Here is a 171,054-nt window from a genome sequence, read left to right as displayed (position 1 = left end):
AGCAGCACAGGATGCTCGACCGGCTCCTCGAGGCCCTGCCCGACGGGGCGGCGCCGACCACTGCACTCGGACATGGGCTGGCAGTACCAGCACGAGTCCCTACGCCTCCAGGCTGGAGGGGGCGGGCATCACCCAGAGCATGTCGCGCAAGGGGAACTGCATCGACAACGCCGCCACCGAGCAGCTCTTCGGCCACGTGAAGGACGAGTTCTACCGCGGCAGGGAGTGGGGCAGCTTCGGGGACTTCAAGCGCGACCTGGAGGAGTACATAGACCATTGGAACACGCGGCGCAGGCAGGTAAGATTGAAGGGCCTGACGCCGGAGGAGTTCCGGAACCGGGCCCTTGCGGCGTAGTCGCTATTTGTTCAGTCCAAGTTTCGGGGCGCAGTTCACTGTCCCCATTGTGGTGGTTTAGGGCTCCCAGGGGCAGGGGGCTTCGATGTGGATGTGCTCGCCGGTTACGGGATGCGTGAAGGACACGCTGTGGGCGTGGAGCATCAGGCCGCAGGGGCGCGGCGTTCCGTACAGGTCGTCGCCAACCAGGGGATGATGCTCGCTTGCCAGGTGCACACGGATTTGGTGCTTGCGGCCGGTGAGCAACTCGACATCGATATACGAGCGCGCGGGCAGGCCACGACGGCTCTTAAGACGTTTGAGCACCTTCACGCGAGTTTGAGACGGCTTGCCGCTGGCGCCGACGCGCATCTTGCGGCTGTCGTGGCGGTCGCGGGCGATGGGCTTGTCGATGAGCTTTTCGTTCCAGTCGATCTTGCCCTCGGCGAGCGCCAGGTAGTGCTTTTCGAAAGCGTGGTCGATGATCATCTGGTCAAAGGCGGGCTGCGTCTGCTTGTCGAGCGAGAACAACACCACGCCGGTGGTGTCGCGGTCCAGGCGGTTGAGCGGCTGCATGTCGGTCGCGGCAAAGCCGTCGCCCATTGCCAGCAGCAGGTCGCTGGCGTAGTCGGTGAGCGTGCGCTCGCCGGTGCCGTCGCCGTGGACGATCATGCCGGCGGGCTTGTCGATGGCCATGAGCCAGGCATCGCAGTAGAGGACTTGAGGTTCTTCGTTCACGTGTAAGCCTTTCGGTTAACTGATTCCCACAAACATGCAGCCTGAGGTCGCCCCGCGTAGACGGGCGGCGGGCTTGCGGCCGGCCTGCGCTGCTTCGACGGCTCGACGGACGCGGGCGACGGCACGGCCCACCTCATCCGTCTCGAGCAGCGTTCCGTCCACCATGAGACGACGCACACCGGCATCGAGCAGCTGAGGAACCTGCGGCGTGAGGTCGATGGGGTAGGCATCGTACAGGCGAGAGCGGCCGTGGATATCGGTGCGGACGGGCATGACCTTTCCGTCGATATTCTTGAGCGAGAGCTTGCGGGCACGCAGGCGGCAGTTGGCACAATCGTGGATGCAGCCATTGGCAACCTGCAGAATGCAATGCTCGCTTGTCATGACGCGCGGACGGCCGAAAACGGTGATGCCCAGAGCCGCGGGCGCGGCGGCGCCGAGCGAGACAATCTCGTCGAGCGTGATCTCGGGCGAGAGCCAAAACGCACCGGCTCCGCGCTTGGCAAGCGCCTCCATACAGGGCGTGTTGTGCACCGGCAGGCAAGAGCGGACCTCCGCCGTGGCGCCGGCATGCACGGCTACGGCGAGCTCGGAGATATTGCCGACGGCGACGGTGGCTCCGGCATTAATCCAGGGATTGACGCGCTCGTGGTCGACGGCGCGGCAGACCTCGTCGAGTACGGGTATGATGCCCTGCTCAAATGCATCGGCAGGGGAGAGTCCGACAGCCTCGAGCGCGTCGGTGGTCATATAGATGCGCGTGGCGCCCTCGGCACGAGCCGCCTCGGCGGCTTCGAGCGTGGTGACGGCGGCGCAGATCTGCGGCTCGTCGCGGTAGTGCTCGGGCATGGGGCGCGTACATTTGTCGAGCACCGGCAACTCGAGCGTCTTCGCACGCTCCTCGTACGGCTCCAGAATGGCCTCCTCCAAGGCCTTACAGGCGGCGGCACGCACCTTGTGCACGGCAGAGAAGCCCATACCGCAGCCCTCATCGAGCGCCACATCAAAGCTCGCCGCCTCAAAGGGCGAGGAGCCCATGCGGCCCACATGCTCAACCAGGTCTGTCGCCTCAACGGCGCGGGTCTTGGCAGCCTCGACGGTAAAGCCCGTGGCCGTGGCCGCAAGCGAAGGATCATCGCAGCAGGTGAGTGTGACAGTAAACGGCTCGCCCAGGCGCGCCACGACGGACACATCAACAGCTCGGCGGCGCAGCACATCGCGCTTGAGCGCGGCGCCGGCGGCGTCGATGGCACGCTGGCTGCGAATCACGCGGACGCGGCAGCCTTCGGGCATACTGCGGGGCACGCGACATTCGATAACATCGCCCGCGGCGGCATCATCGGCGGCAATGGTGGTCAGGAACTGGTCAAACTCGTTATCGTGGCGAAGCTCCAGCAGGTCGCCCTTGCCCACGGGCTCAAACAGCTCAATGCGGGCGATGGCGGCACGGCGACGGCGGTCGTCGGGCTTGAGGTCGCGCACATCGCGGTTGGCCGGGCGGCTGCCCAGCACCGTGCCCACGATCTGGCCGCGGTTGTTGGAACGCTCATAGCTCATCATCTCGTCGCCCGAGGTGCCGTCCTGATAGGCGTGCGTAAAGTCGCGGTTGAAGCAGCGCTTGAGCTGGCGCTGGCGGGCGGCTTCCTCGTCCTTGGCAACGGTGGCTCCGGATAGCATGTCGTCAATTTCGTGACGATACACATCAACGATGGAGTACACGTAATCGGGCGCCTTCATGCGGCCCTCGAGCTTGAGAGACGCGGCGCCGGCATCATACAGACGGCGAACAAGCTGTGAGGTGTTGGTGTCACGCGGGCATAGAGCGCGCTCGCGACCGGCAGGGGAGAGCGTGCGGCCGTTCTCGTCGATCAGCTCGTAAGGCAGGCGACAGGGCTGAGCGCACATGCCGCGGTTGGCCGAGCGGCCCGCCATGGCAAAGCTCGACAGCAGGCACAGGCCCGAGTAGCAAAAGCAGATGGCGCCATGGCTGAAGACCTCAAGGTCCACATCGGGCGCGGCATCGTGAATGGCGGCAATTTCGTCGATGGAAAGCTCGCGCGAGAGGGTCACGCGGTCGGCGCCCTGCTCGCGGCACCAGATAGTCCCGCGGTCGTCATGGATGTTCGCCTGGGTCGAGATATGTGTCTCGATGCCGGGCATGGTGCGCTTGACCTCAAAGAACAGGCCCCAGTCCTGGATGATGAAGGCGTCGGCGCCCAGCGTGGAGCAGCGATGGATGAGTTGCAGCGCATCGCCCATCTCGGACTGCTTGATGACGATGTTGACCGTGACATAGACGCGCGAACCGGCTAGATGTGCGGCGCGGCAGGCTTGCTCAAAGGCCTCGTCGGTAAAGTTGGTGGCCTTGCGGCGGGCGTTGAAGCTGCCCATGCCGCAGTAGATGGCGTCTGCCCCGGCGGCGAGTGCGGCGGCAAAGGGCTCGGGCCCTCCGGCGGGCGCCAAGAGCTCGGGTCTGCGGTTGGTGGTTCGACTGGCGGTTGCGGTCATATCCTGCCTTTCAAAATGCTCAGATATTCAAAAGTATAGTGGTGCTGTTGCGGCGGACGAGCCCTGTGGCCCAAGCAGGATAAAGTCTTCAGCAGCCCTTGCAGCAAGAATGATCGGTTTCCCTTCGTCCCCATCGAATCAGGTGATCCATAGTGGACGGAGGGAAACGGATCATTTTGAGCTGCACCGTCCGGTCGTGCCGTTCAGCGACCGACAGGCGCCGTTGGGCGATAAAATATTCTCGCAACGTGATAATAATCTTGCATCGCGCGGAAACCTTGGGTACTATCCCAAATCAAGCGCGGTGTTCAGACCGAACTGTGCCTCCCGGTGTGAACACCGCGCTCACGCTCTCTCAATTGATCGTAAGGAGAAAAACATGAGCAAGACCGTCGTGTCTTCCGATAACGCACCTGCAGCCATCGGCCCGTATTCCCCCGGCATCCAGACCGGCAACATGGTGTTCCTGTCCGGCCAGCTGGGCATCGACCCCGCAACCGGCAAGATGCCCGAGGGCGTCGAGGCCCAGGCTAAGCAGTCCCTTGCTAACGTCGAGGCCCTGCTGACCGCTGCCGGCGCCACCTTTGCCGATGTCGTCAAGACCACGGTCTACCTGGCCGACATCGCAGACTTCGCTGCCGTGAACGAGATCTACGCTTCCAAGTTCGAGGCTCCGTTCCCTGCGCGCAGCGCTTTCCAGGTTGCCGCTCTTCCGGCCGGCGGTCTGGTCGAGATCGAGGTCGTCGCCGCTCTCTAAGGCGTTGGCAACAACTAAACATGACATGCAAAAAGACCCTGCAGTGCGAGCTGCAGGGTCTTTTGTCACGTGATGCGACAAAAATGATCCGTTTCCCTCCGTCCCCAAGGGTTAACGTTTAGCCTTCCTTGCGGACTTTTTGCAGGTAGCGGTAGACGCTGGGCTCCGAGATGCCCAGCGCGGTGGCGGCACAGGCCACGGCGCCCTTGAGCATGAACACCCCGTTGCCGTTGAGGTGGCGAATGACGTCCACGCGGTCGCTCTGGCCAAGTGACGCTACATCCAGCCCGCGCGCGCTCAGCAGCTCGGCAATGCTGCGGTCGATGAGCTCCTGTGTAGACTCCGAAAGGCTTTCGACCTCGATAGACGCGGGCTCTGCCTGTCTAGGCGCAGCGTCGAAGCACGCCATGAGCTGCTGCGCCATGGCGTTGATGGAACGGACCGTGGAAAGATCGGTGTTGACGCAGAGCATACCGACAATCTCGTCATTCTCGCGGATAAAGAACGTCGCCGACTCCAACGTCTTGCCACCGGCACCGCGCCCCTCGTAGCCCGTAATAAACGGCAGGTCGCGATACTTGGCGTCGTGCATGATCTTGAGTGCCAGATCGGTAGCGGGACCGCCGACCTTGCGGCCGCTCACGATACCGTTGCGGATATCGACGATGGCGTGGTCAGGATCCGAGAAATCGTGCAGGACGATCTCGCTGTTCTTACCGAGTACCTGCTCCAGGAAATCGACCATCGGCAAAAAGCGACGTACGGTCTCGTTCACGGGCAACTCCTTTGGGTTCTATCGAAGTGTTCATAACAATTTTTTATCATGGTAACACGCTGCTCATCATCTCGTATATCCGCAGGTACATTGCGTAATACAGACGAACGGTAGGAATTTGGCGGTAAACGGTCGACCAAAAGAATAGTTAGATGTTATTTTGACCAGACACTTTCCTGACCTGCGGAAATGCACTATCTCAGCTGAAGAATAGTCTGATAACAAAAAATTATTATTGAGAATGAGAATCATCTTTAATACGATATGCAACGAAGGCACAACCTCACCCCCGCACTGCGTCACAATAGAGCGTTAGATGCGAAAACAACTACTTCGAGGATTGGTGGTCAAATGACCCAGGAGACGGTTACGAACGGCACCGAAGCCCTGTTCACTCGCGAAGGCATGCCGCCCGTTAAGGAAATGATCCCGTGTGCCCTTCAGCACGTACTGGCATCGTTTGCCGGCATCATTACCCCGGCGGTCATCATGGCCGGCGTCTACGGCTTTAATAGCCAGCAGAGCACCGACATCATCCAGGTCGCGCTCATTCTTTCGGCAATCGACACGGCCCTTCAGGCCTTCGCTCCCTTCCGTCGCATCGGCGGCGGCCTGCCCATCGTCATGGGCGTTTCGTTCGCGTTCCTCCCGGCCCTCCAGGCCATGGGTGCCTCGGGCTTTAGCTTTGGCGCGCTGCTGGGCGGCGAGATTGTCGGCGGTGCCGTCGCGGTCCTCTTTGGTCTGGCCTACAGCAAGATCAAGTGGCTGTTCCCGCCCGTCGTGACCGGTACGGTCATCTTCTCCATTGGCGTCTCTCTCTATCCCACGGCCGTCAAGTACATGGCCGGTGGCATGGGCACGCCGCTGTGGGGCACCCCGCAGGCCTGGTGCGTTGCTCTTATCACCTTCGCCGTGGTCTTTGCGCTCGCCAACTTTGGCAAGGGCACGCTCAAGCTGGGATCTGTGTTCTTTGGCATGATCGTTGGCATGATCGTCTCCATCCCCTTTGGCATGATCGACTTCTCCAGCGTCGCTACCGCCCAGGTCTTCGCCCTTCCCAAGCTCATGCCCTACGCGCTCGAGTTTGATCCCGAGGTCTGCATTACCCTCGCTGTCGTGTTCCCCATGGTCGCCATCCAGGTTATCGGTGACGTTTCCGCCGCCTGCCTGGGCTCCATCGACCGTATGCCCACCGAGCGCGAGCTCTCCGGCGCTATTGTGTCCCAGGGCCTCACCTCTATGGTCGGCGGCCTGCTGGGCGGTCTTCCCACCAGCGCCCTTGGCCAGAACGTGGGCATCATCTGCTCCAACAAGGTCGTCAACAAGTGGGTCTTTGTGATCATCGCGGCCGTCTTTGCCATCGCCGGCCTGTTCCCGCAGCTCTCTGCCGTCCTTTCCGCCATCCCGCAGCCCGTCATCGGCGGCGCGACCGTCGGCGTCTTTGGCACCATCACCATGAACGGTGTGCGCATGTTCACCCGCGAGGGCCTCACGCAGCGCACCACCACCATCGTCGGCACCTCGGTCGTCTTTGGCCTGGGTATTTGGATGGCCAGCGGTTGCCTTGCCGGCGAGGGCATGCCCACCTGGGTGTCCACCGTCATCGGCTCCAACGCTGTGACCCCCACCGCCATCATGGCCATTGTCCTTAACCTGATCCTTCCGCAGACGCCGGTCGTGGCTCAGCACATCGATGCCGCCAAGGATGCCGCTGTGGATCTGGTCCTGCCCGAGAGCAAGAAGTAACCAATTCGGTGCTATTCGCCGGCGGACGCATCGCCTCGTCCGCCGGCGCCATGCGGCGCCAAGCCGTACTTCAAAGGGCTTGTCCCTTTGGTGAAGCGTTGACGGGAGAGGGCCCGTTTCCGGTGTAGGCCGGCGCTTCGCACTTCCGCCATGTCAGAGGTGTCAAACCCCGCCCCTGATGTTGAAGGGAGCATTTATGCTTCTGGTCGCTAACGGTTCCGTCTTTACCCGCAACGCTCAGACTCCGTTCATTCCCAACGGTGCGGTCGCTATTGACGGAGATACGATCGTCGAAGTGGGCCCCGAGCGCGAGCTCAAGGCCAAGTACCCGGATGCCGAGTACGTCGACGCCCAGGGCAACCTCATCATGCCCGGACTCATCAACTGCCACACCCACATCTACTCGGGTCTGGCCCGCGGCCTTGCCATTAAGGGCTGCAACCCCACCAACTTCCTGGAGAATCTCGAGCAGCAGTGGTGGAAGATCGACGACAACCTGACGCTCGACGGCACCAAGGCCAGCGCCTATGCCACGATTCTTGACTCCATCCGCGATGGCGTCACCACGATCTTCGATCACCACGCGAGTTTCTGCGAGATCCCGGGAAGCCTCTTTACCATTAAGGATGCAGCTCAGGAGCTGGGCATGCGTTCGTGCCTGTGCTACGAGGTCTCCGATCGCCGTGGTCAGGAAAAATGCGACCAGGCCATTGCCGAGAACGCCGAGTTTGCCCAGTGGGCCGCCAAGGAGCGTCGCGATAACGACAACCACATGATCGCCGCCATGTTTGGCGGGCATGCCACCTTTACGCTGTCGGACGAGACCATGGACAAGATGGCCGAGGCCAACAACGGCCTGACCGGCTTCCACATCCATGTGTGCGAGGGCATGAATGACGTGTGGGACTCCCGCCTCAACCGCGGTGGCATCAGCCCCGTCGAGCGCCTGCTGCAGCACAACCTGCTTGGTCCCGACACCATGCTGGGCCACTGCATCCACGTGACGCCTGCCGAGATGGATATCGTCAAGGAGTCCGGCACCTGGCTGGTCAACAACCCCGAATCCAATATGGGCAACGCCGTGGGCTGCGCCCCCGTGCTCGAGTTCTTCCGCCGCGGCATCCCCGTGTGCATGGGTACCGACGCCTACACCCACGATATGCTCGAGAGCCTTAAGGTCTTCCTGATCATTCAGCGCCACAACGCTGCCATGCCCAACGTGGGCTGGTGCGAGGCCATGACGATGCTGTTTGAGAACAACGCCAAGATGGCGAGCAAGTACTTCGATCGCAAGCTTGGTGTGCTCGAGGCCGGCGCTGCCGCCGACGTTATCGTTATGGACTACAAGCCCTTTACGCCGCTGAGCGAGGAGAACATCGACGGCCACATGCTCTTTGGCATGACGGGCAAAAACTGCCGCACCACCATCATCAACGGCCGCGTCCTGTACAAGGATCGCGAGTTCGTTGGGATTGATGAGGACAAGATCAACGCGTGGACCATGGCTGAGTCCAAGAAGCTCTGGAGCACGCTCAACGATCGCACCTACTAATTCACAAGTAGATTCACGCGCGTCGGGTGTTTCGCCGCATTCGACGCGCGTATAGGCGACCTCCGCGGGGTCGCCGGCGCTGTGCTAGCGCTACACCGTATTTGCGCCCGCCGCGCGGTCTCGCCGGGCGTTACAGAGAGGAGCTCACTATGAGCGACATCATGAGGCCGATCCCGTTTTCGCAGCTGATGAACTGGATCATCGAGGAGCACAAGACTCAGAGCGCCGTCTTTGGCGTGCGCAAGATGGTCACGACCAACCAGGAGGGTGCGCTTCCCATTTTTGACGAGCGCATCGAGACTCCGTTTGGCCCGGCCGCCGGTCCCAATACGCAGCTGGCCCAGAACATCGTGGCATCCTACGTGGCCGGTTCACGCTTCTTTGAGCTCAAGACCGTTCAGGTGATGGACGGCGAGGAGCTCTCCAAGTGTGTGAACAAGCCCTGCATCGTGGCGCAGGACGAGTGCTACAACTGCGAGTGGTCGACCGAGCTCGAGGTTCCGCAGGCTTTTGCCGAGTACGTGAAGGCATGGTTTGCCTGCCACCTGATCGCTCGCGAGTACGGCCTGGGCAGCCCGGACGGCTTTGTCTTTAACATGTCCGTGGGCTATGACCTGGAGGGTATTAAGAGCCCCAAGGTCGACGCCTACATCGAGGGCATGAAGGACGCCAGCGGCTCTGACGTCTGGAACGAGTGCCGCGCATGGGCGCTCGCCAACCTGGACAAGTTTGAGCATGTCGACGCCGCATTTGTCGAATCCATCCCGGCACGCGTCTCCAACTCCATCACCGAGTCTACCCTGCACGGCTGCCCGCCCGCCGAGATCGAGCGCATCGCGACCTATCTGATTACCGAGAAGGGTCTCAACACCTACATCAAGTGCAACCCCACGCTGCTGGGCTATGAGTTTGCACGTCAGCGCCTCAACGAGCTGGGCTTTGACTACATCGTCTTCGATGACACGCACTTCCGCGAGGACCTGCAGTGGGCCGATGCCGTGCCTATGTTCGAGCGCCTGATTGCCCTGTGCGCCGAGCGCGGCCTGGAGTTTGGCGTCAAGCTGACCAACACGTTCCCCGTCGACGTGACGAGAAACGAGCTGCCTTCCACCGAGATGTACATGTCCGGCCGTTCGCTGTTCTCGCTGACCATCGAGGCTGCCCGCCGCATTACCGAGCAGTTTGATGGCAAACTGCGCATCAGCTACTCCGGCGGTGCCACGGTCTACAACATCCGCGCCCTGTACGATGCCGGCATTTGGCCCGTCACCCTGGCGACCGACGTGCTCAAGCCTGGTGGCTACGAGCGCTTTAGCCAGATGGCCGGCGAGTTTACCGACCTGGACGGCAAGCCGTTCGCGGGCGTCTCTCTCGACGCCGTGACCGCGATCCAGGCCGACTCGCTCACCAACCCGCTCTACAAGAAGCCGCTGCGCCCGCTGCCCGACCGCAAGGTCGCCGGCAAGAGCCCGCTTTCCGATTGCTTTACCACGCCGTGCCGCACGAGCTGCCCCATCCAGCAGGATATTCCCGCCTACCTGGCGGCTGTTGACGAGGGTCGCTACGAGGACGCGCTCAACATCATCATCGAGCGCAACGCCCTGCCGTTCATTACCGGGACCATCTGCCCGCATCCCTGCGGCCGTGCCTGCGAGCGCGCATTTTACGAGCCCGAGGGCGCCCAGATTCGCGCCAGCAAGCTCAAGGCCGCCCGCGAGGCCATGACCGCCGTGCTGCCCAAGCTGCGCGCCCAGGCCATCGCCAACGACGGCGAGCGCAACGTTGCCGTTATCGGCGGCGGCCCGGCCGGTCTGGCGACGGCGTTCTTCCTGACGCGCGCCGGCGTGCCCGTCACCATCTTTGAGGCCCGCGATTCGCTCGGCGGCGTGGTCCGTCACGTGATCCCCGAGTTCCGTATTGCGAGCGACGATATCTCCCACGATGCCGAGCTCTGCCTGGCCTTTGGCGCCAAGGTGCAGCTTAACGCTCGCGTGGATTCCATTGAAGAGCTCAAGGCCCAGGGCTTTACCGACGTGGTCGTGGCCACCGGTGCCTGGATGCCCGGCTCTGCGGGCTTGGGCGAGGGTGCCGAGCTCGACGTGCTGGAATTCCTCGAGGCCGCCAAGAAGGGCGAGAAGCTCGAGCTGGGCGAGGACGTCGTGGTCATCGGCGCCGGCAACACCGCCATGGATGCTGCCCGCGTGGCCAAGCGCCTGGCTGGCGTGAAGAACGTGCGCCTGGTGTATCGCCGCACCAAGAAGCAGATGCCCGCCGACGAGGAAGAGCTCGATCTTGCTCTTGCCGACGGCGTTGAGTTCTGCGAGCTGCTGGCGCCTAAGGCGCTCAACGGCGCCGTGCTGACCTGCGACGTTATGGAGCTTGGCGAGCCGGATGCAAGCGGCCGTCGCAGCCCCGTCGCCACGGGCGAGACCGTCGAGCTTCCCGCCACCACGGTGATCTGTGCCGTGGGCGAGGGCATCGATGCCAGCCTGTACGACGCCGCGGGCGTCGAGCACGACCGTCGCGGCCGCCTTGCCGCCACCTCCACCGGTGTCGAGGGCGTCTGGGCTGCGGGCGACTGTCGCCGCGGTCCGGCTACCGTGGTCGAGGCTATTGCCGACGCCGCCGAAGTCGCCCGCGCCATCGCCGGCGTGGACTTTAACAAGTACGCCGATTGCAACGAGCAGGCTGGCCGCGAGGATACCTGCTACGAGCGCAAGGGGTCGCTGTGCCGCGACAAGCGCAACTGCACCAAGACCCGCTGCCTGGGCTGCGGCTCGGTGTGCGAGGTCTGCTGCGACGTGTGCCCCAACCGCGCCAACGTGGCAATTAAGGTGCCGGGCCTGGCCAAGCATCAGGTCGTCCACGTCGACGGCATGTGCAACGAGTGCGGCAACTGCGCCGTGTTCTGCCCCTACCAGGAGGGTCGTCCCTACAAGGACAAGCTCACCCTGTTCTGGAGCGAGCAGGACATGGAGAACTCCGAGAACGAGGGCTTCCTGGCCGTGGACGAGGATCACTTTAAGGTCCGCGTCGCCGGCACGGTCCGCACCGTCTCGGTCGATGCCGTCAACACCGGTCTTCCCGAGGCCGTCCGCCTGACCATCAGGGCTGTGCGCGACAACTATTCGTACCTTCTTAAGAAATAGGCGAGTCTCTTATGGCCAAATCCATTCAACATAATGTGGCCTACGTTGCCTGCGGAAGCGGTTGCGCCTCCGCAGGCGGCGACGCCCGCTGCAGCGAAGGCTGCATTGGCTGTGGCGCCTGCGTTACGGCCTGCCCCCACGGTGCCATCGCACTGGTCGACGGCGTCGCCCGCGTGGACCGCTCCAAGTGCACGGGCTGTGGCCTGTGCGGCATGGCGTGCCCGCAGCGCGTGATTGCCTTCGTTCCCGGCTACCAGAACATCCTGGTGCGCTGCAACAACACGGATAAGGGCGCCATTGCGCGCAAGATCTGCGACACCAGCTGCATCGGTTGCGGCATGTGCGCCAAAAAGTGCCCCGCCGGCGCTATCCGCATCGAGGACAACTGCGCTCATATCGACGGCGCGGACTGCCTGTCGTGTGGTATGTGCGCCGTCGTCTGCCCGCATGGCGCCATCCACGACCGAACCGGCATCGCCGCCGGCGTGTAGAAGGGAATCACCATGGCACAGGAATTCACTTTTACCGTTAACGGCGTGGAGCGCACGACGACCCAAAATAAACCGCTGCTGCGCTACCTGCGCGACGACCTGCATATCCATTCCGCCAAGGACGGCTGCTCCGAGGGCGCATGCGGTACCTGCACCATCCACGTGGAGGGTGCGGCCGTCAAGGCCTGCGTGCTGACCACCGCCCTTGCCGCCGGCCGCGACATCGTGACCGTCGAGGGTCTGCCCGAGGACGTGCGCGAGGCCTTTGTGTACGCCTTTGGCGCCGTGGGCGCCGTGCAGTGCGGTTTTTGCATCCCCGGTATGGTCATGGCGGGTGCGGCGCTCATCGCCGAGGACCCCGAACCCACCGAGGAGCAGATCAAGTACGCCATTCGCGGTAACGTCTGCCGCTGCACCGGCTACAAGAAGATTATTGAGGGCATTTCGCTGGCCGCTGCGGTGCTCCGCGGCGAAAAACAGATCGACGAGGACTTGGAGCGCGGCGACGACTACGGCGTGGGCAAGCGCGCCTTCCGTATTGACGTGCGCAAGAAGGTGCTCGGCGAGGGCAAGTACCCCGACGACATCGACGAGATCGACCAGCCGGGCCTGACCTACGCCAGCGCCGTGCGCTCCAAGTATCCGCGTGCCCGCGTGCTCTCCATCGATACCTCCAAGGCCGAGGCCCTACCCGGTGTGGTTGGCATCCTGCGCGCCGAGGACGTGCCGGTCAACCAGGTCGGCCACCTTATCCAGGACTGGGACGTCATGATCGCCCAGGGCGATATCACTCGCTGCGTGGGCGATGCCATCGTGCTGGTGGTTGCCGAGGACGAGGCGACGCTCGAGAAGGCCAAGAAGCTCGTAAAGATCGATTACGAGCCGCTGGAGCCCGTGCGTAACATTGCCGAGGCCAGGGCTGCCGACGCCCCGCGCCTGCACGACAGCTTCTTTGCCTTTGGCAATACGGTGGAGCTCAAGGACAACGTGTGCCAGAGCCGTCACGTGACGCGCGGCGACGCCGCCAAGGCGCTGGCAGAGAGCGCGTTTACCGTGACGCAGCGCTTTACCACGCCCTTTACCGAGCATGCCTTCTTGGAGCCCGAGTGCGCCGTCGCCTTCCCGTACAAGAACGGCGTCAAGGTGCAGTCGACCGACCAGGGTGCCTACGACACGCGCAAAGAGTGCGCCCACATGTTTGGCTGGGACAACGAACCCGAGCGTGTGGTCGTCGAGACCATGCTCGTGGGTGGCGGCTTTGGCGGCAAGGAGGACGTGTCCATCCAGCACCTGGCCGCGCTCGCCGCATACAAGTTCCAGCGTCCTGTGAAGTGCAAGCTCACGCGTGCCGAGTCGCTCGCGTTCCATCCCAAGCGCCATGCCATGGACGGCACCTTTACGCTGGGTTGCGACGCCGAGGGCAACTTTACCGGTCTGGACTGCGAGATCAACTTTGACACCGGCGCCTACGCGTCGCTGTGCGGTCCGGTGCTCGAGCGCGCCTGCACGCATGCCGTCGGCCCCTACAAGTACCAGAATACCGACATTCGCGGCTTTGGCTACTACACCAACAATCCGCCCGCCGGTGCGTACCGCGGCTTTGGCGTTTGCCAGTCCGAGTTTGCGCTCGAGAGCCTGATCGACCTGCTGGCCGAGAAGGTCGGCCTGGATCCGTGGGAGATTCGTTACAGAAACGCCATCGAGCCGGGCGAGGTTTTGCCCAACGGCCAGATTGCCGACTGCTCCACGGCGCTTAAGGAGACACTGCTCGAGGTCAAGGATGCCTACTATGCGCATCCCGGCCACGCCGGCATTGCCTGCGCTATGAAGAACGCTGGCGTGGGCGTTGGCCTGCCCGACGCCGGCCGCTGCAAGATTCGCGTCGAGAACGGCGTGGCCGTGGTCTATGCCGCCACGTCCGACATCGGCCAGGGCTGCAACACCGTCTTTTTGCAGGACGTTGCCGAGGCCTGCGGTCTGCCGCTTCGTTGCATCGCCAACGGCGAGTGCTCCACTGAGAACGCTCCCGACTCCGGCACCACGTCTGGCTCGCGTCAGACGGTCGTGACCGGCGAGGCCGTGCGCGGTGCCGCCTTCCTGCTGCGCGATGCCATGCTTGACATCGAGGCCGGCAAGTCTGCGCCCGCCGCTCCCGTGAATGCGCATGGCGACGGCGTCAAGATCGAGTACGACGACGGTCGCGCCTATCAGCTGCACACGCAGGAGCTCGTCGCCGGCCAGGGTATGCATCCTCAGGATCCCGCGGCCGCCATCAAGGCGCTCGAGGGATGCGAGTTTGGCTACGTGTACCTGGAGCCGACCGACAAGCTGGGCGCCGACGTTCCCAATCCCAAGAGCCACATCTGCTACGGCTTTGCCACGCACGTGGTCATTTTGGACGATGACGGCCGCGTGAGCGAGGTCTATGCCGCGCACGATTCCGGCAAGGTGGTCAACCCCATCTCCATTCAGGGCCAGATCGAAGGCGGCGTGCTTATGGGTATGGGCTATGCGCTTACCGAGGATTGGCCGCTCAAGGACTGCGTGCCCCAGGCAAGGTACGGTACGCTCGGGCTGTTCCGTGCGCCCGAGATTCCGGATATCCATGCCATCTACGTGGAGAAGGACGAGCTACTGCCTGTGGCATATGGTGGCAAGGGCATCGGCGAGATCGCAACGATCCCCACGGCGCCCGCCGTACAGAACGCCTACCGCGCGTTTGACGGCAAACTGCGTCCCGATCTGCCCATGGTGGATACGCCCTACAGCCGCGCCCGTCACCGCGGGTAGGGTAGAGCGCGTACGGCCATTGCTAACGGGCCGTTCGCGCTCAGCATCAATTACATACGCTGCGCCTTTGGCCCCAGCTCCATCGCGAGCCGGGGCCTTTTGTTTGGAGCGCCTCCGCATGCGGAAGATTCGTCCCAGATTTCGGCTCCAGAATGGGGCGTACTTTCCGGACGGGCTTCAAACGGAAACTGTATCCCGGATTCGACGCTCAGAATGGGATTCGTTTTCCGGTAGAGGCCTCAAATGGAAAGTGTGTCCCGGAATATGGCTCCAGCCTGGGATGCATTTTCCGGTTGAAGCCTCAAGCGGAAACTGCGTCCCGGAATTCGGTCTCGGAACGGGTCGTGCTTTCCGGATCGCCCCTCAACCGGAAGCTGTGTCCCGGAATCATGCCTCAGAATGGGACGCGCTTTCCGTTGGCGTGGCCGTTGGGAAAACGCGGCCCAGATAGGGGGGATGCGATCCGGCGATGCGCGGCCTAGCAGCTCCTACAGCTCCACTTCGTTGAGCCACGTCGGCAGCGCGGTCTGCCGGATGCCTGCCGTCTGAAGCTTTTTGGTGAGCATTCCTGCCGAGCGGACCTCGTTCATGGTAAAGCGCAGCAGAGGGTGACCGTAGAGCGATAGGTGCGCCTCACGCTGTCGTTCGGCAACGAGCGCCTCGGCGGTGGTGCGCCCGGCTAGCATGGCCTGGTCGGTATATTTGACGAGCCCGTCGAGTTCTCCCAACGTGAGCTCCCGCGCCTGGGTCTCCCAGGCAAAGTCCGTTCGCATGGTTTCGGTCGAATCGAAGGGGTCCGTCAGCTCGTATTGAAGCCAGTCGGGCGCAAAACCGGTCTCGATCATGACGGCTCGGGCGACCGATTCCCCACCGCTCTCGGCGCGGACGTCGGCATATCGAAGCGTTGTGAGGGCGGTGCGAATTGCGCGACCATTGCGGGCAGTCGCTCGTTGCTCAACGGCCTCCATCAGCTGTTCCCGCGTAAGGCCGAGCTTTGAGATCGCCGAATCGGCAATGGGCATGCCGTCGGCAAAACCAGTTTGCAGCAGGCAATCTGTGGCCGTTTGGATAGGCGGCGTTACCGATATGCCGACTCTGCGTATTGCTCCGGCCGGCTCAATCTGGTGCCGCTGAATATGTGCGCCCGGACGAGCCGACGGCTTTGTCGAGCTGCAGACATGCACGACATTCAGGTGTCGCCACGAGACCTCGAGCCCCAGCAGGCAGGCAGCCGAAAACGAGCAGAACGTCCAATCGGGGTGGATGATCGCAAGGGCGCGGATAATCTCGCAATGGCGTTGCGCTCGGTTTAGTTCATCCCAGCGTATTTTGCGCGCGAACAATCCCGGCATGGGGGAGACGACCATGTCGCCGATGCGCCGCAGGAGCGCTTTTCGGATCGCCGCGCTCGGGGGAATCAGACAGCGCCCCTCTTGTTCGGCTTGGGTGAGCAGTTGGTCGATGAGTTGGTCATTGCAATGGGTCATGAGCTACCGCCTCCTTTTGGGTAGCAAAAACGTATCAGCCGGAACTTGCCGCTCAGCTGACCAAAAGCTGACCAAAATCTAACCATGCAGGTAGATGGCCTGGTTTTGACGTCATTTTTTGAAGCTGAATCGGTGGGCGGTAATCGGCATCCGTGAACGGTAGCTAGATATGAAGCCTTGGTAAGTTTAGGGACGTTTACTTTTCCGAAAAAGAGCAATCTATCTGCTGTTTTGTGTTTCTTGATCGCATATTTGAAGGCATGTGATAAAGGCGGCGGATCGTCGTCTGTGCCGGCGGAGGCTGTGACCCAGATTTCGGCCCCAGGGTGGGATGCCGTTTCCGGATCGGGCCTCAAACGGAAATTGCATCCCGGAACGAGCTCTCAGAGCGGGATGAACTTTCCCAGCGGGGCCGCAGGCGGAAACTGTGTCCCGGATTCAAGCCTCAGAATGGGATGCGTTTTCCGGTAGAGGCTTCAGTGGAAAATGCATCCCAGAATTCAGGCTCAGAACGGGACGCGCTTTCCGGATGGCATGTTTGGCGGAAACTACGGCCCAGTTTTTGGCTCCAGAACGGGATACATTTTCCGGAACGGTCCACGTGCGGTGGTATACCGCCCTTTTGCGTGCGCCGCTTGTCGAATTACGTTATAGCTAGCTATATTATAGGAAGGTATAATATAGCTAGCTATAACGTAAGGGAAGGATGGCCCTATGTTTATCGGAAGAACAGCGGAAATGTCCGAGCTCAATCGACTGTATGGCACGGGCTCCTTTGAGATGCCTGTGATTTACGGCCGCCGTCGTGTGGGTAAAACGCGCCTTATCACAGAGTTCATCCAAGGCAAGAAGGCTATTTACTTTCAAGCTCGTCGTACCAATGCGGAGGCAAACCTGCACGGCTTTAGCCAGGCGATACTTGCGGGTTCGGTTGGTGCTGCAGGTGTGTCGTTTCGTAGCTTTGACGAGGCGTTTGATGCATTGGCCACCATGGCTCGCACGGAACGTTTGATTGTCGTGATTGACGAGTATCCCTATCTCGCCCAATCGAATCCCGAGATCAGCTCGTTGCTGCAAGACAAGATTGATCACCTGTACAAAGAGACCAGGCTCATGCTGATTCTATGCGGCTCGTCTCTTTCGTTTATGGAGGAACAGGTGTTGGGCTACGAGAGCCCGCTATACGGTAGGCGTACGGCCCAGTTTAAGATCATGCCGCTCGATTTTATGACGACCCTCGGCCTGTGGCAGAGCATGAGTCGCGAAGACGCTGCAGTTTGCTATGGCATGACGGGCGGCATTCCTGCATATATCGAGAAAGTCGATCCTGCTGCACCGCTCAAGGACAACATCAAACGTCTTTTTCTTACTCCTACGGGCTATCTCTTTGAGGAGCCGAGTAACCTGCTATTGCAAGAGTGCCGCAATCCCGAGCAATATGATGCGATCGTGCAAGCAATTGCTCAGGGGCGCTCGAAGATCTCGGAGATTGCGAGCTCTACGGGAATCCCTGCGAGCAACGTAAAGAGCTATGTGGATAAGCTGGCGTCGCTTGGGATTGTCGAGCGCGAGCTGCCCCTAAACGAGACGAGCAATAAGCGAGCCGTGTATCTGCTGAGCGACCAGATGTTTAGGTTCTGGTACAAGTTTGTTCCGCAGAACATCGGGCTGATTCAAAACGATATGGCCGAGATGGCGTATAAGCGCATTGAGCCGCACGTATCGGATTACATGGGCACGGTCTTTGAGCTTATATGCAGACAATACGTGTACGAACTCGCGCGAGCGGGCCAGCTCGATGTGGTTCCGGCGAGCGTCGGGCGCTGGTGGGGGACGGATAATCGCACGCATACGCAGGAAGAAATCGACTTGATTGTTGACGATGGCGAGGGCGCTGCGCTGTTTGCGGAGTGCAAATGGCGCAATGAACCGGTGGGCGAAGACGTGCTGCAAAAGCTCGTGCACCGAAGCGAGCTCTTTAGACGGCAACGAAAAAGCTATGCGCTTTTCTCAAAAAGCGGCTTTACGCAGGGATGTCGGGATGCCGCGGAGAGTAGGGGAGACGTCAAGCTGATCTCGTTTGCCGAGATGTGTGGGCGGAGATAACCAAGCGCGCTCTGATGTGATGCTCGGAATGGGACGCGCTTTCCCTTTGGCGGCCTTTGGCGGAAACTACGTCCCGGATTCCCGCTTCAGGATGGGATGCCGTTTCCGATAGAGGCATGGGGCGGAAAGTGCGTCCCAGAATCCGGCGCAACGCCGCTGGAGTAGAGGGGCGAGCTCCGGACTTCGTAACCGAAAATCCATTTGTTAAACCTGGCACCCGTGGGTAGAATAAGGTCGACGGCAGCCCAAGGGTGATAGCTGGGCAGCGCCGTTACTTCGATTAAGGGGTCAATGCCTTAGAGGCGTCGACCCCTCTTTTTCTGCTTCGTACGCTGCTTGAGTGCCTCGGTAAGTCCGATAAGCGCCGTGAGGAGCGAGACCAAAGCGGTCAGGAGCTTCACGAAATCAGTCAGATCGGTCATGGGCATCACCTCCCGTCGCATGGAGGGCGCTGCCCGGCACATGGAACTGCCGTCAACAACTGCAATTCTATCAAAGTACTGCTATAAATACGAATATATGTTCGATAATAACAGTGACGTGATTCTCTCAAAGTGTGGCTTTACGCAAGGATGCCGGAAAGCCGTGCTGTGCGATTTCATGTCCGCGCGGGCGCCTATCCTTACAGCAATGTAGCCGCCTATGTAGCAAGCGGCGGTTGACGGAGAAAGGCCCTAACCGTGTCAGCTGAAAAGACGCCGTGCATCTCGGCTATCGATACGACGAACTATGCGCGCCAGATCGTGCTGGACTTTGAGTTTGCGCCGGTGCCAAGGCAGCGCCAACGCCGCGGGTTGCGCAACGAGATTATCGAGGTCGGCGCGGTTAAGCTCGATAACCGCGGCAACGTTATGGGCGAGTTCTCGCAGTTTGTGCAGACAGAATTTACCGAAGGCGTTGCGTTTCCCGTCCGCGAGCTTACGGGGATATCGGCCGTGGACACCGCGATGGCTGATCCGCTCTATGTGGTGATCAAAAGACTCAGCGATTGGATCGGTCGCTACTCCGCCCAGATAGTTTGCTGGAGCGGGGCGGATCATCGACAGCTTATGACCGAGTGCCAGGCAAAGCACATGGACCTTTCCGCATTTCCTACGGACTGGGCCGACCTGCAGGCGTTTTACACTTCGATCATGGACGTGGGCAGCCACGGGTGCGTCTCTTTGAGTGACGCGGCAACGTGGTTTGGCATCGAGTTCGACGAGTCGACGGGTCACGCCCACAGCGCCTTAGCCGATGCGCGCGTGACCGCCAAGCTGCTCAAGCAGGTGATGGATGGGGACTACCGCGTGAGCCCGCACGTCCAGGAAGTCCGCCAGCGGTGGGGGATGGGCGAGCGAGCCCAGACGCGCCTTTCCAGCAAGTGCCCCGAGCTGGGCGACCTGCTGCTGAGGCTGAAGGCGGAGGGGAGGTAGGCCTTTTGAGAACGCCATTCGGTTTGGCATGGCAGGGCTGTAAGCGCGACTTCGCACTGCTGTTTGAATCGAAGCGTCAACCAGTATGACGAGCTGTCTGGTCTGTCTGCCTACACCATCGCAATCCCGCGGGCCGCACTCAACAGCTCATACTCCCTTTCGCTCCACTGCCGCAGCTCGGCTGTGCGTACGGCGTCGCGACACAGGTCCAGAAACACCTCAGCTCCCTCGCAGAAGCACTCGCGGGCAAAGTCGCCCGAGCCGCTTGCGACGCACGCGCCGTCGGCAAAGAGCTTCCGGCTAGACGGCTCACGCAAATCGTCTCCGAACAACTTAATCTGTAGCACATGCGGATTGCCAGCAGCGCAGAGCTCTTCCTCGAGCTTCTGTACCGTGAAGCGCATCTGGTGGGAGAGGCTGTTCTTGACCATGGCCGAGGCATAGCCGCTCGGCTCGTCCAGAAGATGCATTCGTTTTGGCTTGGCTGCCAGGTTGTGGAAGTTGCGCTCACTGCGCACGGAGAAATTGTCCATACGGACTCCTTTCATCGATGTTGGCAGGGCCACCGTGCCTCTTGGCCGGTTGGCGTCGGGATCGTGGAGCCAACTCTCTACCCCGACTCTGGATAAAACGCGCCCGCTCCTTGCGGGCAAGATGGAGTCTATCAACGTGTACGGACTCAACGTGTACGGACAGAAATCAAGCGCCATCCGCGAAATGACGCGCGGATGGCGTTGGTTTCCCAAGTGATTATTCGGCTTTCATCCGGAAAAGTGTCGAAATCAGCCGTGTAAAAGTACGGAAAAGTGTCGAAATAGGCACCTTAAAACTTCGGAAAAGTGTAGCTGGATGACAAAACAGCACTTAGAAGCTGGTGCTGGATGCGGGATCCTGCGACTGCCTTCAGCTCTCGCTACTCGTCGTCCTCGTCGTTGGGGTCGCCCTTGAGGGTGTTGATGTCCAGGTACTGGTTATCGTCCTCTTTTTGCTGGGTCTCCGACTCCGCTTGGGTGGGGCCGCGGAACAGCTGGAATCCCTCAAACGCAATGACACCGAGCAGGGCAATGATAATGGCGATAAAGGCAACCTTGACTGCCTGCGGAAATTCCGAGAAACGCAGCGCCTTTTCCTCGGCGTAATAATCGGCGAAGCGCTCTTCGCCCGTGCTTTTGGTATACGCCGGCGCGGACGCGGCCTCTGGGTCATATTCCGGTGCGGGCGTGGCAGCGTACGGATCGTTGAGATAATCGCTCGATGCGGTGCCATAATCCTCGGTCTCGATGCGACTGGTGCCAGCATAGCCATCGGAATAATCGGAATATGCCGCACCGCCCTCATAGTCCGCGGCGCTCGTGTTGGCGGCAAAAAGCGGGTTAACTGGAACATCGAGCGCCGGCATGCCGGCAGAGGTCTCATCCAGATCGGCTGCAGTCCAGGAATCGTAGGCAACTTGATGGGCAACGGGCTCATCGAGCCTTGCGACCGGAGGCTTGCGTGCCGCAGGAACAGGCAACTGCTGGGCGCTGTACATAACAGTGCTGTCGGCCGATTTGCCCTGCGTCGCTGCAGCGAGAAATGCCGCCGTCTCGGACGGGTCGCTTGCGGGGCGGGGAGCGGGCGTGGGCGCCGAAGTGGGTGCGGGCGACTGCGCAGGAGTCGGCGCAGATGCGGGCTTAGGCGCAAGTGCGGGATTGGGACTTGACGGGCGAGCCCCGCCGCCCATGAGTTCGTCGGCGGTCCACGGGCGATCATCCATCACGTCGTCAAGGCTCAGCGAAAACAGGTCGTCTTCACCCTCATCGAACATGCGGTGCACATGTCCACCAATTGCCGGAATCAATCCGCGACCGGTGCATGATGCCTTGCTCAACGCCATTCTGTTCCATCCTTTCGAAATACTAATGACATCGATTATATGGAACTTCCCAAGCTGCTCGGTCTTGGATTCGTGCTTTCCAGAACTCGCGCCCAAAAGGGGAGGGGCAATCCAGGCGAGCGCTTACTTGTCGCCGGCCGCCGCCTTGGCCTCATTGAGGTAGCTATAGAAGCTGTACTTGGAGATGCCAAAGAACTCGCAGGCGCGCTCGCTCGACTTGGAAATGAGGAAGGCGCCGCGACGGTCGAGATAGCCAATGGCACGAATGCGCTCGTCTTTGGTCATGAGTGCCGCGGGCTTGCCCACAAACTGCTCGCACTCGTGCAGCAGGTCCTCGAGCAGGTCGCCGATGTTCTTGGTAATGGGCTCGGGCTCGGTATAGCCCGTGCCGCCGGTGCCGGTGAAAGCGTCGAGCGAGCGCTCAAAAGCCTTCATAAGCGTAATGTCAAAGTTGATGCCCAAAATGCCGACGGGCTTGCCCTCGTCGTTGCGGATAAAGATGGTCGAGGACTTGAGCAGCTTGCCATCGGTGGTTTTAGTGAGGTACGGCTCGCGGTCGTGTACGTCGGTGCTGCCCTCGTGCATGGACTCAAACACAATATGGCTGGGGCCGTCACCCAGTTTGCGCCCGCTGACGTGGCCGTTTTCGATCACTACGATGGAGTGGTCCACGTCCTCGGTCTCCAGATCGTGGACGACGACTTCGCAGTTGGGGCCAAATTGGAGCGCCAGGCCGTGTGCGAGGCGCTTGTAAAACTCAATCTGTGCGGGGGTCATGGGTGCCTTCCTAAAAATTAGTTTGGGCACACTTTGCCATAAACCACACTTGACCGCAAACAAATCCATCAACAAGGCAATTCTTGACCGTTCGGCGGCGAAAAAGTACCGATTACGGCAACAAACAATTCGTTAGGTATGCCAATCAAAAAGTGTGATAGAACATTACTAACAAACTTTTTGTTTGGCATCCACATAAAAGTTCAGCCGTGTGAATGGGATCGGGCTGAAACGCGTATGCGGGGGCCGGCAAGAGAGGACTTAAGGAGTTCACCGTATGGCCGATAAGATCCAGTGGGCGAGCAACACGATGCCCAAGAGCGATGACAAGCACTTGGGAATCATGAGTCTCGACCACGTGAAGAAAGCCCGTGCCTTCCACCAGTCGTTCCCCCAGTACACCGTCACTCCGCTTGCCCGCCTGGACGGCCAGGCCGCGCGCCTGGGCCTGTCCAACCTGTGCGTTAAGGACGAAAGCTATCGCTTTGGCCTCAACGCCTTTAAGGTCCTGGGCGGCTCGTTTGCCATGGCCAACTACATTGCCGACGAGACCGGCAAGGACGTTGCCGACTGCACCTTCGATTACCTGACCTCCGATCAGCTGGCCGAGGACTTTGGCCAGGCCACCTTCTTTACCGCTACCGACGGCAACCATGGCCGCGGCGTGGCATGGGCTGCCAACAAGCTGGGCCAGAAGGCCGTCGTGCACATGCCCAAGGGTTCCACCAAGCCCCGCTTCGATAACATCGCCGCCGAGGGCGCCACGGTGACCATCGAAGAGGTCAACTACGACGAGTGCGTGCGCATGGCTGCCGCCGAGGCTGACGCCTGCGAGCGTGGCGTCATCGTTCAGGACACCGCCTGGGAGGGCTACGAGAAGATCCCGTCCTGGATCATGGAGGGTTACGGCACCATGGCTTCCGAGGCTGCCGAGCAGCTGCGCGAGATGGCCATCAACCGCCCGACCCACGTGTTTGTCCAGGCTGGCGTGGGTTCGCTCGCCGGCGCCGTGGTGGGCTACTTCACCAACCTGTATCCCGATAACCCGCCCACCTTCGTCGTGGTTGAGTGCGCGCCTGCCGCCTGCCTGTACAAGGGCGCTGCCGCCGGCGACGGTGACCCGCGCATCGTGGACGGCGACATGCCCTCCATCATGGCCGGTCTGTGCTGCGGTGAGCCCAACATCCTGGGCTGGGATATCCTGCGCAACCACGCCACCGCCTTCGTGTCCTGCCCCGACTGGGTCACCGCTCGCGGCATGCGCACCCTGGGCGCTCCCGAGAAGGGCGACCCGCGCGTCATCTCCGGCGAGTCCGGCGCTGTGACCACCGGCCTGGTCGAGACCCTCATGCTCGATCCCGAGTACGCCGAGCTCAAGGAGCTCATCGGCCTGGACAAGACGAGCTCCGTGCTCTGCTTCTCCACCGAGGGCGACACGGATCCGGATCAGTATCGTCGCATCGTCTGGGAGGGCGAGTATCCGACCTGCTAGCGGGTCTGGCCTGTCCGGGCGGCGGAGCATATGTTTGCTCCCTGCTCGAACAGTCCTGCTCGCACGGAGAGCACATTAAGTGCTCTCCGGCTCGTGCGGAACTCGCGACGGAGCAAACATATGCTCCGCCACCCTACGTTTACTTGCTTGCCGGGTACTCGACCTCACGCTGCTTGGCACAAGTGATCTATCTGAAATATCTACCTGTAGGTAAACCCTTGTAGAAAGGTTGACTGTTATGACTAAGGAACTCGATTTCGAGGCAATTAAGGCTGCTGCTGAGTCTCATCGTGCTGATATGACTCGCTTCCTGCGCGCCATGATCTCCCACCCCTCTGAGTCCTGCGAGGAGGGTGAGGTTGTTGCCTGCATCAAGGCCGAGATGGAGAGCCTTGGCTATGACGAGGTCAAGGTCGACGGCCTGGGCAATGTTATGGGCTTTATGGGCGAGGGCGACAAGATCATCGCCATCGACTCTCACATCGACACCGTCGGCATCGGCAACATCGAGAACTGGGATGCCGATCCCTATGAGGGCTATGAGACCGACGAGATCATCTACGGCCGCGGCGGCTCCGACCAGGAGGGCGGCATGGCTTCCGCTACCTACGCTGCCAAGATGATGAAGGACATGGGCCTCATCCCCGAGGGCTACAAGATCATGGTCGTCGGCACCGTCCAGGAAGAGGACTGCGACGGCATGTGCTGGCAGTACATCTACAACAAGGACGGCATTAAGCCCGAGTTCGTCATTTCCACCGAGCCCACCGACGGCGGCATCTATCGCGGTCACCGCGGCCGCATGGAGATCCGCGTCGACGTTCACGGCACCTCCTGCCACGGCTCCGCTCCCGACCGCGGCGACAACGCCATCTACAAGATGGCCGACATCATCGCCGACGTCCGCGCCCTCAACAACAACGGCTGCGACGAGTCGACCGACATCAAGGGTCTCGTTAAGATGCTCGACCCCAAGTACAACCCCGAGCACTTCGAGGACGCCCGCTTCCTGGGCCGCGGCACCTGCACCGTCAGCCAGATCTTCTACACCAGCCCCAGCCGCTGCGCCGTGGCCGATTCCTGCGCCATCTCCATCGACCGTCGCATGACCGCCGGTGAGACCTGGGAGTCCTGCCTGGACGAGATCCGCAACCTGCCGGCCGCCAAGAAGTACGGCGACGACGTGAAGGTCTCCATGTACATGTACGACCGTCCGTCCTGGACCGGCGAGGTCTACGAGACCGAGGCTTACTTCCCCACGTGGATCAACAAGGAGACTGCTCCGCACGTCAAGGCCCTCGTCGACGCCCACAAGGCCATGTTTGGTGACGAGCGCATCGGCTGCGAGCCCAGCATGGACAAGCGCACCGGTCGTCCGCTGTGCGACAAGTGGACCTTCTCCACGAACTGCGTTTCCATCCAGGGCCGCTACGGCATTCCCTGCGTGGGCTTTGGCCCGGGTGCCGAGTCTCAGGCTCACGCTCCCAACGAGGTCACCTACAAGGACGACCTGGTCACCGCTGCCGCCATGTATGTGGCTGCCCTGAACCTCTACGATCCGAGCCAGGCCGATGGCGACGCCACCGTGTTCCGCGCCGGTCTGACCAACAACAAGATCGATTAGTCCCATTCCTCGATTTTGTTGAGCCGGGGGCCACTCGTGTCCCTGGCACCCCCTGTTGACTTGGGGCCCGCGGTCGTTATCTCCCATGCTTCCTCAACGGTGGCGGGTCCTCGTCATGGTGCTCTGCATGTTCTAGCCACACGCGCATGCCGGAGCGCATCAACTCATTGCGATCGTTTCATCTTTAGAAAGGACATTTACATGGACGCTAAGTTTACCGAGCTCGTCGAGCAGCTGAACGGCCTCGATTTTAAGGGTATGTACGGCAGCGATTTCCTGCACACTTGGGACAAGACCACCGATGAGCTCAAGGCTCTCTACATCGTCGCCGACGCCCTGCGCGAGCTGCGTGAGAACAACGTCTCGTCCAAGATCTTCGACTCGGGCCTGGCCGTCTCCCTGTTCCGCGACAACTCCACCCGTACGCGCTTCTCCTTCTCTAAGGCCGCCAACCTGCTCGGCCTTGAGCTGCAGGACCTGGACGAGAAGAAGTCCCAGATCGCTCACGGCGAGACCGTCCGCGAGACCGCTACCATGATCTCCTTCATGGCCGACGTCATCGGCATCCGCGATGACATGTACATCGGCAAGGGAGACGCCTACATGGCCGAGGTCTCCGAGTCTGTCCAGCAGGCTTACGAGGACGGCGTTCTGGATCACCGTCCCACGCTCATCTCCCTGCAGTCCGACTCCGATCACCCCACGCAGTCCTCTGCCGACATGCTCTACCTCATCAACGAGTTTGGCGGTCTTGAGAACCTCAAGGGCAAGAAGGTTGCCGTTACCTGGGCCTATTCGCCCTCTTACGGCAAGCCGCTGTCCTGCCCGCAGTCACTGATCAGCCTGCTGCCCCGCTTTGGCATGGACGTCACCCTGGCCCACCCCGAGGGCTACGACCTCATGCCCGAGGTCGTCGAGCGCGCCAAGGGCTATGTCGCCGAGTCCGGCACCACCTTTAAGCAGGTCAACACCATGGCCGAGGCCTTCGAGGGCGCCGACATCGTGATCCCCAAGAGCTGGGCTCCGTTTGCCGCCATGGAGAAGCGTACCAACCTGTACGCCGAGGGCGACGACGCCGGCATCGCAGCGCTCGAGAAGGAGCTGCTCGCCCAGAACGCCACCCATCAGGACTGGTGCTCCACGACCGAGCTCATGGAGAAGACTGCCAACGGCCAGGACACCATCTTTATGCACCCGCTGCCCGCCGACATCTCCGGTGTCTCCTGCGAGCACGGCGAGGTTAACGCCGACGTCTTCGACATGCACCGCGTGGGCATGTACAAGGAGGCCAGCTACAAGCCGTATGCCATCGCAGCCATGATGTTCCTGCAGAAGGTTGCCGATCCCGCCGCTACCCTCAAGGCCCTCGACGAGCGCAACACCGCCCGTTGGCTCCAGGCCTAAAGCCGGGTTGAGGTAAGCCATGTAAAAGGGGCGCTCTGCCAACCGGCGGGGTGCCCCCTTTTTGCATCGCGGGCGTGCGGGATAAGCGCTTTCGATGTGGATGCCCGCGGCGCGAGTTATGGGTACGATGGTTTCAGGGGAGGTATCACCATGAAACTTGGATGCGTCATTATGGCCTCGGGCGAGGGCAAGCGGTTTGGCTTCAACAAGATGCTCGCCGATATCTATGGCGAGCCGCTGATTGCCCGGACTATCGATTCGGTTCCCCGGGGCTTTGACGTTGTGGTTTCGACGCGTTGGCCCGAGGTCGCTCAGATTTGCGAGGACAAGCATTGCCCGTGCGTGCTGCACGATGGCGAGCTGCGCAGCGAAAGCGTCCGTGCGGGCCTTTCGTGGGGAGTCGAACGCAACTGGAAAGGTTGCCTCTTTTTGCCGGGCGACCAGCCGCTCGTGAGTTCGGATTCTTTTGAGGCTATGGTTCGTGCATTTGACGAGCGCGGCCGCAAGCATCCGGTGCGTCTTGCGTGCAACGGTGAGCCTTCGAGCCCGGCGCTCTTTCCGGCGGAACTGTTCGATGCGCTTATGTGTCTTGAGGGCAAGGACGGCGGCGGTTCGATCCTCAAGGACCGTACCGACGTGGTGCTGGTCGAGGCGCGTGCCTACGAGCTATGGGACGTCGATACCGTCAAGGGACAGCGACGCATAACGGAGCATATTGCCGCCTGCTCGTATTTTGATCGCGTGGCCAACTGCATCAATCAATAAGGAGCAATTATGATCATCATCAAAAACGGCGCGCTCGTGACGTCCCAGGGGCTTCGCCGCGCCGATCTTGCCATGGATGGCGATAAGATCGTGCGGATCGCCGCAGCGATTGAGCCGGCCGAGGGCGATACCGTCGAGGATGCCGCGGGCTGCTGGGTGTTCCCCGGCTTTATCGACGGCCACACGCACATGCAGTGCTGGACCGGCATGGATTGGACAGCCGATAGCTTTGAAACCGGCACGCGTGCGGCTGCCTGCGGCGGTACGACGACCATCGTGGACTACGCGACGGCTGATCGCGGCGTGACCATGCCCGATGCCTTGGCCGAGTGGCATCGCCGTGCCGACGGAACCTGCACGGCCAACTACGCCTTTCATATGGCACTCGCCGAGTGGAATGAACGCAACCGCGCCGATCTTTCGGCTATGCGCGAGGCGGGCGTATCGTCGTTTAAGACCTACTTTGCCTACGATCATTTGCGCCTGGACGATGCCGAGACGCTCGAGGTGCTCGAGGAGCTCAAGCGCCTGGGCGGTATCCTGTGCGTGCATTGCGAGAACGGCACGTTGGTCAACGCGCTGCAGAAGCGCGTGTTTGAGCAGGGTATCCACGGGCCCGAGGGCCATGCGCTCAGCCGTCCGGACGTGTGTGAGGCCGAGGCCGTGAGCCGCCTGCTGTATCTGGCTCACTTGGCCGGGGACGCTCCGGTCAACGTGGTGCACCTTTCGACCAAGCTGGGGCTCGAGGCCATCCGTGCTGCCAAAGCGCGCGGGCAGAAGAACATCTATGTCGAGACCTGCCCTCAGTATCTGATGCTCGACGATACTTGCTACTTGGAGCAGGGCGAGGACGGCTTTGCGGGCGCCAAGTATGTGATGAGCCCGCCGCTGCGCCATGCGGGTGACCGTGCCGCGTTGCGCGAGGCGCTTGTGGCCGGCGAGATCGATACTATTGCAACCGATCATTGCAGCTTTAACCTGCACGGGCAAAAGGACCGCGGCCGCGACGATTTCCGCGCGATTCCCAACGGCGGGCCCGGCGTGGAGCATCGTCCCGTCGCGATCGCCACGAGCTTTGAGGGCCAGCTGGGCCCCGAGGACCTCTGCCGCTTGATGAGCGAGAACCCGGCACGCGTCTTTGGCATGTATCCGCGCAAGGGCTGTCTTGCCGAGGGCTCCGATGCCGACGTGTGCGTGTGGGATCCCAAAGCGCGCTGGACAATCAGTGCCGCGACGCAGCATCAGGCTGTGGACTACACGCCGCTCGAGGGCTTTGAGGCTCACGGCCGCGCCAAGGCTGTGTTTGTGAACGGCGTGCTGGTGGCGCGCGATGGCGAGCCCACCGGAGCCCAGCCCGGTCGCTACGTGCCCCGCTAGCAGCAAAGATGCCGTGTCCCCTCCTCAGTTGCGGTGAAATACGGACTGTTTGCGGCCGTCGGGCGGCCAAACAGTCCGTATTTCACCGCAACTGAGGAGATGGGGCCGGCTACTTGAGGCTGCTGGCGACGACGGGGTGGTCGAGAGCTGCCTCGAAGCGGTCGGCCATCGTGGGGTCGCTGAGCGTGTCGACTTGGTTGAGCATGATGCGGGCATTGTTGAGGTTCAGCATCCGCAGCTCGGCATTGAGCACCTGGGCGACGCGCTCTGGGGTGGCAGTGTCGGTGAGCTCGCAGCCGCAACGCTCGCAAAAGAGCTCGGGGCGGTGGGCAACCTCGGCGACGGGTTTGCCCAGTCCCGAGGCGCCGACGACCCAGACAACGTTTGCCGTGCCAGAGGGAATCACCGGCTCCCAGGCGGCGTGCGCCTTGAGCGGGAGCCGCTTGCTGCCGTCCGCCTCGGCCAACACGTAGTCAAAGCGCTGTGCCAGCTCGCCGAGTGGCTCGGCGGGTGCGGAGAGCTTGCCTGTTTCCGGGTCTAAGACACCCGCCTGGCAAATACTCCCGCGGGCAAGTCCCGCGCACGCCTCACAGGTGCAGCCGGGAACATGCGCGGCACCCGGCTTCCAAGGTGCGGCACCCAGGCGACGATTCGACCCGTCCCACGGGACGCCGGCGACGGGAAACATGTGCGTGGTGGTGCAGAGGAGCACCCCGCCGCCGGCGCGCATGAGCTCGAGACCCAGCGTTTTCAGCAACGTCGACTTGCCGCCGCTGCCGATAATCGCGGTAATGCCCGGCTCGATCCTGAGCGCCGAGGCAAGATTGCCGCTAACCGTTTCCATCTGTTCACCGCCGTATAATACTGTGATAATAAATAATCATCAGAGTAGCGGTCGAACCGCTTTTGCTCTGCTCAAACCGTAGCACAGGGAGGTGCCCCGGGAATGCTCGTTTATGTTCGCGGCGCCGGCGATATCGCCACGGGCGTCGCCGCTCGCTTGGTGCGCGCCGGCGTGTCAGTTGTCATGGCCGATATCGCGGTTCCCACGTGCATCCGCCGCACAATCAGTTTTTGCGAGGCTATTCGCCTGGGCGAGGTCCAGGTCGAGGGCATTCGCGCTCGCTTGGCGCAGACGCCGGCAGAGGCGCTCGAGATTACCCAAGCGGGGGATGTTGCCGTCGTGGTGGACCCTCAGGCCAAGATGCTCGATGAGCTTAAACCCGCGGCTGTGGTCGACGCGATTCTGGCCAAGCGCAACCTGGGCACCACGCGCGACATGGCGCCTACCGTCATCGCCGTGGGGCCGGGCTTTACCGCGCCGGTCGATTGCGACGCCGTGGTCGAGACCATGCGCGGGCATTTTTTGGGCCGTGTCATTACCCAGGGCTCGCCCCAGCCCAACACGGGCGTGCCGGGCGTCATCGCCGGATATGGCAAGGAGCGCGTTATCCACAGCCCCGCCGCCGGCGTGTTTCGGTCCGACCGCGCAATCGGCGACATCGTGAGCGCCGGAGACGTGATTGGCTACGCGGACGATACGCCCATGTGCACGCAGATCGATGGCTGCCTGCGCGGGCTTTTGGCGAACGGCGTGCAGGTGACTGAGGGCTTTAAATGCGCCGATGTCGATCCGCGCGGCGATGCCAGCTATATCAACTACATTTCGGACAAGGCGACGTCGGTCGGCGGCGGCGTGCTCGAGGCACTCGCTATGCTCACCGATATCTTTAGAGGATAGAAGGCGGCAATGGAAAAGCTCGATGTTGTGAATGCGGCGCTTGCCGCCCTGCGTGCTGGCGAGACGTGCGAGCTGGCGGTCGTGGCCGGCACGGCGGGGTCATCGCCGCGCGGCGTGGGCGCCTGGATGGTCGTCTTTGCCGACGGTAGCCAGGCGGGCACTATCGGCGGCGGCAAGATCGAGCTCTTTGCGCTCGATGAGGCGCGCGAGCTGCTGGCCGGGGGTAAATCGCGTCTGGTCCGCTACACCATGGGCGGCGAGAACTCCGATACCGGCATGATCTGCGGCGGAGCTATCTGCCTGTGCTATCTGCACTTGGACGCGACCAAGGCACCGTTGTTCCAGTCGGTTGCCGACGTCTTGGCGTATCGACGCATCGGCGACTTCGTCATCGACTTTGAGCCGTTTATCGCAAGCGCGCTCGAAAGCGACGCTACTGAGTACCATGGCGAGGAATCGCGCCGCACCATTGCGGGCTGCCCCGGGCTTTCGCTGGTGGAGGGGGGGAGTAAGGTCACCTACACCAACGCGGCCTCTGAGATTCCCGCGGCGCACATCGAGACGCTCTGCCCCGAGGGCCTGACCTATATCTTTGGCTGCGGCCACGTGGGCGCCGCGACGGCGCGGGTGCTTACGGCGGCGGGCTTTGCCGTCGTGGCGTGCGACGACCGCCCCGGCACGCTGACGCCCGAATGGGTACCCGGTGTCTACGACCGTCGTCTGGTCGACTACAAGAACCTGGGCGAGCAGTGCCCCATCGGTCCGCGCGACTTGGTGGTCGTCGCCACGGCGGGTCACAAGTCCGATATCGACGTGGTGATTCAGGCCATGCGCGCCAAGCCTGCCTACCTGGGCTGTCTGGGTTCGCGCCGCAAGATGGCCTTTATGCGTGCCCGCCTGGAGCAGGAAGGTTTTACGCAGGACCAGATCGACGAGCTGCACCTTCCGATCGGCGTTGCCATCGAGGCCGAGGACCCCGAGGAGATCGCCATCTCCATCGCCGCCGAGATGATCCACCTGCGCCGCACCAAACTCGTCCCCCGCAAGCGCTAATCGCATCCCCACCAATAAGTTGCGGTGAAATACGGATTGTTTAAGCCTGTTAGGCCGCCAAACAGTCCCTATTTCACCGCAACTACTTTTTGGGATCCATTTGTGCGGGGGAGTTGTGGAGTTGTGCAGGCAGACGAGGTTTTTCTGGAAATACGCTCCCGATGCGCGTATAGTACCGATTGTTTTGTCGGCTCCTGCTGCGTCGAGTCCAAACCGCAAAATGCCATGAGCGGCGCGGATGCAGCCAGGAGGCACGAGGACAACCCATCGTGGCCACGCCCCGTGCTTAAAACCCCAAGAAGGAGTGAACAATGGCAGAAGAGAAGTATGTGCCGCGTCTGAAGACCAAGTACAACAACGAGGTCAAGCAGCAGCTTCAGGACAAGTTCCAGTACGAGAATGTCATGATGATCCCCAAGTTTGAGAAGATCGTCGTGAACATGGGTGTCGGCGAGGCCGCTACCGATTCCAAGGCCATTGACGGTGCCGTGCGCGACCTGCGCGCCATCACCGGCCAGCAGCCGATGATCACCCGTGCCCGCAAGTCCATCGCTACCTTCCGCCTGCGCGCTGGTATGCCGATCGGCTGCAAGGTTACCCTGCGTGGCGACCGTATGTGGGAGTTCTTCGATCGTCTGACCTCCGTCGCGATCCCCCGTATCCGCGACTTCCGCGGCATCTCCGCCAAGAGCTTCGACGGCCGTGGTAACTTCTCCATGGGCGTCACCGAGCAGCTCATCTTCCCCGAGATCGACTTCGATTCCGTCGATCACCAGCGCGGTATGGACATCACTTTCGTGACCACCGCCAATACCGATGAGGAGGCCAAGGCCCTTCTGGACGCCTTCGGTTTCCCGTTCAAGAAATAGGTTCACCTGCCCTATAAGCGCCGTTCCCACAAGGGGGCGGCGCTTGGGGCGAACAATACTCTATGTGAGGAGGATATAAGTGGCTAAGACATCGATGATCGTCAAGTGCAATCGCAAGCAGAAGTTCTCTACTCGTGAGTACACGCGCTGCCAGCGCTGCGGCCGTCCGCACTCTGTGTACCGCAAGTTCGGCCTGTGCCGTGTCTGCTTCCGCGAGCTTGCACTCAAGGGCGAGCTTCCCGGCGTTAAGAAGGCCAGCTGGTAAGTCACTACCAGCGTTTCAAGCATCAGTTTGGAACAGGGAAAACGCGCTAAAAAGGCTTTGCCGTTAAGGGCGGCGAAGAACCAAGAGCACGTGTTCATCAAGAACGAAGGAGAATCTGTATGAACCTTACAGACCCGATCGCAGATATGCTTACGCGCATCCGTAACGCTAACTCTGTGAACAAGGCCACGGTCTCCATGCCGAGCAGCAAGAAGCTCGTCGAGATCGCTCGTGTTCTGCACGAGGAGGGCTACATCGAGGGCTACGATGTCGAGGACACCGTTCCCCAGAAGACTCTGCACATCACGCTTAAGTATGGTCCCAAGAAGGCTAAGGTCATCAACGGCATCCGCCGCATTTCCAAGCCGGGCCTGCGTAAGTACACCGGCGTTGCCGACATGCCCCGCGTCCGCGGTGGCCTTGGTACCGCCATTATTTCCACCAGCCATGGCGTCATGACCGACCGCGATGCTCGCAAGCACAACGTCGGCGGCGAGATCATCGCTTACGTCTGGTAATTCGCTCGGTAGGTAGAAGGAAAGGAGATCACCGTGTCTCGTATCGGTAATAAGCCTGTCCAGATTCCCGCCGGAGTCGAAGTGGCAGTCAACGGCAACAACGTTGTCGTCAAGGGCCCCAAGGGCCAGCTCGAGCTCGATGTCTTTGAGAAGCTCGCTATCAACGTCGAGGACAACGTCCTCACCGTTTCCCGTCCCGACGACGAGCGTGAGACCCGTGCCCGCCACGGCCTCACCCGCGCCCTCATCCACAACATGGTTGTTGGCGTTTCCGAGGGCTTCGAGAAGAAGCTTGAGCTCGCCGGCGTCGGTTACCGCGTGCAGCAGAAGGGCAAGAACCTCGAGTTCTCCCTGGGCTTCTCGCACCCCGTGATCGTCGAGGCTCCTGAGGGCATCACCTTCGAGGTTCCCGACAACACCCACGTGAACGTCAAGGGTATCAACAAGCAGCAGGTCGGTCAGATCGCCGCTGAGATCCGCGGCCATCGTCCTCCCGAGCCTTACAAGGGCAAGGGTATCCACTACGTTGGCGAGCACATCCGCCGCAAGCTGGGTAAGGCCGCCAAGTAGTCGTAACCGACTCACTCGCATAAGACCAGCACCCCGTCAGGTGCTGGCAAGATCAACCTTTTTAGGAGTTTACGTATGAACAAGCATAAGGCGAAGCTGGAAGGCCTCAAGCGTCGTCAGCGTCGTGTTCGCGGCAAGGTCTCGGGTACCTCCGAGCGTCCGCGTCTTCGCGTGACCCGTACTAACGCCAACATCTATGCCCAGATCATCGACGACAGCAAGGGCTCCAGCCTGACGCTCGTCTCTGCCTCGACCCTCGAGGCCGAGTTCAAGGGCACCCACACCTCGAACAAGGAGGCTGCGGAGAAGGTCGGTCAGCTCGTTGGCAAGCGCGCCATCGAGGCCGGCATCACCAAGGTCGCCTTCGATCGCGGTGGCCGTATCTACCATGGCCGCGTCAAGGCCCTCGCCGACGGTGCTCGTGCCGCCGGTCTCGAGTTCTAGGAGGTATGTAGCACATGGCTCGTAATCAGAAGCAGCAGCGCGAGGCCTCCGAGTTCGAGGAGCGCGTCGTTTACATCAACCGCGTGTCGAAGACCGTCAAGGGTGGTCGTCGCATGAGCCTCGTCGCTCTCGTCGTCGTTGGCGACGGCAAGGGCAACGTCGGCGTTGGCATGGGCAAGTCCGCTGAGGTGCCCATGGCCATCTCCAAGGCATCTCTCGATGCCAAGAAGAACATGTTCCACGTGCCGGTGACCGAGCAGGGCACCATCCCGCACGAGGTTCTCGGCCACTTTGGTGCCGGCCGCATCATCATCAAGCCCGCTGTCGAGGGTACCGGCGTTATCGCCGGCGGCGCTGTGCGTCCCCTCTTTGAGCTTGCTGGCATCAAGAACGTCCTGTCCAAGTCCCTCGGTACCGACAACGGCCTCAACATCATCAAGGCTGCCGTCGAGGGCCTCAAGGAGCTCTCCAGCCCTGAGGACGTCGCGGCTCGCCGTGGCCTGACGGTCTCCGAGATGTTCGTCGGTAAGGAGAACTAAGCATGGCTGACACCATCAAGATCAAGCAGGTCCGCAGCACCAACGGTTGCAAGCAGGACCAGGTCCGTACTGTCCGTGCCCTCGGTCTCCACAGGATCCGCGAGGTTCGCGAGATTGCTGACAACGAGTCCGTCCGCGGCATGATCTTCAAGGTCAAGCACCTTGTCGAGATTGTAGAGGAGTAGCAAATGCAGCTTCACGATCTTACTCCCGCGCCCGGTTCCACCAAGAACCGCAAGCGCGTCGGCCGTGGCAATTCTTCGGGTCACGGCACCACTTCTGGCCGCGGTCAGAAGGGCCAGGGTTCCCGCTCTGGCGGCACCAAGGGTGCCGGCTTCGAGGGTGGCCAGACTCCGCTGGCTATGCGCCTGCCCAAGCTTCCGGGCTTCCGTAACCCCCGTCGTATCGAGTACACCGCTGTTAACGTTGAGCGTCTCGAGCGTAAGTTCGAGGACGGCGCTGTGATCGACGGTGCCGCTCTTAAGGCCGCTCGCATCACCAAGAGCGAGTTCGAGCCCGTCAAGGTGCTCGGCAATGGTGAGCTCACCAAGAAGTTCACGGTCAAGGTCGACAAGGTCAGCGCTTCTGCGCAGGCCAAGATCGAGGCCGCCGGCGGAAAGGTCGAGCTGCCGTGCTAAATGGTCTTAAGAATGCTTTCCGCATCAAAGAATTGCGCGAAAAGATTCTTTTTACCATAGCTATGCTCGTCGTGTACCGCATTGGTGCGCACGTTCCTGTGCCCGGCATTCCCTTCCAGGGGATGCTGGGCCTTTTCTCGACCGATAACAATTCGGTCGCCGCAGGTGCTATGGCCCTCCTGAATCTTTTCTCTGGCGGCGCGTTGAGCTATGTGTCGGTGTTTTCGCTGGGCATCATGCCTTACATCACCAGCTCGATCATCCTCCAGATGCTCCAGGCCGTCGTGCCTTCCCTGCATGAGCTTGCCCGCGAGGGCGAGGTCGGTCAGACCAAGATTACGCAGTATTCGCGTTACCTCACCCTGGCTCTGGCAATCCTCAACTCCGTTGGTTACCTCTTCCTCTTTAAGAGCTTCGGCATCAGCTTCAATGGCGCCGGCGCTCCCGAGATCATCTTCGACCTCATGATCGTCGGCACGCTCACTGCGGGCGCCATGCTGATCATGTGGATTGGTGAGCTCATCACCCAGCGCGGTATCGGCAATGGCATGTCGCTGATCATCTTCGCGAACATCATGGCCGGTCTGCCGCAGGCTATCTTCTCCAGCACCGAGGGCAATGCCGGTGGCATCATCACCATGGTGATCATTTGCGCCATCATCCTGCTGGTTATCCCGCTGATTGTTTTCCTTGAGCGCGGCCAGCGCCGCATCCCGGTCTCCTACGCTAAGCGCGTCGTGGGCCGTCGCATGATGGGTGGCCAGACCACCTACCTGCCCATCAAGGTCAACACCGCGGGTGTCGTGCCGATCATCTTCGCTTCGGCGCTGCTGTACTTCCCGGCTCAGATTGCCGTGTTCTTCCCCGGCATCGGCTGGATTCAGGCAGTTGCCTCCGCGCTTTCGACCGGTTGGCTCAACTGGGTGCTTAACGTTGTCCTCATCGTGTTCTTCGCGTACTTCTACACCTCCATGGTGTTCAACCCCGATGACACGGCCGATAACCTTAAGAAGCAGGGCGGCTTTATTCCGGGCGTGCGTCCGGGTAGGGCTACCGCGGCCTACATCAAGAACGCGCTCAACAAGATCACGCTTCCCAGCGCTGTCTTTTTGGCGCTCATCGCCATCGTGCCTTCGATCATCTTCTCCTTCACGGGTAACCATCTGATCCAGGCATTTGGCGGCACGTCCATCCTCATCATGGTCGGCGTCGTGCTCGACACGGTCGATAAGCTCGAAGGCCAGATCAAGATGTATGATTACGATGGATTCTTTAAATAGGCTAGAGGAGGATTGCTCATGAACCTCGTATTGCTCGGAGCTCCGGGTGCCGGTAAGGGCACCGTCGCACAGGAGCTCGTCGCCGAGTTTGGCGTCGCCCACATTTCCACGGGCGACCTGCTGCGTGCTGCCGTCAAGGGTGGCACCGAGCTTGGTATTCAGGCTAAGAAGTACATGGACGCTGGCGAGCTCGTTCCCGACCAGCTCGTGATCGACCTTGTCAAGGAGCGCCTTGCCGCCGATGACGCCCAGCAGGGCTTCATCCTCGACGGCTTCCCGCGCAACACCGCCCAGGCTGTGACGCTCGATTCCGAGCTCTCCGCCATGGGTCGCGAGATCGACTGCGCCCTTCTGGTCGATGTGGCCCCCGAGGTCATTATCGATCGTCTGTCTTCGCGTCGCACCTGCCGCGCATGCGGTTACACCGGCACCGCTGCCGATGCTACCTGCCCCAAGTGTGGCGGCGAGATGTATCAGCGCGACGACGACAAGCCCGAGACCATCAAGAACCGTCTCGACGTCTACGAGAAGTCCACGAGCCCGCTCGTCGACTACTATCGTGGCCAGGGTCTGCTCAAGTCGGTCAACGGTGACCAGGCTCGCGAGACCGTGTACGGGGATGTCAAAGAGGCTCTCGGTCTATGATCAAGATTAAGTCTGCAACGCAAATCGAGCAGATGAAGAAGGCAGGAGCGCTATCTAAGATGGCGCTCCGCCACGTTGGAGCCATGGTGCGCCCCGGCGTTTCCACCTTTGAGCTCGATCAGCTCGCGGAGCAGATTATCCGCATGCATGGCGGCACCCCGGCCTTTAAGGGTTACGGCGGGTTCCCGGGGACCATTTGCGCATCGATCAACGATGCCGTGGTCCACGGTATTCCCAACCCCGACATGATCCTGCGCGATGGCGATATCATCTCCATCGATACGGGAGCCGTTGTCGACGGTTGGGTCGGCGATAACGCTTGGACGTTTTTCGTCGGCACCCCCACGCCCGAAGCCAAGGCTTTGTGCGAGGTCACGCGCGATTGCCTTAAGGCAGCCATCGAGCAGGCTGTTCCCGGTAACCATATCGGGGACGTCGGTTATGCCGTTCAGTCCCTCGCCGAGTCTCACGGTTACGGTGTGCTTCGTGATTATGTAGGCCATGGCATTGGCCGCGTGATGCACGAGGACCCCAACGTTCCTAACTATGGAAAGAAGGGGAGGGGCGTTCGCCTCCAGGCCGGCATGGTCATTGCCATCGAGCCGATGGTTACGATGGGTTCCAACCATGTGAGCACGGGCTCCGACGGTTGGATTGTTACGACCAACGATCACCTGCCCGCCGCGCACTACGAGAACACCGTCGCCATTACCAATGACGGTCCGGTGATTCTCACCACGGATGCCCAAGGTGCTTGGTGCTCCCTCCAAGGCGGAGAAATGTAACAAGTTCCACTTAGTTGTGGAGCCATTACGAAGTTATTACGATGCGTACATACGTGTTGTAGAATACTCAATCGCTGTCGTTTTCTAGAGAAAGATGATTGCTTGTGAAGAAGGAAGACGCAATTGAGCTCGAGGGTACGGTAAAAGAGCCGCTGCCCAACGCCATGTTTAAGGTCGAGCTCGAGAACGGTCATTCGGTTCTGTGCAACATTTCTGGCAAGATCCGAATGAATTACATCCGCATTCTCCCCGGTGACAGGGTTGTCGTGGAGCTTTCCCCGTACGACCTGACCCGCGGCCGCATCACCTATCGCTATAAATAGCGGCACGCATACACGCTCTTTTCCGACTGCAGGCTTAGCTCAACCTACGGTCGGTTTGCGTGTGAAGACCAGCCATAGTTTTAAACGCCTGCGGCTGGGCGAGTAGATAGTAGGGAAGTAGTTTGAGCGCTACCGAAAGGAAGAACGATGAAGGTACGTCCTTCGGTCAAGAAGATGTGCGATAAGTGCAAAATCATTAGGCGCCATGGCAAGGTCCTCGTCATTTGCGAGAATCCCCGTCATAAGCAGCGTCAGGGTTAAGAGAGGAGACTACGTTGGCCCGTATTAATGGTGTCGACCTCCCGCGTGAGAAGCGCGTTGAGATCGGTCTGACCTACATTTACGGCATCGGCCGCACCACTGCGACGAAGATTTGCGTCGAGTGCAACGTTAACGTGGATACGCGCGTTAAGGACCTCACCGAGGATGAGGTTAACGCCATCCGCGATTATATCGATAAGAACCAGATCATGGTTGAGGGCGACCTCCGCCGTGAGCGCAACCAGAACGTCAAGCGCCTTATGGACATCGGCTGCAACCGCGGCCTTCGTCACCGCAAGGGCCTCCCGGTCCGCGGCCAGCGCACCCACACTAACGCTCGTACCCGCAAGGGCCCGAAGCGTCAGATCGGTGCTAAGAAGAAGAAATAAGGAGCGCTAGATAGATGGCTACTGCTAAGAAGAACGTTCGCGCTGCCCGTCTGAAGCGCGCGGACCGTAAGAACATTTCCGTGGGCCAGGCTCACATTCGTTCTACGTTCAACAACACTATCGTTTCGATCACCGATCCCCAGGGCAACGTCATTTCCTGGAAGTCGGCTGGCCAGGTGGGCTTCAAGGGCTCCCGTAAGTCCACGCCGTTCGCTGCCCAGATGGCTGCCGAGGCTGCTGCCAAGCAGGCCATGGAGCACGGTATGAAGAAGGTTTCCGTCTTCGTCAAGGGCCCCGGCTCCGGTCGTGAGACCGCCATCCGCTCCCTCCAGGCTGCTGGCCTCGAGGTCTCGAGCATCCAGGACAAGACCCCCATTCCGCACAACGGCTGCCGCCCCAAGAAGCGTCGCCGCGTGTAACTGAAAGGATCGTATCAATATGGCAATCGACAGGACTCCTGTTCTTAAGCGCTGCCGTCAGCTCGGGATCGATCCCGCTGAGCTCGGTTACAGCAGCAAGAAGGAATCTATCCGTCAGCCCAAGCGCCGTCGCAAGGAATCTGAGTACGGCATGCAGCTGCGCGAGAAGCAGAAGGTCAAGTTCATCTATGGCGTTCTGGAGAAGCAGTTCCACGGCTACTTCAACAAGGCCCGCAAGATGAACGGCGTCACCGGTGAGAACCTCATGATCATCCTTGAGTCTCGCCTCGACAACGTCGTCTTCCGTCTTGGCTTCGCCCGCACCCGCAAAGAGGCTCGTCAGTCCGTCCGTCACGGTCACTTCACCGTGAACGGCAAGCGCGTGGACATCCCGTCCTACCGCGTCAAGGCCGGCGACGTCGTCGCTGTCGGCGAGAAGTTCCGTGACCTCCTCCCCATCAAGGAGGCTCTGATTTCCTCCGAGCGCTTTGAGGTCCCTGGCTGGCTCGAGGTCGATATCGAGAAGCTGTCTGGTAACGTGCTCGCTCTGCCGACGCGTGAGCAGATCAGCGGTGATATCAACGAGCAGCTCATCGTCGAGCTCTACTCTAAGTAGTCCATCCGGGCTGCTGAGGCTGGAGGTAATACATGTCAGAATTCATTAGGCCTCAGGTTCAGGTCGAAGAGATCAACGAGACGTCTGCTCGTGTCTCCGTCGAGCCGCTCGAGCGTGGCTACGGCGATACGCTGGGTAACTCCCTTCGTCGCGTTCTTCTGTCCTCGCTCGAGGGTGCCGCCGTCGAGGCTATTCAGATCGATGGCGCGCAGCACGAGTTCATGACCATCCCTAACATGGTCGAGGATGTCACCGACATCGTCCTGAATGTCAAGGGTCTTGTCTTCAGGGCTCTCGGCACGACCGACGAGGCGACCGCCACCATTTCGGTTGACGGCCCCTGCGAGGTCACCGGTGCGGACTTCTTTATTCCGTCCGAGTTTGAGCTGGTCAACCCCGAGCAGCACATCGCTACGCTCACCGAGGGTGGCCATCTCACCATGAGCATGCGCATCGGCTATGGCCGCGGCTATGTTTCTGGCGAGGCCAACAAGCGCGACAACGATCCCATCGGTGTGATCCACGTCGACTCTCTGTACTCGCCGGTTTCCCGTTGCGCCAAGCTCGTTGAGGCTTGCCGTGTCGGTCAGCACACCGACTACGACCGCCTTGTCCTCGAGATCGAGACCAACGGCTCCATCGCCCCGCGCGACGCCGTGGTCCAGGCTGCCAATATCATCAACCAGCATATGGCCGCCTTTATGAACCTTGCCGAGACCCCCGAGGTCGAGGAGGAGGCTTCGATCTTCGCTCCCGAGGTCACCAACGACAACGCCGAGCTGGACAAGCAGATCGAGGATCTGGACCTTTCCGTCCGTTCCTACAACTGCCTTAAGCGCGCCAGCATTCACTCGGTCCGTCAGCTCGTTGAGTTCTCGGAGAACGATCTGCTCAACATCCGTAACTTCGGTGTTAAGTCGATCGAGGAAGTGAAGGACAAGCTTGAGTCCATGGGCCTGAGCCTGAAGGCTTAATGCTTCGCATATTTGAGGAGAAACTAGACCATGCGTCACAACGTTAAGAAGGGCCTGAAGCTCGGCACCGATGCGAGCCACACCAAGGCCATGAAGAAGAGCCTTGCTAAGGCCCTCTTCGAGAACGACCGCATCAAGACCACCGAGACCCGCGCTAAGGCGCTGCGTTCGGTTGTCGATCCGATTATCACCTGGGCCAAGAAGGGCGACCTGCACTCTCGTCGTCTGGCTATCGCCAAGCTCGGCGATAAGCAGCTCGTTGCCGAGATCTTCGACAAGGCTGCTCAGGGCATGTGGCAGGACCGCAACGGCGGTTATACCCGCATCATGAAGCTCGGCAACCGCAAGGGCGACAACGCTCCCATCGTTATCATGGAGCTCGTCACCGAGCCTTGCACGCCTAAGGCCAAGAAGGCTGCTCCGGCCCCCAAGAAGGCCGCTGCTCCCAAGAAGGTCGAGGCTGTCGAGGAGGCTCCTGCTGAGGAGACCGCTGAGTAGACATTCCGTCTGCATAGGCTATATTCGAGGGGTACGTTCGCGTACCCCTCTTTTTTTGTCGCGATACCGTTACTTGTTTGTTGGGAGCGCCCATGACTGCGCCGTCTGATTTCAATTCGACCCCCGAGCTTGACGCCACGCTCGTATTTCGCGTGGCCTATGATGGCTCGTCGTATAGCGGATTTGCCGAGCAGCCGGGACAGACGACGGTTGCGGGTGAGCTGCGCCGCGCTATCGAGACGCTGCTTCGCCGTCCGATCGATCTGACGTGCGCGGGGCGTACCGATGCCGGCGTGCATGCCGTGGCTCAGTACATCAGCGTGCCCGTAACGGACGCTGAGCTCGCTTGTACGCGCCGTAGGTGGCTGCGGGCCATGGATGCCCTGCTGCCCAAAGATATCGCCATAAACGAGGTCTACAAGGCCCGTAAAGGCTTTTCTGCACGTTTTGACGCGCGTTCCCGTACGTATACGTACCGTATTGCCGATCGAGATGCGCGCCCCGTGCTGTCCCGCGGTGCCGTGTGGTGGCATCGCTATCCCCTCGACGTCGATGCGATGGCGGCCGCCTGCCCTGCGCTTTTGGGCGAGCAGGACTTTAAAAGCTTTTGCAAGGTTGCCTCTGCCGTGGGCAAACCTACGCACCGCTGCGTAATGCGCGCCGAGTTTGGCCATGAGGTTGCGTTTGGCGAGGACATCCTGACGTTTACCATCGAGGGCAATGCGTTTCTGCATTCGATGGTCCGTACGATCGTGGGCACGCTTGTCGAGATTGGCATGCATCGCCGTGAACCCGAGTGGATGCGCGAGGTCATCTATGCTTGCGACCGTACCGCTGCGGGCCCCACGGCTCCTGCCTGCGGCCTTACGTTTATGGGCGTGGATTACAATCCCGCCGAGCTCGTCGTGCTCGACTAGGGGAGGGCTCGACGCGTCGTGCGTCGGCACCTGTCATCTGTGGGCTGCGCGTGTGCAACATCTGTTCTTGGCGTGCAATACAACCGGTGTCTCATTGCTTTTATTGCCGGGGTGTACCATGAACCACGGTTTGATTCATTGCTGTCGAGAGGACGGATAACTTGGTTCGACGTGGCTCGCATCCGCGACTTTCGGTGATCCTTGTGGTAGAAGGTTCGCCCAGCTATGCGATGCGTGCGCTCGAGAGTATCCAGAACCAAGACCTCTACGATTTGCAGATTGTCGTTGTCTGCCGCGATGCTGCGCCCGGTGTGCGCCATTCGCTTCAAGTTGCTGCCGACAGGGACATCCATATTGATTTGATTGACGTCGAGGACGCGAAGCGCGGTGCTTGTCTTCGTGCCGGTTTTGCTGCCTCGCGTGGCTCTCAAATCATCGCTATGAACGCCGATGAGTGGTTTGCTCCGCAGTCCCTTTCCAAGATGGTCGATATCGCGTGCGATACTGCGGCAGACATAGTGTTTCCCACGGTGTCGCTCGACCGCTATGATGCACATCGAGAGCGCCATTCGCGCGTCTTGGATGCTACTCATATTTCCATTGATAGCAAATCTTCGATGGTGACCGGGCTGCCCCAGTTGATTTTAGGCGGCCTAGTCGTTCAGACCTCTGGCGTGATGTACAGCCGCTCGCTGTTTGAGGCATGCCTTTTGTGCGACAAGGTGTTTCGCACAGTTGGGTTTATGGCATGCGCGCTTTCGCAGACACGATGCGTGTCCGGCTGCGGCGATGCTTGTTTCCACACGGCGGCACCTAAGCTTACAGATGCCTTTGATCCCACCATGTATGCCAGGATATCCGATGACACCCGAGCGCTCGACGAGCTTGCGGACTCACTCTCGGAAGCAGACAGCGGTGGTCGGCTCAAGCTGGCAAGCCAAAAGTTCTACTTTGCCGGACTGGTCGCCTGCATCGAGAATTTGTGTCTGAGCCCGCATGGGGTGTCGTCAATCGAGCGTTCCGCCCGCATGCGTGATATGCTCGATGCGCCTCGAACCCGTCAGATGGTCGCCGCGCTCAAGGATAACCATCGGGGGCTCGGTTTGTTGTTTGGGCCGATCGCCAGCGCCAAGCCCGCGCGCTGCGTGATGTGTACGCATCTGGCAGCTTTTCTTAACCGGACGGGCACAAAAACCGCCTAAACGGCTCATTTCGAAACAAACTTGCATAGAATTGTTTCGAAATGCGTTCTTATACACAAAAGCCTTCAAATAGCGTTAAACTATTCAATCACTGATTGATTGTCTCCGCCATCTTTTGGAGTGAGGGTTTGTATGGCTAAAAAACGCAATGGGCGCCAGGATGCCATTAGAGATATTGTGCGCAATAAGGACGTCCGTACGCAGCGCGTGCTGGTCGATGAGCTCCGTGCTATGGGCTTTGATTGCACGCAGGCGACTGTCTCTCGCGATATTGCCGACATGGGGCTGCGCAAGCTCCCTGAGGGCATCTATGTTCTGGCAGAGGACCTGCACCTGCAGCGTATGGTTTCCGAGCTCGTAACGGGCGTTCTACGTACCGATAATCTGGTCATGATCAAGGCTCAGCCTGGCACGGCTTCCGGCATCGCCGCCGCCGTTGATGCGGCAGAGTTGCCCGATGTGCTTGGCTCGCTTGCCGGCAACGATACGATTTTGGTTATTGCCCAGACGGCCGAGGACGGCGAGCGTCTTGAGGCGCTGATCAATAAGCTGAGCAATTCTCGCAAGTAGGCGTGCGGGTCGTGCGCTCGGCACCGTGCGCGCTGACATGGTGGCTTGTAAGGGGGTATCGACGTTGGTCGGTACCCCCTATATTGTTTGCCGGTATAAAGACCGTCCACCAGGTCGCTTTAAACTAAAAGGCCCCCGAGCAGTTTAATAAGCTGCTCGGGGGCCTTGTTGCTAATGGCCGGATGAATTTCTAGCCAACAGTATCGTCAGGCGTGGGCGAGGGGTCGGGAGTGGGCGTAGGCGTGGGCGTAGGCGTGCCGCCATCGCCGCCGGTCGAACCACCAGTGGAGCCGCCCGTCGAGCCACCGGTCGTTCCGGTGCCGCCGGTGGTGTCGCCGCCCGTGGTCTCGGTGGTCGTGGTCTCGGTGGTCGTGGTCGTCGTGGTGGTCGTTGTGGTGGTTTCCTCTTCGTCCTCGTTCTCGTCCTTGTCGTCGTTCTCCGTCTTCTTGGTGTTGTTGGTGCCGTAGAACTTCCAGACGCTGTTGTTCTTGTAGGTGGGCGCCGTTCCGGTCGCAAACTCCTCGCGCTCGGTACCGGTCAGAACGGTGTTCATAAACCGCTTAAAGACAGGCAGGTTGGTGCTGTCGCCCAGCAGGTCCGTGCCGTATTTTTGGATGGGGATCTCACCTGCGGAATAGCCGGTCCACAGGGCGCACGCCAGCTGCGGGGTATAGCCGCAGAACCACAGGTTGGTGGTGTTGTCGGTGGTGCCCGTTTTGCCGGCATAGGGCTGGTTGACGCTCAGGGCGCCAGCAGCACCTGTACCGCCGCCCTGCATGACGCCGGACAGAACATCGGTGACCGCGGCGGCCTCGCCCTCGGTAAGCACCTGTGAGGGATTGTCCGTGTGCTGGTACAGCACCGAACCGGTACGAGAGTCAATCTCGGTGATGGCGATCGGCTGACGATAGTAGCCGCCGTTGGCAAACGTCGCGTAGGCGGCGGCCATCTCGAGCGGCGAGATCGAGCCAGTGCCGAGGGTCATGACGGGAACGTCCTCGATGTTGTCCTTGGCGGGATCGATGCCGAGCTTTTTGACGAGCGAGATGATCTTGCTGTTGCCGACGGCTTCCGCCACCTGGATGTAGCCGGTGTTGGAGGAGTATGCCGTCGCCTGCTTAAGCGTGATGTTGCCATAGCTATGGTTGGCGTAGTTTTGGACCTCGGTCGTGGTGCCCTTGGCCTTGAGCGGCGAGTTGCAGTTGAGGGTGACGTTGGGGTTCATGCCGTTTTGGATGGCAGTTGCCAGCGTAAAGGCCTTAAAGGTGGAGCCGACGGGGCGCTTCGCCGTAGCGTGGTTCACATGGTTCTCGTCGGCGTTGTAGTCGTAGCCGCCCACCATGCACTTGATGTAGCCAGTCTTGGGGTCGACGACGACCATGCCCATGTCCAGGCCGTCGAGCGAGAGCGTGTCGAGCTGCTCGCGGACGGCATTCTCTGCCACCTGCTGCATCGTGGGGTCGATGGTGGTCTTGACGGTCAAGCCGCCCTTAAAGAGCACGTCGGTCGAGAACTCCTGCTCCAGCAGCTGCTTAACATAGGCGACAAAGTAGGGCTGCGAGTATACGTCGACGCCGCTGCCCGAGATTTCGGTCACGTTGAGGGTGATGGGCTCGGCCTGTGCGGCATCGTGCTCCTCCTGCGTGATGTGGCCCAGGCGCAGCATGTTGTCGAGGACCTTGTTGCGACGGGACAGCGCTAGGTCGGGGTTGACCGTGGGGTCGTACTGCGAGGGCGAGTTGGGAAGGCCGATGAGCAGCGCCGCCTCGCTCAGGGTGAGGTCTGCGGCGCTCTTGGACAGGTAGGTCTCGGCGGCGGCCTCAATACCGTAGGCGCCGTGACCGTAATAGATGGTGTTGAGGTACATCATGAGGATCTCGTCTTTGGAGTACATGTCCTCCATCTTGACGGCGATGTAGGCCTCGCGCACCTTACGCTCGATGGTCGAGTCGAACTGCTCCTCCTGCAGGATGGTGTTGCGCACCAGCTGCTGGGTGATAGTCGAGGCGCCTTCGTGCCCGCCGCCGAGGGTTGCCACCGCAGCACGCGCGATACCCCACAGGTCGATACCGCCGTGCTCGTAGAAGCGCTCGTCCTCGACGTCAACGGTGCCCTGCAGCACGTAGGGGGAGACCTCGTCCTTGGTGATGGACTTGCGGTTTTGCGTGTAGAAGCTCGCGATCTTGTTGCCGTTGCAGTCGACGATCTCGGTGGGCTCGCTCACCAGATACGCGTTGGCGTCGGTGTAGTCGGGCAGATCAGACAGCCAGCGGTTGACGTTGCCGACCATGCCGATGCCAAACGCCACGCCCGCAATCAGCAGAAAGCCCAAAAACGAGAGCAGGATTATGGGCAGGGCATGCGTCTTTGAACGGCTGCGTCCCTGTCGTTGGCGAGGACCCATATATTGACCTCCAGGTATGTCGTGCCGGACGGTGGATGTGCCGTCGAGGCAGGATGGACATAAGTTATTACACGATAAACCAAACGGGGCGCGCGAGGCCTCGTGTATGCTGGAAGACGGCATTTTTCAGAGTGAATGCATACCTTGGTAAGGAGTTTGCCGATGGCGATTCGGGCGATGGGGCCGAGCGGACAATACGAGACTGGATTGGATGCTGCCGGTGCGGCGCTGCCCGAGCTGCTGGCGCCGGCGGGCGGGCTCGACCAGATGCTTGCGGCCATCGCCGCGGGCGCCGATGCCATCTACGCGGGGTTGGGCGGCTTTAACGCCCGCGTGAGCGCGCATGGCTTTACGGATGACGAGTTTGCGCGCGGCTGCGCCGTGGCGCATGCCCATGGCGTGCGCGTGTACGTGACGCTCAACGTGTTCGTGTTTGACGATGAGCTGTCCGATGCGGTGGCGCTGGGAGCTCATGCACTGGAGCTGGGCGCCGATGCTCTGATTGTGGCCGATGCCGGGTTGGCCTGCGCGCTGAGCGCGGCGATTCCCGGGGTCGAGATTCACCTGTCCACGCAGGCGGGCGTTCATAGCGAAGGCGCCGTGCGGCTTGCCGCCGATGAGCTGGGGGTCGAGCGCGTGACGACGGCGCGCGAGCTGACGGTCGACGAGATTGCGGCGCTATGTGCCACGGGCGTGCCCATCGAGGTATTCTGCCACGGTGCGATTTGCATCGGTTATTCGGGGGCGTGCGAGTTCTCGGCCCTGCGGCGTGGACGCTCGGCGATGCGCGGCGACTGCACGCAGCCGTGCCGTCTGGCGTACGACCTGGTGGACGAGGCGGGGCAGAGCGTTGTCGCCGTCGAGGGAGATCGCCTGCTGTGCCCGCGTGACTATCTGGGTATTGCGCATCTGCCCGAGCTTGTAGATGCCGGCGTGGCGTCGCTCAAGATCGAGGGGCGCATGAAGAACCCCGATTACGTATTCAACGTGGTGCGGGTGTGGCGCCGGGCACTCGATATGCTGCGCGACGGCGCGTGGGACCCCGGTGCCGTGGAAGAGCTTGAACGCGAGCTGGGAAGGTCGTTTAACCGTGGGTTTACCGATGCGTACCTGCGAGGGCGTTCGGGTGCCGAGCTGATGAGCTTTGAGCGCGCAATTAACCAGGGCGTGCGCGTGGGGCGTTTGGTCGCTGTGGGCCACGAAGAGGTGACCGTTGAGCTCGACGCCGCCGTGCCGGCGGGTGACACGCTCGAGATTCGGTTCTATCCGGGTGTCGACGCGCGTCCCGATGTGCCCAAGCGCTGGCCGCAGGTGCCCTGCCCGGTGGATGCCGCAGCGGGGAAGCGCGTCGTCGTGCATTGCAAGCGTAAGGTGGACGCGGGCTGCGAGGTGTACCTGATTCGCAGCGCCGGCGTGTTGGATCAGACGGCGGCGGTGTTGGGGCGCATGCGGGCCGAGGCGGATGCGATTGCGCCCGTTGCGCGTGCCGTTGAGGTGCTGCCCTTTGAGGGCGTTGCGGTGGATGGCGGTGCGTCGACGGAGTTGGTGGAGTGCGCGGTTCCCACTCGCATGGTTTTTGCTTGGCAGCTGATGGATGCCGACCCGCGTGGAGAACTCGATTTGTCCGACGCCGTTGTGGTGCTTGACGAGGTGTGCCGCACGGGTGACGCTGACCGGACCCGCTCACTGATGCAGCGTGCCGGGCGCGTCGTCTGCCGCAACCTGGGGCAGGTGGTGATCGCTCGCGAGCTGGGCGTGACGTTTGACGTGGCGGCGCCGGTGTTCTGCGCGAATCGGGCCACGCTTACCTGGCTACGCGGACTCGGTGCGGGGCGGGTGTACTTGCCGGCCGAGTTGCTCGGCAATGATGCGGAGCGTATTGCCGAACTGGCTGCTGAACCCGGCGTCTTGGGTCCGGTCGACGCCGACCGTCCCGAGCTTATGGTGTGCGAGCACTGCCTGCTGACCGCCGAGGGCGTCTGCGCCACCGATGCGACGGGACAGGTCCGTTGCCGCGACTGCTTGCGTCGTCGGCAAACACGATATTTGGTCGAGCGCGACGGCACGCGCCTGCCAGTTGCCATTGACGCATGCGGCAGGACGAGGATTTTCCTGTCGTAGGTGCCGCGTCTCGTCAGTTTGTTATCATAAGAGAGTTTATGGACTTCCAGCACCGCCGTTTTCGGCGAGGGTGCTATAGCAAAAGGAGGATACCCAATGCTGTCTGTTGACGAGCAAATGCGTATCATCACCTCGGGCGCCGCGCAGATCGTCCCCGAGGCCGACCTTCGCAAGAAGCTTGAGAAGGGCGAGCCCCTCAACATCAAGCTCGGCGTCGACCCCACCAGCCCCGACCTGCACCTGGGCCACGCCGTGCCCCTGCGCAAGATGCGTCAGTTCCAGGACCTGGGCCACAACGTCACCCTCATCATCGGCAACGGCACCGCGCTGATCGGCGACCCTTCGGGCAAGAATTCCACCCGTCCGCAGCTTTCGCAGGAGCAGATCGAGGCCAATGCCGAGACCTATGTGAGCCAGGCCATGAAGATCCTGGATCCCGAGAAGACCACCATCGTGCACAACGGCGACTGGATTCTTTCGATGGACCTGGCCGGCCTGCTGCAGGTATGCTCCAAGTTCACCGTCGCCCGCATCCTTGAGCGCGACGACTTTACTAAGCGCTACCAGTCTCAGACGCCGATCGCCCTGCACGAGTTCCTGTACCCCGTGATGCAGGCCTTCGACTCCGTTCAGATCAAGGCCGACGTGGAGATGGGCGGCACCGACCAGCTCTTCAACCTGCTCGCCGGCCGCGAGCTCATGGAGAAGATGGGCATGGAGCCGCAGATCGCGCTCACCATGCCGCTGCTCGAGGGCACCGATGGCGTGCGCAAGATGTCCAAGTCCTATGGCAACTACATCGGCCTGACCGACGCGCCCAAGGATATGTTCGGCAAGACTATGTCCATCCCCGATGAGATGATCGGCAAGTACTATCGTCTGGCCAGCTCGCTCACCCCGGCCGAGGTCGACAAGATCGACGCTGCTCTGGCCGACGGCTCTGCCGATCCCTACGAGCTCAAGCGCGCTCTGGGTCGCGACCTGTGCGACACCTACCACGGCGCCGGCGCCGGCGACGAGGCTCAGGCCGAGTTCGACCGCGTGTTCAAGGAGGGCCAGCTCGCCGACTTCCCCGAGAAGCACGTTGAGCTGACCGTCAACGACGAGGGCCAGATCTACCTCGCCGGCCTGCTCAAGGACTTGGGTCTTTCGGCAAGCGCCGGCCAGGCTCGTCGCGATATCGACGGCGGTGGCGTCAAGATCAACGGCAAGGCCGTGGCTCCCAAGAGCTATAACATCGATCCCAGCGCCCTCAAGCTGGGCGACACCCTCTCCGTGGGCAAGCGCAAGGGCTTCAAGTTGGTTTAGTTACGCGGTTTTACCAAACCGCGTAACGACTCGACGCTGCGCGGGCTCCAGAGCGACAACTTGTCATTCAAAGAGGACGGCATGACCAGAAGGTCTATGCCGTCCTCTTTTCATGCCAATTTGTTCGCTCTGGAGTCCGCTCGCTGTCCGTCCTCCACCTACGGCGTTGTCCTGGTTGGCGCTTAGGGACGTTTCTTTTTGGTGTAAAGCAACCTGTCCCCATTGCGCCATGCGGCGTGTGCCGTTAAGCGGAGAGGCGTATTGTTGACCCATCGTTTGGGCATACAATGGCTATTAGCTTGCTGCGGTGAAGGCCTGTCCGCTCCGCAGCTGTTTTCTACGGTTAAAGGAGTATGTATGTCCGTTGAGGTCATGAGGTCTGTGATCGAGGCCGCCGAGGGCCGCGTGCCCGTCGACACGCTGTTTGCCAATGCGCAGATTGTCGACGTGTATGGCCAGCGTGTGGCGCCCGGTAGCGTTGCCGTCAAGGACGGTGTGATCGTCGGCGTGCTCTACATCGGTCGCGACGATGCCTCCGGTACCTACGAGGCTGCCGAGGTTATCGACTGCCAGGGTCGCTATCTCGCTCCCGGTTTTATTGACGGTCATCTGCATATCGAGTCTTCGAACATCCGTCCCGCCGAGTATGCTCGCATGGCCGCGACGCGCGGTACTACCACCGCCATTGCCGACAGCCACGAGATTGCCAATGTTGCCGGTCTCGACGGCTTGCGCTTTATGATTGAGGACGGCCGCCGCGCACCCATCTCCATCAAATACATGATGCCTTCGTGCGTGCCCGCGCTGCCCGACGAGCAGGCCGGTGCCGTTATTTCGGCTGCCGATATGCAGGCGTTTTTTGCCGAGCATCCAGGCGATGTCTTTGGTCTGGGCGAAATGATGAACCTGCCGGGCGTCTTTATGGCCGACCCCGAGACCTGCGCTCGCATCGATGCTGCCAACCAGACGCCGTCCAAGCAGGTTGACGGCCACGCGCCGCTCGTTGCCGGTAAGGACCTCAACGCCTATGCCGCAGCAGGTATTATCGCCGACCACGAGTCGACGATTCCCGAGGAGGCGCTCGACAAGCTGTCTCGCGGCATGTACGTGATGCTGCGCGAAGGCACGTGCAGCCATGACCTGGCCAACCTGTCTCCGATGCTGCTGGAGAATCCTGCCCGTGCCCGCCGCTGCTGCTTTGCGACCGACGACCGCGCTCCCTCCGATGCGCTTTCGACCGGTATGATTGACAATGCCTGCCGCGTGGCTATCGAGGCCGGTATTGACCCCGTGGTTGCCATCTCTATGGCGTCCCTGTCCACGGCCGAGGCATTTGGCCTGGACCACGGCTGCCGCGACCCGCACGAGCTCCGCGGCGCAATCGCCCCGGGCAAGCGCGCCGACCTGCTGTTGCTCGATGACCTGACGTTTGTCAAGGCTCCGCATCGTGTTTATGCCGCCGGTGCCCTGGTGGCGCAGGATGGCACCTTTGTGGGCGAGATTGCACCCGAGATGGCCGAGGTTGCGGCCCTTGCCGATGAGCTGCGTGCTTCCGTTAAGCTGCCGAAGCTATCGCTCGACGTGTTCGACTATGCCTTTAAGCCGGGCGAGGCCGTGATCGACGTGGTGCCGGGTAAGGCCATCACGGGTATGGCTCGCCCCGAGAGCGCCGAGGACCTGCGCCGCATTATGCTGATCGAGCGCCACGGCCGCGGTGTGTCGCTGCAGGCCGAGGGCGCCGACGGTGATGGCCCTGCGGGCCTGGGTCTTGTCGGCAAGCACATCGGTCGCGGCTGGGTGCGCGGCTTCACCATCACCGGTGGCGCCATTGCCTCCACAATCGGACACGACTCGCACAACGTATGCGTGGTGGGCGACAATGCCGCCGATATGATGGCTGCTGTTGAGGCTGTGGGCCAGGGTGGTCACGTGCTGGTGCGCAACGGCGAGGTCGTGGCGCGCATTCCGCTGGCGCTCGGCGGTCTGATGAGCGAAGGCACGGCCGAGGATGTCGCCGCGCAGCACGACGACTTTATGGTCAAGGCGCGCGCCATGGGCATCGAGCCGCCGCTCGACCCCATCATGGGCATCATCTTCCTGCCCCTGCCGGTTATCCCGACGCTCCGCATCCGCCCCGAGGGCATGTTCGACGTCACGACCTTCACCTACGCCGACTAGTCATCGGGGACACTCTTTGGCGGGCTGCCTGACGCCGCGACCGTAGGACCTCTGGCATGTGTGAGCTATTTGCTAGGTCCTTGTAACGTTTGCGCCCGCGGAGTCTTACCTGAGCTCCCTTTGGGTACGTTGGAATTGGATACACGTTCGATTCCAACAAGCCCGAAGGGAGCTTTTCCATGTTTAAACTGATTGCATCCGATATGGACGGCACACTGCTTGACGAAAACGGCCAGGTACCTCCCGAGACCTACGAACTGATTCTGGCGCTACACGAGCATGGCGTGCATTTCGCCGCATCGTCAGGTCGCCGCTACGATCGCCTGTGCGAGTTCTTTGCGCCCGTTCGCGACAAGATGGACTTTGTCGCCGCTAACGGTGCCCAGGTCTACGCCGACGGCAAAATGGTAGACCGTGAGGTGTATTCGCACCTGGCGATTCGAAAGCTCGCCCAAGCAGTCGCGACGTTTCCCAATCTGCATCTTGCGCTTTTTGACCGAACCAAGTCCTTCCTGCTCGATGACGAGTGCAAGTTCGTGCGTGAGGTCGATAAGGACCTTCCCAATGCCGAGCGTATTTGGGAGCTGCCCGATCCCAGCGTAAATATCATCAAGGCGAGTATCTTTTGCGATGACGGTGTCGTTATGGACAGCGCCTACGTGCTACAGCGCGAACTTGGTCAGCTCTTTACTTTTGCGCCTTCGGGCAACGCGTGGATCGATGCCATGCAGCCCGGTGTGTCGAAGGCCTCGGGCATCGCGCAGCTCGCGGAACACTACGGCATTGGACGCGACGAGGTCATGGCGTTTGGCGACTCGATGAACGACTACGAGATCATTCGCTTTGTCGGCACGGGCTGCGCAATGGAAAACGCGCGCCCCGCGCTCAAAGCGGTTGCCGATCGCGTCGTAGGCTGCAACCGCGACCACGCCGTTCAGCAGGAGCTCCGTCGCGTGATGGAGAGTCTCGCTTAATCCGGCAGATGGGGACAGTCCTTGCGGCGCCCCGCGAAGAGTGTCCCCAAATTAGCTACCCTGCCGGGTTGCTGCTGCTAGGCGAGGCCGGCCATGATGGTCCGGGCGACGCCGTCGTGGTCGTTGTCGTATTCGGTGATGGCGTCGGCGGCCTCGCGGTCCTCGGGTTCGCCGTTGATCATGGCCATGCCGTGGCCCGCTGCCTGCAGCATGGGGATGTCGTTGATGTTGTCGCCGAACGCCCAAGCGTCGGCGAGACGCTCGCCCAGGTGCTCGCATAGCCACGTGAGGGCCGTTCCCTTGGTGGCGCCCTCGCCCATGACCTCGATATTCATGGCGTACGAACGCGTGACCTCAATGCCTCCGAGCGTGTCGAGCTCCAACGCGATGGCGTCGCGATCGGCCGGGTCGTGCCAGTACATGGCGATGCGTTCGAGCGTCTCGACCTCGTCGATCTTGCTGTCGATATCCATGTCGATCGGTGTTCGTGTGCGCTTGAGCGAAGCCGCGATGTGGGGGTCGCCGCCGCAGAATTCGTCCAGGCGCGTGTAGAGCGAGCGGGGGAGGAAGCACTGGCCGTCGGCGAAGATATCGAAGGTCACATCGTGGCCGGCGGCGATGCGATGGATGCGATGGGCGATGCCACGGTCGAGCGGTCGGCTCAAGATACGTGTGGCGCGTGAGGCATCGGTAGGCACATCTTCGTCGAGCTGCCAGACGCTGGCGCCATTGGCGCAGACGGCATAGTGCACGGCGGGATGGGCGAGGATGGGCTCAAAGATGCCCGACAGCGGACGTCCCGTGCAGGGCACAAATTCAATTCCGCGTCGAGCGAGCTCGTCGAGCATCGCCCAGGTGGCATCGCTCATCTGCTTATCGCTCGTCAACAGCGTTCCGTCCATATCGGAAAAAACAATCATTTGATGCAGCCCTTTCTGCTGGTATAAAAAGCGTGGCCGAGGGCGGTGATGCTCTGGCCACGCTCGAGTTCTATAACGGTCCGCGTCCTAGCGGTCGGCGAGCGGCTTGTACTCCAGCGGCTCGATCACCGGACGATAGGCCGGGCGAATAATACGGTGCGCGCAGAAGAGCTCTTCCATGCGGTGTGCCGACCAGCCGGCCATGCGGGCGACGGCGAACAACGGCGTAAAGAGCGTCTCGGGCACGCCGAGCATCTTGTAGATAAAGCCCGTGTACAGGTCGATGTTGGCGCAGATGGGCTTGGTCATGCCGTGGTCGCGCATCACCTGCGGTGCCAGGCGCTCGATGCGCTCGATCAGAGCGAATTCCTCGCCCAGATCTTTCTTGGCAGCGAGCGAACGTGCGTAGTGGCGGCAGACCTCGGCGCGCGGGTCGCTCAGGGTGTAGACGGCGTGGCCCATACCGTAGATGAGACCCGTGCCGTCGAAGGCCTGCTTGTCGAGAATCTTGCCCAGGTAGGCCGCAACCTCGTCCTCGTCCTCCCAATTGGAGACATGCGCACGGATGTCCTCGTGCATAGACACGACCTTGGCATTGGCACCGCCGTGGCGCGGGCCCTTGAGCGAGCCGATAGCCGCGGCGTAGGCGGAATACGGGTCGGTGGCCGAAGACGACAGCACGCGGCAAGCGAAGGTGGAGTTGTTGCCGCCGCCGTGCTCGGCATGCAGCATGAGCATAACGTCGAGCAGCATCGCCTCATCGCGGGTGAATGCCATGCCGCCGCGCAGGACCTGTAGGATGGTCTCGGCGGTGGAGAGACCGGGCGTAGGGTGCGGCACGTGAACCTCGGAGCCGCGAAGCTTGGCGACCGAGGCCATGTGTGCGAAGGTGGCAATGCGCGGGAGACGTGCGAGCATGGAAATGGCGACGTCGATTTCGTGCTCGGGCGTGATCACGTCTGGTTCGGCATCGAAGGCGTAGAGCAGCAGCACGGCGCGCTGGAGCACGTTCATGATGCTCGACGACACCGTGGTCATGGGGAACTCTTTGACGTACTCGTCGCTCAGATGTCTAAAGGCACCTAGGCGCTCGCAGAAGCCGTCGAGCTCTTCCTTGTTGGGCAGCGAACCCGTGATAAGCAGATAGGCGACTTCCTCGTAGCCGTAGCGATTCTCGGCCTGGGCATTGTTGACCAGATCCTCGATGCTGTAGCCGCGAAGCGTGAGCTTGCCCTGATCGGGCACGACCTTTCCGTCGACCTTGTTGTAGCCGTGCACATCCGAGATGCGAGTGAGGCCCGCGACCACGCCCGAGCCGTCGGCATTGCGCAGGCCGCGCTTGACATTGTGCTCGACAAACAGGCCCTCGTCATAAGGGTCGGTCGGCAGGCCGTGGTAGAGGCTTTCGCTCTCGGGCGAAATCTGGCGGCTTGCTTCGTAATCCAGAACCAGGCGGCTCAAGTGGTCATCGAAGCGGTAATAGATTTTCTTGGCGTCGTAGGCCATGCGCGCTCCTCTCCGGGCCGCATCGGGGTGACTTGCATGGGCATGCGCGCGTCAGGCTATCCCCAGCGGCTTGCTCGCTACAGGCGGTACATAAAGTTGAAGACGTCCTCGCGCTGGATGGACACGTTGACGCCCGAAAGCTCGCCGGCCTCGGCCAGCGCCTTCTGCAGCTCGGCGAAGTCGAGCTTGGACTCGGCGGTATCGGCCAGCATGGTCATGGTGAAGATGTCCTCGATAATGGACTGCGTGATGTCGCGGATGTCGACGTTGGCCTCGCCTAGGACACGGGTGACGCCGGCGACGATGCCGGGGCGGTTCTTGCCAAGGACGGTGATGACGATACGGGAGGACGAGATCTCGGCCATGGGAAACCCTTTCGCGTGATTGCGGCGCGCGCGGGGCGCTCCGCTACGGTACAGTGTTCATCATTGTACCTGTCTGGCGCAAAAAAGGCGCGCTCGCTGCGGCGTTACATGCCTGCAACATGAGCGTAAGGGGGAAGGCCGTACGGGGAAGAGCCATCTGGCGCGTGTCCGGCTCGTGTTGGGTTGATTTCCGATCTCAGCCGAACACATTGAGCGGACAGGCCGTTCCCGCAGTCAGCCGAACGCCTCCGACGGCTGATTCCGAACTGGAAGCGAAGGGCATCCCCGCCCTTCGGTAGGGGATACCGCTCCGCGGCGCATGCCGCGGGCGGCGCCCCTATCGGACCACCGTGACCTCAGTTGGGATGGGCCCAGCACTGCCGCGTACTCGGTGAGTTAGAGCCAACTGTTCGTCTTCACGTCGCGTATGGCGATATTTCGGTCGTCCGGCTCGGTGATGCCGTAGCCGAACGCCTGGAGCGTCTCGATGGACTCCTGGATCCTCTGTTGGAACATGGGACCCGGATCGACCCTCGGCCCGAGGTGCCCGCGCCAAAGGCACGGCGTGGCGCGCAGCATGTTATGGATTTTGGAGATGGGCTCGATGTCGGCGTAGACGTTGAGCGTCGCCATGGCGTCCTTGTGGCCGAGGATCGATTGGAGCGCCTTGATATCGCCGCCTTGGCGGATCCACTGCGTTGCGAACGTGTGGCGAAGGCCGTGGAACGTGATCAGCTCGTCGTTGGTGCCCATGAGGCCGTTGGTCTCCGAGAACGTCTTGAACGCCCTGCGGATATAGCTTGTCGTCGCGAAGGTCGCGCCCGGCTCCGACAGGATGTAGCAGTCCCCGATCTCGACCGCCCCGGTAAGGCCGCGCAAGCGCAGCTTTCCGCAGTCGATCTCGTGGGTCTCCTTCAGGAAGGGGAGTAGGCCGACCGGGTCGATGGGGATACCCCTGGCGTCATGGGTCTTGGTGTCCTTGATGAACGAACCCATTCCCTTCGCGTACGCCACCGAGTGTCTGATCGAGATCAGGCCCGTCTCGAAATCCACATCGCACCACCGAAGGCCGCAGACCTCGCCGATTCGCATCCCCGTGTGCAGGGCGAGTACGACCGCCCTCTAATCCTCGGCGGACCAATCGAGTCCGAACTCCTTTCGGGCATCCTCTTCGCTCATGACTTCGAGAAGGTCTCCGGGTTGGCAACGAAGGGCGAGGCATAGCTGCTCGAGTGTGTTGAAGCGAATGCCGCGAATATGCCCTTTTTTAATACGGGACAGGTTCACGGGCGTGGTTCCAATCCTTTCGGCAAGTTCGTTCGAGGAAATCTTTCGCTCGGCCATGATCTTGTCGAGGCGAACAATTACGGGCATGGCGTTTCCTTACGCAATCTCGTCGGAGTCGAGGTACAGCTCTCGGGCGTACAAGAAGAGCTGGGAAAGCATGAACAGGACGATGCCGAGAACCAGAGAGGTCCAATCGAATGATGAAGCGATCTCTTGGGCGCCGACGGCCCCCTCGCCGCCAAACATCGAAACGGAGGTTTTGAGTGAGCCGGCGTAGAGGCTGGTGGCAGCTTGAACAACGAAGAGAATGCCGAGCACCTTCAAGCATGTCGCAGACCCTTTCTTGAAGGGGTCTCCGCTCTTGATCGTCCACACGAGAACGGCGCTGAGGATGGTCGTAGCGATACCGATGACGGCAGGGACCAATGTCGAGATCGCAAGGGCTGGATACGCGGGGGAGTCTGCAATTACAGGGTTGTCGAGCACTTCGATTGCTGGCTTTAAGGAGAACGCCACTTGTGCGATGGCGGTGGCGCAAAGGGTCGCAGAGGCTATCGCACATGCGATGCGGAAGGAATGAAGCCGGGGAGTGCGATTGTCGGAACTCATAATAACCTCCGAAGAATTTAAAGAACTCAGGTTACTTTTTAACAGTTTATGTTAAATTGACTTTGCCGGCAAGTAATCACAGCATGCTGCAACCGAAACCCCTCTAGATTGGAGAGGATTATGTTCAGTACTGTTAAGTCGTGTAAGCTCTTGGTTTTCCTCGGCCTCGCTCTTTGTCTGTTGCTGCCGGGAGCCCCCGCTTTTGCGGATACCCCGATGCCTCCTTCCCAGGAGAGCAGCCAGTGTGCCCTCGTTGAGCCCCTCGGGTATACGGACGACGTCGTCGATACCTACTGGAGCTACAGCTGTCCTCGCGGCGTAAGCGGGCACAGCATCTCGATGTTCAACATCTCTTACAAGACGATCTCCTACCGAAATGGCTATCGCCGATCCGCGCATCATAGGGAATCCCGCCTCGCTGCAATGTGCTCCTGTGGTGTTCTTGGCACAACTGATAAATGGCAATTTGTCTATAGCACCTACTAGATGCGAGGAAGGGCCGAGCATTTTGTTCGGCCCCTCTGTTCCGACTGGATGAGGTTAAGGTTGGCGATGAATATGCTCAAAATCTCGAAGGCGATCTTTAGGTCGCTTCTCTCCTCCAGGTCGCTCTGTGTTGTCGTTGTTGCGTTGATGGTTCTTTGTGCTCTGCCCGTCTTCAGGAGCGCGGCTGGCATCGACGGACGGGTCGAATACCTCGAGTCGGGAATAACCCGTGTTGAGCAGGAATTGTCAGCATCCTATGCGGATGCGCTTGTGAATGCGGGGGAGGACGGTGTCTATACCTCTTCATCAAGCATGCCCGCGCTTCTGTACCCTCTTGTCGCGGGACGTCTTATCTTGGCACCGCTCTCTCCCCTACTTCCGTTTCTGCAGATATCGGATGGAGAGTACACCTATTATGACGGATCGAAGGAGTACTTGCTATGGGTCGCAACGGCCGTTGCCGTCTCGTTCCTTGCCGCGCGTCTTAACAAACGTGAAAAGCTCATCATCCAGGCACCGATGGGCGAGCTGGGTAGACTTGTTGCATCGAGCGTATGGGCGAGTGTTTTTGCAATGCTTGCCGTCCTCGCCATCAATCTTCCAGGGATAATCGCCGCGCTTGTGAAGAATGGCCCGGGCTCGCCGTTCTATCCGATAGGCTACATTCAATATGCGACTCCGGTTATCAAACCGGCTTGGCTGGTGTTCGCGCAGACGGCCATCTTGCAATTCTTGGTGGCAGCGTTCATCTCGCTTGTCGTTCACCTTGCCGTGAAGATTGCCAATAACCCTACGCTTGGAATCGTGTTCGTATGTGCCCTGATGGGGGTGACGATGGTTCCCGGGTATTACGGAAGATCCATCGCTTTACGTGAGTTCGCCCTGTTGAATCCCCTTACGTATGCGAACACTGAGTTGACCGTCGACGCCTATAGCCCGTACCCGACAACGCAGATAGTGAATCTGCCTGGACTTTGCTTCGAGCGTGGCGCGATTGCCCTCGTATGCGCAATCGGGATCGAGGTGCTGGCAATTAGCCTGCTTTGCGTTGCTGGAAAGAGCGGCTGCGCGTGCCCGATATCCCTGATTTGTCTTGAGAGAGGTTCCTTCACTGCATCGAGAACGGCAACTCGTTCGAGCGCTTGTGCCTCCGCCGTTGCATACGTAAGAACGATGGGGAAACTGCTCCTGCGTTCTCCTACCCTCGCCGTATGCGCGATTGCAATGTCGACGACGATGCTAGCCCCGGCTCTGGTCGAGATGTTTCCTGACGCTGATAACGTTTCCGCTGTTCGGTATAGGGATGGGGAGCTCCGTTCAATAGATCGGTATCTAGAGCAGAACGCTGCGAATATGGACGTCGAGGGCAAAGCGGCCCTGGAAGACATGCGGGATGCTCTTTCGGGTTTCGTGTACGCGCCTATGCCTGCGGAGGGGTTTCGAAGCCTTGCGACGTACGAGCGCGCTCGAGGTGAGCTGGGCGCGGCAGATGCGACTCTCCTGCAATCGATCGGAATCGAGCCGGAGACTCCTTCTCGTGCGGAGGCGCGCGCCCTTCTGCTTGAGTCGATCGCGAGCTTGCCGGACCCCAAGGTTTACGAGTTAAGTACGAAGATGCCCCCATTAATCCTCCTTTCGTATCTCCAGGCAGCGCTTCCCTCCTTATTTTTGCTGTTGCCCGTGGTTGTCACATCGCTCGCGTGCACCCACCTGCAGTGTCGTTCCCTTCTGGTTCTCCAGATCCCCGCAACAGCGCATGTGCGTTTTCTGACGGCTGTTGCGCTGGCTCTCCTGCTTGGCTTGGTGCTGCTTTTGGTGTCGATGGTTCCCGCTGTCGTTGTGTCCGTGATTAAGAACGGTGCGGGTGGATCGGAGTATCCCGTCGCTCTCATTCGGGCGGGAGCTTCGACAACGTCCATGGTGGGGGAGGCGGTGTTGTGCAGTATTCCGTTGCTGGTCATGGCATACGGCGTGATTTCCGTCGTCGCTGCGTTGACAGCAGCGATTAGCCGCAACCCCGTTGTCACCGGAATGGTTTGCGCGGTTCTCTTGGTGTTGGGTTCGTTGAGCGCTCATGTTGAAAGCGTGGGCATGGGCGTCGCGCTGCTGGCTCCATTCGCCTCGTTTGATCCCGCTTCCCAGGTGGGGACGATTGGGTTCCTTGGGCGAGGGACGAACGCGATGCCTTTTGGAGAGGTCGTCGGCGCATCGGGCGCTCTGCTGGTGGTCTTGGGCGCCGTATCTCCGTTGATGGTGCGCCTGAGTGTTCCAAAGATCGAAAGGGGATGATCTCGATGATTGACCTTCAAACGCTGACGATCTCTTATGGAAAGAAGGTGCTCGTAGATTCGGTGAACGCTGAGTTTGCCCCGGGTACGGTCTACGGTCTCGTCGCTCCGAACGGGCATGGAAAGACGACGTTGCTGCGTGCGATGGCAGGTTTGCCGGGTCCTCGCGTGGACGGGAGCATCGTTTTGGATGAGGTGCAGGGTACGGGTGCGAGAGAGGTCCGTTCTATGATCTTCTATGCACCTGGTGAGGGGACGCTGCTGTATCCCGGATTGCGTGCGGAAGATCACCTCAAGATGGTTTGCGATATGTGGCCGCATGCTCGCGATATCGAAGAGATAGTGGAACAAACGCAGATAGGCGAGTTCGCGAAGATGAGGATCCGCACTCTGAGCCAGGGCATGAAGCAGCAGCTTACCCTGGCGATTGCGTATGCGACGGGCGCGCGGTACCTTCTATTAGATGAGCCCATGAACGCGCTCGACCCCAGCAGGGTGGACTTGCATTCCGAGATTCTCAGGAAGCTGGCCGATTCTGGTACGTGCATCATCATGTCATCCCACATCTTGGATTCGGTCGATAGGCTGTGCGATGAGATTCTGTTTTTGAAGGATGGGAGGCTCATTAGAAGCATTCCGCAAGATGATGCTGCGCCGAAGTCTCCTGGATCCCATTTCGCAAAGCCTGCCGGACGCGCCGAGGGTGCGCTAAGCACGTATCGGCGACTCTACGAAAAGGGCGGGTAGAAATGCAAGTTAAAAATCTATGTGGCCAATGTGATACCGTTGAACCCGCATATCGATACCGCTCAGCCATTCGCCTCGCCCCCGTCGCACGTATCTTCATCCGGTCTGTTACTTTTAATCTAACAATTCTTTGAGGAACGTAGGTGCTTCTAAATGTACTGTCGACTTCTTCTCAAACTAATCCTAAGAGACAAGGCCGTATGGATTTGTACGCTCGTTCTCGCTGCAGCCTTTTCCGTCCCCATTGCGTTCAATTCACCCATCTACGGGCCCTTCTTTATGAAACAGGGCATGCAGAGCTTTGTCAACGCATTCAATACGCGCGCGCCCCAGGCCAGCGGCACAGACCTATCTCCAGAGCAGCAAAATGACGCGGAGCTTGCAAGATACGCGAACGCCGCCCTTGCCGCTCAAACCGACGCCGCCTTTCTCGATTCTGCCGAGAGCTACTACGCGCTCATGGGCGAAGGCTTCCAATCCGGGTCCATCGTGGGAGACCAAGAGACCAATGACGCAGCGCTCGCATATTGCCGTGCCCTGAGCAGCTCCGGCATCACGGATATCCCGGCCTCCGCAAACGACCTGCCATTCCTTTCCTTCCTGCCTTACGCCATTGCCACGGCGCCGTCTTTCCTTCCCTTCATCCCCTTCCTTCTCTCGTCGATACTCGTGCTCGGCGCCACAAGGCCCGGGACCCTGGCGGCAAAGGCGCCCGTGCCCAAATTCCGGCGCCTTATTCAGATCGTGTTTTCGATAATCGCCGCGGGGACCGCGATGCTCCTCGCCGGCCTCGCACCCGGGGGCATTTACGCCTTGGCCCTAAACGGCTCCGGGCAAATTGGGTACCCGATCGCCTTCTTCCATGACGGCGCGCTTACCACCACGACCGCGGGAAACGTCTTCACAGCCCTGCTTCTCGCGCTGCTTGCGGGCGGAACCTTGATATCCGTTTGCTCCGCCGTCCTATCGACCGCAACGAGGCGCGTCCTCGCGGGCCCCCTTGCCTCCGCGCTGCTTGTCGCGGCCCCGGCATTCCCGTTATTGTCCGATTCGGCACTAGGGCATAATGCCGTGCTCGGGCTCCTGCCACTGCCCGTATTCTCGCCTATCGAGGCAACGGGTTACGTAGGATGCTTCCCGACAGAATTCATTGGCTCCGGTTCAGGCAGCGCATCGATGCTTGCCGTGACCCTGGCATACGTCGCGGTCTTTTTTACGGTCGGCGCCGTTGCGACACGTTCCCCCAAACAGCCTGGACCCGCGAAAAAGCACCATGGGCTCGAGCTTCTAGACGCGAGCGTGGGATACGGAAGCACGACGATACTTTCAATCGGGTCGCTTTTCCTGAGCCCGGGAACGGCGGCGGGCCTCGTTGCCCCCAACGGCTCGGGGAAAACCACCCTTCTTGAAGCGCTGTCGGGCCAATTTCCCACCCGCATCCGCTCGGGAAGCCTGGCGGCAGACGGAATCAGCCAACGTCGATCAGCCGAATTTGCAGAACTCGTCTACCTGAGCTCTTCGGGCAGCGCGGATCTCTATCCCACGCTATCGGCCATCGAGCACCTTGCTTTCGTTAGGGAGGCGTGGAAATCGGCCACCGACATCGACTCGCTCTGCAGCTCCCTCGGAATCTCCCCATATCTCGACAAGCCGACCCGTAAACTCTCGACAGGAATGAAGCAGCAGGTAAAGCTTGCCATGGCGATATCGACCGATTGCCCGTACCTCATCCTCGATGAACCGCTGAACGGCCTCGATCCGGGAAAGCGGAAAACCTCCTGCGACGCGATGCGCAGCGAGGTGGCGCGGGGACGAAGCGTGCTCATTTCAAGCCATCTGCTCGACGACCTGGCAGACCTCACCAACTCGTTCTACTTCATCGAGGCCGGCACGCTCGTGGAAAAGATCAAGTCGTCCTCGCAGACGCTCAAGCAGGAATACCTCGATACATACGAGCGAGGTGAATGACATGAAACTATTTGAACAGCTGAAGTCCAATGCGTCGCGCATGGCTGTCTACGCCATCCTCGTGGCAACGGCTTTATGCGGAATCGCGGCACCCGTCTATGCGCTCAACGGGGAGAAAGGCGATGTCGAACCCGCGTACATGGCTTCGACGGTTAAGGACCGGTACAAAGCCTTCTCTGGAGACACGTTTTACGTAGCAGAGTACGACACGACCTACCGTCAGCTTCGCTACAACAAGGGCTACGACTATCTAGGCGCAGAGGCAATCAGCTATACGTCGGGTTGGTACCGCTCCAACTATGGACACATAACCCAGTTCAAGTGTAACTACCGTGTGTACAACTAAAGCAACCGGCCGGGACGAGGGGTGACGCAAAAGCGTCGCCCCTCGTTTTTAACCATGTCAACTGAACCTAGTTCAGTTTGGTTGATTTCCGATCTCAGCCGAACACATTGAGCGGAAAGGCCGTTCCCGCAGTCAGTCGAACGTCCCCGGGGCCCTTCTCAGGCCCCGGGGACGGCATTTTCCCAGTTGAAGGAACGGTGGAGATGTGTTTCGATGGGTCAGATTCGTGTCGTTCCGAAAAGACCGTGAACCTTTTGTGGGACACGCGGCGCCGTGGTACCATAGCCGAGTTTGTTGTCTTGGTCGGAAACCAAGACGCCTTATGCGCTGATCGGTAACCAGCGCCTGACCAATAAGGAGTCCTACCATGAAGCAGGGTATCCATCCCCAGTATGTCGAGTGCACGGTGACGTGCTCCTGCGGCAACACCTTCAAGACGCGCGCTACCGTGTCCGAGATGAAGGTTGAGCTTTGCAACGAGTGCCACCCGTTCTACACCGGCCAGCAGAAGTTCGTCGACACCGGTGGACGCGTCCAGCGCTTCGCCGACAAGTTCGGTGGCGCCGCTGCCGCCCAGCTCAAGAAGGCCGAGGAGGCCAAGGCTGCCAAGGCTGCCAAGGCTGCTGAGGCCGAGGCCGCTCGCAAGGCCGCCGCTGAGGCTAAGGCTGCCGAGAAGGCCAAGCGTGCTGCTAAGTTTGCCGAGGAGGCTGCCAAGCAGGCCGCCGAGGCTCCCGCAGAGGCTCCCGTCGAGGAGGCCGCTGCCGAGGCCGAGACCACCGAGGCTGCTGAGTAAATAGCTCGCCGAGGAATCGCTCGCATTCATGGCAAAAGGGCCGTGCATCCGTTTGGGTGCGCGGCCCTTTTCTTTTTATTGGTGCAGGCTAACCCGTTCCCATTGCACCAGATTGGTGCGAAGGGGACGGGGTGGTTTGCACCAAATGGCAGAGTGACGGCGTTTTCCCAGATAAAACCTGCCAAAATAAACCAGTCCCTTTTTGGCAGGTTGGTCGTAGTTATTACGTGGCGGTCGAGGTCGACCGTATAGGCCGCGCCTTGTTTGGCTAAAGTACATTTATCTGTGTTTAACTCGCCCAAGGCTGCATGGCGTGGGCGATGGCCAAAAAAGGAAAACCACATGGGATTCATGTCAAAGCTGCTGTCCTTTGGATCCGATAAGGACCTTAAGCGCTACTACAAGATCGTCGACCAGATCAACGGTCTTGAGCCCCAGTTTGAGAAGATGACCGAGGAGGAACTCCGCGCCCAGACCGATAGGTTCCGCGAGCGTTACGCCAACGGCGAGTCGCTCGACGACATGCTTCCCGAGGCCTTTGCCACCGTGCGCGAGGCTTCCAAGCGCATCACGGGCATGCGCCACTTTGACGTACAGCTCATCGGCGCCATGGCGCTTCATGAGGGTCATATTGCCGAGATGAAGACCGGCGAAGGTAAGACGCTCGTCTCCACCTTGGCCGGCTACCTCAACGCTATTGCCGGCAAAGGCGTGCACGTCGTTACTGTCAATGATTACCTTGCCAAGCGCGACTCCGAGTGGATGGGCCGCATCTATAAGTACCTGGGCATGACCGTCGGTCTGCTCCAGAACAACATGCCGCTCGAGCTCAAGCGCCCGGCCTACCAGGCCGACGTCACCTACGGTACCAACTCCGAGTTCGGCTTTGATTACCTGCGCGACAACATGGTTATCCGTCCCGAGCAGCGCGTGCAGCGCGGCCACAACTACGCCATCGTCGACGAGGTTGACTCCATCCTGATCGATGAGGCCAGGACGCCGCTCATTATCTCGGGCGCTGGCGCTAAGTCCGCCAGTACCTACAAGGACTTCGCGCGTGCCGTGCGTGGCCTTGAGCGCGGCGAGGACGTGTCGCACGACATGCTCACCGCCACCGAGGATGTTGAACCCACGGGCGACTACGTCATGGACGAGGCCAAGCACACCATTGCCGCCACCGAGCGCGGCCTTAAGAAAATCGAGCGCCGCCTGGGTATCGATGACATCTATGCCGATCTCTCCGGCCAGCTGGTCAACCACCTGCAGCAAGCGCTGAAGGCCCAGTACATGTTCCACCGCGATAAGCAGTACGTGGTCACCAACGGCGAAGTCAAGATCGTCGACGAGTTCACCGGCCGCATTATGGAAGGCCGCCGCTACTCCGAGGGTCTGCACCAGGCCATCGAGGCCAAAGAGGGCGTGCTCGTGCGCGAGGAGAACCAGACGCTGGCCACCATCACCCTGCAGAATTACTTCCGTCTCTATGACAAGCTCTCCGGCATGACCGGTACGGCGCTCACCGAGGACGCCGAGTTCCGCGAGATCTACAAGCTGCCCGTCGAGGTCATCCCCTCCAACAAGCCCGTGCAGCGTGTTGACCACGAGGACCTGGTTTACCGCACCATTCAGGCTAAATACAACGCCGTCGCCGACGATGTCGAGCGTCGTCACGCCAAGGGCCAGCCGGTCCTGGTGGGCACCGTCTCCATCGAAAGCTCCGAGAAGCTGTCCGCCGCCCTTACCAAGCGCGGCATCGCACACGAGGTCCTCAACGCCAAGCACCACGAGCGCGAGGCCCATATCGTGGCCCAGGCTGGTCGCTATGGCGCCGTGACCATCGCTACCAACATGGCCGGCCGTGGTACCGACATCTTGCTGGGCGGCAACCCCGACGAGCTGGTGCGCGAGCGCCTGGAGTACGAGGGCCTGACCATGGAGGACGTGACGCCCGAGCAGCTCGAGCAGTTTAACGCCGAGGCCAAGGAGACCTGCAAGGCCGAGCGCGAGCGCGTGCTTGCCGCCGGTGGCCTGACCGTTATCGGCACCGAGCGCCACGAGTCCCGCCGTATCGACAACCAGCTGCGCGGCCGCTCCGGACGTCAGGGCGATCCGGGCGAGACCCAGTTCTACCTGTCGCTCGAGGACGACCTCATGCGCCTGTTCGGCGGCGACAAGATGGACCGCGTCTCCAAGATGATGGTCACGGCCGACATGGGCGACGACATGCCCATTCAGCACAAGATCATCTCCAAGGCCGTCGAGAGCGCCCAGCACAAGGTCGAGAGCATCAACTTCTCCATGCGTAAGAGCGTCCTTGAGTACGACGACGTCATGAACAAGCAGCGCCAGGTCATCTACGCCGAGCGCAATAAGATTCTGGACGGCAAGGACCTGACCGATCACATCACCGAGGTCATGCACGATACCGTGTACCGCTGCGTGCAGGAGTTCTGCACCAAGGACAGTCACGATGGCGAGCGCGACCTGGAGGGTCTGCGCAAGTGGGTTGTGGAGCTCACCGGCCACATCGATACGCCGAAGTTCCCCGACGAGGATTATGAGGCCCTGGCTGCCGATGTCCTGGCTTACGTAGAGAAGTGCTACAACATGAAGGCCGAGCGCTTGGGCGAGGACCTGATGCGCGAGCTCAACACCCAGGTCATGCTGCGCGTCATCGATACCCGCTGGATGAACTACCTGCAGGAGATGGACTACCTCAAGACCGGCATCGGCCTGCGCGGCTTTGGCCAGCGCGACCCGCTGGTTGAGTACAAGACCGAGGCCTACGGCGCGTTCCAGATACTCGTCGATACCATGTATGAGGATTACCTGCGCACGGTTCTGCGCATCGAGATCAAGGCCGCCCCGCGCGCCGTGGAGCACAAGGAGGAGCCCGCGCTCGAGGGCGCGCGCTTCTCCGGCCCTGCCGAGGTCGATGGTGACAACGGCGACTCGGTGCTGCGCAAGCAGGCGCAGGTGCAGGCCCGCACGGCTGTCCAGGGTGGTCCGGCTGCCGTCAACAACGGTGGCAAGGTGACCACCTACCGCAAGTCCGAGAGCGACGATCCGTACGTCAACGTGGGCCGCAACGACCCGTGCCCCTGCGGTAGCGGCAAGAAGTTTAAGTACTGCCACGGCAGGAATCGTTAATGGCTGAGGCTTTAGAGGTAACGCCCGCCGAGCTGGACGCGTTTGCGGACCGGCTCGGTGAGGTCGAGTCGTATCTCCACCTGGACGAGAAGCGAACCCGCGTGTCCGAGCTCGAGGCCAAAAGTGTTGCCCCTGGCTTTTGGGATGACGCCGACGCCGCCCGTGCCACCATGGAGGAGATTGCGCGCACCAAGGAAGATATCGCTGCCGTGGACACCGCGCGCGGCGAGCTTTCCGATGCCCGCGCCGCGCTGGAGCTTGCCGAGGAGATGGGGGATGACCCCGACGCCGCCGCCCTTCGCGAGGAGGCTGCAGCCACGGCTGAACGCCTGGCCCGCGCTATCGACGAGCTCGAGCTTTCGAGCTGGTTTACCGGTGAGTTCGATCACGGCGATGCCATTGTGACCATCAAGCCCGGACAGGGTGGTCTGGAGGCCCAGGACTGGACCTTCATGCTCTTTAAGATGTACATGAAGTACTGCCAGCGTCGCGGCTGGAAGGTCACTATCAACGACTGTCCCGCGGCCGAGGTCATCGGCATCGACCGCGCGACCTTTACCGTCGAGGGCAAGGACGCATTTGGCATGCTGCGCGCCGAGGCCGGCGTCCACCGCTTGGTTCGCATTAGCCCCACCGACGACAAGAAGCGCCGCCAGACCACGTTTGCCGGCGTCGAGGTCATCCCCGTGCTACCCGATGATATCGACATCGAGATCAGCCCCGATGACATCCGCGTGGACGTGTACCACGCGAGCGGCCCGGGCGGTCAGGGTGTCAACACCACCGACTCCGCCGTGCGCGTGACGCATTTCCCCAGCGGCATTGTGGTTACCTGCCAAAACGAGCGCAGCCAGATCCAGAACAAGGCCGCGTGCATGCAGATCCTCAAGGCTCGCCTGTATGAGATTGAGCTCGAGAAGCGCGCCGAAGCCCTGGATGAGATTCGCGGACCCAAGACCACGATTGGTTTTGGCAACCAGATTCGCAGCTACGTGCTCTACCCGTACCAGATGGTCAAAGACCTACGCACGGGCGTGGAGACCAGCAATGTCGAGGCCGTCCTTGACGATGGCGACCTGGACCCGTTTGTTATTGGCTACCATCGCTGGGCCACCGGCAACGCCGATGCAGAAGGATCGGAGGTCTAAAACATCGGGCGGCTTCAAGCCGATGCCAAGCCCAACGGTTGGACGGGTTTGTATCCAGAATAAACCCTGCGCAGGGGTGGTTTTTGTTCGGCGAATCGTTAGAATCGAATACAAGAAGAAGTTCAAAGCGCATCCGTTTTGGTGCGCTTTTTTGAGGGAGGCAGCATGGCATATCGTCTGGACATCAAGCGCATTCTTTCGATGAACTTCTTTCACGATCTGCCCCAGATCATGTTGGGGTGCGCTCTGGCCGCTATTGCGACCGACCTGTTTTTGATTCCCAACGGCCTTGCTGCCGGTGGCGTTACGGGCCTTGCCACCATTATCCAGGCGGTCGGCGCATCGCGTGGCCTATCGCTTCCCGTTGGTATTCAGACGATCGTGATGAACGCCTTGCTGTTGCTGGTCGTTATGCGCGAGGGCGGCATGTTCTACGTGGTGCAGACCGCGACGGGCTTTGTGCTGCTGGGCTTCTTTACCGATCTGTTCGCCCCGTTTGTAGCACCTCTGGCGGATGCGGACCTGATGCTCCCTGCCATGTGGGGCGGCATTATTACGGGCATCGGTTACGGCATGGTGTTGCGCGCCGGTGCCAACACCGGCGGCTCGGACACGATTGGCCAAATCATCTCGCGTAATACCTCACTGCCCGTGGGCTCGACCGTCATGGCGATCGATGTTGCCGTATGCGCGTTGTCGGCTCCGGTCTTTTCAATCGAAAACGCACTGTATGCAGGCCTTTCGATGGTCATTAGCGGCTACGTGATCGATGCCGTGGTCGATGGTGGCAACAAACGCCGTATGGTACTCATCATCTCGGACAAGTTCCCTGATATCGCTGCCGATATCATGTATGGCCTGGGTCGTGGTTGTACCAAGTTTAAGGCGACTGGCATGTATTCGGGTGCCGAGAAGCCAGTGATTATGGTCATCGTGAGCCGTCGAGAGCTCAATACCCTCAAGACGATCGTGCGCGAGCGCGATCCTCATGCCATCGTGACGGTTGCCGACGTTACGGAAGCCTTCGGCGAGGGATTCAAGGACATTAGCGCGTAGGGTCGATCGCGTTCCATCCAAAAGACGTTCACATTGATAAACCGTTTCATCAGCGGTTCTGCCTGCTAAATTGTTCAAATAATGATAAAAACTCTGGTAAAGCCATCAGTTTCCAGCATAATGAATGACGTACGTGCATTGCGGCTGTGTTGGGATTACCTTCGGTGCCGTGCGCATTTTGTCTAATGAGGATGAAAGGAAGGCACAATGAGCGACGAAGAGCTCAAAAAGGTTGCCAACGAGGTAAGGAAGGGCATCGTCACCGGCGTGCACGCTGCCAAGTCCGGCCATCCGGGCGGTTCGCTCGGCGCTGCCGACATCATGACCTATCTGTACTTTGAGGAAATGAACGTCGACCCGGCCGATCCCCGCAAGGCCGATCGCGACCGTTTTGTGCTCTCCAAGGGCCATTGCGCTCCGGGCCTGTACGCCGTGCTCGCCGAGCGTGGGTTCTTCCCCAAGGAGGATCTCGAGACGCTGCGCCATATCGGCAGCCACCTGCAAGGTCATCCCAACATGAACGACACCCCGGGCGTCGATATGTCCACCGGCTCGCTCGGCCAGGGCATCTCCGCCGCCGTGGGCATGGCGGTTGCCGCCAAGCACTGGGGCGATACTTACCGCACGTACGCCCTGCTGGGCGATGGCGAGAGCGAGGAGGGCCAGGTCTGGGAGGCAGCCATGTTTGCCGGCAACCAGCAGCTCGACAACCTCTGCGTGATCGTCGACCACAACGGCCTTCAGATTGACGGCCCCGTCGAGGAGGTCAACGACCCCATGCCGCTCGCCGACAAGTTCCGTGCCTTTAAGTTCCACGTGGTGGAGCTTGCCGACGGCAACGATTTCGACCAGATCCGCGCCGCCTTTGCCGAGGCTCGCGCTACCAAGGGGCAGCCGACCGCCATTATCGCCGAGACCCTGAAGGGCAAGGGCGTCTCCTTTATGGAGAACCAGGTTGGTTGGCACGGCAAGGCCCCCAACGATGAACAGTTTGAGCAGGCCATGGCAGAGCTCACGGCCGCCGGAGAGGAGCTCTAGGATGGCAGACGTCAAGAAAATCGCCACGCGTGTAAGCTACGGCGAGGCCCTCGTCGAGCTCGCCAACGAGCACGATGACTTTGTGGTCCTCGACGCCGACCTGGCCGCCGCTACGCAGACCGGTAAGTTTAAGGCCGCCTGCCCCGATCGTTTCTTTGATGTGGGCATTGCCGAGAGCAACCTGATGGGCGTCGCCGCCGGTATCGCGACCACCGGCCGCGTTGCCTTCGCGAGCACCTTTGCCATGTTCGCTGCCGGTCGCGCCTTTGAGCAGGTCCGTAACTCCATCGGCTACCCGCACCTTAACGTTAAGATCGGTGCCACGCACGCCGGTATCTCGGTGGGCGAGGACGGCGCCACGCACCAGTGCTGCGAGGATATCGCCCTGATGCGCGTCATCCCTGGCATGACCGTGATCGTTCCCGCCGACGACGTCGAGGCCCGCGCCGTGACACGCGCCGCCTACGAGTGCGACGGCCCCGTGTACATGCGCTTTGCCCGTCTGGCCTCGCCGGTTATCAACGATCCCGAGACCTACAAGTTCGAGTTGGGTAAGGGTATTGTCATGCGCGAGGGCGCCGATGTGACCATCATTGCCTGCGGCCTGATGGTCGGCGAGGCTCTCGAGGCCGCCGAGCAGCTCGCTGCCGAGGGCATCGACGCCGAGGTCATCAACATGCACACCATCAAGCCCATCGATGCCGACCTGATCGTCAAGAGCGCCACCAAGACCGGCCACGTCGTGACCGTCGAGGAGCACTCCGTGATCGGTGGCTTGGGCAGCGCCGTCGCCGACGTCCTGTGCGAGCAGTGCCCGACGCCGCTCAAGAAGATTGGCGTCAACGACACCTTCGGCGAGTCCGGCCCGGGCGCCGAGCTCCTGCACAAGTACGGCCTGGACGCCGCCAACATCGTGGCGACCACCAAGGAGTTCTTGGCATAAGGCAAGGCGGATCTCAAGGACTGCTTCGCCAGAACTATAAAACTGTTTCGCCAGTACTATGGAAGCCCGGCAGGGGCGCTCTCATGGAGAGCGCCCCTGTTTCAGTTGCGGTGAAATAAGGACTGTTTGCCAGCTTAAAGGCTCAATTAATCCGTATTTCACCGCAACTCATGAAGACGCCCCTCAAGCACGGTCCCATCAGGGAAAAGGGCATATATCGACAAAGCGCAATTCAGACCCTTCCAGCGTTGTATATGCAGCACCCCAAGATAAACGCGGCGACCCCTTAGTTATCGCAGGCCGGACACAGGGTTACTCTCCAAATCTTTCCGCAGGACGGAGGAGCCCCTGCCGCGCGAAGCGCGCAGCGGGGGCTCCGACATGTCCGAGGACGATTTGGAGAGTAACCCTGTGCCTGGCCGATGGGACCCCTAAGCACGCCATGCTTCTTATGTGCAGCAAAGCTAATGCTGCTAAAATACAAAGCGCTCATGTAGTTTAAACGCACGACGATAAGGAGCACCAGTGGGTAACCACTTCCGTACCTCCGGTGCGGGCGATGATGCCCCCAAGACGCAGGCAGGCGTCCAGGGCAGTCGTTTCGCCACTCCGGATTCAGAGGGCCAGCCTGTTGCTCAGGCCCCCGCTCAGCCGGCAGATCAGGCACAGCCGGCATCCGATCCCTTTGCCTACAATCCAACCAGCGATGTCGCGCTTTCCGGCGCGGCGGGTTTTGAGCCCGTTCAGGCCGTGACCGCTCGCGTGGAGCAGCCTCAGGCTGGCGCCGCCACGTCGCAGCCTACCATGGCCGGCATTCCCGACCCCATGGCCCCTGCGACGCCGGCTCCTCAGCCTGCGCAGTCCGGTCTCTTTGCCGCTATTCCCGATCCCACGCAGCCTGCTGCCCCGGTGGTCGAGAGCGATCAGGCAGCTGAGGTCGCAAGCCTCGATAACGCGCTCAACAATCCCGATTTTACGTCGGTGTTTGCGCCCATCGATCCGCAGGCCAGCCGCAAGAAGATGGCCAAGCAGGCCGGTGTCGAGCCCGTCATCCTTATGGAGCATGTCACCAAGATCTATCCGGCACAGCCCAACAAGCCTGCACTCGACGACATCAACATCGAGATCTATCCGGGTGAGTTCGTCTTCCTGGTCGGTCACTCCGGCTCGGGTAAGACCACGCTGTTGTCGACGCTCAACCGCGACGTCAAGCCGACGAGCGGTCGCATCCTGGTTGCCGGTCAGGACCTCATGAAGATCAAGAACCGCAAGGTTCCGTTCCTGCGCCGCCAGATTGGCGCCGTGTTCCAGGACTTTAAGCTTCTGCCGCAAAAGACCGCCTACGAAAACGTGGCGTTTGCCCTGCAGTGCATCGGCAAGCCCAAGGGCGTCATTCGCAGCCAGGTGCCCGAGGTGCTGCGTCTGGTCGGTCTGGCCGATCAGATGGACTCGCTGCCCGACCAGCTTTCCGGTGGCGAGCAGCAGCGCGTTGCCGTCGCCCGTGCTATGGTCAACCGTCCGCCGCTGCTGATCTGCGACGAGCCCACGGGCAACCTCGACCCGGCGATCTCGCTGGGCATCATGAAGCTGCTTGAGCGTATTAACCGCACCGGCACCACCGTGATCGTCGCCACGCACGACCGCGAGATGGTCGATAGCATGCACCGTCGCGTGATCGCCCTCGAGGGCGGCCACGTCATCCGCGACCAGGAGAGGGGAGGTTACGGCAACTATGGCACCAACTAACGTGGGCTACTCCTTCAAAGAGGCAATCAGCCACTTCTTCCGTAACTGGACTACCTCGCTCGGCGCCGTCATCACGATCTTCCTTTCGCTGTTTATCATCGGCCTGTTCATCATGGGCTCTGCGATGCTGAACTCCGTGATCGGCACCGTCGAGGATCAGGTTGTCATCAACGCGTTCATTAGTGATGACGCCGATCAGGCCGATGTTCAGGCTTTTGAGGCCGAGCTTAAGACGTGGAATAACGTCAAGTCCGTGACCTATAAGGACAAGGACGACGCGCTGGCCGAGTATACGAGCAAGATGTCGGGTAACGCCGACGCCACCATGAGCGCGCTCGACGGCCAGAACCCGCTGCCCGCCTCGTTTGCGATTGAGATGGACGATCCGTCTCAGGTCGAGAGCACGGCCAAGAAGCTCAAGAAGAATGCCGACTTCCAAAAGATCGCGGACGACGGCGACGTCAACGCGAGCGTGCTGTACGGCCAGGAGGAAGTGAGCCGCCTGTTCCAGGTGACCAACTACATCCGCATCGCCGCCGTGGTGCTCGTTGGTCTTCTGACCTTTATCGCATTCATCTTCATCAACAACACGATTCGCCTGTCCATCACGGCGCGTCGTCGTGAGATTGCGATTATGCGTCTGGTCGGCGCCAGCAACGGCTTCATTCGTGGCCCGTTTATCACCGAGGGCGTGCTGCAGGCCATTTTGGGCTCGCTGCTTTCCATCGGCGTTCTGGAGCTGCTGCGCAATCTGATGATCCCGCGTCTGCAGGAGAGCATCGGCTGGATGTCGTTTGCCCTGCCGATGCAGTACTACCTGGTGACCTATGCTGCGCTGATTCTGGTCGGCGTGATTATCGGTCTCTTTGGTTCTGCCATCGCCATGCGCCGCTACCTGCGCGTGTAGGCATGCCTGGAATTCATCCCTTCCAACGGGTCGTCTCTTATGGGGCGGCCCGTTTTTTGTCCCCTAGGGATCATTTGGGTAGACTCTTGGGATGTAAACGGCAATCGATAGTTAGGAGGCGCCATGGGGCGCAATAACAAGCATAAGCGTGGAGCTCGCAATAAGCGCGGGCCGGTGCACAGCGAACGCCGTCCGAGCCTGACCGGGCGCGTGCAGCTCCATGAGCACAGCGCCTACGTTGTAACCGAAAACGGCGACTACAAGGTCATGGGCCGCGGTAAGCGTGAGATCATGGACGGCGATACCGTTGCCGTGAGCATTAAGAACAGCCCGCATGGCGAGCGTCGCGCCGTGATCGAAGGCGTGGTTGAGCGCGCAGCCATAAGCGTGGTGGGCACGTACCAGACCGCCGGTCCGCTCGGTGTGATCGAGCCGCTCGATTCGCGTCTGAAGGCCGACTTCTTCATTCTGCCCGAGGATACCTCGGCGGATCGTCTGGGCGTCCACCCGGGTGATGCTGTTGTCGCGCGCATTTTGACCTACCCGACGCGCCTGGAATCGGGTACCGTGACGATCGAACGCCGCATCGGCGGAGATGACGCGCCCGATTTGGGTGTTCAATATGTGATGGCGCGTTACGGCTATACCGATAGCTATTCCGAGGCCGCGCTGGACGAGGCCGAGGGGCTTTCGCTCGATGTGTCCGCGGCGCTTAAGGACCCGCTCCGCCGCGATCTGCGCGACCGCTTTGTCATCACGATCGACCCGGTCGACGCGCGTGACTTTGACGATGCCATTTCGTTGGAGCGCACGCCCGAGGGTGGCTACAAGCTGGGTGTGCATATCGCCGACGTTTCACACTATGTGGCTTGGGACGGGCATATCGATCTTGAGGCTCGCCATCGTACGACATCGGTGTATCTGGCCGATCGCGTGCTTCCCATGCTGCCCGAACGCCTGTCCAATGACCTGTGCTCGCTTCGCCCTGACGAGGACCGTCTTGCGTTTACCGTTGATATCGAGCTCAATGCGCAGGGTCGCGTGCGACATTACGATCCGTATCCCAGCGTGATTCGCTCGCGTGTGCGTATGGACTATGACGGCGCCGAGGCGCTGCTGGTGCGTGCCGGCGCGGTTGAGTATTCGGTGCTGGAAGGCGCCGCTGAGGATGTTGCGGCTGCCGAGACCTCGCGCGAGGAAGCGCTTGAGCGCGGTCTTGCGTGCGAGGAGGCCGCCCGCGGCCACAACGTCGACCTCGGCGATTTCCTTGTCGCCGCCAACGAACTCGCCGAACTCCGCCGTCGTATCCGTCGCGCCCGCGGCTCAGTCGATTTTGACACGGCCGAGATTCGTGCTCTGTTGGATGAGGACGGAGTACCCGTGCAGATTGTGGCGCGTGAGCGTTCGTGCGCCACGTCGCTTATCGAGGAAGCCATGCTGCTCGCCAACGAGTGCGTTGCAGAGTGGCTGGCAGACCGTGATATCGAGGCCTGCTATCGCGTGCATGAGGATCCGAGCCCCGATAGCCTGCACGGTGCCGCCGTTGCGCTGGCGCAGCTAGGCATCATCGACGATCGCCGTGCTGCCGGTATTGCCCTGGGGAGCCCCGATGAGCTGCAGGCTGCAGTTGATGCTGCCGCCGGTACGGCCAACGCACCGCTCGTTAACACGCTGCTTCTGCGCAGCATGCAGCGCGCGCTGTACAAGCCGCGCAACGAGGGCCACTTTGCGCTCGCCGCGCCGTGCTACTGTCACTTTACGAGTCCCATCCGTCGCTACCCCGATCTGGTGGTGCACCGCGTGCTCAAGCTGCAGTTGGCCTATGAGCAGCTCGGCGGCAAGGACGCCTTGGTCCGTACGCCGCGGCTGATCGGCAAGGGGCGCGAGTCGCTGCCACGCATTCTGCCGCAGATCTGCCGCGCATGCAGCGATGCCGAGCGCGCGGCAGATGCCGCCAGCCATGCGACGCAAAAGATCAAGATTGCCCAGTACTATGAGGACCGTCTGGGCGAGCGCTATGCCGGAACCGTCTCGTGGGTTAGCAGCATGGGCCTTTTTGTGCGCTTGGACCTAACGCAGGTCGAAGGCTTGGTTTCGATCAAGAGTCTGGGCAACGAGTGGTTCGAGTTCGACGAGGACGCGCTCACGCTCACAGGTGCCGACACGGGCACCCGTTACGAGCTGGGGCAGCGCGTGATTATCGAGGTCTCGCGCGTCAATACCACGCGTGGGCACTTGGACTTTAAGCTTATCCATTAGCCAAATCCCGACTCATGGTGGGGGAGCGGAGGGCGGCCTTTCGGGACCGCCCTTCGCATTTGAATCGTGGCTACCTTGCCGTCTGCTCGGCCGCCCGCTTACCTGCTATTTGAGAGGTAAAACCTACCAAAATAAACCTGTCCCTTTTGGCAGGTTTACAAGAAAGCGGGGATGAGATGGCGACGGTGTACGGTTATGCGCGGGTGAGTTCGCGCGATCAGAACCTTAATCGGCAGCTGGATGCGCTGGGCGCCTATGGCGTGGGCTCGGCGAATATTTATGCCGACCATGCGAGCGGCAAGGACTTCGATCGACCGCGTTATCGCGAGCTGCTGCACGTCCTGGGAGACGGGGACGTACTGGTGGTGCTTTCTATCGACCGACTTGGCCGTAATTACTCCGAGATTCTTGAGGAATGGCGACGCATTACCAAGGAGCTCGGGGTTGCCATTGTGGTGTTGGACATGCCATTGCTTGACACGCGCGTCAGGGCCAGCGGCGCGCCGGATGTGACCAACACCCTGATTGCCGATATTGTGCTGCAACTGCTGAGCTACGTGGCGCAGGTGGAGCGCGAGAATATCCATCGGCGCCAGGCGGAGGGGATTGCAGCGGCGCGAGCGCGAGGGGTCCGTTTCGGTCGACCTCGCAAGCCGTGCCCTCCTCAGTTTGAGCTGGTGCGCGATAGCTATGAGGCAGGCGATATTACCCGCAGCCAGGCAGCAAAATGCCTGGGCGTGTGCGTGGGGACGTTCGATCGCTGGATGCGCGAGGCGGGGTAGGGGTTTGCGTCGCTTTGTCGCTTCCTGTTGCGATTCAAATTTTGATACGGTGACGATGCCATTTGTGGCTACACTCGCTGATATTCAAAAAAGGAGGTTGGCCCTTGGCTCGCGTAAAACAAATAATCGGATGGACCGCGATCGTTCTGTTCGCTGCAACGCTGGCGGGCATCTGGGTGCTGACGGAGCAAAATGCGGTGGAGACGTCGTTGCTGAGCGAGTCCACCGCGCGTGTGGTGGAGGGTCAGGCTACGGGCGTTCAGGCTGCCGATGCCACGGGTGAAGTCCAGACGGAGAACGGAATGACCGGGGGCGCCGATTCGGCTGCCTCGAATGTCCGGTCTGGCCGACTTGCTTCCATTCGCATGTGGGTGGGCACAAACGTCCGTCGCGTTGCCCATACCGTAGAATTTTTCTTCGTCGGGTTGTTCGCCTCGGTGGTCGTGGTTTGCCTTTCCAGGCGTCCGTGGAGCGTATGCTCCCGTTGCGTGCCCGTATTGCTCTTTTGCGTCGCCTGCTCCGTTGGCGATCAGGTACATAAGATCTTTGTTCCCGGCAGGCATTTCGACGTTATCGATTTAGGATTCGATGCCGCGGGCTATGTCACCGCCATGCTGTCGGTATTGCTGGCAGCGGCGTTGGTGCGCCATGCGACTCGGCCGATCGGCGCCCATGCGAGGCGCTAGCCGGTAACAAACCCGTTTCTGATAATGCGACCTCGTTGAATTATTTTGTGTCGCGCGTATTTCCGAGCGGTCGGATTTGAGGGGCGAGCGGTAGAACGCTCGCCCTTTGTGCGCCACGATGCGGCACAATGTACCGCAAAAGCTGTTTGTATCCGGTACGAATCGTTCGTTGGTCTTTAATTCTTCTCAACGGAGGTGTTTGAGATGGCAAACGGATTGCTTTTGCGGCTTCGCAAGCGTGAGCTCAGCGCGAGCCCGGCGGAACGCAATGTCATCGCATATGTAAGCGCTCATCCGCACGAGGTGGTCGGGCTGTCCGTCCGCGGTCTTGCCGATGTCACGTTCTCCTCGCCCTCGAGCATTTTGCGCTTTTGCAAGCGTTTGGGTTTTGCGGGCTACAAGGAGTTCCAGCGCGAACTGATTGCCGAGCTGGCGCTCTTAGGTGACAAGAAAGACATAGCCCTCGAGGACATCTCCATGGATGACAGCGTCGAACGTATCGTGGGGAAGGTGATGAAAAGCAACGTGCGCACGATCGAGGCGACGGCGCGAACGCTCGATTACACCGTCTTGGAGCGATGCGCGGCCCGTCTTAAGCGGGCACGCGCGGTCAATCTGTTCGGTATTGGTGCCTCTCGTTTGGTCGCGCACGACCTGGCGCAAAAGCTCATGCGTGTCGACAAAGAGTGCCGTCTGTACGACGACTGGCATGATCAGCTCTTATGTGCCAAGAACGTGCATGAGGGCGATATGGCAATCGCCTTTAGCTACTCGGGCTTGACGCAAGAGGTGCTGGACTGCACCGCCGAGGCTCAACGTCACAACTGTCCCGTTGTGGCCGTTACCAAAGTAGATGGATCATCCAAGCTTGCCACCATGGCCGATGCCGTGCTCGGCGTCGCTGCGAGTGAACCCTTGGTCCGCAGCGGTGCCATGGCTTCGCGTATGGCCCAGCTTATGGTTGTCGATGCCCTGTACGCTGCTTACGTTGCCAGCGACTACGAACGGGCGACGCATGTCATAAAGCAAAACTACATCGAGAAACAGGAAAGATGAGGTGAATGAAATGCTCGATTTAACAAAATTCACGACCGAACAGCGTAATCAAAGGTCAATGGACCTCGATACGATGACATCGCTGCAAATCGTCACGACGATGAACGATGAGGATCTTCGTGCCGTCCAGTCGGTCACGAAAGTGTTGCCCCAGGTTGCCATGGCAATCGACTGGGCTGCTGAGACACTCGAGCGCGGCGGGCGCGTCTTTTACATGGGCGCAGGCACCAGCGGTCGTCTGGGCGTACTCGACGCTTCGGAGTGTCCGCCCACGTTTGGCGTGTCACCCGATCTGATTGTCGGGCTCATTGCCGGAGGCGAGACGGCGTTTATCAAGGCTGTCGAAGGTGCCGAAGACAGCGAGGAGCTTGGCGCGAGCGACCTGCGGGAGCGTGGACTCTCGGACAAGGATCTTGTCGTTGGCCTGGCGGCAAGCGGCCGTACTCCTTATGTGGTGGGCGGCCTTGCGTACGCCAAGGCAACTGGGTGCAAGACCATTGCAATTGCCTGCAACCAAGGGTCGAAGATCGGGGAGAGCGCAGATCTTGCCATTGAGCCCGTGCCCGGTCCCGAGGTGCTGACCGGCTCAACGAGGCTCAAGGCGGGAACGGTTCAAAAGCTCATTCTCAACATGATTTCGACCGGTGCCATGGTCAAGATCGGCAAGGTATACCAAAACCTGATGGTCGATGTGCAGCAGACGAACGAGAAGTTGGTGGTGCGCGGCCAGAACATCGTGATGGAGGCGACCGGCTGCACGCGCGAGCGCGCCGTTCAGGCGCTTGCAGATGCCGGCGGCCACGTAAAAACCGCTATTGTCTCGGTACTGCTGGACTGCGATGCCGAGCAGGCTGCGGTGGCTCTTGAGCGGGCGCGAGGCCATGTCCGTGCTGCGGTGAGTGGCCATGAGAAGAGCAATGCCGATGCCCAATAGGTGCGCGGCGTGAGCTGATATGACATCTAGACGAGATACCCAATACAAGGAGGAGTTATGACGAACAAAGAGCTGGCTCAAAAGCTGCTGGACCTTTTGGGCGGTAAAGACAACGTGCTCGCAAACGCGGCGTGCATGACGCGCCTGCGCGTGACCGTCAAAGACACGGGCAACGTCGACACGGAGGGTATTAAGGCGCTCGACGGCGTGATGGGCCTGGTCGAGGACGACACGATGCAGATCGTGCTGGGTCCGGGCAAGGTGAATAAGGTGCTCGAGGAGTTCTCCAAGCTCACCGGCCTTGCGAAAGGCGTTGCCGACGAGAGCGTGGTTGACGCTGCGGCCACAAACAAGGCCGCGCAGAAAGCCAAGTACGAGTCCAAGCCGGTTCAGGCCTTCCTCAAGAAGATTTCCAATGTCTTCGTCGCCCTGCTTCCCGGCATCATTGCGGCTGGCCTCATCAACGGTATCTGCAACGTCATTAACGTCTCGACGGCAGGCGCGCTTGCAGGCGAGTGGTGGTACCAGGGCATTCGTTCCATGGGCTGGGCCCTGTTTGCCTATCTGCCCATCTTGGTGGGCTATAACGCGGCACGTGAGTTTGGTGGCTCCGCTGCGCTGGGCGGCATCGCCGGCATGATGTGTATCGCCAACAGTGCCATGCCCCTGCTTGCGCCTGGCGCGGCTGATCCTGCCACTGCCATTCTGCTGCCGCTCACCAATGCACAGTACAACCCCGCAGCGGGCGGCATGATCGCGGCTCTCATCGCTGGCGCATTTTTTGCCTGGATGGAGCGTCAGATTCGCAAGGTTATGCCCAACGCACTCGACACGTTCTTGTCCCCGCTGCTGGTGCTCATCATCGGCGCCTTTGCTCTGATGCTCGTCATCCAGCCGGTAGGCGCATGGCTGACGACTGCCATCTTTAGCGTTTTGACCTTTATCTTCGAGAAGCTGGGCGTCCTGGGCGGCTATATCCTGTCGGCAGGCTTCTTGCCGCTGGTGTCCGTCGGCCTGCACCAGGCGCTCACGCCGATCCACGCTATGCTCAACGATCCCGACGGAGCTACCAAGGGCATCAATTACCTGCTTCCTATCCTTATGATGGCTGGCGGCGGCCAGGTCGGTGCCGGTTTGGCGCTGTACTTTAAGACCAAGAACGCCAAGCTCAAGAAGTACGTCGCAGAGTCCATTCCCGTTGGAATCCTGGGTGTGGGCGAGCCTCTGATGTATGCTGTTACGCTGCCGCTCGTTCGTCCGTTTGTGACGGCCTGCCTGGGTGCCGGATTTGGCGGCGCACTCGCGGCGCTGCTTCACATCGGCACGGTTTCTCAGGGCGTTTCCGGTCTGTTTGGCCTGCTGATCGTCGTTCCTGGTCAGCAGCTCGGCTATGTTGCCGCTATGCTGCTTGCCTATGCCGCCGGCTTTGTCCTGACGTGGTTCTTTGGCGTCGACGAGCAGAAGATCAACGAGTTCTTTGGCGAGTAGTTTGATATCGCGAGCCGTGTTGCTCAGGGTTCGCGGCGCGCGGCAGATTTCTTGATGATATGGTTGTGCCGGCGGGGCTAACTGCTCCGCCGGCCTTTTTTAAAGGAGCGTTGAAGCGTGAAAACGGGTATTTCGATTTATCTTTCCAGCCCTCTGCAGGATATTGAGCGGACGATTGAGCGTGGTGCCGCGGCGGGTGCGCGCTATGCGTTCACCTCGCTGCATATTCCCGAGGATGGGGGAGCGGCGTATGCCGATAAGGTCCGTCATGTGCTGTCGCTGCTTTCCGCCCGCGGCATTGCGCTCATTGCCGATGTGGGGCCTCGCACGTGCGATTTGCTCGGGCTTGAGCGCATTGAGGACCTGCGCGATCTGGGGTTGGAATACCTTCGTTTGGACTATGGCTTTAGCGCCCAGCGGGTCGCGGAGCTGTCCGGTGTATTTCGCATTGTGGTCAATGCATCGACGGTGAGTTCTGATGAAATCGCATCGTGGCGTGAGGCCGGTGCCGATGTGACTCGTTTTGCCGCCTGCCACAATTTTTACCCCAAGCCTTATACCGGTTTAGCTCTTGAAGATGTTGCTCGGACGAATCTTCGTCTTGCGGCGCTTGGATTCGAAATCATGGCTTTTGTGCCGGGTGATGCTAACGTTCGCGGGCCGGTTTTCGAGGGACTGCCGACGGTCGAGGCGCAGCGCGGTCGCGCGTCAAAGGTTGCTCTCAATATGCTTGAGCTTGCACATGGCGCCGATTGCGACATTGTGTTGGTCGGCGACCCCGATCTATCCGATGCGGGCTGGGCGCAGTTTGCTCAAGTTTCCGCCGGATACGTGGACCTGCAATGCGAGCTTGAGCCCGGTTATGCCTATGTGCGCGGGCAGATTCATCACGACCGGCCCGACTCGAGCGTCCTCATCTTTAGGTCTCAGGAGTCACGTACGAAGCTTAAGCCGGATTCCGTGCCGACGGATGCCGGAGCCGGCCTGTTTCGAAAGGCGGGGTCGATCGCTGTGAGCAATAGCGGCTATGGGCGCTACGAAGGCGAGCTTGAGATTGCGCGGGCCGATCTTCCCGGTGACGAGCGCATGAACGTTGCGGGCCATATCACGCCCGAGGCAATGGAGCTGCTGCCGTTCATCAAACGCGGATTCGGGGTACGGTTCGTTTAGCGTGTGACCCGTGGGCTACAATTGGCCCATCATACGAAGGCGCCTCGTGTGGCGTGTGCCTGCGTTGGCCGATCTATATTCGGAGGATTCCCATGACCGTACTGTTTGTTGAATATCCCAAGTGCTCGACCTGTAAGAAGGCCAAGGCATGGCTGGACGAACATGGGGTAGAGTATATCGACCGCGATATCGTTTTGGACAATCCCACGGCTGATGAGCTTGCGACCTGGATTGCTCGTTCGGGGCTGCCGGTGCGGCGCTTCTTTAATTCGTCGGGCATGAAATATCGAGAGCTGGGCCTGAAGGCGCGTCTGGATGCGGGCATGACGGATCGGGAGTGCTACGAGCTGCTGGCGACCGACGGCATGCTGGTCAAGCGTCCGCTGCTGGTGGGCGACGACTTTGCGATTCCCGGCTTTAGGGAAGCGGCTTGGGCCAAGGCGTTGCTGTAGCGGCTGCGGAAAGTGCGACCCGGAATTCGCTTCCAGAATGGGATGCACTTTCCCAAAGTGGCCGGTTGCGGAAAGCACGTCCCATTCTGAGCTTCGATTGCGGGACACGGTTTCCGGTTGAGGGCTCGACGGGAAAGTAGGGGCCAGTTTGAGCTTGAAATCTGGGACGCACTTTCCGCCGGCGGGCCTGCCCCAGTCAGCCCGCCAGCTGTGCCCATTCGTGCGGATCGTAGACCTTTACGTGTTTGTTGGGCTTGCCGCTCCAGTACTCCTCGTCCATAAAAGGCAGATATGCCTGAACGCCAGGGCAGATAAAGGGAATCCGCTGCTGTTGCAGTCGCTCACGCTGGCGCTGCTCCAGGTGTGCCTCGGATATGACGGTCGGCATACCGGACAACTCGACGAGGCTTGCCTGGATTCGCTTAAGGTCGGGGAGTCCCGCGTGCCATGACATCCGCATGATCAAAAAGGATGCACGGCGGTATTTTGCCTGCACCACAGTAATGGCGGGGCGCAGTGTGGGATGGATTTTGTCCCGTTCGGGCCAAAGGTCAGCAGTGATCTCGAGGCCCAGGGTCTCCCATAGGTAATCAAGCTCTTCGTCCATGGCGCCTCGATATCTACGCAATCATTGATACTTCGATTGTGTTGCCTGGTGCTATCGTTTTCACGGTAGAATCTGCCAACGGTTGACGGCTACCGCTCGCGGCGTTTTGCCCTTCGTGTATAGCGGTTGGCTTCACAGGTCCTTCACGGGTTGGACTAAATTAGGCCAATTTGACTGAATTTTAAAAAAGTCAAAATTGGGGCTTGCGTCACGGCGAGACTTCCCGTATATTTCTTTCTTGCGCAAAGGCACAGCCGAGCGCAGCGATGCAGTCATTGGGATGTCGTCTAATGGCAGGACAGCGGATTCTGGTTCCGTCAATGGGGGTTCGACTCCCTCCATCCCAGCCATTGCATTTGCTACATATGGCCCGTTCGTCTAGCGGTTTAGGACGCCGCCCTCTCAAGGCGGAGATCACCAGTTCGAATCTGGTACGGGCTACCAAAATTGAACGCCCGGGCCTCGTAAGAGACCCGGGTTTTGTGTGTTGACCGTATATACGGCGCCTGCCGTGTTTCGCTCAGATCGAGGAGTAGCCATGGATCTGCCCATCAGCTTGCAAGACATCACGTATGCCGAGAACTATCTGGCGCAGGGCGACCTGGCTACGGCGACGCCGCTGCTGGAGCGTCTGGTGGAGCTCGCCGAGGAGTATATTGATGCTGAGTGCAAGACGGAGGAGAAGCGCCAATACTTTAGCTTCGATAGCAAGTTTGAGCGCTTGGCCTATCGCCGCGTGGAGAAGGATCCGCGCGAGCTCGTGCAGGTCGAGGTGCCGTTTGACCGTCTGTACTCTGACATGGCGTTTGCCTACATTCGCCAGCAGGATTATGTGAGTGCTCGCAACGCCTTGATGCAGGCCGTGCGCTGGGACCCCATGAACTGCAACTACCGCCTTGATCTGGCCGAGCTGTTCCGCGCTCTCGAGGACAAGCAGGAATGGGCATCGCTCTCGTTCTCGGTGCTGGAGCGTGCAAGCGATGGCAAGTGCGCCGCCCGCGCTTACGCCAATCTAGGTCAGTACTTCTTGGAGCCCGAGACCGAGAACGTTTCGGCTGCCGTGGGCTGCGCGCGTCTGGCGCTGCGCCTGGCGCCCAACGATGCGCATACGACGCGCCTGCTCAACAAGATCCATACCACCTATCCGGATGCCGCTGATGAGAGCGACGACCACGTGATGGGTGAATTGGCCCTGCAAGGCGTGCCGACCTCGCCTTCGGCCGAGATTGCCATCTGCTTGATTATGTGCGCGACCGATGCTGCAAGCGACGGCGACAAGCAGGAGGCGACGCGCCTGACGGTACGTGCTCGCGACTTGGTGGGCGAGGAGGCCTGCGCGGCGATTATCAAACTGGTGCGCGAGAGCGATGCCGAGCTCAATGCCGAGCGCAAGGCAAAGCGCGAGACTGCGGGCTCAAACGCCGATGGAGCCAAGGAGGCCGGCGATGCCCAGTAAGCGCGAGCGCAAACTCATTTCCAAGAATCGCTCGGCACATCACGAGTACTTTATCGATGAGACGTTTGAGTGCGGTATTGAGCTGAGCGGCACCGAGGTCAAGTCGATTCGCGAGCGCGCCTGTCAGATCACTGACACTTTTGCGCTGATTCGTGGCGGCGAGTGCTGGCTCGTCGGACTGCATATCCACCCTTATAGCCATGGTGGCGTGTGGAATCGCGATCCCGACCGTCGGCGTCGTCTGCTGCTGCACCGCAAGGAGATCGACTTTCTTGACGGCAAACTTCGCAACCGTGGTTATGCGCTGGTTCCGTTGGAGCTCTACTTTAATATCGACGGCCGCGTAAAGCTGCTGCTGGGTCTGGGTCGCGGCAAGAAGCTCTACGACAAGCGCGAGGACATGGCCAAGCGTGATGTCCAACGCGAGATCGACCGCGCCCTTAAGGAACGCAACCGTTAGGCACTCTGCATAAGTTGCGGTGGAATACGGACTGTTTTGCCTGTTTGAGGGGCTATTCAGTCCCTATTTCACCGCAACTGCGGGCGTCTCATCTTTCTTACTGTTCTGACACATATGTCTCAAAGGCGGCGTCCGTTATGGGTGCCGCCTTTTTTGTGGGTACATACATTCATGAGGTTCAATCCTGGGTTAGGGGAGTGATCGTTATGGACAAAACTGCGTTCTTTACGATGCCGAGCGGCCTGTATGTGGTGAGTGCCGCGGCCGACGGGCTGCGTGCCGGCTGCGTTATCAACACAGCGGTGCAGGTGACATCCGCCCCGCCGCGCATCTCGGTTGCCGTGAACAAGGAAAATGTCACGTCCGGCGTAATCGCATCGGCTAAGGCCTTTGCGCTGACCGTGATTGACCAGACCGCCGACATGCTCTATATCGGCAATTTTGGCTTCCGCACCAGCAGCGATTACGACAAGTTTGCCAAGTACGAGACCCACGAGACCGCGCTGGGCATGCCCTATGTGCCCGAGCACGCGGCGGCCCTGTTTAGCTGCCGTTTGATCGACACTGTGGATGTGGGCACGCATCTGCTGTTTATTGGCGAGGTCGAGGATGCCGAGCGCCTGAGCGACGAGACGCCGCTGACGTACGACTACTATCACAAGGTTCTGAAGGGCAAGACGCCGCCCAAAGCCTCGTCGTATCAAGGCTAGAAATGCTCTAAAAATACTTGCATTATACTATTGAGAATATATACTAATAAGTAAGTACACCAGCAGTCACGTTCGAGAGGAGAACATCATGGCTGAGGAAAAGAAGACGTATAAGTTTGTGTGCACCGTTTGCGGTTACGAGGTTGAGGTCGACACGCCCGAGCTGCCCGAGGATTACGTGTGCCCGGTGTGCGGCGTCGGTCCCGATCAGTTTGAGCTCGTCGAGGAGTAACTCGCAGGCACACGGCGAAAGCCAAACATAGCTCTGTCCAAGGGTCCCGGTCGAATTCTCGGCCGGGACCCTTTTGATTTATCTGACGGTTTAAAACGGTCTCACGTGTTACAGATTAAGACGTTATATCTGGACAGTCACGCCATCTCAATTACATTCCCGTTAGCAGCACGATGTCGAGAATCGTCACGATGGCACCGATCCCTACGAGCAACGCGTTGAGCGGGCGCGAGTTGGCGTATTTGCCCATGACGCGGCGTGAGCTGGTGAGCCGTATGAGCACAAAGACCGTAATCGGTAGCTGAAGCGACAGCAGCGCCTGGCTCCAAATGAGACCCTCAAAAGGATTCGGGACGACCAGGCACGCCGCCACTGCGCCGACGAAACAGGTCGTCACTCCAATCGAGGAATGTCGGTCGTGGATGTCGTATTCCTCGTCGAACATGCCCGCGGTGATGGTGCCCGCCGCCATGCCCGCCGTCACGCTGCTCGATAGGCCCGCAAACAGCAGCGCCACCGCAAAGATGGTCGAGCTCGCCGGGCCCAAGATGGGGGAGAGCGTGGCCGCTGCGACGGCGAGGTCGTCTACGACAATGCCGTGCGCAAAGAAGGTCGTTGCGGCCAGGATGACCATGGCCGAGTTGATTGCCCAGCCCACGCCCATCGAAAAGAGCGTGTCGAAGAGCTCATAGCGCAGACGCTCTTCGATAACCTGCTCGCCTTGGCCTTCGAAGTGCATGGATTGGATGACCTCGGAGTGCAGGAAGAGGTTGTGTGGCATAACGACCGCACCCAGGACACTCACGATAATCGCGGCAGAGCCAGTGGGCATACTGGGCGTGATCCAGCTTGCGGCGGCTTGCGGCCAGTCGACCTTGGCCAGCGCAAGCTCGGCCAAAAACGAGAGTCCTACCACGCCGACGAAGGCGATGATCCAGCGCTCGGCACGCTTGTAGGAGTTCGTCATGAGCATCGCCATCGATACTGCCGCCACGATGACGCAGCCCGCGCGCACGGGCAGCCCAAAGAGCATTTGAAGGGCAATCGCGCCGCCCAGGACCTCGGCCATGGCGGTGGCGATGGTCGCGAGATAGGCGCTGGCGAGTACCGCGCGTCCCACGATGCGGGGGAGGTAGTGTGTCGTGGCCTCGGCAAGACAGGTGCCTGTGGCGATGCCCAGGTGCGCCGCGTTGTGCTGCAACGCGATGAGCATAATCGTGGACAGCGTGACGATCCACAGCAGCGCGTAGCCAAACTGCGAGCCCGCGGCCATATTTGAGGCCCAGTTGCCCGGGTCGATAAAGCCGACGGTCACGAGCAGCCCGGGGCCGATATTCCGCGCAATGTCTAGGCCTCCGTGACCGCCGGTGCGTCGGGAGCCAAAATGATGTTTGAGATGATTGAGCATGGTGCGCTCCTGCGTGCCGTTTGTTTGACGCCGCAAAGGATACCCGTTTTATGCTAAAAAGTTAACTAAGACTAACAAAATTGTTGTATTTGAATAGGATGGTGAAAGGGGATTACCGAAATGTCTTGATCTGTAACAACTAGGGATGGAAATAGGGCCTAGGTGTTACAGATCAAGACAGGAAGAAATGGTCCTATGGAATATCTCGATCTGTAACAGCTGGCCGCCAAAGCCGGCCCTCCGTGTTACAGATTGAGACATTCGGAACCGTCTCTCGAAAACATCTCAATCTGTAACATCTAGGCGCCAAAATTGGGTCTTACTGTTACAGATTGAGATGTTTGAAGAGGTGAGTTTGCAGGCCGAACTTGGGGCCTATGTTGTCGCTCTTGAGGTCGGCGGTGTCCACTCGTAGGGCGTGCGTTACGCGATTGTTTCGAAACGGGCGGGAAACACAACGGGCCGGCGATGCACCTAGTATGCCTAGTCAACTGACTGTCTAACACCTAGGGGAGGATCGCGATGCAGGCAGATTCCGCTCAGCAGCAGGGCCTTTATCGCCCCGAATTCGACCACGATGCATGTGGCATCGGCGCGCTTGCCGATATCAACGGCGAGCGCCATCACCAGATTCTGGACGACGCGCTGTCCATTCTGGTCAACTTGGAGCACCGCGGCGGTACGGGACTCGAGAAGAACACCGGCGACGGCGCCGGCATCCTGTTCCAGGTTCCGCATCATTTTTTCCGCAAAGAGGCTCAAAAGTGCGGCCAGATTCTGCCGGCAGAGGGCGACTATGGCGTGGCCATGCTGTTCTTCCCGCAGGACGACAAGGGCGTAGAGGATGCCCGTCGCGTGTTTGAGGAGGGCTGCGCCGAGGCCGGCGTGCCGCTGCTCTTTTGGCGCGAGGTGCCGGTCGACCCGCACGACCTGGGCGAGACAGCCCGCGCCTGCATGCCCACCATCTTGCAGGCTTTCCTGGGCCGTCCGGACGACACGCCCGCCGGCGACGCCTTCGAGCGCCGCCTGTACGTGTGCCGCCGCACCATCGAGAAGAAGGCTGACGCCGAGTTTGCCCTGCGCAACAAGATCTTCTATGTGTGCTCCATGAGCTCGCGCACCATCGTGTACAAGGGCATGCTGGTCGCCACACAGATGCGCCGCTTCTTCATCGATCTCAACGACGCCGCCGTCAAGACGGCCGTGGCGCTTGTCCACTCGCGCTACTCCACCAACACCACGCCCAGCTGGGAACGCGCGCACCCCAACCGTTTTATCATCCATAACGGCGAGATCAACACCCTCAAGGGCAACGTCAACTGGATCCGCGCCCGCGAGCCCAACCTGTACAGTCCCGTGCTGCAGCATGATCTTGAGCGCGTGATGCCCATCATCAACCGCGAGGGCTCCGATTCCGCGATTCTGGACAATGTGCTTGAGTTTTTGGTCATGAACGGTCGCCCGCTTACGCGTGCCGCGTCCATGTTGCTGCCTGAGCCGTGGGACCACAACGACAGTCTGAGTGAGGAGCGCCGCGCCTACGACGCTTACCAGTCCATGCTCATGGAGCCGTGGGACGGTCCTGCCGCTATCGCCTTTACCGACGGCCGTACCCTGGGTGCCGCCCTCGACCGTAACGGCCTGCGCCCCGCCCGCTACTACGTGACGCGCGACGGCCGCTTTATGCTGGCGAGCGAGGTGGGCACCATCGAGGTGAGCCCCGAGAACATCCTGACGAGCGGCTGTCTGGGACCGGGCCAGATGCTCGAGGTCGATTTTGCCCGCGGCCGCGTCATCTACAACGACGAGCTGCGCGCCCGTTACGCCAAGGAAAAGCCCTACCGTGATTGGATTGCCGAGGAGACGCTGACCGTTGACGCGCTCGATGAGCCCGTTGCGGCAACACCCGCCGAGGACGACGAGGTGCCCGCCGCCGTGCGCATGGCCAAGCTCGGCTACCACTGGGATGACGTCGACGAGGTCGTGCGTCCCATGGCCCAGCAGGGCAAGGCGCCGCTCGCCTCGATGGGTATCGATGCGCCGCTGGCCTGCCTGTCCAAGAAGACGCGCTCGTTCTTCGACTACTTCTATCAGCTGTTCGCTCAGGTCACGAACCCGCCGATCGACGCTCTTCGCGAGCATATGGTCACCTCGACCACGCTCTACCTGGGCAACCACGGCAACCTGCTCGAGGACTCCCGTACGGCCTGCCAGCTGGTGCGCCTGGAGCGTCCGCTGCTGAGCGAGGAGGAGTTCGACCGCATTTGCGCCATCGACCGCGTGGGCTTTAAGACCCGCCGTTTCCGTGCCGTCTACCGCCGCGATGCCGGCGAGGGTGCGCTGCAGGCTGCGCTCAAGCAGCTTGCAGAGGACGTTGAGGCCGCGGTCCGCGACGGCGTGAACATCGTGGTGTTGAGCGATCGTGCCGCTGCGGGCGAGGTGCCCGTACCGTCGCTGCTCGCCGTGGGCTGCGTGCACAACCACCTGATTCGCGCCGGCGTGCGTACCTTTGCCGACATCGTGGTGGAGTGCGGCGACGCCGTGTCCCCGCACGACTTTGCTGCACTGGTGGGCTACTCCGCGAGCGGTATCTATCCGTACAACGCGCATTCGTGCATTCGCGACTTGGCGGCGCACGGCGATCTAGACGTGACAGCCGAGCAGGGCATCGCCAACTACAACAAGGCTGCGACCGCCGGCATCGTTTCCATCATGTCCAAGATGGGCATCTCCACGGTGCAGAGCTACCATTCGGCGCAGATCTTCGAGGCCGTGGGCTTTACGCCGGAGTTCGTCAATGCGTACTTCGCCGGCACGGTGAGCCGTGTGGGCGGTATGGGTGTTGAGGACGTCGAACGCGAGCAAAATGAGCGCTATGACGCCGCGCTCGCTATCCTTAAGAGCCCGGCTCCCGATCAGCTGCCCACGTTGGGCCTGACCAAGTGGCGCCCGCTCGGCGGCGAGGATCACCTCATCGATCCGCAGACTGTCTACTTGCTGCAGGCCGCCTGCCGTGAGGACAGCTACGACACCTTTAAGGAGTACAGCGCCCGCCTGCACCGCACCGGCCGTGCCGTGCGCTTGCGCGACCTGCTCGACTTTAATGCCAGCGGCCGCACGCCGGTTTCGCTCGACGAGGTGGAACCCGCGCTCAACATCGTCCGCCGCTTTAACACCGGCGCCATGTCGTACGGTTCCATCAGCAAAGAGGCACACGAGTGCATGGCCATCGCCATGAACCGCCTGCATGGCCGTTCCAACTCGGGCGAGGGCGGCGAGGATCCGCGTCGCGAGACCCCGCTGGCCAACGGTGACTCCAAGAATTCCGCCATCAAGCAGGTGGCAAGCGCGCGCTTTGGCGTGACGAGCCGCTACCTGTGCAGCGCCTTCGAGATTCAGATCAAGATGGCCCAGGGCGCCAAGCCCGGTGAGGGCGGTCACCTGCCCGGCAAGAAGGTCTACCCCTGGATTGCCGAGGTCCGTCAGTCCACGCCCGGCATCGGCCTGATTTCGCCTCCGCCGCACCACGACATCTACTCCATCGAGGACTTGGCAGAGCTGATCTTCGATCTTAAGAACGCCAACCCCGGCGCGCGCGTGTCGGTCAAGCTGGTCAGCGAGGCCGGCGTCGGCACCATCGCCACCGGCGTGGCCAAGGGCGCCGCCGACAAGATTTTGATCAGCGGCCACAATGGCGGCTCGGGTGCCGCTGCGCGTGACTCTATCTGGCACGCGGGTCTGCCGCTGGAGCTTGGCCTTGCCGAGGCCCAGCAGACGCTGCTGCAAAACGGTTTGCGCTCACGCGTGGTGCTCGAGGCCGATGGCAAGCTCATGGACGGCACCGACGTCGCCGTCGCCTGCCTGCTGGGTGCCGAGGAGTTTGGCTTTGCGACCATGCCGCTCATCTCCATGGGCTGCCTCATGCAGCGCGACTGCCAGCAGGATACCTGCCCGGCCGGCATCGCTACGCAAAACTGTCGCTTGCGTCGCGGCTTCCGCGGCAAGCCCGAGCACGTTGAGCACTTTATGCTCTTTGTTGCCGAGCAGCTGCGTGAGGTCATGGCGAGCCTGGGCTTCCGCACCGTCGACGAGATGGTCGGCCATCCCGAGTGCTTGCGCCAGATTGAGGTCCCGGGCAACCGCAAGGCCAACCTGCTCGATCTGTCGCCCGTGCTGGCGAGCGCGACCTGCGAGTTCGGTGCCCATATCCCGGGTGCCGGCGGCCGTCACTTCCTGCCGCAGATGGCTGCCGACAGCGAGCTCGACAAGACGCTCGACTCCACGTTGTTTGTGCCCTATACGGCCGATGCCCGTGCGCACCTGCGTCCGATTCGCTTCCGCGCCGATATCGCCAACGTCAACCGCTGCGTGGGCACCATCTTGGGCAACGCGGTGACCAAGGCACATCCCGAGGGCCTGCCCGCCGGCTCCATCACCATCGATTGCGATGGTTCGGCCGGTCAGAGCTTTGGCGCTTTCCTGCCGCGCGGCATTACGCTCAACGTGTGCGGCGACGCCAACGACTACTTTGGCAAGGGCCTTTCGGGCGGCGAGGTGTCGGTGCGCCCCAACCCGCATGCGACCTACAAGTTCGACGAGAACATCATCGTGGGCAACGTGGCCTTCTTTGGCGCCACGAGCGGTCGCGGCTTTATTAACGGCCTGGCAGGCCAGCGCTTTGGCGTGCGCAACTCCGGTGCCACGGTGGTGGTCGAGGGCTGCGGCAACCATGGCTGCGAGTACATGACGGGCGGTCTGGCGCTCATCCTGGGCGAGGTCGGGCAGAACTTCGCCGCCGGCATGACGGGCGGCGTGGCTTACGTCTTTGACCAGTACGGTACGCTCGATGCCCGTGTGAACCACGAGAGCGTTGAGCTCAAGGCCCCGACGGCCGGCGAGCTGGCGCAGATTCGTGCGCTCATCCAGGAGCACGTGGACGCGACGCAGAGCCCGCGCGGTATTAAGCTGCTCTACAGCTTTGAGACGATGAGCAAGCACTTTGTGAAGGTCATTCCGACCGAGTACGAGCGCGTGCTGGCGATTGTCGCTGCGGGTGAGGCTGCCGGCAAGACGCATGCGCAGGCCGAGGAGCTGGCGTTTGACATCGTGACCGGTCGCGCGAGCGCTGCGGATGTCGCTCGCTTTGATGTCGCGGGCGGTGCTGCAGGCGTTGCGTCCGTGGCTGCCAGCTCTGTTGCTTCGACCAAGAAGGAGGCGTAAGTGCCATGGGTAAGCCCGGTGCTTTTCTTGATATCGATCGCGTGACCCACGAGCTCCGCCCCGTGGAGGAGCGCAGCCATGATTTTGATCCGCTGTACGTGGAGCTCGATGACGATGCACGTCGCGCTCAGGCGAGCCGCTGCATGATGTGCGGCGTGGCGTTTTGTCAGATGGGTGCGAGCTTTGGCAAGGCACGCCCGAGCGGCTGCCCGCTGCACAACCTGATTCCCGAGTGGAATGAGCTGGTGTACCGCGGCCGCTGGGACGAGGCTGCCGAGCGTCTGTCGCTCACCTCGCCCATGCCCGAGTTTACGAGCCGCGTGTGCCCGGCGCTGTGCGAGGCCGCGTGCAACCTGGGTTCGGTCGACGGCCAGCCCACGACGATTCATGACAACGAGCGTGCGATCAGCGACCATGAGTGGGCAAATGGCGGTCCGCGTCGCTTTGAGCCGGCGGGGGAGGACGCGCCCTCGGTCGCCGTGGTTGGTTCTGGCCCGGCTGGCCTGGTGGCTGCATGGGAACTTGCGCGTCGCGGTGCCCGCGTGACGGTGTTTGAGCGTGACGATCGCCCGGGCGGCCTGCTCATGTACGGCATTCCCAACATGAAGCTCGAGAAGTCTGTGGTCGAGCGCCGCGTGGCGCTCATGCGCGAGCTGGGTATTGTCTTTGAGCTGGGCGCTGACGTTACGAACCCTGCGGTAGCGGCCAAGCTCAATGGCTTTGACGCCGTTGTGGTGGCTGCCGGCGCTCGTGCACCCCGCGGTCTTTCGGCTACGAATGTGGATGCCCCGGGCGTGGTGTATGCCGTGGACTACCTGACGGCTTCGACCGTCTCGGTGCTCGATGGTGGTGAGCCCGCGGTGAACGCGCGTGGCCTGGACGTTGTGGTCATTGGCGGCGGCGATACCGGCAACGACTGCGTGGGCACCGCGGTGCGCCAGGGTGCGCGCAGTGTGCGCCAGTTTGAGTTCTTGCCGGCCGCGCCCGATAAGCGTGCGGCGAGCAACCCTTGGCCGCAGTGGCCCAACGTTAAGAAGACCGACTACGGTCAGCAGGAGGCTATCGCTGCCATGGGCGGCGAGATGCGTGCCTGGGGCGTGGATACGCTCGAGGTGCTGCTGGACAAGAAGGGCGCGGCAGCGGGCCTGCGCGTGGTCGATCTGGATTGGTCGGCCGGCAAGCCCGAACGCATCGCGGGCTCCGAGCACGAGGTGCCGGCCCAGCTGGTGCTCATCGCCTGTGGCTTTACGGGTCCGGAGCGCAGCGTGTTCGAAGCTGTCGGCGTACCTGTTGCCACGGCGGGCCGCCCGCTGCCTGTGATGGTCGCCGAGGGCTCGCATCTTGCGGCGCGTGTCGACGGCGTCGCCGCAGATGCCGCGCCGGTGTATGTTGCCGGTGACGCTCACAACGGCAGCTCGCTCGTGGTGAACGCTATGGCCGACGCCCTGGCCTGCGCTGCCGAAGTCGCCGAGGCGCTGGAGCTGTAAGGCGGCTGTTCACAGCTGAATCGTCAAGGGCTGTCCCCAACGGCCGGCCCAAAAGGAACGTCCCCAAGTGCCGGCAGCTGGGGACGTTCCTTATGTGCCGGCATTCGGGGACACTCCTTGCGGGTTTGCGACCGATTTGTTCGTTTGTCGACGCGCGAGTGTCCATTCGGCGTCTTCTTGAGCTGTGGTGCTCTGCTGTTTCTGTGGTGGCCGGGGGCGCTTGGCTCAAAAGGGCGGGTTGGCCGTCTATGTTTACCTGCGGCTTTGTTCCAGTGTGCATATTCGGTCAAGCATTCCGTCAAGTGTTTGGTCAGCATCTGGTTTGCAGCCGGAGGCCTATTTTGTCCGTGCTGACAGTGGCTGCCCACCCTCCTCGTAAGCTCAAATTGAGGTTCATCAGTTTGAGGAGGATGCCGTGACTGACCACGTTTTAGACCGAGCGCATCTGGCCGAAGCCGTTGGCAACGATATTGCCGACATGGCCCATTTTTGGATGCTGCGGAAGTTTCAGTTTTTGGAGCCGGCGCGCGAGCAGTTCGAGATCATTGTCGACCCGTGGCTCGGCTATTGCACCGAGCCTTCCCAAAACGAAATCATGGCCTACAACATGGCATTTACCGATTGGCTGCTCTTCGAGCGCCCCTATCGCCATGGCAAGACGCTGCTCGAGCTGTATGTTGATGAGCCGCCGGCATCGCTTTCGCCTGCCTCGCTCAAGCGGCTCGAGCAGGTATGCGACACGCAGTATTTCTCGCGCTTTGGCATTTTGGACAAGGATCCTGCGACTGGTATGGTCGCGCTGAAGGACACACGCACCGACCGTCGCTTTGACGTCTACGATCCGCATATCGTGCAAAAGGAGCATTGGAGCGACGGAGCGATTGCGGTGCGCCTCGCCTGCGTCGACGATGTCTGGCTGACGGCGGGACAACTCTATCTGTATGACATCGCACGCCTGAGTGACACAGCGGTCGATGGACCGGGTGCGGTGCATCCCGAGGATCTGCAGGACGGCTTTGACGCCTCGTGCGTCAGCTTCTTTTTGCGCCTGGTCCGCGACATCATGGGCGCCCAGGGGCGCTACGTAAAGTCCCTCAACATCTACGAACAAGAATGGGAGTAGGGGATGTGACTGGTGTCGCCCTGCTGCCCCTGACTTTGTCTCAATCTGTAACGTTTGGCGGCTGTTTGAGCCCGTAACTGTTACAGATTGAGACGGAGGGTTGGCGGCTGCCGAAAGATCTTGTTCTGTAACAACTAGAGGCTCAAAGACTGTCTTCCTGTTACAGATCAAGACATTTGTCAGCGGAGGCAACGGTGACGATGGTCCATTTGTCTGACGTGGTGGTGATGAAAGTGTCTAATACCGTTCTCAAACACAAACATGCGACTCGCAACACGTTGGCGCGGAACAGGATGCTCGCGCGGCTCACGGAGGCGACCGAGCAAGGTACGCTGCTCGCAACGCATGACAATACCGAGCTCATGTGGTTGCGACGCCATGTTGGAACCGACGATATTGCGGAGCCCGAGCCGTACCTGTTCTGTTTTCAGCATGATTGGGATGCATTGACGCTGACGGAGCGAGCACTGAGGACTATCAGAGGGCTTGCGGAATTTCATCCCGATTGGGCGTTTTGGGGATATGACGCCGCACTGATATGGGGTCTGGAGGTGCCGAATGATCTGCTCGGGCCGCGTTATCTTGTTAAGACAGGTTGCTCGGTGCCGCTGAGTGCAGGATGTCGGCTGTTGCGTCCGCAGGCGGCGGGTGCGCTTGAACAAGTCGACGGCGTGTGGGCGACGCCGTTTTGGCGCACGGTAGATGATTGCTTGCTGCGTGCGCCGTTCTCCTACGGGTTGGCGATTGCCGATTCTGCACTGCGGGCGAAAGGCGTATCGCGTGGGGATTTGTGCGAGCGCCTCCGCGTCGATTGTAAGGGCAGGCGAGGGTATCGCAGGGCACAGGTGATTGCGTCGTATGCGGACGGGCTGTCCGAAAACGGCGGCGAGTCTCGGTTCCGAGCGTTCTTTATTGCGTACGGCTTTCCGGTTCCGGAGCTGCAGGTGGAGTTTCGCGACCCGCTCGATCCGAGCCAGGTGTTTCGCGTCGACTATTTTTGGCGGCTCGAGAACGGGACGTGTGTCATCGGCGAGCTCGACGGAAAGGGGAAGTACACCTTGCAGAACGGCGAGGGTCGGGAGTCGGTCGACCCATTCGTGGCAGAACGTCAACGGGAGTCCCATCTGACAATGCTCGGGCATAAGGTGCTTCGGTTTACGTTTAACGAACTCAAAGACCCGGGGAAGCTGGTCGAGAAAATGAGGCTGGCGGGTATTCCGCGACGGGCTGATTTGGCTGAGGAATGGAGATGCCGGTGGTATGGGCGCTGAGAGGTTTTGTCTCAATCTGTAACGTTTAGAGGTTATTTGAGCTCGTAACTGTTACAGATCGAGACAAACCGGTGAAACGTCGACCGAATGTCTCGATCTGTAACATCAAGGGGCCCAATAACCCTGTACCTGTTACAGTTCGAGACATTCCCCTGATGTTGCTGGGATGGGGCTGCAACGTATTCCGTCCCCCACATCCCCTCTTCCCTCCGTTAACCGATATGTTTGACTTTAGTTCGCTGCATTAGGTGATAATGGACAAATGTTCAAGTTAATTGCGAGGGAGGAGCTCGATATGGCGTCTGCCGATCGTTCCACGTTGTTTATCAATGCGACCGTCCTGGATGGTTCGGAGCATATGGAGCCGCAACCCGATATGGCCGTGACTGTTGAGCGCGGTGTCATCACGTGGATGGGGCCGAGTGCTGTGGCGCAGGCACCTGCAGGTGCCGAGGTCATCGACCTGGCAGGTGCGTATCTCATGCCCGGTCTCATCAATATGCATGTGCATCTGTGCGGTTCGGGCAAGCCGGTTTCGGCGGGCGATGCGGGCGCGCTGATGAAGAAGCTCGATAATCCCGTGGGGCGCGCCATCGTGCGCCATATTCTTAAGGGCAGCGCCCAACAACAACTGGCAAGCGGCGTGACCACGGTGCGCGGCGCGGGCGACCCACTGTTTGTCGACATCGCCGTTCGTAATGCCATCGACGCCGGCAAGTATCAAGGTCCTCGCCTGGTGGCGCCGGGAACGGGCGTCACGGTGCCGGGCGGCCATGGTGCGGGCTTGTTCGCCCAGGTGGCAAACAGTCCCGCCGAGGCAGCCGAACAGGTGCGCGACCTGTATGCGCGCGGTGCCGACGTCATTAAGCTGTTCGTAACGGGCGGTGTGTTCGATGCGACCGAGGTGGGCGAGCCGGGCGTGCTGCGTATGCCGGTGGAGGTTGCCGCGGCGGCGTGCAAGGCGGCGCACGATATGGGCCTTCCGGTCATGGCCCATGTCGAGAGTACCGAGGGTGTGAAGGTTGCGCTTGAGGCCGGCGTTGACACGATTGAGCACGGCGCTCCGTTGACGTCCGAGATTCTGGAGCTGTACCGTGGCACCGCGGGCACGCAGCTCGAGGGGCGTGCGCCCAGCGTTACCTGCACTATCAGCCCGGCGCTGCCGTTTGTATTGCTCGACCCGGAAAAGACCCATTCGACCGATACACAAAAGAAGAACGGCGACATCGTGTGCTCGGGCATCATCGAGAGCGCCCGTGCCGCACTGGAAGCTGGCGTTAAGGTGGGCCTTGGCACGGACTCGAGCTGCCCGTTCGTGACGCAGTACGACATGTGGCGTGAGGTGGCCTATTTTGCCAAGTACGTGGGTGTGAGTAACGCCTTCGCGCTGCATACGGCCACGCAGGTCAATGCCGAGCTGCTGGGGCTGGGCGGCGAGACCGGCACAATCGAGTGCGGCAAGGCCGCCGATATCCTGGTGACGCGCAAGAATCCGCTCGATGACCTGTGCGCACTGCGTGAGCCGATGCACGTGATGTGCCGTGGTGATCTGGTGCGCAAACTCAAGGTGAAGCGTATTCCCGAGGTGGACGCCGAGCTCGACGCGATTATGGCCATGCCTGCCGAGGCGTTGGCCGAGGAGCTTGCCCGCGATGGCGTGGCGTAAGCGCGCGATATGGCGATGCGACAAAGGGACAATCCTTTTGTCATAATCAGAAAAAGCCGAGGTCCCAGTGCGAGGCCTCGGCTTTTATTTGTCCCATGGTATGGCGGCTATGAGCGCGTCTCCATCTTGGCATGGCACTTGGGGCAGGTGACGCGGATCTTGCCTTTGCCCTTGGGAACGGAGAGCATCTGGCCGCAGTTGGGGCACTTGAGATAGGCCGTGGTCTTGCGGCCCTTCCACATCTTCTTGGCTGTGCGCTTGGCACGTTCAAAGTCTTCCTTGCTAGTACCGGCTGCGCGCGAGGCGTTGGCCGCTGCAGCTCCGCCGCCCAAGCTAGCTACAAACTTGCCCAAGCCGGGTACGTTTGCAGTCGCGGCGACAAAGGCCTCGTTCTCCTTGCGACGTGCATCGATATTTTTGGACAGGCCGCGCAGCACGCCAATCACGATTACGGCGATGGCAATCCAGCTGAGCCACTGGATACGAGCCATCGAACCGATCATGGCGATGATAATGCCTGCGAAGCCCATCACGATGGTGAGTTCGTCAGCGCCATTGCGGCCCTTCATAAAGTCATTCATGCAAATTGCCTTTCATTCGATATGCCGCACGCCTTTATACCCGATTTAGAGCAAGGGGGACAGGTTAATCTGCACCAATGTGGTGCAAACGTACCTGTCCCCGGAATACCAAGACGGTGCAAAGAAGTCTGTCCCCAATGCCCCAATTACTTGGAGAGTTTGTCGACGACGCGTTCGATTTCGGCGAGCTTGGCGGCTTTGAGGTCTTCGTCGCCCGATTCGATTGCCGAAGTCACGCAGCCCTCGATATGCGCCTTGAGCACGTCGGCGTTAATGCGCGCGAGGAGCGCCTGTGTGGCCATGAGCTGCGTGGAAATATCGACGCAGTAGCGGTCCTCATCGACCATCCGCAGGATGCCGTCGATCTGACCGCGTGCCGTCTTGAGCATGCGGGTCACCGATTTATGGTCTGCCATCATAGCGGGTCCTCGTTTCTGGTCGATGGGGTCGAATGCTTCTGGTAGCTGCTACGCGGCGGCCACGGACAGGGCGTGGAACTTCTCGCCCGCGGCCTCGACAGCGGCGGCGAGCTGCTCGGCGGTCACGGTGTCGGCGCACTCCACTTGGACGGTCTGGGTCTCGTGATCGGCGTCGGCGTCGGTCACGCCGGCTACGTTGAGCAGCGCCGTCTCGACGGTGGCGTCGCAGTGGCCGCACATGAGGCCGGAAGTCTTGATTGTGAAACGCATGGGTATTCCTCTCTGTTGTGTCGGCTTTCCCAGGCACCCGACCTTGACCTTCAAGCCGTCGCTCGCGTACCAAAGTACGCGTCGCTCCTCTTTCAGGTCAATCTCGGGCACCTGGAAAACCCGTTCTAAATGGACTTAATGGTGATCCTATTTTGCCACTTTGGGCTTAAAGGATTTTAGGCGCAGAGCGTTGCTTACGACACATACGCTCGACAGGCTCATGGCCGCGGCGCCAAACATCGGCGAGAGCTGCCACCCGGTGAGCGGGAAGAACACGCCCGCCGCCAGCGGAATGCCGATGCCGTTGTAGAACAGCGCCCAGAACAGGTCCTGCTTGATGTTGCGGATCGTGGCGCGCGAAAGCTCGATGGCGCGGGCGACGTCCATGAGGTCGCTGCGCATGAGTACCACGTCGGCGCCCTCCTTGGCGATGTCGGCGCCGGTGCCGATAGCAAGGCCCACGTCGGCGCGCGCCAGGGCGGGGGAGTCGTTGATGCCGTCGCCCACCATGGCGACCTTACTGCCCGCATCCTGCAGCTCGCGCACGTGGCGCTCCTTGTCGGCGGGAAGCACGTCGGCGATGACCTGCTTGCTGGTCAGTCCCACGCGGCGGGCGATGGCCTCGGCCGTCACGTGGTTGTCGCCGGTGAGCATGCGCACGTCGACGCCAAGCGAGCGCAGTGCGGCGATGGCCCCGGCGCTCGTCTCCTTGACCTCGTCAGCCACGGCAATGGTGCCGGCAAGCTCGCCGTTCTTGGCAAAGAACAGCGGCGTCTTGCCCTCGGCGGCAAATTGTTCGGCAAGACCCGCGGGCACGGTAACGCCCAGCTCGTCCATCAGGCGTACGTTGCCGGCTGCAATGGCGTTTTGCCCCTCGCGCGCCGTAACGCCTCGCCCGGGCACGGCAGTAAAGTCCTCGACCATGCGCGCGACGATCCCGCGTGTCTCACACTCGGCCATAATCGCCTCGGCCAGCGGGTGCTCGCTCGAGCGCTCCAACGCGGCGGCCAACTTGAGCAGCGCCTTTTCGCTCATGGCGGGCGAGCCGTCAGCGCGCGTGGCTACCACGATATCGGTCACGGCAGGCTTGCCGCGGGTGACCGTGCCCGTCTTATCGAGCACCACGGTGCCCACGCTGCGCAGGTTCTCCAGCGCCTCGGCGCTCTTAAACAGAATGCCCATCTCGGCGCCCTTGCCGGTGCCGACCGTAATGGCGACGGGCGTGGCCAGGCCCAGCGCGCACGGGCAGCTGATCACCAGCACAGCGACGGCGGAGGTGAGCGCCTCATTCACGTCGCTGGTCAGTGCCATCCACACCACAAAGGTCACGGCCGAGATCACGAATACCACAGGCACGAACACGCCGGCGACCTTGTCGGCCAGTCGAGCAATGGGTGCCTTGGTGGCGTTGGCGTCCTCGACGAGCTGGATAATCTTGGCGAGCGACGTGTCAGCGCCCACACGCGTAGCGCGGAAGGTAAACGATCCGGTGCGGTTGACGGTGGCGGCGTTGACGGTGGCGCCGGCGGTCTTCTCCACGGGGATGGACTCGCCGGTCAGTGCGCTTTCGTCCACGGCCGAAGCGCCCTCGAGTACCACGCCGTCGACAGGGATGGACTCGCCGGGGCGCACACGCAGCACCTGGCCGGGCAGAATGGCATCGACATCGACGGTGGTCTCGGTACCGTCGACGGCCACGACGGTCGCGGTCTTGGGCGCCAGGTCAATGAGCGCCTCGATGGCGCCGCCAGTCTTGGATTTGCTGCGTGTCTCGAGATATTTGCCTACGGTGACGAGCGACAAGATCGTGCCGGCGCTCTCAAAATACAGGTTGTCCATGCTCGTCATCATGGCCTCGTGGACCTGACCCGCGGCTAGCTGGTCGGCCATGATGAACATGGCGTAGAGCGACCAGGCGATGGACGCGGTGGCGCCCACGGCAATAAGGGCGTCCATGGTAGGCGCGCCGTGCGTAAGCGATTTAAACCCGTTGATAAAGTATGCGTCGTTGACGTAGACGATGGGAATGAGCAGGACGAGCTCGGTGAGCGCGAGCGTCATGCTGTGGGTGTGGTCGGTGAAGACGCCGGGCAGTGGCCAACCGAGCATGTGCCCCATGCCTATGTAGAACAGTGGGATGAGGAAGATGATCGAGATGATGAGGCGGGTGCGCATGGCAGAGGCGGCGGCCTCCAACTTTTTGGTCGGCGACTCCATATGGGCGGCGCCGGACCTGGCTTGCGCGTTGCCGTTTGAGTTGGCGGCATCGGTGCCCGTGCTAACGGGCGAGGCCGAATAACCCGCGCGATCGACGGCGGTACAGATGTCGTCGGGGGAGACCTGCGCGGGGTCGTAGTCGACCAGCATGGAGCCGGCGAGCAGGTTGACCGCGACGCTTTGGACGCCGTCGAGCTTGCTCACGGCACGGTCCACGTGCGCCTGGCAGGCGGCGCACGTCATGCCGCCCACATCGAACTTATCTTGAGCCATGGCTTCTCCTTTCTGTGGCGTAGTGTCGGAAATGTTAACCATCCGATACTATACACCCATACCCCCTGGGGGTGTCCAGTGGAGATTGAAATGTATGACATTCTGGTATTGGTCGAGGTGATAGCCAGGTCGGCGGACCGTAGCCGGTCTAATGTCTCAATCTGTAACAACTAGACCCGTTTTTGTCGAGTAACTGTTACAGATCGAGACATTACATCGAGCCACAACTTAACGTCTCAACCTGTAACGCCTAAGGACCGTTTTTCCTGCTAGATGTTACAGATCGAGACAAACCGTCCGCGGTCAACTCAAATGTCTTGATTTGTAACATCTAGAGAGGTTTTTGACCCCTTACTGTTACAGATCGAGACAATTGCCGGGGAGGGGTCCCGTCACGGCAAGACGCCCGCCGCCTAGATACAGAACCCGGGGATCACACAGGTTAGCTTGCTTGGCTTTTCCGCAGGCGTTGCGTACGTAAAGACGTCGCCGTCGTGCCCCACGCGGTTCATATAGAGCGTGCCTTCGCTCTCCGATGTGTCGGGGCTCACCGTGCGCTCCCACCAACAGGTGTCCTTGCCCTTCCACTGGCGGACCATCGTCTCGTTCGTGGAATACGGGCTCACCTTGAGCTCGCGGAAGAGCTGATACTCCCTGCCCTCGCCGTTGTAGATGTCTGCCAGGTAGTGATAGCCCTCGGTAAACGAATCGGGCGGTTGCGTACCGCACAGCTCGACCATGGCGGGCAGCCAAAGGGTTGCGGGCAACTCGCTCAGGCACGATGCGCTGTTGGCGGCGCCCACATTGTTCGAGACCTTCTTGACCCCTTTAATGAGTGCGCGCAACTCGTTGGGCAGCAGCTTAAGGCCGTCGCCGTTGAGCCATTCCCGCAGCTCGCAATCTGCCCAGCCGGCGCTCGGCGGTTCAGCCGCAGCGTTGCGCTCGGCAATACCCGCGTCGAACATAAACGTTAGTCCGGCCTTGCCCGTCCCGTCCAGAAGCTCATCGTGGCGGATGCCCACAAGCTGCGCGCCAACCTGCAGCCCGTTGGTGAGCGTGACACGCTTGGTACACGGATAGGGGATATGCCCATCGGCATCGAGCAGATGATAGCGCCTGGCAATCTCGCGTGCCTCGCTACGGGTCTCGGTGGCCTTAATCTTGAGCGAAATCTCCTGCAGCTGATCCCAAGTGTAGTCGTCAAGTGAACTGCGGATGCCGTCCAGGTAGTCGGGGATGCCAAAGCCATGGGTTGCCGCCCCGATAACGCCTAGCCCCGCAACGGCTGCGACAACGCCACCGATAATAAAGCGGCGGCGGGTCATGGCATCGTGCCGGGCCTGCTCCAGGATCTCTCTCGCGCGCTCGCCGGCGACGTCGACCTTAAGGTGCGTACCGGAGTCGATGTCAATTGCGGTGTCACTGCCCGCGCCCTCGCGGCCCTCGGATTCGGCATCGGTGAGGTATGCCGAGAGCACCTCGAGCATCTGCTGTTCGGTGGGACGATCACGCTGCTCGACTGAGATGCCTTTCATGATGATTTGGACGAGCGCCTCGTCGTCACTGCATCGCGGCTCGAGCGGCGCCGGCTTGGTCTTGGTCTTTATGAGGTAGAACGAACCGGTTGCCGCGGCACCCGTCGACTCCACATCGAACGGTTTGCGACCGCTGTAGAGCTGGTACAGAATGCTCGAAAGCGCGTAGACATCGATTGCGGGCGAGCGGCGAAGGGCCGCGATGCCTTCGATATCCTGCGTGAGCATCTCGGGCGCGGCGTATGCGGGCGTGGCAAAGCGCCAGATGTCGGCGCGCCGGGTGATCGTGTCATCGCCGAGGGCCATGGTCGCGGAGCCCATGTCGATGAGGCAGGGGTCAAAGGAGCAATCGACGATCTGCTGCTCGAGCGTTCGACTGGTGGTACGGAACATGATATTGGCGGGCGACAGGTCGCGATGGACGACCGGATTTACGAGTCCCTGGGTCATCAGGAGTGCGCGAAGCACGGCGTTTCCAACGGCGGCCACCATCTGGGTGGTTAGCCCGCCCGAGGCATCGTGCGGAAGCAAGGGCAGCGCCTGCTTGAGCGAGGTGCCCTCGACCCACTCCATGAGGATGAGCGGGTCGTCCTCGCACGATCCATAGCCATAGACGCGCGGAAATCCGCGCAGGTGCGAGACAGTGCACAGATGACGGTACTCCTCGAACAGCGCGGCGGTATTGGCCAGGTGCGCAGCCGCTTGCTCGGCGGAGCGGTCGGGGGCTTGGCCGGAAAGGATGGCATTGTCCTTGAGTAGCTTGACGGCAAAGACCTCGCCGCTCGTGTTGGTCGCGCGCAGCACGTGCCCGATGTTGCCGTTGTTGCGGTGGGCCGTCTGGAGAATAAGCGTCATAAACCGACGCTTGGCGTCGTCCTCGGCGCTGGGGTCGACCGCCACGGCGGTATCGAACGTATCGAGACGGACGAGTTTGTCGCCATAGGCGCTATCGGTAGTATCCATGGCGTTCCTTTGTCTGGCATGGGTTGCCGCGCGTATACGTGAGCAGTGCGGATATCGGTAAAGCACCATGATAGCCGCACTGCCCACGTATACCGCTGAGTATTGTCGTTTACGACGCAGAAGGTAGAAGACGAAAGACGGACGGCGACCGTCTTCCGATCGCCGTCCGTGCTAGTCCACAATGACAAGGAATGTCGTGTAGAGACCCAGATGGAGCCTGTCGCTGTTGGCGATTTCCACGGGGGGATAGATCTTGCCGGGCTCGCGTTGGTCGCGCGGCGGCTCAATCACAATATCGCCGTCGCCTGCACCCGATTCGAGTACCGTGCCGTTGGTCGATCCAAGGCCCTGGGCGTACCAGTGCTCACCCTCAAGCCAAATGCGAAGATGCTCGCGCGATGCGTCGGCGCCTACATCGGTGATGCTGGGCGAGGTTTTGGGCAAAGAACCAATCACGGTGCCGCGCGGATCGCGTGTGAGGGGATGGATTTGCATGTCGGCGCAGTTGTCGGCATGGGTTCTGAGCAGACCGAGGTTGGGAGCGACGGTGTGCGGCTGCTCCAGGCTGCTCATAAAGCCGCGTCCGACGGTAGTTTCGGTGGTGCCAAAGTGCCCGCCTGTCTTGCTGTCGCAAAAGCGCTCGACGGTGGCCACGCCCTGAACGGGATCGGCGAGCGCCCCCGTTGCCACAAAGAGCATAAGGTAAAGCGTGCTTTTCTCACGCACGGCATTGCCGTCAAAGTTGTCGATGCGATTGAGGGCATTTGCATATAGGCGGCTGTCCAGCTTGTAGCTGGCGAGAGCCGACATCATTTCGTTGGCGGCCGGACCGCGATAGTGCTCGGCGATTGCCCGATAGGCGGACTCGCCGCCGCCGAGCTTGCTGCAGATTGCCGCGGAAAGGTTGAGCGTGGTGACGGTAAAGTCGCTGTAGATGGCGGGCGCGCACTGGTCAGGCTTGCGATGGACGATGTAACGGGTGAGATACGAGCGGTTGGAAGAGCATTTCTCGAGCAGGGTACTGCCGAGATAAGAGTTTCCATTGATGAGCATTCGGGCGATCTCGAGATGTTTAAGACCGCCGAACGAGCGAATATCGTTATAGAGGACCGAGCAAGGCGTCTCTGCTGCCACGGATACCTCCTTTGATTGCTTCCTAGCCAATATGGCGATAGGAATTAATGGCCCCCGGTGGGCGACGTATTAAATGGCTGCGCAATATATAGCGTAACCAAAGCAACATTATAGGCCACATGTTCGAAATTGCAGGAAGCCTGAGAGATTTGGTTTGGACTGGACGGAAATCCCCCTCTGTCTTGTTCTGTAACATTTGGACCCGGTTTTGCCCTGCATCTGTTACAGATTGAGACAATCGGCCAGGCCCACCCCGTCCGCCTCGTCATCTGTGGTTTACGTGGGGGCATGCGAAGCGCGGGTATACTAACCGGCGGCGAATCTGCTCCATCGCTTAGAGCTGCTGCGTCTGGACGGCGCGTGATAGGGCTGCCAAAGCGATCGCCAGCGTGCTGAGCAACGTCCTCTCTGTGCGCACCTGTTTTTGTATGTATTAGCGCACTACCAAGCACGCCCGCGCGGCCGCATGCCGTGCCCATTGCGCGTGCAGATAAGGAACAACAACATATGCGTAATTCTGTATCCGACGTCACGGACGCCGAGATTCTGGACGAGACCCGCGAGGCCATGACCCAGGCCGCCTTCGATGCCGCCGATGAGGCAAATGCCGCCCAGGCCGTCGAGTCCGCTACCGAGAGCCTGCCCGCCTTTAACGAGCTGGGGCTTTCGGACGAGATGCTTCGTGCCATCGAGAACCTGGGCTACACGGCGCCCACGCCCGTTCAGGCCGGCTCCATCCCCGTGGTACTCGAGGGTCGCGACCTGCTTGCCGCCGCTCAGACCGGCACCGGCAAGACGGCCGCCTTCTTGCTACCGACCATGAACAATCTGGAACACATCGCTCCGCCCAAACCCGTGCGCGAGCGCGGCGGCCGCAACCGTCGTCGCGGTGCTAAAAAGCCCGAGGGCAACGGCCGTGGCCCCGCGATGCTCGTCATCACCCCTACGCGCGAGCTTGCTCAGCAGATCGACGAGGTTGCGAGCAAGATCGCCGACGTCACCGGCCATGTCGCCGTGACCGTCGTGGGCGGCGTGAGCTACAAGCCGCAGACCGCTGCTCTCAAGTACGGCTGCGACATCCTGGTCGCCACGCCGGGCCGTCTGGTTGATCTGATCGAGCAGGGTGCCTGCCACCTGGACGAGGTTAAGGTCCTGGTGCTCGATGAGGCCGATCGCATGCTCGACATGGGCTTTTTGCCCGCCGTCCGCCGCATTGTGCGCGAGACGCCGGCTGAGCGCCAGACGCTGCTGTTCTCGGCGACCCTCGACGAGGAGGCTGTGGGCGAGATCACCGACCTGGTGAGTGACCCGGCCCGCGTGGAGATCGCACCGGCCACGTCGACCGCCGACACCGTCGACCAGTTTGTGTTCCCGGTGTCCATCGAGGCCAAGAACAACCTGCTGCCCGAGTTCCTCAAGAAGGAGGGCCCGGAGCGCACCATCGTCTTTATGCGCACCAAGCACCGCGCCGACAGCTGCTGCCGTCGTCTGGAGCGTAAGGGCATCAAGGCCGCCGCGATTCACGGCAACCGCAGCCAGGCCCAGCGCGAGCGCGCGCTTTCGGCCTTCCGCGACGGCACGGTCGACGTGTTAGTGGCAACCGATGTGCTTGCCCGCGGCATCGACATTAGCGACGTGCGCTACGTTGTGAACTTTGACGTGCCGGCCGAGCCGACCGACTACATCCACCGTATTGGCCGTACGGGCCGCGCCGGCGAGCTGGGCTGGGCTATCACGTTTGTGACTGAGCAGGACGTCGATGAGTTCTACGAGATCGAGAAGCTCATGGACAAGACCGCCGACATCTACGAGGCCGGCGACCTGCATGTGGGGCCCAATCCGCCCGCGGTCGACCCCGAGCGCGACCCTGCCGCCTTTAAGGTGAAGAAGAAGACCAAGCGCGGCAAGTCCAAGAGCAAGAAGAAGCTTGAGCGGGCACGTCGCGACGGCAAGCGCAATGGCGATGACTACGGCGATGTGGCCGGTCGTTCCAACCGCGGTCGCGACGAGCGTCGCGGCGACGGCGAGCGTCCGAGCCGTCCCAAGCGTGGCGGCAAGACCCGCGTGCGCGAGGGCGTTCAAGCTCGCGTGGACGAGGCCGTGGAGAGCGTAGCCCGCGAGGTGGCTGCCGAGGAGCGCGACGGTGCTGGTACCGTCGAGCAGGCCCCGCGCGGCAATCGTGCCGAGCGCCGTGCCAAGCAGTTCCAGGGCGAGGCGCATCGCCGTCGCCGCGAGGACGAGGATCGCGGCGGTCGTCGCCGTGTCGAGCGCGAGGACGAGGGTCGTGGCTCGCGTGGCGGCAAACGCGGCGCGGGCAACCGCCGCCGTTCCGGCCGCGATGACGAGCGCGGTGGCCGTGACGAGCGTCGCGGCGGCGAGGGTCGCGGTGAGCGAGGTGCTCGTGGCGGTGAGTCCCGTGGCGGCAAGCGCTTTGAAGAGCGCGTTAGCCGCGGCGGCGAGCGTCGCGAGGGCGCTCGCGGCAATGGCGGCCGCGGCGGCGCTGGTCGTTCGAATGAGTCGCGCGATCGTCGTGACCCGCGTGCCAGCCGCGATCGTCGCGATGACTGGCGCAACTACGACGATACCCGCGAGGAGCGTCGTGGCGGCTATCGTGGCGGGCGTGGCGGCAACCAGGCCGGCTCCCGTGGCGGCCGTGCCGGCGGTCGCGATAACCGTGGCAGCTATGGCAATAGTCGTGGTGGCAAGCGTGGCGGCAGCTCCCGTCGTCCCGGTGACGGCGGCGGCAAGCGCAAATAAGATGCGCATCGCGCGCTAGCGTGAGACAAGCTAAGGGCCCGAGCAAACAACGCTCGGGCCCTTTTGTTTGCCGTGTCCATCGCTAATTCAAACGTGATGTTCTCGGGAATGCATCTGGGGGATGCCGAGGACCTATTTTTCGCCATGCAGCAATGGGTCCTATGGGGTGCGCCGTGCATTTTTTGGAGTATTCTGCAGTTCGAGTTGTCTGCATATGATCCGACGTCGCCAACGGTGGCCTTCGGATATCCCTGGCGAGCGTTCTGAGTCAGATTTCGCCGTTTTCCGGAGCAGGGGCGCGTCATTCTCGCCATATCGGGACTTAGAATGATACGGCGCCCTACAGTTTTGCCCACCCGCGGCGGTGCTGGCGTGGTTACGTTGCAGAATACTCCGTTTTTTGCACGGGCTTGGATGGGGTACCTTAGGAGAACGCGGCGGTATCCCGTAAATATATACAATCTGTACCGTAATTTATACAAAACGAAGAAGCAGACAGCGTAGGGTGGGTGCATTGGGGTGCTTGGTGCATCAAAATGGGGACCCCACGTGCCGTATACTCTGGCTGGATGTGAAAGCGGCTTGACGCGTTGCCAGGCGTAGGGGAGGGTGCCTCGATGAGCGTATTCGAAATTGTGTTTAGTCCGACGGGTGGAACGCAGAAGGTGTCTGGCCTTGTGGCCGGGGCACTGGACAAGAATACCGTTACCGTCGATCTGACCGTTAGCGGGCTAGATTTCAGCGCTGTCTCGATGACCGAGGACGACGTGGCCGTAATCTCTGTGCCGGCGTATGCCGGTAGAATCCCGGCTGTGGTGGCTGACCGGTTGGGCATGGTGCGCGGCAACGGGGCTCGGGCTGTTTTGGTTTGCGTATACGGAAACCGCGCGTTTGAGGACACGCTCGTAGAGCTGGAGGACGTTGCGAAGCATGCGGGATTCCGGGTGATCGCGGCAGTTGCAGCCATTGCAGAACATTCCATTGCACGACAGTTTGCTGCCGGTCGTCCGGATGCGCAGGATACGGCGCAGCTCGCAGAGTTTGCGCAGCAAATTCAGCAAAAGCTGTTGGCTGAGGATACATCCGAGCCCTCTATTCCCGGCAATCGTCCTTATAAACAAGCCGGAGGTCACCGCATGGCACCCGAGGCAACAGGGGATTGTGTCTCCTGCGGTGCATGCGCCGCGGCGTGCCCCGTTTGTGCTATCGACAAGGGTGACCCCAAACGAGCAGCTGGCGAGGCGTGCATCTCCTGCATGCGCTGCATTGCCGTATGTCCGCGAGGCGCTCGTAAGCTTGATCCCAACAAGCTATCCGCTGTTTCTCAGATGCTGAGCAAGGTTTGCGTCGTGCGGAAGGAATGCGAGCTCTTTATCTAGCGCATACGAAATTGGTGCATTGGGGCCAGGTTAATCTGCACCGACCTGGTGCAAACAAACCTGTCCCCAATGCACCAGAGTGAGGAGTGTCCCTGGGTGCCGGCAGAAAAGGAACGTTCCTAAGTGCCGCCTAAATACCGTTTATCGGAGAAATAATACCGTTCACCGGTCATAATGATTGTTCCGGCTTTGGGCTTGTCTACAATACCCCCGTAAAAGAAATGCGGAAGGTTACCGAGTCCCTCGGACGTGGGCCTAACCAAAGTCTTTGATCGCGAGCGTCTCAATGGGCGCATTCGATTGATTTTGGTTGGGCTATATTTATGAAGGGACATGTCACCATGGGTTTCTTTTCTCGCCTTATGCTCGCCTTATGGGTGGCTCGGATAAAGCAGACGACTGCGGCTTCCGAGTTCGAAATCCTCGCTCCCGTTTCCGGCGAGCTTGTTCATCTAGAAAATACCAATGATCCCGCTTTTAGCAGCCGTGCAGTGGGCGACGGCGTTGCCGTGGTTCCCAATGAGGGAACGGTGTACGCTCCTGTTTCCGGCACCGTCGCCGCGCTGTTTCCGACTGAGCACGCGTTGGGCATCATGTCCGACGACAGCTCTGCTCAGGTGATGCTGCATATCGGAATCGACACTGTTAAACTTGAGGGCAAGGGCTTCCATGCGCTTGTTGCCCAGGGTGACCATGTCGACGCGGGCCAGCCCCTCGTCGAGGTCGATTTCGACGTGGTTCGCGCTGCCGGCTTTGATCCCACGGTCTTCGTTATCGTGTGCGAGCGTTCGGAGAACTCGACTCTTCGTGAGCATGCTTCCGGCCCTGTTGCTGTTAAAGAGCCTGTCGTCTGGCTTTCCGAGTAAATTCTTGTGGTGGGTACCGTGGTTATCAAGCGAGTTTTTAACAACAACGTCGCAATGGTCACTTCGGACGATGGCTCCGAGCTCATCGTCATCGGTCGAGGCCTCTGCTTTGGCCGTCATGCCGGCGATGCCATCGACGAGGCGTCGATCGAAAAGACCTACGCGTTGCAGGAGGGAACTTCTCAAGACTCGCGTACGATTGACCGCTTGGCACATCTTTTGGAGTCCATCTCCACCGTCAACCTCGTGATTTCCGAGGACATCGTTCAGATGCTCCGTCGAGAGCTCAATGTTGATATCAACGACAAGATTCTCATTGCTCTCGCAGACCATATCAGCCTTGCTTTGGAGCGCGAGCGCAAGGGCGTCTCCTGTGAGAATCCGTTGCTGCTCGAGATCCAGCAGTTCTATCGCAAGGAGTATGCACTTGCGGGCCGTGCGCTGCAGATTATCAAGGAGTATATGGGCATCCAGATGAGCGAAGAAGAGCAGGGTTTCATTACGCTGCATATCGTCAACGCCACCATGCCGCAACGCTCCGATCGTCTGATCGTTTCGGTCCAGCTTGTTCGCGACGTGCTCGCGATTGTTTCCGAGCGCTATGCTACGACCCTCGATGACACCTCGCTGCCCTATGAGCGTTTCGTTCGTCACCTGCAGTTTTTCGCACAGCGAGCGCTCGATCCTACGGCCGGGCAAATCAACGGAGATGCGCTGTTCCGAATCGATGAAACGGCGTATCCGTGTGCATTCTCGTGCGCGGACGCCATAGCCGCCCACTTGTCGTCTACCTATAACGTTGTCGTTACCGATGCCGAGAAGAGTTATCTCGCATATCACATTGTTAACCTGCTTGGAGAACCTGGTCTCTAGGCATAACGTGCCCACACATCGATTGATATAAGGCAAGGCTCACGGTCTTGTCTAGGGCACATTTGTCTTAATTTGCGGAAAAGGAAGGGGAGTACCGCTATGACCGCAAAAAAGAAGTTCAATTTCAAAGCGCCGTTGGAGGTGTTCGCGAAGTCGATCGTTCAGCCGATGATGTATCTCTCGGTTGCCGGCATTCTGCTCATCGTGGGCATCATTCTGACCAACAAGACCATCTGCGCCATGGTCCCTGTGCTGGGCTTCGGTCCGTTCCAGCTCGTGGGCGCCGTTGTCTATCAGTCGCTGATGTTTATCATCAACAACCTCTCGATTCTGTTCTGCGTGGGCATCGCCGGCGCCATGGCAAAGAAGAACAAGGGTCATGCTTCGCTGATCGCCCTGATGTCGTTCTTCCTGTTCCTGCAGGCTAACAACATCGTGCTCAACGCCACCGGCTCTCTTGCCGATGCGAGCGGCATGCTCGGCCTTACCGGAACCGGCCAGGCCACCGTTATGGGCATCCAGGTGCTCGATACCGGCGTGTTTGGCGGCATCATTCTTGGTTGCATCACCGGTGCCGTGTTCAACAAGTACTCGAACAAGCAGTTCCCCATTGCCCTTTCGATGTTCTCGGGCGTTCGCTTCCCGTTCCTGATCATGATCATCATTTCCTGGATCATGGGCGCTGGCTTCTGCATCATTTGGCCTCCGGTTCAGGGTGCCATCTCCTCCGTTGCCGGCATCATTAAGGAGTCGGGCAACATCGGTCTGTTTATCTACGGCATGCTCAACAAGCTGCTCGTTCCCACCGGTCTGCACCACCTCATTTACACCCCGTTCCAGTTCTCCGATGTGGGTGGCACCCTGACGCTGGGCGATCAGGTTATCGCCGGTGCCTACCCCATCCGTGTTGCCGAGATGGCAATGACGGGCCAGCCCTTCTCCGATAGCACCTACTTCAACAGCTATACCTTCAACAACCTGTGGCCCTACATCGGTATCGGTCTCGCCTTTATCGTCACCGCTTACAAGGGGAACAAGGATAAGACCAAGGCCGTTATCATCCCGCTGATCATCACCGCCGTGCTCTCCTGCGTGACCGAGCCCATGGACTTCCTCTTTGTCTTTGCCGCCCCCGTGCTCTTTGTCGTTCACTCGGTTCTTTCCGGCATCTTCCTGGTCCTGCTCAAGGTCCTCTCCGTGCCCGCTTCGACTGCAGGCGGCATCATCAACATCGTGGTTTCCAACCTGGTCCTCGGTGTCGATAAGACCAACTGGCCGGTTATGCTGGTGCTTGGAGTCGTCAACGCCGCTCTGTACTTCTTCCTCTTCACCTTCCTCATCAAGAAGCTCAACCTTCACACGCCTGGTCGCGAGGAGGAGTCCGAGCTCGCCGAGTCCGTTGCCGAGGGCGAGGCCGCCGCGTCTGTCGCGGTGAAGCAGGGCGCTGTTGCCGCGGCTCCCGCAGAGGGCGTCGACGCAGGTATTGCCGACCTGGTCGCAGGTCTTGGCGGCAAGGACAACATCGAGGAGCTCGAGAACTGCTTTACGCGTCTTCGCGTGAACGTTAAGAACCCGGACCTCATCGATGAGAACCTCATCAACCACGTGCCCAACAGCGGCATCAACCGCAACGGTAACAATATCCAGATCATCTTTGGCATGAAGGTCGCCGAGATGCGCGACAAAGTCGAGAACGCAATTGAGAAGGAGCAGTAAACAATGATCATTACTCTGTGTGGTGGCGGATCCACCTTTACCCCCGGCATCGTCAAGTCCATCGCCCTGCGCAAGGACGAGCTCGACGTTGACGAGATTCGTCTGTACGACATCAACGAGGAGCGCCAGCGCAAGATCGGCGTGCTCGTGGACTGGATTTTGCACGAGGACCTTGGCCTGGACATCAAGCTCACGGTGACTACCGACAAAAAGACGGCTTTCACCGACGCGAGCTTCGTGTTTGCCCAGATGCGCGTGGGCGGCTACGCCATGCGCGAACAGGACGAGAAGATTCCGCTGCGTCACGGCTGCGTGGGTCAGGAGACTTGCGGTTGCGGCGGCCTTGCCTACGGCATGCGCACCATCTTCCCCATGGTCGAGCTGATCGATGACGTTGAGAAGTACGCCAAGAAGGACTACTGGATTCTCAACTACTCCAACCCTGCCGCCATCGTCTCCGAGGGCTGCCGTGTGCTGCGTCCCAACGCTCGCATCATCAACATCTGCGACATGCCGATCGCGATCATCGACGTGGTTTGCGCCGCGCTCGATATCGACAAGAAGGATGTTGAGTACGATTACTTTGGCCTCAACCACTTTGGTTGGTTCACCTCGATCCGCCACAAGGGCGAGGAGGTGCTCCCGCAGCTGCGCGAGTACATCAAGGAGCATGAGATTCTGCTGCCCGATTCTTACCTCAAGGGCATGGGCTCGCTCATGGCAAAGAAGCCCGAGGAGGCCACCGACGAGCACCCCGAGCAGAACCGCCACACTAAGGGCAGCTGGTACTACGTCTGGAAGGGCGAGTACGAGATCCTGGAGTGCTTCCCGGAGTACCTGCCCAACACGTATCTGAACTACTACCTGCAGCAGAAGGAGTTCGTCGAGCATTCCAACCCCGAGCGCACCCGTGCTAACGAGGTTGAGGAGACGCGCGAGAAGAACCTCTTCGACGGCATCGACCACTACGAGAAGACGGGCGAGATCGACGAGAGCACGTTCTATGCGGGCAGCCACGGCGACTGGATTGCCGACCTGGCTATCGCTCTGAAGAACGACACCAAGCAGCGCTTCCTGGTCATTTGCGAGAACAAGGGCGCTATTCCCAACATGCCCTACGACGCTATGGTCGAGCTGCCTGCCTACATTGGCAAGAACGGCCCCGAGGTCATCAGCCGCGACAACATTCCGCTGTTCCAGCAGGGCCTCATGATGCAGCAGCTGAACTCCGAGAAGCTCGTGGTCGAGGCTACGATCGAGGGTTCGTACGAGAAGGCGCTCAAGGCCTTTACGCTGAACAAGACCGTGCCGTCGATGAAGGTCGCCAAGGAGGTTCTCGACGACATGATCGAGGCTAACAAGGGTTACTGGCCCGAGCTTAAGTAAAAGCAACAGGGTCGCTGACCGCATACCTAGAGCAATGCCCCGTCCACGTGATTGCGTGGGCGGGGCATTGTCGTTTGGTAACGCGTTTTACCAAATATGGCATTTATCTGCGGTAATGTTCTATTTCACCGCTGAGGGTGACATTTCATGCCGCCTGCCGAACTGCGTGGAGACCTAACAACTTTTTAGGTCAGTGTTGTGCGTGTAGCAATTTCGCCCGGCCTCGCCTCCGGGCTGCCATGTGAGAGGGGATCTTATGGCTCGACTGCACGTAATGGAACGCAGCCACGCTCAGGCCGTCATGGACGACCTGCACGATGCGCTCGGACGTCGTCTGGCGGTGAGTTCGCTCGCCCCGTGTCCCGTTGAGTTTACGGCAGCGCTCGTCAACCTGTGCTCCACCCAGAGCTGCGGCAAGTGCACGCCCTGCCGCGTGGGCCTGAGCGCGCTGAGCGATCTGCTCGCCGATGTGCTCGAGGGCCGCGCCGACGAGTCCACGCTCAATCTGATCGAGCGCACCGCCCGCACCATCTATCTTTCGAGCGATTGCGCCATCGGTTACGAGGCCGGCGCCATGGCGCTTACGGCTATCCGCGGTTTCCGTGACGATTTTGAGCACCACATCCGCGAGCACTCCTGTGGCTTTGACCGCGAGGCCCGCGTCCCGTGCGTCTCGGGCTGTCCGGCGCATGTCGACATTCCCGGTTACATTTCGCTCGTCGAGGCCGGCCGCTATGCCGATGCCGTCAAGGTCATCCGCAAGAATAACCCGCTGCCGCTCGTTTGCGGCCTGGTGTGCGAGCATCCCTGCGAGATGCATTGCCGCCGTGGCATGGTCGACGACCCCATGAACATCCTCGCCCTCAAGCGTTTTGCCGTTGAGCACAGTGACCTCAACGACCACAAGCCGCATGTAGTGGACAACACCGGTAAGCGCGTCTCCGTGATCGGCGGCGGCCCGGCTGGCCTTTCCTGTGCCTACTACCTGGCCGTGATGGGCCACAAGGTGACCATTTTTGAGCAGCGCCACCACTTGGGCGGCATGCTGCGCTACGGCATCCCCAGCTATCGTCTGCCGCGCGAGCGCCTGCAGGCCGAGATCGACTGGATCTTGAGCGCCGGCATCGACGTTGAGCTCGATCACTCCGTGAACGGCGAGGAGCTCGCTCGCCTGCGCGACGAGTTCGATGCCGTCTACCTGGCCATCGGTGCCCATAGCGACAAGAAGCTCGGCCTTCCGGGTGAAGAGGCGCCCGGCGTGGAGTCGGCCGTCAAGATGCTGCGCGCCATCGGAGACGACGAGCTGCCCGACCTGAGCGGCCAGCGCGTGTGCGTCATCGGCGGCGGCAACGTGGCCATGGACGTGGCGCGCTCTGCCGTGCGCTGCGGTGCCGAAAAGGTGAGCATCGTCTACCGCCGTCGCATCTGCGATATGACGGCCCAGGACGCCGAGATTGCCGGTGCCCAGGCCGAGGGTTGCGAGGTTCTGGAGCTCACGGCGCCGCTCGCCATCGAGACGGGCGAAGATGGTCGCGTGAGCGGCCTGCGCGTGCAACCGCAGATTATCGGCGAGCCCCGCCGCGGTCGTCCGGCTCCGCGTGCCGCCGCTACGCCCGAGCGCGTCATCCCCTGCGAGCGCGTGTTTGTCGCCATTGGCCAGGACATCGATTCCAAGCCGTTTGAGGACATGGGCATCGCCTGCAAGTGGGGTTGCGTGGTTACCGACTCGGACGGTGCCGTGCCCAACTTCGATGGCCTCTTTAGCGGCGGCGACTGCCAGACCGGCCCCGCCACCGTCATCCGTGCCATCAACGCCGGTCGCGTGGCTTCGGCAAATATCGACCGCTACCTGGGCTTCGACCACAAGATTAAGCTCGAGGTTGAGCTGCCGACCGTTCAGTTTAAGGGCAAGCACGAGTGCGGCCGCTGCGAGCTGGGCGAGCGCGAGGCCGGCGAGCGCATTCACGATTGGAATCTGGTCGAACAGGGCCTTACCGAGGAGGAGGCACGCCAAGAGGCGAGCCGCTGCCTGCGCTGCGACCACTTTGGCTTTGGTGCGTTCCGCGGAGGGAGGAACCTGGAATGGTAGAGCTCAACAAAATCACCGTCGGCGATAACAGCGAAAACGGAGCGCACAACATGGTCAGGCTCATTATCGATAACTGCGAAGTCGTGGTACCCGAGCACACCACGATCCTGGACGCGGCCAAGTCCGTCGGCATCCAGATTCCCACCCTGTGCTACCTGCGCGATCTAAACGAGATCGGCGGCTGCCGCGTGTGCGTGGTCGAGGTTGAGGGCTGCGACCAGCTGGTTGCCGCCTGCAACAACTACGTGCTCGATGGCATGGTGGTCCACACCAACAGCCCCAAGGCCCGCGAGGCGCGCCGCACCAACGTGCAGCTGCTGCTTTCGCAGCACGATTCACGCTGCACGAGCTGTGTGCGCAGCGGTAACTGCAACCTGCAGACCATTGCCAACGACCTGGGCATTTTCTATCTGCCGTTTCAAAGGCATTTGGCGGGCGAGGGCTGGGATTTCGATTTCCCCATCATCCGCGAAAACGACAAGTGCATTAAATGCATGCGCTGCATCAAGGTGTGCGAGAGCGTACAGGGCCTAGGGATTTGGGACCTGACCAACCGCGCCACGCATACCGCCGTGGGCACCCGCGGGCGCGTGCCGATCGGCAAGACCGATTGCGTCGCGTGCGGCCAGTGCATCACGCATTGCCCGACGGGCGCGCTGCGCGAGCGCGACGACACCGAGACCGTGTTTGACGCGCTCGCTAATCCCGACAAGATCGTGCTGGTGCAGATCGCGCCTGCCGTTCGCAGCGCCTGGGGCGAGGAACTCGGCATTCCGCGCGAGGAGGCAACCGTCGAGCGTCTGGCTTGCGCGCTGCGCCGCGTGGGCTTTGAGTACGTGTTCGATACCGATTTCTCGGCCGACCTCACCATTATGGAGGAGGGCTCCGAGCTGCTCGAGCGCCTGAGCGCCGCCGCTAAGGGTGAGGGCGACAGCCGCGGCTGGCCCATGTTTACGAGCTGCTGCCCGGGCTGGGTGCGCTTTGTGAAGGCACGTTACCCCGAGTTTGTCGACAGCCTGTCCACGTCCAAGTCGCCGCAGCAGATGTTCGGCGCTATTGCCAAGACCTACTACGCCAAGGCGCTGAGCGTGGAGCCAGAGCGCCTGTTCGCGGTGTCCGTGATGCCGTGCACGGCCAAGAAGGCCGAGTGCGCGCTGCCGAGCATGGTGGGCGAGGGCGGCGCGCCCGACGTAGATGTTGCGCTGACGGTGCGCGAGATGGTGCGCATGATCCGCGCGAGCCACGTGGGCGTGGACACGCTGGTCGAGGAGCCGCTCGACACGCCGCTGGGCTTTGGCACGGGCGCGGGTGTGATCTTTGGCGCCACGGGCGGTGTGATGGAGGCTGCTGTGCGCTCGGCTTACTACCTGGTGACGGGCAAGAACCCCGATGCGGATTTCTTTACCGACGTGCGTGGACTCGACGGCTGGAAGGAAGCCGTCGCCGATATCGATGGCACTAAGGTGCGTGTTGCCGTGGCGCACGGGCTGGGCAACGCTGCCCGCCTGCTCGACGCGATTCGCGACGGCCGTGTGAGCTATGACTTCGTTGAGGTTATGGCATGCCCGGGCGGCTGCGTCGGTGGCGGCGGTCAGCCCATCCACGACGGCTGCGAGCTGGCGGCCGAGCGCGGCCAGGTGCTCTGGGGCCTCGATGCGAACGCCGAGATTCGCTTCTCGCATGAGAATCCCGATGTCCAGGCGTGCTATAGCGAGTTCTTGGGTGCGCCGCTCTCGCCGCTGGCCGAGGAATTGCTGCATACCGATCATCACGCATGGACGATGCCTAACGAGGGGACGTGCTAGCGATGCGCGCGTTTGATTTTGAGATGTCGCGCCGGGGGTTTGCCTCGGCGCTCGCCATGGGCACCCTGTCGCTTGCGCTCGCGGGCTGTGGCGGCGGGGCTGCCGGTGTCGGGTCCGCCGCGGGCTCGGCTGCCACGGACGGCGCCGGTGCTGCCGCAGAGCCGGTCGAGGTACACGTCGCCTCGCTCAAGGGGCCGACGTCGATTGGCCTGGTGCAGTTTATGGACCAGGCGGCCGACGGTGCCACGGACAATGAGTTCGACTTTGCGATCAACACTGCCGCCGACGAGATTGTGCCCAAGGTCATTCAGGGCGATATCGATATCGCCCTGGTGCCCGCCAACGTGGCGAGCGTGCTCTACAACAAGACTGAGGGTGCGGTGCAGGTCATCGACATCAACACGCTGGGCGTGCTGAACGTTGTGACGGGCGACGCGAGTGTGGCCTCGTTTGGCGATCTGGCGGGCCATACTGTCTATATGACGGGCAAGGGCACCACGCCGGAGTACGTCATGAACTACCTGTTGGAGCGCGCGGGCTTGGCCGGTCAGGTGGCGCTCGAGTTTAAGAGCGAGCCTACCGAGGTGCTCTCGGCTCTGCTTGCCGACCCGACTGCCGTGGGCGTGCTACCCGAGCCGTTCAAGACGGCGGCCATCGCCAAGAGCGAGGGCAAGCTGTCGGCACCGGTGAGCCTGACTGATGTGTGGGACGAACTGGCGGGTGACACGGGCTCCCGTTTGCTGACGGGCGTGACCGTGGTGCGTCGTGCCTTTGCCGAGGAGCATCCCGAGGCCGTGACGGAATTCTTGAGCTGCCATGCGGCGAGCGTGAAGGCCGTGAACGCGGCGCCGGCGGACTGGGCGCAGGCCGTGGTCGATGCAGGCATCGTGGATAACGCCACGATTGCCGAAAAGGCGATTCCCGGGTGCATGCTCGTGCGCCAGACGGGGAAGGATATGAAGGCGGCGCTCGGTGGGTACCTGCAGGTGCTGGCCGATGCGGACGCGAGCGCCGTGGGTGGCAAGCTCCCGGCTGACGATTTCTACTACATGGAGTAGCCCGTGCGTGCGTTTGCTCGACAAATGACGGAGCGTATGAAGGCGGTGGCGGCAGCAGGTGCCGTCGCCGCCTTTTGGCTTGCCGCGTGGATGCTGGTGGCGGCGCTGGTGGCGCAGCCGTTGATCTTGCCTGGGCCGGGTGTTGTTGCCCTGGCGCTGCTGCGCCTGGTGCGCGATGGCGGTACCTGGGCGATTTTGGCGGGCTCGGGCGCGCGAATACTGGGCGGGCTGGCGCTTGCCGCGGCGTGTGGTGGCGTGCTTGCCGGGATTTCGTCACGTTCGCGGGCGTTTGCGCACCTGGTGGCTCCGGCACTGTCGTTTGTAAAGGCGACGCCGGTCGCCTGCGTGGTGGTCCTGCTGCTCATTTGGCTGGGGTCGGCGCGCGTGAGCATCGCGGCGGTCTTTTTGATGGCGCTGCCGGGCGTGTATTTTTCGCTGGCCGAGGGCTTGGCACAAGTGGATAAACCGCTGGAGCAGATGTTCCGTCTGCATGGCGTGCGCGGCTGGCGCCTGTTTTGCGTCCATACCTGGCGCGAGGTGCTGCCGTTTGTGCTTTCGTGCGCCCGCGCCGTGATCGGCATGAGCTGGAAGGCCGGCGTGGCAGCCGAGCTGATCGGCATGGCGGTGGGCACCGTGGGTGAGCGCATCTATCAGGCAAAGCTTTTGATTGAGACGGCTGATCTGCTGGCGTGGACCGTGCTAGTCGTTGCCGCCTCGTGGGCATGCGAGCGCGTGCTGGTGTGGTTGCTGCGGGCTTCGGGGCCCGTGGGATGGCGTGCTGCCGTGCGGGCGCATGGGTGTGGCGCTCGCGGGCGTTCGGGCGACTCTGCTGGCGCCGGCGCTGCGGCGGAGCTTGCGCTTGCTGTGGGCGATCGTGCGCCCTGGGCGGCGGCGCTCGACGGGCTGGTGCTTCGCGTGCCCGCCGGTGGGCGCACCTGCGTGATGGGCGCCTCGGGTGTGGGCAAGTCGACGTTGCTTGCGCTGGCGGCGGGGGAGTGCGTGCCGTGCTCCATGGTGTTTCAGGATGTGCGCCTGGTAGAGGGCGCCTCGGCTTTGGATAACGTGCTGGTGTGCGCCGACGCGCGCGTGGACGCCTCGAGCGCCGCAGCCCTGCTGCGCCTGCTGGTGCCGGGGGTCGATGTACATGCTCGTGTGGCCGAGCTCTCGGGCGGGCAGCGCCGCCGCGTCGAGATCGCCCGAGCCCTGCTGTGTCCGGGCGACGCGGTGATTCTGGACGAGCCTTTTACCGGCTTAGATACCGCTGCGCGCGACGCATGCGCCGAGGTCGTGCTCGACTTGCTCGACGGCCGCATGCTGTTGCTTGCCACACACGATGCCGCTGACGCTCGGGCCCTCAATATCTCGGACATCATTACGCTCTAAATACTTACTCAGCAACAAAATGATCCGTTTTTCTCCGTTCCCATGGGGTCGGGTATGGTATTCTATCTGCGGGGTAATACTTAGGAATACCAAGTAATACCAACGCCGTAGAAACAAACTCCAGATGCGGGCCAATCGGGTTGCCTTCACAGCCCGTCGCCCAGCCGCGTGGCCCGCATCTATCCGCACCACCGTCGTTTCAAAAAGGAAGCGCCATGGCAGAACACATGACCCCGGTTGTCGCGAAGGTCTTGCCCGAGGAAAAGGCGGCCTTCGCGGCGGCAACCCAGCTCGTAGGCACCACGCCGTCCAACGCTATCCGCATGTTTATCGCCGCGTTCAATCGCTGCGGCACCTTTCCGTTCGACATTTCGCCCAGCGGGGCCTTTGGCACTGCGCCCGATTCTCATCAATAAGTGATCCGTTTTCCTCCGTCCCCATGGGATCAGCTCTCTGCCGAGTTGTGGTAGAACTAGGGAACGGTTTTGAGGAGGTTGGCATGCTCAATGCGATGATTTGGGCGCTTGCCTGTTTTGGCGTCGTCGCTGCCGATATTGCCCTGAGCGTCGTTTTGTTCTCCGCCCTTGGCGTCGCATCGGTGTTCATGGGTTTTTCGATCGATGACCTCGATATTCAATTGCTTCAAGCCGCCGCGCAGACGGCGTCGTTTTTGATGGCACTGCTGTGGTGGCGTTATCTGTGGCCGCGTTCGTTTATGGCACGCTGGCAAAGCGAGCGTCCGCTCGGCGGGGGAGCGCGTGGGGCGTGGAAACGCATCGCCTGCGTTATCGTGATTGGCCTGGCCCTGCAGGTAGTCGTTGGCTACGTGGCCGACGCCGTGCTGTCGCTGTTGCCCGATGCCGCGGCCGATTACAGCGAACTTGTCGAGGAGACGGGCATGGGCGACACGAGCTATCTGGCCGTCCTGACCACGGTACTCGGCGCTCCGTTTTGCGAGGAACTGCTGGTGCGCGGTATCATTTTTGAGTTTTCGCTCCGAGCGTTTAATCCGCAGTGCCGCCCACTTTGGAAGCGCCGGCGTCGTGCGAGCGCGCAGGACGGCGCCATGGTGCCCTGGGCGGCCCCAAGTACGTGGGGTATCGCCGCGGCGATTGTGCTGCAGGCGGCAATCTTCGGTTTTATGCACATGAATTGGGTGCAAGGTTGCTACGCGGGCGCCGCCGGTCTGGTCTTTGGCTGGGTGCTCGTGACCACCGGAAAGCTCCGCTACACGATCCTGCTGCACTTTGCCTTTAATGCCGGGTCGTATCTCATGACGTTGCTCTGGTTTGTGAACACGCCGCTCGACGTGGTGGTCACGGTTGCCATCGCCGGCTTTGTGCTGGTAGAGGCGATGCGCTCGCTGCTCCGGTCGTGCATTCCTGCGCCACGCGAAGCTGATCGGTCTGAGTAATAACGCCTTTAATTAGACCGATGCGTCTTGAACGCACCTGGCGTTTCGCCGAATGCTTCTTTGAATTTTGAGTAAAAGAATGACATGTTGGAGATGCCGACTTTTCGGGCTACATACTGCACGCTGCGCTCGGTGTTATTGAGAAGATATGCCGCCTCTGTGAGCTGCTGGTTGAGCTTGATTTGCGAAAACGTTTTGCCGGTTTTTTGCTTGATCAAGCTGCTGAGATAGCTGGTGCTATAACCCGTATCGCTCGCAATGCTTTCGAGTGTGCAGTCGCCGTAGCTTCGCTCAATATGATTCAGAATCGACACGATGCGTTCGTCCGACATGATCGCCTGGTTATCAGTTGCGGAGCGTCGGTACAGTCCTCGAATGAGAACAAGGAATAGGCTGACGGCGAGGTGCCTCATGAGTTCATTGGAATAGGCATCTTTAAAGTGATATTCGATAAAGAGCATCTCGATGAGGCGTCGCGCATGTCGGGCGTATTCCTCTGGAAGAATGAGATATTTTCGGGCCTCGCGGTTTTTGGACACAAAATCAAATAGAAGATTCGTTAATGGTGACGCGCCGGGTAGCTGGCTCAGGAACAACGAATCGAACATTTCTTTTTTGAAGACGATCGAAATGACGATATCATGTTCGCCCTTAACGTATGGAACGCTTCTGACTACGCCGGTGTTGCAAATGAGCACGTCGCCCTTTTTAAGGGGTAGTCGCCGTCCGTTGACGATAAACGTGCAGACGCCGTCGTACACGTAGTTAAGCTCCATATCTCGATTGATATGAGGAGGAATATCGGTAAAGCGCGACTCCTTGATAAGGCCCACGGGGTTTTCGTCGAGAGTTTCTTTCCAATCAAACAGATAGACCTCTTCGCCGTTAATGGTTGTGGTTTCCACCCTGTTATATCGCGGGCTGAGCTCTCCCGGATGTGTGCGATGCCACTCTTCGGTCTCGGTATGCGTATAGAGCAGCTGTTTGAGATTCGAATCCATGGGGTGCTCCAGGGGTGAACGGTAGAATCGATGCCTTAAACGGTATTATATCTAAAAAAATGTTATAAACCCACGCTTTCTATGCGATATCTTATGCATCTTGTTCTTCCTAGTATTGGGTTATCCGCTGGAGCATCCGATCAAGGAGGGCAAATGAGTAAGTTAAAACATGGGTTTGACTCCGACTTTTTATGGGGCGGAGCCATATCGTGCTCGCAGGCCGATGGCGCCTGGAATGAGGGCGGAAAGGGAAAGTCGACGCAGGATTGTCGATGGCTGGATGGTACCTGGACTCATGACCAGATTGAGGACAAGCATCAAAACAACCCCTTCTGCCATGACGAACTAATGAACGCTCTCGCAGATGATGGTGTTGAGTTCTACCCGTTTAGGCGCGGTAACGACTTCTATCATCACTACCGTGAGGACATCGCGCTTTTTGCGGAGATGGGCCTCAAGCTGTTCCGCACTTCTATTTGCTGGAGCCGAATCTATCCTAACGGAGATGATCTTGAACCTAACCGCGAAGGCATCGAGTGGTATCGAAGCATGCTGGGTGAGTGCAAAAAGCACGGCATTAAAACCTTCGTCACCATGCTCCACTATGACATCCCGGTAAATCTTGTCACCACATATGGGGGATGGAAGAATCGCAAGACGATTGATTTCTTTGCCCGCTATGTCGAGACAATCGTTACGGAATTGGGCGATCTGGTCGATTTCTGGCTGCCTTTTAACGAGTTCAATGCAGCACGTTTTTCGCCTTGGGACGGGGTCTGTCTGGTCAAAGACGAAGAGGGGGAGAACTTCGATCGAGCCATCTTCCAGTGCCTGCACCACGAGTTCGTTGCCAATGCGCGTGCCGTCGAGATTGTCCATCGTCTTTCGCCCGATACTCCCGTTGGCGGCATGATCGCTCGATTCTGTACGTATCCCGCCACCTGCCGTCCCGAAGATAACATGCAGGCTATTCACGACGACCAGTATTCCAACTGGTTCTATACGGACGTGATGGCTCGTGGAAAATACCCCGCTTATATGAATCGCTATTTCGATGCGTGCGATATCGAGATTCAAATGGAACCGGGCGATGAAGAGCTCATCGCTCGCAACACGGTCGACTTCCTGGCCTTCTCGTACTACTTTTCCCAGGTATCCACCTGCGATCAGGGATGGGAGAAGACTGCGGGTAATCTGGTCATGGCAAACAAGAACCCTTATCTCGAGACGAGTGAGTGGGGCTGGCAGCTCGATCCCATTGGTCTGAGGGTTACCCTTAACCAGATGTATGACCGCTATGGGCTGCCCCTGTATATCGCCGAGAACGGCCTCGGTACATCTGATGTAGTCGAGGAGGATGGCAGCATCCACGACGAGTATCGAATCGATTATTTGCGCCAGCACATAAAGTGCCTTAAGGAAGCAGTGATCGATGGCGTTGACGTGCGCGGATACATGATCTGGGGATTCATTGACCTTGTTGCCTGCGGTCCTCTTACGATGGACAAGCGCTACGGGCTTATCTATGTCGATCTGGATAATTGCGGCAACGGCACTGCGGAGCGCTCGCGTAAAGACTCTTTCTATTGGTATCAGAAATGTATCGCCACTAATGGCGAGGATCTTGGGTAGGAGTGATTGTCGTGGCAGACAAGAAGGAACTGGCCGCTTGTGTCCTCGAGCTCGTGGGCGGCGCCGATAACGTTGTTATGGCAACGCACTGCATTACAAGGCTCAGATTCAACCTGAAGGACGATAGCAAGGCAGACCTGGAGGCCCTTAAGACGCTTGACGGCGCCTTGGGCGCGCAGGTTAAAGACGGACAGTGGCAAGTTATCATCGGCGCCAGCGTGGGGTCGGTATATGACGAATTGGAGCCCATGCTAGGTGACAGGATGGGTGGCGAGGTCTCCGCCGACGCCGAGCAGCCTGAGCTCCAAAAAGGTTCGGCTCGCGTATTCGATATCATCACCGGCATCTTTTCCGCTATCATTCCCGCACTGGTGGCGGGAGGCATCGTAAAGGGCATCCTGGCTGCTATCGCGGCTTTTGGAATCGACACGGGTGCCGGCGACTTTGCGATATTCAATATGATTTCGGATATCCCGTTCTACTTCTTGCCGTTTTTGCTGGCAATGTCTACAGCTGATAAGTTCCGGGTCAACCGTTCGCTTGCGCTTTGTGTTGCCGGATCGCTGATGTACCCGACCATTGTCAACGCTGTCGGTACGGGCGAGACGCCCCTTGCGCTGTTCGGTTTTGCGGTGCCGATTTTTAGCTACGCCGATTCCGTGTTCCCGGTTATCTTTGGCGTCATTGGCTTGTCTTTTGTATATCGTGCAATCGACAAAGTCGTGCCGGATCTTTTTAAGCTCGTTGTCGTTCCGGCGCTCTCCCTTGCTATCGTGATTCCCGTCAACCTGTTTGTGCTCGCTCCGATTGGTGCCTGGTGCGGTCTTGGTCTTGCCAACGGTATCGTTTGGCTATTCTCGACGTTAGGCCCCGTTGCCGGTTTTCTGCTGGGCTTCTTTATGCCGCTTATCGTGCTCTTCGGCATGCATCAGTCAACGAGCCCTATCCAGATTTCCAATATCGCAACGCTTGGGTATGACTATCTGCTCCCGATCTCTTTCTGCCATAACCTCGCCGAAAGCGGTGCGTCTTTTGGTGCAGCCCTGCGCATGACCGACGAAAAGCTCAAGTCCGCTGCAATGACGTGCGCCTTCTCAGCATTTATGGGAATTTCCGAGCCCGCCTTGTTTACCGTTCAGGTTCCTAACAGGACTCCGCTTATCGCTGCGATGATCGCGGATGGCATTGGCGGTGCGCTTACCGTTGTTCTCGGCGCAAAGTGCTTCGGCTTTGTTATGCCCGGCATTACCTCGTTGCCCGTTTATGCCGATCCAAGCGGCAATCCCATGAACCTGATCATGATTGTCGTCTGCATCGCTTTGACTTGGGTTATTTCCGCGACGCTCTCGTTTGCGCTCTATGGTCGTTTTGACAAAAAGTAACGACGTTTTGAGATAGACAATATTAATCGGCCGTTCGCCGGGGAATCGTTCTGCGACGCCCCGGCGAGCGGCATTTTATTGGTGGGGCGTGTCGTGTCGCCAACGGCGGCATGCCGCCTCGCCGCGCTAGTTGCGTCTGCCGCCTCCGTTGGCGCCCTGTCGTCCCTGGGCCGCGCGGTTGCGGCCTGCGGTGTTCTGCGCACGCGACATGCCGCCGTGGCCCTTGCTGCCCTTAGGCCCCTTGCCAGCACCGCTAGCACCGCCGTGTGCCTTGCCGCCCTTCTTGCCGGTGCCATGCCCACCGCCAGCAGACGTCTCGCCCGGGCGCGGCGGTACGGGACGGATCAGGCAATGCTTGGTGTAGCCGATCAGGTCACGACGCCCGGCCTTTTCCAATGCCTCGCGCACAAGCTTGTAGTTCTCGGGCTTGCGATACTGGATGAGCGCGCGCTGCATGGCCTTTTCGTGCGGGTCGCGCGCCACATAGATCGGCTCCATGGTGCGCGGGTCTACGCCGGTGTAGTACATGCAGGTCGACATGGTGGACGGCGTGGGGTAGAAGTCCTGCACCTGCTCGGGCATATAGCCCATGTCGCGCACGGCCTCGGCGAGGTCCACGGCCTCCTTCATCGTCGATCCGGGGTGGCTCGAGATCAGATACGGCACCACGTACTGCTTAAGGCCGTATTCACGGTTCAAGCGCTCAAATTTGCGACAGAACGCGTCGTAGACGGCGCGGCTCGGCTTGCCCATTACGGAGAGCACCGCGTCGCTTACGTGCTCGGGTGCCACGCGTAGCTGGCCCGAGACATGGTGCTCCAGCAACTCGCGCAAAAACTCGTCCGAGGCATCGGCCATGGTGTAGTCAAAGCGGATGCCGCTGCGGACAAAGACCTTTTTGACGCCCGGCAGCTGGCGCAGGTCGCGCAGCAGCTGCGTGTAGCCGCTCTCGTCGACCACCATGTTCTTGCACACGCTCGGCCACAGGCAGCGCTTGTTCTTGCACACGCCGTGCTTGAGCTGCTTGTCGCAGGCCGGGCGGCTAAAGTTGGCCGTCGGCCCGCCCACGTCGTTGATATAGCCCTTAAACTCGGGGTCGTGCGTGAGCAGCTCGGCCTCGCGCATGATCGAATCGTGGCTGCGCATCTGCAACACGCGACCCTGGTGGAAGGTGAGGGCGCAAAACGAGCACTCGCCAAAACAGCCGCGGTTGGAGCTAATCGAAAACTTGATCTCGGCAAAGGCCGGCACGCCGCCTGCCGCATCGTAGTCGGGATGCCAGTCACGTGCGTAGGGGAGTTCGGCCACCTCGTCCATCTCGTCGGTGGTGAGCGTCGCCGACGGTGGGTTCTGCACCACATAGACGCTGTTGGGATAGGGCTCTACCAGACGATGTCCGGTGATGGGGTCCATATTCTGCTGCTGCACGTTAAAGCTGCGCGCGTAGTTGAGCTTATCGGCGGCAAGGTCGTCCCAACTGGGCAGCAGGTCGTAGTCGTAGACCTCGTCGAGCGAGCCCGTGCGGTAAACGGTGCCGTTGATATAGGTGATCTGATCGATGGGCAGTCCCGCGTCGAGCGCGTCGGCGATCTCGACGATTGCGTGCTCGCCCATGCCGTAGATGAGGATGTCGGCGCCCGAGTCGAGCAGCACCGAGCGCTTGAGTTTGTCCTGCCAGTAGTCGTAGTGGGCCAGGCGGCGCAGGCTCGCCTCGATGCCGCCGATGATGATGGGAGCATCCTTGAACGTCTGGCGGATGAGATTTCCGTAGACCGTGACGGCTCGGTTGGGACGGCGCCCCTCCTCGCCACCGGGGGTATAGGCGTCGGTGTGGCGGCGGTGCTTGGTCACCGAATAGTGGTTGACCATGGAGTCCATGTTGCCAGCACTGACCAAAAAGCCCAGGCGCGGCTCGCCGAGCACGGTGATGCTGGCGGGGTCGGTCCAGTCGGGCTGGCAGATGATGCCCACTTTGTAGCCGTGCGCGTCGAGTACGCGGCTGACGATGGCCATGCCAAAGCTGGGGTGGTCCACGTAGGCGTCGCCGCAGATGTAGACAAAGTCGCACTGGTCCCAGCCGCGCGCGTCCATATCGGCGCGGCTGACGGGGAGGAACTTGTCGCGGCCCGGACGCCAGGGGCGTGTGGGCGCTGCTGGGGCATGCGTGGTGTGCCCACCCTGCGCCTTGCCGCCGCGCTTTTGCTGCTGGCCCTGTTTGCCCTGCTGGTTGCGCTGGTTGTTCTGAGCATGCTGAGGCTTTTTTGCCACGATCCCTCCCGGTGTCTGTATGCTGCACGTAATTGTAACCAGTCTTTTTGGGACGGGGCTAAAAAGACTGGGGGAGTACATGAGCTGGGGGATCGGCGCGTCGATACGGGGATCGTTTGTTTCCAGACTGTGTATCTGCGCGTTGGAGAACCCGTCTCGCGCGCACGCCATGTTGTCAATGGGTTACAGTATGAACGGCGGTTATGTTTCCGCCAACGCACGAGAGAGTCGTCAACAAGGAGGATGCACGACGATGCAGCGTGCCAAACAGATATCGGAGTCTATTGAGCTGGGCATCATCTTGGCGCTCGCCGGTGGCTTTATGGACGTGTATTCGTACATTGGGCGCGACCATGTTTTCGCCAACGCGCAGACGGGCAACATCCTGCTCGTGGGTGTAAGCATCTCGGAGGGCAACTGGCAGCTGGCGGGACGCTATTTCTTCCCCGTGGTGTCGTTTGCCGTGGGCATTATGCTTGCCGACCTGGTTCACGAGCGGTTCGGCAGCGTGATTCACTGGCGCCAGGTGACGGTGTTTTTTGAAGCCGTCATCTTGCTGGGCGTGAGCTTTATCCCCGGTGGCGGTTACAACCTGCTCGCCAACTGCCTCACTTCGTTTGCCTGCGGTATGCAGGTCGAGAGCTTCCGCAAGATTCACGGTCACGGTATCGCTACGACCATGTGCATCGGCAACTTGCGCAACGCGCTGCAAAACGTGGACGATTACATCATCACCCACAGGCGCGGCTTTTTGGAAAACGGCCTGCTGTACTTTGGCGTGATCTTTATCTTTGTGTTTGGCGCCGTGTTGGGCAACTGGTGTATTGAGCGCATGGGCCTGCATGCCATCGTCGTGGCGAGCTTGCTGCTGTTTGTCGCGTTTGCCATCATGTTCATCGACCGCGAGCGCGACTTGCGCTTACGCTGGAAGGTTGCGGCCGAGGCTTGGAAAGAGGGCTGCCGAAAGTAACCGAATGCGGCAAAGGGGCTGTCCCTTTGCCGCAATATTTTTCATCATCTGTTGAAACGCTTTAACAATTTTGACGTTCTCACGCGTTTTTCGTTTCAAAATCGTTAGGATGGGACTCATAGCGTGGGGCGTAATGGATGCCCCGCACACGATGGGAGGCTATCAATGGCTAATCGTTTCGTTCTCAATACCATCTCTTATCATGGTTCCGGCGCCATCAAGGAGATCCCCGGCGAGCTCCAGCGTCGCGGCTACAAGAAGATTTTCGTCTGCTCCGATCCCGATCTGGTCAAGTTTGGCGTTACCGCCAAGGTGACCGACGAGCTCGACGCCGCCGGCATCGCTTGGAGCCTCTACTCCGAGATCAAGCCCAACCCCACCATCCAGAACGTCAAGGACGGCGTCGAGGCCTTCAAGGCCGCCGAGGCTGACGCTATCGTGACCATCGGCGGCGGCTCCTCCATGGACACCGCTAAGGCCATCGGCATCATCATCAACAACCCCGAGTTCGCCGATGTCCGCAGCCTCGAGGGCGTTGCTCCCACTAAGAACCACGCCGTGTTCACCATCGCCGTGCCGACGACCGCCGGTACCGCCGCCGAGGTGACCATCAACTACGTCATCACCGACCCCGAGAAGGTCCGCAAGTTCGTGTGCGTCGACACCAACGACGCCCCCGAGGTCGCCGTCGTCGACCCCGACATGATGGCTTCCATGCCCGCCGGCCTGACTGCTTCCACCGGCATGGACGCTCTGACCCACGCCATCGAGGGCTACACCACCAAGGGCGCTTGGGAGCTCTCCGACATGTTCCACTTTGAGGCCATTAAGCTGATCAGCGAGAACCTGCGCGACTCCGTCGCCGAGGCCAAGTCCGGCCAGCCCGGCTCCGGCCGTGAGGGCATGGCTCTTGGTCAGTATGTCGCCGGCATGGGCTTCTCCAATGTTGGCCTGGGCATCGACCACGCCATGGCTCACACCCTGTCCGCTCACTACGATACCCCGCACGGCGTCGCTTGCGCCATGCTGCTGCCGATCGCCATGGAGTTCAACAAGCCGGTTTGCGCTGAGCGCCTGGCCAAGGTTGCCGTTGCCATGGGTGTTGACACCACGGGCATGAGCACCGCCGAGGCCGCCGATGCCGCTATCGCCGCCGTCAAGCAGCTTTCCGCCGACGTGAATATCCCGCACGTCTGCGAGGCCATGAAGGCTGACGAGATCGAGGTCCTGGCCAAGGACGCCATGGCCGACGCTTGCTTCCCGGGTAACCCGCGCGAGGCGACGCTCGACGACGTCATTGAGCTCTTCAAGAAGATCTGCCCGGCTGCCTAGCCCAGTTTGGTGGTCCTTCGCCCGTAGGTGTATGGTCTTTTGACGTGCCGCTGGCCCCGCCGTGCTACGCACGGCGGGGCTTTTTGTGCTGCGTCGATGCCCTGAGACGGACAAAACCAAGGCGTACTGCCCGCTGCGGATAGGTGGTGCACTTCCCTGCGTGCATTTTTGGGAGTATTCAACAAGCTCTTAAAAATGCATAACGTTGTGAATGGGCGGTAGTGATCCGCAGGCGCCCATCGACAGCCATTGTGGGCGGGCTATCGATGGGTGGAGGGGGTTGTTACTGAGTTTCTGCTTTGCGACGACCTGCAACACTGCTGTAACCGCGTCGTTTTGTCGTTCGTGATGGGGCCGTTGGGGCCCACGGTGCTGAATACTCCGTTTTTTGCACGGTCCAAGGTGGGGCACCCTGAGACGAAGCAAAAAGATGCCTCATTTCTATGCAAATACCAATAGGATTTATGCAAGATTGAGATTGTAAACCGTGCACGTGCACAAAACCGGTGCGGGGACGTCTGGAGGCGGCTCGGCTCCTGGGGCATTGCACGTGCAGAACGGTTAAAATCGGGACTCGGTCTTAGTTTTACTTGGAAGGATGCATATGACTTCTAATATTGATGCTTCTCTAGAGGAGACGCTCTCCTATATCGCAGGACAGCTTAAGACGCTGACTTCTATTGCTTCGCCTACCGGCTATACCCGTGCGGCGACTGATTATCTGATGGAGACCCTGCGCGATATGGGGTTTGGGCCTGAGCGTTCTAATAAGGGTAACGTGCTCGTTGAGCTTGGCGGCGAGGGCGAGCCGCTCGTACTGGCGAGCCATGTCGATACCCTAGGCGCCATGGTGCGTTCCATTAAGGACAATGGCCGCCTGCGCCCCACGACGCTCGGTGGGCATCAGTGGTCTACGGCCGATGGCGAGAACTGCACCGTCTACACGCGCGACGGCAATGTCTACACGGGCGTGGTTCTTAACACCGAGCCTTCGGCGCACGTGGCCGACGAGCCGGTCAAGACCATCGAGAAGAACATGGAGATCTTGCTCGACGAGAACGTCGACAGCAAGGACGATGTGCTCGAGCTGGGTATTCAGACCGGCGACATCATCGCTATGGATCCTCGCACGACGGTGACGGAGAGCGGCTACATTAAGAGCCGCTTCCTGGATGACAAGCTATCGGCCGCCATTTTGTTGGGCTTGGCGCGTGCCGTCGCCGCTGGCGAGGTGACGCTTTCGCGTAAGGTTTCGCTGCTCTTTACCGTGTACGAGGAGGTGGGCCACGGCGGCGCCTTCGTGCCGGCCGACACGCGCGAGATGATCAGCGTTGACATGGGCTGCGTGGGCGACGACCTAGGCTGCACCGAGCACATGGTGTCGATCTGCGCCAAGGATTCGGGCGGTCCGTACAACTACGACCTGGTGACGGCGCTGTCCAATATCGCGCGCGAGCTTGAGCTCGATTACGCTATCGACGTGTATCCGCATTACGGTTCGGACGTCGAAGCCACGCTCTCTGCCGGCTACGACATTCGCCATGGTCTGATCGGCCCCGGCGTGTATGCGAGCCACAACTACGAGCGTAGCCACATGGACGGCGTGCGCAACACCTTCGAGCTCGTCCGCGCCTACGTACAGCGCTAGCGATGCAGCGGCCTCGGCTGATACGGCAGTACCGACCGAGGCCGTCCTCTCTAAGTTGCGGTGAAATAGGGACTGTTTGGCGGTTTTAAACGCTTAAACAGTCCCTATTTCACCGCAACTTATGAAGGGGATGGGACTACTTGATAGCTGCCGTAACGGTGCCGCCGCCGAGGACGATGTCGCCGTGGTAGACTACAACGGCCTGGCCGGGGGCGATGGCTCGCTGCGGCTCGTCAAAAGTCAGCAGCATTTGCCCGTCTTCGCCGCGCGTAAGGGTCGCTGCTTGGTCTTTCTGACGGTAACGGTACTTGGCGCCCACGCGAATGCCGCCGGCATTGAGTTCTGCCTCCATGCGGTCGGCAGGGGCGCTCCAGATCCAGTCGTCGGCCGTGAGTGCTGTGGCCGTTAGGTCCTCGGCCTCGCCCAGATGCACGGTGTTGTTGGCGGCATCGACGCCCGTCACATACACGGGATGCGCCATCGCGACGCCCAAGCCCTTGCGCTGGCCGATGGTATAGCGCAACGCGCCGTTATGGCGTCCGACCACGCTGCCGTCGCGCCACACAATGTCGCCCGGTGCAGCGGGATGTCCGCAGCGGCGCTCGATATAGCCCGCGTAGTCACCGTCTGGAATAAAGCAGATATCCTCGCTCTCGGCCTTTTTGGCGTTGGCAAAGCCCTGTTCGGCGGCTATGCGGCGCACGTCGCGCTCTTTGTCTAGGCCTGCCAGCGGAAAGATCGTGTGCGCCAGGCGCTCCTGCGTAAGCGAATATAAAAAGTAGCTCTGGTCCTTTTTGGGATCTTCGCCGCGATGCAGCTGCCAGGTGCCGTCTACTGTCTGGCTTGTTTTGGCGTAATGACCCGTTGCGATGTAGTCGCAGCCCATGTCCAGCGCCGCACCGAGCAACGCGCCAAACTTTATGTGGCGGTTGCAGATGATGCACGGGTTGGGCGTCAGCCCCTCCTGGTAGGCGTTCACAAAGCGCTCGATAACGCTGTGGTCGAAGGTCTGCTGCAAGTCGAGCACATGGTGGGGTATCCCCAGACGCTCGGCGACGGCCTTCGCATCGGCGATGTCGCGGTCGACCTTACTCATGCCCGTGGCGGGATCGGGCGCGGGGCAGGTGAGGCGCATGGTGGCGCCGACGCATTCGTAGCCATGGCTTTTGAGCAGGTACGCGGTCACGCTGGAATCGACGCCGCCGCTCATGGCGACGAGCACGCGCTTGTTGTGCATGGGGAGGTTCTCCTTGGTGGCATGTGGCCAAAAAAGAAAAGCGGCGCGGGAGGCTGGTTCCGCGCCGCAGACATTGTAGCAAGTTCGGGCGTCTCGTGGGACACCCTGATTGGATGGGCTCAGACTGCCGGGAGAGAGGAGACCGGCTCGTCCGTGGGCTCAACCTATGGGCGACAGGCCCTAGTCCTGGAAGAGCGCCGTGGACAGGTAGCGCTCGCCGGTGTCGGCAAGCAGGGCCACGATGGTCTTGCCCTCGTTCTCGGGGCGCTTGGCCAGCTGCAGCGCGGCCCACACGGCGGCGCCGGACGAAATGCCCACGAGCACGCCCTCCTTGTGGCCCACGGCGCGGCCGGTCGCAAAGGCGTCGTCGTTCTCGACGGGGATGATCTCGTCATAGACCTGGGTGTCGAGGACGTCGGGCACAAAGCCGGCACCGATGCCCTGGATCTTGTGCGGACCGGCCTGGCCCTTAGAAAGCACCGGCGAGGTGGCGGGCTCGACGGCGACGACCTTGATTTCGGGGTTCTGCTCCTTAAGGAACTCACCCACGCCGGTCACGGTGCCGCCGGTTCCAACGCCGGCGACGAAGATGTCGACCTCGCCGTCGGTGTCATCCCAGATCTCGGGGCCGGTCGTGGCCTTGTGGATGGCGGGGTTGGCGGGGTTCACAAACTGGCCGGCGATGATGCTGTTTGGCGTCTCCTTCTGCAGTTCCTCGGCCTTGGCGATGGCGCCCTTCATGCCCTTGGAACCGTCGGTGAGCACGAGCTGTGCGCCATATGCCTGCATAAGCTTGCGGCGTTCGACGGACATAGTCTCGGGCATGGTGATGATCACCTTGTAGCCGCGAGCCGCCGCCACCGAGGCGATGCCGACGCCGGTGTTGCCACTCGTGGGCTCGATGATGGTGTAGTCGCCGCCGCGCACGAGCTTGCCGGCCTTCTCGGCCTCGTCGATCATGTTCTTGGCGACGCGGTCTTTGACGGAGCCGGCGGGGTTGAAGTATTCCAGCTTGACGAGCACGCGGGCCTTGAGGTCCTCATCGGCCTCAAAGTGAGTGAGCTCCAGAAGCGGAGTGTGGCCGATAAGCTGATCGATGGACGTGTAAACACTGCTCATGGTGAACCTCCAAAGTGTTCAAATGACTGGATACCGTGTGGTTTTACGGTGTGTGTAGCAGCAAAACCCACAAACCTTATGGGTTGTTCGTTTTGCTGTTGGCAAGCATAGTAGACAGTAAAGCCTAGTAACGCAATAGGAAATAGAAGATTATTACGAGTCGATTAATCATCTTGACCGGAACGGGTATTTTCAAAACCAATATTTCGTCTAGAATTTCTACGGACTAAATGACCGAAAGGCAGCACTATACATGTTGGTTTCTACTAAGGGCAGATATGCCCTGCGCGTTATGGTCGATCTGGCCGAGCACCAGGCGGCCGGTCGCATCCCGCTCAAAGAGATCGCAGCGCGACAGGGGATTTCCGAGAAATATCTGGAGAACATCTTGGCTACGCTCGTGCGCGCCAATATGCTCTCGGGCATGCGCGGCAAGGGCGGTGGCTACGTGCTCACGCGCCCGCCCGAGCAGTACACGGTGGGCGAGATCCTGCGCCTGACCGAGGGTAGTCTGGCGCCGGTCGCCTGCCTGGATGGCGACTGCAAAGGCTGCTCGCGTTCGGATGAGTGCCCCACGCTTGACGTGTGGAAGAACCTTGACAAGCTCATCAACGACTACCTCGACGGTGTGACGCTCGATCAACTTGTCGCTCCCAACCATGGCTACGACTACGTCATCTAACCCACACCTGCATTTGGGGACGGGGTGGAAATGGTAGATTCTCTCGCCCTTTGAGACTTGAAAAATAAGAAGGCCGCCCATTTTTGCGATGGGCGGCCTTCGTTTTGGGCTGTTGAGACGGACACGGCCGGAATGGCCGTTTTAGTCCTCGGCGATGCTGTCGAGGATGCTGCGCGTGATGGACACCAGGATGCTGCCCATAAAGGCCGATCCAAAGCTGGCGATGGAGATGCCGACGCCCAGCAGGTTGACCGACAGGTAACTCGCGAGCTCAAGCATAAAGCTGTTGACGACAAGCTGGAAAATGCCCAGCGTAATGATCGTGAGCGGCAGCGAGATGACCGTGAGGAACGGTTTGACGAACGAATCGACAATGTTCAGGAACAGTCCCACAAAGGCAAAGCAGACCCAGGTCTCGGCAAAGCCGAAGGGTTGGATACCGGGGACGAGGAACGTGGCGATCGCGATGGCGATCGAGGTGAAGAGCCAGTTAAGCATAAAGCGCATGGCGTGAATCCTTTCTTGCGCCGGGATTGCTGACGTCGCGTGAAGCGGCTTACGGCGGCGACCTGGATGGTTGCGCGGGCGCGCCGCGGTGTTTGGGCGCCCATTGTCTCAAATATTCGTGGAGCTTACGTGCGCATACGGTTTCTAAACGGCGTTCGTCCTGAAAAACGCGCCGCTGGCAGAGAGTCTTGTCGCTTTAGTTTGGTGGTGTGCTACACTGCTACGGGCAAAAGCCACAGGCGTTGCCCTATTGCATATTACGGGTGAACGATGCCCGATGTCAGTATCAACTTCGATGCCTTTTGGCGGGTTTGGCGGTGATCGATGAATATCGAGAACATGTTTGACAAGCCTGATGTCAAGCAGCTGGTTCACGCATTTAGCCTTTTGGACGACGAGAAGGATATCCAAGCGTTTTTGACCGATATCTGCACGCCGCGCGAGATTTGCGACCTTTCTCAGCGTTTGCAGGTTGCGCGCTATTTGGACGAGGGCGAGCCTTATGTTGAGGTTCAGGCCCGTACCGGCGCTTCGTCCACCACGGTGAGCCGTGTGTCCAAGGCGCTCAACGGCGAGTACGGTGGCTACCGCAAGATCCTCATTAAGTTGGAGGATGGCGAGTAAGCCAGCGACAACATTGAATTACGAAGAACCGTCCCTCCGGGGGCGGTTTTTATATGCCTGCAATCGGCTGGTGCGTTGGGTTCAGGTTGCTTTGTGCCAAAAGATGGAACTGCGGTGGCAATGTGTCCGCTTGGGCGGGTAGGATGGATGCATTGATTATTGCGAACGGTTTGAGCGGAGGACCATGCCTGTTCGAATCTATACCACCAATGCCGGCACGGATTTGAGCGATGCCGAGGCGGCGCTGCTTGCCGACCTTATTGCCCGCCATGGACGTGCCGTTTTGCTGGCGTCTACGTTTGCCGAGCTCGATCTGTGCCGTCATGGTGCGGCGGAAGCCGGCATTTCGCTGGGTATCGACTACAAGACACCCGCATCGTGGCTTCGCTCGCTTTGGGAGCTTTTGGGCGACGGGCGCGGTTTCGTCGACAACCTGCAGCGCCAGATGTTGTTCTCGGACATGGTCACGCGTCTCGACGATGCCGACCTGCAGCCGCTTTCGCGCAGCCAGGGCACGGTGCGCATGTTTGCGCGCATGGCCCGCGATGTGCTGCCGGGTGTGGCGGGGACGGGTGCCGAACGATGCGGTGGCAACAATTGCCAGCCTGAGCCAAAAAGCGATGCCGAGGCTCGTGTGTTTGAGCTTTTGCGTGCCTACGCGGGCGGTTTGGACCGTCGAGATATGGTCGAGCCCTGCGAGGCAGCCGACATTATGGCCGGTGCCCTGGCCGATAGCCTGCCGGCGTGCGCCCACGCCGTATGCGTGCGCGGTGTCACGTCGTTTACGCACGGCCTGCTCGAGCTGCTGTCCGCCGTGGCAAACAACGGGGGAGAGATTGTCGTGCTGCTCGCCCGCGAGCAAGCGGCGATGCGTGAGGAACTGGCCACGGCCCTTGATGCCCGCGGTGTGCTGTTTGAGGTTGCACCGCTGGACGAGGATGCTGGCGCCCCCGCGACTGCTCCAAAGTCCGTCGCACGTCCTGCCTTTGTGGAAGTCGCCGGCCCCCATGCCCGTGCTCATGTCTATGTGGACGCCATCGATAAGTTGGTGAAAGCGCACAAGGAGTTCAAGGCCGATAAAGCTACTGCAACGCCCGCCGACCCCGTGCGCGTGCTCGTTGTTTCCGCCCGGGCGCCCCAGCTGTTCGGCGAACTCGCTGCCCGTCTGGCGGCGCGTCACATTGCGGCCGAGACGGCTGAGTTCACGGCGTTTTCCCAGTCCATCGCGGGTAGGCAGTTTACGGCGCTCGCCAACCTGATCGAGCGTATGAAAGCCGCCGACGAGGGCACCGCTTCCAAGACCGAGTGGTGGCCCGCTCCAGAGCTTACCGACTGGATTTATAGCCCGCTTTCGGGTGCCGACGCCGCGAGCGCCCGCGGCTTCGACAAGAACATGCGCCTGTCGCGCAGCAAGACCACTGCGGGCGTCAAGAGCCTGCTGCAGAGCGTGCAGGGCCAGGTGAGGGGCGCCCGCAAGGCTGCCAGCGAAGATAACTGGTTTAAGAACGTGCCGTGCGTGGTCTCGGACGTGTTTCAGGCGCTGTGGCGCGACAAACCCGTGACGGCGCTCAAGGCCATGCTCGCCGTTGCCGAGGCGCTGCCCGATCGCGCTCTAGGTGGCCTTGACGGCCAGGCCCGTCGCCAGGCAGAGACGGCCTTGCTGCGCCATGCCATCGACATCCTTATGAACGATGCTCACGCGCTCGACGTGTCGCAGGCCGCGACCGTGCCGGTTCTCGACGGCGTTCGAACTAAGGTGGACAAGCGCAGTACCGCATACGATTACGAGACCTACGAGGTCGATCGCACGCCACGGGCGCAAGTGCGCTTCGTGTCGCTTGCCGATGCGTCGGTTTTGCGTCCTGGCGGCTACGATGCCGTGCTGTTTGCCGATGTCGACCTGGACAGCTATCCGCTTTCGCACGAAGAGGGCCCGCTTGCCACGTTGACGGCCGAGCTGCGCCGCGACGGCGTGTCTTTGGAGCCCGCTGCCCTGTTGCGTGTGCGCTTTGGCCGTGCAATGCAGGCGGCGAGCGGTCCGGTCGCGCTCGCCCGCGTGACACACGATCGCCAGGCGCGCGAGTGCTACCCGGCAGCCGTATGGACCGAGCTGCGGGCACATGCCGAGGCCGCTGGCGCTGCCAAGCCCACGTGCGTAGGCGAGGGCGATATCATCGCCGACTTCGATCCCGCGGCAGGCGAAGGTCTCAAGCGCGAGCGCGTGACCTGTGAAGCCCCTCAGCATCTGAGTGCCGAGGCCGTGCCGTATTTGGTCCTGCGTCGCCGCGATGGCGAGGGCGAGAACGCGCCGCTCGTGCCGCGTCTGACGTCCGCCTCGCAGATTGAGGCGTACTCGACGTGCCCGCTGTGCTGGTTCGTGTCGTATCGCGTCAAGCCCCAGTCGATCGACGCGGGCTTTGGCAACATGGAGAAGGGCAACTTTGTCCACGACGTGCTGGAGCATCTGCATGCCCGTCTGCCCCAGGAGGGCATGAAGCGCGTGACGCCCGAGAATCTGCCGCGTGCACAGGGACTGCTGCACGAGGTCTTTGACGAGACCTTGGCCGAGCACGCCGGCAAGCGCGGCACGGAGGGCCCGCTGGTGCCGCTCTCTGCGGTGGAGGAGCGCCAGGTGGCCGAGATCTTGCCGCAGCTGGAGGGTGTGCTTGCCTACGAGTCCGAGGCACTTGCCCCCTTTGCCCCGCACTACCTGGAGTTCGCCTTCAACGAGCTCAAGGTCGAGTATGCCGGTTGGCCGCTTGGCGGGCGCATCGACCGCGTGGACGTGGACGCCGAGAATCGTGCCGTGGTGATCGACTACAAGCATCGCACGGGCGTTGAGGAGTTTAAGCTCGCCGACCCTACGGTGCGCGACGAGGAATCGGGCACGGCGCCCATCGACGATCCGCGCTGGTTGCCACCACATACCCAAACGCTCATCTACGCCCAGGCCATGCGCCGGGCGCTGGATTTGGACACCCGCGCGGCGCTCTACTTTTCGACCAAGGGCGGCAAGCCGGCGTTGCGCGGTGCCGCGAGCGCCGAGCTGCTCGAGGAAGAGCGCAGCGACGGTCGCATCCCGGGCCTTAAGAAAGGTTTCCCCGGCGAGGGCGGCAGCATGGACTTCGACGCCCTGCTCGATCGCGTTGAGGCCGGCATCGCCGAGCGCCTGCGCGAGCTCGAGGCAGGCAACGTTGCCGCCGTCGACCCGACGTCGGCTCAGGCCGCGCATGCGCGCTGCTCGTATAACCACGAAGGAACGTTTGTAAGGAGGGACGTGTAGACCATGGATCTTTCGACTTTGATGCCGCAACAGCTGCAGATTGTCAAAACGCTCGACCGTCCGCTGTTTGTCTCGGCGGGCGCCGGTTCGGGCAAGACCTTTACCCTCACGCGCCGCATCGTCTACGCGCTCTCGCCCGAATCAGGTCCGTTCGTTGAACATCTTGACCAGGTGCTCGCCATTACCTTTACCAAAGATGCCGCGGCCGAGATCCGTGACCGCGTGCGCCGTGCGCTTATCGACGAGGGCATGGACGAGGAAGCACTGACCGTCGACGACGCGTGGATCTCGACTATTCACGGCATGTGCTCGCGTATCCTGCGCGCGCATGCGCTGGAGCTGGGCATTGACCCCGAGTTCACGGTGCTCACCGATACCGACGAGCTCATGGATCAGGCTGTCGAGCATGTGCTGGGCCGCGCGACAGCGCCCGATGCCGCGCCCGAGCTCGCGGCATCGCTCAAGGCCCTCTATGCCTGGTATCCCATGGCGGGCGAGGGCGGTTCCTTTGGCACCGGCACGACCATCAAGGGCCTGGTGCGCGACCTGCTGGAGCTGTCGAGCCAGTTGCCGGGCGGTATGGACGACGTGTGCGTGGCGCGCGGCCAGGCCGATACCTCGGCACTCGCCGATGCCTATCGCGCGGCGCTGGGCGCAAGCAAGGCCGCGACCGAGAAGGCGCAGGTGGCGCTCGATGCCATCGACGCGTTTGAGGCGAGCGGCAAAACCATGGTCGATGCGGCGCGACTCATGATGTCGTGCGCCATGCCGCGCGCGAGCAAGGCGTTCCCCAAGGAGCAGGTCGAGCTGCTCAAGGCCGAGGCCGCCGATGCGTTTATCAATATCGTGCTTGCCTGCGGTGGTCCCGCGCTCGATGCGCTGGTGGGCCTGGCCCGTTCCGTCGAGGCCGAGTATCGCGCATTGAAGGCTGCCCAGTCCGCCCTCGATAATAACGACCTGCTGCGTATGGCCTACGAGGCCCTGCGCGATTACCCTGCCATCCGTGCTGCGTACGAGGGCCGCTTTAAGATGGTCATGATCGACGAGTTCCAAGACACCGACCAGATGCAGGTCGATTTGATTCGCTATCTGACGGGCGCGGGGGAGCGCGCGCTGTGTACCGTGGGCGATGCACAGCAGTCGATCTATCGCTTCCGCGGCGCCGAGGTCGAGGTATTCCGTCGCCAGGAGCGCAAGGTGGGCTCGTCTGCCGCGCCCGAGGCGACTGCCGTGACCGACACCCCCGCCGGCGAGCTCGTCAAGCTCGTGCGCAACTTCCGCAGCCATGACGAGGTACTGCGTTATGTGGCACGCGTCTTCGACGGCGATGACGGCGGCCTGATGCAGGGCTTTTTGGACCTTGAGGCGAGTGACGGACGCAAGGACACGCTGGTGGCAGACGCCTCGCGTCGCCAGGCCCTCTTTGTTGCCGGCGGCAGCACGCAGGAGCGCACACAGGCCAAGGCCCGTGCGATCGCCGAGCGATTCCGCGCGCTTGCCGATGCCGGCCAGCCCCAGGGCGGCATGGTGCTGCTGCTGGGCCGCATGACCAATGCCGACGTCTACGCCCAGGCCTTCCGCGACCAGGGGCTCGACTGCGTCATCGCGGGCGGCTCGGTCTTTTCCCAAGCCGCCGAGGTGCAGACGGTGCGCGCCCTGGTCTGCGCGCTCGCCAATCCGGCCGATACGGCGCAGGGCCTCATGCCGTTGCTGGCCTCGCCGATGTTTGCGCTCGGCGTCCAGGAGTTCCTGGCGCTGGCGACCAAGCTCGATAGCGAGACGGGGGAGACCTCGCGCCGCAACATCGATGCGGGCATCATGAGCGATTCCGATGCGCCGGGCCTGCAGGACCTGCCGCTCGTGACGCGCGCCCGCGAGGTGCTGCGTTATGCGCTTCGTCGTGTGGGCCGCGATTCGTTCGCCGCCATCGCGCGCGACGTGGTCAACGCTTCGGGCTGGTTTGTGCGTCTGGCGCAGCGTGGTCCCGAGGGCAAGGCCATTGCCGCCAACGTGCTCAAGGCGCTCGATGCCGTGGCCGAGGCGGAGGCCGAGTTCGGCAATTCGCCGCGTTCCATCGCGCTGGCCTTCGACCGTTTCTTGGCGGGCAAGGAGGCCCCGGGTGCCCTCAACGAGGAGGGCGACGGCGCGGTGCGCATCATGACGGTACACGCCTCCAAGGGTCTGGAATATCCGGTCGTGGCGGTCGCCGAGTGCTTTGGCGTGCGTAAGTCCTCGGGTGCGGCACAGATGGGTCGCGTCGAGGGCGGAGCGCAGGTCGTGGCACTGCCGGCACGCTTCGACGGCGTTAAGCTTGCCGACGGTACCTTTGTGAAGGGCGACGACGTCAAAAAGCAGTTTGAGCACGCGTTTAAGGGCAAGGGCACGTCGCTGTGGTTGCCGCCAGAGCTTATGGAGGACGTATGCGCGACGGGTTCTCCCGCCGAGGTATTTGCTCGCCTGCGCAACGACGACCTGCAGCTTTCGCTCGAGGAGCGGGCCCGCTTGCTCTATGTTGCCATGACGCGTGCGCGCGAGCTGGTGATCTTGGCGATGGATGCCGGCGTGAGCCGTGGCAAGGTGACGGCGCCGACCTTCGACGTCGAGACCGATCTGACCTACGATGTGCTGCGCCGTATTTTGCCGACCGACGCTCTGGACATGCCGCAGCTCGATGCCGACCGCCTGGTGTTCGACAACTCTAAGCCGGGCGACTACGAGCTCATCTCGCTGGCGGACTTTACGTTTGGCGAGCAGGCGTTTGAGGCCAACGCTTCGCTGGATGCCGAGGGCAGGCTTGTTCGTGGCGATGCCGATGCAGATGCTGCCGACGATTCGGCCAGTACAATCGTCCCCGGTCCTGCCGACCCCGAGCCCGATGCGTTTGAGCTTGTGTATCCCCAGGCGGTGGGCGTGCGCATGGGCACCTGCCCGTATCCGGAGCGCGATTCGTACAGCTACTCGTCAATTGCCGCGGCGCTGCATGCCGAGTCCGAGGACCGTGCCGCCGAGGCGCACGTGCCCATGGACGAGGCTGGCGATGATGCAGAGTCGGATGGCTCGGAGATGGCCGATGCGGACGTGGCCGTCGTTGAGCCCGCCGGCAACCCCATGGCGCTGGGCTCGGCGTTCCACGCCGCCTGCCAGTGGCTCATCGAGATGGGTGCCGACGCGTTGCCCGCTGCGCGCGCCGATGCGCTGGCGCGTCTGTGGCGCCTGACGCCGGAGCAGCGCGAACGCTTCGACGTTGCCCTGAACCGCTGGCTCAAGTCGGCTGTTCGTGCCGACCTGCTCGCGTGGCCGTGCATTCGCGCCGAGGTGCCGTTCTTTTCACTGGGCTGCGAGGACGAGGACATCGCTCGCTACGGTGCATATGCCGAAGGCGCCATCGACGCTTTGGCGACCGACCCGGCCGATCCGTTACGCGCACTGGTCATCGATTACAAGACGGGTGGCACGCCGGATGAGACGCCGGACCAGCTGCTCGAGAAGCACGCCTTGCAGGCGCGCGTCTACGCCGACGTGTTGCACAAGGCGGGCGTTGAGGCGGTGACGGTCAAGTTCGTTCGCGTGGAGCAGGCGAATCCAGCCATCTTCGTCGAACCCGCCGAACCTCAAGTAGTCACCTACAATCTCTAGCCCTCAGATAACTTGCGGTGGAATACGGGCTGTTTTGGCCAAAAAAGCCGCCAAACAGTCCGCATTTCACCGCAACTGCAAGAGGAGCCGTGTTGGTTTGGCTAGGTTCGGGTGCTGTCCGTGCCGTGCGGTAAAATCGTTCAGTCAGAACACGAACCCGCATCGGAGCTCATCACATGGCATTCGTCCATCTGCACAATCACACTGTTTTCTCCATGCTCGACGGCGCAACCCGTATCCAGGATATGGTCAATCGTGCCGTTGAACTTGGCATGCCCGCCGTGGCCATTACCGACCACGGCTACATGTATGGCGTGCCCGACCTGGCGCTGGCCTGCGACGCCGTCAATCACAACACGCCCGAGTACAAAACCTGGAGCCACGACAAGGCCTTCTTGGAAAAGGACCGCCGCGACGAGCTGGTGGAGCCCGACCCCGAGGCAAACCCGCGCGAGCATGCCCAGTACGTCAAAGACATGGCCATGTGGGACGAGAAGGGCAACATCGACGAGCTCAAACCGCCCCTGGTCATCAAGCCCATCTTTGGCTGCGAGGTCTACTTTACGCCGGACGAGACCCTTGCCCGCGACCACAAGCCCGAGCTCTACCACATGATCCTTCTGGCCAAGGATCAGGAGGGCTACGTCAACCTAATGCAGACGGTCTCCGAGGCCGCCGTGCAGGGCTTTTACTACAAGCCGCGCGTGACGCTCGACAACCTGCGCCGCCATGCCAAGGGCATGATCTGCACGAGCGCCTGTATCGCGGGCATCATCCCCAAATACATCGACCGCGGCGACATGGAAGGCGCCATCAAGTGGGCCGAGACCTTCCGTGATACCTTCGAGCCCGGTGACTTCTACATCGAGATCCAGGAACACGGCATCACCACCGACAACGGCCTGACTGACGAGCAGATGGACCGCACGCTCATCGATATCGCCAAGCAGGTGGGCGTCAAGGTCATCGCCACCAACGACTTCCACTACCTGCGCCGCGAGGATGCGCCCGTGCAGGACGTCATCATGTGTATTGGCATGAACGCCAAGGTCGATGACCCCAACCGCATGCGCATGACCGGCTCGGAGTTTTACATGAAGACCGAGGAGGAGATGCGGGCGATGTTCCCGTATTGCCCCGAGGCCTGCGACAACACGCTCGAGATCGCCGACAAGTGCTACGTTGAGCTGGACTGGGACTCTATCATCCTGCCGCGCTTTCCGTTGCTCGATCCCGGCGAGACGCACGAGAGCCAGTTCCGCCGTGAGTGCGAGAAGGGCCTGCGCCAGCACTATGGCGACGACTGGGCCACGCGCGAGATCGGTGGCGTCAACATCAAAGAGCGCTTTGAGTACGAATACAAGGTCATCTGCGACAAGGGCTTTGCCGCCTACTTTTTGATCGTTGCCGAGTACGTGCAATGGGCCAAGGACAACGGCATCGGCGTCGGCCCTGGCCGTGGCTCGGCCGCCGGCGCTATCGTCGCCTACGCCATGAACATCACCGCGTTCGACCCGCTCGAGAACGGCCTGATGTTCGAGAGGTTCCTGTCCCCGCAGCGTACCGAGATGCCCGATATCGATATGGACTTCGACGATGAGCGGCGCCTCGAGGTCGTGGAACACGTTCGCCAGCTCTACGGTCCCGAGAAGGTCACCCACGTCATCACCTACTCGACCATCAAGGCCAAGCAGGCCATCAACGACGCCGCGCGCGTCCTGGACTACCCGGTCTACATGGGCCAGCGCCTGTCCAAGATGGTCTCGAGCGATCCCAAGGTCAAGCTCAAGCAGGTGCTCGACAAGCAGCCCGGCAAAGAGGATCTGTTTAACCCCGACTTTGCCGAGGCCTATAAAAAGGATGACGACGCCCGCCGTATCATCGACACGGCGCTCTCGATCGAGGGCCTCACCCGTGGCGAGGGTGTGCACGCGTGCGCCGTCCTGATCTGCCGCGATCCCGTCAACGAGCATGTGCCCACCAAGCTCGATACCAAGGGCGGCGTCGAGATTACCCAGTACGAGGGCCATACCGTTGCCGACATGGGCCTGCTCAAGATGGACTTCCTGGGCCTGCGCACGCTGACGGTTATCTCCAAGGCTAAGGCAAACATCAAAAAGAATTTCGGCATCGACATCAAAGAGGAAGAGATTCCCTTTGACGACCCCGAGATCTTTAAGCTCATGGGCTCCGGTCACACCGCCGGCGTCTTCCAGGTCGAGTCCGCCGGCATGACGGCCACGATCAAGAATATGAAGCCCACCGAGTACAAGCACGTTGTGGCATTGATCGCTCTATACCGCCCGGGCCCGCTGGGTGCCGGCATGGTTTCGTCCTACATCAACCGTATGAACGGCAAGGAGCCGGCCGTCTCCTACGACGACCGCCTGGACGACATCCTGGGCGAAACCTACGGCACCATGGTCTACCAGGAGCAGGTTATGCTCATCTCCGTTGAGATGTGCGGCTTCTCCAAGGGCGAATCGGACTCGCGTATCCGTAAGCCCGTGGCTAAGAAAAAGATCAAGCTGCTCACGTCGACGGTGCTCCACTGGGAGGATGGCTCGGACGAGACCACCTACGACCACTGGATGAACGGCGCCATCAAGAACAACTACACGCGCGAGGTCGCCCAGAAGATTTGGGACGATGTTCTCGAGTTCGCGTCCTACGCCTTCAACAAGTCGCACTCCGCCGGCTACGCCATTCTGGTTATGCAGACGGCATGGCTTAAGGCGCACTATCCGCACGAGTACATGGCGGCCGTTCTGACGTCCTACACGGGCAAGACCGACAAGATCGTTCACTACGTCTCGGCATGCCGTTACGACGGCATCCCCGTGCTTTCGCCAGATGTCAACGAGTCCGGCACCGAGTTCACGGCTACCAAGGAAGGCGTGCGCTTTGGCCTGGCCGGCATCCGCGGCGTGGGCACCGGCGTGGCGCAGGCGATTATCGCCGAGCGCGAGGCGGGCGGTCCGTTTAAGACGCTGCACGACTTTGTCGAGCGCGTGGACTCGAGCCAGGCCAACCGTCGCGTGATCGAATCGCTCATCAAGGCAGGCGCTTTCGACTCCACGGGGTATCCGCGTCGCCAGATGATGCACTTCGTGGACAAGAACAACCCCGAGAACATCATCGATGCAGCGGTAAAGCGCCAGAAAGATCGCGCGAGCGGCCAGACGTCGTTCTTCGATATGTTTGGCGACGTTGAGGGCTCGGGCTTTGAGGTGAGCGTGCCCGATCCGGATGGCCAGGAGTGGGACCGCCACCTTAAGTTGAGCCAGGAGAAGGAGGTTCTGGGCATCTATGTCTCGGACCACCCGCTGCGCCCGTTTGAGTATGCACTAGCCAAGGCACGCGACTTCTCGTTCTCGCAGATCGATACCGGCTACGAGGTGCAAAACCCCACGGGCGGTACCATCAACCAGGAGATTCCCGAGGGCAAGGCGCTGTGGTGGGCCGGCATGGTCTCGAGCGTGTCCAAGCGCGTGACCAAAAACGGCGACCCCATGGGTATTGTGCAGCTCGAGGACATGGAAGGCGAGGCCACGGTCGTGGTGTTCCCCAAGACCTACAAAGAGGCCGAGGGATACCTGTACGGCGAGGTCGATCCCGAGACCGGTGCGCAGCTGTCTGATGCGTTTGTTCGCATTAAGGGCAAGCTCGAGCGTTCGGACCGCGGCGACCAGATCATCGCGCAGGAGATCGTGCCGCTTGAGCTTAACGAGGAGAACAACAAGCCCAAGGTGTTTGAGGTCATGGTGCCCAACAGCCGCTTTAGCCAGGGCAATATGGCGCGTCTTGCCACGGTGCTTACCGCAAACCCGGGCGGCGACCGCGTGGAGATCTTTATCGAGCAGGTGGACGGGCGCGTACTGCGTGCCGAGGTGCCGGCCAAGGTCAACGCACGCTCGATTCCGCTGCTGGCAGAGGCAAAGGCGATTGTGGGTAACCAAGGCAGAGTGACGGTAATTTAAGGACGGCGTTGGCGGGGTAGCTAATTTGGGACGGGGCTATTTTAGCTACCCTTTGACTGACGGCGAATGAGTCGGGGTCGGAATGCATCTCAACCGACATATGGGGGTAGCTAAAATAGCCCCGTCCCAAATTAGCTACCCCGGGTGAGATTGGAGGAAGTGATGGCGCAGGGGACGTTTGTGCAGGCGCTTCGTAAGGAGGCGGCGCTTAGCAGCACCTTTATGAAGGGGCGCTCGCTCATGCTCAACGGTGCCGTGCTGTCGTTTGAGGACTCCGGCTCGCGCTTCTCCAAAAACGTGAACATCGAGGGCACGGTGCGTGGCTCGCGCGGCGACCTGTACAAGACGCACGTGGCGCTCGATATGGACGAGCACGAGGTTATTGACTACGACTGCGATTGCCCCGCTGCCTTCCGCTATTCCGGCATGTGCAAGCACGCCATCGCCACGGCGTTGGCGTATCTGGATGCCAGTGGCGCCGAGCCTGTCGAGGGCCTGCGTACGCCGGTCCGCACGTTTACGGCACCGCCCGCACAATCCAAACAGTCCGCACGCCCCGCGCCTAGCGCATCTTCGGTCAACCCCAACTTTCCCTTCCCTGCGCCCGTCCCCACGAGCCCGAGCCTTGTGGCGGCGCTTTCCGATCTTTCGGACGCGCGCATGGACGAGCTCGCGGCCATGCGTCGCAAGCTCGCCGGCACCATTGACCCCGATGCGCCCAAAGCGGTGCTGGAGCCCTCGCTGGTGCCGTACTACAATCCGCTGTTTGCCGATCGCTTTAACTGGGCGCTCGAGTTTCGCATTCGCTGCGGTTCGGTGTCCTACGTGGTTAAGGATATCGACGGCATGGCCGATGCCTATGTGCGTGGCGGCACGTTCTCGTACGGCAAAAAGCTTACATTCCTCCATGCGCCCGAGGCCTTCGACGAGGTTTCGGTGCGCCTACTCGACCTTGTTGTGGCAACGGTTGTGTATCTGAGCGACATCACAAGTTCGCGTTCGGCGTCGTACGATTTTGCACGCAGCGGCTTTGTTGCCGAGCGTCAGTTGCCGGTATCCGAGTATTCCATCGTGTCCGTGCTGGACCTGCTGCGCGGCAGGACCATGTCCTTTGAGCCTGCTTGGTCGCGGGGGACGACGACGCATCGCTCCTACGAGGTGGCGGTCGAGCCGTCGCCGCAGGGGGAGGGCGAAGTCCCGGCTAAGCGCCCGCCGCTCCTTGCCGCCAAAATCGCGCCGGCGGCTGGTGGCAGCTACGATCTACGCCTGCCGGCCGATGCATACTGCTTTGCTTCGGGCGACGTTGCCTATCTGGTCGACACCCGCCGTGCGCGCCGCGCCGATGTAGCGTTTGCCCAGCATGCGGCGCCGTTCCTATCGCGCTTACTGCCCTGTCGCACGCCGATCCATATCGCTGTCGACCAGGTGGGGGAGTTCTGTCGTATGGCGCTGCCCATTTTGCGCGACTATACCGACCTTACCGCGCCCGCCGCGCTCGATACCGTGGCGCCCGAGCCGAGCTTTGCTATGGCGATCGGCGTCGACGATGGGCTTGTGACCTGCAAAATTACGGTTGCCTACGGCGACTGGTCGGCAGATCTCTTTAGCCTGGGCGCTCCGGGCAGCCCCTTCGAAGAGCAACGCCCCGGCGTGCCGCCCCGCGACGAGGTGGCAGAGTTTCGTGTTATGGACACGGCGGCCCTGTACTTCGATTTCTACGAGGGCGGTCTGGCGTTTGAGGAGCGCGATGACGAGAGCTTGTTCTGCCTGCTGACCGAGGGCCTGTCCGCCCTGTCCGAGCTGGGTGAGGTCATGCTCAGCGACCGTCTGCGCCAGATTTCGGTGCGACCCGCGCCCAAGCTCTCGGTTCGTGCGACCGTCAAGAGCAATCTGCTCGACGTCGAACTGGGCGCGAGCGGCCTTTCGGCGTCAGACCTTGCCATCTACCTCGACTCCTACAAGCGTCACCAGACGTTTGCGCGCCTTACGTCCGGCGACATCATTCGTTTGGACGAGGGTGCCCGAGCCGCGTTTGGCCTTGCCGAGGATCTGGGGGTCGATGCTGTTGACCTGCTCGACGGCGTGTCGCTTCCCGCGTCGAGCACCCTGTTCGTCGATAGCATGCTCGCGCGCACGCCCGCGCTCGAGGCCGATCGCGACGCTGCGTTCCGCCGTACCGTCGAGCGTCTGGACACGCTCGGCAAGATGGACTTTACGGTGCCGGCATCGCTCAAGGCAACGATGCGCGGCTACCAGGTCGACGGATACCAGTGGCTCGGCTCGCTCGAACACCTGGGCCTTGGCGGCATCTTGGCCGACGACATGGGCCTGGGCAAAACGCTGCAGATGATCGCGCATATCCTGGCGCGCGTGGAAGCGGGGGACATTAAGCCCACGCTTGTGGTGTGCCCTGCGTCGCTCGTGTACAACTGGACTGCCGAGCTGGAGCGCTTCGCCCCGTCGCTCGATGTGTGCGCCATCGTGGGCGCCAAGGCCCAGCGTCGCGTGCAAATCGCCGGCGTGGCCGAGCATAACGTGGTCGTGACGTCGTATGACCTTATGCGGCGCGATATCGACGAGTACGTCGAGCAGGACTTTGCCCGCGTGGTACTCGATGAGGCCCAGTACATTAAAAACCCGCTCACCCAGGTGGCGCGTGCCACCAAGCGCCTGCCGGCCGGCGTGCGCTTTGCCCTGACGGGCACGCCCATCGAAAACCGCCTATCCGAGCTCTGGAGCATCTTCGACTTTTTGATGCCGGGCCTACTTGGCACGCGCGAGTCGTTTGCCAAGCGCTTCGAAAGCCCGGTCGAGCATGCCGAGGGCGACAGTGCCGCTCGCCTGCAAGCGCTCGTGTCGCCGTTTGTGCTGCGCCGTGTCAAGGAAGACGTGGTGGCCGACCTGCCCGAGAAGATCGAGGATACGGTCATGGCGCAGCTCACCGGCGAGCAGCGCAAGCTCTACCTGGCCAACCAGGACCGTATCGCCCAACAGGTGCAGCACCGCGAGTCATCCGAGTTTAAGAAAGACAAGCTCAAGGTGCTCGCCGAGCTCACCAAGCTGCGCCAGATCTGCTGCGACCCGCGTCTACACTACGAGGATTACAAGGCGGGGAGCGCCAAGCTCGATACGTGCATGGAGCTCGTGCACGGCGCACTCGACGGCGGACATCGCATCCTATTGTTCAGCCAGTTTACGGGTATGCTCGATATTATCGGTAAGCGCTTGGCCAAGGAGGACATCGCCTTCCTTAAGCTCACGGGCGCTTCGTCTAAGGAGAGCCGCGCCAAGATGGTCGCGCAGTTCCAAGCGGGCGAGGTTCCGGTCTTTTTGATTTCGCTCAAGGCGGGCGGCGTGGGCCTTAACCTGACGGCGGCCGATGTGGTCATTCACTACGACCCGTGGTGGAACGTGGCCGCGCAGGACCAGGCGACCGACCGCGCGCATCGTATTGGTCAGCAGCATACCGTGACCGTGTACAAGCTCATCGCCAAGGACACGATCGAGGAGCGCATTATGCAGATGCAGGAGTCCAAGCGCGACCTGGTCAACAGCGTGCTCGGCGGCGACGGCATCTCGTCGGCGTTGTTTACCCGCGAAGATGTTCTGGCGCTGCTGGGCGGCGACGGGCGCTAGCCGCGCGCGGGGTGGGACTGCTGGAGTGGGCAGGACGGTCGACGCATTTTGGCCCGACCGCTTGCCTGATCCGTTATGTGTTCATTTGCAATGCCGTGGATGGTTTGTCTGCCTTTGGGCATAAGAACCATCGAGAACATTGGCACATCAGCAAAGGAGAACATCATGGCGAAATTCTTTAAGGACCCCGACGGCAAGCTCATCGCTGCCCTTGGCGACGGCGTTGCGACCCCTGCCGGTTGCACGGAGCTGACTGCAAACACTGAGGACGCGGCGCACGAGAAGCACGTGCCTGTTGTCGAGACCGAGCGTGACGGTCACGTGATTCGCGCACGCGTTGGCTCGGTCGAGCACCCCAGCCTGCCCGAGCACTACATTGAGTGGATCGCCCTTGAGGCCGAGGGCCGCTTAGAGGTCCATTACCTTGAGCCCGGCATGAAACCCGCGACGTTTTTCGCGGGCGGCTCCAAGACCGGTACCGTCTATGCCTACTGCAACCTGCACGGGCTGTGGTCCGCGACATTCTAGGAGCGCGCCCCCGCTCGGGGTATCATAGCTAGCATATGCACATGCAAGCGCCGACTGCATTATGCGGCCGGCGCTTTTACTACGATTTCGATGGTTTACGACGGAAAGGGCTGAGCCATGAAGCTCGCGCTTGCACAGATCGATATGCGCCTGGGTGATATTGAGGGCATTTGCGGCCGCATCGAGGACCAGGCTCGTCTGGCCCACGAGCGCGGGGCGCGCGTGCTGTGCGTTCCGGCTCCGCTCTTTATGGGCGCCATGCCCGGTGGCCTGGTGGGCGCTGCCGACTTTGAGCACGACATGCTTGCCGGCTTGACTGGTGTCGCCGAGCGTATCCAGGAGCTTGACATGATCTGCATCGTGCCCGCGGCGGTTTCGTTTGAGGGCCAGCCGCTGCTCGACTACATGATGCTCAAGGACGGTCATGTGGTGCCGGCGCGTTCGAGCATTGCCCTGCAGCGTGGCGAGAACAGCGACACGCGTTGGGCGCCGCCGGTGTTCGACGTGGACGGCGTGCGCATCGCCGTGATTTTTGACTTGGACCGCGAACTCGAGATGTTGCCGACCGGTGTTGACCTCATTGCGTATTTCCAATTCAACGCGTTTGACATGACCGACCGCGAGACTGCTGCCATTGCCGCCGTTCGCAGCGGCGCCTACCGCAAGATCGCATCCAAGCGCAGCGTGTGGTTTGCCTGCATAGCGCCGGTCGGTGCCTATGACGAGTCGGTGTATACCGGCGGTTCGTTTGTGCTCGACGACTGCGGCCGCGTGGTGGCCCAAGCGCCGTGTTTTGAGGAGAGCCTACTGGTTCAGGAGATCCAGCGCGGTGTGATGCTCGATGCCCTGGAAGACCACGAGCTGCCCGAGTTTCGCTCCGAGGAATGGCTGTGGCAGGCGCTGGTGCTTGCCGTTCGCGATAACGCCCGCGCCCGCGGTGCGTCGCGCGCCGTGGTGGCGCTCGAGGGCGACTTGCCGTCGTCTTTGCTGGCGGCGCTGGCCGTCGACGCTCTGGGCCCGCGCAATGTGATTGGCCTGGTGCTGGGGCGCAACCGTATCTTTACTCCGGCGCAGGAAGAGGCCGAGGCTGCCCGCTGTGCCGCCGTCCGCGCCATCGCCGAGCGTTTACACATTCGCACTGTCGAGCGCGATGCACCGGATGCGACGCGTGTGCTCGATCGCGACGTGTCGGCGGGCGATGCCGAGCGTCTGCGCTCGCGCACGTTGGGCCTCATGCTGGAGGACACGGCGCTCGAGCTGGGTGCGATGGCGCTGAGCCCGCTGTCCAAAACCGAGTACGCGCTGGCGGCGCCGGCGCTTTGCGGCGGCTACCAGGGCGATTACGCGCCCTTTGGCGATGTGTACCTGTCGACGCTTGAGTTTGTGGCGCGCGTGCGCAACCGCACGTCTGCCGTGGTGCCCCAAGAGCTCGTGACGCTCAACGCGGTGGAAGATTGTATGGAGCGCGTGCTGGCGCAAGCGCTCTCGACGCTCGACGGTCCGGTCGATATGCTCGACCGCGCGGCACAGCTGCTCGGCGGGCTTGAGCCGGGTGAGGTCGATGGCGCGCTCGAGGCGCACGTGGACCGCAATCGATCTTTCGACGACATCCCGATGGCCGCTGGCAAGACTGAGGCCTGCTCGCTGCTGCTGATGCTCGTGCGCCAGGGCGAGGCTGCTCGCCGCATGCTGCCGACGGCTCCGATCGTCTCGGCACGTTCGTTTGTTGAGCGCTCCTGGCCCTACATGCTTGCGTGGTCCGATCTGGGACTCAGCGGCAAGGAGCGCATGACGGTCGATTCGCTGGCGCGCGCCGAGGTGCGCCGTTTTGCTGACGAGGATACGAGCGAGCGCGTGCGAAACGAGATGATGGGCGTGCTGGGCGAGCTGCTGGGTATTTCGCCCGAGCAAATGGAGGAGCTGCGCTCCGAGGACGGTCAGCGTCGTTTGCACGAGGGAATGAAAAAGTTCGAGGGCGAGGTTCAGGACGCCATCGATAAGATGATGGGCGGTCAGGGCGGCCCGCAAGGTGGGCCCCAGGGCACGCCGATGCCGCAACCGCCGGTTGATCCGAGGCAGTTCCCATTCTTTAGCCAAAACTAACTATGGGATGGGATTCGCTCCCAACCCCGATACTTCAACTAAGCACCTCGGCCCTGTTGTGTTATTCTAGAACAGACGTTCGTGAATGATGCGCGGGGCCTTGCCTTGCGCCGTGCTTGTGGCGAGGGGAGGTTGGCTTGGTCATTTTGGGTATCGACCCCGGTTTGGCCCATACGGGTTGGGGGATTATCGAGGAGCGGCGCGGCGAGGTTCGCTGCCGTGCCTACGGTTGTATCGAGACCAGCGCGGGCAGTCCGCTCGCGGTGCGCCTGTCGCATATCGCCCGCGACCTCAAGGGTGTTGTGGAGCGTTATCGACCAGATACCGCTGCTATCGAGAGCATTTACTTTGGCGCCAACGTTCGCTCGGCCATCCCCACGGCGCATGCCCGCGGTGCTGCACTCGTGGCTCTTTCGGAGTGCGCGCTCGAGATTGGCGAGTACACGCCTATGCAGATTAAGCAGGCCGTTGTGGGCACCGGCGCCGCGGACAAACGGCAGGTCGCGTATATGGTTCGTACGCTCACGCAGCTCGATCACGACCCGCATCCCGACCATGCCGCCGATGCTCTGGCCTGCGCCATCTGTCACGTTAACCTCAGCCGCACCCGGGCGCTTACCGGTGGCGAGTTCTATCAACAGAGAGGAACCGGATACTGATGATCTCCCAGCTCCATGGAACGCTTATCGAGGCCACGATGAGCTCGGCCGTTGTCGATGTATCGGGCGTGGGCTTTGAGCTCGGCATCTCGGGCAGCACTGCCGCCACGCTGCCTGCACCCGGCGGCGAGGTGCGCCTCTATACCCGTATGCAGGTGCGCGAGGATGCCATGACGCTCTTTGGTTTTGCCTCCAAGGACGAGCGCACGATGTTCGATCGGCTCGTGTCCGTGTCGGGCGTTGGCCCGCGCCTGGCGCTCGCCGTGCTCTCTACCTATACCGTGGGACAGCTGTATTCCCTGGTAATGGCCGAGGACGACAAGGGTATGGCCAAGGTTCCCGGTGTGGGCAAAAAGACAGCTCAGCGCCTGATCCTGGAACTCAAGAGCACCTTTGCCAAGGATAAGGGCTTTGTGCCGGTCGACGTGATTCCCGGCCAGGTTGCGATGCCCGTGCCCGCTGCTGCTCCCTCGGCCATCGATGATGCCCGTGCGGCGCTCCTTTCCATGGGCTTTAGCCCGCAGGAGACCGATGTTGCCCTGAGCGGGTATGATGGGCAGAATATGCGTGTCGAGGATCTGCTCGGCGCGGCGCTTAAGCGACTCGGAATGGATGCGTGATGTGGGAAGCCGATGACTCTCAGGACCTGTGGGCGACGCCCGGTAACTCGCCGGCGGCATCCATGGCGCACGGCGAGCGCATGGTGGGCTCGGAGCTGACGGCCGAGGACCTCGATGTCGACCGCACTTTGCGCCCCCAGCGCCTGGACGACTACTGCGGCCAGGAGCACATCAAGCAGAGCCTGCGCGTGTTGATCGAAGCGGCGCAGAACCGTGGCGAGACGCTCGACCACGTGATTTTCTCGGGTCCTCCGGGCCTGGGCAAGACCACGCTGGCCACCGTTATCGCCAACGAGCTGGGCGCTCAGATTAAGACCACGAGTGGCCCCGCCATCGCGCGCACGGGCGACCTGGCGGCCATCCTTACTAACTTGCAGCCGGGTGATGTGCTGTTTATCGACGAGATCCACCGTCTGAACCGTTCGGTCGAGGAAGTTCTGTATCCCGCGATGGAGGACTTTGCGCTCGATATCGTGATCGGTAAGGGCCCGGCGGCGCGCTCGATTCGCCTGGATATTCCCAAGTTTACGCTGGTGGCGGCCACGACCCGTTCGGGCATGCTCACGGGTCCACTGCGCGATCGCTTTGGCATCTCGTATCGTCTGGATTACTACACCGTCGAGGAACTCGCCCAGATTGTGACGCGCTCGGCGACCATTTTGGGCGTGACAATCGACCATCCCAGCGCGCTCGAGATCGGCTCGCGCTCGCGTGGCACGCCGCGCTTGGCTAACCGTCTGCTCAAACGCGTGCGCGACTATGCGCAGGTGCGCGGCAACGGTCCTATCGAGCTCGATATCTGCCGTCAGGCGCTCGAGTTCTTCGAGATTGACGAGCTCGGCCTGGACTGGATGGATATTCGCATCTTGGAGACGCTTGCCAAGACGTTCTCCGGCCGTGCCGTGGGCCTGACGACGCTTGCCAGCGCGGTTGGCGAGGACCCGGGAACGCTCGAGGATGTCTACGAGCCCTATCTGCTGCAGTGCGGTTTGATGATTCGCACGCCCCAGGGCCGCCAGGCAACGCTTCGCACCTTTGAACACTTAGGAATTGAGCCGACCGTTTAGGACGGGTTTGTAGGCTATCGCTGAGCATTGGATAAACATATCGCCGTTTGTCGGTTGCGGGTACTTTACTATTGCGCGCCCGTGCTATGCTGAATTGGTCTTTTTCTCATCCGGTAACGAAAGGACCGCCCATGCCTACTGACATCGAAATCGCACGTTCCGTCACGCCGCTGCCCATTACCGAGGTTGCCAAGAACGCCGGCGTCGACGTAAAGCACCTGATTCCGTACGGCTTCGACAAGGCTAAGGTCGACTACTCTCTGCTCAACGAGCCAACTGATCACCAGGCCAAGCTTGTCCTCGTGACCGCTATCAATCCCACGCCCGCCGGCGAGGGCAAGACCACCACGACCATCGGCCTGGCCGATGGCCTGCGCCGTCGCGGCGTCAAGAGCGCTGTGGCCCTGCGTGAGCCTTCGCTCGGCCCTGTCTTTGGTGTCAAGGGCGGTGCCGCCGGTGGCGGCTGGGCCCAGGTCATCCCCATGGAGGACATCAACCTGCACTTTACCGGTGACTTCCATGCTATCGGTGCCGCCAACAACCTGCTGGCTGCCATGCTCGACAACCATATTCAGCAGGGCAACCAGCTCGGTATCGATGTTAAGCGCATCACCTGGAAGCGCGTCGTCGATATGAACGACCGCCAGCTGCGCCATGTGATTGACGGCATCGGCGGCAAGGCCCAGGGCGTGCCGCGCGAGGACGGCTTCGATATCACCGTTGCCTCCGAGGTCATGGCGATCCTGTGCCTGTCCACGAGCATCAACGATCTTAAGGAGCGCTTGGGCGAGATCGTTGTCGGCTACAGCTATGCCGGCGAGCCCGTCCGTGCACGCGACCTTAAGGCCCAGGGAGCTATGGCCGCACTGCTCAAGGATGCGCTCAAGCCCAATCTGGTGCAGACGCTCGAGGGTACACCCGCGTTTGTCCACGGCGGTCCCTTCGCCAATATCGCCCACGGCTGCAACTCCATCATGGCCACGCGTATGGCTATGCGTTTTGGCGATGTCGCCATTACCGAGGCCGGTTTCGGTGCCGACTTGGGTGCCGAGAAATTCCTCGACATCAAGTGCCGCATGACGGGCGTTCGTCCCAACGCCGTCGTGGTCGTCGCGACCGCTCGCGCCCTTAAGTACAACGGCGGTGTTGCCAAGGCCGATCTTAACGAGGAAAACCTCGAGGCCCTTAAGGCCGGTATGCCCAACCTGCTGCGCCACGTCGACAATATCCAGAACGTCTACGGTCTGCCCTGCGTGGTCGCCATCAACCGCTTCCCGACGGACACCGAGGCCGAGCTCACCCTCATCGAGTCAGAGTGCCAGAAGCTGGGTGTCAACGTTAAGCTTTCCGAGGTCTGGGCCAAGGGCGGCGAGGGCGCGCTCGACCTGGCCGATGAGGTCATGCGCTTGATCGAGCAGCCGAGCGAGCTCAAGTTTGCCTACGAGGACGGTGCCGATGTGGCCGACGCCCTCGAGGCTGTTGCCACCAAGGTCTACCGCGCCGACGGCGTCGACTTTACGCCGGCTGCCAAGCGCCAGCTCGCCGAGCTGCGCGAGAACGGCTTTGGCAACCTGCCGGTATGCGTGGCCAAGACGCAGTACAGCTTTAGCGACAACGCTAAGGCGCTGGGCGCTCCCGAGGGCTTCCGCATCACCGTGCGCGAGCTCAAGGTTTCCGCCGGTGCCCACTTTGTGGTCGCGCTGACCGGCAGCGTTCTGACCATGCCGGGCCTGCCCAAGGTTCCCGCGGCCGAGAACATCGACGTCGACAACGACGGCAACATCACCGGTCTGTTCTAAGCCTGCCGCGCATAGCCGCTTGATTGCCCCGCCGTGCCCCATGGCCCGGCGGGGCTTTTGTTTTCTATCCGCGCTGAAGGCCGAAGAGTTTGGCGTTGCGCTCGGCGACCATCATGTTGATATCGGCGATTTCCATCTCGCCGTCAATGTAGGGCTGGTAGGTACCGTACGGGTCGCCTGCCCCCAAGCTGCAGCTGCCGCAGTTATCGCAGCTGCCGTTGCCGCAGCCCGCGAGTGCCAGCTTGATGATTTCTTCACGTTCGGCGCGCGTTGTGTCTTTGATGAGCTTGCTTTTTGCCATGACGTTTCTCGATTCGCTTGTAACCGTCGGCCGCGCATGTCTTGTAGATACCGACGGCCTTTGCCCATCATAGGCTTTTGCGCGGGTAGAATGCATGGATAACTTGATGCTTACAGGCGACGGAAAGGAAACGTTGCATGGACCAGGACAAGACGACCGTGATGGGCGGATATGGCTCCGCACAGGCTGGCGGCAGCGCCGATGCGACCCGCATCGTGTCGAACCCCGGCAATGCTGCTCCCGATGCGACGCAGGCGTCTGCCGAACCCACACGGGTTATGGGCTATGGCGATACACCACGGGATCCGTTTGATTATGCACCGCAGGACCCGTATGGCAATGCGGTGGCAGATGCCTATAACAACCTGCCGCAAAATCCCATTCCGCAGCCTCAGCAGACGACGTATATGCCGCGCACGGCGCAGGCCCAGCCTCGTTATGAATCGCGCGATCCGTATGCGCGCCAGCCCTATCGCGAGTATCCCAAGTCGATTCCGCAGTATGGTGAGGACGAGGAAGAGGCTCCGTCGCGTTCGTCGAGCGTTATCAAGAAGATCCTCATTGTGCTGGCGATCTTTTTTGCGCTGTCGGTTGTGTTTGCCATCGTTTCGGGCATGCTCAACAAGCGAGGGAGTTCAACGGCCGATACCACTGCCGAGCAAACCGAGTCTGCCCCGTCTAGCACCGTCGATCTGGGCGATATCCCGGGGCAGTACTGGTCTAATGCCAAAAAGCTCCTCAAGTCACGCGGGGCTGATCTTTCGAATGCTGTGATTCTGACTGACGACGGCTCGACGCCCGTCGTCGATGCCAACTGGGTTGTTACTTCTGCCTACTATAACGACAACGGTAACCTCGAAATTCAACTCACGCACAAGAACGGCTCGGGCAACTCGTCCGACGGCCAAAGCGGCACCGACGATTCGAGCTCCAACACGCTGGAGGACCTGAGCAACAAGGCACAGGAGTTGGGAGACAAGGCGCAAGAGCTGGGCGATACGGCGCAAAACCTCGGCGATACTGCTCAGAATCTGGGCGATATGGCTACCAATGCCTGGGACGCGCTGCAAAACGGTATTTCGGGCGCACAGGAAAACTAGCGGCTGAGTGGGGCTACAACTGTTCGGCCGGACGCTCGGGCGAGCTAAAGCCGGAGTCAAACGTGACGACGCATGATGCATCGGGCCTGCGCTCGTGCACGATATGCGTCACGCGTTCCAACAGCTCGTCGTCGGAGATGTGAAAGTCGTCGGGACGCACCAGGTCAAATGACACAAGGTCATCGTGTTCGTGCAAGTCGTGGATGGAAAGCGCGGGGTCGATCTGCGCTACGCCGCGCTTGACCCAGCCGCGTAGATCGTCACCGGTTGTTGCAATGGGGTCGCAGTGCAGCGTGATGGCGATGCCCATCTGACGTTTGATGTCGTGTTCGATGGTGTCCAGAATCTCGTGGTGCTCAAAGGCATCGCCCTCGCCGGGCATTTCCACGTGTGCACTGGCAAACTGACGGCCGGGGCCGTAGTCGTGCACCATAAGGTCGTGCGTGCCCAGGACCTGGGGGTACGACATAATCCTGTCGCGGATTTCCTGGACGAGCTTGGGGTCGGGCGCTTGTCCCAGCAGCGGGCTGATGGCGTCGCGCACCAGGCCCATGCCGCTGATGCAAATGAAGATGCCCACGCCCAGACCTGCCCAGCCGTCGAGATCAAAGCCTGTCGTCTGCGAAATAAGCGCCGCCGCCAAGACCGAACCCGAGGCGATGACATCGTTTTTGGAGTCCTGCGCCGTGGCGATGAGCGTCTCCGAGTCGATGCGATCGCCCAACGTGCGGTTGAATGCGGCCATCCAGAGCTTAACGAGCATGGATGTAGCCAGTGCCGCAAGGGAAACGAGCGTGTAAGCGGTGGGGGAGGGCTTGATGATCTTGGTAATGGACTCGAGCACCAGGTTGATGCCGACGGCACAAACGAGGACGGCGACAAACAGACCGGCGAGGTATTCGTAGCGGCCGTGGCCATAGGGGTGACCTTCGTCGGCCGGGCGGCTGGCAAGGCGGAACCCGAGCAGGCTCACGATGTTGCTCGAGGCGTCGGAGAGGTTGTTGAAGGCGTCGGCGATAAGCGAGACAGAGCCGGCGAGCAGACCCGCGATGCCCTTGGCTAGGCACAGGGTAATGTTGAGGCCAATGCAGATGAGGCTTGCGGCAAAGCCCGCGTTGGTGCGACAAGTTGTATCGAACGGCTCGCCCTTGTCGCCGGGAACAAGCGTATGTACCAGCCGATTTACAAATAGCATGGCGTATCTCCTCGCATCCTTGTTTAAGGGGATAGTGTAGCTCGCATGAGCGCACCGTGCGCCGATGCTTAGAAAATGCAGCAATGGTCTGCTCGAGCTAACGAGCGGCCCTTCTTGTCCGACCGGGTGCTCCATTTTGGGCCACATGGGTATGGGCATGTGCCTGCCTGCCCGACATACTTAATGTTGACAGCCCCTGTGCAAAGGAGGACGTTTCTATGGACGAGATGTTTGCCATTAAATGCCAAAACTGCGGCGGTCCTATGTACTCACACCAGGCTAAACGCAGCTTTGAGTGCGCCTATTGCGGCACGGTCATCCCGTGGCAGGCCGATGCGGGGGAGCCCAAGAGCGCCCTGGGCATTCGCCATACGCCGCTGACGGTTGTCGATGGACTGCTTAAGCTCACCCATGTGTCGCAGCTCGAGCGTCCGGTGGACCCCGACTGGTATTTCTTTAATTCACACTGGCGCAACCAGTCGGTTCTGGAGCATCTGCTGTGGGAGGACCGCGGCACGGCGCAGGAGTTTCAAGAGGCAGCGCACGTGAGCATTCCCTGCCCCTTCTGCGGTGCGTCCTTTGAGGGGTCATCGACCCAGCGCGTGTTTGAGTGCCCGTCCTGCGGTAATAAGATCGGCGTTGCCGACCTACTCAAGCCCGGTACCTTTAGCAAGCGTCTGACCATGGGCGTTGGTGCCGAGTACGTGCCTGAGCAGGGTATTCCTTGCGAGATAACGCCGCAGCAGGCACGTGCCAACGCGCTGCAGCTGGTGCGCCAGTATCCCGATGCCTTTGCCGGGCACGACGTGGAAGACGCGATTCAAAATGACATGATGCTCTTCTACTTCCCCATGGCGCTCGCGGATTTGCGCATGATGGCGTCCTTCCCGGGCAAGGGGCTGAGCAAGGAGACCCTGGTGTACTACGAGGTGCTCGACTGGGCGTATCCGCGGGCAAACTACCTGGACGTTCGCCTTATGGGCATTTTGGAGCCGTGGGACTTTGCCAAGGTTGGGCCGTTTGACCCGGCCATGCAGGAAGGCGACTTCCGCGTTGTCTCCGTCGATGCGTCTACCAAGGACCAGGTGGTCATTGATAAGCTGGCGCTCGACATTGCCGGCAACGATGCCGAGGCGGTGCTGGGGCTCAATAAAAAGAGCATCCGCGCCTGGGCGCGCAAGGCCCGCAAGCATAAGGACGGCCTGGTGATGGTACCGGTCTACTTTGTCGATCGCCCAGCGACGGACAGCCGCGATGGCGAGCAGGTGCGCATTGCCGTAAACGGTCAGACGGGCCGCGCGGCCGCGGTGGTGTTTAGCGACAAGCGTGAGACGCATGTGGTGGCGCCGCTCAACCCGAGCCTGCATCTATCGAACGAAAGTACCGTGCATGCCACGCCCATCGAGGTCAAATACGTTAAATCGCTGTTCCTGTATCAGATCGTGCGCCGTGGAGGCGGCGAGCAACCGCGTGAGGTGGCAGCGGTGGCCGAGGGTTCCTACCGAGAGGAAAAGCCCAAACGAAAAGGCTTGTTCGCCGCGATCTTTGGGAAGTAGGGGAGTAGTGCCGGTCGGCGCTGCGATCCGATAGCTAGAGGAACGGGGCAGCTCGCAGGAGTGCGGACTGCCCCGTGCTGAGCGCCGCGCAGATGCTGTCCGTGATTAAAGCTGTGGCGGAAAAGCCCAGCCGAGGCGAGGTCTTAAACTGCTCTAATAGAGTGCCTCAGGTTCAGGCTTGATTTTTGACGGCTTGCCGGTCTTCAGACACTTCTCTATCTCGGCAATGGGGTCACTCATGCAGTAGGCGTAGCACCTCTCGTGAAAGACCCGTTCGTACTCACGCATAAGGCGATCCAGCTTTGCGCTGTCGTCCTTGTTGAGGTAGATGTACACGTTAGCCCCTTCTCGACTTTCCAAGTATCTCATTGAATAATTTATCCGATTTTATGAAATAACGCCTTAGCTGATCAGCGGATTCCGGGCTGGTTAAGCCAGCGCTGAAGAGCCTGACAAACGCCTTGAGCGCGATAAAGTCGTCGTCCCAGCTATAACTGGGGCACGACGTTCCGTTTTTGCATCGATTGTCAGCGATGCCGGGAAGGTGCCCGATGCGTCGACGTCGGCTCGTCCTATTTAGTGGACTCAAAAGCGTCCAATTCGATGCCAAGAGGGGGCTTTGTTAAGGGCTTGTGATTGCCTCAAATCGGCAATAAAAAGCCGTCCCGGGGGACGGCTGTCGGCAAGCGCCCGGATTTGAACCGGGGTCTCCTCCATCAAGGGCACTCCAGGCTGTGCTACTACTTGCCTTGTCTATATTTTTCACAGTCAGATAGACCCTGTCAATCATTTATCGCTCGCCAGCCAACGGGCACACCGGCTTGGTGCCTGCCATCGTTTTCATGTGCGCCACGGCTGCGACTACAATGAGGACGACTCAATGAAGGGTGCGGCAAGGCTGGCGCCGGATGAGTTGGCTGTGGTTGATAAGGTCGTAGACAAATTGGATAATAAAAGCGCGGAAAGTAGCACAGTACGAGGAGTGCCCTTGATTGAGGAGACGTAGGTGCAAATCCTACCGACGCGCAAGCCGTCCTTCGGGATGGCTTTTTATGTGGATTGGAGATGGCGGGTATGGTTGGACGACGCTAGGACAAGCGCCTGGATTCGGATAAGGAATCGAAGCAGCGAACGCTTTTGTCATTTCTCTGGTCGTGCGGGTTGTCTGCTCTGTTGGCCGCGCCGGCATCGCTTCTCTGCTCTCGTCCGTGCGACATCTGCTCGTGGCGGCAGATGTAAATAAACGGTGGGGCGGCTGCAAAAGAGCCGCCTTGCTGGGTAAAATCATGTTGTGCCGCGGAACCCGCTCCTCAGCTAGTCACACTTCGGAAGCGCGGGCAACGCAGGCGGTATCGTCATAAAGGGCCGGCTGCAACCGGCCCTTTTCTGTGGCAGCCAATGGGCCTGCATCAGACGAACGTCGCGTTTTTGCCTGCCAGATCGTGCTCGCCGGCTATAGCGAGGATATCGTTGCCGGCGTCCATGACCGGTATTGTTTCGTAGCGTATTCCGTCTACCACGATGGCGCGCCATTTCTTTAACGGCAACGGGGCTTCAAAGACCAGGACGGTGTATGGGCCAACGGTGCCCCGTTCTGTGGCAAACGGCCCCATGTCGGTGCATTCTGCAATCGTCATTTGTTCGGTCCTCTCATGCCCCCATGTTGGCTGATGCCGCCTGGGCTGTAGTTGCTCCCTAAAACAGGCACTGCTCAATCAGCTCCTTGCCGCGCAGAGTGTCGATCCACTCTCGTGGGATGGCTTTGAGACCGTATGCCGTGCCGGCGAGGGCGCCTGCGGCGGCTGCGGTGGTGTCGGTATCGTCGCCCAAGTTGACGGCGGCAAGCACGCAATCTTCGTAGCTGTTGGTGTTGATAAAGCACCAGCTGGCGGCCTTAAGCGTGTCGCGCACGAAGCCGCTGGACCTGATTTCGTGCTCGGGCGCGCTTTTCAGCTGCAGCGCCCACGAGGGGAGCGCGCCGTTCATCACATCCCTCATCAGCTCGACAAATATGACGCATGCATCGGTTGACGTTCTGTGGGCGTGCGTTATCGCAGAGACCCCGCTGATCTCTTCGTCTGTCGCATCGGTGAACGCCAGGGGCGCGATGCGCATGAGCGAGCCGTTGCCGTTGTCGCGTTCGCCGGAGCCACCTTTGCCGGTGTGCAGGGCGCGAGCAGTCGTGCCGCCGTAATCGAAAACGCCGTCGATCGTATACTCGCCACGGGCAATCCAGCTTACGAACTTGTCGCGCATGTCTGCGGTGTCGATATGCCCGAGCTCCCTAATCGAGTCTCAGGTAGCAAGCGTCATAGATGTGTCGTCGCTCCAGGTGCCGGCGGGCTGCCCATGCGTGCCGTAGCCGATCATGTCGGTACATTCGAACGTGCCGCGGGGCCTGAACTCGTAAGGAACGCCCAGAGCGTCGCCGACGGCAAGCCCGTAGACGCAGTCGCGCAGTGTTGGTTTCGGTCTGTCTGCCATGGGAAACACCTCTCGTACTTTGGATTGAGGATGCGCAGCTACCTGCGGCAATGTGTCCAGCCCAATTCGGAACGCAGTGAGTTCCGAATTGGGAGAGCTTGTCAGCTAATCTGACAAATGAAAAAACCCGCAACGCTATTGCTTTATACAGCAATAGGGACCTCTTTTGGGCGCCCTGCCTTTGGTGCGTCGGCGAGTCGTGCCTCGATGGAAGCTTTGGACACCATGCGCTTGGTGCCGTCCTTCCATGAATCCAACATTCCTGCATTTATCAGTTGCGATACCCGTGCTGAGCTAACACCGAGCATGCGTGCGGCATCCGCTGCGGTGACGGCGGGGATGTCGCCGAGCTCGCGGCTGACGGCCACGGCGATAATCTTGCCGCCGTGTTGTGGCTGGTGTCCAAAGTCCGGCGCGGGAAGATCGACGCCGCCCATAAGGTGATCGTCGACCATACATGCGAGAAAATCGGCGGCGCTTTCGACAGCGTCGTTTAGATCGGAGCCAAACGTTCCTCCTCCGCCCAGCGAGCCACATGGCACAGCGTCGACGACGCCGTCCGAATCAAAGAACTCGAATTCCCATACGTAAACCATATAAGACCTCCTTTAAAAAGCGATGCGAAATGTGATGAGGATGAGCTATCGAAGTCCTGCCTGCCTTAGGATTCTTTTGGCAATTTGATCCTCAATCTCTCGGTGGCGTTTCACGAGCACGAGTTTATCTCCTTTGACGAACTTCTCGTGATTAGTGCCTCCTTTCGAGATGAAGCCGGCTTCTTCGAGGATACGGATCAGTTCGCGTCTCTGCATCTCAGCCTCTTTCAATAACTATATATTAGCACTTCCTAAGGGTTTTTTTAGACTTAAATCTTAGCCATTGCTAATCCCTTGTTTTACTTCGCCATCCTTGGATAACGGCTTATATTCCTTGCGGTATTAGTTTATTTGCTCGTGTGGACACGATTTGGTGCTCCGTGCGCGACCGCGAAAAGGGTTTGCGGTGGCTAAAATGTGACCTTAAGACAGTTTTAACGAGCCCCATGGGAGTGACACGCATGGACAACAGCACCTTGCTGTTCCAGGACAAAGGTTCGGGCAGCTTTAAAGACGTCAAGATCTACCCCAACCGTATCGAGGTACTCAAGAAAGGCACTTTTGGTGGCAAGCATACCGAGATTGTCTACCTTAAGGACATCACGGGCGTTAACAGGATCAAGGGCCGCAATGTTTTTCTGCGCAACAGGCTGTTGACTGCCTGTGTCTTTAGCCTGAGCAGCCGCTCCCAGGCCCAGGAATTCGTCAACGTGCTCAATATGGTGATGTGACCGGGCGCTTTCGAACACAAAAAACCGGGATGCAAGGAGTCGCACCTTGCATCCCGGTTGAGCTAAAACGGCGCCGCTGCATGCCGTTGGAGCTTTAGCGCTTGATCTCGATATCTTCGAGCTTAACGTCCATGGCCTCGGTCTTGGCCTTGGCGATATCATCGGCAAACTCCAGAGACTTCATCATGGTCTCGACGGCGTCCTTGTGCTCCTCGACGTTGTCGATGCGCACATACACGCTGCCACCGTCAACGTCGGTGAAGTACTCGGTCGTCACGCCGCCCGAGTGCGTAAAGTAGGCGCTGCGCCAGGTCTTGCCGTTGTACTTAACGGGATCGCTCTCGGTCCATCCGGAGTTGGCCTTCCACTTTGCCTCGTAGTCGAACAGCTCGTCGGCGTTCTTGTCAGAGTCGAAGACAGGGATGAAGCGATCGCTGGCGTGCTCGCTCTCGGTGAACTTAAACTGGGCCCTGTCGGCGGTGTCGCCGGCAACGTCGGTGATCTCGACGCCCTCGGGAACCTCGACCTTAAACCAAATGAAGTCGGTCCTCATATCCACGGCGGGCTTTTCTGCTCCGCCGCCGCCACTTCCGGTAGCGCCGCCGCTGCCACCGCAGCCCACCAGGGCAACCGCGGCAAAGAGACTGATGCAGAGGGTGAGAATCGCAAAGGCCTTCTTTTTCATGGTCGTGTCCTCCTCGATCTGTAACCGCCCATGGATTACCTGCCTTTACTGTACGCGTGGGCGGCTCGTTCGGGTGGGCCATGTGTCCCATTCTGGGTGCCGGATTTGCGCCGACAAGTGGCAATATGTCCGGGCGCAAAAGAGGGGAGGGCCGGTGCTGCCGGCTCTCCCCGGGGTTGGGTGCCCGTTCATTTAATGGGGCGTTCGTGCGGGCGTGCGCGAACCCTTGCTACTTGATCTCGATGCTCGAAATCTCGACTTCGCGTGCCTCGGAAACCGCTTCCGTCATGTCATCGGGAAACTCGATGGAGTTGAGGAGTGCCTCGGCTTCTTTCTTATGCAGATCGAAGTTCGAGATAAGGACGTAGACACTTCCCGGTTCAACGTCGGTAAAGAGGAGGGTTGAGACGCCGCTGTTGTCCTCGTACGTTCCGATGAGCCACGTCCTGCCGTTATACTCGACGGACCCGCCATCCTTCCACTGGAACGTATCGCCTTTCTTTTCTGCCTGGTCGGCGTGGGATTCCTCTGCTGTCAGCGCCTTTTTCCAAACGGGGATAAAGCGATCGACCGAACCGTTCTCGTCTTCGGGGAAAGTGAGCTGGACCCTGTCGGCATTCTTGCCAGCGGAGTCGCTTACGCCAACGCCCTCGGGCATCTCGACCTTAAACCAGATAAAGTCAGTCTTCTTGGCAACGGGGGCCTTTTCTTTGCTCTCGCTCTTAGCGGCGCTGCCGCCCCCGCCCGATGCGCTCCCGCCGCAGCCGACAAGGGCAAATGCGGCAAAGAGGGCGATGCAAAGGGAAAGGATCGATAGGGTCTTTTTCTTCATGGTGGCGTCCTCCTTGTCTGCCGGTGACATCACGGCGCCGCATGCTGTTGGGGTACTGATTGCACTGGCGGCGGATGTCTCTGTGCACTGTGCGGCTTATGCCTCCGTTCATCGCTTGTGGCCGTTGCGCGGCCGTGCCCCAACGGGTTCCTTACTTATAGATATGCCCCAGTTTGTGCCATTCGGGAGTCTCGAAAGATGGGCCATGTGTCCCATGTTTGCGGCGCCGACGCCTATCGTTCGTCATAGAAATCCGCGATGGCCAGGTGTGCTGACGCTCATGTGCTTATGGGCTAGACTTAGCATCATTACGTGTTTGATGCGGTTGGTCGGCGGTTGCCGCCCGACCGATCTATATGACTTGAAGGTGCATACGTATGAGCCAAGAGATGATGGACAAGACCTGCCGTGGGTTTGCCGAGGCGCTGGCCGCGCGCGAGCCGGTTCCCGGCGGCGGTAGCGCGAGCGCCTTTGTGGGCGCGCTGGGCGCCTCGCTTTGCGGGATGGTCGCTCGCTACGGGGCAACCAATCCCGCGCTTAGCGATCGGGCGGACGATCTGACGCGTGCATTTGCCCAGGCAGACGAGTTGGCGCAGGAACTAGTGGGTCTGGTTGCCGAGGATGTTCGTGCATACGGCCAGGTGTCCGCGTCGTATGGTATTCCGCGCGAGGATCCGGCTCGACCCGCGGCGATTCAGGACGCGTTGCGCGTGGCGGCCATGCCGCCGTATCGGATCATGGACGCCTGTGGGCGCGCGCTGGCGCTGCTCGAGGACATGGCCGACAAAGGCTCGCGCCAACTGCTGTCCGACGTGGCGTGCGGCGCCGTGTTCTGCCGCGCCGCCATGCAGGGCGCAAGCCTGACGCTCTTTGCCAACACCACATCTATGAAAGACCGGGCGCGCGCCGAGGAGCTCGAGGCGGCGTGCGATGAGCTGCTGGATACGTGGCTGCCGCGCGCCGATGCACTGGCGCGCCGTGCTGCTGACGCCGCAAGGAAGAGGGGATAGCCATGGCCGAGCTGCTCAAGGGTGCTCCCGTTGCCCGTGCTTTGACCGAGGAGCTCGCCGCTCGCTGCACGGCTTTGTGCGAGCGCGGCGTTGTGCCGACGCTGGCCATCGTTCGCGTGGGCGAGCGCGAGGACGACCTGTCCTACGAGCGCGGCGCCCTCAAGCGCTGCGAAAAGGTTGGCATTGAGGCTCGCCGCGTCTTGCTTTCCGCCGATGTTTCGCAGGACGAGCTGCTGGCGGCTATTAAGGACATCAATGCTGACCCCGCTGTTCACGGCTGCCTGATGTTTCGTCCGTTGCCCGCCGGCCTTGACGAGGATACAGTTGCCGCGGCACTCGATCCCGCCAAGGATGTTGACTCCATGACACCGGCCTCGCTGCTCACCACGCTTTCGGGTCGTGGCGAGGGCTTTGCTCCTTGCACGGCCGAGGCCGTGTTGGCGTTGCTGGACCATTACGGCGTTGAACTGGATGGGGCCAAGGTCGCGGTTGTTGGTCGGTCGCTGGTAATTGGTCGTCCCGTTGCCGCCATGCTTATGGCTCGCAATGCCACGGTGACGACGTGCCATACGCATACGCGCGACTTGGCTGCCGAGTGCCGTGTAGCTGATATTGTGGTTGCGGCCGTTGGACGCGCGCGCACGATTGGCGCGGATGCGGTTCGTGGGGGCCAGACGATCATCGATGTTGGCATTAATTGGGACGAGGCCGCTGGCAAGCTGGTCGGCGATGTCGATTTTGATGCTACGGAACCGATCGTTGGCGCAATTACTCCGGTGCCGGGCGGCGTGGGGGCTGTGACCACCGCGATTCTCGCCAAACACGTGATCGAGGCGGCGGAGCGGGTAGCGCGCAGAGATGTGGTGTAAGAGGCGGGGCATACCCCGCCTCTTCCCTTTCTTGAAAGGGAGGGGACACCGCCTAGAATTCGTCGTTGGAGTAATGAAGGTGACGAATGGAAGGAAAGGCGATGCCCCAAGAAGAGAGTGTACTGCGCCTCGGCCGCGACGAGGCCCTCGAGGCGGCGAGGCTTTGGCAGGAGTGCGGCGACGCGCGCGAGTTCGCGTGCAGGGTGCTGGGCGGCGTGATGAACGCGCTGATGGACTCCGAGGCCCAGCAGATGTGCGGCGCGGGCCGCAACGAGCGCAGCGACGGCAGGGAGAACAGCCGCAACGGCTACCGCCCCAGGTCGCTCAAGACCGCCGTGGGCGACGTGGAGCTCGAGATACCCAAGCTCAGGCACGGCACCTACTACCCCGAGGGCATGCTCGCGCGATGGTCGCGCGTCGACACCTCGGT

The 171,054-nt window shown here is 60.8% G+C and carries 142 protein-coding genes, 2 tRNA genes, 1 pseudogene and 1 riboswitch; of the genes and pseudogenes, 107 read left to right on the top strand and 38 right to left on the bottom strand.

Going from position 1 to position 171,054, the window contains the following annotated elements; all coding sequences use genetic code 11:
- Positions 1-355: IS3 family transposase (locus tag HMPREF9463_RS11330; protein WP_232219752.1), on the top strand; the 355-nt coding region annotated here is incomplete at its 5' end.
- 57 nt (positions 356-412) lie between these two features.
- Here HMPREF9463_RS11330 and HMPREF9463_RS04545 read toward each other — a convergent pair.
- The gene (locus HMPREF9463_RS04545; protein ID WP_022094303.1) at positions 413-1,072 is read right to left on the bottom strand and encodes an RluA family pseudouridine synthase; all 660 of its coding nucleotides are present in this window, start codon (positions 1,070-1,072) and stop codon (positions 413-415) included.
- 15 nt (positions 1,073-1,087) lie between these two features.
- Positions 1,088-3,580 (bottom strand): U32 family peptidase, encoded by a 2,493-nt coding sequence (locus tag HMPREF9463_RS04540; RefSeq protein WP_035137478.1) that lies wholly within the window; start codon positions 3,578-3,580, stop codon positions 1,088-1,090.
- 379 nt (positions 3,581-3,959) lie between these two features.
- On the opposite strand from HMPREF9463_RS04540, the gene HMPREF9463_RS04535 reads away from it, so the two are divergent.
- A complete protein-coding gene (locus HMPREF9463_RS04535; RefSeq protein WP_035137477.1) occupies positions 3,960-4,337 on the top strand; it encodes a RidA family protein in 378 nt (125 codons plus the stop codon).
- A gap of 118 nt (positions 4,338-4,455) precedes the next feature.
- On the opposite strand, the gene HMPREF9463_RS04530 is transcribed toward HMPREF9463_RS04535, so the two are convergent.
- Entirely contained in the window at positions 4,456-5,112 is a 657-nt protein-coding gene (locus tag HMPREF9463_RS04530) for a helix-turn-helix transcriptional regulator (RefSeq protein WP_232219751.1), read from the bottom strand.
- Between the two features lie 351 nt (positions 5,113-5,463).
- Here HMPREF9463_RS04530 and HMPREF9463_RS04525 point away from each other — a divergent pair, with 351 nt between their 5' ends.
- From HMPREF9463_RS04525 to xdh, 5 genes are all read left to right on the top strand, one after another.
- A complete protein-coding gene (locus tag HMPREF9463_RS04525) occupies positions 5,464-6,858 on the top strand; it encodes a uracil-xanthine permease family protein (protein WP_035137475.1) in 1,395 nt (464 codons plus the stop codon).
- A 196-nt stretch (positions 6,859-7,054) separates the two neighbouring features.
- The gene (ssnA, locus tag HMPREF9463_RS04520; protein WP_035137474.1) at positions 7,055-8,410 is read left to right on the top strand and encodes a putative aminohydrolase SsnA; all 1,356 of its coding nucleotides are present in this window, start codon (positions 7,055-7,057) and stop codon (positions 8,408-8,410) included.
- 149 nt (positions 8,411-8,559) lie between these two features.
- Positions 8,560-11,559 (top strand): putative selenate reductase subunit YgfK, encoded by a 3,000-nt coding sequence (gene ygfK, locus HMPREF9463_RS04515; protein ID WP_035137471.1) that lies wholly within the window; start codon positions 8,560-8,562, stop codon positions 11,557-11,559.
- Between the two features lie 11 nt (positions 11,560-11,570).
- Positions 11,571-12,050, top strand: coding sequence for a 4Fe-4S binding protein (locus tag HMPREF9463_RS04510; RefSeq protein ID WP_035137469.1), 480 nt, complete (start codon positions 11,571-11,573; stop codon positions 12,048-12,050).
- 12 nt (positions 12,051-12,062) lie between these two features.
- Positions 12,063-14,840 carry a selenium-dependent xanthine dehydrogenase gene (xdh, locus tag HMPREF9463_RS04505; protein WP_035137468.1) on the top strand — a complete coding sequence of 926 codons (2,778 nt, stop codon included), beginning with the start codon at positions 12,063-12,065 and terminating at the stop codon, positions 14,838-14,840.
- Between the two features lie 488 nt (positions 14,841-15,328).
- Here the strand turns inward: xdh and HMPREF9463_RS04500 are convergent, their stop codons facing one another.
- Positions 15,329-16,327, bottom strand: coding sequence for a hypothetical protein (locus HMPREF9463_RS04500; RefSeq protein ID WP_052044076.1), 999 nt, complete (start codon positions 16,325-16,327; stop codon positions 15,329-15,331).
- Between the two features lie 714 nt (positions 16,328-17,041).
- Between HMPREF9463_RS04500 and HMPREF9463_RS04495 the strand changes: the two genes are divergently transcribed.
- A complete protein-coding gene (locus tag HMPREF9463_RS04495; RefSeq protein WP_035137467.1) occupies positions 17,042-18,433 on the top strand; it encodes an ATP-binding protein in 1,392 nt (463 codons plus the stop codon).
- 296 nt (positions 18,434-18,729) lie between these two features.
- Here HMPREF9463_RS04495 and HMPREF9463_RS11500 read toward each other — a convergent pair whose 3' ends face one another.
- Positions 18,730-18,855, bottom strand: a complete 126-nt coding sequence (locus HMPREF9463_RS11500; RefSeq protein ID WP_255360338.1) for a hypothetical protein — start codon at positions 18,853-18,855, stop codon at positions 18,730-18,732.
- Positions 18,856-19,113: 258 nt separating this feature from the next.
- Between HMPREF9463_RS11500 and HMPREF9463_RS04490 the strand changes: the two genes are divergently transcribed.
- A complete protein-coding gene (locus HMPREF9463_RS04490) occupies positions 19,114-19,848 on the top strand; it encodes a 3'-5' exonuclease (protein ID WP_035137466.1) in 735 nt (244 codons plus the stop codon).
- 110 nt (positions 19,849-19,958) lie between these two features.
- On the opposite strand, the gene HMPREF9463_RS04485 is transcribed toward HMPREF9463_RS04490, so the two are convergent.
- From HMPREF9463_RS04485 to HMPREF9463_RS04475, 3 genes are all read right to left on the bottom strand, one after another.
- Positions 19,959-20,381: a hypothetical protein gene (locus tag HMPREF9463_RS04485; protein ID WP_035137465.1), complete on the bottom strand. Its 423-nt coding sequence runs from the start codon at positions 20,379-20,381 to the stop codon at positions 19,959-19,961.
- 8 nt (positions 20,382-20,389) lie between these two features.
- A riboswitch (SAM riboswitch) is annotated at positions 20,390-20,480 on the bottom strand.
- A gap of 281 nt (positions 20,481-20,761) precedes the next feature.
- Positions 20,762-21,724 carry a hypothetical protein gene (locus HMPREF9463_RS04480; RefSeq protein ID WP_035137464.1) on the bottom strand — a complete coding sequence of 321 codons (963 nt, stop codon included), beginning with the start codon at positions 21,722-21,724 and terminating at the stop codon, positions 20,762-20,764.
- Positions 21,725-21,847: 123 nt separating this feature from the next.
- A complete protein-coding gene (locus HMPREF9463_RS04475) occupies positions 21,848-22,501 on the bottom strand; it encodes a helix-turn-helix transcriptional regulator (RefSeq protein WP_035137462.1) in 654 nt (217 codons plus the stop codon).
- Between the two features lie 277 nt (positions 22,502-22,778).
- On the opposite strand from HMPREF9463_RS04475, the gene dpaL reads away from it, so the two are divergent.
- From dpaL to hydA, 5 genes are all read left to right on the top strand, one after another.
- Positions 22,779-23,993 (top strand): diaminopropionate ammonia-lyase, encoded by a 1,215-nt coding sequence (dpaL, locus tag HMPREF9463_RS04470; protein ID WP_035137461.1) that lies wholly within the window; start codon positions 22,779-22,781, stop codon positions 23,991-23,993.
- 238 nt (positions 23,994-24,231) lie between these two features.
- Entirely contained in the window at positions 24,232-25,617 is a 1,386-nt protein-coding gene (locus HMPREF9463_RS04465; protein ID WP_035137460.1) for a YgeY family selenium metabolism-linked hydrolase, read from the top strand.
- A 201-nt stretch (positions 25,618-25,818) separates the two neighbouring features.
- A complete protein-coding gene (gene ygeW, locus HMPREF9463_RS04460) occupies positions 25,819-27,021 on the top strand; it encodes a knotted carbamoyltransferase YgeW (RefSeq protein ID WP_035137457.1) in 1,203 nt (400 codons plus the stop codon).
- A gap of 150 nt (positions 27,022-27,171) precedes the next feature.
- The gene (locus HMPREF9463_RS10420; protein ID WP_052044075.1) at positions 27,172-27,786 is read left to right on the top strand and encodes a nucleotidyltransferase family protein; all 615 of its coding nucleotides are present in this window, start codon (positions 27,172-27,174) and stop codon (positions 27,784-27,786) included.
- A 9-nt stretch (positions 27,787-27,795) separates the two neighbouring features.
- Positions 27,796-29,163: a dihydropyrimidinase gene (gene hydA / locus HMPREF9463_RS04450; protein WP_035137455.1), complete on the top strand. Its 1,368-nt coding sequence runs from the start codon at positions 27,796-27,798 to the stop codon at positions 29,161-29,163.
- 109 nt (positions 29,164-29,272) lie between these two features.
- Here the strand turns inward: hydA and yqeC are convergent, their stop codons facing one another.
- Complete coding sequence (yqeC, locus tag HMPREF9463_RS04445; RefSeq protein WP_035137453.1) at positions 29,273-30,007, bottom strand: selenium cofactor biosynthesis protein YqeC; 735 nt, start codon at positions 30,005-30,007, stop codon at positions 29,273-29,275.
- A gap of 102 nt (positions 30,008-30,109) precedes the next feature.
- On the opposite strand from yqeC, the gene yqeB reads away from it, so the two are divergent.
- From yqeB to HMPREF9463_RS04330, 23 genes are all read left to right on the top strand, one after another.
- On the top strand, positions 30,110-30,904 hold the full coding sequence (yqeB, locus tag HMPREF9463_RS04440) for a selenium-dependent molybdenum cofactor biosynthesis protein YqeB (RefSeq protein ID WP_035137452.1): 795 nt from the start codon (positions 30,110-30,112) through the stop codon (positions 30,902-30,904).
- A 9-nt stretch (positions 30,905-30,913) separates the two neighbouring features.
- Positions 30,914-31,957: an XdhC family protein gene (locus HMPREF9463_RS04435; protein ID WP_035137449.1), complete on the top strand. Its 1,044-nt coding sequence runs from the start codon at positions 30,914-30,916 to the stop codon at positions 31,955-31,957.
- Positions 31,958-32,268: 311 nt separating this feature from the next.
- Positions 32,269-32,826 carry a 50S ribosomal protein L5 gene (gene rplE, locus HMPREF9463_RS04430; RefSeq protein WP_006235260.1) on the top strand — a complete coding sequence of 186 codons (558 nt, stop codon included), beginning with the start codon at positions 32,269-32,271 and terminating at the stop codon, positions 32,824-32,826.
- Positions 32,827-32,905: 79 nt separating this feature from the next.
- Positions 32,906-33,091, top strand: coding sequence for a type Z 30S ribosomal protein S14 (locus HMPREF9463_RS04425; protein WP_022094280.1), 186 nt, complete (start codon positions 32,906-32,908; stop codon positions 33,089-33,091).
- A 119-nt stretch (positions 33,092-33,210) separates the two neighbouring features.
- Entirely contained in the window at positions 33,211-33,609 is a 399-nt protein-coding gene (rpsH, locus tag HMPREF9463_RS04420) for a 30S ribosomal protein S8 (RefSeq protein ID WP_006235262.1), read from the top strand.
- Positions 33,610-33,642: 33 nt separating this feature from the next.
- Entirely contained in the window at positions 33,643-34,179 is a 537-nt protein-coding gene (rplF, locus tag HMPREF9463_RS04415; protein WP_006235263.1) for a 50S ribosomal protein L6, read from the top strand.
- 75 nt (positions 34,180-34,254) lie between these two features.
- Positions 34,255-34,623 carry a 50S ribosomal protein L18 gene (gene rplR / locus HMPREF9463_RS04410; protein ID WP_006235264.1) on the top strand — a complete coding sequence of 123 codons (369 nt, stop codon included), beginning with the start codon at positions 34,255-34,257 and terminating at the stop codon, positions 34,621-34,623.
- A 14-nt stretch (positions 34,624-34,637) separates the two neighbouring features.
- Positions 34,638-35,162, top strand: a complete 525-nt coding sequence (gene rpsE, locus HMPREF9463_RS04405; protein ID WP_006235265.1) for a 30S ribosomal protein S5 — start codon at positions 34,638-34,640, stop codon at positions 35,160-35,162.
- 2 nt (positions 35,163-35,164) lie between these two features.
- Positions 35,165-35,347, top strand: coding sequence for a 50S ribosomal protein L30 (gene rpmD / locus HMPREF9463_RS04400; RefSeq protein ID WP_006235266.1), 183 nt, complete (start codon positions 35,165-35,167; stop codon positions 35,345-35,347).
- A gap of 3 nt (positions 35,348-35,350) precedes the next feature.
- The gene (gene rplO / locus HMPREF9463_RS04395) at positions 35,351-35,800 is read left to right on the top strand and encodes a 50S ribosomal protein L15 (RefSeq protein WP_006235267.1); all 450 of its coding nucleotides are present in this window, start codon (positions 35,351-35,353) and stop codon (positions 35,798-35,800) included.
- Positions 35,794-37,080, top strand: coding sequence for a preprotein translocase subunit SecY (secY, locus tag HMPREF9463_RS04390; RefSeq protein ID WP_035137447.1), 1,287 nt, complete (start codon positions 35,794-35,796; stop codon positions 37,078-37,080). Before rplO ends, secY begins: the two co-directional genes overlap by 7 nt.
- A gap of 18 nt (positions 37,081-37,098) precedes the next feature.
- Entirely contained in the window at positions 37,099-37,725 is a 627-nt protein-coding gene (locus tag HMPREF9463_RS04385) for an adenylate kinase (RefSeq protein ID WP_006235269.1), read from the top strand.
- Positions 37,722-38,510, top strand: a complete 789-nt coding sequence (map, locus tag HMPREF9463_RS04380) for a type I methionyl aminopeptidase (protein ID WP_006235270.1) — start codon at positions 37,722-37,724, stop codon at positions 38,508-38,510. Before HMPREF9463_RS04385 ends, map begins: the two co-directional genes overlap by 4 nt.
- 104 nt (positions 38,511-38,614) lie before the next feature.
- Positions 38,615-38,833, top strand: coding sequence for a translation initiation factor IF-1 (gene infA, locus HMPREF9463_RS04375; protein ID WP_035137443.1), 219 nt, complete (start codon positions 38,615-38,617; stop codon positions 38,831-38,833).
- A gap of 147 nt (positions 38,834-38,980) precedes the next feature.
- Positions 38,981-39,094, top strand: coding sequence for a 50S ribosomal protein L36 (gene rpmJ / locus HMPREF9463_RS04370; protein WP_006363204.1), 114 nt, complete (start codon positions 38,981-38,983; stop codon positions 39,092-39,094).
- Between the two features lie 14 nt (positions 39,095-39,108).
- On the top strand, positions 39,109-39,483 hold the full coding sequence (rpsM, locus tag HMPREF9463_RS04365) for a 30S ribosomal protein S13 (RefSeq protein WP_022094275.1): 375 nt from the start codon (positions 39,109-39,111) through the stop codon (positions 39,481-39,483).
- A 14-nt stretch (positions 39,484-39,497) separates the two neighbouring features.
- Positions 39,498-39,902: a 30S ribosomal protein S11 gene (rpsK, locus tag HMPREF9463_RS04360; protein WP_006235274.1), complete on the top strand. Its 405-nt coding sequence runs from the start codon at positions 39,498-39,500 to the stop codon at positions 39,900-39,902.
- 19 nt (positions 39,903-39,921) lie between these two features.
- Entirely contained in the window at positions 39,922-40,518 is a 597-nt protein-coding gene (rpsD, locus tag HMPREF9463_RS04355) for a 30S ribosomal protein S4 (protein WP_006235275.1), read from the top strand.
- 32 nt (positions 40,519-40,550) lie between these two features.
- On the top strand, positions 40,551-41,492 hold the full coding sequence (locus HMPREF9463_RS04350) for a DNA-directed RNA polymerase subunit alpha (RefSeq protein WP_006235276.1): 942 nt from the start codon (positions 40,551-40,553) through the stop codon (positions 41,490-41,492).
- Positions 41,493-41,522: 30 nt separating this feature from the next.
- Positions 41,523-41,990 carry a 50S ribosomal protein L17 gene (gene rplQ, locus HMPREF9463_RS04345; protein ID WP_006235277.1) on the top strand — a complete coding sequence of 156 codons (468 nt, stop codon included), beginning with the start codon at positions 41,523-41,525 and terminating at the stop codon, positions 41,988-41,990.
- A gap of 92 nt (positions 41,991-42,082) precedes the next feature.
- Positions 42,083-42,907: a tRNA pseudouridine(38-40) synthase TruA gene (gene truA, locus HMPREF9463_RS04340; RefSeq protein ID WP_035137442.1), complete on the top strand. Its 825-nt coding sequence runs from the start codon at positions 42,083-42,085 to the stop codon at positions 42,905-42,907.
- 203 nt (positions 42,908-43,110) lie between these two features.
- Entirely contained in the window at positions 43,111-44,109 is a 999-nt protein-coding gene (locus tag HMPREF9463_RS04335; protein WP_148334167.1) for a glycosyltransferase family 2 protein, read from the top strand.
- Between the two features lie 132 nt (positions 44,110-44,241).
- Entirely contained in the window at positions 44,242-44,679 is a 438-nt protein-coding gene (locus tag HMPREF9463_RS04330) for an arginine repressor (RefSeq protein WP_006235280.1), read from the top strand.
- Positions 44,680-44,869: 190 nt separating this feature from the next.
- On the opposite strand, the gene HMPREF9463_RS04325 is transcribed toward HMPREF9463_RS04330, so the two are convergent.
- Positions 44,870-47,083: a transglycosylase domain-containing protein gene (locus HMPREF9463_RS04325; RefSeq protein WP_035137438.1), complete on the bottom strand. Its 2,214-nt coding sequence runs from the start codon at positions 47,081-47,083 to the stop codon at positions 44,870-44,872.
- A gap of 162 nt (positions 47,084-47,245) precedes the next feature.
- On the opposite strand from HMPREF9463_RS04325, the gene HMPREF9463_RS10415 reads away from it, so the two are divergent.
- The 4 genes from HMPREF9463_RS10415 to HMPREF9463_RS04305 all read left to right on the top strand — a co-directional run bounded on the left by HMPREF9463_RS10415 (position 47,246) and on the right by HMPREF9463_RS04305 (position 53,664).
- The gene (locus tag HMPREF9463_RS10415) at positions 47,246-49,204 is read left to right on the top strand and encodes a U32 family peptidase (protein WP_198019923.1); all 1,959 of its coding nucleotides are present in this window, start codon (positions 47,246-47,248) and stop codon (positions 49,202-49,204) included.
- Between the two features lie 96 nt (positions 49,205-49,300).
- Complete coding sequence (gene tyrS / locus HMPREF9463_RS04315; RefSeq protein ID WP_035137437.1) at positions 49,301-50,512, top strand: tyrosine--tRNA ligase; 1,212 nt, start codon at positions 49,301-49,303, stop codon at positions 50,510-50,512.
- Between the two features lie 357 nt (positions 50,513-50,869).
- Complete coding sequence (locus tag HMPREF9463_RS04310) at positions 50,870-52,690, top strand: adenine deaminase (protein WP_035137436.1); 1,821 nt, start codon at positions 50,870-50,872, stop codon at positions 52,688-52,690.
- A 179-nt stretch (positions 52,691-52,869) separates the two neighbouring features.
- Positions 52,870-53,664, top strand: a complete 795-nt coding sequence (locus tag HMPREF9463_RS04305; RefSeq protein ID WP_035137435.1) for a Cof-type HAD-IIB family hydrolase — start codon at positions 52,870-52,872, stop codon at positions 53,662-53,664.
- A 77-nt stretch (positions 53,665-53,741) separates the two neighbouring features.
- Here the strand turns inward: HMPREF9463_RS04305 and HMPREF9463_RS04300 are convergent, their stop codons facing one another.
- The 6 genes from HMPREF9463_RS04300 to HMPREF9463_RS10895 form a co-directional block, all read right to left on the bottom strand.
- Positions 53,742-54,584, bottom strand: coding sequence for a Cof-type HAD-IIB family hydrolase (locus tag HMPREF9463_RS04300; RefSeq protein ID WP_035137434.1), 843 nt, complete (start codon positions 54,582-54,584; stop codon positions 53,742-53,744).
- 87 nt (positions 54,585-54,671) lie between these two features.
- Positions 54,672-56,090: a citrate synthase gene (locus HMPREF9463_RS04295; protein WP_052044073.1), complete on the bottom strand. Its 1,419-nt coding sequence runs from the start codon at positions 56,088-56,090 to the stop codon at positions 54,672-54,674.
- A gap of 77 nt (positions 56,091-56,167) precedes the next feature.
- On the bottom strand, positions 56,168-56,455 hold the full coding sequence (locus tag HMPREF9463_RS04290; RefSeq protein ID WP_006235289.1) for an ACT domain-containing protein: 288 nt from the start codon (positions 56,453-56,455) through the stop codon (positions 56,168-56,170).
- 396 nt (positions 56,456-56,851) lie between these two features.
- Positions 56,852-57,559 (bottom strand): site-specific integrase, encoded by a 708-nt coding sequence (locus HMPREF9463_RS04285; protein WP_255360342.1) that lies wholly within the window; start codon positions 57,557-57,559, stop codon positions 56,852-56,854.
- Between the two features lie 18 nt (positions 57,560-57,577).
- Complete coding sequence (locus HMPREF9463_RS04280; RefSeq protein ID WP_006235292.1) at positions 57,578-57,829, bottom strand: helix-turn-helix domain-containing protein; 252 nt, start codon at positions 57,827-57,829, stop codon at positions 57,578-57,580.
- Positions 57,830-57,838: 9 nt separating this feature from the next.
- On the bottom strand, positions 57,839-58,351 hold the full coding sequence (locus HMPREF9463_RS10895; RefSeq protein WP_006235293.1) for a DUF2975 domain-containing protein: 513 nt from the start codon (positions 58,349-58,351) through the stop codon (positions 57,839-57,841).
- Positions 58,352-58,903: 552 nt separating this feature from the next.
- Here HMPREF9463_RS10895 and HMPREF9463_RS04260 point away from each other — a divergent pair.
- From HMPREF9463_RS04260 to HMPREF9463_RS04165, 20 genes are all read left to right on the top strand, one after another.
- A complete protein-coding gene (locus HMPREF9463_RS04260; protein WP_035137425.1) occupies positions 58,904-61,126 on the top strand; it encodes a hypothetical protein in 2,223 nt (740 codons plus the stop codon).
- A 5-nt stretch (positions 61,127-61,131) separates the two neighbouring features.
- Positions 61,132-61,872, top strand: a complete 741-nt coding sequence (locus tag HMPREF9463_RS04255; protein WP_117769450.1) for an ABC transporter ATP-binding protein — start codon at positions 61,132-61,134, stop codon at positions 61,870-61,872.
- Positions 61,873-62,151: 279 nt separating this feature from the next.
- Positions 62,152-63,840 carry an ATP-binding cassette domain-containing protein gene (locus tag HMPREF9463_RS04250; protein WP_198019922.1) on the top strand — a complete coding sequence of 563 codons (1,689 nt, stop codon included), beginning with the start codon at positions 62,152-62,154 and terminating at the stop codon, positions 63,838-63,840.
- A 1-nt stretch (position 63,841) separates the two neighbouring features.
- Positions 63,842-64,186 carry a hypothetical protein gene (locus tag HMPREF9463_RS04245; RefSeq protein WP_006235302.1) on the top strand — a complete coding sequence of 115 codons (345 nt, stop codon included), beginning with the start codon at positions 63,842-63,844 and terminating at the stop codon, positions 64,184-64,186.
- A 367-nt stretch (positions 64,187-64,553) separates the two neighbouring features.
- Positions 64,554-64,979, top strand: a complete 426-nt coding sequence (gene rpmE / locus HMPREF9463_RS04240) for a 50S ribosomal protein L31 (protein WP_035137422.1) — start codon at positions 64,554-64,556, stop codon at positions 64,977-64,979.
- Between the two features lie 342 nt (positions 64,980-65,321).
- Entirely contained in the window at positions 65,322-68,129 is a 2,808-nt protein-coding gene (gene secA / locus HMPREF9463_RS04235; RefSeq protein WP_035137420.1) for a preprotein translocase subunit SecA, read from the top strand.
- Positions 68,129-69,277: a peptide chain release factor 2 gene (gene prfB / locus HMPREF9463_RS04230; RefSeq protein ID WP_035137418.1), complete on the top strand. Its 1,149-nt coding sequence runs from the start codon at positions 68,129-68,131 to the stop codon at positions 69,275-69,277. The genes secA and prfB overlap by 1 nt, the downstream gene beginning before the upstream one ends.
- Before the next feature lie 165 nt (positions 69,278-69,442).
- Positions 69,443-70,333 (top strand): YitT family protein, encoded by an 891-nt coding sequence (locus HMPREF9463_RS04225; protein ID WP_035137417.1) that lies wholly within the window; start codon positions 69,443-69,445, stop codon positions 70,331-70,333.
- A gap of 207 nt (positions 70,334-70,540) precedes the next feature.
- Complete coding sequence (locus HMPREF9463_RS04220) at positions 70,541-71,371, top strand: transketolase (protein ID WP_035137416.1); 831 nt, start codon at positions 70,541-70,543, stop codon at positions 71,369-71,371.
- Between the two features lies 1 nt (position 71,372).
- Positions 71,373-72,314 carry a transketolase family protein gene (locus HMPREF9463_RS04215; RefSeq protein WP_006235309.1) on the top strand — a complete coding sequence of 314 codons (942 nt, stop codon included), beginning with the start codon at positions 71,373-71,375 and terminating at the stop codon, positions 72,312-72,314.
- Positions 72,315-72,839: 525 nt separating this feature from the next.
- Positions 72,840-74,060 carry a cell division ATP-binding protein FtsE gene (ftsE, locus tag HMPREF9463_RS04210; RefSeq protein WP_035137415.1) on the top strand — a complete coding sequence of 407 codons (1,221 nt, stop codon included), beginning with the start codon at positions 72,840-72,842 and terminating at the stop codon, positions 74,058-74,060.
- On the top strand, positions 74,047-74,967 hold the full coding sequence (gene ftsX / locus HMPREF9463_RS04205) for a permease-like cell division protein FtsX (protein ID WP_035137414.1): 921 nt from the start codon (positions 74,047-74,049) through the stop codon (positions 74,965-74,967). Before ftsE ends, ftsX begins: the two co-directional genes overlap by 14 nt.
- A gap of 123 nt (positions 74,968-75,090) precedes the next feature.
- Entirely contained in the window at positions 75,091-77,226 is a 2,136-nt protein-coding gene (locus HMPREF9463_RS04200) for a ribonuclease R family protein (protein WP_035137412.1), read from the top strand.
- A 176-nt stretch (positions 77,227-77,402) separates the two neighbouring features.
- The gene (locus tag HMPREF9463_RS04195; protein ID WP_035137411.1) at positions 77,403-78,008 is read left to right on the top strand and encodes a recombinase family protein; all 606 of its coding nucleotides are present in this window, start codon (positions 77,403-77,405) and stop codon (positions 78,006-78,008) included.
- 104 nt (positions 78,009-78,112) lie between these two features.
- Complete coding sequence (locus HMPREF9463_RS10410; RefSeq protein ID WP_052044072.1) at positions 78,113-78,694, top strand: VanZ family protein; 582 nt, start codon at positions 78,113-78,115, stop codon at positions 78,692-78,694.
- A 204-nt stretch (positions 78,695-78,898) separates the two neighbouring features.
- Positions 78,899-79,750 carry a MurR/RpiR family transcriptional regulator gene (locus tag HMPREF9463_RS04185; protein ID WP_035137409.1) on the top strand — a complete coding sequence of 284 codons (852 nt, stop codon included), beginning with the start codon at positions 78,899-78,901 and terminating at the stop codon, positions 79,748-79,750.
- Positions 79,751-79,760: 10 nt separating this feature from the next.
- Entirely contained in the window at positions 79,761-80,684 is a 924-nt protein-coding gene (gene murQ / locus HMPREF9463_RS04180) for an N-acetylmuramic acid 6-phosphate etherase (RefSeq protein WP_035137408.1), read from the top strand.
- Positions 80,685-80,741: 57 nt separating this feature from the next.
- Positions 80,742-82,172: a PTS transporter subunit EIIC gene (locus tag HMPREF9463_RS04175; RefSeq protein WP_035137407.1), complete on the top strand. Its 1,431-nt coding sequence runs from the start codon at positions 80,742-80,744 to the stop codon at positions 82,170-82,172.
- Between the two features lie 117 nt (positions 82,173-82,289).
- Positions 82,290-83,342: a MupG family TIM beta-alpha barrel fold protein gene (locus HMPREF9463_RS04170; RefSeq protein ID WP_035137405.1), complete on the top strand. Its 1,053-nt coding sequence runs from the start codon at positions 82,290-82,292 to the stop codon at positions 83,340-83,342.
- A 92-nt stretch (positions 83,343-83,434) separates the two neighbouring features.
- Entirely contained in the window at positions 83,435-83,794 is a 360-nt protein-coding gene (locus HMPREF9463_RS04165; protein WP_035137402.1) for an arsenate reductase family protein, read from the top strand.
- 196 nt (positions 83,795-83,990) lie between these two features.
- Here HMPREF9463_RS04165 and HMPREF9463_RS04160 read toward each other — a convergent pair whose 3' ends face one another.
- Positions 83,991-84,401, bottom strand: coding sequence for a hypothetical protein (locus HMPREF9463_RS04160; protein ID WP_035137401.1), 411 nt, complete (start codon positions 84,399-84,401; stop codon positions 83,991-83,993).
- A 276-nt stretch (positions 84,402-84,677) separates the two neighbouring features.
- Between HMPREF9463_RS04160 and HMPREF9463_RS04155 the strand changes: the two genes are divergently transcribed.
- From HMPREF9463_RS04155 to HMPREF9463_RS04130, 6 genes are all read left to right on the top strand, one after another.
- Positions 84,678-84,751 (top strand) — tRNA-Gln (locus HMPREF9463_RS04155).
- Between the two features lie 17 nt (positions 84,752-84,768).
- Positions 84,769-84,845, top strand: a tRNA-Glu gene (locus HMPREF9463_RS04150).
- A 94-nt stretch (positions 84,846-84,939) separates the two neighbouring features.
- On the top strand, positions 84,940-85,857 hold the full coding sequence (locus HMPREF9463_RS04145) for a tetratricopeptide repeat protein (RefSeq protein WP_035137397.1): 918 nt from the start codon (positions 84,940-84,942) through the stop codon (positions 85,855-85,857).
- Positions 85,847-86,317 (top strand): SsrA-binding protein SmpB, encoded by a 471-nt coding sequence (gene smpB, locus HMPREF9463_RS04140; RefSeq protein WP_035137396.1) that lies wholly within the window; start codon positions 85,847-85,849, stop codon positions 86,315-86,317. Before HMPREF9463_RS04145 ends, smpB begins: the two co-directional genes overlap by 11 nt.
- 206 nt (positions 86,318-86,523) lie before the next feature.
- A complete protein-coding gene (locus tag HMPREF9463_RS04135; protein WP_035137799.1) occupies positions 86,524-87,027 on the top strand; it encodes a flavin reductase family protein in 504 nt (167 codons plus the stop codon).
- Between the two features lie 88 nt (positions 87,028-87,115).
- A complete protein-coding gene (locus HMPREF9463_RS04130; protein ID WP_035137395.1) occupies positions 87,116-87,259 on the top strand; it encodes a rubredoxin-like domain-containing protein in 144 nt (47 codons plus the stop codon).
- 151 nt (positions 87,260-87,410) lie between these two features.
- Here HMPREF9463_RS04130 and HMPREF9463_RS04125 read toward each other — a convergent pair whose 3' ends face one another.
- The gene (locus tag HMPREF9463_RS04125) at positions 87,411-88,667 is read right to left on the bottom strand and encodes an Nramp family divalent metal transporter (protein WP_035137394.1); all 1,257 of its coding nucleotides are present in this window, start codon (positions 88,665-88,667) and stop codon (positions 87,411-87,413) included.
- Positions 88,668-89,189: 522 nt separating this feature from the next.
- Between HMPREF9463_RS04125 and gltB the strand changes: the two genes are divergently transcribed.
- The 5 genes from gltB to HMPREF9463_RS04100 all read left to right on the top strand — a co-directional run bounded on the left by gltB (position 89,190) and on the right by HMPREF9463_RS04100 (position 99,434).
- The gene (gene gltB, locus HMPREF9463_RS04120; protein ID WP_035137392.1) at positions 89,190-93,887 is read left to right on the top strand and encodes a glutamate synthase large subunit; all 4,698 of its coding nucleotides are present in this window, start codon (positions 89,190-89,192) and stop codon (positions 93,885-93,887) included.
- Between the two features lie 5 nt (positions 93,888-93,892).
- Entirely contained in the window at positions 93,893-95,374 is a 1,482-nt protein-coding gene (locus HMPREF9463_RS04115) for a glutamate synthase subunit beta (protein ID WP_035137391.1), read from the top strand.
- Between the two features lie 415 nt (positions 95,375-95,789).
- Positions 95,790-96,497, top strand: a complete 708-nt coding sequence (locus HMPREF9463_RS04110; protein ID WP_052044071.1) for a hypothetical protein — start codon at positions 95,790-95,792, stop codon at positions 96,495-96,497.
- A 194-nt stretch (positions 96,498-96,691) separates the two neighbouring features.
- A complete protein-coding gene (locus HMPREF9463_RS10405; protein ID WP_148334164.1) occupies positions 96,692-97,768 on the top strand; it encodes a hypothetical protein in 1,077 nt (358 codons plus the stop codon).
- Positions 97,769-98,063: 295 nt separating this feature from the next.
- Positions 98,064-99,434, top strand: coding sequence for an amidohydrolase family protein (locus HMPREF9463_RS04100; RefSeq protein WP_232219749.1), 1,371 nt, complete (start codon positions 98,064-98,066; stop codon positions 99,432-99,434).
- A 107-nt stretch (positions 99,435-99,541) separates the two neighbouring features.
- On the opposite strand, the gene HMPREF9463_RS04095 is transcribed toward HMPREF9463_RS04100, so the two are convergent.
- The 6 genes from HMPREF9463_RS04095 to HMPREF9463_RS04070 form a co-directional block, all read right to left on the bottom strand.
- Positions 99,542-100,015 (bottom strand): hypothetical protein, encoded by a 474-nt coding sequence (locus tag HMPREF9463_RS04095; protein ID WP_035137389.1) that lies wholly within the window; start codon positions 100,013-100,015, stop codon positions 99,542-99,544.
- A 146-nt stretch (positions 100,016-100,161) separates the two neighbouring features.
- Positions 100,162-100,434, bottom strand: a complete 273-nt coding sequence (locus HMPREF9463_RS04090) for a metal-sensing transcriptional repressor (protein ID WP_035137388.1) — start codon at positions 100,432-100,434, stop codon at positions 100,162-100,164.
- A 48-nt stretch (positions 100,435-100,482) separates the two neighbouring features.
- Complete coding sequence (locus tag HMPREF9463_RS04085; protein ID WP_035137387.1) at positions 100,483-100,704, bottom strand: heavy-metal-associated domain-containing protein; 222 nt, start codon at positions 100,702-100,704, stop codon at positions 100,483-100,485.
- A 147-nt stretch (positions 100,705-100,851) separates the two neighbouring features.
- On the bottom strand, positions 100,852-103,194 hold the full coding sequence (locus tag HMPREF9463_RS04080; RefSeq protein WP_035137385.1) for a heavy metal translocating P-type ATPase: 2,343 nt from the start codon (positions 103,192-103,194) through the stop codon (positions 100,852-100,854).
- Positions 103,195-103,607: 413 nt separating this feature from the next.
- Entirely contained in the window at positions 103,608-105,692 is a 2,085-nt protein-coding gene (locus tag HMPREF9463_RS04075; protein ID WP_035137384.1) for a protein kinase domain-containing protein, read from the bottom strand.
- A 171-nt stretch (positions 105,693-105,863) separates the two neighbouring features.
- Entirely contained in the window at positions 105,864-106,826 is a 963-nt protein-coding gene (locus tag HMPREF9463_RS04070; protein WP_035137382.1) for an FHA domain-containing protein, read from the bottom strand.
- A gap of 507 nt (positions 106,827-107,333) precedes the next feature.
- Between HMPREF9463_RS04070 and HMPREF9463_RS04065 the strand changes: the two genes are divergently transcribed.
- The 12 genes from HMPREF9463_RS04065 (at position 107,334) to HMPREF9463_RS10400 (ending at position 123,552) form a co-directional block, all read left to right on the top strand.
- Positions 107,334-109,583, top strand: coding sequence for a DEAD/DEAH box helicase (locus tag HMPREF9463_RS04065; RefSeq protein WP_035137381.1), 2,250 nt, complete (start codon positions 107,334-107,336; stop codon positions 109,581-109,583).
- 617 nt (positions 109,584-110,200) lie between these two features.
- On the top strand, positions 110,201-110,962 hold the full coding sequence (locus tag HMPREF9463_RS04060; protein WP_035137380.1) for a 4Fe-4S dicluster domain-containing protein: 762 nt from the start codon (positions 110,201-110,203) through the stop codon (positions 110,960-110,962).
- A 341-nt stretch (positions 110,963-111,303) separates the two neighbouring features.
- Positions 111,304-111,828, top strand: a complete 525-nt coding sequence (locus tag HMPREF9463_RS04055; protein WP_052044069.1) for a PTS sugar transporter subunit IIA — start codon at positions 111,304-111,306, stop codon at positions 111,826-111,828.
- Positions 111,829-111,846: 18 nt separating this feature from the next.
- Positions 111,847-112,701: a PRD domain-containing protein gene (locus HMPREF9463_RS04050; protein WP_035137795.1), complete on the top strand. Its 855-nt coding sequence runs from the start codon at positions 111,847-111,849 to the stop codon at positions 112,699-112,701.
- A 99-nt stretch (positions 112,702-112,800) separates the two neighbouring features.
- Positions 112,801-114,417: a PTS transporter subunit EIIC gene (locus tag HMPREF9463_RS04045; RefSeq protein WP_052044068.1), complete on the top strand. Its 1,617-nt coding sequence runs from the start codon at positions 112,801-112,803 to the stop codon at positions 114,415-114,417.
- Between the two features lie 3 nt (positions 114,418-114,420).
- Entirely contained in the window at positions 114,421-115,803 is a 1,383-nt protein-coding gene (locus HMPREF9463_RS04040) for a 6-phospho-alpha-glucosidase (RefSeq protein ID WP_035137379.1), read from the top strand.
- 256 nt (positions 115,804-116,059) lie between these two features.
- A complete protein-coding gene (locus tag HMPREF9463_RS04035; protein ID WP_035137377.1) occupies positions 116,060-117,892 on the top strand; it encodes an NAD(P)-binding protein in 1,833 nt (610 codons plus the stop codon).
- Positions 117,893-117,942: 50 nt separating this feature from the next.
- Positions 117,943-119,697: a [FeFe] hydrogenase, group A gene (locus HMPREF9463_RS04030; protein WP_035137793.1), complete on the top strand. Its 1,755-nt coding sequence runs from the start codon at positions 117,943-117,945 to the stop codon at positions 119,695-119,697.
- A 2-nt stretch (positions 119,698-119,699) separates the two neighbouring features.
- Positions 119,700-120,755, top strand: a complete 1,056-nt coding sequence (locus tag HMPREF9463_RS04025; protein ID WP_035137373.1) for an ABC transporter substrate-binding protein — start codon at positions 119,700-119,702, stop codon at positions 120,753-120,755.
- 3 nt (positions 120,756-120,758) lie between these two features.
- Complete coding sequence (locus tag HMPREF9463_RS04020; protein WP_148334163.1) at positions 120,759-122,138, top strand: ATP-binding cassette domain-containing protein; 1,380 nt, start codon at positions 120,759-120,761, stop codon at positions 122,136-122,138.
- A 215-nt stretch (positions 122,139-122,353) separates the two neighbouring features.
- The gene (locus HMPREF9463_RS04015; RefSeq protein ID WP_035137368.1) at positions 122,354-122,554 is read left to right on the top strand and encodes a type II toxin-antitoxin system RelB/DinJ family antitoxin; all 201 of its coding nucleotides are present in this window, start codon (positions 122,354-122,356) and stop codon (positions 122,552-122,554) included.
- An 83-nt stretch (positions 122,555-122,637) separates the two neighbouring features.
- Positions 122,638-123,552: a CPBP family intramembrane glutamic endopeptidase gene (locus HMPREF9463_RS10400; protein ID WP_052044067.1), complete on the top strand. Its 915-nt coding sequence runs from the start codon at positions 122,638-122,640 to the stop codon at positions 123,550-123,552.
- Between the two features lie 8 nt (positions 123,553-123,560).
- On the opposite strand, the gene HMPREF9463_RS04005 is transcribed toward HMPREF9463_RS10400, so the two are convergent.
- Complete coding sequence (locus tag HMPREF9463_RS04005) at positions 123,561-124,553, bottom strand: helix-turn-helix transcriptional regulator (RefSeq protein WP_035137364.1); 993 nt, start codon at positions 124,551-124,553, stop codon at positions 123,561-123,563.
- Positions 124,554-124,706: 153 nt separating this feature from the next.
- On the opposite strand from HMPREF9463_RS04005, the gene HMPREF9463_RS04000 reads away from it, so the two are divergent.
- Together HMPREF9463_RS04000 and HMPREF9463_RS03995 are read left to right on the top strand one after the other, a co-directional pair.
- Entirely contained in the window at positions 124,707-126,185 is a 1,479-nt protein-coding gene (locus HMPREF9463_RS04000) for a family 1 glycosylhydrolase (RefSeq protein WP_035137362.1), read from the top strand.
- Positions 126,186-126,196: 11 nt separating this feature from the next.
- Positions 126,197-127,567: a PTS transporter subunit EIIC gene (locus tag HMPREF9463_RS03995; RefSeq protein ID WP_035137792.1), complete on the top strand. Its 1,371-nt coding sequence runs from the start codon at positions 126,197-126,199 to the stop codon at positions 127,565-127,567.
- A gap of 126 nt (positions 127,568-127,693) precedes the next feature.
- On the opposite strand, the gene HMPREF9463_RS03990 is transcribed toward HMPREF9463_RS03995, so the two are convergent.
- Entirely contained in the window at positions 127,694-129,835 is a 2,142-nt protein-coding gene (locus HMPREF9463_RS03990) for a YgiQ family radical SAM protein (RefSeq protein WP_232219747.1), read from the bottom strand.
- A 253-nt stretch (positions 129,836-130,088) separates the two neighbouring features.
- Between HMPREF9463_RS03990 and HMPREF9463_RS03985 the strand changes: the two genes are divergently transcribed.
- The 3 genes from HMPREF9463_RS03985 to HMPREF9463_RS03975 all read left to right on the top strand — a co-directional run bounded on the left by HMPREF9463_RS03985 (position 130,089) and on the right by HMPREF9463_RS03975 (position 133,785).
- The gene (locus tag HMPREF9463_RS03985) at positions 130,089-130,805 is read left to right on the top strand and encodes a YoaK family protein (protein WP_052044066.1); all 717 of its coding nucleotides are present in this window, start codon (positions 130,089-130,091) and stop codon (positions 130,803-130,805) included.
- A gap of 165 nt (positions 130,806-130,970) precedes the next feature.
- Positions 130,971-132,137, top strand: coding sequence for a lactaldehyde reductase (gene fucO / locus HMPREF9463_RS03980; RefSeq protein WP_035137361.1), 1,167 nt, complete (start codon positions 130,971-130,973; stop codon positions 132,135-132,137).
- Positions 132,138-132,741: 604 nt separating this feature from the next.
- On the top strand, positions 132,742-133,785 hold the full coding sequence (locus HMPREF9463_RS03975) for a M42 family metallopeptidase (protein ID WP_035137360.1): 1,044 nt from the start codon (positions 132,742-132,744) through the stop codon (positions 133,783-133,785).
- A 136-nt stretch (positions 133,786-133,921) separates the two neighbouring features.
- On the opposite strand, the gene mnmA is transcribed toward HMPREF9463_RS03975, so the two are convergent.
- Together mnmA and cysK are read right to left on the bottom strand one after the other, a co-directional pair.
- Complete coding sequence (gene mnmA / locus HMPREF9463_RS03970) at positions 133,922-135,145, bottom strand: tRNA 2-thiouridine(34) synthase MnmA (RefSeq protein ID WP_255360341.1); 1,224 nt, start codon at positions 135,143-135,145, stop codon at positions 133,922-133,924.
- A 57-nt stretch (positions 135,146-135,202) separates the two neighbouring features.
- Positions 135,203-136,141 carry a cysteine synthase A gene (gene cysK / locus HMPREF9463_RS03965; RefSeq protein WP_035137359.1) on the bottom strand — a complete coding sequence of 313 codons (939 nt, stop codon included), beginning with the start codon at positions 136,139-136,141 and terminating at the stop codon, positions 135,203-135,205.
- Positions 136,142-136,394: 253 nt separating this feature from the next.
- Here cysK and HMPREF9463_RS03960 point away from each other — a divergent pair, with 253 nt between their 5' ends.
- Complete coding sequence (locus tag HMPREF9463_RS03960) at positions 136,395-136,823, top strand: RrF2 family transcriptional regulator (RefSeq protein WP_022094857.1); 429 nt, start codon at positions 136,395-136,397, stop codon at positions 136,821-136,823.
- Between the two features lie 141 nt (positions 136,824-136,964).
- Here the strand turns inward: HMPREF9463_RS03960 and HMPREF9463_RS03955 are convergent, their stop codons facing one another.
- Positions 136,965-137,330 (bottom strand): phage holin family protein, encoded by a 366-nt coding sequence (locus HMPREF9463_RS03955; protein ID WP_035137358.1) that lies wholly within the window; start codon positions 137,328-137,330, stop codon positions 136,965-136,967.
- 324 nt (positions 137,331-137,654) lie between these two features.
- Here HMPREF9463_RS03955 and HMPREF9463_RS03950 point away from each other — a divergent pair, with 324 nt between their 5' ends.
- The 11 genes from HMPREF9463_RS03950 (at position 137,655) to HMPREF9463_RS03900 (ending at position 159,265) form a co-directional block, all read left to right on the top strand.
- On the top strand, positions 137,655-137,954 hold the full coding sequence (locus HMPREF9463_RS03950; protein WP_022094855.1) for a YerC/YecD family TrpR-related protein: 300 nt from the start codon (positions 137,655-137,657) through the stop codon (positions 137,952-137,954).
- A gap of 184 nt (positions 137,955-138,138) precedes the next feature.
- On the top strand, positions 138,139-141,237 hold the full coding sequence (locus HMPREF9463_RS03945; RefSeq protein WP_035137357.1) for a PD-(D/E)XK nuclease family protein: 3,099 nt from the start codon (positions 138,139-138,141) through the stop codon (positions 141,235-141,237).
- Positions 141,238-141,240: 3 nt separating this feature from the next.
- Positions 141,241-144,873 carry a UvrD-helicase domain-containing protein gene (locus HMPREF9463_RS03940; protein ID WP_035137356.1) on the top strand — a complete coding sequence of 1,211 codons (3,633 nt, stop codon included), beginning with the start codon at positions 141,241-141,243 and terminating at the stop codon, positions 144,871-144,873.
- 176 nt (positions 144,874-145,049) lie between these two features.
- The gene (gene dnaE, locus HMPREF9463_RS03935; RefSeq protein WP_035137355.1) at positions 145,050-148,853 is read left to right on the top strand and encodes a DNA polymerase III subunit alpha; all 3,804 of its coding nucleotides are present in this window, start codon (positions 145,050-145,052) and stop codon (positions 148,851-148,853) included.
- A 162-nt stretch (positions 148,854-149,015) separates the two neighbouring features.
- Entirely contained in the window at positions 149,016-152,489 is a 3,474-nt protein-coding gene (locus HMPREF9463_RS03930; protein WP_035137354.1) for a DEAD/DEAH box helicase, read from the top strand.
- A gap of 165 nt (positions 152,490-152,654) precedes the next feature.
- Complete coding sequence (locus tag HMPREF9463_RS03925; protein WP_035137352.1) at positions 152,655-153,017, top strand: desulfoferrodoxin family protein; 363 nt, start codon at positions 152,655-152,657, stop codon at positions 153,015-153,017.
- A 117-nt stretch (positions 153,018-153,134) separates the two neighbouring features.
- Complete coding sequence (locus HMPREF9463_RS03920) at positions 153,135-155,120, top strand: NAD(+) synthetase (RefSeq protein ID WP_052044065.1); 1,986 nt, start codon at positions 153,135-153,137, stop codon at positions 155,118-155,120.
- Between the two features lie 137 nt (positions 155,121-155,257).
- On the top strand, positions 155,258-155,779 hold the full coding sequence (ruvC, locus tag HMPREF9463_RS03915; protein ID WP_035137351.1) for a crossover junction endodeoxyribonuclease RuvC: 522 nt from the start codon (positions 155,258-155,260) through the stop codon (positions 155,777-155,779).
- Complete coding sequence (gene ruvA, locus HMPREF9463_RS03910; RefSeq protein ID WP_035137350.1) at positions 155,779-156,399, top strand: Holliday junction branch migration protein RuvA; 621 nt, start codon at positions 155,779-155,781, stop codon at positions 156,397-156,399. Before ruvC ends, ruvA begins: the two co-directional genes overlap by 1 nt.
- Positions 156,399-157,466, top strand: coding sequence for a Holliday junction branch migration DNA helicase RuvB (gene ruvB / locus HMPREF9463_RS03905; protein WP_035137349.1), 1,068 nt, complete (start codon positions 156,399-156,401; stop codon positions 157,464-157,466). The genes ruvA and ruvB overlap by 1 nt, the downstream gene beginning before the upstream one ends.
- A 131-nt stretch (positions 157,467-157,597) precedes the next feature.
- Entirely contained in the window at positions 157,598-159,265 is a 1,668-nt protein-coding gene (locus HMPREF9463_RS03900) for a formate--tetrahydrofolate ligase (RefSeq protein WP_035137348.1), read from the top strand.
- A 64-nt stretch (positions 159,266-159,329) separates the two neighbouring features.
- Here the strand turns inward: HMPREF9463_RS03900 and HMPREF9463_RS03895 are convergent, their stop codons facing one another.
- Positions 159,330-159,566, bottom strand: a complete 237-nt coding sequence (locus tag HMPREF9463_RS03895) for a hypothetical protein (protein WP_035137347.1) — start codon at positions 159,564-159,566, stop codon at positions 159,330-159,332.
- Between the two features lie 137 nt (positions 159,567-159,703).
- Between HMPREF9463_RS03895 and HMPREF9463_RS03890 the strand changes: the two genes are divergently transcribed.
- Entirely contained in the window at positions 159,704-160,666 is a 963-nt protein-coding gene (locus HMPREF9463_RS03890; RefSeq protein ID WP_035137346.1) for a hypothetical protein, read from the top strand.
- Positions 160,667-160,679: 13 nt separating this feature from the next.
- On the opposite strand, the gene HMPREF9463_RS03885 is transcribed toward HMPREF9463_RS03890, so the two are convergent.
- Positions 160,680-161,861, bottom strand: a complete 1,182-nt coding sequence (locus HMPREF9463_RS03885) for a cation diffusion facilitator family transporter (protein WP_035137345.1) — start codon at positions 161,859-161,861, stop codon at positions 160,680-160,682.
- 218 nt (positions 161,862-162,079) lie between these two features.
- On the opposite strand from HMPREF9463_RS03885, the gene HMPREF9463_RS03880 reads away from it, so the two are divergent.
- Positions 162,080-163,417: a TFIIB-type zinc ribbon-containing protein gene (locus HMPREF9463_RS03880; protein WP_035137344.1), complete on the top strand. Its 1,338-nt coding sequence runs from the start codon at positions 162,080-162,082 to the stop codon at positions 163,415-163,417.
- 153 nt (positions 163,418-163,570) lie between these two features.
- Here HMPREF9463_RS03880 and HMPREF9463_RS03875 read toward each other — a convergent pair whose 3' ends face one another.
- From HMPREF9463_RS03875 to HMPREF9463_RS11570, 5 genes and pseudogenes are all read right to left on the bottom strand, one after another.
- A complete protein-coding gene (locus tag HMPREF9463_RS03875; protein WP_148334161.1) occupies positions 163,571-163,777 on the bottom strand; it encodes a hypothetical protein in 207 nt (68 codons plus the stop codon).
- A gap of 1,049 nt (positions 163,778-164,826) precedes the next feature.
- The gene (locus HMPREF9463_RS03870) at positions 164,827-165,054 is read right to left on the bottom strand and encodes a hypothetical protein (RefSeq protein ID WP_035137342.1); all 228 of its coding nucleotides are present in this window, start codon (positions 165,052-165,054) and stop codon (positions 164,827-164,829) included.
- Positions 165,055-165,112: 58 nt separating this feature from the next.
- A pseudogene (locus HMPREF9463_RS03865) lies at positions 165,113-165,901 on the bottom strand (ADP-ribosylglycohydrolase family protein).
- 143 nt (positions 165,902-166,044) lie between these two features.
- Positions 166,045-166,497 (bottom strand): helix-turn-helix domain-containing protein, encoded by a 453-nt coding sequence (locus HMPREF9463_RS03860; RefSeq protein ID WP_035137341.1) that lies wholly within the window; start codon positions 166,495-166,497, stop codon positions 166,045-166,047.
- 45 nt (positions 166,498-166,542) lie between these two features.
- Positions 166,543-166,713 (bottom strand): type II toxin-antitoxin system HicA family toxin, encoded by a 171-nt coding sequence (locus HMPREF9463_RS11570; RefSeq protein ID WP_084591772.1) that lies wholly within the window; start codon positions 166,711-166,713, stop codon positions 166,543-166,545.
- Positions 166,714-166,958: 245 nt separating this feature from the next.
- Between HMPREF9463_RS11570 and HMPREF9463_RS03855 the strand changes: the two genes are divergently transcribed.
- Positions 166,959-167,228: a hypothetical protein gene (locus HMPREF9463_RS03855; protein WP_035137340.1), complete on the top strand. Its 270-nt coding sequence runs from the start codon at positions 166,959-166,961 to the stop codon at positions 167,226-167,228.
- 94 nt (positions 167,229-167,322) lie between these two features.
- Here the strand turns inward: HMPREF9463_RS03855 and HMPREF9463_RS03850 are convergent, their stop codons facing one another.
- A complete protein-coding gene (locus HMPREF9463_RS03850; RefSeq protein WP_035137339.1) occupies positions 167,323-167,913 on the bottom strand; it encodes a hypothetical protein in 591 nt (196 codons plus the stop codon).
- Between the two features lie 229 nt (positions 167,914-168,142).
- Positions 168,143-168,745: a hypothetical protein gene (locus HMPREF9463_RS03845; RefSeq protein ID WP_035137338.1), complete on the bottom strand. Its 603-nt coding sequence runs from the start codon at positions 168,743-168,745 to the stop codon at positions 168,143-168,145.
- Positions 168,746-169,122: 377 nt separating this feature from the next.
- Between HMPREF9463_RS03845 and HMPREF9463_RS03840 the strand changes: the two genes are divergently transcribed.
- The 3 genes from HMPREF9463_RS03840 to HMPREF9463_RS03830 all read left to right on the top strand — a co-directional run.
- A complete protein-coding gene (locus HMPREF9463_RS03840; protein WP_035137336.1) occupies positions 169,123-169,755 on the top strand; it encodes a cyclodeaminase/cyclohydrolase family protein in 633 nt (210 codons plus the stop codon).
- 2 nt (positions 169,756-169,757) lie between these two features.
- Positions 169,758-170,624 (top strand): bifunctional 5,10-methylenetetrahydrofolate dehydrogenase/5,10-methenyltetrahydrofolate cyclohydrolase, encoded by an 867-nt coding sequence (locus tag HMPREF9463_RS03835; protein WP_035137335.1) that lies wholly within the window; start codon positions 169,758-169,760, stop codon positions 170,622-170,624.
- Positions 170,625-170,710: 86 nt separating this feature from the next.
- Positions 170,711-171,054 (top strand): transposase (locus HMPREF9463_RS03830; protein WP_198019937.1); only part of this gene is annotated, 344 nt, incomplete at its 3' end.

Source organism: Collinsella sp. 4_8_47FAA (assembly GCF_000763055.1).
Classification (GTDB): Bacteria; Actinomycetota; Coriobacteriia; order Coriobacteriales; family Coriobacteriaceae; genus Collinsella.
The sequence above is the reverse complement of the archived record's forward strand: the minus strand, read 5'-3'. Positions and strand labels throughout refer to the sequence as shown.

Bases quoted from the DNA above. Each gene is read 5' to 3' on its own strand.
- HMPREF9463_RS04300 (WP_035137434.1), bottom strand. From the start codon at position 54,584: ATGATTGTTTTTTCCGATATGGACGGAACGCTGTTGACGAGCGATAAG.
- HMPREF9463_RS04055 (WP_052044069.1), top strand. From the start codon at position 111,304: ATGGGTTTCTTTTCTCGCCTTATGCTCGCCTTATGGGTGGCTCGGATA.
- HMPREF9463_RS03870 (WP_035137342.1), bottom strand. From the start codon at position 165,054: ATGACGATTGCAGAATGCACCGACATGGGGCCGTTTGCCACAGAACGG.
- HMPREF9463_RS03835 (WP_035137335.1), top strand. From the start codon at position 169,758: ATGGCCGAGCTGCTCAAGGGTGCTCCCGTTGCCCGTGCTTTGACCGAG.
- HMPREF9463_RS04325 (WP_035137438.1), bottom strand. From the start codon at position 47,083: ATGGGTCCTCGCCAACGACAGGGACGCAGCCGTTCAAAGACGCATGCC.
- HMPREF9463_RS04100 (WP_232219749.1), top strand. From the start codon at position 98,064: ATGGCGTCTGCCGATCGTTCCACGTTGTTTATCAATGCGACCGTCCTG.
- ygeW (WP_035137457.1), top strand. From the start codon at position 25,819: ATGGACGCTAAGTTTACCGAGCTCGTCGAGCAGCTGAACGGCCTCGAT.
- HMPREF9463_RS04085 (WP_035137387.1), bottom strand. From the start codon at position 100,704: ATGCGTTTCACAATCAAGACTTCCGGCCTCATGTGCGGCCACTGCGAC.
- HMPREF9463_RS04095 (WP_035137389.1), bottom strand. From the start codon at position 100,015: ATGAATGACTTTATGAAGGGCCGCAATGGCGCTGACGAACTCACCATC.
- smpB (WP_035137396.1), top strand. From the start codon at position 85,847: ATGCCCAGTAAGCGCGAGCGCAAACTCATTTCCAAGAATCGCTCGGCA.
- HMPREF9463_RS04200 (WP_035137412.1), top strand. From the start codon at position 75,091: ATGGGGCGCAATAACAAGCATAAGCGTGGAGCTCGCAATAAGCGCGGG.
- HMPREF9463_RS04305 (WP_035137435.1), top strand. From the start codon at position 52,870: ATGTTTAAACTGATTGCATCCGATATGGACGGCACACTGCTTGACGAA.
- HMPREF9463_RS03925 (WP_035137352.1), top strand. From the start codon at position 152,655: ATGGCGAAATTCTTTAAGGACCCCGACGGCAAGCTCATCGCTGCCCTT.
- HMPREF9463_RS04185 (WP_035137409.1), top strand. From the start codon at position 78,899: ATGGCAAACGGATTGCTTTTGCGGCTTCGCAAGCGTGAGCTCAGCGCG.
- rplE (WP_006235260.1), top strand. From the start codon at position 32,269: ATGGCAGAAGAGAAGTATGTGCCGCGTCTGAAGACCAAGTACAACAAC.
- prfB (WP_035137418.1), top strand. From the start codon at position 68,129: ATGGCTGAGGCTTTAGAGGTAACGCCCGCCGAGCTGGACGCGTTTGCG.
- HMPREF9463_RS03840 (WP_035137336.1), top strand. From the start codon at position 169,123: ATGAGCCAAGAGATGATGGACAAGACCTGCCGTGGGTTTGCCGAGGCG.
- HMPREF9463_RS03850 (WP_035137339.1), bottom strand. From the start codon at position 167,913: ATGAAAAAGAAGGCCTTTGCGATTCTCACCCTCTGCATCAGTCTCTTT.
- HMPREF9463_RS04435 (WP_035137449.1), top strand. From the start codon at position 30,914: ATGGAAAAGCTCGATGTTGTGAATGCGGCGCTTGCCGCCCTGCGTGCT.
- rpmJ (WP_006363204.1), top strand. From the start codon at position 38,981: ATGAAGGTACGTCCTTCGGTCAAGAAGATGTGCGATAAGTGCAAAATC.
- HMPREF9463_RS04080 (WP_035137385.1), bottom strand. From the start codon at position 103,194: ATGGCTCAAGATAAGTTCGATGTGGGCGGCATGACGTGCGCCGCCTGC.
- HMPREF9463_RS04220 (WP_035137416.1), top strand. From the start codon at position 70,541: ATGAGCGACGAAGAGCTCAAAAAGGTTGCCAACGAGGTAAGGAAGGGC.
- ssnA (WP_035137474.1), top strand. From the start codon at position 7,055: ATGCTTCTGGTCGCTAACGGTTCCGTCTTTACCCGCAACGCTCAGACT.
- HMPREF9463_RS10400 (WP_052044067.1), top strand. From the start codon at position 122,638: ATGCTCAATGCGATGATTTGGGCGCTTGCCTGTTTTGGCGTCGTCGCT.
- HMPREF9463_RS03940 (WP_035137356.1), top strand. From the start codon at position 141,241: ATGGATCTTTCGACTTTGATGCCGCAACAGCTGCAGATTGTCAAAACG.
- HMPREF9463_RS04510 (WP_035137469.1), top strand. From the start codon at position 11,571: ATGGCCAAATCCATTCAACATAATGTGGCCTACGTTGCCTGCGGAAGC.
- HMPREF9463_RS04030 (WP_035137793.1), top strand. From the start codon at position 117,943: ATGGTCAGGCTCATTATCGATAACTGCGAAGTCGTGGTACCCGAGCAC.
- ygfK (WP_035137471.1), top strand. From the start codon at position 8,560: ATGAGCGACATCATGAGGCCGATCCCGTTTTCGCAGCTGATGAACTGG.
- HMPREF9463_RS04115 (WP_035137391.1), top strand. From the start codon at position 93,893: ATGGGTAAGCCCGGTGCTTTTCTTGATATCGATCGCGTGACCCACGAG.
- tyrS (WP_035137437.1), top strand. From the start codon at position 49,301: ATGCTGTCTGTTGACGAGCAAATGCGTATCATCACCTCGGGCGCCGCG.
- HMPREF9463_RS03955 (WP_035137358.1), bottom strand. From the start codon at position 137,330: ATGCGCTTTATGCTTAACTGGCTCTTCACCTCGATCGCCATCGCGATC.
- rpsK (WP_006235274.1), top strand. From the start codon at position 39,498: ATGGCTACTGCTAAGAAGAACGTTCGCGCTGCCCGTCTGAAGCGCGCG.
- HMPREF9463_RS04035 (WP_035137377.1), top strand. From the start codon at position 116,060: ATGGCTCGACTGCACGTAATGGAACGCAGCCACGCTCAGGCCGTCATG.
- HMPREF9463_RS03920 (WP_052044065.1), top strand. From the start codon at position 153,135: ATGAAGCTCGCGCTTGCACAGATCGATATGCGCCTGGGTGATATTGAG.
- ruvA (WP_035137350.1), top strand. From the start codon at position 155,779: ATGATCTCCCAGCTCCATGGAACGCTTATCGAGGCCACGATGAGCTCG.
- HMPREF9463_RS04015 (WP_035137368.1), top strand. From the start codon at position 122,354: ATGGCAGAACACATGACCCCGGTTGTCGCGAAGGTCTTGCCCGAGGAA.
- rplR (WP_006235264.1), top strand. From the start codon at position 34,255: ATGAACAAGCATAAGGCGAAGCTGGAAGGCCTCAAGCGTCGTCAGCGT.
- HMPREF9463_RS03880 (WP_035137344.1), top strand. From the start codon at position 162,080: ATGGACGAGATGTTTGCCATTAAATGCCAAAACTGCGGCGGTCCTATG.
- rpmE (WP_035137422.1), top strand. From the start codon at position 64,554: ATGAAGCAGGGTATCCATCCCCAGTATGTCGAGTGCACGGTGACGTGC.
- HMPREF9463_RS04310 (WP_035137436.1), top strand. From the start codon at position 50,870: ATGTCCGTTGAGGTCATGAGGTCTGTGATCGAGGCCGCCGAGGGCCGC.
- HMPREF9463_RS04175 (WP_035137407.1), top strand. From the start codon at position 80,742: ATGACGAACAAAGAGCTGGCTCAAAAGCTGCTGGACCTTTTGGGCGGT.
- HMPREF9463_RS04250 (WP_198019922.1), top strand. From the start codon at position 62,152: ATGAAACAGGGCATGCAGAGCTTTGTCAACGCATTCAATACGCGCGCG.
- hydA (WP_035137455.1), top strand. From the start codon at position 27,796: ATGATCATCATCAAAAACGGCGCGCTCGTGACGTCCCAGGGGCTTCGC.
- HMPREF9463_RS04075 (WP_035137384.1), bottom strand. From the start codon at position 105,692: ATGGATACTACCGATAGCGCCTATGGCGACAAACTCGTCCGTCTCGAT.
- ftsX (WP_035137414.1), top strand. From the start codon at position 74,047: ATGGCACCAACTAACGTGGGCTACTCCTTCAAAGAGGCAATCAGCCAC.
- secA (WP_035137420.1), top strand. From the start codon at position 65,322: ATGGGATTCATGTCAAAGCTGCTGTCCTTTGGATCCGATAAGGACCTT.
- HMPREF9463_RS03900 (WP_035137348.1), top strand. From the start codon at position 157,598: ATGCCTACTGACATCGAAATCGCACGTTCCGTCACGCCGCTGCCCATT.
- cysK (WP_035137359.1), bottom strand. From the start codon at position 136,141: ATGAGCAGTGTTTACACGTCCATCGATCAGCTTATCGGCCACACTCCG.
- ruvB (WP_035137349.1), top strand. From the start codon at position 156,399: ATGTGGGAAGCCGATGACTCTCAGGACCTGTGGGCGACGCCCGGTAAC.
- truA (WP_035137442.1), top strand. From the start codon at position 42,083: ATGACTGCGCCGTCTGATTTCAATTCGACCCCCGAGCTTGACGCCACG.
- HMPREF9463_RS04040 (WP_035137379.1), top strand. From the start codon at position 114,421: ATGATCATTACTCTGTGTGGTGGCGGATCCACCTTTACCCCCGGCATC.
- HMPREF9463_RS04540 (WP_035137478.1), bottom strand. From the start codon at position 3,580: ATGACCGCAACCGCCAGTCGAACCACCAACCGCAGACCCGAGCTCTTG.
- HMPREF9463_RS04280 (WP_006235292.1), bottom strand. From the start codon at position 57,829: ATGCCCGTAATTGTTCGCCTCGACAAGATCATGGCCGAGCGAAAGATT.
- HMPREF9463_RS04495 (WP_035137467.1), top strand. From the start codon at position 17,042: ATGTTTATCGGAAGAACAGCGGAAATGTCCGAGCTCAATCGACTGTAT.
- HMPREF9463_RS10415 (WP_198019923.1), top strand. From the start codon at position 47,246: ATGGCGATTCGGGCGATGGGGCCGAGCGGACAATACGAGACTGGATTG.
- HMPREF9463_RS03895 (WP_035137347.1), bottom strand. From the start codon at position 159,566: ATGGCAAAAAGCAAGCTCATCAAAGACACAACGCGCGCCGAACGTGAA.
- HMPREF9463_RS03985 (WP_052044066.1), top strand. From the start codon at position 130,089: ATGCAGCGTGCCAAACAGATATCGGAGTCTATTGAGCTGGGCATCATC.
- yqeC (WP_035137453.1), bottom strand. From the start codon at position 30,007: ATGGAAACGGTTAGCGGCAATCTTGCCTCGGCGCTCAGGATCGAGCCG.
- HMPREF9463_RS04195 (WP_035137411.1), top strand. From the start codon at position 77,403: ATGGCGACGGTGTACGGTTATGCGCGGGTGAGTTCGCGCGATCAGAAC.
- HMPREF9463_RS04255 (WP_117769450.1), top strand. From the start codon at position 61,132: ATGATTGACCTTCAAACGCTGACGATCTCTTATGGAAAGAAGGTGCTC.
- HMPREF9463_RS04025 (WP_035137373.1), top strand. From the start codon at position 119,700: ATGCGCGCGTTTGATTTTGAGATGTCGCGCCGGGGGTTTGCCTCGGCG.
- gltB (WP_035137392.1), top strand. From the start codon at position 89,190: ATGCAGGCAGATTCCGCTCAGCAGCAGGGCCTTTATCGCCCCGAATTC.
- HMPREF9463_RS04215 (WP_006235309.1), top strand. From the start codon at position 71,373: ATGGCAGACGTCAAGAAAATCGCCACGCGTGTAAGCTACGGCGAGGCC.
- HMPREF9463_RS04135 (WP_035137799.1), top strand. From the start codon at position 86,524: ATGGACAAAACTGCGTTCTTTACGATGCCGAGCGGCCTGTATGTGGTG.
- HMPREF9463_RS11570 (WP_084591772.1), bottom strand. From the start codon at position 166,713: ATGCAGAGACGCGAACTGATCCGTATCCTCGAAGAAGCCGGCTTCATC.
- rpsE (WP_006235265.1), top strand. From the start codon at position 34,638: ATGGCTCGTAATCAGAAGCAGCAGCGCGAGGCCTCCGAGTTCGAGGAG.
- HMPREF9463_RS04535 (WP_035137477.1), top strand. From the start codon at position 3,960: ATGAGCAAGACCGTCGTGTCTTCCGATAACGCACCTGCAGCCATCGGC.
- HMPREF9463_RS04295 (WP_052044073.1), bottom strand. From the start codon at position 56,090: ATGGCCTACGACGCCAAGAAAATCTATTACCGCTTCGATGACCACTTG.
- rpmD (WP_006235266.1), top strand. From the start codon at position 35,165: ATGGCTGACACCATCAAGATCAAGCAGGTCCGCAGCACCAACGGTTGC.
- HMPREF9463_RS04225 (WP_035137417.1), top strand. From the start codon at position 69,443: ATGGCATATCGTCTGGACATCAAGCGCATTCTTTCGATGAACTTCTTT.
- HMPREF9463_RS04005 (WP_035137364.1), bottom strand. From the start codon at position 124,553: ATGGATTCGAATCTCAAACAGCTGCTCTATACGCATACCGAGACCGAA.
- murQ (WP_035137408.1), top strand. From the start codon at position 79,761: ATGCTCGATTTAACAAAATTCACGACCGAACAGCGTAATCAAAGGTCA.
- HMPREF9463_RS04130 (WP_035137395.1), top strand. From the start codon at position 87,116: ATGGCTGAGGAAAAGAAGACGTATAAGTTTGTGTGCACCGTTTGCGGT.
- HMPREF9463_RS03890 (WP_035137346.1), top strand. From the start codon at position 159,704: ATGGACCAGGACAAGACGACCGTGATGGGCGGATATGGCTCCGCACAG.
- HMPREF9463_RS04475 (WP_035137462.1), bottom strand. From the start codon at position 22,501: ATGACCCCCGCACAGATTGAGTTTTACAAGCGCCTCGCACACGGCCTG.
- HMPREF9463_RS04330 (WP_006235280.1), top strand. From the start codon at position 44,242: ATGGCTAAAAAACGCAATGGGCGCCAGGATGCCATTAGAGATATTGTG.
- HMPREF9463_RS04485 (WP_035137465.1), bottom strand. From the start codon at position 20,381: ATGGACAATTTCTCCGTGCGCAGTGAGCGCAACTTCCACAACCTGGCA.
- rplQ (WP_006235277.1), top strand. From the start codon at position 41,523: ATGCGTCACAACGTTAAGAAGGGCCTGAAGCTCGGCACCGATGCGAGC.
- HMPREF9463_RS04000 (WP_035137362.1), top strand. From the start codon at position 124,707: ATGAGTAAGTTAAAACATGGGTTTGACTCCGACTTTTTATGGGGCGGA.
- HMPREF9463_RS04125 (WP_035137394.1), bottom strand. From the start codon at position 88,667: ATGCTCAATCATCTCAAACATCATTTTGGCTCCCGACGCACCGGCGGT.
- HMPREF9463_RS04525 (WP_035137475.1), top strand. From the start codon at position 5,464: ATGACCCAGGAGACGGTTACGAACGGCACCGAAGCCCTGTTCACTCGC.
- HMPREF9463_RS03975 (WP_035137360.1), top strand. From the start codon at position 132,742: ATGACTTCTAATATTGATGCTTCTCTAGAGGAGACGCTCTCCTATATC.
- xdh (WP_035137468.1), top strand. From the start codon at position 12,063: ATGGCACAGGAATTCACTTTTACCGTTAACGGCGTGGAGCGCACGACG.
- rplO (WP_006235267.1), top strand. From the start codon at position 35,351: ATGCAGCTTCACGATCTTACTCCCGCGCCCGGTTCCACCAAGAACCGC.
- yqeB (WP_035137452.1), top strand. From the start codon at position 30,110: ATGCTCGTTTATGTTCGCGGCGCCGGCGATATCGCCACGGGCGTCGCC.
- HMPREF9463_RS04260 (WP_035137425.1), top strand. From the start codon at position 58,904: ATGAATATGCTCAAAATCTCGAAGGCGATCTTTAGGTCGCTTCTCTCC.
- HMPREF9463_RS10420 (WP_052044075.1), top strand. From the start codon at position 27,172: ATGAAACTTGGATGCGTCATTATGGCCTCGGGCGAGGGCAAGCGGTTT.
- HMPREF9463_RS11500 (WP_255360338.1), bottom strand. From the start codon at position 18,855: ATGACCGATCTGACTGATTTCGTGAAGCTCCTGACCGCTTTGGTCTCG.
- HMPREF9463_RS04500 (WP_052044076.1), bottom strand. From the start codon at position 16,327: ATGACCCATTGCAATGACCAACTCATCGACCAACTGCTCACCCAAGCC.
- HMPREF9463_RS04350 (WP_006235276.1), top strand. From the start codon at position 40,551: ATGTCAGAATTCATTAGGCCTCAGGTTCAGGTCGAAGAGATCAACGAG.
- HMPREF9463_RS04160 (WP_035137401.1), bottom strand. From the start codon at position 84,401: ATGGACGAAGAGCTTGATTACCTATGGGAGACCCTGGGCCTCGAGATC.
- HMPREF9463_RS04385 (WP_006235269.1), top strand. From the start codon at position 37,099: ATGAACCTCGTATTGCTCGGAGCTCCGGGTGCCGGTAAGGGCACCGTC.
- dnaE (WP_035137355.1), top strand. From the start codon at position 145,050: ATGGCATTCGTCCATCTGCACAATCACACTGTTTTCTCCATGCTCGAC.
- HMPREF9463_RS04245 (WP_006235302.1), top strand. From the start codon at position 63,842: ATGAAACTATTTGAACAGCTGAAGTCCAATGCGTCGCGCATGGCTGTC.
- HMPREF9463_RS03885 (WP_035137345.1), bottom strand. From the start codon at position 161,861: ATGCTATTTGTAAATCGGCTGGTACATACGCTTGTTCCCGGCGACAAG.
- map (WP_006235270.1), top strand. From the start codon at position 37,722: ATGATCAAGATTAAGTCTGCAACGCAAATCGAGCAGATGAAGAAGGCA.
- rpsH (WP_006235262.1), top strand. From the start codon at position 33,211: ATGAACCTTACAGACCCGATCGCAGATATGCTTACGCGCATCCGTAAC.
- HMPREF9463_RS04145 (WP_035137397.1), top strand. From the start codon at position 84,940: ATGGATCTGCCCATCAGCTTGCAAGACATCACGTATGCCGAGAACTAT.
- HMPREF9463_RS04090 (WP_035137388.1), bottom strand. From the start codon at position 100,434: ATGATGGCAGACCATAAATCGGTGACCCGCATGCTCAAGACGGCACGC.
- HMPREF9463_RS03845 (WP_035137338.1), bottom strand. From the start codon at position 168,745: ATGAAGAAAAAGACCCTATCGATCCTTTCCCTTTGCATCGCCCTCTTT.
- HMPREF9463_RS03945 (WP_035137357.1), top strand. From the start codon at position 138,139: ATGCCTGTTCGAATCTATACCACCAATGCCGGCACGGATTTGAGCGAT.
- HMPREF9463_RS04465 (WP_035137460.1), top strand. From the start codon at position 24,232: ATGACTAAGGAACTCGATTTCGAGGCAATTAAGGCTGCTGCTGAGTCT.
- HMPREF9463_RS04480 (WP_035137464.1), bottom strand. From the start codon at position 21,724: ATGGCGTTGAGCAAGGCATCATGCACCGGTCGCGGATTGATTCCGGCA.
- dpaL (WP_035137461.1), top strand. From the start codon at position 22,779: ATGGCCGATAAGATCCAGTGGGCGAGCAACACGATGCCCAAGAGCGAT.
- HMPREF9463_RS03930 (WP_035137354.1), top strand. From the start codon at position 149,016: ATGGCGCAGGGGACGTTTGTGCAGGCGCTTCGTAAGGAGGCGGCGCTT.
- HMPREF9463_RS04165 (WP_035137402.1), top strand. From the start codon at position 83,435: ATGACCGTACTGTTTGTTGAATATCCCAAGTGCTCGACCTGTAAGAAG.
- HMPREF9463_RS04065 (WP_035137381.1), top strand. From the start codon at position 107,334: ATGCGTAATTCTGTATCCGACGTCACGGACGCCGAGATTCTGGACGAG.
- rpsD (WP_006235275.1), top strand. From the start codon at position 39,922: ATGGCAATCGACAGGACTCCTGTTCTTAAGCGCTGCCGTCAGCTCGGG.
- HMPREF9463_RS03950 (WP_022094855.1), top strand. From the start codon at position 137,655: ATGAATATCGAGAACATGTTTGACAAGCCTGATGTCAAGCAGCTGGTT.
- HMPREF9463_RS04060 (WP_035137380.1), top strand. From the start codon at position 110,201: ATGAGCGTATTCGAAATTGTGTTTAGTCCGACGGGTGGAACGCAGAAG.
- fucO (WP_035137361.1), top strand. From the start codon at position 130,971: ATGGCTAATCGTTTCGTTCTCAATACCATCTCTTATCATGGTTCCGGC.
- HMPREF9463_RS04290 (WP_006235289.1), bottom strand. From the start codon at position 56,455: ATGGCCGAGATCTCGTCCTCCCGTATCGTCATCACCGTCCTTGGCAAG.
- HMPREF9463_RS03855 (WP_035137340.1), top strand. From the start codon at position 166,959: ATGGACAACAGCACCTTGCTGTTCCAGGACAAAGGTTCGGGCAGCTTT.
- HMPREF9463_RS03860 (WP_035137341.1), bottom strand. From the start codon at position 166,497: ATGGTTTACGTATGGGAATTCGAGTTCTTTGATTCGGACGGCGTCGTC.
- HMPREF9463_RS03960 (WP_022094857.1), top strand. From the start codon at position 136,395: ATGTTGGTTTCTACTAAGGGCAGATATGCCCTGCGCGTTATGGTCGAT.
- HMPREF9463_RS04045 (WP_052044068.1), top strand. From the start codon at position 112,801: ATGACCGCAAAAAAGAAGTTCAATTTCAAAGCGCCGTTGGAGGTGTTC.
- HMPREF9463_RS10895 (WP_006235293.1), bottom strand. From the start codon at position 58,351: ATGAGTTCCGACAATCGCACTCCCCGGCTTCATTCCTTCCGCATCGCA.